We start from the raw sequence: 230,686 nt of genomic DNA, 5'->3' as shown, positions 1-230,686 counted from the left end.
GGCGCGACAGCTGGCCTTCGCGGGCCTGCGGGAAGCGCTCGAACAGCGCTTCGCCGGCGACGAAGTTGAGAATGGCGTCACCGAGAAACTCCAGGCGCTCGTTATTGCGCCCGGCATAGCTGCGATGGGTCAGTGCCAGAAGCATCTGGTCCTGATTCTTGAAGGTATAGCCGAGCTTGCGCTCCAGATGGGCAAGGGAAGCACTCATGCAACCACCCGTTTGTTGTTCAACGCGTTGTTCAAATCAACATCCTGAAAAGACTGTTTGGCTGTGGCCCGCCGCCGTATGCGACGAATCTCCCGATCCCTGAGAACACAGCCTATGTCAGAAATGCATTCGGCGCTGTCTGCTGGACAGCGCCGATGGGTATCAATGGATCAGCCCGACCCGCGACAGGTTGGGCAGGTGGCTGAGCTTGGGCTCTGGCCAGCTCATCCACACCGCAAAGGCCTTGCCGACGATGTTCCGGTCCGGAACCATGCCGTGCAGTTCCTTGGGAATGTTCGGATCATCCCAGTAACGGCTGTCGTTGGAGTTGTCGCGGTTGTCGCCCATCATGAAGTAATGGCCTGCCGGCACGGTCCACTGCTGGTCCGGCGGCATGCGATAACGGCTCATTTCCTTGCGGATCAGGTGTTCGGCCTCGCCGAGCTTTTCCTTGTACAGCTCGGCGCTGCCCAGGGTGCCCGGTTCGGTGCCCACCAGTTGTTCGGCAATCGGCTGGCCGTTGACGAACAGCCGCTTGTCGTTGGTGTAGCGGATCTGGTCGCCCGGCAGGCCGACCACTCGCTTGATGTAATTGACGTTCGGGTCGCTCGGATAGCGGAACACCATTACATCACCGCGTTGCGGGTCACCCACCTCGATGACCTTCTTGTCGATCACCGGCAGGCGAATACCGTACGAGAACTTGTTCACCAGGATGAAGTCGCCCACTTCCAGGGTCGGTTTCATCGACCCCGAAGGAATCTGGAACGGCTCGACCAGGAATGAACGCAGCACCAGCACGATGAACAGCACCGGAAAGAACGATTTACCGTACTCGACCAGCAACGGTTCCTTGTTCAGGCGCTCGACAACGGCCATCTCGGGCTGGCTGACGCTGCCCTGATAGTTGGCGATTGCCGCACGCCGGCGCGGGGCCAGGAACAGCAGGTCGATCAAGCCCAGCAGACCGCAGACAAAGACGGCGATGACTAGCAACAGCGGGAAATTTAGCGACATAGGACCTAGCTATCCAACCTGAGCACGGCGAGGAAGGCTTCTTGTGGAATTTCCACGTTGCCTACCTGTTTCATGCGTTTCTTACCGGCCTTCTGCTTCTCCAGCAGTTTCTTCTTACGGCTGACGTCACCACCGTAGCACTTGGCCAGTACGTTCTTTCTGAGCGCCTTGACGGTTGTCCGCGCGATGATCTGGCCGCCAATGGCTGCCTGGATCGCCACGTCGAACATCTGCCGAGGGATCAGTTCCTTCATCTTCTCGGTCAACGCACGGCCTTTGTAGGCCGCGTTGTCGCGGTGCACGATCAATGCCAGGGCATCGACCTTGTCGCCGTTGATCAGTACGTCCAGTTTGACCAGATTGGCCGACTGGTAGCGATCAAAATGATAATCCAGCGAAGCATAGCCGCGGCTGGTGGACTTGAGACGGTCGAAGAAGTCCAGGACCACTTCGTTCATCGGCATGTCGTAACGCACCTGCACCTGGCTGCCGAGGAACTGCATGTCGCGCTGCACGCCACGCTTCTCGATGCACAGGGTGATGACGTTACCCAGGTGTTCCTGCGGCACCAGGATGGTCGCGGTGACGATCGGCTCGCGGAAGTCGGTCACAGCCGAGACATCCGGCAGTTTTGACGGGTTATCGACGATGATGGTTTCGCCGGTCTTCAGCTCGAGCTCGTAGATCACGCTCGGTGCGGTGGTAATCAGGTCCAGGTCGTATTCGCGCTCCAGGCGCTCCTGGATGATCTCCATGTGCAGCATGCCGAGGAAACCGCAACGGAAGCCGAAGCCCAGGGCGTCGGAGCTTTCCGGCATATACTGCAGCGACGAGTCGTTGAGGGTGAGCTTCTGCAATGCGTCGCGGAAGTCTTCGAAGTCGTCGGAGCTGACCGGGAAGAGGCCAGCGTAGACCTGCGGCTGGATTTTCTTGAAGCCCGCCAGTACTTCGACCTCGGGGGTCGAGGACAAGGTCAGGGTGTCACCCACCGGCGCACCGTGAATGTCTTTGATGCTGGCGATGATGAAGCCTACTTCGCCGGCTTTCAGATCAGCGGTCTGGGTATGTTTCGGGGTGAACACACCCACGCTGTCGACCAGGTGCACCTTGCCGGTGGACTTGACCAGAATCTTGTCGCCCTTCTTGACGCGGCCCTGACGCACACGCACCAGCGAGACCACGCCCAGGTAGTTGTCGAACCAGGAGTCGATGATCAGCGCCTGCAGGGGCGCGTCGATTTCGCCTACAGGCGCGGGGATGGTGTGCACCAGGCGCTCGAGCACCTCGTCTACGCCCATGCCGCTCTTGGCGCTACAGGCCACGGCGTCGGTGGCGTCGATGCCGATGATCTTCTCGATCTCGTCCTTGACGCGGTCCGGGTCGGCCTGGGGCAGGTCCATCTTGTTCAGGACCGGCATGACTTCCAGGCCCTGCTCGATGGCGGTGTAGCAGTTGGCAACGGACTGGGCTTCAACGCCTTGGCCAGCGTCCACCACCAGCAGTGCGCCTTCACAGGCCGCCAGCGAGCGCGAGACTTCGTAGGTGAAGTCGACGTGGCCGGGGGTGTCGATGAAGTTCAGCTGGTAGGTCTTGCCGTCTTGCGCCTTGTAGTGAAGCGTGACGCTGTGGGCTTTGATGGTAATCCCGCGTTCGCGCTCCAGGTCCATCGAATCAAGCACCTGGGCTTCCATTTCGCGCGCCGACAGGCCACCGCACATCTGGATGAAACGGTCGGCCAGCGTCGACTTGCCATGGTCGATGTGGGCGATGATGGAGAAATTGCGGATATGACTCAAATCACTCACGGGTCAACACTCGAAAAGGCTGCGAGCCGGGACGCCCGCCGAAAAATAGCCGGGAATTGTACCTCAAGCAGCAGGGATATGGGAGATTCCTCTATCGGGCTGTACCGCGCTTTGGCGCCCGCAATTGTGAATTTTCATGAAAAAGGGCAGCCGTAGCTGCCCTTTCCTGCCTGCAAAACCGCTTATTCAGCGAGCTTGAAGGTGATGAAGCTGGCACGCCCCTGACGCAGCACGCGCATGGACACCGAGCGGTTCTTCGGCAGTTCCTTGGCGATTTCGGTGAATTCCTTGGCCGAACCGATGGCCTGGTTGTTCAGGTGACTGATGACGTCACCCGGGCGCAGGCCGATCATCGCTGCCGGGCCATCCTGCACTTCCTTGATAACCACGCCGCCTTTGAGTTCGAGGGACTTTTTCTGCTCGGCGGTCAGGTCGGCCACCGAAACGCCAAGGCGGTTGCTGCTACGCTCGGCGCTGCCTTCGACACCGGCACCGATTTCGGCATCGTCATCCGGCATCGCGCCGACCCCCACATCCAGGGTCTGGCGCTTGCCGTTGCGGATGATCTCCAGCTTGGCCTTTTCGCCGTCCTTGAGGCTACCGACCAGGTGCGGCAGGTCCGCCGACATGACGATCGGCTGGCCGTTCATGCTCAGGATCACGTCACCCACCTGCAGGCCACCTTTGGCTGCCGGGCCGTCTTCCAGCACCTGGGCCACCAGCGCACCCGCCGGTTTGTCCAGGCCGAAGGATTCGGCCAAGTCCTTGTTGACCTCCTGAATCACCACGCCCAGCCAGCCGCGGCTGACCTTGCCGTCTTTCTTCAACTGGTTGGACACATCGATCGCCACATCGATCGGGATGGCGAACGACAGGCCCATGAAGCCGCCAGAACGGGTGAAGATCTGCGAGTTGATACCCACCACTTCGCCCTTCATGTTGAACAGCGGGCCGCCCGAGTTACCCGGGTTGATGGCCACGTCGGTCTGGATGAACGGCACATAGGTCTCGTTGGGCAGCGTGCGGCCCTTGGCGCTGACGATACCTTTGGTCACCGAATGGTCGAAGCCGAACGGCGAACCGATGGCCAGCACCCACTCGCCCACCTTGAGCTTCTCGGAGTCACCCAGCTTCACGATCGGCAGGTTCTTGCCTTCGACCTTGAGCAGGGCCACGTCGGTGCGCGGGTCAGTGCCGACCAGCTTGGCCTGCAGCTCGCTGCGGTCCGACAGGCGGACAATGATTTCGTCGGCGTCGGCCACCACGTGGTTGTTGGTCAGCACATAACCATCGCTGGAAATGATGAAGCCCGAACCGAGCGATTGCGCCTCACGCTGACGGTCGCCACGCGGCGAGCGCGGCTGCTGCGGCATGTTGCGCTCGAAGAATTCGCGGAACATCGGCGGCAGGCCTTCCAGGTCCGGCATCTGCCCAGCGGCAACCCGCCGGTCCGGCAGCTTCTGCTTGGTACTGATGTTGACCACTGCCGGCGAGGCCTGCTCTACCAGCGTGGTGAAGTCGGGCAGGGCTTCCTCGGCCTGGGCGGTGAGCACCTGGCCGAGCATGAGCACGGCGGCGAACATCGATAGGTAGGATTTCAAGCGTGGTGTTGACATACGACTCCCGTCACAACGAGCGGTAGTTTAGAAAGGCCCCTGCACAACGCAGGAAAGGCCAGGCTCCAAGAAGCCTGACCTATAGAAAATTTGCCAGTAGATTGCAAATGACAATGCTTTAATTTCATTTCAGGCGCATATCCGTTCGCCTTGGCATGGCCCGCAAAAGCGCACCATTACTGGCGCGCCTGGGCATCCTGAGGGCGCATCGACAATGCGACGCGTTCTGCCGTACCCAGCGGAATTTCGCCAACCACGGTGACCATCACCTTGCCCTTGGGCGTGTTCAGGCGCCGCGAAACGGCCGAGGTCGGGCCAAGCTGGGTACGCACATCGGTCCCGGCATCGTCCTTCACGGGCTCAAGGAACACCGAGAAGCGCGCCAGGCCATCATCGTACATCAGGCTACTGACCGTGCTGTCACGCTTGGGGTCACGCCGTACCGAGCTGTTGACCAGCTCGAACCCTGGCGGGAGCCAGTCCGAGCGCCAGCCGGCGACACTGTCACTGCTGGCAGGGGCAACACGCTGCACCGGCTTGCAGGAAGCACTGGGGCGCAGGTCATCGTCGCTGGGCGGCTTGGTGGTATCGAGGCGAGTCATCTGGAAGCGCTCCAGCAACTGCCCTTTGTCGTTGAGCATCAACGAGCGAAGCGGCAGGCCAGTGTTGCGATCCAGGTGCAGTTCGAAGGCATAGCGGTGCTGGTCGCGGGGAGTGAGCGTCACGATCACGGCATCGCGCCCGGCGACCCGTGACTTGCCCGCCACGCTCAAATCGTACCAGCCCATCAGTTTCAGCGGATCAAGCACACGCTGAGCAGCATCCGCAGGAGTAGTCACACCGCTGACCAACGCCCCGCTGACGCACTCCACCTTGCCATCCACGCGCAGGATTTCCTGGGCGGCGCCATCGAGCTGCAGCAGCCGCTCGCTGACCTTGCCGTCCTCGACCCTGTGCCAGATATCGTGGGAAGAGAAGCTACCGTTGCGTTCGTAGACGAACGAGCCCTGATAACTCTGCTTTTGCTCGGCTTGTGCCAGCTTGCCAAGCCACTCGCTCGCCTGGGGCGAGGAGTTGGCTGCCAATACCGGCACGGTCATGCAGCTGCCAATCAGCAGCGACAGAAGAGGTAGCGCGCGCATGATCCTCCTTACTTAGCGGGGTTTCCCATGCTGGCGGCACGGGCGTACGGCAGGGCAGTCTCAGTGCCTTGGAGTGCGGACTCCTGGGCATGCTGACGCAGATAGCCCGGCAGACGCTGATCCCAGCCAGCCTGGTTTTGCAGCACACCGTTGGCCATCGGACCGGTCGGTTGCTCACTGCTTTCACTATAGCCTGCCAATACTGCCGGACCCTGAGTTTGTGGCATGCTCAGGCCCTGTTGTGCAGGCTGCTGCGAAGCCAGCTCGGCGCCGGTGATCTCGTCCTGGTTGTACATCCGCACGCCTGCCAGCACCGCAACGGTGACCGAGGCGGCGACCGCCAGGCGAGCGACGCTGCGCCATGGGCCCTTGTTGACCTTGGCCGGCACGGCTTCGTCAGCCAGCGCCGCAGACACCGCCGAGGCGATATCCAGGTTGGGCAGCAGCAGCTCCTTGTGCATGGCTGCACGGGCTACCTGGTAACGCGACCAGGTGGCACGGGTTTCGGCATCGTCTACGGCGCTGAGCACCCGACGCAGTTCCAGCTCGTCCGCTTCGTTATCCATCACCGCGGACAGCGATTCCTGCAAAGCTTCACGACTCATGGCGGTTCCTCTCTTGGCTGTCGCCGCTGTCTCAGGTTTCCTGCAACAACGGCTGCAGGGCTTTATCTATGGCCTCCCGAGCGCGGAAGATTCGAGAGCGCACGGTACCCACCGGACATTGCATGACACTGGCAATGTCTTCGTAACTCAGCCCGTCGAACTCGCGCAGGGTCAACGCCGTACGCAGGTCTTCGGGCAGTTGCTGGATGGTGCGATGGACAGTGCCTTCGATTTCATCCCGCAACAACGAGCGCTCTGGGGACTCGAGATCCTTGAGGCCATGATCGCCGTCATAAAACTCCGCATCCTCGGAGCTCACATCGCTGTCTGGCGGCCGTCTTCCACGGGACACCAGGTAGTTCTTCGCCGTGTTGATGGCGATGCGGTACAGCCAGGTATAAAACGCACTGTCACCGCGGAAATTGCCAAGCGCACGGTAGGCCTTGATAAAGGCTTCCTGTGCTACATCCTGGGCCTCGTGGGTATCGTGAACGAACCGCACGATCAACCCGAGAATCTTGTGCTGATACTTCAGCACCAACAGATCGAACGCTCGCCTGTCACCGCGCTGCACGCGCTCGACAAGCTGCTGATCCTCTTCCTGGGTTAGCATGAACACTCCTCAGTGAACTCGAAGGAGCGGTGCAACACCCATCGATCAGGCTTGCAACCATAGACTCGGGCTTTACGCAAAAGTTCTCCCCTCCAAGCAAGTTTCCTGCAGCCCTTGGTCGGCTGGCACGGAAGACGTGGCGCGGTCATGGCCGGCTACGTCGATAATCAGGTTTCGAATACGCACGGACAGCCCGGACAGGCCTGTACCCCTGCGTCGCCCCGGCAAATTGTGACGTGCGGGCAACCTTCATAGGATTTCCGGCCATGCCGGAAAGTTCCCACAAAGGTTGCCGCGCGCCTCGGTAAGTGGCCAAGTGGCATGGAAATTGGCCACCTCGGGCTGCTATAAAGGCAACCTGGCCAAGTTTAACGATAGTTTCACAATGCCATCTGCGCGTGACTATTGTGCCGCGCCCCCTCTAAAGATTACTAGTGTCCCGACATGAGCCAACAATTCCAACATGATGTCCTGGTGATCGGCAGCGGTGCCGCCGGTCTCAGCCTGGCACTGAACCTTCCCAGCCACCTGCGCGTTGCCGTGCTCAGCAAGGGCGACCTGGCCAACGGCTCGACCTTCTGGGCCCAAGGTGGCGTCGCGGCGGTGCTGGACAATACCGATACCGTGCAGTCGCATGTCGAGGACACCCTCAATGCCGGCGGCGGCCTGTGCCATGAAGATGCAGTGCGGTTTACCGTCGAACACAGCCGCGAAGCCATCCAGTGGCTGATCGAGCAAGGGGTGCCCTTTACCCGCGACGAGCACTCCAGCGTTGACGATGGCGGCTTTGAGTTCCACCTCACCCGTGAGGGCGGCCATAGCCACCGACGCATCATCCACGCCGCCGACGCCACCGGCGCAGCCATATTCACAACGCTGCTGGAACAGGCGCGTCGGCGCCCGAACATCCAGCTGCTGGAGCAACGCGTGGCGGTCGACCTGATCACCGAACGCCGCCTGGGCCTGCCGGGCGAGCGTTGCCTGGGCGCCTACGTGCTCGACCGCAACACCGGTGAGGTGGACACCTTCGGCGCGCGCTTCACCGTGCTGGCCACCGGCGGTGCAGCCAAGGTCTACCTCTACACCAGCAACCCCGATGGCGCCTGCGGTGACGGCATCGCCATGGCCTGGCGGGCGGGTTGCCGGGTGGCGAACCTGGAATTCAACCAGTTCCATCCGACCTGCCTGTACCACCCGCAGGCCAAGAGCTTCCTGGTTACCGAAGCACTGCGCGGTGAAGGTGCGCTGCTGCGCCTGCCCAATGGCGAGCGCTTCATGCCACGCTTCGACCCGCGCGAAGAGCTTGCCCCGCGCGACATCGTGGCCCGCGCCATCGACCACGAGATGAAGCGCCTGGGCGTGGACTGCGTGTACCTGGACATCACCCACAAGCCGGCCGATTTCATCATGGCCCACTTCCCCACCGTGTACGAGCGCTGCCTGGCCTTTGGCATCGACATCACCCGCCAGCCGATCCCGGTCGTACCGGCGGCGCACTACACCTGTGGCGGGGTGATGGTCGATGATCGCGGCCACACCGATGTGCCAGGCTTGTACGCAATCGGCGAAACCAGCTTCACCGGCCTGCACGGTGCCAACCGCATGGCCAGCAACTCGCTGCTGGAATGCTTTGTCTATGGCCGTGCCGCCGCTGCCGACATCGAGGCGCATCTGGAACACGTGTCCATGCCCACGGCGCTGCCGGGGTGGGATGCCAGCCAGGTCACCGACTCGGACGAGGACGTGATCATCGCGCACAACTGGGACGAGCTGCGGCGCTTCATGTGGGACTACGTGGGTATCGTGCGTACCAGCAAGCGCCTGCAGCGCGCCCAGCACCGCATTCGCCTGCTGCTGGACGAAATCGACGAGTTCTACAGCAACTACAAAGTCAGCCGCGACCTGATCGAACTGCGCAACCTGGCGCAGGTGGCCGAACTGATGATCCTGTCAGCCATGCAGCGCAAGGAAAGCCGCGGGCTGCACTACACCCTGGATTACCCGGGGATGCTGGACGAGGCCAAGGACACCATCCTCAGTCCGCTTTGAAAACGGTGGCGGGGGCCTTCGCGGGCTCGCCCGCTCCCACAGGAATTCCACTGCCTTGCAGCTTTACGCAATACCTGTGGGAGCGGGCGAGCCCGCGAAGAAGCTAGCCCGATCTTGATCTATGCCCGGCTCACCGCAGCCCAGCGCCGCCGGCTGAACTTCAACCGCACCCGCAAGCGCCGATGCTCATCCGCCCCCAACGCATCCTGGGGTATGCACTGGCTCTGCCCCACCCATTGCCCCGCTCGCTCAAAACGCAACACCACCAGCCGCGGCAACGCCACGCTGTCCCGGCACAACCGCACCGGTTGCCAGCCACGGGCACGGCAGAACACCTGCCAGCCGCGCACATCACGGCGCAGGCCGACAACGGCATGCTCATGGGTCAACAGGATTCGTCGGGGAATGGCCCAGCCAGCGTGGGTGATACAGGCGGCGACAACAGAAAAGCAAAGCCAATCAGGCAACGGGCTCGCCCACACGGCAAGCCACGCCAGCACCTGGCAACCCAGGTAGGCCGCTAGCAGCAGGCGCGAGCCTTGCCAGCGGCACTCGAAACACTCACTTGGGCTGGACACGGTCCAGGATGATGCGGACCATGCGTTGCAGCTCCGGGTCTTCGGACTCGGTGCGCTCCATGAACCAGCCGAACATGTCCTGGTCCTCGCAGCTCAACAGACGCACGTACAGTTCGCGGTCGGTCTCGTTGAGGGTGGAGTAGACTTCCTGGGTGAAAGGCACCAGCAGTACGTCCAGTTCCAGCATGCCGCGGCGGCTATGCCAGAAAAGCCGGTTGAGTTCAGTTTGTTCGACCATGGGGCCCTCCTCGAATGGCCCGCCAGTATACAGCCCGGCGAGCGCAGCGACACCGGGCGTTGGTCTAGTCACCTACCTATTTTGTTACCGGCGTTCTATGATGGCCGTCAGTCTTTAGCCACCGCGATGACCCATGGCCGATTCCGCTTTCTTCTGCCCCCTGTCCCACGAGGGCATCCTCGCCGTCCGCGGCTCCGATGCAGGCAAGTTCCTGCAAGGCCAGCTGACCTGCAACATCAACTACCTCAGCCAGGAACACGCCAGCCTGGGCGCCCGCTGCATGGTCAAGGGGCGCATGCAATCGAGCTTCCGCATCTTGCCCGAAGGCAACGGCTACCTGCTGGCCATGGCCAGCGAACTGCTTGAGGCGCAACTGGCCGACCTGAAGAAATACGCTGTATTTTCCAAGGCCACGCTGACCGATGAAAGCGCCGCCTGGGCACGCTTTGGTCTGCAAGGCGGTGACGCTGCGCTGCTGGCACTGGGGCTCGACGTGCCCGAAGGCGCCGGCAGTACCGTGCGCCATGAAGGCCTGATCGCCATTGCCGTGTCCGAGGGGCGTGTGGAGCTGTGGGTGCCGGCGGAAAACGCCGACACGGTACGCCAGGCCCTCGCCGGCGCCCTGCCTGAAGGCAGCCTGAACGACTGGCTGCTTGGGCAGGTGCGTGCCGGTATCGGCCAGGTCATGGGGCCGACCCGTGAGCTGTTCATCCCGCAGATGATCAACCTGCAGGCCGTCGACGGCGTCAGCTTCAAGAAAGGTTGCTACACCGGCCAGGAAATCGTTGCCCGCATGCAGTACCTGGGCAAGCTCAAACGCCGTCAGTACCGGCTGGCACTGGACCAGCAGGCGATCCCGGCCCCAGGTGCCGAGATCTTCTCGCCCACCCATGGTTCGTCGGTCGGTGAAGTGGTCATTGCTGCCGGCAACGGCGCCGGCTGTGAACTGCTCGCGGTGCTCAGCGCCGACGCGGTGGCAGACGACAACCTGCACCTGGGCAGCCTCGAAGGCCCGCGCCTGCAGGTGCTGACCCTGCCCTACGAACTGGACCGCGACCGGGAAATCCAGCGCTGACCAGCCTGCCCCGCCACCGTGGCGGGGCCGCACCACCACTGCGGTAGACACGCCCATGAACAAGCTGGCCGAGATGGTTCAAGCACAGTTGCTCGATGCCATCGAAAAGGATGACCTGGTCTTGCCGACCCTGCCGGAGGTTGCCTTGAGCATCCGTGAGGCGGCGGAAGACAGCGAGATCAGCGTAGCGGCCCTGAGCAAGGTGATCGGTCGCGACGCGGCCCTTTCAGCGCGCCTGATCAAGGTGGTCAACAGCCCGCTGCTGCGCGCGGCGGTCGAGGTCACCGACCTGCATACCGCCATCACGCGACTGGGTATCAACTACAGCTGCAATTTGGCCATCGGCCTGGTGATCGAGCAGATTTTCCATGCCCGCTCACCGGCGGTTGAACAGAAGCTTCGCGATATCTGGACCAACAGCCTGGAAGTGGCAGGCATCAGCTACGAAATCTGCCGTCGCTATACACAGCTCAAGCCTGAACAGGCCACTTTGGGCGGCTTGGTCAACCAGATCGGCGCGTTGCCGGTGCTGATCTATGCCGAAGAGCACAACGAGCTGTTGTCCGACCCGGTTTGCCTGCATTACGTGATCGAGCAGATCCAGCCAGTGCTGGGGGACAAGATCCTCAAGGCCTGGGAGTTTCCGGAGCAGTTGATCAACTTGCCGAGCCAGGTTCAGGACCTGGACCGGCAGACCGACAAGGTCGACTACATCGACATCGTGCAGATCGCCCGCTGCATCAGCCAGCGTGGCCGCCATCGACCGTTGGCGGCACTGCCGGCGTACCGCCATCTTGGGCTGCCGTTCGGTACAGAGCTGGAAGTGGATGAACTGCTCGAGGCGCGAAGCATGTTGCGCTGACTTGCCTCAGCCTGTGCCGGCCCTTTCGCAGCACAAGGCTGCTCCTACAGGCATGTACATTACCTGTGGGAGCGGGTTTACCCGCGAAGAGGCAGGTACTGGCAACACATCAATCGGCAATAAAACTCACCCGCACCCGCAACCCACCCTTCTCGCCATCATGCAGGCTCACCTGCGCCAGGTGCGCCCGGCAGATCTCGCCGACAATCGCCAGGCCAAGCCCGCTACCCTGCGCACTGCGCCGGTAGAACCGCTCGAACACCCGCTCGCGTTCAGCCTCGGGAATGCCCGGGCCGTCATCCTCCACCTCCAGCACAGCCGGCGCCACTACCCGCAAGATCACATTGCCCCCCGCTGGCGTATGCGCCAGGGCGTTGTCCACCAGGTTGCTCAACAGTTCGTTGAGCAGCGTCGGTTCACCCTTGAGCCATACGGGGGCCTCGGCCTCCAGGGCCAGCGCCACCCCGCGCTTGTGCGCCAAAGGCGCCATGGCCATGCCCAGCTCACGGGCCAGCTGGCTCAGGTCCAGGCGCTGCGCACCGCCTTCGGCAATCGCCCGTGCACCGTTTTCAACCCGCGCCAGCGACAACAACTGGTTGGCCAGATGGGTCAGCTTGTCGGTGCCCTGGGCCGCAGATTCCAAGGTCTGCCGCCACTCCTGCGGCTCGGAAGAGCGCAACCCCAGCTCGACCCGAGCCTTCAAGGCCGCCAGTGGCGTGCGCAGTTCATGGGCGGCATCGGCAATGAACTGTGCCTGGCGCTCGAACTGGCCGCGCAAACGCTCGGTAAAGTGGTTCAAGGCCCGCACCAGCGGGCTGAGCTCACGCTGCACCTGCACCACCGGCAGCGCCCGCAGATCATCCGGTTGGCGCTCCTCTACCGCCGTGCGCAGGCGCTCCAGCGGCCGCAACGCCGCGCTCACGGCAAACCACACCATTACCAGCGCTCCCAGCGCCAGCATGCCAAGGCGCAGCAGGGTGTCGGCCATCAACCCACGGGCCATGCGCACCCGCGCCTCCTCGGTCTCGGCTACACGGATTTCTGCCATGCCGTTCATGTTCGGCTCGCTCACTGCCTTCAGCAGGCTGACCACGCGCACGTCCTGGCCCAGGTAGGTGGCGTTGTAGAACCGCGCCAAGGCCGGGTAATCATCAGTACGTGGCGTGCCGGGTGGCGGCGGTGGCAGGTTCTCGTAGCCGGAAATCAGCCGCTGCTTGATGTCCAGCACCTGGTAGTAGATACGCCCGGCACTGTCGTAGGCGAAGGTGTCCAGCGCCACGTAGGGCACATCCGCGCTCAGCGAGCCGTCACGCTGCGAAAGCCCGGCGGCGATGGTTCGCGCCGAGGCCAGCAGGGTGCGGTCGTAGGCCGTGTCGGCGGCTTCGCGGCCGTTCCAGTAGGCACTCAGGCCGCTGGCCAGCATCAGCACCACCAGCAGCAAGGCCAGGTTGCCCAGCAGTCGCCCGCGCAGGCTGCCGTTGTCACGCATCGCGGTGCTCTAGCAGGTAGCCCAGCCCGCGGAAGGTGACGATGGCCACCGGGTGGCCATCCAGCTTCTTGCGCAGGCGGTGGATGTAGATTTCGATGGCGTCGGGGCTGGCTTCTTCGTCCAGGCCGAATACCTGGGCAGCCAGTTGCTCCTTGCTCATCACCCGGCCCGGGCGGGCGATGAGCGCCTCCAGCACGCTTTGCTCGCGCGAGGTCAGGGTCAGGTTGTCGTCGCCCAGGGCGAAGCGCCGGGTATCCAGGTCGTAGACCAGCGGCCCGCAACGTTGCTGGCGCTCTCCACCTAGCACACTGCGGCGCAGCAAGGCTTTGACCCGTGCTTCGAGCTCGGTCAGCTCGAACGGCTTGGCCAGGTAGTCGTCCGCACCCAGGTTCAGGCCATGGACACGGTCCTTGACGTCACTGCGGGCAGTCAGCATCAGCACCGGCACGGTCTTGCCACGGCCGCGCAGGCGCGCCAGTACCTCGAAGCCGTCCATGCGTGGCAAGCCGACGTCCAGCACGACCACGGCGTATTCCTCGCTGGCCAGGGCCAGGTCGGCGGCCACTCCGTCATGCAGCACATCCACGGTCAGGCCGTGGCTTTTCAAGGCCTGGGCCACGCTTTCGGCCAGTTGCAGGTGGTCTTCGACCAGCAGCACACGCATCGGTTTCTCCCTGCTCGGGTGGGGCGGTGGCGCGGAGTGTACCGCTGTCGCCAGGCCTGTGAAGCCCCTTCTGACAAACCTTTCTCGTTGAAAGGTTAGCGAAAGGTTCGTTGCCTAGCATCGCACCACGGTCGCTCCTCGCGCCGAAAAAAGCACCAGCAAGGTGCAACGAATAAGAACAATAAACGGAGTCATCGACGATGCTGTCATCGCAGCCGCAGGCGTTCGCGCCTACCCGTTCCTTTGCCGCACGCCCCTCTGCCATCGCCAGCGCCCTCGCGCTTGCCGGTGTCGCCCCGATGAGCCAGGCCGCCTTCCTCGAAGACAGCACGGCCACCTTCGAAACCCGCAACATGTACTTCAACCGCGACTTCCGCGATGGCACCAGCGCGCAGCAATCCAAGCGCGACGAGTGGGCCCAAGGCTTCATCCTCAATTTTGAGTCCGGCTACACCGATGGCACCGTAGGCTTCGGTCTGGACGCATTGGGTATGCTCGGCGTCAAGCTCGACTCCAGCCCCGACCGCACCGATACCGGCCTGCTGCCGACCCATGATGACGGCAAGGCCGCCGACGAATACTCCAAGCTGGGCCTCACCGGCAAGGTTAAGATTTCCCAGACCGAACTCAAGCTCGGCACCCTGATCCCTGAGCTGCCGACGCTGCAGCCCAACGATGGGCGCATCCTGCCGCAAACCTTCGAGGGCGGCCTGCTCACTTCGAAAGAGATAAAGGGCCTGACCTTCACGGGCGGGCGCCTGGACAAGGCCAAGGACCGCAACGACACCAATTGGGAAGACCTGGCGCTGAACAACAAGAACGGCCGCTTTGGTGGCACGTTCAGCGCCGACAACCTGGCCCTGGCCGGCCTGGACTACCAGTTCACCGACCGCATCACCGGCAGCTACCACTTCGCCCAGCTCGACGACATCTACCGCCAGCACTTCATCGGCATGGTCGCCACCCAACCCTGGGGGCCGGGCACCTTGGGCGCCGACCTGCGCCTGGCAGTGAGTGACGATGCTGGCGCTGCCAAAGCCGGCAACATCGACAACACCACCGTCAACGGCATGCTCAGCTACGCCCTGGGCGGGCACAAGGTCAGCGCCGCCTGGCAGCAGCTGTCCGGCGACAGCGCCTTCCCGTATGTCGATGGCGCCGACCCGTACCTGGTCAACTTCGTCCAGATCAACGACTTCGCCGGTGCCGACGAGCGTTCCTGGCAGGCGCGTTACGACTACAACTTTGCCGCGCTCGGCGTACCCGGCCTGACCTTCATGACCCGCTACATCAGCGGTGACAACGTCAGCCGTGCCGCCGGTGGCGAAGGCAAAGAGTGGGAACGCAACACCGAACTGAAGTACGTGGTACAAAGCGGCCCGTTGAAGAACGTCGCCGTGCGCCTGCGCAATGCCACCTTCCGCTCCAACTTCGCCCGCGACGCGGACGAAGTGAGGCTGCTGGTGAGCTACAGCGTAGCGCTGTGGTAACCCCATAGCGGTAATCCAAAAACAACAACGCTCACGGAGATAGACGATGACCTTTTCACTGCGCCGCCTCGTCCTCGCTACCGGCTGCCTGCTGCTGGCCGGCAACGCCCTTGCCGCCGAACCGAAACGCCCTGAATGCATCGCCCCCGCCTCGCCCGGCGGTGGCTTCGACCTGACCTGCAAGCTGGTGCAAAGCGCCCTGGTGCAGGAAAAGATCCTCAGCAAGCCGATGCGCGTCACCTACATGCCCGGCGGTGTCGGCGCGGTGGCCTACAACGCCGTGGTCGCTCAACGCCCGGCCGATGCCGGCACCCTGGTGGCCTGGTCCAGTGGCTCCCTGCTGAACCTGGCTCAAGGCAAGTTCGGCCGCTTCGACGAGAACGCCGTGAAATGGCTGGCAGCTGTCGGCACCAGCTACGGCGCCATCGCGGTGAAAAGCGACTCGCCCTACAAGACCCTCGACGACCTGGTCGCGGCCTTGAAGAAAGACCCCAGCAAGGTGGTGATCGGCTCTGGCGGCACCGTCGGCAGCCAGGACTGGATGCAAACCGCATTGATCGCCAAGGCCGCCGGCATCAACCCGCGTGACCTGCGCTATGTTGCCCTGGAAGGCGGTGGCGAAATTGCCACGGCGCTGCTGGGCGGCCATATCCAGGTCGGCTCTACCGACATCTCCGACTCCATGCCGCACATCCAGAGCGGCAACATGCGCATCCTGGCGGTGTTCTCGGAAAACCGCCTGGACGAGCCCGAGATGAAAGACATCCCTACCGCCAAGGAGCAGGGCTACGACATCGTCTGGCCGGTAGTGCGCGGCTTCTACCTGGGGCCAAAGGTGAGCGACGAGGACTACGCATGGTGGAAGGCATCGTTCGACAAGATGCTGGCCTCGCAAGACTTCGCCGAGCTGCGCGACCAGCGCGAGCTGTTCCCGTTCGCCATGACCGGCGAAGAGCTGGACGGCTATGTGAAGAAGCAAGTGGCCGACTACAAGGCACTGGCCAAGGAATTTGGCCTGATCCAGTAAGCCTGTCGGACTCACCACCACCCCTGTAGGAGCGGCCTTGAGCCGCGATGGGCCGCACAGCGGCCCCTGGCACAGCCGATACGACGCTTCGGACAGATCGCATCGGCAGGTTTAGCGGCCGCTTCGCGCCCGATCGCGACGCAAGGCCGCTCCCACAGGATTTGCATCTCACTTGAGCAATCCCGACGAGGATTCCCCAATGATCCTGCAACGCATCTTCGCCCTGGTCCTGCTGGCGGTGTGCGCCGCCCTGGCCGTGATGGCCTGGCCCTACCAGGCGGCGTTTTCCTATGAACCGGTGGGCCCGCGTGCCTATCCGCTGCTGATGCTCGGCCTGATGGGCCTGGGCCTGTTGTACCTGGTGTTCCGCCCCACGCCCATCGTGCGCAAGGACGACGAACCGGAACTGGACCGCGAAACCCTGACCAAGATCACCGCCTGCGTCGGCCTGCTGATCGTCTTCGCGGCCACCTTCGAAGCCTTGGGCTTCATCCTCAGCGCCATCCTTGTCGGCCTGCCCATGGCCCGCCTGTATGGCGGCCGCTGGCTGCACAGCGCCCTCGTGGTCGTCGGCATGAGCCTGCTGCTCTACTGGCTGTTCGACCGCGTGATGGACGTGCCCCTGCCCCTTGGCCTGCTGAGCGTACTGGAGAACTGACACATGGATACCTTGAGCTACCTGGGCCAGGGCTTCGGCGTTGCCCTGACCCCTTACAACCTGGTCACCGCCCTCTCCGGTACCCTGATCGGCACGGTGGTCGGCCTGCTGCCGGGCCTGGGCCCGATCAACGGCGTGGCCCTGCTGATCCCCATCGCCTTCGCCTTGGGCCTGCCGCCAGAGTCTGCGCTGATCCTGCTGGCCGCGGTGTACCTGGGCTGCGAATACGGCGGGCGTATCAGCTCAATCCTGCTGAACATCCCGGGCGAAGCCTCGACTGTGATGACCACCCTGGACGGCTACCCGATGGCTCGCCAAGGCCTGGCGGGCGTCGCACTGTCGCTGTCGGCCTGGAGTTCGTTCATCGGCGCCCTCATCGCCACCTGCGGCATGGTGCTGTTCGCCCCGCTGCTGGCGAAATGGGCCATCGCCTTCGGCCCGGCGGAATACTTCGTACTGATGGTGTTTGCCATCGTCGCCCTGGGTGGCATGGCAGGTGACAAACCGCTAAAAACCTTCATTGCCGCACTGATCGGCCTGTTCCTTTCGGCGGTCGGCATCGATGCCAACAGCGGCGTCTACCGCTTCACCGGTGACAGCGTGCACCTGGCCGACGGCATCCAGTTCGTGGTGCTGGTGCTAGGCCTGTTCTCCATCAGTGAAATACTGCTGCTGCTGGAAAAGACCCACCATGGTCACCAGGCAGTAAAAGCTACCGGCCGCATGCTGTTCAACTTCAAGGAAGCGGCTTCGGTATTCGTGGTCAACATCCGTTGCGGCCTGCTTGGCTTCATCATGGGCGTTCTGCCCGGCGCCGGCGCGACGCTGGCCAGTGCCGTGGCCTACATGACCGAGAAGCGCCTGGCCGGGGAAAGCGGCAAGTTCGGCAAAGGCGATGCCCGTGGCCTGGCAGCGCCGGAAACTGCCATTGGTGCGTCCTGCTGTGGCGCCTTGGTCCCGATGCTGACCCTGGGCGTACCGGGCTCTGGCACCACGGCCGTGATGATCGGCGCCCTGACCCTGTACAACATCACCCCTGGCCCACTGCTGTTCGAACAGCAGCCAGACATCGTCTGGGGCCTGATCGCTTCGCTGTTCGTCGCCAACATCATGCTGGTGATCCTCAACATCCCGATGATCCGCATCTTCACGCGCATCCTCGCCGTGCCAAACTGGGCGCTGGTGCCAGTGATCGCCATCATCACGGCCATTGGCGTATACGCCGTGCATGCCACCACCTTCGACCTGTTCCTGATGGTCGGCATCGGCATCATGGGTTACATCCTGCGCAAGCTGGACTTCCCACTGTCGCCGATCCTGCTCGGTTTCATCCTGGGCGGGCTGATGGAGCAGAACCTGCGCCGTGCACTGTCGATCTCCAACGGTGAACTGGGCATCCTCTGGTCGAGCCCGATCAGCATGGGCGTCTGGGCGCTGGTGGCGCTGATGCTCGCCCTGCCGCTGCTGCGCATCTGGCGTAAACGCAGCCTGCAGCGTCGGGCCTTGGCCGATGCCTGATCGACCGTTGCCTTTGTTTGTCGCAACCGGGCTGGTCGGCCTTGCTGGCGGTTACCTCGCCAGCAAGGTCGGCTGGCCTTTGCCGTGGATGGTGGGTTCGCTGCTGGCCATCATCCTGGTGCGCTGCCTGACGCCCTGGCAGTTGTCGGAAATTCCCAACGGCCGAAAATGCGGGCAGTGCATCATCGGCATCGGCATTGGCCTGCACTTTACGCCGGCAGTGATCGAGCAGGTGGGTAGCCATTTTGCGCTGATCTTCTTCGGTGCCCTGTTCACCACCCTGTCCAGCGTAATCGGCGTGTGGCTGCTGCGGCGCACCGGTGAAGACCGCGCCACGGCATTCTTCGCCAGCATGCCTGGCGGCTCGGGGGAGATGGTCAACCTGGGTGCCCGGAACGGTGCAGTGCTCAGCCAGGTGGCGGCAGCGCAGAGCCTGCGGGTGCTGGCAGTGGTGCTGTGCGTGCCCGCGCTGTTCAAGTTTCTGCTGGGTGACGGGGTGCCGCTCAATCATGCCGGCAGTGTCAGCTGGGGCTGGCTGGCCCTGATCAGCCCGCTCGGCGTTGCCGTTGCGCTGCTCTGGCAACGGTTGCGCCAGCCCAACCCCTGGCTGTTCGGGCCATTGCTGGTGGCGGCCACGGTCAGCCTGGCCGGCAACCTGCAGATCGCCCTGCCCAATGGCGCCAGCCAGATCGGCCAGTGGCTGATCGGCAGTGGCCTGGCCTGCCACTTCAACCGCGCCTTCTTCCGCCGGGCCCCGTCGTTCCTGGGGCGCACGCTTCTGGCCACGGCGCTGTGCATGGCCATTGCCGGCAGTGCCGCGTGGGTGTTGAGCGTGATGACAGCGCTGGACCTGCGTTCGCTGACGTTGGGGATGATGCCGGGGGGCATTGCCGAAATGAGCCTTACAGCAGAGACCCTGCAACTGTCCGTGCCTTTGGTGACGGCGCTGCAGGTGATGCGCTTGCTGTTCGTGCTGTTTCTGGCGGAGCCGTTATTCCGGCTGTGGAACGCAAACCAGGAATAATCGCGTCGCCTGCTTCGCGGGCTTGCCCGCACACAGGTACTGCACCACCCACAAGGCAGGTGCCATCCCTGTGGGAGCGGGCAAGCCCGCGAAGAAGGCGACGCGGTGTTTCAGGTGATTAGAGCGGTGGCACCGCCCAGTTGATCGGCGCCAGCCCACGTTGTTCGAGGAAGCTGTTGGTCCGGCTGAAATGCCCACACCCCAGGAACCCGCGGTAAGCCGACAACGGCGACGGATGCACCGACTTCAGCACCAGGTGCTTGGTCCCGTCGATCAGCTTCTGCTTGCTTTGCGCATGTGCCCCCCACAACAGGAACACCACGTTCGGGCACTGCTCGCTGACCACCTGGATCACCCGATCGGTAAAGAACTCCCAACCCTTCTTGGCATGCGACGCCGCATTGGCCCGTTCCACGGTCATGGTGGTGTTGAGCAGCAGCACGCCCTGCTCGGCCCAGCTTTGCAGGTAGCCGTGGCTGGCGATCGGGATGTTCAGGTCGCGCTGCATTTCCTTGTAGATATTGACCAGCGACGGCGGCGTGGCCACGCCCGGCTGTACCGAAAAGCACAGGCCGTGCGCCTGGCCTGGCCCGTGGTAGGGGTCCTGCCCGAGTATCACCACCTTCACCTGGTCCAGCGGCGTCGAGTTCAGCGCATTGAAGATCAGCGGCCCTGGCGGGTAGATTTCCTTGCCGGCGGCACACTCGCTGCGCAGGAACTCGCGCAGTTGATGCATGTAGGGCTGGTCGAATTCAGCACGCAATGCGGCTTTCCAGCTGGGTTCGAGTTTGATGCGATCGTCGTCAGTCATGGGGCCATCCGTAATCAATGGCGCGACACTAGGTAAGCCCTTCCCGCTTGTCAAACGATCCGACCGACGACCGGCATGTTCGGTCAGGCAGGCCATACTTGTGCGATGACTGAGCGAGGTAGTCCATGGCCATTCATTGTGAGGTACTCACCGGCGCCGACGGCGCCCGCATCGGCATCGCCACCCTGGATGCGCCCAAGGCGCTCAATGCCCTGAGCCTGCCGATGATCGAGGTGCTGGGCGAGCAATTGCACGCCTGGGCCCGCGACCCGGGGGTTGTCTGCGTGCTGCTGCGCGGCAACGGCGCCAAAGCCTTCTGCGCCGGAGGCGATGTGCGGGCGCTGGTGCAGGCCTGCCGTGACCACCCCGGAAGCGTACCGCCCCTGGCCGCCTCTTTCTTTGCCGCAGAGTACCGCCTGGACTACGCCCTGCACACCTACCCCAAACCGCTGCTGTGCTGGGGCCACGGGCATGTGCTGGGGGGTGGCATGGGGCTGCTGCAGGGCGCCAGTGTACGCATCGTCACACCCAGCAGCCGTTTGGCCATGCCGGAAATCAGTATCGGGCTGTACCCCGACGTGGGTGCCAGCTGGTTCCTCGCCCGGCTGCCGGGCAAACTGGGGTTGTTCCTGGGGCTGACGGGCGCGCCAATCAACGCACGCGACGCCCTTGACCTGGGCCTGGCCGACCGTTTTTTTGGTGAGCACCAGCAAGAGGCGCTGGTCGAAGAGCTGCTGCAACTGAACTGGCAGGAGCAGACCGCCCTGCAACTGAACAGCCTGCTCAAGGCCGAACAGCACCGCGCCTGCGCCGAGTTGCCCGAAGCCCAGTGGTTGCCGCGGCGGCAGGTGATCGATGCATTGCTCGACGTGGCCGATGCGGCGGCGGCCTGGCGTGCACTGGAGGGGCTCAAGCACCATGACGACCCACTGCTTGCAGAAGCAGGCCAGCGGCTGCACGAAGGCTGCCCGCTGACCGCCCATCTGGTATGGGAGCAGATTCGCCGGGCGCGTCACCTCTCATTGGCGCAGGTGTTCCAGATGGAGTACTGCATGAGCCTGAATTGCTGCCGCCACCCGGAGTTCAGCGAAGGCGTGCGAGCCCGCTTGCTCGACAAGGACAACCACCCCCGCTGGCACTGGCCGGATGTAGCTCAGGTACCGGCGGCGGTGGTCGAAGCGCATTTTTCCAAGGCATGGGAAGGGCGGCATCCATTGGCGGACCTGAGTTGACTTCAACAACCTGGGGCTGGGTTCAATCACCTACCGCTGCCAGTTACCCCCGCGCCCTTGGCCACGTCGGCCATCCCAGCGCCCACCGTCATTGCGCTGCCCATTGGAGTGCCAGTTGCCATGCTGGTAGCGCTGGCTGCCGTCACGATAATCATGCCGGTCCCGATCCTGCCTGTAGTCCTGGCGCTGGCGGTTGCCGTAGTCATTGCGCGGGTTGCCGTGCCACTGCTGCATCCCCGGCTGCGGATACGGCCGGTATTGCGGCCCAGGCGCCGACCGATGGTAATAGCGCGGTGCCGGCTGGTAGTAATAGCGCGGTTGCGGCGTCACGTAGTAGCGGTCATAGCGGTAATACCCTGGCGACACGTAGCGGTCGGTGGAGTAGTAATCCGAACGGTAATAGCCCCCGCTCTCGTAGTACGGGGCGCAGGCGGAAGTCATCAGCCCTAGCAGGGCGATCAACAGGATTCGATAAGACATGGCGGCCTCCTGGACCGCTGGAGTGCCCGAACAGCGGCGCTGGCGAGCGTCGATGCGTAATGCGTTCATCGACACTGAATAGGACAGTGACGCCGAGGTGCAGTGCCATTTTTGCAACAATTTGATACAGCTGCGATAACCCTGAAAAACTTGCAGTCATTTGCCGGTCATCTCACTAGAATGGGCGCCCAGGCACACATCACGGGAAGATCATGCCGCTACGTTCCGCTCTGTTCTCGCAGCGCTCGCTGATCCTTACCCTGCTGGTGCTACTGGCGTGCGGCTTCCTCGCCACTTCGCTACTCAGCTACTTCTCCTCACGCAGCGCCATCCGCGACGGCATCATCAATACGGAACTGCCGCTTACGTCCGACACGGTTTACTCGGAAATCCAGAAGGACCTGATTCGCCCGGTGCTGATCGCCTCGATGATGGCCCAGGACACCTTCCTGCGGGACTGGGTGCTGTCCGGCGAGCAGGATACCGAGCGCATGACCCGCTACCTTGGCGAAGTCATGGGCAAGCAGGACACCTTCACGTCGTTTTTCGTGTCGGACCGCACCCTCACCTACTACCAGGCCAAAGGCGTGCTCAAGAAGGTAGAGCCCGGCACCTGGCGCGATGCCTGGTATTTCCGCCTGCGCGACCTCAAGGCGCCCTATGAGATCAACGTCGATCTGGACATGGCCAACCAGGACAGCCTGACCGTGTTCATCAACTACCAGGTACATGACTACCAGCACCGCTTCATCGGAGCCGCCGGTGTCGGGCTGAGCGTATCGTCGGTGGTCCAGCTGATCGACCAGTACCAACGCCGCTACCAGCGCTCTGTGCTGTTCACCGACGCCAACGGCAAGGTGCTGATGACCGGCTCGGAAGGTGGCCCGCATGGTCTGCGGGTCGGCCAGCCGCTCAGCGACAACCCTGAACTGAACGACGTACTGGCCGAGCAGTTGGTGCCCGGTGAAGGCAGCCACGAATACCGCGACAGCGACAACCACAGCCACTTCCTCAACGTGCGCCACCTGCCCGAACTGGACTGGTACCTGTTGGTGGAAAAGCGCGAAACCGGCGCCCTCGACCGCATCCGCCACTCCCTGTACCTGAACCTGGCCATCTGCGCGATGATCACCCTGGTGGTGCTGGCGCTGGTGCATGCCATGGTCCGCCGTCACCAGGCCAGCACCGAAGCCCTGGCCACCCTCGACAGCCTCACCGGCCTGCCCAACCGGCGTAGCTTCGACCTGCTCGCCGCCCAGGCTTTGCACGAAGCCCAGCGCGACAGTGGGCCGCTGGTGGCGTTGCTGATCGACCTGGACCACTTCAAGGCACTGAACGACACCCACGGCCACCTGGCAGGCGACGAAGTGCTGCGCCAATTTGCCAATGTACTGCAAGGCAGCCTGCGCCAGTCGGATATACTGTGCCGCTGGGGCGGTGAGGAATTCATCGTGCTGCTGCGTGAAGCCGAAGGCCGGCAGGCCATCGAGGTGGCGGAAAAGATCCGCCGCCGCACCGAACAGTTGACCTTCAGCTACGAAGAACAGCCGCTGCGCCTCACCACCAGCATCGGCCTGAGCAGCCTGCAGCCAGGGGATACCCTACACGCCCTGCTGACCCGCGCCGACCGTGCGCTCTATCGTGCCAAGCAGGCCGGCCGCAACCGCGTCTGCAGTGAAACCCGCCATGAATGACAGCCAACACTGCCCCGCTTGCGGTGCCCTCAACCAATGCAGCCTGGCCGACCCGCGCCGCGCTACCCAGGCCTGCTGGTGCTACAGCGTGACCATCGACCCCGCCGTGCTACAGGCCCTGCCCGCCGAGTTGCGGAACAAAGCCTGCCTGTGCCCGCGTTGCGCTGCCGTTGAAGAGCAACTCCGATCAACCACTCCCCACTGACCTGTTCCAATGCGCCTCGACCGTTTCCTCGCCAACCTCCCCAGCCACAACCGCCAGCAAGTTCGCCTGATGCTGGCGCAACGCCGTGTGCGAGTGGAGGGCGTGGTGGTCAGCGACCCGCTGACCGAGGTACGTGAATTCAGCCGTGTCGAGTTGGACGACCAGTTGCTCCAGGCGGGCCGCCCCGCGCGTTACCTGATGCTGCACAAGCCACAGGGTTGCGTCAGCGCCACCCAGGACCCGCAGCACCCCACCGTGCTCGACCTGCTGCCAACAGCGCTCCGCGATGACCTGCACATTGCCGGGCGTCTGGATTTCAACACCACCGGGCTGATGATCCTGACCAACGATGGCCAGTGGTCACGGCGCCTGACCCAGCCTGTCACCAAGCTCCCCAAGCATTATCTGGTGGAAACCGAAGACGACATTGCCGAGCACTATGTGGCCAAGTTCCGTGAGGGTTTCTACTTCGCCTTCGAAGACCTCACCACCCAACCTGCCCAGCTGGACATCCTCGGGCCGCGACGCGCTCGATTGGCGATCGTCGAAGGGCGCTATCACCAGGTCAAACGCATGTTCGGGTTCTTCGACAACAAGGTGGTGGGGCTGCATCGGGAGAGCATGGGGGCGATCCGGCTGGACCCTGGGTTGGCACCTGGGGCGTTTCGTGAACTCACAGCGGAAGAAATAGCCACTGTCTAGGCCGCCTGCCCGGGCCTCTTCGCGGGCATGCCCGCTCCCACCCATACCCGAAATGCCCCGGGCTTGTGTTTTTCCTGTGGGAGCGGGCGCGCCCGCGAGAAGGCCGGGGCAGACACTACAGGGTCATCATACGACCGCTCAGCGACAAAAGTCACATTTCTCCCCGAACGGCACTTGCGCGATCCACGACCCACTGCTTGAATCCAAATCGTCAGTCTGCATGTGACTACCAAGTCACGCCCGCAGTCGAAGACACCTTTTGCCGGCTACCCAAGGCCTCGATGCCTTGGGGCACGGCAAATTGCCCCGCCAAAAACAATACCGTCGACGCAAGTGCCAAGGATCGACACAGGGCCCCCGGTTTTCTCTTCAGGCAAATGCCTACCTGTCATAAAGAACGTGCACCCTAGGTGACGCGAATACCCTTTTTGCGCCAGGAGTCGATGACATGAGGCCAGAAATCGCTGTACTTGATATCCAAGGTCAGTATCGGGTTTACACGGAGTTCTATCGCGCGGATGCGGCCGAGAATACGATCATCCTGATCAATGGCTCGCTCGCCACCACCGCCTCGTTCGCCCAGACGGTACGTAACCTGCACCCGCAGTTCAACGTAGTACTGTTCGACCAGCCGTATGCTGGCAAGTCCAAGCCGCACAACCGTCAGGAACGCCTGATCAGCAAGGAGACCGAGGCGCATATCCTCCTTGAGCTGATCGAGCACTTCCAGGCAGACCACGTGATGTCATTCTCGTGGGGTGGCGCAAGTACGCTGCTGGCGCTGGCGCACCAGCCACGTAACGTGAAGAAGGCAGTGGTGAGTTCGTTCTCGCCGGTGATCAACGAGCCGATGCGCGACTATCTGGACCGTGGCTGCCAGTACCTGGCCGCCTGCGACCGGTATCAGGTCGGGAACCTGGTCAACGACACCATCGGCAAGCACTTGCCGTCACTGTTCAAGCGCTTCAACTACCGGCACGTCAGCAGCCTGGACAGCCATGAGTACGCGCAGATGCACTTCCACATCAACCAGGTGCTGCAGCACGACCTGGAGCGAGCGCTGGATGGTGCGCGAAATATCGACATCCCGGTACTGTTCGTCAACGGTGACCGCGACGAGTACACCACGGCCGAAGATGCCCGGCAGTTTGGCAAGCATGTGGGCAGAAGCCACTTCAGCGTGATCCGCGACGCGGGCCATTTCCTCGACATGGAAAACAAGACCGCCTGTGAAAACACCCGCAGCGTCTTGCTTGGCTTCCTCAAGCCGACCGTGCGTGAACCTCGTCACCGCTACCAGCACGTTCAACAGGGGCAGCATGCATTGGCTATCTGAGCGCCTCGGCACTCTGTAACTGATACCCGCAGGCTATGGGGTGCCGACAAGCTTTTTTATAACTTGGGCTTCTAATTCGTGAAGGGTTCTGGTAAAAAGTGCTGCGCAGACGCGGGTATAGTTTAGTGGCAAAACGAAAGCTTCCCAAGCTTTAGTTGAGGGTTCGATTCCCTCTACCCGCTCCACATCGCATTCCAGCATGACGTTCCAGCAACGTCATCGCAGTCAAAAGGAGCCTTGGCTCCTTTTTTCGTTTCTGCCCCCCACGTTGACCTGGCCCATGGCCATTTGCCTGCCGATCCGCTTCAATGCGCAGCGGGTGCATACGCCTGCAAGCGAAACGGTTTGTGGCGGATATGCTCACTGGAATCTTGAAACATTTCGAAAGGATGACGCATGTTTCTATCCCGCTGGCTACCAGGCCTTGCCAACCTCCTGCACTATCGGCGCGAGTGGCTGCATGCCGACCTGCAGGCCGGGCTCTCGGTCGCGGCAATCCAGATCCCCATTGCCATCGCCTACGCGCAAATCGTCGGCCTGCCGCCACAATACGGCCTGTATGCCTGCGTCCTGCCGATGATGGTCTACGCCCTGATCGGCAGCTCGCGCCAACTGATGGTCGGCCCCGACGCTGCCACCTGCGCGATGATCGCCGGCGCCGTGGCACCGCTGGCCATGGGCGATCCGCAGCGCATTGTCGAACTGTCGGTGATCGTCACCGTGCTGGTTGGCGTGATGCTGATTGGCGCCGGCCTGGCCCGTGCCGGCTTCATCGCCAGCTTCTTTTCGCGGCCGATCCTGATCGGCTACCTCAACGGCATCGGCCTTAGCCTGATCGCCGGGCAGCTGTCCAAGGTGGTGGGCTTCAAGATCGAAGGCGACGGTTTCATCCTCAGCCTGATCAACTTTTTCCAGCGCCTGGGCGAGATTCACTGGGTCACGTTGCTCATCGGCCTGGCCGCCCTGGGCTTGCTGGTCTGGCTGCCGCGGCGCTACCCGCGCCTGCCTGCAGCCCTCACGGTAGTGGCGCTGTTCATGCTGCTGGCCGGGCTGTTCGGCCTTGACCGCTTCGGCGTTGCCGTCCTCGGCCCGGTACCTGCCGGCATCCCGCAGCTGGCCTGGCCGCACAGCAACCTGGAGGAAATGAAAAGCCTGCTGCGCGACGCCCTGGGTATTGCCACCGTCAGTTTCTGCAGTGCCATGCTCACTGCGCGCAGCTTCGCCGCCCGGCATGGCTATGCGATCAACGCCAACCACGAGTTTGTCGCCCTGGGCGTCAGCAACCTGGCCGCCGGGGTTTCCCAGGGCTTTGCCATCAGTGGCGCCGACTCACGTACGGCGGTCAATGACATGGTCGGTGGCAAAAGCCAGCTGGTGGGCATCATCGCGGCCCTGGTCATCGCCCTGATCCTGCTGTTCTTCACCGCGCCGATGGCGTGGATCCCGCAGGCTGCACTGGGCGCCGTGCTGTTGATGGCCGGTTGGGGGCTGATCGACATCAAGTCGCTGGGTAGCATCCGGCGTCTCAGCCGCTTCGAGTTCTGGCTGTGCCTGCTTACCACGGCGGGGGTGCTGGGCCTGGGCGTGCTGCCCGGTATCGTGTTTGCCGTCACCCTGGCGATTTTGCGCCTGCTGTACAGCATCTATCAGCCCACCGATGCCGTGCTGGGCTGGCTGCCGGGCACCGAAGGCCAGGTCGACATCCGCAAATTCAAGGACGCGCGCACCGTGCCAGGGCTGGTGGTGTACCGCTTCGACGACGCGATCCTGTTCTTCAACGCCGACTACTTCAAGATGCGCCTGCTGGAGGCGGTACAGAGCCAGCACCAGCCCAAGGCCGTGCTGTTCGATGCCGAAGCAGTCACCAACATCGACGTCAGCGGCATCGCTGCCCTGCGTGAAGTACGCGACACCCTGGCAGCGCAAGGCATCTTCTTTGCCATCGCACGCGCCCGGGGTACGTTCCTGCGCATGCTGGTGCGCTCGGGGATGGCGCGGGAAATGGAAGACAAGCTGCTGTTCGGATCGGTACGGGCCGGGATTCGCGCGTACCGGGTTTGGCGTAACCGGAGCCGCAGTGTGCCGGTTGCCGAGCAGGGCTAAAGAGGTGGTCTATTGCCACTGGCCCTATCGCCGGCAAGCCAGCTCCCACAGGTACGATGCAGGGATCACAGGCTATGCCGTACCTGTGGGAACTGGCTTGCCGGCGATAGGGCCAGTCCAGGTAACACAAGGCTGTTGGCAGGACACCAACCCTCGCTCACGCTGCATGACATGCTAAAGTCGCCCCCGTTCTCCGCTCCATCCAACGGACCCCAGCATGCCCGCACTTGACGCCACCCTCACCCCCTGGCCAGAACTCGCTGCCCGCCACCCCTGCGACGCCCTGCTGCTGGGCAACGGTGCCAGCCGCGCAGTGTGGAAGCCGTTCGGCTACTTCTCGCTCTTCGAGGAAGCGCAACGCGCCGGCCGCAAGAAAGGCCTGGCGGTCAGCGACCAGGCGCTGTTCAAATCCTTGGGCACAGAGCTGTTCGAGCCCGTGCTCAGCGCCCTCAACACCACCGTGCGCGCCAACGCCGCGCTGGCCATCAACTCCACCGCGCCGCTGAACCGCTACTACTCGATCAAGGAAGCGTTGATCCACGCCGTGCGCACCGTGCACGCGCCGTGGTCACTGATGCCAGCCACCACGCTGGCAGCCTTCAACCAGGCCTTGCGCGGCTACCGCAGTGTCTACACCAGCAACTACGACCTGCTGCTGCCATGGGCTGTGCAACACGCCCCGCACGGCTTCGCCAAGTTGTTCGACGAGCAAGGCTTCTTCGATGTGCGCCGCACCCGCAGCGAAGGCACCCGCGTACTGCACCTGCATGGCGGCCTGCACCTGCTCAAGCTGCCCGACGGCACCACCCGCCAACGCAGCGCCGACCACGCAGAGCTGCTCGATGGCTTTGCGGTGAACATCCCGGGAGAGGTGCCGCTGTTCGTCAACGAAGACCGCAGCGACGAAAAACTGCGCGCCATTCGCAACTCGGACTACCTGGGCTGGTGCCTGGGGCAGTTGGCACGGGAGAATCAAGGGTTATGCCTGTTCGGGCAGCATCTGGATAGCAGTGACCAGCACCTGCTCGAAGCTATCCGACAGGCGCGGCCAAAGCATCTGTCGATTGCCATAAGGCCATTGAGCGAGGCTTCGGTGATCAACCAGAAGCAACACTACATTGATCGGTTCGGGGATCTGACGGGCACGCAGGTGCATTTCTTTGATGCCAGTACGCATCCGTTGGGGCTGGCAGATTTGGCGATCGAGCTACCAGCCGCTCGACGCTAGCACGCTCCCAGCAGGAGCGCGCGCGCAGGCTTGCTGGGGGTTGCCGTCAGAGCAACCCATCCGCCCGCAGCAACGTCTCCAGGCAATGCTCCTGCACCCCATAAAACGCCTTGAGCTGGCCAATCTTCTCCAGCAACGCCACGTTGTCCCCCGCCTTCTGCCGCTTCACCGCAAGAATCATCTTGTTCTTGTTGGTGTGCTCCAGCGAGATGAACTCGAATACCTTGGTTTCGTAACCGCACGCTTCAAGGTAAAGCGCCCGCAGGCTGTCGGTCAGCATTTCGGCCTGCTGGCCCAGGTGCAGGCCGTACTGCAGCATGGGTTGCAGCAACCCCGGGCTGTGCAGTTGCGGGCGGATCTGTTTGTGGCAGCACGGCGAGCACATGATGATCGCGGCGTTGCAGCGGATGCCGGTATGGATGGCGTAATCGGTGGCAATGTCACAGGCATGCAGGGCGATCATCACCTCGATGGCCTCTGGCACCACGCTGCGCACGTCACCGCACTGAAACTCCAGGCCCGGGTGCTCCAGGCGTGCGGCAGCGGTGTTGCACAGGTCGACCATGTCCTGGCGCAACTCTACGCCAGTGACCTGTGCATCGCGGCCCAGGCTGTTGCGCAGGTAATCATGCATGGCGAAGGTCAGGTAGCCCTTGCCCGAGCCAAAGTCGGCCACCCGCAGTGCCTGCCCGGCCGGCACCGGGGCGCCGGCCAAGGCGTGGTCGAAGACCTCGATGAACTTGTTGATCTGCTTCCACTTGCGCGACATCGACGGAATCAACGCGCCTTGTGCATCGGTTACGCCCAGGTCGCGCAAAAACGGGCGCGACAACTCCAGGTAACGCTTCTTCTCGCGGTCATGGCCGCTGCTGGCAGTCACCTCACGCGGTGCCTGTGCGCCGTGACGCTGCAGCATCGGCTTGCCCTTCTTGCTGAAGGTCAGCTGCACTTCGCCGTCAGCATCGAACAGGTGGGCGTTGCGGAAGCTGTCTGGCAGCAGCTCGGCGACCAGCGCCTGGGCCTGGTCCAGCGGCAGGTTGCGGGTGATGTCGCGGGTCTGGTGGCGGTAGACCAGCGAAAGGCACGGCTGGCCCTTGACCTGCAACGGCTTGGCAATGATCCGTTGCAAGGTCTGATCGGCACCGACATGGCGCGCCAGCACCAGTTTGACCAAGGTATCGCCGTGCAGGGCGGCGTTCAGCAGGTCGAGAAACTGAGCGCGCGCATCCGGCGCGGAGGGGGCGGAAGTACTGGCGGACATGGAGAAACGGTGCCTCGAATAGCGGGAAGCGCATTCTACACCCTGTGGGAGCGGGTTTACCCGCGAATGCGTCGGTGGCCTCCAGGCAACATTCGCGGGTGAACCCGCCCCCACCGGGAACGCGTCAAGCCAGGCGGATCCGGATCAATCGAGAATCACCAAGCGGTTGGGCAGCTCGTTACGGGCATGGGTTGGCGGCACGTGCTGGCTAAGCAGCTCGCCACACGCCTCGATGCACTCGACAAATCCTTGCAAGGTCCGGCCCTGGCGCACCTGTTCGGCAAAGCGCGCTCCGATGGCCGCGCGGGCTTCGGCGTCCAGGCAGTGCTCGATACCGCGGTCGACCAGGATCTCCACATGCCGCTCCGCCTCGCTGACAAAAATCAGCACACCCGTGGCGCCTGCGGTGCGCTGCAGGTTCTGCTCGCGAAACTGCTGTCGGGCCAGCCGTGAAGCACGCCAGCGACGCAGGGCATGGGGGATCAGCCAGCCGGCCAGGCGCGGGTTGCGCAGCAGCAGGCACAAGCCGACGAACAGCAACACGTTGGCCACCAGCAAGCCACGCACGCTGGGCCAACCCAGCAGCCAATGCAACAGGCCTGGCACCGCCAGCGCCAGCACGGCGGCCCACAACAGCGGCCAATAGGCGTAATCGTCGGCGCGGCGAGCCAGCACCGTCACCAGTTCGGCATCGGTGCGCCGTTCGGCACGGGCAATGGCTTCGGCAATCTGCCGTTGATGGTACTCGTCGAAGGGGGTCATGCCGTCGGTCTCTTGAGCGTTCTTATAGTTGTTGTCCCGGCACTCGGGGCTTCATCCGCAGACGACATATTCAGGCATAATCCGCTGCTGGAAAGTAAGCCTGCGAATCGTACAACAATAGCCGCCTGAAAACTTCGGCCGCGCGCGTATCACCCTGGATACGGCAGAGGCCCCACAACGGAATTGATGATGAAACTGTCTTTGCTGGGCCTGGCCATGGGCCTTGCCAGTCAGGCGGCCCTTGCCGCCCCCTATGCCCCGCCCCTGCAGGACAAGCAGGCGTTCATCGAGCACCTGATCACCCAGATGACCGAAGCCGAGAAAATCGGCCAGCTGCGCCTGATCAGCATCGGCCCGGAAATGCCCCACGAAAAGATCCGCGAAGAAATCGCCGCCGGCCGCATCGGGGGTACTTTCAACTCGCGCACCGCACCCGAAAACCGCCCGATGCAGGACGCGGCCATGCGCAGCCGCCTGAAGATCCCGATGTTCTTCGCCTACGACACCATTCACGGCGAACGCACCATCTTCCCCATCGGCCTGGGCATGGCCGCCACCTGGGACATGGACGCCGTCGCCAAGGTGGGCCGCACGGCAGCCATCGAAGCCTCGGCCGACGCCCTGGACATGACCTTCGCACCCATGGTCGATATCGCCCGCGACCCACGCTGGGGCCGTACCAGCGAAGGCTTCGGCGAGGACACCTACCTGACCTCCAAGATCGGCCAGGTGATGGTGCGCTCGTTCCAGGGCAGCAGCCCGGCCAACCCCGACAGCATCATGGCCATCGTCAAGCACTTCGCCCTGTATGGTGCAGTGGAAGGCGGGCGCGACTACAACACGGTCGATATGAGCCTGCCGAAAATGTACAACGACTACCTGCCACCCTACCGCGCCGCGCTCGACGCTGGTGCTGGCGGGGTAATGGTGGCGTTGAACTCGATCAACGGTGTGCCGGCCACCTCCAACACCTGGCTGATGAACGACCTGCTGCGCAAGGAGTGGGGCTTCAAAGGCGTGACCATCAGCGACCACGGCGCCATCCAGGAACTGATCCGCCACGGCGTCGCCCGCGACGGCCGTGAAGCCGCCAAGCTGGCGATCAAGGCCGGCATCGACATGAGCATGAACGACACCCTGTACGGCGAAGAGCTGCCAGGCCTGCTGAAGTCCGGCGAAGTGACCCAGCGCGAACTGGACCAGGCGGTACGCGAAGTGCTTGGCGCCAAGTACGACATGGGCCTTTTCAAGGACCCGTACGTGCGCATCGGCAAAGCCGAAACCGACCTGAAGGACTATTACGGCAACGACCGCCTGCACCGCGAAGCTGCGCGTGACGTGGCACGCCGCAGCCTGGTGCTGCTGGAAAACCGCAACCAGACCCTGCCGCTGAAAAAGACCGGCACCATCGCCCTGGTCGGCCCACTGGCGGATGCCCCCATCGACATGATGGGCAGCTGGGCCGCCGACGGTAAACCGGTGCACTCGGTAACCGTGCGCGAAGGCCTGCGCCGCGCCGTGGAAGGCAAGGCCAAGCTGGTCTACGCCAAAGGCTCCAACGTCACGGGCGACAAGGCGATCCTCGATTACCTGAATTTCCTCAACTTCGATGCCCCGGAAATCGTCGACGACCCGCGCCCGCCTGCGGTGCTGATCGATGAAGCGGTCAAGGCGGCCAGGCAATCCGATGTGGTGGTGGCAGTGGTCGGCGAGTCCCGCGGCATGTCCCACGAGTCGTCGAGCCGTACCACCCTGGAGATCCCGGCCAGCCAGCGCGAGTTGATCAAGGCCCTGAAGGCCACTGGCAAACCGCTGGTGCTGGTGCTGATGAATGGCCGGCCGCTGTCGATCAGCTGGGAGAGCGAGCAGGCCGACGCCATCCTCGAAACCTGGTTCGCCGGCACCGAAGGTGGTAATGCCATCGCCGACGTGCTGTTTGGTGACTACAACCCGTCCGGCAAGCTGGCCATCACCTTCCCGCGCTCGGTCGGGCAGATCCCGATGTACTACAACCACACCCGCATCGGTCGACCGTTCACCCCTGGCAAACCAGGCAACTACACCTCGCAGTATTTTGAAGAGCCCAACGGCCCGCTGTACCCGTTCGGCTATGGCCTGAGCTACAGCAGCTTCGAGCTGTCGGGCCTGAAGCTGTCGAACAAGGACCTCAAGCGCGGCGACACGCTGGAGGCCAAGGTGACGGTGGCGAACACCGGCAAGGTAGCCGGCGAGACCGTGGTACAGCTGTACCTGCAGGACGTGTCGGCGTCGATGAGCCGCCCCGTCAAGGAACTCAAGAACTTCCAGAAGCTGATGCTCAAGCCGGGCGAGTCACGCACCTTGACCTTCCGCATCAGCGAGGAAGACCTGAAGTTCTACAATGGCCAGCTGCAGCGGGTTGCCGAGCCAGGGGAATTCAATGTCCAGATCGGGCTGGATTCCCAGGCGGTGCAGCAGCAGAGCTTCGAACTGCTGTAACCGAAAGGTCGCCTGTACCGGCCTTTTCGCGGGCTTGCCCGCTCCCACAGGTACTGCACAGGTCCATCGGGCTGTGAGTATCCAGTGGGAGCGGGCAAGCCCGCGAAGAGGCAGGCCCCGATATCACAATCATCCGGATCCGCCTCCATGCCCTTTTCCTTTCGCGCCCTGCGTCTGGGGCTGATCACCCTGCTGATCGTGCTGGGTACCGCCCTCAGTGCCGGTTGGGCCATGCACCAGGCCAAGCGCCAGGCCATGGAAGACGACGCCCAGCGTGCCAGCCAGCAGTTGGGCCTCTACGCCAATACCCTGCATACCCTGATCGACCGCTACCGCGCCCTGCCCGCCGTGCTGGCGTTGGACCCGGAGCTGATCGCCGCCCTGCGTGGCCTGGCCAGCGAAGAGGTGCAGGACGCCCTGAACCGCAAGCTTGAACGCATCAACGGCGCCGCAAACTCCTCCACCCTCGAACTGCTCGACCGCACCGGCCTGGCCATCGCCGCCAGCAACTGGCGGCTGCCCAGCAGCTATGTCGGCTCCAACTACGGCTTCAGGCCCTATTTCAAGCAAACCCGCAGCCAGGGCAGTGGCCGCTTCTACGCCGTGGGCGTGACCAGTGGCGTTCCGGGCTACTTCCTCGCCAGCGCGGTGAACGACGAGCATGGCCGCTTCCTCGGTGCCATGGTGGTGAAGCTGGAGTTCCCGGAACTTGAACGCGAGTGGCGCCAGGGCAGCGACATCCTGCTGGTGAGCGATGCCCGCGGCATCACCTTCATCGCCAACCAGGACGGCTGGCGCTACCGCGAGCTGCAGCCGCTCAGTGGTGCCGACCGTGCCGAGCTTGCCGAAACCCGCCAGTACGACAAACAACCGCTGGTGCCGTTGCAGCATCAGGTGCTGACGCGCTTTGCCGCCAACAGCACCCTTAGCCGTGTGCAAGGCCCCGAGGGCAGCGCCGAATACTTGTGGGAAAGCCTGCCACTGGAAGGCGAAAACTGGACTTTGCACCTGCTGCGCAAACCGCAGGTCACTGCCGACGGCCGCAATGCCGCCTTGGGCGCCGCCGCCGTGTGGCTGAGCCTGGTGTTCGCCGCACTGTTCGTCAGCCAGCGCCTGCGCCTGGCGCGCCTTCGCCAGCGCAGCCGCGAAGAGCTAAAGCGCCAGGTCGAGGAACGCACTCGCGAACTGCGCACGGCTCAAGAAGGCTTGGTGCAATCAGCCAAGCTGGCGGCGCTCGGGCAAATGTCGGCAGCCATGGCTCACGAAATCAACCAGCCGCTGACCACCCAGCGCATGCAACTGGAAACCCTGCGCCTACTGCTCGACCATGGCCGCCATGACGAAGCACGCCAGGCCTTGGAGCCACTGGAGCAGATGCTGACGCGCATGGCCGCGCTCACCAGCCACCTGAAAACCTTTGCCCGCAACAGCCCGGTCGGCCTGCGCGAGCGCCTCGACCTGGCCACCGTGGTCGACCAGGCCCTGCACCTGCTGGAAACCCGCATTCGCAGCGAAGAGGTAGAGGTGGCCCTGTACCTGGCGCGCCCGGCCTGGGTACGCGGCGATGCCATTCGCCTGGAACAGGTGCTGATCAACCTGTTGCGCAATGCCCTCGACGCCATGGCCGACAAGCGCTACAAACGCCTGGAGGTGCGCATCGAACCCGAGGGCGAGCGATGGCGCCTGAGCGTGCTGGACTCGGGGGGCGGCATCGCCGAGGCCAACCTGGCCAAGGTCTTCGACCCGTTCTTCACCACCAAGCCGGTGGGCGAAGGCCTAGGCCTGGGGCTGGCCATTTCCTACGGCATCGTCCACGAGGCCGGGGGCCAGCTGCAGGTCGAAAACCTGCCCGGTGGTGCACGCCTGAGCCTTACCCTGCCCCGTGACCTGGAGCCTGTATGTTGAATTCAGTGATCGTCGTCGATGATGAAGCCAGTATCCGCAGTGCAGTCGAGCAATGGCTGAGCCTGTCCGGCTTCAGCGTGCAACTGTTCGCGCGCGCCGAAGAGTGCCTGGCCCACCTGCCGCAGCACTTTCCCGGGGTCATCATCAGCGATGTGCGCATGCCGGGCATGGATGGCCTGCAATTGCTCGAACGCCTGCAGGCGGACGACCCCGACTTGCCCGTCATCTTGCTGACTGGCCACGGCGACGTGCCCATGGCAGTGGAAGCCATGCGCAGCGGTGCCTACGACTTTCTCGAAAAGCCCTTCACCCCGCAGCACTTGCTGGGCAGCCTGCGCCGGGCCCTGGAAAAGCGCCAGCTGGTGCTGGAAAACCGCCGGCTGCACGAACAGGCAGACCTCAAGTCACGCCTGGAAGGCACGTTACTGGGCATGTCTCAGGGCCTGCAACAGCTGCGCCGACAAGTACTGGAGCTGGCCAGCCTGCCGGTCAACGTGCTGATCCGTGGCGAAACCGGCAGCGGCAAGGAGCGCGTGGCCCGTTGCCTGCACGATTTTGGCCCTCGCGCCGGTAAACCCTTCGTCGCACTCAACTGCGCGGCCATTCCCGAATCGCTGTTCGAGGCCGAGCTGTTTGGCCACGAAAGCGGCGCCTTCACCGGCGCCCAGGGCAAGCGCATCGGCAAGCTGGAGTACGCCAACGGTGGCACGGTGTTTCTCGACGAAATCGAGAGCATGCCGCTGGCGCAGCAGGCCAAGCTGTTGCGCGTGATCCAGGAGCAGAAGCTGGAGCGTCTGGGTGCCAACCAGAGCATAAGCGTCGACCTGCGTGTCATTGCCGCGACCAAGCCCGACCTGCTCGAAGAGGCCCGCGCCGGCCGCTTTCGCGAAGACCTTGCCTATCGCCTGAATGTGGCCGAGCTGCGCCTGGCGCCGCTGCGTGAGCGGCGTGAAGACATTCCTCTGCTGTTCGAGCATTTTGCCCGCGCTGCAGGCGAAAAGCTGGGCCGTGCCGCCCCGCTGCTGTCGGGTGTACAACTGGCTCAACTGCTGTCCCATGACTGGCCGGGCAACGTACGTGAGCTGGCCAATGCGGCGGAGCGCCATGCGCTGGGGCTGAGTTCGCCGAACATCGAAGCGACACCTGCCGGGCAGTCGCTGGGCGAACAGATGGAAGCGTTCGAGGCGCAATGCCTGCGCGCAGCCTTGCGCCAGCATGGGGGCGAGATCAAGTCGGTGATGGAGGCGTTGCAGTTGCCGCGGCGTACGCTTAACGAAAAGATGCAGCGGCATGGGCTGATGCGCGAGGATTTTGTCGGGCGCGAATGAGCGGATTTCCGCTTACCTGCAATCGTTGATAGGCAAAAATCCGCTTATTTCTGAACGATCATGGGGCTGCTTCGCAGCCCATCGTGACGCAAGGCCGCCCCTACAGGTCAGCTACCACTGCGGTTTTGCCCTCAAATGAATCAGCCTGCACCCATTTGGCACACCTTCTGCAATTGCCTTGGCAAGCTGCGCCACGGCGCGCTCCACAAAAACAACGAGAAGGTATCCCTGATGGATAACGCCACCTCCCTGCCCGCTGGGGCGGCCACTGCGCCCGCCGCAGAAAAAACCACCGCCAGCCGTTTGAAGTCGATCTTCAGCGGGTCCATCGGCAACATGGTCGAATGGTACGACTGGTACGTCTACGCCGCATTCTCGCTGTACTTCGCCAAGGCCTTTTTCCCGGCCGGTGATTCCACCGCACAATTGCTCAATACCGCCGCGATCTTCGCCGTGGGCTTCCTCATGCGCCCGATCGGTGGCTGGCTGATGGGCCTGTACGCCGACCGCAAAGGCCGCAAGGCCGCGCTGATGGCCTCGGTACTGCTGATGTGCGCCGGCTCGCTGGTCATCGCCCTGACCCCGGGCTACGAAACCATCGGCGTCGCCGCACCGGTCCTGCTGGTCGTCGCACGCCTGCTGCAAGGCTTGTCGGTGGGTGGCGAATACGGCACCTCGGCCACCTACCTCAGCGAAATGGCCAGCAAGGAACGCCGTGGCTTCTTCTCCAGCTTCCAGTACGTGACCCTGATCTCCGGCCAGCTCATCGCCCTGGCGGTACTGATTGTCCTGCAGCAGACCCTGACCACAGAGCAGCTGTATGCCTGGGGCTGGCGCGTGCCGTTCGTGATCGGTGCACTGTGCGCAGTGGTGGCCCTGTACCTGCGTCGCGGCATGGAAGAAACCGCCTCGTTCACCAAGAAGGAAAAGGCCAAGGAAAGCCTGATGCGCACCCTGCTGCGCCACCCCAAGGAGCTGATGACTGTGGTCGGCCTGACCATGGGCGGCACCCTGGCCTTCTATACCTACACCACCTACATGCAGAAGTACCTGGTCAACACCGTGGGCATGAGCATCAGCGACTCGACCACCATCTCGGCCGCTACACTGTTCCTGTTCATGTGCCTGCAGCCGGTGATCGGTGGCCTGTCCGACAAGATCGGCCGACGCCCGATCCTGATCGCCTTCGGTGTGCTCGGCACCTTGTTCACCGTACCGATCCTCAGCACCCTGCACACCATCCAGACCTGGTGGGGCGCATTCTTCCTGATCATGGCGGCGCTGATCATCGTCAGCGGCTACACCTCGATCAACGCCGTGGTCAAGGCAGAGCTGTTCCCTACCGAAATTCGCGCCCTGGGCGTGGGCCTGCCGTACGCCCTGACCGTGTCGATCTTCGGCGGCACCGCCGAATACGTGGCCTTGTGGTTCAAGAGCGCAGGCATGGAAAGCGGCTTCTACTGGTACGTCACCGCCTGTATCGCCTGCTCGCTGCTGGTTTACGCGACCATGAAGGACACCAAGCAACACTCGCGGATTACTACTGACTGACGCTGGTTGGCAACACTGAAAGGGGGCGCTCCATTACATGGGCGCCCCCTTTTTCATGACGCACGACAACCTGTGAGCCGAATAGCGCTATTATTCGGCTCACCCAATGAGCCGAATAGCCGGCTTATTCGGCTCACAGGATGGATCGGCACAATCATGAACAGCCATTTGTGGATCTGGCAGCAACCAGCCTGGCCCCAATTTACCTGGCAAAACGAAGCCATTGCCCCGCTCCTGCGCAACTGCATCAGCATGCAAGGTCGTCTGCTGGGCAAGATCGGCAGCATCGATGGGCTCAGCGAGTGCCAGAACATGCTGGATACGCTGCTGCAGAACATCGTCACCTCCTCGGCAATCGAAGGTGAACAGCTGAATGTGGGCTCGGTGCGCTCTTCTCTTGCCCGTCGGCTGGGCATGGATGAACCGGGAGCTACCAGTGCCCGCAGTGAAGGGCTGGCAGAACTGATGCTGGATGCAACTCAAGGGTATGACCGACCACTAACCCTGCAACGCCTGTTCACTTGGCACCAGTGGCTATTCCCGGAAGTACAAGGCGCCTTGAGCAAGGCGGTACTGGTCGGCCGGTTACGTGATGAAGTGCCCATGCAGGTGATCTCCGGCCGTCTCGACAAGCCCACCGTGCATTTCCAGGCACCACCGCGCGAGGGTCTTGAAACACAGCTCGCGGTGTTTCTCGACTGGTTTGCCAACAGCCTCGATATCGCTGGTCTGGATCCGCTGTTACGCGCCGGTATTGCGCACTTCTGGTTTGTCACGCTGCACCCGTTCGATGATGGCAATGGTCGGCTGACCCGGGCGATCACCGACCTGGCGCTGGCCCAAGCTGAGCGCCAGGCCATTCGCTTCTATGCCATGTCCGCCAGCATCCTCGAGGACAGGGCCGGCTATTACCAGGTCCTGGAGAGCAGCCAGAAAGGCGACCTGGATATCACCCGCTGGTTGTCCTGGTTCCTTGCCACATTGCTGCGCAGCCTCGAACAGGCACTGGCAAACATCGACCGGATACTGGCCAAGGCCAGGTTCTGGCAGGCGCATCGCGCAGATGGCTTGCTGCCTGAACAGGTCAAGGTGCTCAACAGGTTGCTTGATGGCGGCCCCCGCGGTTTCGAGGAGGGCATCAGCGCTACGCAGTACCAGGCAGTGGCGAAGGTTTCCAAGGCCACTGCGACCCGCCACCTTACCGATCTGCTCGACAAGGCTTGCCTGGTTCGCCTGCCAGGCGGGGGCCGCAGTACCCGCTATCGCATCAACACTCAGGACATCTCCAGCGACTGACGACACTTTGAAACAAGATGTTCCATTCTTAATACCCCTTTAATTCCCGACCTTGAAGCTGCAATGGCTGACAGAACGACGACGCTAGGGCTTGCGGCTACTCACTGACACCGCTGCCTGCCCCACGCGAAGCCTGTCCAAATACATCGGCTTATTCGATTTATAAACGCTATTTTTTGCGCTTTTTAATCAAATTAATCGGCGTAGGATTAAACCCATAGAAACAAACAACTTCTCGAACCCCGGAGCAACGACCATGAAAAACAAACTGATCCTCACCCTGGCCCTCTCGGTTTTCGCCGCTGGCGCCTTCGCCGAAGATGGCTTCGACCGTACCAACGCTCACACCTTTGCCGCCGCTCAAACCCAGTCCGCCAGCTACGCTGAAGACGGTTTTGACCGCACCGGTGGCCAACGTTTCGCTGAAGACGGTTTCGACCGCACCGGCGGCCAGCGCTTTGCTGAAGACGGCTTCGACCGCACCAACGGCCAGCGCTTTGCTGAAGACGGCTTCGACCGCACCGGCGGCCAGCGCTTCGCTGAAGACGGCTTCGACCGCACCAACGCCCACCGCATCAGCTGATACCTGATGCGAGCACCCAGCCCGGCTTCGGCCGGGCTTGATCATTTGCAGGCGAGCACAGGCTTGGCACACTAGGCACCTTGTCCATCAGGAGGTAGGGCCAACAAGCCCAGCACAGATGTATTACTACGAACCTGCCAAAGGCCACGGCCTGCCCCACGACCCGTTCAACGCCATCGTCGGCCCCCGCCCTATCGGCTGGATTTCCTCGCATGACCGCGAAGGCCGACTGAACCTGGCGCCCTACAGCTTCTTCAACGCCTTCAACTACATCCCGCCGATCATCGGTTTCTGCAGCGTCGGGCGCAAAGACAGCCTGAACAACATCGAGCAGACCGGCGAATTCGTCTGGAACCTGGCCACCCGCCCACTGGCCGAGCAGATGAACCAGAGCTGCGCGCCGGTTGCTGCCGAGGTGAGCGAGTTCGAGTTGAGCGGCCTTACCGCCACGCCGTCGAGCATCGTCAGCGTGCCCCGCGTGGGCGAAACCCCGGTGGCGTTCGAGTGCAAGGTCAGCCAGATCGTCCAGCTCAAGCGGGCCGACCAGGCACTGGTGCCCAGCTGGCTGATCCTCGGAGAAGTGGTTGCGGTGCACATTGCCGAGCACCTGCTTGAAAACGGCATCTACGATACCGCTGCCGCCGAACCGATCCTGCGTGGCGGTGGCCCGGCGGACTATTTCGAGCTGGGCAACCTGTTCAAGATGGGCCGCCCGCCGGCCTGATCACCAGATCAGTTCACCCTCTTCGCTGACGCCTTGCAGGCGCTGCAGCTCGGCCGTGGCCGCTTCGTCGGCGGCCACGGCGCCCTTGAACAACTGCCCGTCCAGGACCTTGTGAAAGCGCGGCGCGCCGCCCATGGCCAAGGCCTTGACCGCAATGGCCGCGTTGTAGCCGCCACCTTCCACCGGCACCATCGCCGATACCGCTTCGAAATGAGTGAATTCCCTACGTGCCATGTTGCTATCCGCGTGGTTGAACAAGGGCGCTACTCTACCTCATCCACCCTCAATCGAAGGTGTGCAAGTCCAGGCTGCTGACCACCTGTGCCTGCACCAGCTCGCCAAACACATCCAGTGTCGGCGAAGCAAAGTAGCCACTCATCGCCTGCTGATCCTGCCAGCTGCCACTGAGCAACCACAGGTCGGCATCGGCCTGGGAGCGCTGTACCGTGAAGCTCAGGCAGCCCGGCGCACGCAGCGAGGGCTCGAGCAGGTCGCGCAGGCGCGCGCCCAGTTCTGCCGAGCGCCCGCTGCTGGCACGGATGAAAGCAAGATGGGTGACCGGTTGTTTTAGGGTCATTGCACAATCTCCTTGAAGCAGGCGGACGAAAAAGCCAGGCTGCCAAGGTTAGGGGCTCACCCGCGCGCCGCGTTAGGCCATTACTGCTCGCCGATTGCCTGATCCTGCTGCGCGGCAGGATCAGGCAAGCGACGTGCAGCTTTCGACTAGCGCCCCTCTTTGCCCAAACCTATGCTGCGTCGGTCAGCAGAGGAAAGCCATCATGACCACCGCCACGTCCATCGACCCGACCCTGGAACTGCAGCGCCTGGAACTGGCCGAGCTGATCCGCCGCCATGCCGGCGACCCCCATGGTCCCGCATCGGCCATCGATGACCTGTATCTGGTGCGCTACACCGAGAACGTGCGCTCGGTGCCGACCCTGGCGCAACCGGCGCTGTGCATCCTTGCCCAGGGCAGCAAAAGCCTGTTCCTGGGTGACGAGCAGTACGCCTACGACCCCCTGCACTACATGGTGGTGTCGGTGACCTTGCCGCTGAGCGGGGTGAGGCTCGACGCCAGCCCGGAAAACCCCAGCCTGGGCCTGCGCATGGACCTGGACCCGGCCGAGATCAGCCAGCTGATCGCCGAGAGCGGGCCGATGCTGGTACCTAACCGGCCTTCAGGCCGTGGTTTGTATGTGGAAAGGACCGATGCCGCATTGCTCGACGCCTTGCTGCGGCTGCTACGCCTGCTGGATACCCCGCGCGACATCGCCATGCTCGCGCCACTGTTCCGCCGCGAGATTCTCTATCGCCTGCTGCGTGGGCCGCAGGGTTGCCGGCTGTATGAAATTGCCTTGGCCAACAGCCAGACTCACCGGGTGTGCCAGGCCATTACCTGGCTCAACAACAACTACCAGTTACCCCTGCGCATCGAGGACCTGGCCCGGGAGGTCAACCTCAGCACTTCGACCTTGCACCATCGCTTCAAGGCCGTGACGTCGATGAGCCCGTTGCAGTACCAGAAGCAGCTGCGCCTGCAGGAGGCGCGGCGGTTGATGCTCAACGACGGGCTAGAGGCGGCGGTGGCAGCCTACAGGGTGGGGTATGAAAGCCCGTCGCAGTTCAGCCGTGAATACAGCCGGCTGTATGGCGCACCACCGATTCGGGATGTGGCGCGGTTGCGGGCTACTGCTGGCTGAGCCTGGTTCTTCCTGTACTGGCCTCTTCGCGGGTGACCCCGCTCCCACAGGATCACCACAGCTTTCGAACACTGTGGCGATCCTGTGGGAGCGGGTTCACCCGCGAAGAGGCCCGCACAGGTAATAACCTTGATTCAACCCGCCACGGTTTCCTGCCACTGATTCTGGTCAACCTGGATCAAGGTCGGCCCCTTGCGCTCCACCGCCTGCCCCAGCGCCACCTGCAGCTGCTTCACGTCGGTCACATGCTCCGCCGCAGCCCCCAGCGCCCGCGCCACGCCGATGAAGTCCGGGGTATGGATATCTACCCCGACCGGCTCGATCGCCCGGTTGACCATATACTTCTTGATCTCCTCGTACCCCTGGTTATTCCACAGCAGCACGATCAGCGGCACCTGCGCCTCCACCGCACTGGCAAGCTCCGGCAGGGTGAACTGCAAACCGCCGTCACCAATCAGGCACACCGCAGGCGCGCGCTGGCCGATTTGCTCCGCACTCCCCAACCACGCGCCCATGGCCGCAGGCAGCGCATAACCCAGGGTGCCGTAGCCGGTTGAGGCATTGAACCAGCGACGTGGCTGGTGCATGTCCAGGGTCAGGTTGCCGGTGTACACCGGCTGGGTCGAATCGCCCACCAGCACGGCATTGGGCAGTCGCTCCAGGATCGCGCTCAGCAGACGGGTCTGGCTCAGGGTTGGCTGGTCCCAACCTGCCGCCAGTGTCTGGCGCAGGTTGGACACGCGAGCCACACCCCAGGTGCTTTCCCGCACAGGTTGCGGTTGGGCCTGCAAGGCAGCGAGCAACGCCTCGGCGGCCAGCTCGGCATCGGCTACCAGCGCCAGCTCCGGCAGGTAGTTACGCACGGTCTGGTCCGGATCGATATCGATGCGCAGCAGGCTACCCGGGATCTCGAAGCCACCCTTGAAGGTCACGTCATAATCGGTTTCAGCCAGTTCAGTACCGATCGCCAGCACCACGTCCGCTTCAGCCACCAGCTCTCGAGTAGCCGGCAGTGACTGGGTCGAACCGATCTGCAGCGGGTGGCTGGCCGGGAGCAAACCCTTGGCATTGATGGTCAGGGCCACCGGGGCCTGAAGGTGTTCGGCCAAGCGCGCCAGCGCAGCACCCGCGGCCAACGCGCCACCGCCCGCCAGGATCAACGGCCGCTTGGCACCTGCCAGGCGCTCGGCCATCTGTGCCACGGCCTGCGGCGCTGCCCCTGCCCGGCTGCCACGCACCGGGCGGCCCGGCAGCAGGAAGTCGGCCGGTTCGACCAGCACGTCCAGCGGGATTTCGATATGCACCGGGCGTGGCCGGGCGCTCTCGAACACGGCAAATGCCCGCGCCAGCACCTGCGGCAGGTCTGCAGCACTCATCAAGGTGTGAGAAAACGCGGCCACTCCCGACACCAGCGCCGACTGGTTGGGCAGTTCGTGCAGCTTGCCGCGGCCACCGCCCAGCTGATCACGGGACTGCACACTGGAAATCACCAGCATCGGGATCGAGTCGGCATACGCCTGGCCCATGGCAGTGGTGATATTGGTCATGCCAGGGCCGGTAATGATGAAGCAAACCCCAGGTTTGCCACGGGTGCGCGCATAGCCGTCAGCCATGAACCCTGCACCCTGCTCATGGCGCGGGGTGATGTGGCGAATGGACGAGCCCGCCAGGCCACGGTAGAGCTCAACGGTATGTACACCGGGAATGCCGAAGACATGGTCGACGCCATAGCCTTCAAGGAGATTGACCAGTACTTCGCCGCAGGTTGCCATCGGGTTTCACCATGAATCTTGTTGGAGTATGCCCTTATTGGACCCAAGCCACGGCTATCGCCACAATGCAAAAAAACACATACTAGCCATGTCCTGTCATCATGGCTTAGTGCGATGAAACGCCTCCCGCCCCTGCCCGCCCTACACACCTTTCTGGTCACCGCCCAGCACTGCAACTTCACCCGTGCAGGGCAACAGCTGCACATCACCCAAGGCGCCGTCAGCCGCCAGATCGCTGCCCTCGAAGAACACCTGGGTTATGCCCTGTTCCAGCGCCAGGCCCGCGGGCTTAGCCTGACCCGTGAAGGCCAGGACTGGCTGCCTCGGGTGCAGCAGGTGTTCGCGCTGATCGAGCAAGGCGTGCGTGAAGTGGGTGGGCGCAGCACGACCTTGCAGCTCAAGGCCCCGACGTGCGTGATGCGCTGGCTGCTGCCGCGCCTGATGGAATGGCAGGCACTGCGCCCTGATGTACCCGTGGAATTGACCACCACGGTGCAGCATGGGGTGGATTTTCGTCGCGAGGGCTTCGATGCGGCGGTGGTCTACGGCGATGCGCCGAACCACGGGCTGCAGGTGCGCAAGCTGTTCGATGAACAACTTACGCCAGTGTGCGCCCCCTCGCTGCGTGAGGGGCCGATACCGTTGCAGCAAGTGGAAGACCTGGCGCGACACATGCTGCTGCACCCCTCGCGGGATGAACATGACTGGCAGTTGTGGCTACAGGCCGCTGGGGTGACGTTGGCCACTCATGGGCCGAAGCAGCATTTCGAGACATTGGACATGGCGATGGCCATGGCCTCGCAGGGGACAGGCGTGGCCATCGGCGACTGGTCGCTGATTGGCGATGACTTGCGCGGGGGACGGCTGTGCATGCCGTTTGCGCAGAAGGTGGTGACCGGGAAAGGGTATTACCTGGTGAGCCAGGCCAGAAACTTGCCGCCGGGGTTGGTGGAGTTACTGGACTGGCTGGAGAGCCAGGCTAGCCAATAAGGGCCTCTTCGCGGGCGCGCCCGCTCCCACAGGTACAGCGCTGTACCTGTGGGAGCGGGCATGCCCGCGAAGCAGGCTACTCAATACCCGACTGTAAACCGCTGCCGCGAATGCGCTGGCTTTTCCAGCTCGTCGAGCATGGCAATCGCATAGTCGGCAAAGGTGATCCAGCTTCTGCCATCCGCACCGATCAGCAGATGATCCTTGCCTACTTTGTAGCGCCCGCTGCGCTCACCTTCAACAAACTCCGCCGACGGCGAGAGGAAGGTCCAGTCAAGGTTTGGCTCGCCCTCCAATGTCTCCAGAAAACGCACCCCGGCAGTGGCTTCGGCCTTGTAGGCTTCCGGGAAATCCGGGCTGTCGATCACCCGGTCCCCCGACGGCAGCAACAAGCTGCCGGCCCCGCCCACCACCAACAGGCGCTTGACCCCGGCCCGCTTGACCGGTTCGATGATCGCCTGCGGCTCGATGGTCGAGAAATGCGCCGCGCTCAACACGGCGTCCACACCCGTTACCGCCGCTTGCAGGGCCGCACTGTCCCTGGCATCCAGCGCCTTGACGGTCACCCCTTCACGCCCCTGCAGTGGCGAAGGGTCGCGGGCGATGGCCAGCACACTGTGGCCACGGCGCAGGGCTTCTTCCAGCAACTGGCTGCCAGCGCGGCCAGTGGCACCGATGATTGCGATCTTGCTCATGGGAACACTCTCCATCAATTGAAAGGAATTACCACTTCATCTCGCCCTTGGCGACCTTGGCCCCGAGCTCCAGCGAGCTTTCATCGGCCAGGGCCGGGTAACGCTGCTTCATGGCCTCGATCAGCGCGTTGGCGTCTTTCGCCTTGGCGGTTTCAGCATCGAACACACGAATGTAGTCTGCAGTGAAACGAACAGCTTTCAGTGAACGGCTGCTGTCTCCCAGGTAGTGCCCAGGGATGACCGTGCGTGGCCCCAGCGCTTCGATGTGCGCCAAGGTGCCAAGCCAGTCGGCGTGGGACTTGGCCGATTGAGTATCGGCCATCCACACATGAATGTTCTCGGCCACCACAACGCCACCCACTACCGCCTTGATTGACGGGATCCACACGAAGCTGCGGTCTGGCTGCGGGCCGTCCAGGCCAACCACGTCGAGGGCTTGCCCTTCCAGTGTCAGGCGCTGGCCTTCGAGCACCTGCGGCACCACCAGTCGCGCCGGTTTGTCTGCCCCCATCTGCGGCCCCCAGTACGCCAGCTTGGCATCCATGGTCTGGCGAATATGGGCTACCGTGGCGGCAGAGGCCAGCACCTTCGCGTCGGGGAAGGCCTGGGTCAGGGTGTCCAGGCCAAAGTAATAGTCCGGGTCGCCGTGACTGATGTAGATGGTGGTCAGGTGTTTGCCGCCAGCCTGCAGGCGCTGCACCAGCTGCTGGGCCTGGGCCTTGCCGAACTGGGCATCGACCAGCACGGCATCGTGCTCGCCACTGACAATCACCGAGCTGACCGGGAAAATGGCCGCGTGCCCGGGGTTGTAGACGTCCAGTTGCAACGGTTCGGCAGCCAGCGCCGGGCCGGCCAGGGTCACGCAGGCCAGTAGCAGGCCACGCAGGGGGGTGAACAGGGACATGGGCAAGGCCTTCAGCTGAACGATGTCCAACAGCTTAGTTGCCCGATCCGTGGCAAAAAATGCGATGCTCGAACATAGTTTGTTTCTAAAACCGGGCAAATCATGGACCGTCTCAACGCCATGCGCGTTTTCGTCACCGTCGTCGACCTGGGCAGCCAGTCAGCAGCGGCAGACCACCTGCAGCTGTCTCGCCCCGTAGTGTCGCGTTACCTGGCAGAGCTGGAGGACTGGGTTGGCGCGCGGCTCATGCAGCGCACCACTCGCAAACTCAGCCTCACAGCAGCCGGCCAGGAAACCCTGCCCCGCTGCCGGCAACTGCTGAAACTGGCCGGCGACCTGCAGGCCGCAGTGCAGCAGCCGGATGACGCGCCAAAAGGTGCGCTGCGCATCAGCGTCAGCACCTCGTTCGGCCAGGCGCAGCTGGTGGACGCGGTGGCTGCCTATGTGCGGCGCTATCCTGGGGTGAAGGTGGAACTGCAAATGCTCGATCGCACCGTCAACCTGGTGGATGAACGCATCGACCTGGCCATCCGCACCAGCAACGAGCTGGACCCCAACCTGATCGCCCGGCGCCTGAGCGTGTGCCGCTCGGTGGTGTGCGCGTCCCCGGCCTACCTGAGCGAGCACGGCGTGCCGCAACGGGTCGAGGACCTGAGCCGGCACAACTGCCTGACCCATGCCTATTTCGGGCATAGCCTTTGGCATTTCAAGGTAGCCGGCCAACCAGTAGCCGTGCCGGTCGCGGGAAACATCAGCGCCAACGAAGCGATGACATTGCAGAAGGCGGCACTGGCCGGCGCTGGCATCGCCATGCTGCCGAGCTACCAGACCGCCGACGCCCTGCGCAGGGGCGAACTGGTGCGCCTGCTGCCCGAAGCGCAGCCGCGTACCCTTAACCTGAATGCGGTTTATACGTCGCGCAAGCACATGCCGGCGACCTTGCGCAGCATGCTGGATTTCCTGGTGCAGCGGTTCAAGGACGAGCCGGAGTGGGATCAGGATCTGTAACGCGGAATTTGGCCTAAGCTGGAAGGTATCACCTATTGCTGTAACAGGAGGTGAGTAGCATGGGCATCAAATCCAGAAGAGTCGCCCTTGTCATGGCCATGACGGCCGTCGCAGGGCTTTATGGTTCTGCTTGCTGGCGCGCCGAGCTGCTACGCAGCCAGCCCAGCGCCGCAGCCAGCTGCGAGCAGGCACATTGCGTGCCTCACACTGCAACCTTGAGCGCCGTCCGTTGAGTTGACGGCGCCCTGCCGGTCACTCTTCGACGCTCATGTATTCCTTGGCCCAGCGGATGTAATCCTCGGGCTGGGTGTAGGTGTGCGAGAGTTCGGTGGCGCTCAGGTTTTCCGACTTGTTCTGCTTGCCACGCTGCAAGCGCAGGCAATCATAAGTGGCCTTGATCGCAGCGAAGTAGGCGCCATGGCCGTCGACTGCGATACGCACACCCAGGCGCGCCAGGCGTTCATCGTCATGCAGGTTGGGGTTGCCATAGGTGACCAGTATCAGCGGCACCGTCAGGTGCTCGGCAATCTGCTCGAGCTGCTCGAAGTCCTTCACGCCCACCATGCAGATGCCATCGGCACCGGCCTTCTGGTAGCTCTGGGTGCGCACGATGATTTCTTCGGTGGTGAGCACGCCAGCGTTGGTGCGGGCGATGATCGACAACGACGAATCGACCCGAGCCTCCAGCGCCGCACGAATCTTGCCAACGCCTTCCTCGACCGGGATCAGGTCGGTGGACTTGCGCCCAAACTGGGCAGGCAGCAGGGTGTCCTCGATGGTCAGCCCGGCCACGCCGGCGCGCTCCAGTTCGATCACCGTGCGCATCACGTTCAGCGCGTTGCCGTAGCCGTGGTCGGCATCAGCCAGCACGGGCAATTGCGCTACGCGGCCAATACGGGTGGCCTGCTCGACGAATTCGCTGAGGGTAATCAGGGCGAAGTCCGGCGCGGCCAGTACCTGCAACGAAGCGACCGAACCACCCAGGATGCCGACCTCGAAGCCCAGGTCTGCGGCAATGCGTGCCGACATCGGGTCGAACACCGATGCCGTGTGGTAACAGGAACCTGAAGCGAGCAGTTCGCGGAAGGCAAAACGCAGATCTTGATGGGAAGCCTTGGGCATGATCACTCCGCAAATAAGTTGAAATTTGAACGGTAACTACCGACCCCTGTAATCGGGTCTACCTGACCTGTTCCAACCGTCGCCATCTGGGCGGTCATGCTCGACATGCAGGCAGAGGAATAAAAGGTGTGGGAGACAGCGGGCTGAAAAACCTGCGGCATATTGTTGCACCAAGCTGGTGCAAGCCCCGGATTTCAGCCTCTGTGGCATACCAACGATATCACGCAGCCATGCTGCACTGGATGAATGCGCCAATGCCGATTCGGCATAGGGGATGCAGATAGTACATAGGAAGCTACCTAACTCAGGTTACAATCCGACTTGCCCGCGAAGAGGCCGCAACAGACAAACAAGGTATTCCCGTGACCGCCGCCCTGCCCCCCACGACACTGCGCAACGTGCTGACCGCCCTGATGCTGGCGATCTTCCTCGGCGCACTGGACCAGACCATCGTCGCCGTTTCGCTGCCCGCGATCTCGGCTCAGTTTAACGATGTCGGCCTGCTGGCGTGGGTCATCTCCGGCTACATGGTGGCCATGACCGTGGCCGTGCCGATTTACGGCAAGCTGGGTGACCTCTACGGGCGTCGGCGGATGATCCTGACCGGCATCAGCCTGTTCACCCTGGCCTCGATCGCCTGCGCCCTGGCCCAGGACATGCAGCAACTGGTGATGGCCCGGGTACTGCAGGGCATTGGCGCGGGCGGCATGGTCTCGGTCAGCCAGGCAATCATCGGCGACTTCGTGCCCCCGCGTGAACGCGGCCGCTACCAGGGCTATTTCAGCAGCATGTATGCAGTGGCGAGTGTCGCCGGGCCGGTGCTGGGGGGATGGTTGACCGAGTACCTGTCATGGCGCTGGGTGTTCTGGATCAATCTGCCGCTGGGGCTGGTTGCCTTGTGGGCGATCCACCGAGCCCTGTGCGGCATGCCGGCGCAGCGCCGCGAGGCACAGGTGGACTACCTCGGCGCCGTGCTGCTGATCCTCGGCCTGGGCAGCCTGTTACTGGGCATCACCCTGGTCGGCCAGGGCCACGCCTGGGTTGACCCGGCAGTAGTGGCCCTGTTCGCCTGCGCCGGGCTGGGCCTGGCGCTGTTCGTCGTTCATGAGCGCCGCTGCCCGGAGCCGCTGCTGCCCTTGGGCCTGTTCGGCAACCGGGTGGCGGTGCTGTGCTGGGGCGTGATCTTTTTCGCCAGCTTCCAGTCGATTTCGCTGACCATGCTCATGCCGTTGCGCTACCAAGGCATCACCGGCGCCGGTGCCGACAGCGCCGCCCTGCACCTGCTGCCACTGGCGATGGGGCTGCCCCTGGGCGCCTTCACCGGGGGGCGCATGACCAGCCGGACCGGGCGCTACAAGCCGCAGATCCTCGCCGGAGCACTGCTGATGCCCGTGGCCATTTTTGCCATGGCGTTGACCCCGCCACAGTCTGGGTGGCTCAGCGCAGTGTTCATGCTGCTGACCGGCATTGCCTGCGGGTTGCAGTTCCCGACATCGCTGGTGGGCACGCAAAGCGCGGTGGACAGCAAGGACATCGGGGTGGCCACCAGCACCACCAACCTGTTCCGTTCGCTGGGCGGGGCCATGGGCGTGGCCTGCATGTCCAGCCTGCTGCTGGCGCTGCTGCACCAGGGCGGGTTTGAAATGCTGGGTAATCCATTGCTGGGGAGCCTGAAGGCCGGGGAGGTGGACCTGGTGACGCAGGGCCGGTTGACGGAGACGTTCCGGCATTTGCTGATGGGCAGTGCGCTGGTTGCGGTGCTGGGGGTGTTTGCGGCATTTGCGCTGCCCGACCGGCAATTACGCGGCCGCTGAAGGATGCGCTGTTCCTGTGCTTCGTTCAGGGCACCCCGGAAGTATTAATCCTCTCTTAATACAAACGGGAAACACTCCCTCACAATCCTTAACAAAGTGTCATTTGCGCAGGGCCGGGCTCAAGCGCAGCATATCCAGCCCGGTGTCGACCCATTTTTCGACATCGCCCGCCAGATCGACACTGTCAGGCAGCAACAGCCAGCGCCCGATCAGGCCATCGACATAGGCAAACATCGCCACCGCTGCGCGCTCGACATCCAGCGCGTCAGGCAACTGGCCCCGGCGAACGGCATTGGCCAACGCCAGGGCAATGCCCTTGTGGCAATCCAGTACCGCGCCCTGGCGCTGCTGGCGGATTTCACACATGTCATCGGTGAACTCGCACTTGTGATGCAGAATTTCATTGATACGCCGGGTTCGGGCATCGAGCACCAACTCGTTGAACACTTGCAGCAGCAGCTTGCGCATGCAGCCAAGCGGGTCGACTTCGTCCTCGCTTTCACTCGCCCGCGCCAAGTGGTCATGAGTTTCGTGCAGGCTGTCGAGCAGCGCCTGCACCAACTCTGCCTTGTTGTTGAAGTGCCAGTAGATCGCCCCGCGCGTCACACCCGCCAGCTCGGCGATGTCGGCCAGGGTGGTTCGCGCAACCCCGCGCTTGTAGAAGGCCTTTTCCGCCGCCTCGATGATCTGGGCGCGGGTTTCCTGGGCTTCTTCTTTGGTTCGACGGACCATGGCAGTACAACCTCATCTGGCCCGAACGCGCGGCGCGTGCGGGGGACGCTCCGGGGGCACCTCTGCAGGGAGCCTCGCGGATGAGCTAATCAAGAGCTGTGGCAGTACCTGAGTACAACCCAGCGGTATTTACAAACAACCATGAATGTAAGTATATTCCTTAGCAAGCTATTTATCCACCGGATAGCAATTTTTCCAGATCAAGATCTCTTCCATTACTCTTGAGCGTCTCCCTGCTCCAGCGACCCGAGGATCCTCATGCAATTCAAGCCAGCCGTTACCGCTCTGGTTTCCGCCGTCGCCCTGGCAACCCTGCTCAGTGGCTGTAAGAAAGAAGAAGCAGCGCCAGCGGCGCAGGCTCCTCAGGTCGGCGTGGTTACCCTTCAGCCGCAAGCCTTCACCCTGACCTCGGAATTGCCGGGGCGTACCACTGCCTACCGGGTCGCCGAAGTGCGCCCGCAGGTCAACGGCATCATCCTCAAGCGCCTGTTCAAGGAAGGCAGTGAGGTGAAGGAAGGCCAGCAGCTGTACCAGATCGACCCTGCCGTGTACGAAGCCAACCTGGGCAACGCCCAGGCCAACCTGCAGGCTACCCGCTCGCTGGCCGAGCGCTACAAGCAGCTGATTGACGAACAGGCCGTCTCCAAACAGGAATACGACGACGCCAATGCCAAACGATTGCAGGCCGAGGCCTCGCTGAAAAGCGCACAGATCGACCTGCGCTACACCAAGGTCCTGGCGCCGATCAGCGGCCGTATCGGCCGTTCTTCGTTCACCGAAGGTGCACTGGTGAGCAACGGTCAGGCTGACGCCATGGCCACTATCCAGCAGCTCGACCCGATTTACGTCGACGTTACCCAGTCCACCGCCGAGCTGCTCAAGCTGCGCCGTGACCTGGAAAGCGGCCAGCTGAAAAAGGCCGGCGACAACGCCGCCTCGGTTCAGTTGGTGCTGGAAGACGGCAGCCTGCTCAAGCAGGAAGGCCGCCTGGAATTCTCCGAAGTTGCGGTTGACGAGACCACCGGCTCGGTCACCCTGCGCGCCCTGTTCCCCAACCCCGATCACACCCTGCTGCCAGGCATGTTCGTGCATGCGCGGCTGAAGGCCGGGGTCAACGCCAACGCCATCCTGGCACCGCAACAGGGCGTGACCCGCGACCTCAAAGGCGCACCAACCGCCCTGGTGGTCAACCAGGAGAACAAGGTCGAACTACGCCAGCTGAAGGCCAGCCGTACCCTGGGCAGCGACTGGCTGATCGAGGAAGGCCTCAACCCAGGCGACCGCCTGATCACCGAAGGGCTGCAGTACGTGCGCCCGGGCGTCGAGGTCAAGGTCAGCGAAGCCACCAACGTCAAGAAGCCGGGCAGCCCTGATCAGGCCAACGCGGCGAAAGCAGACGCCAAAGCGGAGTAAACCATGTCGAAGTTCTTTATCGATCGCCCGATCTTCGCCTGGGTGATCGCCTTGGTGATCATGCTGGTCGGCGCCTTGTCGATCCTGAAGCTGCCTATCAACCAGTACCCCAGCATCGCGCCGCCGGCCATCGCCATCGCCGTGACCTACCCGGGCGCTTCGGCGCAAACCGTGCAGGACACCGTGGTGCAGGTGATCGAGCAGCAGCTCAACGGTATCGACAACCTGCGTTATGTGTCGTCGGAAAGCAACTCCGACGGCAGCATGACCATTACTGCCACCTTCGAACAAGGCACCAACCCCGATACCGCCCAGGTCCAGGTACAGAACAAGCTGAACCTGGCCACCCCATTGCTGCCGCAGGAAGTGCAGCAGCAAGGTATCCGCGTCACCAAGGCAGTGAAAAACTTCCTGCTGGTGATCGGCCTGGTGTCCGAAGACGGCAGCATGACCAAGGACGACCTGGCCAACTACATCGTCTCCAACATGCAGGACCCGATCTCGCGGACTGCGGGTGTGGGTGACTTCCAGGTGTTTGGTGCGCAGTACGCCATGCGTATCTGGCTCGATCCGGCCAAGCTGAACAAGTTCCAGCTGACCCCGGTCGACGTCAAGACCGCCGTGGCCGCGCAGAACGTGCAGGTTTCGTCCGGCCAGCTCGGCGGCCTGCCAGCCCTGCCTGGTACCCAGCTGAACGCAACCATCATCGGCAAGACCCGCCTGCAAACCGCCGAGCAGTTCGAGAAGATCCTGCTCAAGGTCAACAAGGATGGCTCCCAGGTACGACTGGGTGACGTCGCGCAAGTGGGCCTGGGCGGTGAAAACTACGCGGTCAGCGCCCAGTTCAACGGCAAGCCGGCTTCCGGCCTGGCCGTAAAACTGGCTACCGGCGCCAACGCGCTGGACACCGCCAAGGCACTGCGCGAGACCATCAAAAGCCTCGAACCGTTCTTCCCGCCTGGCGTGAAAGCGGTATTCCCGTACGACACCACCCCGGTGGTCACCGAGTCGATCAGCGGTGTGATCCACACCTTGATCGAGGCCGTGGTCCTGGTGTTCCTGGTGATGTACCTGTTCCTGCAGAACTTCCGCGCCACCATCATCACCACCATGACCGTACCGGTGGTGTTGCTGGGTACGTTCGGCATCCTTGCCGCCGCAGGCTTCAGTATCAACACCCTGACCATGTTCGCCATGGTCCTGGCCATCGGCTTGCTGGTGGACGACGCCATCGTCGTGGTGGAGAACGTCGAACGGGTCATGTCCGAGGAAGGGTTACCGCCCAAGGAGGCGACCAAACGTTCGATGGAACAGATCCAGGGCGCCCTGGTGGGTATTGCCCTGGTACTGTCGGCGGTACTGCTGCCCATGGCGTTCTTCGGTGGTTCCACAGGTGTGATCTACCGGCAGTTCTCCATCACCATCGTGTCGGCCATGGGCCTCTCGGTGCTGGTAGCGCTTATCTTCACCCCGGCACTGTGCGCCACCATGCTCAAGCCGCTGAAGAAAGGTGAGCACCACACTGCCAAAGGCGGGTTCTTTGGCTGGTTCAACCGCAACTTCGACCGCAGCGTAAACGGCTACGAGCGCAGCGTGGGCACTATCCTGCGCAACAAGGTACCGTTCCTGCTCGGCTACGCGCTGATCGTGGTCGGCATGATCTGGCTGTTCGCCCGCATCCCTACTGCCTTCCTCCCGGAAGAAGACCAGGGCGTACTGTTTGCCCAGGTACAGACCCCGGCCGGCTCCAGTGCCGAACGTACGCAGGTTGTGGTTGACCAGATGCGTGAGTACCTGTTGAAGGAAGAGGCCGACACCGTGGCATCGGTGTTCACTGTCAACGGCTTCAACTTCGCCGGCCGCGGCCAGAGCTCGGGCATGGCGTTCATCATGCTCAAGCCGTGGGGCGAACGCTCCAAGGAGAACAGTGTGTTCGCCCTGGCCGAGCGTGCCCAGCAGCACTTCTTCACCTTCCGCGACGCGATGGTGTTCGCCTTCGCGCCGCCTGCGGTACTCGAACTGGGTAACGCTACCGGCTTCGACGTGTTCCTGCAGGACCGCGGCGGCGTCGGCCATGCCAAGCTCATGGAAGCGCGCAACCAGTTCCTGGCAAAGGCCGCACAAAGCAAGGTGCTCAGCGCCGTGCGCCCGAACGGCCTGAACGATGAGCCGCAGTACCAGCTGACTATCGATGACGAACGGGCAAGCGCCCTGGGCGTGACCATTGCCGACATCAACAACACCCTGTCGATTGCACTGGGTGCCAGCTATGTCAACGACTTCATCGACCGTGGCCGAGTCAAGAAGGTGTACATCCAGGGCGAACCAAACGCGCGGATGAGCCCGGAAGACCTGCAGAAGTGGTACGTGCGCAACGGTGCAGGCGAAATGGTCCCGTTCTCGTCGTTCGCCAAAGGCGAGTGGACGTACGGTTCGCCCAAGCTGTCCCGTTACAACGGCGTCGAGGCAATGGAAATCCTGGGTGCTCCGGCCCCGGGCTACAGCACCGGTGATGCCATGGCCGAGGTGGAACGCATCGCGGGCGAGTTGCCGGACGGTATCGGCTTCTCCTGGACCGGCATGTCTTACGAGGAAAAACTCTCCGGCTCGCAAATGCCGGCACTGTTCGCCCTCTCTGTGCTGTTCGTGTTCCTGTGCCTGGCTGCACTGTATGAAAGCTGGTCGATCCCGATCGCCGTCGTGCTGGTAGTACCGCTGGGTATCATCGGTGCACTGATCGCCACCAGCCTGCGCGGGCTGTCCAACGACACGTACTTCCTGGTCGGCCTGTTGACCACCATCGGCCTGGCGGCGAAAAACGCCATTCTGATCGTCGAGTTCGCCAAGGAACTGCACGAGCAGGGCCGCAGCCTGTACGACGCAGCAATCGAGGCGTGCCGCATGCGTCTGCGCCCGATCATCATGACCTCGCTGGCGTTCATCCTCGGCGTGGTACCGTTGACCATCGCCAGCGGCGCCGGCGCCGGCAGCCAGCACGCCATCGGTACAGGTGTGATCGGCGGCATGATCAGTGCGACCGTGCTGGCTATCTTCTGGGTACCACTGTTCTTCGTCGCAGTGTCGTCGCTGTTCGGCAGCAAAGAGCCGGAAAAAGACGCCACCCCTGAAACTCCACGTTATGAGGCTGGGCAATGACCAAGTCTTTGTTGTCCCTGGCGGTAACCGCTTTCATTCTTGGCGGCTGCTCGCTGATCCCTGACTACCAGACCCCGGAAGCGCCGGTGGCAGCGCAGTGGCCGCAAGGCCCTGCGTACTCGCCGACGCAATCGGCAGACGTTGCTGCCGCCGAACAGGGCTGGCGCCAGTTCTTCCACGACCCGGCACTGCAACAGCTGATCCAGACTTCGCTGGTCAACAACCGCGACCTGCGCGTCGCGGCGCTGAACCTCGACGCTTACCGCGCGCAGTACCGCATCCAGCGTGCCGACCTGTTCCCGGCGGTTTCGGCCACCGGCAGCGGCAGCCGCCAGCGCGTACCGGCGAACATGTCGCAAACCGGCGAATCTGGCATCACCAGCCAGTACTCGGCCACCTTGGGTGTCAGCGCTTATGAGCTCGACCTGTTCGGCCGTGTGCGCAGCCTGACCGAGCAGGCGCTGGAAACCTACCTGTCCAGCGAGCAGGCGCGTCGCTCCACGCAAATCGCCCTGGTGGCCAGCGTGGCCAACGCCTACTACACCTGGCAGGCCGACCAGGCCCTGTTCAAGCTGACCGAAGAAACGCTGAAGACCTACGAGCAAAGCTACAACCTCACCCGTCGCAGCAATGAAGTCGGCGTGGCGTCTGCCCTTGACGTCAGCCAGGCGCGCACCGCCGTGGAAGGCGCCCGGGTCAAGTACTCGCAGTACCAGCGCCTGGTCGCCCAGGACGTCAACAGCCTGACCGTGCTGCTGGGCACCGGCGTTCCTGCCAACCTGGCGAAGCCGCTGGAGCTCAACGCCGACCAGCTGGCCGAAGTGCCGGCCGGCCTGCCGTCGGACATCCTCCAGCGTCGCCCGGACATCCAGGAAGCCGAGCACCTGCTCAAGGCCGCCAACGCCAACATTGGCGCGGCCCGCGCAGCGTTCTTCCCGAGCATCAGCCTGACCGCCAACGCTGGCAGCCTGAGCCCCGACATGGGTCACCTCTTTGCGGGTGGCCAAGGCACCTGGCTGTTCCAGCCGCAGATCAACCTGCCGATCTTCAACGCCGGCAGCCTGAAGGCCAGCCTGGACTACTCGAAGATCCAGAAGGACATCAACGTCGCCAAGTACGAAAAAACCATCCAGACCGCCTTCCAGGAAGTCTCCGATGGCCTGGCGGCGCGCAAAACCTTCGAAGAGCAGCTGCAGGCCCAGCGCGACCTGGTGCAGGCGAACCAGGATTACTACCGCCTGGCTGAGCGCCGCTACCGCATCGGGATCGACAGCAACCTGACCTTCCTCGACGCCCAGCGCAACCTGTTCAGCGCCCAGCAGTCGCTGATTACCGACCGCCTTTCGCAGCTGACCAGCGAGGTCAACCTGTACAAGGCGCTCGGCGGGGGCTGGTATGAGCAGACCGGGCAGGCCAACCAGCAGGCATCGGTGCAAGCACCGAAAGGCTGATTGAGTTTGTAGCAGCATCGAGCCCACCTCTACGGTGGGCTTTTTGTTTTTGCCGGGCGCTGTTGTTGCTCCGAACGCTCGACCTGCGGAAGCAGCGTTGTGCTGCGAAGAGCCTGTCAAAGCAAAACAATTAACCAACTGGAACATTCCGTTCGATTATCGCCCCGTTCCGTTTGCGGCGAATTGCCTCACCCCCGCACTACCCCGCAACATCCGCTTACGCAACGTTGCCCAAGTTCATCAAAAAAAAAGACCCGCACCTGCAGGCTTGATCCAGCAGTGCACCGGCTCGCCCCATAAAAACAAGAGATCCACGACAGATGAGCACTTTGCAACCCGCACGCCAGCTGCTGCCCGGCCTGTTGGCCATGTCCTGCGCCCTCCCCGTGTTCGCCGCCAACGAAGGTGGTTTCATGGAAGACGCCAAGGCCACCCTCAACCTGCGCAACTTCTATATCAATCGCAATTTCGTCGACCCGGCCAACCCGCAGGGCAAGGCCGAAGAATGGACGCAAAGCTTCATTCTTGACGCCCGCTCCGGCTTCACCCAAGGCACCGTCGGTTTCGGGGTGGACGTGCTGGGCCTGTACTCGGTCAAGCTCGACGGCGGCAAAGGCACCACCAACACACACCTGCTGCCCGTGCATGACGACGGCCGCCCGGCCGATGACTTCGGCCGCCTGGGTGTGGCACTGAAAGCCAAGTTGTCCGAAACCGAGCTGAAAGTCGGTGAATGGATGCCGGTACTGCCCATCCTGCGCTCGGACGACGGCCGCTCGCTGCCGCAAACCTTCCGCGGTGGCCAGTTGACCTCCAAGGAAATTGCCGGCCTGACGCTGTACGCCGGGCAGTTCCGCGGTAACAGCCCGCGCAACGACGCCAGCATGGAAGACATGTCGATGAACGGCAAAGGCGCGTTCACCTCCGATCGTTTCAACTTCGGCGGTGGCGAGTACACCTTCAACGACAAGCGCACCATGATCGGCCTGTGGGATGCCCAGCTCAAGGACATCTACCGCCAGCAATACCTCAACCTGACGCACAGCCAGCAGCTGGGCGACTGGACCCTGGGCGCCAACCTGGGCTACTTCATCGGCAAGGAAGACGGCGCAGAGCGCGCCGGCAAGCTGGATAACCGCACCGCCTCGGCCATGCTTTCGGCACGTTACCAGGGCCACACCTTCTACGTCGGCCTGCAAAAGGTCAGCGGCGACGACGCCTGGATGCGGGTCAACGGTACCAGCGGCGGCACCCTGGCCAACGACAGCTACAACTCCAGCTTCGACAATGCCAAGGAGCGTTCCTGGCAAGTGCGCCATGACTTCAACTTCGCTACCGTTGGCGTGCCTGGGCTGACCCTGATGAACCGCTATATCAAGGGTGAAAACGTCACCGTGGGCAGCGTGGATGATGGCAAGGAATGGGCTCGCGAGACCGAACTGGCCTATGTGGTGCAGTCGGGGAGCTTGAAGGACCTGTCGGTGAAATGGCGCAACTCCACCATGCGCCGGGACTTCAGCACCAACGCCTTTGATGAGAACCGGCTGATCGTGAGTTACCCGCTGAATCTCCTTTGAATGCTTCGCGGGCACGCCCGCTCCCACAGGGATTGCACCAGCCTTGAATTCAGCGCCCTACCTGTGGGAGCGGGCGTGCCCGCGAAGAGGCCAGAAGCCCTTGAAAATAACCAAAAGAAATAACCAAATCCATAAACCTTCTTGGACGACATAAGCTGTAACAGCTTGAATAGGGCCCTGATTCCCGCCCCAGAGCCGTGACATGGACCTCCGCCAGCTGCGCTACTTCATCGCCCTCACCGAATACCGCAGTTTTGTCCGTGCCGCCGAGGCCATGGGCATCACCCAACCCGCCTTCAGCCGCGCCATCCAGGGCCTGGAACACACGTTCGGCTGCCCGCTGGTGGACCGCGCCAGCAAAGCCCTGCTGCCAACCCCCGAGGGCCTGGTGGTACTGCAGCACGCCCGCCGCCTGGTGCAGGGTGCCGCGCAACTGAGCAACGAGGTAATGCAAATGACCAAGCTCGACGCCGGCGAGCTGCATTTCGGCAGTGGCCCGGCGCTGGCCGTGCGCCTGGTCCCCGACGCCTTGCGCCATTTCATCGAACGCCACCCGGGCATCCGCACCTCGCTGCTTGTAGACAATGCCGAACGCCTGGGGCAGGCCCTGCGCCGTGAACAGATCGAGTTTTTCGTCGACGATATCCGACCGTTCGAAGCCGACCCCAATTTCCACACCGAGCCCCTGTCGCCACGGCCCGGCCTGTTCTTCTGCCGGCCTGGCCACCCGTTGCTGGCCAAGGACAGCCTGTCGACCAACGACCTGTTCAGCTACCCGCTGGCCAGCGCCCTGCTCGCCCCCGGCGTGCGCAAGCGCCTGGCCAACCTGAGCGGGCGCAGCGACTTCATCCCGCACCTGCAGACCGAGCACCTGGCGATACTGCGCAGCGTGGTGCAGGCCAGCGACGCCATTGGCACGGCCAGCGAGGAGGCCGTGGCCGAAGACCTGGCCGCCGGCACACTGGTGCGCCTGCACTGGCGCAACCTGCCGCCGGCACTGGAGGTGTTGAGCGTGCGCTGCGGCGTGGTCAGCCGTAGCGGTTACCGGTTGTCGCCGGCGGCGCGGGCGATGATCGAGACACTGGTGGGGCTGGATACGCCAGTGCGGGCTGCTGCCATTCGCTGAGCTGATGATAGTGGTGGCTGCGGGCTATCCTGAGCTATATGGGTTGCCAGTACCGGCCCTTTCGCGGGTGAACCCGCTCCCACAGGGTTTCGTGGATCCTAGTGGGAGCGGGTTCACCCGCGAAAGGGCCGGTACTGGCAATACACCTAGATCGGGCACACCAGGGAGGCACAACAATGAAAACCCTCGTCGACCACCTGAGCCAATACGCCAGCTACCACCGCGACCCACGCAACATCGCCACCCACTTCGTCGGCATCCCGCTTATCGTGCTGGCAGTCACCATTCTGCTGTCACGCCCAGGCTGGGAAATAGCTGGCATGTGGCTGTCCCCTGCCCTGCTGGCAGCGGCGGCTTCGGTGTGGTTCTACCTGCGCCTGGACCTGCGCTTCGGCCTGGTGATGGGGTTGTTGCTGGGCCTGTGCCTGTGGGTCGGCCAGGTGCTGGCCGTACAGACAACAACGCTGTGGCTCAGCGCCGGGCTGGTGGCATTCGTGGTGGGCTGGATCATCCAGTTTGTCGGCCATTACTACGAAGGCCGCAAACCTGCATTTGTCGACGATGTCAGCGGCCTGATAATCGGGCCGCTGTTCGTGGTGGCAGAAGCAGCGTTCATGCTGGGCCTGTGCCCGGCCCTGAAACAGGCCGTAGAAAACAACGCAGGCGCTGTAGCCATGCGTCAGAAGAACACGGTCATGTAAACATTGCATGGCCCTGTCGCCGGCATTGCATCAGGCCGCAGGGCAGCGCAATCCCTGTGGGAGCTGGCTTGCCGGCGATAGGGCCAGTGCTGGCCTTACTGCTGTCGAGACTCTACACCCAGTTCATCCCACACCGACTCAGCCAAGTGGAACGTGGCATTGGCCGCCGGGATGCCGCAATAGATTGCGCTCTGCATCAGCACTTCCTTGATCTCTTCACGGGTCACGCCATTGTTGGCTGCGGCGCGCAGGTGCAGTTTCAGTTCATCATTGCGGTTCATGCCGATCAGCATGGCGATGGTGATCAGGCTGCGGGTATGGCGCGGCAGGCCGGGGCGGGTCCAGATATCACCCCAGGCGTGGCGGGTGATCATCTCCTGGAACTCGCCGTTGAAGTCATTGAGCTTTTCCAGGCTGCGGTCCACGTGGGCATCGCCAAGTACCGCACGGCGCACTTGCATGCCCGCGTCGTAACGTTGTTTCTCATCCATGGCGTGGTCCTCAGTGAGCCAGCAGGAAGTCGAGCACGCGGCGGCTGAACGCCTCACCGATTTCGACGTTGGACAGGTGCGCTGCCGGGAAGTCGACGTACTCGGCACCTTTGATACCGGCCTGCATGAAGCGGCCATGTTCAGGGGTGGTGACCACGTCTTCGGTGCCAGCAACGATCAGCGCCGGCACCTGGATGCGGCCCAGTTGCTCACGGTAATCGGCATCACGCACCGCTGCACAGTTGGCGGCATAACCTTGCGGGCTGGTGTGCGCCAGCATCTGGCAAATGCGCTGGGCTTGCTCAGGCTGGGCCTGGACGAAGCCCGGGGTGAACCAGCGGGCGAGAGAGCCATTGCGCAGGTCGACCATGGCCTGCTGGCCACCCTTGAGCACGGTGTCGATACGGGGGTTCCACACCTCGTCACTGGCGATCTTGGCGGCGGTGTTGCACAGGGTCAGGCTGTGCAGGCGGTCACCGGCGTTGATGCCCAGCCACTGGCCGATCAGGCCACCCATCGACAGGCCGACGAAATGCGCTTTCTGGATGTCCAGGCCATCAAGCAGGGCCAGCACGTCACCGCCCAGCTGTTCGATGGTGTAAGGGCCTTCGGTGACCAACGATGCGCCGTGGCCACGGGTGTCGTAGCGCAGCACGCGAAAGTACTGGCTCCACAGCGGAATCTGGGTGTCCCACATGCCCAGGTCGGTGCCCAGCGAGTTGGACAGGACCAGCACCGGGGCGTTTTCCGGGCCATCGATCTGGTAGTTCAAAACGCCATCGGCCAGTTGCAAATGCGCCACAGCAGTCTCCTTCAGGCAGTGAAATGTTGATGTTCGGATACGGCGCGCGCCACCCAGACGCGGGCCTGGCCCAGGTAATGGGCAGGGTCGAGCAGGCGATCAAGTTCTTCGGCAGACAGCTCGGCACTGACCTGCGGGTCATCACCCAGCACCGCACGCAGGTGGCGCTGTTCGGCCACGGCGCGCTGGCAGCATTGTTCCAGCAAGTGGTGGGCACGGTCGCGGCCCAGGCGTTGGGCCAGGACGATACTCACCGCTTCTGCCAGCACCAGCCCTTGGGTCAGGTCGAGGTTACGGCGCATGCGCGCTGCGTCTACTTCAATGCCCTCGGCAATGACCTGGGCCTGGCGCAGCGCGCCGGAGACCAGGCAGCAGATGTCCGGGAGGGTTTCCCATTCGGCATGCCACAGGCCCAGGCTGCGCTCGTGCTCCTGGGGCATGGCGGCGAACAGCGTCGATACCAGCCCCGGCACGCGAGTCGCGGCACCGATCAGCACCGCAGCGCCCACCGGGTTGCGCTTGTGTGGCATGGTCGAAGAGCCGCCCTTGCCTGGTGCAGAAGGCTCGAACACCTCCCCCGCCTCGGTTTGCATCAGCAGGCTGACATCGCGGCCGAACTTGCCCAGGCTGCCGGCCACAAGGCCCAGCACCGAGGCAAACTCCACCAGGCGATCACGCTGGGTGTGCCAGGGTTGCTCGGGCAGGCTCAGCTTCAGTTGCTCGGCCAGGGCCTCGGCCACCGGCATCGCCTTGCTGCCCAGAGCGGCCAGGCTGCCCGAGGCGCCGCCGAACTGCAGCACCAACAGGCGCGGGCGCAGCTCTTGCAGGCGCTGACGGTGGCGGGTCAATGCCCCCAGCACGCCAGCCAGTTTCATGCCCAGGGTCACCGGGGTAGCGTGTTGCAGCCAGGTGCGGCCCACCATTGGCGTATCGGCGTGCTTCAAGGCCTGCTGCGAGAGGGTATCGGCCAGTTTGCCCAGGTCCGCTTCGATCAGGTCGAGGGCATCGCGCAACTGCAACACCAGACCGGTGTCCATCGCGTCCTGGCTGGTGGCGCCCAGGTGCACATAGCGCTCTGCCTCGGGCACGCCACTGGCAATCACCTTGCCCAACGCCTTCACCAGCGGGATTGCCGAGTTGCCAGCGGTTGCGATGGCATTGGCCAGCGCCCCCACGTCATAGCGCTCGGCCTTGCATGCCGCCTCGATGGCGGCCACGGCGCTGTGCGGGACCAGCCCCGCAGCAGCTTCGGCACGGGCCAGCGCGGCTTCGAAATCGAGCATGCCCTGCAAGCGGCCACGGTCGGAGAAAATCTCGCGCATGGCCGGCGCGGTGAAGTAGGCGTCGAACAGTTGGTTGGTCATGCCACGTCCTTAGTCATCGTGGTGCAGGTACGCGGCCTGCTTCGGCAGGCGCAGGCTGAACAGGAAGGCAATCGCCATCATGGCCGTCACGTACCAGTAGAAAGTGTTTTCCATGCCCAGGGTCTTCAGGCCCAGGGCCACGTACTCGGCGGAGCCGCCAAATGCCGCGTTGGCCACTGCGTAGGCAAGGCCTACACCCAGCGCACGTACTTGCGGCGGGAACATCTCGGCCTTCACCAGGCCGCTGATGGAGGTGTAGAAACTGACAATACACAACGCCAGGCTGATCAGCACGAAGGCCATGAACGGACTGGTGACCGTTTTCAGCGCCATCAGCAGCGGCACGGTGCACAAGGTCCCGAGCGCGCCAAACAGCAGCATCGAATTACGTCGGCCGATGCGGTCGGACAGCATGCCGAAGAACGGCTGCACCACCATGAACAGGAACAGCGCGCCGGTCATCACGTAGCTGGCGTTTTTCGCCGTCATACCCGCGGTGTTGACCAGGTACTTCTGCATGTAGGTGGTGAAGGTGTAGAAGATCAGCGAGCCGCCGGCGGTGTAGCCAAGCACGGTGATGAAGGCCGCCGCATGGTTGCGGAACAGGCCCTTGATGGTGCCTGCATCTTTGTCGTTGCGGGTTTCCGCGCTGCTGGTCTCGTGCAGCGAGCGGCGCAACATCAACGAGATCAGCGCGGCGATGGCCCCTACCACGAATGGAATGCGCCAGCCCCAGGCACGCAGCTCATCTTCAGTCAGCAACTGTTGCAGGATCACCACCACCAGCACGGCCAGCAACTGGCCGCCAATCAGGGTGACGTACTGGAACGAGGCAAAGAAGCCACGCTGCCCACGCAGGGCCACTTCACTCATGTAGGTGGCGGTGGTGCCGTATTCGCCACCCACCGACAGGCCCTGGATCAGGCGGGCCAGCAACAGCAGTGCGGGGGCCCAGGTGCCGATGCTACCGTAGGTGGGCAAGCAGGCGATCATCAGGGAGCCGAAGCACATCATCAGCACCGAGATCATCAGGGAATTCTTGCGACCATGGCGGTCTGCGAGGCGGCCGAAGATCCAGCCACCGATAGGGCGCATCAAAAAGCCTGCGGCGAACACACCGGCCGTGTTCAACAGCTGCACCGTAGGGTCGTCGGAGGGGAAGAAGGCCGGGGCGAAGTAGATTGCGCAGAAGGCGTAGACGTAGAAGTCGAACCATTCCACCAGGTTGCCTGAGGAGGCACCGACGATAGCGAAGATGCGCTTGCTGCGTTCTTCGCCGGTGTAATAGGTTGAGGTCATGACGGTTTTACTCCTGGAGGGTCCTAGGTAAGTCTAGACATACCTGGTAACACACTCGTTCCGCTATCTGGCTGGCAATTGGCCCCACGTCTGACAGGTCCGGCCTCTTCGCGGGTAAAACCCGCTCCCACAGGGGTTGCGTGGATCCCTGTGGGAGCGGGTTCACCCGCGAAGAGGCCGGTAAGGTCACACCCGCTCGATGGCCAGCGCCAGACCTTGGCCGACACCCACACACATGGTTGCCAGGCCCTTGCGCCCGCCACTTTTCTCCAGCTGATGCAGCGCAGTCAGCACCAGGCGCGCACCGCTCATGCCCAGCGGATGGCCCAGGGCGATTGCACCGCCATTCGGGTTCACCTGCGGCGCATCGTCGGCCACACCCAGCTCACGCAGTACCGCCAGCCCTTGGCTGGCAAAGGCTTCGTTGAGCTCGATCACATCAAAATCACTCATCGCCACACCCAGGCGCTCGGTCAGCTTGCGCACTGCCGGCACCGGGCCAATGCCCATCACCCGGGGTGCAACACCGCCGCTGGCCATGCCCAGTACCCGGGCACGCGGGGTCAGGCCGTGTTTCTTCACCGCTTCCGCCGACGCCAGGATCAGCGCCGCAGCACCGTCATTCACGCCCGAGGCGTTGCCGGCGGTGACAGTCTTGTCCGGGCCGTTGACCGGCTTGAGCTTGGTCAGCGCCTCCAGCGTGGTTTCCGGGCGCAGGTGCTCGTCACGCTCGACGATGGTTTCGCCCTTCTTGTGGGCAATGCGCACTGGCACGATTTCTTCGGCGAAGAAGCCGGCAGCCTGGGCGGCTGCAGCCTTCTGCTGGCTGCGCAGGGCGAAAGCGTCCTGGTCAGCGCGCGAAACCTGGTAGTCGTCGGCCACGTTGTCGGCAGTTTCCGGCATGGAGTCCACACCGTACTGGCTCTTCATCAGCGGGTTGATGAAGCGCCAGCCGATGGTGGTGTCTTCCAGCTTCATGTTGCGTGAATAGCCGCTTTCAGCCTTGCCCATGACGAACGGTGCGCGCGACATCGACTCGACGCCGCCGGCAATCGCCAGCTCCATTTCGCCGCTGGCGATGGCGCGGAAGGCAGTGCCGATGGCATCCATGCCCGACGCGCACAGGCGGTTCAGGGTGACGCCCGGGATGCTCTCCGGCAGGCCGGCCAGCAGCAGCGCCATGCGCGCCACGTTGCGGTTGTCTTCACCGGCCTGGTTGGCGCAGCCGAAGAACACTTCATCAACCTGGTCCCACTGCACCGCAGGGTTGCGCTCGATCAGCGCTTTCAGCGGCACGGCAGCCAGGTCGTCGGCACGCACACCCGCCAGGGCGCCGCCGAAGCGGCCGATGGGGGTGCGGATGGCGTCACAGATAAATACGTCGCGCATTAGGCTTCTCCTGCCACTGGCCATAGGCCGCGGCGGTACGTGTGGAGGCTACTGGTCAGGGTGCTTCGATGAGCTCAGATTAAGGAGAGTGGCGGTAGGCTTACAATCCGATAATCGACTATTCGTGCGGTTATCGAACCGTTTGTTGCGCTGCTACTTACCTGGATGCCGGAGCTGCTGAGCAGCCCTATCGCGACACAAGGCCGCACCCCCTGTGGGAGCAGCCTTGTGCTACGAATGGTCCTCAAAGCGGCCCTCGCTCCTCAGGTCGCGTCGGCGTGGCTCACCAGCCCTTTCACGATCACACCTACGGTCGCCAGCCCCGCAGGCACCAGCAACGCGGTAAGCACCTGCTCGAAGTTCCACCCCAGCCCCAGCAGCGTCGCGCCGCTCCAGGCCCCGAGAATCGCACCGAAGCGGCCGATACCCAGCATCCACGATACACCCGTGGCACGGCCCTGGGTCGGGTAGAAGCGCGCCGCCAGCGACGGCATCGCCGACTGCGCACCGTTCACGCACATACCCGCAATCAGCACCAGGGTGGCCAACACGGTGATGTTGCCCAGGCTCTGCCCTACCGCGTAGGCGAACACCCCGGCCAGCAGGTAGAAAATGCCGATTACCTTGTGCGGGTTGTAGCGGTCCATGGCCCAACCCACACCCACCGCACTCAGCACGCCGCCGAACTGGAACAGCGCACCGATGAACGCGGCCTGCTCCATGCTCGCACCGCTGTCACGCATCAAGGTTGGCAGCCAGCTGGTCAGGAGGTAGACGATTACCAGGCCCATGAAGTAGGTCAGCCACAGCAGCATGGTGCCAAGGCCATAAGTGCCGGAGAAAATCACCGCAAACACGCTGCGCGCGGCCACGGCCTTTTGCTCTGGCACGCTGAAGCTGCCCGCCTCGGCCACCACCTGTGGCGCAATGGGCGACAGGGTCTTGCGGATCTTGTCGGTACCACGATTGCGCACCACCAGGAACCGCGCCGACTCCGGCAACCACACCATCAATACCAGCGCCAGCAGCAGTGGCAGCACGCCGCCGATCACCAGCAGGCTGTGCCAGCCATAGGCCGGGATCATCTTGGCGGAGATGAAGCCACCACCGGCCATGCCCAGGTTGAAGCCGCAGAACATGCTGGTCACCAGCAGCGACTTGAGGCGTTCGGGGGTGTATTCGGACAGCAGCGTGGTGGCATTGGGCATGCCGGCACCCAGGCCCAGGCCAGTCAGGAAGCGCAGCACCAGCAACTGGTCGACGTTGGTGGCATAGGCCGAGGCCAGGCTGAAACCGCCAAACACCAGCACCGCGCCCACCAGCACACCTTTGCGGCCGAAGCGGTCAGCCAACGGCCCGGAGCCCAAGGCACCGAACACCATGCCGATCAATGCGGCGCTCATCACCGGGCCGAGGCTGGCCCGGTCGATGCCCCACTCCTGCGACAGCGCCGGGGCGATGAAGCCCATGGCGGCCGTGTCCAGGCCGTCGAGGAAGACGATCAGAAAGCACAGCAACACGACCCGCCACTGGTAGCGGGACAGCGGCTGCTGATTGATGAACGACTGGACGTCGAGGCTTTTGCCGACGCTGTTTTGTGCTTGGTTCATTGTTGTTATCCAGAATGTAGGGCACAGCCAGACCACTGCACACGGGCAACCGGTACAGGGGACGATGATTGGGGAATATGGCCTGCGTCAGCCTGGATACAACGGTACTGCGTGCGGGTGCGGCCGCAGCAATAAGTGGACAGTATTCATGGTAAGTGCCTCTTGTATTTTTTGTTCGGTCGGCTTGGCCGACCGTTGCGAGAGACATTAATCAGCGGGCGGCGGTGGCGCAATTCGCCCGGAGCGACACTGTGCGTTTATCGCACAAGAAACCGTTTTGCCTGTTCTAAATGTGAAAGGGGGCCGCTTGGCGGCCCCTACAATCTCAGCCAAACAACTGATGGCAAAGGTCCCGGCTGGCCGCCAGCAGGATCGGCAGGAAGCGCTGTTCCAGCTCGCTACGCGTCACCCGCCCCACATGGGTGCTCACGTTCAGCGCCGCCAACACCTGCCCCGACGCGTCGTAGATCGGCACGGCAATCGAACGCAGCCCCTGCTCCAGCTCCTGGTCCACCACGCACCAGCCCTGGGCGCGCACCTGCTGGATGCAGGCGAACAGTGACTCAGGGTCATGCAGCGTACGGCTGGTGCGCGCTTTCAGGTCGGCACGCTCCAGGTATTCACGCAGGCTGGTGTCGTCCATCGCCGCCAGCAGGATGCGCCCCATCGATGTGCAATAGGCCGGCAGGCGCCCGCCAACGGACAGGTCGACCGATATCAGCCGTTCCACCGTGGCCGAACGGGCTATATAAAGAATGTCGTCGCCTTCGAGTGTGGCCATGTTGGCCGCTTCGTGCAGTTGGTCACTGATACGGTCCAGATAGGGCTGGGCAGAAATCGCCAGCGGCGTCGACGACAGGTAGGCATGCCCCAACGTCAATACTTTGGGCAGCAGCGAATAGGTACGCCCGTCGGAGGTGGCGTAACCCAGCTTGATCAGCGTGTGCAGGCAACGGCGCACCGCTGCGCGAGGGATTTCGGTGCGGTGGCTGATCTGGGCGATGGTCAGGTGGCGCTTGCGCTCCTGAAAGGCCTGGATCACGGCCAGGCCACGTGCCAGGGAGGTCATGAAGTCGGGATCCCCCGTAAACGCCTGGATGCGCTTGGCCGGAGAAGCCACGATCGGCGGCGCCATGGCGGCCGAAGCGGGTCGCGCCGGCTCTGGATTCACCGGATCGTTGACCAGGGTTTCGTCACTCATCGCACACCTCAAAAAAAACGCCCGTTCGTGCGATTATCGAACAAACGGCCGATAATCGCAATTGACCGCTGACACTTTTGCTTATACCTTTCTCCTGCCACTTGTGGCTTCTTTGGAGAGACTGGTCAGGTACCCACCGTAGAAGTCCCCAGGCAACGGCCTCGCCTTTTGGCGAGGCCGTTTTTCATTCGGGCCTCGCCCCGGCGTTGCATCGAACTTTTATCCGCCATGCCTTTCAAACTTGTACGAAACGTCCAAACTGTTTGCCGACACCTGCCACTACTTGCGTCAGATGCTGTCAGGGCTGGTAAATAACGATGTTCGGCGAATTATCGGTTGCTATAATTGATTGCGCAGGCCCCGACGCTAGCGTAGTAATGGAACCTTCCGCTGTATCTAGCCGTTGCGGCCAGCGAGGCATGTGCATGCTGCACAATGCATAACAACAGTCATCACACTTAATTCAGGTACTGCATGTGACGAAAGATGAACTGCGCGCAGAACTCGAGCGCCAGGCTGAACGTTACAAGGATGTTTACGGTGGTGAAGTCACCACTTACGCCGCACAACCGGATCCGGAACGCAAACCTTGGCGCAAACGTGCCAGCGTGCGCGACCAGGCGTTCAACCAGGAACTGGAACGCATTGAAAAGGAGCTGCGCAGCGACAATCCCTGACCCGGGACCACGCCAGCGCGTCGTCGCCCGGCCAGCCCGGGCGCGGTCGATCTTTACCATCTGACCGATGATGAAATGGAATTACACAAATTTCATACGCCCGTTTGAATGATGGCGAATCGGCCATTTCTTCGCTTTTCTGCCTGATTTAGCCACGCTTTGCGCTTTTTAGCCGATATTTCCCTGCCTAAGCGCCCCTACGTGCACCGTGCGCTCACCCCATGAAGATTGCCATCGGTCTGTAGCAGGTGCATCGATTGCCAAGGTTTTCTGGCATAATCCCGCCCCCCTATACCCGCCAGACAACCTTCATGATCGATTTATTCAGCGGACTGGATGCCTGGGTGTTGGTGAGCCTGCTGCTCGCCTTGACCTTCGTACTCGCCTTCGAGTTCATCAATGGCTTTCATGACACCGCCAACGCGGTAGCTACCGTCATCTACACCAAAGCCATGCCGCCGCACCTCGCCGTGTTCTTCTCCGGCGTGTTCAACTTCCTTGGCGTTTTGCTCGGCGGTGTCGGGGTGGCCTATGCCATCGTGCACCTGCTGCCGGTAGAGCTGCTGATCAATGTGAACACCGGACACGGCCTGGCCATGGTCTTCTCGTTGCTGGCTGCGGCCATCACCTGGAACCTGGGCACCTGGTACTTTGGTATCCCCGCCTCCAGTTCGCACACACTGATCGGCTCCATCCTCGGTGTCGGCCTGGCCAACGCCCTGATCAACGACATCCCGCTGGCCGATGGCGTGAACTGGCAGAAGGCGATCGACATCGCGATGTCGCTGGTGGTTTCGCCAATGGCCGGCTTCGCCGTCGCAGCCCTGGTGCTGATCGGCCTGAAGTGGTGGCGCCCGCTGTCGAAGATGCACAAGACCCCCGACCAGCGCCGCAAGCTCGACGACAAGAAGCACCCGCCATTCTGGAACCGCATGGTACTGGTGGTTTCGGCCATGGGCGTGAGCTTCGTGCACGGCTCCAACGACGGTCAGAAAGGCATCGGCCTGATCATGTTGGTGCTGATCGGTATCGTCCCGGCCAAGTTCGTCCTCGACCTGAACAGCACCACCTATCAGATCGAGCGTACCCGCGACGCTACCCTGCACATGAGCCAGTTCTACCAGCGCAACGCCGCCACCCTTGGCGAGTTCCTGGCACTGGGCAAGGCCAAGTCCAACGACCTGCCGGAGCAGTTCAGCTGCAACCCGCAGCAGACCGAGCCGACCATCGCCGCGCTGCAGTCCTCGCTTCAGGGCGTGACCGACTACCACAGCCTGGATACCGACAAGCGCGTTGAAGTGCGTCGCTATCTGCTGTGCTTGGATGACACCGCGAAGAAGGTTGGCAAGCTGCCAGGCCTCGACGCCCGTGAAAAGGCCGACCTGGAAAAACTGCGTAAAGACCTGACCGCCACCACCGAATACGCACCGTTCTGGGTGATCGTGGCCGTCGCCCTGGCCTTGGGCCTGGGCACTATGGTTGGCTGGAAGCGTGTGGTACTTACCGTTGGCGAGAAGATCGGCAAGCAGGGCATGACCTATGCCCAGGGCATGTCGGCACAGATCACCGCGGCCTGCGCCATCGGTATGGCAAACGTGTTCGCCCTGCCGGTATCGACCACCCACGTGTTGTCGTCAGGCGTGGCCGGCACCATGGTCGCCAACAAGAGCGGCCTGCAAGGCGGCACGGTGAAGACCATCCTGCTGGCCTGGGTCCTGACCCTGCCGGCCTCGATGGGCCTGGCCGCCGGCCTGTTCTGGCTGGCATCCAAAGCCATTGGCTGAGTGACACCGCTCTCGGTATAAAGGCGCCTTCGGGGCGCCTTTTTCATTTGTGCTTATCTGCACCGGGCTCTTCGCGGGCAAACCCGCTCCCACACGGGCAGCGAGACCCCTGTGGGAGCTAGCTTGCCGGCGATAGGGCCGGTACAGGCAAACTAACTTTTCTTGCCCCCCAGCAACGACCCCATCAACCCGCGCACCAGTTGCCGCCCCAACTGGTTGGCGGCTTGGCGCACAGCCGACTTGATAGCCTGCCCCGCCGCACTCTGCAGGAAGTCACCGGCCTTGTCGGCAAAGCTCTCCCCATCCGCCTGCGGCTGCGGGGCTGGCTCCACCGCCTCGCCCTTGCGCTGGGTCAGCATTTCATAGGCCGACTCACGGTCCACCGGCTTGTCATAGCGCCCCGCCAGCGGCGAAGCGGCAATCAGCGCACTGCGCTCGGCCGCACTCAGCGGCCCGATACGCGACTGCGGCGGTGCAATCAGCACCCGCTGCACCATGGCAGGCGTGCCCTTCTCTTCCAGTGCCCCCACCAACGCCTCGCCAATCCCCAGCTCGGTCAGCACCGCCAGGGTTTCGAACGCGGGGTTCGGGCGAAAGCCATCGGCCACTGCCCTCAGCGACTTCTGCTCCTTGGCGGTAAAGGCTCGCAGGCCATGCTGAATGCGCAACCCCAACTGGGCCAGCACCGCATCCGGCAAGTCACCCGGTGACTGGGTGACGAAATACACCCCCACGCCCTTGGAGCGGATCAGCCGCACCACCTGCTCCAGGCGGTCCTGCAGCGCCTTGGGCGTACCGTTGAACAGCAAGTGCGCTTCATCGAAGAACAAGGCCAGCACCGGCTTGTCGGCATCTCCACGCTCGGGCAATTGCTCGAACAGCTCGGCCAGCAGCCACAGCAGGAAGGTTGCGTACACCTTGGGCGCCTCATGCACCAGCCGGCTGGCGTCGAGCAGGTGGATACGCCCACGGCCATCCGAGCCCGGCCGCAGCAGGTCTTCAAGCTGCAATGCCGGCTCGCCAAACAGCGCCTCGGCGCCCTGCTGCTCCAGGGTCGCCAGCCGCCGCAACAAGGCTTGGGTCGAGGCCGTGGTCATCAATGCACTGTCTTCACCCAGCAATTGCGGGTTGTCCTTCAGGTGCGCCAGCAGCGCCTTGAGGTCCTTGAGGTCCAGCAGTAACAGGCCTTCTCGGTCGGCCACCTTGAAGGCCGCATACAGCGCCGCCTGCTGGCTGTCGGTCAGCTCCAGGAGGTTGCCCAGCAGCAACGGCCCCATTTCACTGAGGGTAGTGCGCAGCGGGTGGCCGGACTGCCCGGCGATGTCCCACAGGCTTACCGGGTAGGCCTGGGGCGTGTGCCCGAGCCAAGGCATACCGGCGATTCGCTCGGCCACCTTGCCCTGTGGTGTGCCAGCGGCACCCAGGCCACACAAGTCACCTTTGACATCGGCCGCGAATACGGCCACCCCTGCGTCGCTGAACACTTCCGCCAAGTGCTGCAAGGTCACGGTCTTGCCGGTGCCCGTCGCGCCCGCCACCAGGCCATGGCGGTTGGCCAGCCGCATCGCTTGCCCGACTGGCTGGCCATCCGGGCCTGCACCTACAACTATGGTCGATGTTTCCGACATCTCTGTAATCCTCTGCTCAAGCTTTACCTTAATTCGGCCGATACCTTTGGGTGATATTCGCCTTAATTAGAGAGGAACAACCGAAAAGGGACTTTTCGGGATGTTGCACTGCTTTGCGGCTCCACCCGTGCGAACGCCTGATATAACACCTTAGCGGAACCGATTACGCCATGAACAAAAGCCTTCGTTTCAGCCACAAGATTCTTTTGGCAGCATCATTGATCGTGATACTCGCCTTCAGCCTTTTCACGCTCTACAACGATTACCTCCAGCGTAATGCGATCCGCGAGGACCTGGAAAACTATCTGGCTGAAATGGGCGCCTCCACTTCGACCAACATCCGAAACCTGTTCGACGGCCGAATCAAGCTGGTGGAAAACCTGGCACAGAACATTGCCCAGGACCCCACCAACGCCGAAACCCTGATGGGCCAGAACGCGCTCATTTCCAGCTTCCTCACCGTTTACCTGGGCAAGGTGGACGGCGGCTTCAGCGTGCGCCCGGACGCAAAAATGCCCGATGGCTACGACCCACGCACGCGCCCCTGGTACAAGGACGGCATGAGTGCCGCCGGCGCGACCCTGACCGAACCGTACATCGACATGACCACCAACAAGATGGTCATTGGCATCCTCAGCAAGGTTTCCAGCAGTGTCGGCGTGGTCGGTGGCGACCTGGCCCTGGACGGCCTGGTGCAGATCATCAACTCGCTGAACTTCGGCGGTATGGGCTACGCCTTCCTGGTCAACGACCAGGGCAAGGTCCTGGTGCACCCTGACAAAGACCTGGTGATGAAGTCGCTGTCGGACCTGTTCCCGCAGCACACGCCAAAACTGAACGGTGAGCTGACCGAAGTGCAAAGCGATGGCCAGGCCCGCCTGCTGACCTTCACCCCGATCACCGGCCTGCCTTCGGCCAACTGGTACATCGGCCTGTCGGTGGACAAGGACAAGGCCTTCTCGATGCTCAGCACCTTCCGCACCTCGGCGGTGATCGCCACGGTGGTGGCGGTGGTGATCATCATTGGCCTGCTCGGCCTGCTGATCAACGTGCTGATGCAGCCGCTGCACACCATGACCCGCGCCATGGAAGACATCGCCGAGGGTGAAGGCGACCTGACCAAACGCCTGCGCATTCACAACCACGACGAGTTCGGCATCCTGGGCACCGCCTTCAACCGTTTCGTCGAGCGCATTCACAGCTCGATCAGCGAGGTGTCCTCGGCCACCGAACAAGTCAACGAAGTGGCCCTGCGTGTCATCAGCGCCTCGAACTCGTCGATGACCAACTCTGACGAGCAGTCCAACCGGACCAACAGCGTGGCCGCCGCCATCAACGAGCTGGGCGCCGCCGCACAGGAAATCGCGGGCAACGCCGCCCAAGCGTCGCAACATGCCAGTTCGGCTCGCCTGCTGGCCGAAGAGGGGCAACAGGTGGTCGAGCGCAACATTGCGGCGATGAACCGCCTGTCCGACCTGATCGTCAGTTCCAGCGGCCACATCGAGACGCTTAACAACAAGACCGTCAACATTGGCCAGATCCTCGAAGTGATCACCAGCATTTCCCAGCAAACCAACCTGCTGGCGCTGAACGCCGCCATCGAAGCGGCACGTGCCGGTGAAGCCGGCCGTGGTTTTGCGGTGGTGGCCGATGAAGTGCGCAACCTGGCGCACCGCACCCAGGAATCGGCGCAGCAAGTGCAGACCATGATCGAAGAGCTGCAGGTTGGCGCCCGCGCGTCGGTCGAGACCATGGACCAGAGCCAGCGCCACAGCCAGGACAGCGTGCAGATCGCCAACCAGGCCGGTGAGCGGCTGGACAGCGTTACCGTGCGCATCAGCGAGATCGACGGCATGAACCAGTCGGTGGCCACCGCCACCGAAGAGCAGACCGCCGTGGTCGAGGCGATCAACATGGACATCAACGAGATCAACATGCTCAACCAGGAAGGCGTGGAGAACCTGCAAGCCACCCTGCGCGCCTGCTCGGACCTTGAGCAGCAGGCCGGCCGCCTGAAGCAGCTGGTGGGCAGCTTCCGCATCTGACCGGAGCTACACCCTCCTATGCAAGAGCAGCCTTGAGCTGCGAAGAGGCCAGTACAGGCAATACTGCCATGTTGCCTTCACCGGCCTCTTCGCAGCACAAGGCTGCTGCTACAAGGATTCCGAACTCCCCCTCTCCTCAAACCGATCGAACAAACTATCCTTCTGAAAGGTCCACCTTTAGGCGCGTCATCGCCGGCAGTTACCGCCGAATGACAGACCGAAGATGATCCCGGAGGGATGCTGATCGTGCACATCGCCGACATCACCATGTTCTACGCCCCGGCCAGCGGCGGCGTACGTACCTATCTTGATGCCAAACACCGCCGCCTTGACGCCATGCACGGCGTACGCCACAGCCTGCTGATCCCCGGTGCCAGTGCACAGCACGCCGATGGCATCTATCAAGTGCCCGCCCCGCCTCTGCCATTCGGCAAGGGTTACCGCTTCCCGGTACGCCTGGCCCCCTGGTGCAGTGAACTGCGACGGCTCAAGCCCGACCTGATCGAAGTCGGCGACCCCTACCTGACCGCCTGGGCAGCGCTGGAGGCACGGCGTCAACTGGATGTGCCAGTGATAGGCTTTTACCATTCCGACCTGCCGTTACTGGTCAGCAACCGTATGGGCAACTGGTTCACGCCCAATGTCGAGGCCTATGTCAGCAAGCTCTACGGCAATTTCGACCGGGTGCTCGCGCCCAGCCAGGTAATGGCCGACAAATTGCGCCGCCTGGGCGTTCGCGATGTGCATGTGCAGCGCTTGGGCGTGGACCTGGCCACCTTCAACCCCAGCCAGCGCGACCCGCACCTGCGCGCAGAACTGGGCATTGCCGACACCAGCCGTTTGCTGATCTATGCCGGCCGCGGCTCGCGGGAAAAGAACCTGCCGGTGCTGCTCGACTGCATGAAGCAGCTGGGTGCCCCCTACCACCTGCTACTGGTGGGTTCGAACATGCCGGCAAACGTGCCGCGCAACGTCAGCGTGATCGACCACTTCTGCCCGGCCCCGGAAGTTGCCCGGCTGCTGGCCAGCGCCGACCTGCTGGTGCACGCCGGAGACCAGGAAACCTTCGGCCTGGTCATCCTCGAAGCGATGGCCAGCGCCACCCCCGTGGTGGCCGTGCGCGCCGGCGCCTTCGGCGAAATCGTCAACGAACAGTGCGGGCGCCTGTGCCGCCCCAACGATGGCCAGGCCATGGCAGCGGCCGTGCGCGAAGCGTTCGAGGCCGGCGTACGCCCACTCGGGGCGCAGGCTCGCCGCCACGTGGAGCAGCACTATTCATGGGACAACGTGGTCTGCGGCCTGCTGCAACACTATCAGGCCGTGCTCGGCCACCCGCCGCAGGTGCGCGCCCATGGTTGAGGCACGGCCGGCGTCACGTAGCCTGATGCTGGTGCTGCATGATGTTGCGCCCGAGACCTGGCCGGACTACCAACCCTTCGTCGAAGCCGTCGACAGCCTCGGCGGCGTCCCGATGACCTGGCTTGTGGTGCCGGACTTCCACCAGCGCAACCTGCTGCTGCGTTCTCCCACCTTCTGCCGCTTGCTTGATCGGCGCCTGGCTCAGGGCGACGAACTGGCCTTGCACGGCTATTACCATGCCGACAACGGCCCGCCGCCCCGCACGCCCGGCGACTACTTCATGCGCCGTATCTACACCCATGAAGGTGAGTTCTACGGCCTTGACCAGCAGCAGGCCCTGCAACGGCTGGAGCGCGGCCTGGCAATGTTCCACCAGCAGGGCTGGCCTGTGGCCGGCTTTGTCGCGCCAGCCTGGCTGATGAGCGAGGGCACCCGCCAAGCCTTGCGCCGCCTGCCGCTGCGTTACACCAGCACGCCACAGCACCTGTACCGCTTACCGGACTTCACCGCGATTGAAGCCCCGGGGCTGGTGTGGAGTGCCCGCAGCGCCTGGCGCCGAGGGCTTTCAAGGGTGCTGTGCGACTGGCAATGCCGCCGTTGGCGCGATGCCGAGACCCTGCGCCTGGGCTTGCACCCGGTGGACATGCGCCACCGCACCTCCCGTGAATACTGGCTGAACACCTTGCGCAGCCTGCTGGCTCAAGGCCGCGAGCCACTGACCAAATCGGCCTGGCTGGACCGCCAGGCCAGCGCATGAACCGCCTGGCCTGGCTGGGCCTGGCACTGCTAGCGGCATTGCTGGTGCCGATCCTGCTCGGTGGCAGGGAGCTGCTGCCGAGGCTGCAACGCTTCGACCCTGTGCTGATGCTCACTCTGCTGGGCATGATCCTGCTGTGCTGGGCGATCAACACCATTCGCTTGCGCCTGTTGCTCGGCCAGCAAGGTGCCAGGCTTGGGCCACTGCGCAGCCTGGGCGTGGTCATGGCCACCGAATTTGCCATCTGCACCACCCCCGGCGGCAGCGGCGGGCCCTTGACCCTCATGGCCCTGCTGGCGCGTGACCGCATCAGCCCGGCACGCAGCGGCGCGGTATTCGCCATGGACCAGTTGAACGACCTGGTGTTTTTCTTCTGCGCAATGCTGGCGATAGCCGGTTACGCACTGTTCCACAGCCTGGGCCGCAGCCAGGAAAGCATGTTGCTCGGCAGTGCGCTGCTACTGTGCACAGCACTGGCCGGGGTGGCCGGGCTGCTGCGCTACCGCCGCCAGGTCATGCGCTTGAACGGCAGGCTGCTGCGGCGCCTGGGCATGAGCCAGCAGCGCAAACGCCGCTGGGCCCGCAAGCTGTTGCACTTCATGCACGCGCTGGCGCAGACCTGGCAGTTGCCCAAGCGCACGTTAAGCCTGGTGTTTACCCTGACCTGCCTACACTGGGGCCTGCGCTACAGCGTGTTGTATCTGGTATTGAAGGGGTTGGGGGTGGACCTGGCATGGATCCCCAGCTTTCTGGTGCAGATGCTGTCGCTCAGTGCCGGCCAGTTCAGCCTGCTGCCAGGGGGCGCCGGTGCCGCCGAGCTGACTTCGGCCAGCCTGCTGACGCCATGGGTGGGCAGTTCGACCGCAGCCGCGGCGATCCTGATATGGCGGGCGGTTACTTACTACTTTTATCTGCTGGCGGGCGGCCCGGTGTTCGTGTGCCTGCTGGCGCGTCCGTTGCTGGAGCGCTGGCGGCGTCAGGCGGATTGAGCTGTTGCCAGAGTTCGGCAGCGCCGGGGAAGTCGGTGCCGTCGGTGTCATCCAGGGCTTCGGGGTCGTAGCGGGCCAGGCAACCTTCGCCGAGTGTGGGAGGTGGTGAGGCGGTAGGGGTGTTGCGTTGTTTGGCCATCGGTGTTCCTTTCAAGATTGCAGGGGGCGCTTTGCGCCCCCTGCATCATCAATCGAAAACGACAGTCTTGTTGCCATGCACCAGCACCCGGTCTTCCAGGTGATAACGCAGGCCACGGGCCAGCACCATCTTCTCCACATCACGGCCAAAGCGGACCATGTCCTCGATGCTGTCGGCATGGCTGACACGCACCACGTCCTGCTCGATGATCGGGCCGGCGTCGAGCTCTTCGGTGACGTAGTGGCAGGTCGCGCCGATCAGTTTCACCCCACGCAGGGAGGCCTGGTGGTAAGGCTTGGCGCCGACGAACGACGGCAGGAAGCTGTGGTGGATGTTGATCACCTTTTCAGCAAAGTCCCGGCACAGTTGCGGCGGCAGGATTTGCATGTAACGGGCCAGCACCACCACATCGGCGGCGTGCTCCTGGACCAGGCGCGACACTTCGGCAAAGGCCGGTGCCTTGTCCTTGGGGTCGACCGGTACATGGAAGAACGGAATACCATGCCACTCGACCATGCTGCGCAGGTCGTCGTGATTGGAAATCACGCAAGGGATCTCGCAATCCAGTTCATCGGTGTGCCAGCGGTGCAGCAGGTCGGCCAGGCAGTGCGACTCACGGCTGGCCATCAGTACCACACGCTTTTTTTGCGCCGAGTCGGTAACGCGCCAGGTCATGGAGAACTCTTCGGCGATCGGCGCAAACGCCTCGCGGAAGGCTTCGATACCGAACGGCAGCGATTCGGCACGGATTTCATGGCGCATGAAGAACCAACCGCTCTGCTCATCAGAATGGTGGCTGGCTTCGTTGATCCAGCCATTGTACAAGGCCAGGAAATTACTGACTTTCGCCACGATGCCTACACGGTCGGGGCAGGCGATCACCAGACGATAGGTGCGCATGAATGAGACTCCAGAACTTCGCAAAGGCGCCTATTCTAGCGGCCCGCCAGAAAAAACGCAGTATTGATCGCAGCGGCGACGGCGTATGCCGTCCCGCATACGCAGCGCAGGCATTGCCTGACAGAGATGACGAAATGCAGGGTTTGTAAGTAAATTTTTGTTCACGTAGCGAAATGTTGTCACCGCTTAATTAACAGTTAATCGCGGAATATCATGTTTACTTGCGAGTATGGCCTGTCTATTATTGCCCCACACATTTCTGAACACGCATTAAAGGAACACTCCATGTCCCTGATCAACGAGTACCGCGCCACCGAAGAAGCCATCAAGGAACTTCAGGCCCGCCTGGCCAACCTGTCGCAGGATGACAAGCTGAAGAAAGAACTGGAGTTCGAAGGCAAACTGCGCACACTGATGGGCGAGTACTCCAAGTCGCTGCGCGACGTGATTGCCCTGCTCGACCCAGAGTCGAAACTGAGCAAGGCACCTCGCGGCGCGGTCAAGCCTACTGCCACCAAACGTGCGCGCAAGGTCAAGCAGTACAAAAACCCGCACAACGGTGAAGTGATCGAAACCAAAGGCGGCAACCACAAGACCCTGAAAGAGTGGAAAGCCACTTGGGGTGGTGATGTGGTTGAGAGCTGGGCAACCCTGCTGGACTGATTGTCCGCATTTGCCTTTTGCTTAACGCAACAAAAACGCCGGCACATTGCCGGCGTTTTTGTTTGCGCCGCTGTCAGTCAATTGCAAATTGTGTCTGCAATTGCCGGGCATGCATTTGCCAAGCCTCCAGTACACGCCGGCCAGCCTCGTCAGCGTCTTCCCAGGCTTGCTGACGCGCCTGCTCGAAGTCGCCCAGCGTATTGGGTGCTCCCCACTGCGGGTCACTCAGACGTTGCTGACAGAAGCCATACCAGCGCTGGCGTTCTTCGCTGGTCAAGGTCTCAGGGAAGTTGCGCGCCCGATAGCGGAACAGCAATTCCGGTAAACGCGGGTCATCGAACATCCACTGGCCACGGCCCAATTGCGCGGGTTCCAGCGCACGCACTTGCTCACATAAGCGGCGGTCTCGGTCCCCCACAAAACCGTCATACAACTGCTGTTCCGGGTCTTCACTCGGGGCGAAGTCTTCCTTGCCGTAAATGTGCTCCAGCTTGTCTTGCCATTGCGCCTGTTGATTAGCCAACTGTTCGCCGCGCAATTGTAACAACGTCAAGTCCAGGCCCAATCGTTGTTGATCGGCCGGACGCAATACCGACAATGGCGCCAGTACCGGGCAGCGATTGATCTGCACCAATTTGAGCGGCACCGGTAACTCACCCTCGGCCAGCGCATCGTGACGGGTATACAAGCGCTGGCGTAGAACCTCAGCACTTTCCCTTAGTAACGGTAGGGATTCCTGATGCAAGTCGCAGACGATCAGCGCATTGCGATTACGCGGGTGCCAGGCCAATGGCAATACGACACCCAGGTAATTACGCGCCGCCGAAAAGCGCCCGGATATATGCACCAGTGGCTGCAACAAACGGATCTGTTCCATCACTTTATGCTTGCTGCGCAACTGGAAGAGCCAGTCATACAACTTGGGCTGTTTTTGCCGGATCAGACGGGCCAGGGCAATGGTTGCCCGCACGTCGGAAAGCGCCTCGTGGGCATGCCCATGGTCAATGCCATTGGCCTTGCTCAACAGTTCAAGGCGCAGGCTGGTGCGCCCATCCTGTTGGGGCCATTGAATACCGTCAGGGCGCAAGGCGTAGGCGGTCCGCACGATGTCGATCAGGTCCCAGCGGCTGTTGCCGCCCTGCCACTCCCGGGCATATGGGTCGAAAAAGTTACGGTACAAACTGTAGCGGGTCACTTCATCGTCGAAGCGCAGGGTGTTGTAGCCAGCGCCACAGGTACCCGGCTGCGCCAGTTGCGCATGCACCCGGGTCATGAACTCGGCCTCGCACAGGCCTTGCTCGGCCAGCAACTGCGGGGTGATGCCTGTCACCAGGCAAGCCGCCGGGTGCGGCAGGATGTCGTCGGAAGGCCGGCAATAAAGGCTGATCGGCTCGTCGATTTCGTTAAGGTCGAAATCGGTGCGCACGCCGGCCACCTGCAGTGGCCGGTCGCAACGCGGGTTGATGCCGGTGGTTTCGTAGTCGTGCCAGAAAATGCTTGAGGTCACGGGGTCGTCCTGTATCAAGGTCGACCCGATTCTAGCGCAGCCTCAGACAGAAGCGTTGGCAGGAAGGAAACTGAAATAATCACGCAGTGAGCGCACGAACTCGTCGAATTCGCGGGGGGCCTGCAACAGCATGAAGCCCGAATCGTAGTGCCCGGGCGTCTGGTCTTCGCGGCACCACAGGCAACTGGCGGTCAGGTTGACGAACTGATGCCCGCCGCCGACCAGCGGCAAGCGCAATTGCAGTTCGTAATCGGGCCCTACCAGCACAGGCAGCTGGCTGATTACCATCAGGCCATCCTCGGAGGCATTACCCAGCTGGCCGATTTCTTGACCGGTAAAACGGTTGAATACCTTGAGGACACAAGGCAGTTGATGGCGTTCGATGTGGCGCTTGTTGAACATGATCGCGAGTGTATTCCGTACCTGATGCCAGGAATACAAGGTACTGGCGGTTGTTGTAACAGCTGAGTTACAGATTAGCGCAGGGCGCGCCGCAAATCTCGTGAAATAAACCACACCTTGGTGTTATCGCCAAGGTGTGGTCGTCACCGGGTTGGCCACAGCCGCTTCGCCGCTACGGGCATGGCCAAGTTTTTCAAGAGTCTGCAGGCGCGCCCGGGCACGATAGGCGTACTCGTTGCCCGGGTATTTCTGGATCAGGTACTGGTAAGTCTGCGCGGCGTCCACGTAAAGCGCCTGGCGCTCCAGGCACTGGCCACGCAGCAGCGACACCTCCGGATGGATGAATGGCCGCGAACGGCTGGTGCGGTCGACCTGCGACAGCTCCAGCATGACCCGTGCGCAGTCGCCACGATCGTAGGCGCGGTAGGCATTGTTCAGGTGGTGGTCCATGGACCAGCGGGTGCAGCCGACGGCGCTGGCCGCCAGGGCTAAAACGATCAGGGCTCGCATGGGGATCTCCTTTGATGCCTGTGTATCGGCCAACGCCAACAAATCTTCACAGGCTTTTGCAAGGATACCCTGACCGTTCAAATGCCACCCTGCCTTGGTCGCAGGTAGTGCAACGGAACAATGACTACAGCGAGATTCAGGAGTAGCCTTTCGCTGCGCTTCACTATAGGAGTCTGTGCATGACCATCCGCCGTACCAAAATCGTCGCCACCCTTGGCCCCGCCAGCAACTCGCCGGAAGTGATCGAGCAACTGATCCTTGCCGGCCTGGACGTGGCACGCCTGAACTTCTCCCACGGCACTCCGGACGAGCACAAGGCCCGCGCCCGCCTGATCCGTGACATCGCCGCCAAGAACGGCCGCCATGTCGCGCTGCTGGGCGACCTGCAGGGTCCGAAGATCCGCATCGCCAAGTTCGCCAACAAGCGCATCGAATTGAAGATCGGTGACAAGTTCACCTTCTCCACCGCCCACCCGTTGACCGAAGGCAACCAGGACATCGTCGGTATCGACTATCCCGACCTGGTCAAGGACTGCGGCGTCGGTGACGAACTGCTGCTCGACGATGGCCGTGTGGTCATGCGCGTCGAAACCGCCACTGCAGACGCCCTGCACTGCGTGGTGATCATCGGTGGCCCGCTGTCGGACCACAAAGGCATCAACCGTAAAGGTGGCGGCCTGACCGCGCCGGCCCTGACCGAAAAAGACAAGGCCGACATCAAACTGGCTGCGGAAATGGACCTGGACTACCTGGCCGTTTCCTTCCCGCGTGACGCCAGCGACATGGAATACGCACGCAAGCTGCGTGACGAGGCCGGCGGCAGCGCCTGGCTGGTGGCCAAGATCGAACGCGCCGAAGCGGTTGCCGACGACGAGACCCTCGACAAGCTGATCGCCGCCTCCGACGCGGTGATGGTTGCCCGCGGCGACCTGGGTGTGGAAATCGGCGACGCCGAGCTGATCGGCATCCAGAAAAAGATCATCCAGCACGCCCGCCGCAATAACAAGGCGGTGATCGTGGCGACCCAGATGATGGAGTCGATGATCCAGAACCCGATGCCGACCCGCGCTGAAGTGTCCGACGTGGCCAACGCCGTGCTGGACAACACCGATGCGGTGATGCTGTCGGCCGAAAGTGCTGCTGGTTCCTACCCGATCGAAGCCGTACAGGCTATGGCGCGGATTTGCCAAGGTGCCGAAAAGCACCCGACCAACCAGAAGTCCAGCCACCGCCTGCACACCACCTTCGAGCGTTGCGACGAAAGCATCGCCCTGGCGGCCATGTACACGGCCAACCACTTCCCGGGCGTGAAGGCGATCATCGCCCTGACCGAAAGCGGCTACACCCCGCTGATCATGTCGCGCCTGCGTTCGCACGTGCCGATCTTCGCCCTGTCGCCGCACCGCGCCACCCAGGCTCGCGTCTCGATGTTCCGCGGCGTCTACCCGATCGCCTTCGACCCGGCCTCGCTGCCGGCCGACAAGGTAAGCCAGGCGGCAGTCGACGAACTGCTCAAGCGTGGCCTGGTTGAACAGGGTGACTGGGTGATCCTGACCAAAGGTGACAGCTACCACACCATCGGTGGCACCAACGGCATGAAGATCCTGCATGTCGGTGATCCGCTGGTCGGCTGATCTACCCCGGGGGCCGCTTTGCGGCCCCTTCTTGTTCAAGCATGCTCGACAAACACATCGGCAAACACCTGGTTCCTGGGCACCCCTGCAATAAACAGCCGCCGTGCAAACTGCTCCACGCTCGCCGGCGAGCCACATACCAGTGCAACCGTCTGCCGTGATGTCGGCCGCAATGCCGCAAGCGCTTCATCCAACTGCTCCGCCAGCACCAGCTCGACACTCACGCCTTCAATCGCCTGCAACGGCTCAGCCAGGTAATGCTGAACGTGGCCATGCGCCACATGCATCACCTTGATTTCCCCCTGATGCCCCTGCCGCATCGCCTCGCGCAAAATGCCCCACAAAGGCGCAAGCCCAGTACCCGCAGCCAGCAACCAGAGCGGTCGTCCTTGCCAGTCCGGGTCGTAATGCAACGCTCCGCCCCTGAGCTCCCCCAAGCGCATCGAGTCGCCAACCTTGAACCCGCGGGCCTTGCTGCAAAAAGCACCGGGCCGCTCGCAGTCGATATGAAATTCAAGGAAGTCGTCTTCACCCGGCAGGCTTGCCAGGGAATAGGGCCGCGCTACCGCCCCGCTCCACAACACCACATGCTGGCCCGCCTGATATCGCACTGCGCGCTCTGGGCGCAGGCGCAGGCGCAGCACGTCACCGAACCAGTCCAGTGCGCAAACCTGTGCGGGAATGCCATCCTGCTGCGGGTCGAACACCGCCACACGCAGGTCACCCACTACCCGGCACTGGCAAGCCAGTCGCCAGCCCTGGGCGTGTTTCTCCAGCGCCAACGCCTCGGGCAAGGCGTCCGCTGGCAGCCCGTCCAGGCAATGCACCAGGCAGGCATGGCAGCTACCGGCGCGGCAACTGTAGGGCACATTCAACCCGGCCTCGTTCAAGGCATCGAGCAGGTTGCTGCCGGTCGGCACCGCCCAGCGGCGCTCGCCCACGCAAATTTCGGGCATTGTCAGCTATCTCTCCTGGCTCTTTATCTTGCCGGGGCCGCTTTGCGGCCCAATCGCCGGCAAGCCAGCCTCCATCAAGCATCCTATCTCTTCAGCCAGACAGCAAGAACAGTGCCTGCCCGCGGCCGACCATGGTCCAGACCGGCCGAAGGTGTGCCCGGCACAGATGCGCGCTATACTGCCGCGCCTTTTTACGCCGGCCTGACCTGCCGGCGCCTTGCAAGGCGTTTCGACATGCTGGTCGGCACCGTCGAGCGTCTTTATGAATGTTCCCGTCTTTAAGAGGAGCGCGCTGCATGACCGTGATCAAGCAAGACGACCTGATTCAGAGCGTCGCCGACGCCCTGCAATTCATCTCGTACTACCACCCCGTCGATTTCATCCAGGCCATGCACGAGGCCTATCTGCGTGAAGAGTCGCCTGCTGCGCGTGACTCCATCGCCCAGATCCTGATCAACTCGCGCATGTGCGCCACCGGCCACCGCCCGATCTGCCAGGACACCGGTATCGTCACCGTGTTCGTGCGCGTGGGCATGGACGTACGCTGGGACGGCGCCACCCTGAGCGTCGACGACATGATCAACGAAGGTGTGCGTCGCGCCTACAACCTGCCTGAAAACGTGCTGCGTGCTTCGATCCTGGCCGACCCGGCCGGTGCCCGCAAGAACACCAAGGACAACACCCCGGCAGTGATCCACTACTCCATCGTCCCTGGCGACAAGGTCGAGGTCGATGTCGCAGCCAAAGGCGGTGGCTCGGAGAACAAGTCGAAGATGGCCATGCTCAACCCGTCCGACTCGATCGTCGACTGGGTGCTGAAGACCGTTCCGACCATGGGCGCTGGCTGGTGCCCGCCTGGCATGCTCGGCATCGGCATCGGCGGTACCGCCGAGAAGGCCGCCGTCATGGCCAAGGAAGTGTTGATGGAGTCCATCGACATCCACGAGCTGAAAGCCCGTGGCCCGCAGAACCGTCTGGAAGAAATCCGCCTGGAGCTGTTCGAGAAGGTCAACCAGCTGGGCATCGGTGCCCAGGGCCTGGGTGGCCTGACCACCGTGCTCGACGTCAAGATCATGGACTACCCGACCCACGCCGCATCTCTGCCGGTGTGCATGATCCCCAACTGCGCCGCCACCCGTCACGCCCACTTCGTGCTCGATGGCTCCGGCCCGGCCGAACTGGAAGCGCCGTCGCTGGACGCCTACCCGGAAATCGTCTGGGAAGCCGGCCCAAGTGCCCGCCGCGTCAATCTCGACGACATCACCCCGGAAGAAGTCGCCAGCTGGAAACCGGGCGAAACCATCCTGCTCAACGGCAAGATGCTGACCGGCCGCGATGCCGCGCACAAGCGCATGGTCGAAATGCTCAACCGTGGCGAAGAGCTGCCGGTGGACCTGAAAGGCCGCTTCATCTACTACGTAGGCCCGGTCGACCCGGTCGGTGACGAAGTAGTAGGCCCTGCCGGCCCGACCACCGCTACCCGCATGGACAAGTTCACCCGCCAGATCCTTGAGCAAACCGGCCTGCTGGGCATGATCGGCAAGTCCGAGCGTGGCCCGACCGCCATCGAAGCAATCAAGGACAACAAGGCCGTATACCTGATGGCCGTTGGTGGCGCTGCCTACCTGGTGGCCCAGGCCATCCGCAAGTCGAAGGTCCTGGCCTTCGCCGAACTGGGCATGGAAGCGATCTACGAGTTCGACGTCAAGGACATGCCGGTTACCGTTGCCGTAGACAGCAACGGTGAATCGGTACACATCACTGGCCCTGCCCTGTGGCAGAGCAAGATTGCCGAGAGCCTGGCAGTCGAAGTGAAGTAAACCTGATGTAACAGTGGCGCCTGCTTTGCGGGCGCCACTGTTTTCACAAGACTCTGTCAAACTGCTCCGGCCAGTCCCTGCGGGTAAACACCTGCCCTTCCCGCCTCACACGCCGCACTTCCTCCAGGTCCACCTCACACACCAGCCACTGGCTGCACGCCGGGCTCAGTGCCTCGCTCAACGCCACCACTCCATCCCCCGGCATCCCGTGATCCGGCGGAACGAACAACCCTGCCCGCCCGATATTCTCGTCCAACGCAGGCGACCATGGCGCATGCCCCACCGTAGGGCTCTGCAATACGGCAATCTGGTTCTCCAGTGCCCGCGCCTGGGCGCCGATGCGTACCCGGTGGTAACCCGCCTCGGTATCGGTACAGCTGGGCGCCAGGATCAGGTCGGCACCCGCCTCGGCCAGGCCCCTGGCCAGCATGGGGAATTCATTGTCATAACAGATCAAAATCCCCAGGCGCCCCAACTCGGTGTCGAACACCTGTAGCCCCTGGCCCGCCGCGATGTCCCACTGCTCTCGCTCGAACCGGGTCATCATCAGCTTGTCCTGGTAACCCAGCACACCCTTGGGGCCGAACAGCCAGGCACGGTTGCGGTACCGCCCATCGCTGTCCAGCACCGGCACGCTGCCCGGTTGCAGGTAGATTCCCCAGCGCCGGGCAAGGCTCTCGCACAGCGCCCTCCACGGCTCGATCAACGGCTGGATGCCGGCAATCGAAGCCTTCAGGTCACCCCGCTGCTCGGCACTCAGTTGGCCGCTCAATACCAGACCGGCGTATTCCGGCAGCAGCAGCAAGCGTGCGCCCGCCTCCACGGCCTCGGCGCACAGGCCCTGCAGGTGGTCGGCGTAGGCGTCCCAGGTTTCATGCAGTTCGATGGCGTACTGGCAGGCCGCCAGGTGGATCATATCGGCAGTTCCTTCAGCCAGAACGACATCAGCTTGTCGGAGCTTTCCTGTTCATCCAGGTCGCGCCAGGCGTAGGTGGTACGCAATGACGGGTCATGCAGGAAGCCGCGGTTGCGCCAGAAACCGTGCAAAGGTTTGTAGTCTGCCGGCCGTCGCGGGTGCACACCTGGCCGCTCCACCGCGCAGAACGCGCAGTAATCGAACTCGGCCAGTTTGTGCGCATAGGACTCGCGTTCGATGAAGAAGCGCACGCCCAGGCCCTGGCCACGGTACTCCGGCAGCACCAGCGACTCACCGAAGTAATACACGCTGGCCGGGTCGCGGCCCTGGGCCAGGAACGGCTGCTGGAACTCGGGGGCGACATCCACAAGCGGCAGGCCGGTGGAAGCGCCCACCACCTTGCCGTCGTCCAGCGCCAGCACCACCAGGCTACGCCCGGAGCGCGCATAGGCGGCCAGGTAGTCAGCCTCGTACTCCGGGGTGCCGTCGTACAGGTAGGGAAACTCGCGAAACACGCTAAGGCGCAGGCGAGCGAGGTCATCGATGTATGGCGCGATAGCGGCGCCGTGCAACAGGCGTATTTCCATGCGTGGCGGTCGTTTTGTCGATGTGGATGACGCGCTCGGCTAAGCCGGGCTTGAAGGGAAACCCTATCATCCGAGGCAGCGACCCGCCTTTTCCCTACACGACAGGTACTGTTCCATGACCGCTACCGAACTGGTAAATGCTTACTACGCCGCGTTCAACGCCGGCGACATGCCGGGCTTTCTCGCCCTGCTGAGCGAGGACGTGATCCACGACATCAACCAGGGCGAGCGGCAAATGGGCAAGGCCCGGTTTGCCGCGTTCATGGACAAGATGAACCACTGCTACCGCGAACGCCTGGCCGATATCGTGGTGATGCAGAATGCCGACGGCAGCCGCGCGGCGGCGGAGTTCACCGTGCATGGCGAGTATCTGGCGGATGACCAAGGGTTGCCGGCAGCCAACGGGCAGACCTATGTGCTGCCGGCGGGGGCGTTTTTCTATATCCACTGCGGCAAGATTGCCCGGGTGACCAACTACTACAACCTCAATGACTGGGTTGAGCAAGTAGCCTAAGCCTGAGAGAGCTGCATTGCCTGTACCGGCCTCTTCGCAGCACAAGGCTGCTCCTACATGGCCAGCACAAGACCTGAGTGTTGTGGGGTCCCTGTGGAGCAGCCTTGTGCTGCGAAGGGGCCCGGTCAGACGATACGGGTACCCAGCACTTTCAGGAAGGCCGCCAGCCATGCCGGGTGCGCCGGCCAGGCCGGTGCAGTCACCAGGTTGCCATCCACATGGGCCTGGTCCACCGCGATGTCGATGAACGTGCCGCCCGCCAGACGCACTTCCGGCGCACACGCGGGGTACGCGCTGCATTCGCGCCCCTCCAGCACACCCGCCGCCGCCAACAGCTGGGCACCATGGCACACCGCCGCAATCGGCTTGCCGGCCTGGTCGAACGCCCGCACCAGCTCCAGCACTTTTTCATCCAGGCGCAGGTACTCCGGCGCACGGCCACCCGGGATCAGCAGCGCGTCGTAACTCGCGGGCCGCACCCGCACGAAGTCGTAATTCAGGGCAAAGTTGTGCCCCGGCTTTTCGCTGTAGGTCTGCTCACCCTCAAAATCATGGATGGCAGTGCGCACTGTCTGCCCCGCCAATTTCTCCGGGCACACCGCATGCACGGTATGGCCCACCATACTCAAGGCTTGGAACGGCACCATCGCTTCGTAATCCTCGACGTAGTCGCCCACCAGCATCAGAATCTTCTTCGCCGTCATCGCACCCACTCCTTCGGTTAACCGTCAATGCACGATAGCCGCTGTCAGTCACGGCGGTCGAGCACGTTGACCACCAGTCGGTCGATCCAGCCCCAGATCCGCTGCTTCACCCTGCGCCAGAGGGGGCGGGCATGCCAGTGGTCGAGGTCGACTTCCTGGCTCAAGGCAAAGTCGCGCTCGAAGCTGGCCACCACAGCCGCTGTCAACGGCGGGTCCAGCGCTTCGATGTTGGCCTCAAGGTTGAAGCGCAGGTTCCAGTGGTCGAAGTTGCACGACCCGACGCTGACCCAGTCGTCTACCACGGCCATCTTCAGGTGCAGGAAGCACGGTTGGTATTCGAAAATTCGCACCCCGGCGCGCAGCAGGCGTGGGTAATAACGGTGCCCTGCGTAGCGGACCGACGGGTGGTCGGTGCGTGGGCCGGTCAGCAACAGGCGCACATCAAGCCCCTTGCTGGCGGCACGGCGCAAAGAACGGCGCACGCTCCAGGTCGGCAGGAAGTACGGCGTGGCCAGCCATACCCGTTGCTTGCCACTGTTCAGCGCCCGCACCAGCGAATGCAGGATGTCCTGATGCTGACGGGCGTCGGCATAGGCCACCCGGCCCATGCCCTGCCCGTGGGCAGGCAACTTGGGCAGGCGCGGCAGGCCGAAGCCTTCGGCAGGGCGCCAGGCGGTGCGGCGATTGTTGGCGGACCACTGGCGGTCGAACAGCAGTTGCCAGTCGGTTACCACCGGCCCTTGAATCTGCACCATCACCTCATGCCATTCGCTGGTCGCGTCACCCGGCTTCCAGAACTCGTCGGTTACGCCCGTGCCGCCCACCACCGCCCAGCGTTCGTCCACCAGCAAAAGCTTGCGGTGGTCGCGGTACAGGTTGCGCAGGCCACGCTTCCAGCGCAGGCGGTTGTACCAGCGCAGGTACACACCGGCTTCCAGCAGGCGCTGGCGCAGGGCGCTGTTGAAGGCCAGCGAGCCATAGTCATCGAACAGGCAACGCACCCGCACACCACGCCGGGCGGCCTGCTCCAGCACTTCGACCACGGCCTCGGCACAGGCGCCGGCCTCGACCAGGTACAGCTCCAGGTCAACCTGAAACTCGGCACCCACGATTGCCTCCAGCATGCGCGGAAAGAACTCGGGGCCGTCGATCAGCAGTTCGAACTGGTTGCCATCCCGCCAGGGGAAGACCGGCCCCGGCATGTCAGCGGGCGGTGAAAATCAGCACCGCGCTAACCGGCACCGACGGGTTGATGGACTTGAGCCCGGCAAACTTGCGCAGGCTTTCCAGCCCCGGCAGCAAACCGAAATCCTCGGCGCGCAGCAGCAGCGGTTCCAGGGTCACAACCTGGAACCGCCGCGCATCCAGGCGAGTGGCCAAAAGCAAGGCGTTGTAGCTGTGCGACTGGCCATGCAACGTGACCGTCAGCGGCAGGCGCAACTCGATCTGTGCACCATCGGCCAGGTCATTGATCGGCCGCAGATCGATCTGCGCCTTCACCGTGGCCTCGGCGAAGCGCCCGACCTCGAACAGGTTGTCGCGCATTTGCTCGTCACGCAGCGGGATGCCACTGCTGACAGAGTCCATCTCGATGCTCAGCCCTGCCACGCCTTTGCGGTCGACCGTACCGTGCAGCACCAGAAAGCGGTGCACTTCGGCGGTGTCACCGTTCTTGCCGGTAATGAACGACAGGCGCGACGATTCGCCATCGAGGTGCCAATTGGCGTGGGCGGGCAGGCACAAAGCCAGCAACAAGGCGGGCAGTAGACGGGGCAGTTTGAACATGACAGATCTCGTGAAACCAAGCCGCCAACCTTACCCGCCCGCCTTCATGGCAGCAAGCGGCAACCCTCGCGCAGGCCCTGCCAGGCAGCCTGGTTGCGCCGCCCAAGCCCCTCGGCAGTGACTAGCCGCTGCTGGCTGTTTTCCTCCAGCAGGCTCAGCGGCAGCCACTGCTTTACATAACCTTGGCAGTAGGCCTGCTCGAAGCCCATGACGAAGCGGCACGAGCAGTATTCCTTGGCCGAGTAGGCCGAGAGGATGCCGGGGAAATCCACCAGTGCCTGACGCTCCTGCCAGGCCCAGAACAACAGGCCCAGCAGCAGCACCAGTAGCAGCAACAAGGCCCGTTTCATGTGCCCTCCCGGGCCATGGCCGCCAGTACCCGCTTGAGCAGTTCGTCGTGCTGGTAACTGCCGTCGCGGTCATCGGCATAGCGCACGACCACCAGCTTTTGCGCGGGCAGCACGTACAGCGCCTGGCCCCAGTGGCCAAGGGCGGCGTAGGTGTCGTCGGGCGCACTTGGCCAAGGCCGCGCGGCGCCGGCCAGCGGCTGGTTGAGCCACCAGTGGCCGCCAGGGGTGGCCTCACCCGGCACAGGTTCGGCATGGTCAAACGCTGTGCGGTTGAAGGCCACCCAGGCCTTGGGCAGCAGTTGCCGGCCTTGCCAACGGCCGTCGCGCTGCATCAGCAAGCCGATACGCGCCAGGTCGCGGGCGCTGAGGTACAGATAGGAAGAGCCCACGTAGGTGCCCGCCCGGTCACGCTCCCACACTGCGCTGTCGATACCCAGCGGGGTGAACAGCGCGCGCCAAGGGTAATCGGGATATTGCCCGGCATCCAGCATGCCGCGCAGCGCGGCGGCCAGCAGGTTGCTGTCGCCACTGGAGTAGAGGAATCGTTGACCGGGGCTGGCCGACGCGCCCCGCGCCGCCGTATAGGCCGCCATGTCCTCGCGGCCGCGGGTATATAGCATGGCCACCACCGAGGACTTGAGCGGGGCGTATTCGTAGTCTTCCTGCCAGTCCAGGCCACTGGCCCAGTGCAGCAGATCGGCCATGCGTATGCCCGGATGACCGCGCATGGCGGGGTAGGAACGGGTGACCGGATCTTCCAGCTGGAAGCGTCCTTCGCCTTGGGCCACGCCCATCAGCGTGGCGAGTACGCTCTTGCTTACCGACCAGGTCAGATGCGCGGTGGCGGCAGTGGTGGGGGCGGTGTAGCGCTCGTGGAGGATACGGCCGTCGCGGATGATCAGCAGCGCGTCGGTGCGGATGCCGCTGCGGTCGGGGGCAGTGCGAGGGGGGAAGGCGTAGGCGTCGACGGCTTGCCAGTCGAACGTGGCAGGGTCGTTCTGCCAGGCAGGGTCAGGCCAGTCCTCGGCTTCGGCGGTTGCCAGGGCCAGGCAAAGAACCAGTAGCAGACCTTTCAGCATTGTGTTTCAGCTCGAATTTTTGGGGCTGCGGCGCAGCCCATCGCCGGCAAGCCAGCTCCCACAGGTACTGCACACACTTTGGGCATTGCACAATCCTTGGGCATTGTGCGATCCATGTGGGAGCTGGCTTGCCGGCGATGGGCCGCAAGGCGGCCCCCGGGATCATCGGTTCACAAAAACCTATCAGGCATTCATGACAATCCCGCAGCAGCCCAAGCCTTGTTCAGCCGCTTCTCTCTCGCCGCTGCGGCCAGCGTCATCACCCCTTGGTCACGCTGCCAGATTTGTGCCCAATGCACCGGCCCTGCCGCCAGGGCCGCATCGATCGCCCCCCGCAATGCCTGGAACTGCGCAAACAACCCGCCCAGCAACAAATGGCAACTCACGCTATCGGCACACTGCCGACTGCCCTCCGCACACCCTGCCAGCAGCCCAAGCAGCTGCAGCCGTAAATCCTGTGGCCAGGCGCTTTCCTGCCCCACGCCATACAGCCAGGCCGTCAGCGCCGTGAGCACATACAAATCCTCCAGCGAGCGGAACGGCTTCACATAGGCATCCCAGCCGTCACCGGCCAGCAACTCGCACGTTGCCTGCTCCAGCAGCAAGCGCCCGTGGCCCACCTCCGGCATCAGCGGCAGGGTCGGCAATGGCTCCAGCGTCACGCCAGGTTCCCCGGGGTAAACCACCGCCAGGTTCAATTGTGGCGCCGCGCCTGCGGTTTCGCTGCGCGCCGCCACCAGCAGCCACTCCGCCTCCAGCCCGGCTGTGACAAAGTCCTTGCTGCCGCTCAGCCGCAAACCGTCCAGGCGCGTATGCATGTCCGCCGGCCTTACGCTGCGCCGCTCGGTGGCGCACAGGGCGCCGAGGCTGGCCGGTGCACTGGGCCACAGCACGCGCAAGGCGGCCTGGTAACCCACCAGAAAAGCCAGGCCCGGCGTAGCCATCGCACGCCCGCCCAGTGCCGCCAGTTCGAAGGGGGCAACCGGGCCGAGGCGCTCGAGCAGCGCGGCATAGGTTTCACCCAGAGTGTCCGCCGGCGCGTGGCGAAGCGGGTCGTTCAATCGTTGCAACCAGGCCATCGGACGGCTCCTTGCTGGGGCTTTCTGGTCAAGGTTCGGAGGTGTCACGCAAGCATCACCAAAGATTCACAGGGGTGACACCGCGTCTACCTAGGCTGACTTTGCACAACAAAGCCGACCGGCCGCAACCCTCATGGCTGGCTTATGGAGACTCGTAATGACTCGGATCGCTCACTCTGGCGACAACAGCACTGAACGCCGTCTGCAAGCCGAACGCCTGGTTGGCGCCGCGGCGCTGCAAGAGGCCCAGGCCCTGCGTTTCAAAGTGTTCAGCGCAGAATTCAAGGCCAAGCTCAAAGGTGCCGAGCAGGGCCTGGACATGGACGACTACGACGTGCACTGCCGCCATATTGGTGTGCGTGACCTGAGCACCGGCGAGCTGGTGGCCACCACCCGTCTGCTCGACCACCAGGCCGCCAGCAGCCTGGGCCGCTTCTACAGCGAGGAAGAATTCCGCCTGCACGGCCTGTTGCAGCTGCAGGGCCCGATCCTGGAGCTGGGCCGTACCTGCGTAGCCCCCGACTACCGCAACGGCGGCACCATCGCCGTGCTCTGGGGGGAACTGGCCGAGGTGCTCAACGAGGGCCGCTACAGCTACCTGATGGGCTGCGCCAGCATCCCCATGCAGGACGGCGGCATACAGGCCCATGCCGTGATGCAGCGCCTGCGTGACCGCTACCTGTGCAACGAGCACCTGCGTGCCGAACCGAAGAAGCCGCTGCCAAGCCTGGCCCTGCCGGGTAACGTCATCGCCGAAATGCCACCGCTGCTCAAGGCCTACATGCGCCTGGGCGCGAAGATTTGCGGCGAACCGTGCTGGGACGAGGACTTCCAGGTGGCCGACGTGTTCATCCTGCTCAAGCGCGACGACCTGTGCCCGCGCTACGCCCGCCACTTCAAGGCAGCGGTGTGATGCCGAAGCTGCGGGTAGTAGCCCGCCTGACCAGACTGCTGCTGGTACTGTTGCTGGGCATGTTGATGGCCAGCCTTATCGCCCTCGGTGAACGCCTGGGCTTCAAAGCCCCCATCGAACGCCGCCAGCGCTGGACCTGCCTGTTCATGAAACGCCTGGTCGCCGCCCTGCCCTTCGATGTGCGGGTGGTGGGTGAGTTGCCGCAGCGGCCGATGCTGTGGGTCAGCAACCATGTCTCGTGGACCGATATCCCCCTGCTCGGCATGCTGCTGCCGCTGTCATTCCTGTCCAAGGCCGAGGTGCGTCATTGGCCGGTGGCGGGTTGGCTGGCGGAAAAAGCCGGCACGCTGTTCATTCGCCGTGGCGGGGGTGACAGCCAGCGCCTGCGCGAACAGATCGCCGGGCAACTGGGGCTGGCCCGGCCGCTGCTGATCTTCCCCGAAGGCACCACTACCAGCGGTCGCAGCCTGCGCACCTTTCATGGCCGCCTGCTGGCAGGTGCCATCGACCGCGGCGTGCCCGTGCAGCCGGTGGCTATCCAGTATTTGCGTGATGGCCAGATCGACCCGATTGCGCCGTTCATTGGCGATGATGACCTGGTGTCGCACCTGATGCGCCTGCTTGCCCAGCCGCGGGGCGAGGTGTGCATTCACCTGCTGCAACCTGTCGGCAGCGTGGGCAAGGAACGGGCGGTGCTGGCGTTGCAGGCGCAGCAGGCAATTCACCTGGCGTTGTTCGGGGTGGAAGAAGTTGAAGCAGTGCCAAGGCGGCAGGCGCGGGCTGCCTGAGCCTGGCGTGAGCAAGCTGGCGCCTGCGAGATCGAGCGCCGCCCGCGCGGCGCTTCGCAGCGCAAGGCTGCTCCTACATCTGTTTCGGGCCAGTTATTCCTGGGGCATAGGCGCGCGGTCCCTTGGTGTTCACCTCGATATCGTGTCGGACAAACAAGGCGGTCGCGCGCATTGGTACAGGCGTAATTGGCCCGAAACAGATGTAGGAGCAGCCTTGTGCTGCGAAGCGCCGCGCGGGCGGCGCTCGATCTCACAGGCGCTACGAGTCTTCAGCCCTACGCTGCGCCGCTGCAAAGGCCTGCAACTGCGGGTAGAACTCGCGAAAATCCGCCAGCAGCGGCTCATACAGCCGCTCCAGCTCCACCATCACCCCGGCCATGCCCTCAGGTCGCGATAAACGCCGGGCAATGCCGTTGAACACATGCTCCAGGGTGGCAAAATCGCCATACGCCCCTAGCCAGTCATCCGCTGCCATGAACGGTGCAATCCGCGCCAGCCGCCCCGGCAGCTCTGGCTCCGCCAGCAGCACCCGATAAAACGCGCCAGTAAACTGCTCAAGGGGCTGCTCGGCGTAGTTGCCCCAATCCCGCGCCAGGCAATGGTCGAAGAATACATCCAGGACGATGCCGGCAAAGCGCCGCCGCTCACGCGGAAAGCGCGCCAGGGCTGCCAGCACCAACGGGTGCCGATCGGTGTAGCTGTCGATATGCCGGTGCAGCCGGATAGCCGCCTCCAGCGCAGGCGGAAAGCGCCCTTCCAGCGAGCCCTTGACGAAGTCGCCATACAGGCTGCCAAGCAGTTGTTGCGGCGCCGGGCCGCCCAGGTGCAGGTGTGCGAGGTAGTTCATGGGCGCAGTCTAGCACCGCTCACCAACATATCGTTGTAACGCGATATAGCGATTCGTACTCAGCTCAGAACCTCTTCGTATTTGTATATCGGGATCGGGCGATTTACATTTCGCCCTATCGCGATATACCGCTACAACGAGCCTCAACCCATGCCTCTTGATCTCGACGAAATCATAAAAGCGCTGGCCCACCCGGTCAGGCGAGAAATCCTCAGCTGGCTGAAAGACCCGGCAACGCAGTTCCCCGACCAGTACCACAGCACCGAAAACGGTGTGTGTGCCGGGCAGATCGACCAACGCTGCGGCTTGTCGCAGTCGACCGTCTCCGCCCACCTGGCCACCTTGCAGCGCGCCGGGCTGATCAGCAGCCAGAAGATTGGCCAATGGCACTTCTTCAAACGCAACGAAGCCACCATCGAGGCGTTCCTCGAACAACTGCGCCAAGCACTTTGACAAGGCAGGTAACCGCTATGACCACGCTTTTCGATCCGATCACCCTGGGCGACCTGCAACTGCCCAACCGCATCATCATGGCCCCGCTCACCCGCTGCCGGGCCGACGAAGGCCGCGTGCCCAATGCGCTGATGGCCGAATACTATGTGCAGCGCGCCAGCGCCGGGCTGATCCTCAGCGAGGCGACTTCGGTCAGTGCCATGGGCGTCGGCTACCCGGATACCCCCGGCATCTGGAACGATGAGCAGGTGCGTGGCTGGAACAACGTCACCAAGGCCGTGCATGCCGCCGGCGGGCGCATCTTCCTGCAGCTGTGGCACGTTGGCCGTATCTCCCACCCCAGCTACCTGAACGGCGAACTGCCGGTTGCCCCCAGCGCTATCCAGCCCAAGGGCCATGTAAGCCTGGTGCGCCCGCTGAGTGACTACCCCACCCCGCGCGCGCTGGAAACCGAGGAAATCAACGACATCGTCGAGGCCTACCGCAGCGGTGCCGAAAACGCCAAGGCTGCCGGTTTCGATGGTGTAGAGATTCACGGCGCCAACGGTTACCTGCTTGACCAGTTCCTGCAAAGCAGCACCAACCAGCGTACCGACCGCTATGGCGGGTCGCTGGAAAACCGTGCACGCCTGCTGTTGGAGGTGACCGATGCGGCCATCGAAGTGTGGGGCGCGAACCGCGTAGGCGTGCACCTGGCGCCGCGTGCCGATGCTCACGACATGGGTGATGCCGACCGCGCCGAAACGTTCAGTTATGTGGCTCGCGAGCTGGGCAAGCGGGGCATTGCCTTTATCTGCTCGCGGGAGCGGGAAGCCGATGACAGCATCGGCCCATTGATCAAAGAAGCGTTCGGCGGCTTGTACATCGTCAACGAGCGGTTTGACAAAGCCAGCGCCAATGCGGCCCTGGCCAGTGGCAAGGCCGATGCAGTGGCGTTTGGCGTGCCGTTCATCGCCAACCCCGACCTGCCGGCGCGGCTGGCGGCGGATGCGCCATTGAACGAGGCGCGGCCAGAGACTTTCTATGGCAAGGGGCCGGTGGGGTATATCGACTATCCGCGGTTGTAATCACGATTGCCGGGGCCGCTTTGCGGCCCATCGCGACACAAGGCCGCTCCCACAATGGATCGGCGTACACCGTACATTGTGGGAGCGGCCTTGTGTCGCGATAGGAGGGCAACGCCCTCCCTTGGGGCGTCACGGCCGAGCGTTGATCTGCTGTTGCAGATTCTGAACCTGGCTCTGCAAGGTATTCAGGTTGCGGGTCATCTGCGCCCGGAAGGCATCGAACTCCTGCACCGACGCACCGCCGGACGCCGCAGCAGCCGGGCGGTTGTCAATCTGGCTCTTCAGCACCAGCATGTCCTGTTCCAGGCTCTGAATGGCAGCGCTGGGGTTACCCTGCTTCTTCAGCGCCGCCACATCGCTGCCCAGGCTCTTGAGCTGCCCGTCCAGCTTGTCACCCTCCACCTGCGCGGCCTTCAACGCGGCCACCTGCTCGTTCAGGCTCTTGAGCTGGGTGTCCAGCTTGCCGCCATCAACCTGACCCGAACGCAACGCGGCCAGCTCGCCGTTCACCAGCTTCAGCTGCGCCTGCAGCTGGCCTTGCAGCTCGGTCACAGCCTTCTGTTGTTCACGGGTATCGGCCAGCACTTGCTCCAGGCGTTTACCCAAGTCACCTGTCTGACCGGCCACACCCTTCTGCAACTGGCGCAACTGCAGCTTCAGCGCCTCGCTGCTGCTGGTAACGCCGGACTCGCTGGCCTCCACCTTGCCACTGATCGCCTGCAAACGCCCGGCGGCTTCTTCACTGATGCGGGCAAAGCTCTCCTGGGTCGCCACCAGCTGCTGCTCCATCAGCGAGATCTGCTGGAAGCTCCACCAGCCCAGGCCCGCCAACGCGATGAACGAGGCCCCGAGCAGCGCCCACAACGGCGCCGTGCTGGCCCCGCGGGCGGCTTTCTGGCGGCTGCGCACCACGTGCGCGGGCATCAGTTCGTCATCATCAACGGTCCCCGCCCGCAAGCTGGGCACGTCATCGAAGTCATCGTGAGCATGGTTACGCATGGATACATTCAACCGCGGTAGTCGCAAAGAGGCACGAGTATAAACCGCAAGCGCGGCGCGTTGATGACCATTGTCACGCCATCGGCTTTACTGCCCAGGCGGCAAATGCTTCCACCAACCGCAGAATTCATCCAGCGCCGTCCACAGGCTGACCTTGGGCTGGTAGTCCAGGTACTGCCGCGCACGGCTGATATCCAGGGTGAAATCACGGCTCATCACCTGCATCCCCAAGCGCGACAGGGTGGGTTGCGGGCGCCCCGGCCATAACATGCAGGCCGCCTCGTTCACCGCGGCCAGGCTGTAGGCCAGGCCAAAGGAACGGTAGCGGGTAACCTGCGGCAGCTGCATCTGGCGCATCACGTAGTTGACCACGTCCCACAGCGGCAGCGGCTGGCCGTTGCTGATGTTGTAGGCCTGGCCCAGCGCACGGTCATCGGCGAACAAGGCGCTGAGCAGGGCCTCGTTGAGGTTGTGCACGCTGGTGAAGTCGACTTTGTTAAGGCCGTTGCCGATGATCGCCACGCGGCCTTTGCGCTGCATCTGCATCAGCCGCGGGAAGATGCTGGCATCGCCGGCACCGGTGACGAAGCGCGGGCGCAGCGCCAGCACTTCAAGGCCGAACTCCTGGGCCCCGAACACTTTTTGCTCCGCCAGATGCTTGGTTTGCCCATAGTGGTCGTGAAAACGACGCGGCACCTGGTCTTCACGGATGTCCAGGCGCGAGCTGCCATTGAAGTAGATCGACGGCGACGACAGGTGCACCAGGCGCCCCACATGTTCCTTCAGGCAGCCCTCGACCACGTTTTCGGTGACGACCACATTGCCCTGGTAGAAGTCCTGGTAGCGCCCCCAGTTGCCCACCGCGCCGGCACAGTGCACCACAGCCTCCATGCCCTGGCAGAGGCGGCGGGCCAGCTCGGGATCACCCAGGTCGCCAGGGATGAACTGGGCGCCGCGCTTGACCAGGTGCTCGACCCCTTCGGCGCGGCGGCCGCTGACCCGCACGTCCAGGCCCTGCTCCAGGGCGAAGCGCGCAAAGCGCCCGCCAATGAAGCCACTCGCGCCGGTGACCAGAATTCGCATGTAAGACTCCGTCTTGCCAGATTTCAGATGCAACTGACGCCAGCCGTGGCTACAAGGGCACCAGCCATTGCTGCGCGGTGTGCCGCAGGTGGTCGGTCAGTTGCGCGAGCAATTGCCCGCCATTGCGCCAATGATGCCAGTACAGCGGCACGTCGATGGGGGTATCGCTGCAGATTTCCACCAACTGCCCGCTGGCCAGTTGCTCCCGAGCCTGCAGTTCGGGCACCAGCCCCCAGCCCAGCCCGGCCTCGGTCATGCGCAGGAAGCCTTCGGACGACGGGCACAGGTGGTGCAGGAAACCGTCCTCGATGCCCAGTGATGCCAGGTAACGATGCTGCAGGAAATCATCCGGGCCGTACACGATAGCGGGGGTGCGGGCCAGGCGGCTGGCGACAAAACCCTGGGGGAAATGCCGCGCCATGAAGCCGGGGCTGGCCAACGCCCGGTAGCGCATGGCCCCCAGCAGCAGGCTGCGCGCCCCGGCAACCGGGCGTTCACTGCCACACAGACAGGCCGCCACTTCGCCGGCACGCATGCGTTTCAGGCCCACTTCCTGGTCTTCTACCACCAGGTCGGTCAGCACGTTCTGCTGCGCACAGAAGTTGCCCACCGCACCGGCCCACCAGGTGGCCAGGCTATCGGCGTTCAGGGCGATGCGCAGGCGCTCCGGCATGCCCTCTTCGTCCAGCGCCGGCACCTGGCGCTGCAAGTCACGTTCAAGCAGGCGCACCTGCTGCACATGGTTGAGCAACTGGCGGCCGACTTCGGTCGGGCTGGGCGGCGTGGCACGCACCAGCACCGGTTGCCCGACCCGCGCTTCAAGCAGCTTGATGCGCTGGGAGACGGCCGACTGCGACAAGCCGAGCACTTGCGCGGCACGCTCGAAACCACCCTGTTCGATCACCGCCGCCAAGGCGGCGAGCAACTTGTAGTCGAACATCGATTTTCCTAATGCCTGATCAGCTTTATTTGTTTTTCTTATACAGCGCCAACCACCACAATGGCCAGCATCTTTAGTTTCCTTTATGGAGGGCACGCCATGTGGCAAAGCTATCTCAACGGCATGCTGGTGGCCTTCGGCCTGATCATGGCCATCGGCACCCAGAATGCCTTCGTCCTCGCCCAGAGCCTGCGCCGCGAGCATCACCTGCCGGTAGCGGCGCTGTGCATTGTCTGTGACGCGCTGCTGGTGGCTGCCGGGGTATTCGGCCTGGCCACGGTGCTGGCGCAAAACCCGACCTTGCTGGCCGTTGCGCGCTGGGGCGGCGCGTTGTTCCTCATCTGGTACGGCGCCAAAGCCCTGCGCAGTGCCTTTTCCAAACAAAGCCTGCAGCACCAGGAAGGCCAAGGCATGCGCTCGCGCCGTGCCGTACTGCTCAGTGCGCTGGCGGTAACGCTGCTGAACCCGCACGTCTACCTTGATACGGTGTTGCTGATCGGCTCGCTGGGCGCCCAGCAGACCGAGCCTGGCGCCTATGTGGCCGGGGCGGCCAGTGCCTCGCTGCTTTGGTTCTCGACACTGGCGATCGGTGCGGCCTGGCTGGCACCGTGGCTGGCCCGCCCGGCAACCTGGCGCATGCTCGACCTGATGGTGGCGGTGATGATGTTCGCGGTGGCGGCGCAGTTGATCTTCAACTGAGCTCTGGCCTGCATGGCCCGGCACACATCGGTTGGCCTGGAAACGACCACCACTGGTCGGTACCCGCCAACCGCTGCGGAACCTCTATTCCCTATGTTTGTTGCGTGGTTATGCGCCGGGGCTGGTGCTATGATCGACCCCTTGCGTCGCAAAGAGTACAAACTCGCCGACGCTCATAGGGCCGCCCGTGATCGGCCCTGCGCAAACCGCGAACTAGACCTGAATCAGGAGATCCACCATGGCTTTTGAATTGCCGCCGCTGCCGTACGCCCACGATGCCCTGCAGCCGCACATCTCCAAGGAAACCCTGGAGTATCACCACGACAAGCACCACAACACCTATGTCGTGAACCTGAACAACCTGGTCCCAGGCACCGAATTCGAAGGCAAGACCCTGGAAGAGATCGTCAAGAGCTCTTCGGGCGGCATCTTCAACAACGCCGCTCAGGTCTGGAACCACACCTTCTACTGGAACTGCCTGTCGCCAAACGGCGGCGGCCAGCCTACCGGTGCCCTGGCTGAAGCCATCAACGCCGCTTTCGGTTCCTTCGACAAGTTCAAGGAAGAGTTCACCAAGACTTCGGTTGGCACCTTCGGTTCCGGCTGGGGCTGGCTGGTGAAGAAAGCTGACGGTTCCCTGGCCCTGGCCAGCACCATCGGCGCCGGTTGCCCGCTGACCAGCGGCGACACCCCGCTGCTGACCTGCGACGTCTGGGAACACGCCTACTACATCGACTACCGCAACCTGCGTCCGAAGTACGTCGAGGCGTTCTGGAACCTGGTCAACTGGGCCTTCGTTGCCGAGCAGTTCGAAGGCAAGACCTTCAAGGCCTGAGTCCTTCAGCCCTGAACGTAAAGACCCGGCCATGCGCCGGGTTTTTTTATGCCTGTACCGGCCTCTTCGCGGGCATGCCCGCTCCCACAGATACGGCGCTGCCGGTGAACTTGATGTTATCCCTGCGGGAGCGGGCGTGCCCGCGAAGAGGCCGGCACGGTTTTGCTTGCTCAGCCCGTATACCGCGCTAACATCAAACCTCTGGAAGATTGACACAGCGCACTCAAGTTGCGGGGTCAGGCAACCGATACACTGCTCATGATCGGCCGGTAGTGTATCGTCATCGTTGATGGCAAAATGATGCCATGCGCATGGATTAAGGAAACCCCATTGAAGCTGGAATTGCGGAACAGCTTGTCGGTCAAGTTGCTCAGGGTCGTGCTGCTGTCGGCGTTGGCGGTTGGCGTCGTGCTCAGCTGTGCGCAAATTGTCTACGACACTTACAAGACCCGCCAGGCCGTGAACAACGATGCCCAGCGCATCCTCGACATGTTCCGCGACCCCTCCACCCAGGCGGTGTACAGCCTCGACCGCGAAATGGGCATGCAGGTGATGGAAGGCCTGTTCCAGGACGAATCGGTGCGCATGGCGTCCATCGGCCACCCCAACGAAACCATGCTGGCCGAAAAGTCCCGCCCGCTGCAGGACATGCCCATGCGCTGGCTGACCGACCCGATCCTGGGCCAGGAACGCACCTACACCACGCAACTGGTCGGCCGCGGCCCCTACAGCGAATACTACGGCGACCTGAGCATTACCCTGGACACCTCGTCCTACGGCGAAGACTTCCTGATCAACGCGGTGATCATCTTCATTTCCGGCGTACTGCGGGCCTTGGCCATGGGCCTGGTGCTGTACCTGGTCTACCACTGGCTGCTGACCAAGCCGCTGTCCAAGATCATCGAGCACCTCACCCAGATCAACCCCGACCGCCCCAGCCAGCACCAGATACCGCTACTCAAGGGCCACGAAAAGAACGAACTGGGCCTCTGGGTCAATACCGCCAACCAGCTGCTGGCATCGATCGAGCGCAATACCCACTTGCGCCATGAAGCCGAAAACAGCCTGCAGCGCATGGCCCAGTACGATTTCCTCACCGGCCTGCCCAACCGCCAGCAACTGCAGCAGCAGCTGGACAAGATTCTCGTCGACGGCGGCCGCCTGCAACACCGTGTGGCGGTGTTGTGCGTGGGCCTGGACGACTTCAAGGGCATCAACGAGCAGTTCAGCTATCAGGTCGGTGACCAACTGCTACTGGCCCTGGCCGACCGCCTGCGGGCCCACAGCGGCCGCCTGGGCGCTTTGGCGCGGCTGGGCGGTGACCAGTTTGCCCTGGTGCAGGCCAATATCGAGCAGCCCTACGAGGCGGCCGAGCTGGCGCAAAGCATCCTCGACGACCTGGAAGTGCCCTTCGACCTCGACCACCACCAGCAGATCCGCCTGCGCGCCACCATCGGCATCACCCTGTTCCCCGAAGACGGCGACAGCACCGAGAAGCTGCTGCAGAAAGCCGAACAGACCATGACCCTGGCCAAGGCCCGTTCGCGCAACCGCTACCAGTTCTACATCGCCAGCGTCGACAGCGAGATGCGCCGCCGCCGCGAGCTGGAAAAGGACCTGCGCGAAGCCCTGCCGCGCAACCAGCTGTACCTGGTGTACCAGCCACAGATCAGCTACCGCGACCACCGCGTGGTCGGCGTCGAGGCGCTGCTGCGCTGGCAGCACCCGGAGCTGGGCATGGTCCCGCCGGACCAGTTCATTCCGCTGGCCGAACAGAACGGCAGCATCATCAGCATCGGCGAATGGGTACTGGACCAGGCCTGCCGGCAACTGCGCGAATGGCACGACCAAGGCTTCAGCGAGCTGCGTATGGCGGTCAACCTGTCCACCGTGCAGCTGCACCACAGTGAACTCCCGCGAGTGGTCAACAACCTGCTGCAGGCCTACCGCCTGCCGCCACGCAGCCTGGAGCTGGAAGTGACCGAGACCGGCCTGATGGAAGACATCAGCACGGCCGCCCAGCACCTGCTGAGCCTGCGCCGCTCCGGGGCGCTGATTGCCATCGACGACTTCGGCACAGGCTATTCGTCGCTCAGCTACCTGAAATCACTGCCGCTGGACAAGATCAAGATCGACAAGAGCTTCGTCCAGGACCTGCTCGACGACGATGACGACGCCACCATCGTTCGCGCCATCATCCAGCTGGGCAAGAGCCTGGGCATGCAGGTGATTGCCGAAGGGGTGGAAACCGCCGAACAGGAAACCTACATCGTTGCCCAGGGCTGCCACGAGGGCCAGGGCTATCACTACAGCAAGCCGCTGTCGGCCCGAGAGCTGACCAGTTTCCTCAAGCAGGCGCAGCGGAATCAGGTTTCGATGCTCTGAGCCGGCCTGCCGGGTTACAGGCTGTGACCGGCAATTACATGAATTGCGCGCCCGCCCCTTTACAGCAAATGCAAATCTTTCGCATGATGTTGCGGTTTCGCGTGCCACGGCGCACGGTCCACCCCTTGGTCCAACCACACGATGCAGGAAAACCAATAATGATTCGAATGCCTCTGGCCTCCGCCAGTCTGCTGGCCATTGCCATCGCTCTCGCCGGTTGCGGTGAAAAGGACGACAAAGCCGCCGCGCCGCAAGCCCAGGCACCTGCTGCTGCCGCCAGCACCACCGCTGCTGCGCCAGGGGCTGTCGATGAAGCCGCCGGCAAAGCCGTGGTCAAGCACTACGCCGAAATGGTCTACGCCGTGTACAGCGACTCGCTGAGCACCGCCAAGGCGCTGCAGACCGCAGTCGACGCGTTCCTGGCCAAGCCCAACGACGAAACCCTGAAGGCCGCCAAGGAAGCCTGGGTCGCCGCGCGCGTACCGTACCTGCAGACCGAGGCCTTCCGCTTCGGCAACACCATCATCGACGACTGGGAAGGCCAGGTGAACGCCTGGCCGCTGGACGAAGGCCTGATCGACTACGTCGACAAGAGCTACGAGCACGCCTTGGGCAACCCGGCCGCCGGCGCCAACATCATCGCCAACACCGAGATCCAGGTGGGCGAAGAGAAGGTCGACGTCAAGGACATCACCCCCGAGAAGCTGGCCAGCCTGAACGAACTGGGCGGTTCTGAAGCCAACGTCGCCACCGGCTACCACGCCATCGAGTTCCTGCTCTGGGGCCAGGACCTGAACGGCACCGGCCCAGGCGCTGGTAATCGTCCTGCGTCGGACTACCTGGAAGGCCAGGGCGCCACTGGCGGCCACAACGATCGCCGCCGTGCCTACCTGAAAGCGGTCACCGACCTGCTGGTCAAGGACCTCGAAGAGATGGTCGGCAACTGGGCGCCGAACGTTGCCGACAACTACCGTGCCACGCTGGAAGCGGAGCCTGTCAACGACGGCCTGCGCAAGATGCTGTTCGGCATGGGCAGCCTGTCGCTGGGTGAACTGGCTGGCGAGCGCATGAAAGTTTCGCTGGAAGCCAACTCGCCGGAAGACGAGCAGGACTGCTTCAGCGACAACACCCACTACTCGCACTTCTATGACGCCAAAGGCATCCGCAACGTCTACCTGGGCGAGTACACCCGCCCGGACGGCACCAAGGTGACAGGCCCGAGCCTGTCGTCGCTGGTAGCCAAGGCTGACCCGGCCGCCGACGCCACCCTCAAGGCCGACCTGGAAGCCACCGAAGCCAAGATCCAGGTGATCGTCGACCACGCCCTCAAAGGCGAGCACTACGACCAGCTGATCGCCGCCGACAACGCAGCCGGCAACCAGATCGTGCGTGACGCCATCGCCGCCCTGGTCAAGCAGACCGGTGCGATCGAGCAGGCTGCAGGCAAGCTGGGTATTGCCAACCTGAACCCGGACACCGCAGATCACGAATTCTGATCTTGCTGTAGCGGTTCTCAGAAAAGGCGGCCTTCGGGTCGCCTTTTTGGCATCTGGCCCTATCGCCGGCAAGCTAGCTCCCACAGGTACTCAACAGTTTTTGAGGCTGCTGGTTTAGCTGTAAGAGCTGGCTTGCCGGCGATAGGGCCCGACCAGGCCACCACAAACACTGGCCAACTGACACCGATTTCATCCAGCAATTGCAAATTGCTCTTATTCAAACACCCCCACTTTGCTAAGCTTGCACGCCGGTTTTCGCTCACGCCCAGGATCCTTGATGTCCTCGTCGCTGTCCCGACTTTCCCCCCTGCTGCTAACCCTTGCCCTCGCCGCCTGTGACGACGCCCCGCGTTTCACCCAGGCCGAGCCCGGCGAAGCGTTGTCGGGTGGCAAGGCGACCGTGCAGCGCAGCGACCGCAACGCCTATTCATTGCCCTCGGCCAACCTCTCGCCCGAGCGGCGCCTGGACTTCGCCGTGGGCAACAGCTTCTTCCGCAACCCCTGGGTGATCGCCCCGTCCACCACCACCGCACGTGATGGCCTGGGCCCGCTGTTCAACACCAACGCCTGCCAGAACTGCCATGTGCGCGATGGCCGTGGCCACCCGCCAGAGCCGGATGACAGCAACGCGGTGGGCATGCTGGTACGCCTGTCGATCCCCGACCAGCCCTACCTCGCCAAAGTCATCGAGCGCCTCGGCGTGGTGCCGGAGCCGGTGTACGGCACCCAGTTGCAGGACATGGCCATCCCTGGCGTGGCGCCAGAAGGCAAGGTGCGGGTGAGCTACACCCAGGAAACCGTGTCGTTCAAGGACGGCCACCAGGTAGAGCTGCGCAAGCCAACCCTGCAGATTACCCAGCTCGGCTATGGCGTGATGCACCCCGACACCCGTTTTTCGGCGCGGGTAGCCCCCCCGATGATCGGCCTGGGCCTGCTCGAAGCCATCCCCGAGGCCGACCTGCTGGCCAACGAAGACCCGGACGACCACAACCGCGACGGCATTCGCGGGCGGGCCAACCGGGTGTGGGACGACGCCCAGGGCAAGACCGTGGTCGGTCGCTTCGGCTGGAAGGCCGGGCAGCCCAACGTCAACCAGCAGAACGTGCACGCCTTTGTCGGCGACATGGGCCTGACCAGTACCCTGCAACCCAAGGACGATTGCACCCCTGCCCAGGCCGACTGCCTGGCCGCGCCCAACGGTGACGGTGCCGATGGCGAAAAGGAAGTCAGCGACAACATCCTGCGCCTGGTCACCTTCTACACCCGCAACCTGGCCGTACCGGCCCGCCGCGATGTGAACGCGCCGCAGGTGCTGGCGGGCAAGAACCTGTTCTACCAGGCCGGCTGCCAGGGCTGCCACACTCCGCAGTTCACCACCGCCGCCGATGCCGCCGAGCCAGAGCTGGCCAACCAGGTCATCCGTCCTTACACCGACCTGCTGCTGCATGACATGGGCCCGGGCCTGGCTGACGAACGCACCGAATTTGCCGCCAACGGCCAGGACTGGCGGACCCCGCCCCTGTGGGGCGTGGGCCTGAACGAAACGGTCAGCGGCCACAGCCAGTTCCTGCACGACGGCCGCGCCCGCAACCTGCTTGAAGCCGTGCTCTGGCATGGTGGCGAAGCCGACGCGGCACGCAATTTCGTACTCACTTTCAATGCCGAGCAACGCGCCGCGTTGCTGGCGTTCCTGAACTCCCTTTAAAACGCGCAAAGGAGCCGGGCATGTTCCGACCCAAACTGTTGTTCACCAGCCTCGCCGCACTCGCCCTCGGTGCCTGCTCGCCGCAGGATCCGCAAGCAGTAACCTCTGCCGCCATCGCCAAACAGGTCATTCTGCCCACCTACAGCCGCTGGGTCGAAGCCGATCGCGCGCTGGCCGCCAGCGCCCTGGCCTACTGCGAAGGCAAGGAAGACCTGGACAAGGCCCGCGCCGACTTCCTCAACGCGCAAAAGGCCTGGGCCGAGTTGCAGCCGCTGCTGGTCGGCCCGCTGGCCGAAGGCAACCGCGCCTGGCAGGTACAGTTCTGGCCCGACAAGAAGAACCTGGTCGGCCGCCAGGTCGAACAGCTGGTCAACGGCGACAAGCCGGTCGATGCCGCCTCCCTGGGCAAGTCCAGCGTTGTGGTACGTGGCCTGTCGGCCTACGAGTACATCCTGTTCGACAGCAAGCCGGACATCGCCACGGCCGAGCAGAAAGCCCGCTACTGCCCGCTGCTGGTGGCCATCGGTGAACACCAGAAGGTCCTGGCCGAGGAGATCCTCAAGGGCTGGAACAGCACCGACGGCATGCTTTCGCAGATGACCAAGTTCCCGAACCAGCGCTACGCCGATTCCCACGAGGCAATCGCCGACCTGCTGCGCTCCCAGGTCACCGCCCTGGATACGCTGAAGAAGAAGCTGGGTGCGCCGATGGGTCGCCAGAGCAAGGGCATCGCGCAGCCGCTGCAAGCCGAAGCCTGGCGCAGCCACAACTCGCTGAAAAGCCTGGAGGCCACCCTCAAGGCCGCCGAAACCGTTTGGGTCGGGGTCGACAACCAGGGCCTGCGCGGCCTGCTGCCCAGCGATCAGAAAGCGCTGGCGGACAAGATCGACGCCGCCTACGCTACCTCGCTCAAACTGCTGGCCGACAACCAGAAAACCCTCGGTGAGCTGTTGGCCGACGACGCTGGCCAGCAAACCCTCAACCAGATCTACGACAGCCTCAACGTCGTCCACCGCCTGCACGAAGGCGAGCTGGCCAAGGCGTTGAACATCCAGCTGGGCTTCAATGCCAACGACGGTGACTGATCATGCTGCGACGCCAGGCACTCAAACTCGGTAGCGTATTGCTCAGCGCCCTCACCTTGGGCGGCTGGAGCCTGTTCCGCAACAAAGGCAGCGAACCCTTGCTGCTCTCGGCGCGTGACGACGGCGACGGCAAGCACTATGCCGTCGGTTTCCGCCTGGACGGCACCGAGGTGTTCAGTACCCAGGTCGCGCAGCGTTGCCATGCCATCATTCACCACCCCGAGCAGCCGATCGCCCTGTTCGTCGCCCGTCGCCCCGGTACCGAAAGCTACCTGGTCGACTTGCGCGACGGGCGCCTGCTGCAAACGGTAGCCTCGCAGCCGAACCGGCACTTCTACGGCCACGCCGTGGTGCACAAAGGCGGCGAATGGCTGTATGCCACCGAGAACGACACCACCGACCCGGGCCGGGGCGTGCTCGGCGTGTACCGCTTCGAAGGTGAACGCCTGGTACACACCGGCGAGATCCCGACCCACGGCATTGGCCCGCACGAGGTGGCCTGGCTGCCCGATGGCGAAACGCTGATCGTGGCCAACGGCGGTATTCGCACCGAAGCCGAAAGCCGGGTGGAGATGAACCTTGACGCCATGCAGCCGAGCCTGGTGCTGATGCAACGCGACGGCACCCTGCTGAGCAAGGAAACCCTGGCCCAGCAGATGAACAGCGTGCGCCACCTGGCGGTGGGCAGCGATGGCACCATCGCTGCCTGCCAGCAGTTCATGGGCGATGCCGATGAAACTGCCGAGCTGCTGGCGATCAAGCGCCCGGGCGAGCCGTTCAAGGCCTTCCCGGTGCCAGAGCGGCAGTTGCAGGCCATGGCCCAGTACACCGCAAGCGTTGCCATCCACAGCGAACTGCGGCTGGTGGCACTGACCGCGCCCCGGGCCAACCGCCTGTTTGTCTGGGACCTGGACAGCGGCGCAGTTCGCCTGGATGCACCCATGCCTGATTGCGCAGGGGTTGGCGCGGTGAAAGACGGCTTTGTCGTCACCTCCGGGCAGGGCCGTTGCCGGTTCTACGATTGCCGCAAGGCCGAACTGGTCGGGCAGCCGATGAACCTGCCATCCGGCTTCTGGGACAACCACCTGCATCTCGTCTGATTCCCACAGGCACACTCGGTCGTTGTAGGAGCGGCCTTGTGCCGCGAATGGGCCGCAAAGCGGCCCCAGGATGTCTGCATCTGCGTGTTGCTTTCTGGGGCCGCTATGCGGCCCATTCGCGGCGCAAGGCCGCTCCTGCAAGGGGCTGTGCAGGCCGCGCCATCGCAATCCATTTCCCGGCCAGCCAAAAACAGTCAATACTTCCCCCATCCACACGTGGGCAGGATCGCCCGTTGTCGTGTCCAGGCTGATAACAACCGTATCCAAGGAACCGGACCTATGCTGCGCCGCCGCATGCTGATCATGTTGGCCGTGGTTCTGCTGATCGTGTTGGCCCTGGGGGGCTACAAGGCTTTCTCGATCTATCAGCAGATCCAGATGTTCACTGCCCCCAAGCCGCCCATCACCGTAGCGGCAGCCTTGGCCGAACAGCGCCAGTGGCAAGAGCGCCTGCCCGCCGTCGGCAGCCTCAAGGCACTGCAGGGTGTGGAGCTGAGCCTGGAGGTGGAAGGTATCGTCAAAGCCCTGCACTTCGACTCGGGCCAGCAGGTCAAGGCCGGGCAATTGCTGCTGCAACTCAACGACGACCAGGAAACGGCCCTGCTCGGCACCGCCCAGGCCGACCTGGGCCTGGCCAAGGTGGATTTTGGCCGTGGCAGCCAACTGGTCGGCGACTCGGCCATCTCCCGTGGCGAGTTCGACCGCCTTAGCTCCCAGTACCGCCGAAACCAGGCGGTGGTCGAGCAGCTCAAGGCGCAGAAGATCAAGAAGAGCATCAACGCCCCGTTCAGCGGCACTATCGGTATCCGCCAGGTGGACATCGGCCAGTACCTGGCCGCCGGCACGATGATCGCCACCCTGCAGGACACGTCCAGCCTGTACGTAGACTTCAATGTGCCGGAGCAGGCCCTGCCGAAGTTGAGCCTGGGCCAGCAGGTGCTGTTGCAGGTGGCCGCCTACCCGGGCCAGACCTTCCCCGCCAGCCTCAGTGCCATCAACCCCAAGGTCGAGGAAACCACGCGCAACCTGCTGGTGCGTGCCACCTTGGCCAACCCCGACGGCAAGCTGCTGCCAGGCATGTTCGCCAACCTGCTGATCCTGCTGCCCAACCCGCAACCGCAAGTGGTAGTGCCGGAAAGCGCCATTACCTACACCCTGTACGGCAATTCGGTGTACGTCGCCGCGCCGAAGAAGGACAAGGACGGCAAGCCAGAAAACGACGACAAGGGCCAACCCCAGCTGGTCGCCGAACAACGCACGGTCCAAACCGGCGAGCGCCGCGACGGCGTGGTGGTGGTCAGCAAGGGCCTGCAAGCCGGCGAACAGGTGGTCACCGCCGGGCAACTGAAGCTCACCCCGGGCGCCGCGATCCGCATCGGCCAGGACAAAGCCCTCAAGCCCGTACAGGGCGCGGCGGGCAAGGACTGACAGGAGGCTGGCATGGCGTTTACCGATCCGTTCATCCGTCGCCCGGTACTGGCCAGCGTGGTCAGCCTGCTGATCCTGCTGCTGGGCTTCCAGGCCTGGAACAAGCTGCAGATCCGCCAGTACCCACAAATGGAAAACGCCCTGATCACGGTAACCACGGCTTATCCCGGGGCCAACGCCGAGACCATCCAGGGCTACATCACCCAGCCGCTGCAGCAAAGCCTGGCAAGTGCCGAAGGCATCGACTACATGACCTCGGTGAGCCGGCAGAACTTCTCGATCATTTCCATCTACGCGCGCATCGGTGCGGACAGCGACCGGCTGTTCACCGAGCTGCTGGCCAAGGCCAACGAAGTGCGCAACAAACTCCCTCAGGACTCCGAAGACCCAGTGCTGAGCAAGGAGGCTGCCGATGCCTCGGCGCTGATGTACGTGAGTTTCTACAGCAAGGAAATGAGCAACCCGCAGATCACCGACTACCTGTCACGGGTCATCCAGCCCAAGCTGGCCACGTTGCCAGGCATGGCCGAGGCGGAAATTCTCGGCAACCAGGTGTTTGCCATGCGTATCTGGATCGACCCGGTGAAGCTGGCCGGCTTCGGCCTGTCGGCCACCGACGTGACCAATGCCGTACGCCGCTACAACTTCCTCTCTGCTGCCGGTGAGGTAAAAGGCGAATACGTGGTTACCAGTATCAACGCCAGTACCGAGCTGAAGTCGGCCGAAGCGTTCGCCGCCCTGCCGGTCAAGACCAGCGGCGACAGCCGCGTGCTGCTGGGCGATGTGGCGCGGGTAGAGATGGGCGCAGAAAACTACGACACGGTCAGCTCGTTCGACGGCACGCCATCGGTGTATATCGGCATCAAGGCCACCCCGGCCTCCAACCCGCTGGAAGTGATCAAGGAAGTGCGGCGTATCATGCCTGAGCTGGAAAGCCAGCTGCCCTCGGCGCTGAAGGTGTCGATCGCCTACGACGCCACGCTGTTCATCCAGGCCTCCATCGACGAAGTGATCAAGACCCTAGGTGAAGCGGTATTGATCGTGATCGTGGTGGTGTTCCTGTTCCTCGGTGCCCTGCGCTCGGTGCTGATCCCGGTGGTGACCATTCCGCTGTCGATGATCGGCGTGCTGTTTTTCATGCAGATGATGGGCTACTCGCTCAACCTGCTGACCCTGCTGGCCATGGTGCTGGCCATCGGCCTGGTGGTGGACGATGCCATTGTCGTGGTGGAGAACATCCACCGGCACATGGAAGAAGGCAAGTCGCCGTTCGACGCGGCACTGGAGGGCGCCCGCGAGATCGCCATGCCGGTGGTGTCGATGACCATCACCCTGGCCGCCGTGTATGCACCCATCGGCTTCCTCACCGGGCTCACAGGGGCCTTGTTCAAGGAGTTCGCCCTGACCTTGGCCGGGGCGGTGGTCATCTCCGGCATCGTGGCCCTCACCCTGTCGCCGATGATGTGCGCCCTGCTGCTGCGCCAGGAGCAGAACCCCAGCGGCCTCGCCCATCGCCTGGACAAGATCTTCGAGCGCCTGAAGGTGCGCTACCAGCGCCTGTTGCACGCCACCCTGGATAGCCGCCCGGTGGTGCTGGTGTTTGCGGTGATCATCCTGTGCCTGATCCCGGTGCTGCTCAAGTTCACCCAGAACGAACTGGCGCCCAACGAAGACCAGGGCGTGATCTTCATGATGAGCAGCTCGCCGCAGCCGGCCAACCTCGATTACCTCAACGCCTATACCGACGAGTTCACCCCGCTGTTCAAGGCCTTCCCCGAATACTACTCATCCTTCCAGATCAACGGTTTCAATGGCGTGCAGACGGGTATCGGCGGCTTCCTGCTCAAACCCTGGAACGAGCGCGAGCGCACACAGATGGAGCTGTTGCCACTGGTGCAGGCCAAACTGGAGGAAATCGGCGGCCTGCAGATCTTCGGCTTCAACCTGCCCTCCCTGCCCGGTACCGGTGAGGGCCTGCCGTTCCAGTTCGTGATCAATACCGCAGGTGACTACCCGGCACTGCTGGAAGTGGCCCAGCGCATCAAGACCCGCGCCCAGGAGTCGGGCAAGTTCGCCTTCCTCGACATCGACCTGGCCTTCGACAAGCCCGAAGTGGTGGTCGACATCGACCGGGCAAAAGCAGCGCAGATGGGGGTGTCGATGGACGCCTTGGGCGGCACGCTGGCAACCTTGCTGGGCGAGGCGGAAATCAACCGGTTCACGCTGGAAGGGCGCAGCTACAAGGTGATAGCCCAGGTCGAGCGGCTGTACCGTGACAACCCCGGCTGGCTGAACAACTACTACGTGAGGAACGAACAGGGCCAACTGCTGCCGCTGTCGACCCTGATCACCCTCACCGACCGCGCCCGCCCGCGCCAGCTCAACCAGTTTCAGCAGTTGAACTCGGCGATAATCCAGGGCGTGCCCATGGTCAGCCTGGGCGAAGCGCTGAAGACGGTGCAGGACATCGCCCGCGAAGAGGCCCCGGAAGGCTTTGCCTTCGACTACGCCGGCGTGGCCCGCCAGTACGTTCAAGAAGGCAGCGCGCTGTGGGTTACCTTCGGCCTGGCACTGGCGATCATCTTCCTGGTGCTGGCAGCACAGTTTGAAAGTTTCCGCGACCCGCTGGTGATCCTGGTGACGGTGCCATTGTCGATCTGCGGGGCGCTGCTGCCGCTGTTCCTGGGTATATCGAGCATGAATATCTACACCCAGATCGGGCTGGTGACTTTGATCGGACTGATCAGCAAGCACGGTATCCTCATCGTCGAGTTCGCCAACCAGCTGCGTGAGGAACGCGGCCTGAGCGTGCGCGAGGCGATCGAGGAAGCGGCGGCGATTCGCCTGCGGCCAGTGCTGATGACAACGGCGGCAATGGTGTTCGGCATGGTGCCGCTGATTCTGGCGACCGGGGCCGGGGCGGTCAGCCGTTTTGACATCGGGACGGTGATCGCCACCGGGATGTCGATTGGTACGCTGTTTACCTTGTTTGTGCTGCCTTGTATCTACACACTGCTGGCGCACAGGGCGGTGGCTAAAGAACCTGCTGTAGCCTGATCCGGCCTCTTCGCGGGTAAACCCGCTCCCACAGGTACTGCACAGGTTCCGTACCTGAGCTTTACCTGTGGGAGCGGGTTTACCCGCGAAGAGGCCGGTGAGGCAGACACAAAAATGCCAGAGGCCCCGCGATTGCGGGGCCTCTGGCGTTTCTAGCTCACACCGGGTTCAACCAAATGGCCGCAACCCTTGACGCAGACCAAACAGGAACAACAAAAGGTCCTGGTCCGGCGCAACCTGTGCCTGCTGCTGCGGTTTCGCTTTCCGCGGCAACGCGCACTGGTCGGCCATCTCAGCCTTGCTGAACACGGTCGGCCTCGGCTCTTCCCAGGCGGCCACCGCCACGGTGGTCACGGCCAGGCCGGCTACCAGGAACAAAGCTCGAGCTATTTCTAGTTTCATTACCCTAACCCTTTGACAGCGCTGCCAAACGCCATCTTGTAAAAGTAGAGCAGCGTCTGCCATTCCGCGTCATTGAGCGACGAATGGCGGCGCAGCTGGCGCAGGTCGTTACCTGCCGCACGCTGGCAACTGATACGCCGCCGGCACTTTTCCAGGTCCAGCAGCGCCACTTCGACGCGCGCTTGCTCGCCTTCGCCAATCACCTTGATGAATACGTGCTTGCCATACAGGCAGCCGTGCTGCCAGTGCCCCAGGTGCATGCGCGCAAGGTTGTCCGCCAGGTCCTTGAGCATGCGCTCATGCACCACCTGCGGGTAACGCTCACGGGCACCTTCGGCATGCCAGTTGTCGAGTTCGATAAACCCGTCCAATGCTTCGCTCACCAGCAGCGCACGCCATTGGTGGTCGGCATCGCGTTCGGCACCACAGAAGACGATGCGCGGTACACGCACGCCCAGTTGCTCGAAGCTGTTCAGCGCATCGAGTTCACGCAATACGGTCGGCCGGCCAAAAGGGTGCAGCAGGCTGCGGTAGATATGCCCCACCTGACGCTTGGCATACAGCAGCTTGCCATTGGCATCATTGAGACGTTGCACACCACTCTCGCCACCGCGGCGCTGGTTAGGTTCCTCGACCCACTCGCCTTGCTGGCGCCAGTAAAAATCGAACCGCGACTCCCCTTTCTGGGCTACAGCCATCAAACACTACCCCTTACGCAATACGTAAACCCGCCACATGGCATAGAACGGCAGGAAGTCGAGGCGTTCCTGGATTCTGAAGCCTGCGGCCCTGAATTCTTCTTCGACCGTTTCGGCCGGTAACACAAAACGGTTCTGGTAATTGTCCTGGTCAGCCTTGGCACTGCGACGCTCTTCGAGTTTTTTTCGGCGCCAGGCCTTGAAGTTGCCATCCACCCACAGGGACAGAATCACACTATCACGGCTAACCCGCTGAAATTCCGAAAGAATGGTCTTTCTGTGGGCGGATTCGCCAATGTGGTGGAACAGTCGCATACAGAAAATGCTGTCCACCGAGTTGTCCGGCAGGTCAATGGCAAACGCAGAAGTCTGCAAAGGGCGTACCCGTGCCACCACTTCTGGCGGTTGCGCGGCGCACGCTGTCTCGATCATCGCTTCGGAGTTGTCGGCACCGATGATTACCCGATTGGGTTTTTCTGCCAGCAGCGGCCAGAAACGGCCAGCACCGCACGGCAGGTCCAGTACCAGGCCAGGCTCGCCAGCCAATGCCAGGGCGCGACGCGCCAGTTGCTCATCTCGCTTGTGGGAAAGGCGTCGCGCCAGGCCGTCCTGGTGCTTGAGAAAGTACTCACGCGCATGGTCTTTGTCGTACTTCTCGGAAAATTCAAGCTTGATGGGGCTACGCATTGGGCATCTCCTGACTCCAGTGCCGCTCACCTTAGGTAAGCAAGCGTCGGAATCAGGTCATGCCAATGTGAAAAAAATGTTGCGCGCCAATTGACCTGTTACAAACCATTACTCGGCCATGCCGTCCACGTCGCCTTTGGCCGCGGTATTGCTCAGGTCGACCTGGAAGCGGCAACCATGCGGCAAGGTAGACGTGAGGGTAACGCGCCAGCCCTGGTCATCACAGATCCGCTGCACCAGCGAAAGCCCCAGCCCCAGGCCCTCGCCGCGCCGCTCGTCGCCGCGTACAAATGGCTTGAACATGGCCTCGCGCTGCTCTTCAGGGATACCCACACCGCTGTCCTCCACACTGAAGCCGTTGGCTTCCAGGCTCAGGCGGATATAGCCGCTATCGGTGTAGTGCGCAGCATTGCGCAGCAGGTTGCCCATCACCGACTGCAGGAACGTGGCGTTGTACAGCACCGGGCTCGCGCTGACGCGGCCATCGAAGTACAGGGTCAGGCCCTTTTGCTCGATGGTGTCGCGCCACACGCCGATCAGCTCATCAGCCACTTCGCGAAGGGTCGCCTGCGAGGCCACCGCGCCCTCGTCACGCTGCGCACGCGCCAGCATCAGGAAGGTCTTGACCAGCTCGCGCATCTCTTCCGTGGCCCGCGCCACGCGCTCCACCTGGCTGCGCGCGCGGGTGTCGAGATTGGGGTTTTCCATCAGCAGTTCGCAGGAGGTTGCCAGCACCATCAACGGCGTGCGCAGCTCGTGGCTGACATCACTGGTGAACAGCCGTTCGCGGGTCAGCGCATCGCGCAGGCGGCCCAGGGTATCGTCGAAGGCCACTGCCAGCTGGCCGACTTCGTCTGCGGCGTAGTCCGGTGCCAGCGGCGGGGCCAGGCCCAGCAGCTGGTCGCGGTGACGCACCTGGCGGGCCAGGCGGATCACCGGCGCCATCACCCGGCGCGCCACCAGCCAGCCGAGGATGACGGCCAGCACCAGGCTGAGCACGAAGCCCACCACCACCACCGCGAACAGCACGCGCTCGCGTTCTTCGAAGTCGCTCTGGTCCTGCAGCAGTACATACCGGCGGCCATCGACGATCTCGACCATGGCGTGGTACGACAGCTGGTCGCGAAACACCTCGTGGAAACCCCGGTCGAGGTGGCGCAGGTCCTTGGGCAGCTCGAAGTCGTCACGCCCGCCGCTGAAGTAGAACAGCTGATCGGGCCGTGGCCGGTGGCTCCAGTCGCTGACGCTGTCCATGCGCAGCAGGCGCTGCAGGTCACCGCCCAATACCGAGGAAATCAACCGCTCTTCGACCAGGTGCACAGTGGCAACGATGCCGAAGGCGAACGCCCCGGCCACCAGCGCGCTCATCAAGGCAAAGGCGATGATGATGCGCTGGGCAAGGCTTTGCTTAAACTCCATCGCGGCCCTCGGCGAGGCGATAGCCGACGCCATGCACGGTATGCAGCAACGGTTTTTCAAACGGTTTGTCGATCACCTGGCGCAGCTGGTGCACATGGCTGCGCAGGCTGTCGCTGTCAGGGCAGTCGTCGCCCCACAAGGCTTCTTCCAGCACTTCGCGGCGCAACACGTGCGGGCTTTTCTGCATCAACACTGCCAGCAGTTTGAGGCCGACAGGGTTGAGCTTGAGCAGGCGCCCCTGGCGGGTAACCTCCAGGGTGTCGAGGTCGTAGCTGAGGTCGGACACCTGCAGCGTACGGCGCCCGCCGCCTTGGGCTCGACGCAGCACCGCTTCGATGCGTGCCGCCAGCTCCGACAGCGCGAACGGCTTGAGCAGGTAGTCGTCGGCCCCGGAGCGGAAACCTTGCAGACGGTCGTCCAACTGGTCGCGGGCGGTAAGCATGATCACCGGGGTGTCGCGGCGGGCGTCTTCACGCAGGCGCTTGCACAGGGTGTAGCCATCGATGCCGGGCAGCATGATGTCCAGCACGATCAGGTCGTAGTGTTCGGTGGCAGCCAGGTGCAGGCCGGACAAGCCATCCTGGGCGCAGTCGACGGTGTAGCCCTTCATGCCCAGGTAATCGGCCAGGTTGGCCAGGATATCGCGGTTGTCTTCAACCAAAAGAATGCGCATCGGTTTCTCCTGTGCGGCGCTTCTCGCTGTGGTGCGCGGCAGGCGCAGCTTAAGGCCTCTGCCTGCACGGTGCCAGCCCCCGGAGAAATTCACCGCACTTGACGGTTTTTTCACTGATCCTTCACGGACACAGGATAGCGGGCGGCCGACAATGCCCGATCTTTTTCGTGCCCTGGAGCCGTCATGCAGCAACGAACCCGCCCTCGCCCGATCAATTACTGGCTGTACCTGGGCATACCCTTGGCGACCGCGCTGGCCTTGATCCTGCTGGAGCTGACTTCGGTCGACATGGATGTGGCCAACCTGTTCTTCGACCCCGCTGCCGGGCAGTTCATTGGCCGCCACAGCTACCTGCTGGAAAACATCCTGCACGACCGGGTCAAGCAGGTGGTGATCTTGCTGGGGGTGTTGTCGCTGCTGATGTTTACCGCCAGTTTCTTCTGGAAGCACCTGTTCGGCTGGCGCCGCGAGCTGGGCTGCCTGGTGCTGGCACTGGGCCTGTCCACGGCGTTTGTCACGCCGCTGAAAAAGGTGACCCAGGTGCAGTGCCCGTGGAGCCTGACCCAGTTTGGCGGCACCGAAACCTACAGCAAGTTGCTGGAGCCACGGCCGGCCACCGACAAGCCAGGGCTGTGCTGGCCGGGTGGGCACGCAGCGACCGGGTTCTGCCTGTTCGGCCTGTTCTTCATGCTGCGTGATCGCAAGCCACGGTTGGCGCGGGTGGCGTTCGTAATGGCATTGGTAGCCGGATCGGTGCTGGGTGTGGGGCGGATGATGCAGGGCGCCCACTTCTTGTCGCACAACGTGTGGACAGCGGTGTTCTGCTGGTTGATCGGGTTGGGGTCGTATTACCTGGTTCTGTATCGGCGGGGCGTGGTGGAAGCGCCAGCTGTCGAGCGTAGCGTCGCCTGACAGAGGGGGCGCTTCGCGGCTCATTCGCAGCACAAGGCTGCTCCTACAAGGGTACGCGTCGATGCCGGACTGTACGCGATACCTGTAGGAGCAGCCTTGTGCTGCGAAGAGGCCCTCACAGGAAAATAAAAAGCCCCGGCTCTCACGAACCGGGGCTTTTTAATGGTGCAGGGGGTAAGGCTGGCTTACATCATGCCGCCCATGCCACCCATGCCGCCCATGTCTGGCATGCCGCCGCCAGCTGGGGCTTCGCTCGGAGCGTCAGCAATCATGGCTTCGGTGGTGATCATCAGACCGCCAATCGAAGCAGCAGCTTGCAGGGCCGAACGGGTGACCTTGGCTGGGTCCAGGATGCCCATCTCGATCATGTCGCCGTATTCGCCGGTAGCAGCGTTGTAACCGAAGTTACCCGAACCTTGCTTGACCTTGTCAGCGACAACGCTTGGCTCGTCGCCGGCGTTGGCAGTGATCTGGCGCAGCGGCGCTTCAACAGCGCGACGCAGCAGGGCGATACCGACGTTCTGGTCTTCGTTGTCGCCTTTCAGGTCAACGATCGCGTTCAGGGCGCGAACCAGGGCAACACCGCCGCCAGGCACCACGCCTTCTTCAACGGCTGCACGGGTAGCGTGCAGGGCGTCTTCAACGCGGGCTTTCTTCTCTTTCATTTCAACTTCGGTGCCGGCACCGACCTTGATCACGGCAACACCGCCAGCCAGCTTGGCCAGACGCTCTTGCAGCTTCTCACGGTCGTAGTCCGAGGAAGTCTCTTCGATCTGGGCACGGATCTGCTTGACGCGAGCCTGGATGTCATCTTCAACGCCAGCGCCGTCGATGATGGTGGTGTTTTCCTTGGACAGGATGACGCGCTTGGCGTTACCCAGGTGCTCCAGGGTAGCGGTTTCCAGGGACAGGCCGATTTCTTCGGAGATGACCTGGCCGCCGGTCAGGACAGCGATGTCCTGCAGCATGGCCTTGCGGCGGTCGCCGAAGCCTGGTGCCTTGACCGCTGCAACCTTGACGATGCCGCGCATGTTGTTGACTACCAGGGTAGCCAGCGCTTCACCTTCAACGTCTTCGGCAACGATCAGCAGTGGGCGGCCGGCCTTGGCAACGGCTTCCAGAACTGGCAGCAGCTCACGGATGTTGGAGATTTTCTTGTCGACCAGCAGCAGCAGCGGGCCTTCCAGCTCGGCAACCATGGTGTCCGGCTTGTTGACGAAGTACGGCGACAGGTAGCCACGGTCGAACTGCATGCCTTCTACGACGGACAGTTCGTTATCCAGGCCCGAGCCTTCTTCAACGGTGATCACGCCTTCTTTACCGACTTTTTCCATGGCTTCGGCAATGATGTTGCCGATGGAGTCGTCAGAGTTGGCGGAGATGGTGCCTACCTGGGCGATGGCCTTGGAGTCGGCGCATGGCTTGGACAGGTTCTTCAGCTCGGCAACAACGGCGGCGGTAGCCTTGTCGATGCCGCGCTTCAGGTCCATCGGGTTCATGCCGGCAGCGACGGCTTTCAGGCCTTCGTTGACGATGGCCTGAGCCAGAACGGTAGCGGTGGTGGTGCCGTCACCGGCAGCGTCGTTGGCCTTGGAAGCAACTTCCTTGACCAGCTGGGCGCCCATGTTTTCGAAGGCGTCTTTCAGCTCGATTTCTTTGGCGACGGAAACGCCGTCCTTGGTGATGGTTGGCGCGCCGAAGCTCTTGGCCAGTACCACGTTACGGCCTTTCGGGCCCAGGGTCGCTTTTACCGCGTCAGCCAGAACGTTGACGCCAACCAGCATTTTCTTACGAGCGGAATCGCCAAACTTTACGTCTTTAGCAGCCATGATCGTTTAATCCTTGGAATTCTTTGGAGTAACGGGAAGTCGGGGAAATCAGCCTTCGACAACGGCGAGGATTTCGTTCTCGGCCATGACCAGCAGGTCTTCGCCATCGACTTTCACGGTGTTGCTGCCCGAGTAAGGGCCGAATACCACTTTGTCACCCACTTTCACGGCCAGCGCGCGAACTTCGCCGTTGTCCAGGATGCGACCGGTGCCGACGGCAACAACTTCGCCGCGGTTTGGTTTTTCAGCGGCCGAACCCGGCAGGACGATACCGCCAGCGGTTTTCGATTCTTCTTCGCTGCGACGGATGACTACGCGGTCATGCAGAGGACGAAGCTTCATTGTCGATCTCTCCCAAATTGTGGTTTTCATCGGCCGGTATCGACACCGGCGGGTTGATGCTGTCCGGCGTTGCCGGGAAGTGGCCCGCGATGGGCGAACCACTTGTGTAATGTCTGGCGTTGCCACCAGAAACCTTGCGGTGACCACATACATGAGGCCGCCAGATTCAATTACAAGGCTTGATATACAAAATTTTTGATCCGGCTGAAAAGATCGGGGCCGCTTGCGCGGCCCCGGAGGTTTTACTTGTCGCGGCGCTCATACTCGCCTTCGATCACGTTTGGACGGTGGCCCCCCTCACGCGGCTGCGCCTGGAACGGGTCATCCTGAAACGCACGCTGGCGCAGGGCCTGCGCCTCGGCCCGCTCGCGCATCTTGCGCGCGGCCAGGCGGCGGGTGAACGGCAGCAGGCACAGCAGGCCCAGCACGTCGCTGATGAAGCCTGGCAGCAGCAGCAGGCCACCACCGACGGCCAGCATCATGCCCTGGAACATGTCCTCGGCGGGTAACTCGCCGCGCTGCAGGCTTTCACGGGCGCGCAATGCAGTGGCCAGGCCGGCCACCCGCATCACCAGCACACCCAGGGCGGAGCCAGCGATGATCAGCAGCAGTGCCGGGAAGAAACCGATTGCCGCGCTGACCTTGACGAAGACGAAAAGCTCCAGCACAGGAAAAATCAGAAACAGCAGTAGAAAAGCACGCATCAAGGGTTCCTCGACGGAAGATAACCTTCCAATAAGACCTCAAATGGATGCCGGCGCTCCGGATTTCAACCCTCGACCTGCGTCGCAATCGGCCATTGGTCGGCCCGAGCCAGCAAAACCAAGGCTTCCCGGACTTGTGTCGGCGTGTTGCAAGTAGCCGGAAAAGGCAGCCAGTGCACGGCCTGACCAATGCGAAGGTGCATGCCTTCGCTGTCTACCCCAGCCATCTGCGCCGGTGCATGCCGTGGCAGGTCGGTCAGTTCGACGTAGTGAGCAATAGCGTTGGCGTGATCGCTGTTCATATGCTCGACCATGCTCGCCTCGGCCTTGCCGGCGAACGGGTTGGCCAAGGTCACCTGATCGAGCCAGTGGATCGCGCCAAAGCCACCAATGTAGCGGTGACGCACTGGCTGCAGCACCCAGAAGTCGAAGTCGTGGGCCTTGTGGTAGTTGGCGGCGTCCGGGAAATAGCGGTAGTAGCGCTCGGCAGCCGCTTCGACAGCAGCCTCGTCGACCAGCTTGTGCGCTTCGGCCATCACGGTCAGGCGCCCTACGGCCTGCACATCCTCAGCCTCGCGCTCACCCACCAGCAGCGAACACTTGGGGTCTTTCTGCAGGTTGTGGGTGTGCTGGGCGATTCGGCTGATGAGGATCAGCGGGTTGCCGTTGGCATCGAGGCAATACGGCACGACCGAGCCGAATGGGTAGCCGGGCATCGACTTGGAATGGGTCGAGAGCACGCCGCGGTATTCCTTGAGCAGCAATTCCCGGGCTGGGCGGATGGCGTTGGTACTCACTTGAGGGCGGCTCCTGGCGGCAGACTGGATGGGCACAAGATAGCATTATCAGGCCCACTGCCAATGGGGCTGCTACGCAGCCCCCTGCGATCTACCAGGTAACGCCGAACCCTGCGGTGTAGCGGGTCTTGTCCAGGTCGCTTTCACGCGTGCCGGTAATGATGTCCTTCTCGGCCTTGAGGTTGAGCGAGGCCCACTCGGTGACCTTGTAGCGCAGGCCAACCTCGGCATCCAGCGAGTAGTCGGCCACGCCGCCCAGCGGCTTGGCGAACTCGCCATTGGTGAACAGCTGCACGTTCTTGCCGATCAGGTAGCGGGTGTAGTCCCACTTCACCGCCGCGGAATAGAAGTTGTCCTTGCCGCCATCCTGGTATTCGAAGTCGGTACGGTTGATCAGCGAGCCCAGCGAGAACGCCCCCAGCTCGTCGTCCCAGAACTGGTAACCCGGGCCGGTACCGACGGTGCGCTGGCGGGCCAGGTCTTCGATGCGGTCACGCTTGTATTCCGCACGCCCCTGCCAGAACCACTTCTCGGTGATGAAGCGGTCCAGGGCGTACTCGGCGCTCCAGTTGTCGGTGGTGGTGACGTCGTCCTTGGTCTCGCGGTTGTATTCGCCTTCGGCATTGTGCCGCCAGCGGCCATGGCGAGCGGTAGTCTTGAAGCCTACGTCGTAATCGTCGGTGTCGTTCTCGGCACGCTTGTAGTCCAGCGCCACATCGACGTTGCCTTTCCACACGAAGTCCTCGACCAGCGGCTTGGGCTTCATGATCTGCTCGATGCTGGCCAGTTCCACGGTCTTTGGCGCTTCGCCATTGGCCAGCGTTACCTTGCCAGGCTCGGCGGCTTTCAGCGACTTGGCTTTTTCACCGGTGTAGGCGTCTTGCTTGACCAGCATCTCCTGGTCGCTTTCCAGGGTCTGGACCTCTTTCCAGTCCAGCGCGATGGAACCGCCATAGGGGGTTTCCAGCAGCAGCTTACCGCCGTCGAAGACTTTGATCTTGCCGCTGAGCCGGTCACCGTTCTTCATCCACACGGTATCGGCCAATACCGGGGAGGCGCACAAGGAGGCAGCTAGCAGGCACAACAAGGATCTAGAATACATAGGCGGACTACGGGTTCGTTTTGACAAAAAAGCCGGGCATTATCCAGATACCGACGACCAGAGCAAGGACAGACCGGGCATACGGCGTTGAGTTCAACTCTCATTTGCCGAACCACCGGTCCAGTTTCATCTACAGCCCAAGGGGGGCCTGATGTCTGATGGATACGAGCACGCCCTGGACAGCGCCGAGGGCCGACGAACGGTGCTGTATTCGGTACTCGGCCAAGTGCCGCCCGGCAAGGTGGTGAGCTACGGCCAGCTGGCCGAGCAGGCGGGGCTGGGCCGCGCGGCACGCTGGGTTGGCCGCACGCTTGGTCAGTTGCCGGCAGATACCCGGCTGCCATGGCACCGGGTGCTTGGCGCAGGTGGGCGGTTGAGCCTGGCATCAGGGACGCCGGCAGGGGATGAACAACGGGCGCGTTTACGCGCGGAGGGTGTGAATGTAACCAACAATCGTGTGGATATGACGCGCCATGGCTGGCGCCCAATGGAGCACAGCGGTTAGAGTGCGCGCTTTGTTTTCGCAAACTTGAGGCAGATGTTGGCCCATGCCCCGTAAAACCTGGCGCGCTGCGCTTGCTGCCTATGCCAGCCCGTCAACCTTGGTACTTTTGCTGCTTGGTTTCGCCGCCGGCCTGCCCTACATGCTGGTGTTCTCGACCCTGTCCGTGTGGTTACGCGAAGCTGGCGTTGCCCGTGAGACCATTGGTTACGCCAGCCTGATTGGCCTGGCTTACGCCTTCAAGTGGGTGTGGTCGCCGCTGCTCGACCAATGGCGCCTGCCACTGCTCGGCGGCCTGGGCCGACGACGGTCGTGGTTGCTGCTGTCGCAAGCGCTGGTGGTGGTCGGGCTGGTTGGCATGAGCCTGTGCGACCCGCAACAGCACCTGTCGTGGTTGATCGCCATGGCGGTGCTGGTAGCGTTCGCCTCTGCCACCCAGGATATCGCCGTCGACGCGTATCGCCTGGAAATCGCCGACGACCAACGCCAGGCCGCGCTCGCCGCCAGCTACATGGCCGGCTACCGGGTGGCAGCGTTGCTCGCCACGGCCGGCGCGCTGTTCTTTGCCGAGTGGTTCGGCTCCACCGGTTTCAGCTACCTGCACAAAGCCTGGGCCGGCACTTATGTCATGTTCGGGGTGATGATGCTCCCCGCCCTGTTCACCACGCTGGTCATGCGCGAGCCGCCAGTGCCCATGCGCACGCAGTTGTCGGCAGCGCGCTACGGCCTGGTGCACCAGTTGGCGTCGGTGTTCGTGCTGATCATCCTGCTGGTGTCGGTACCGGCCAGCTTTACCCAGATGTTCAATACCGGCTGGTCCAGCGTCATTTCCGGTGACGCAACGCCACTCGACCTGCTGCTGGAAGATCGCGCCTTCCTGCGCCTGATCCTTTATGTGCTGCTGAGCTGGGCGTGCCTGTCCAGCCTGGGCCGTCGCGGCCTGGCCCCGGTGCTGACCCCGGTCAACGACTTCATCACCCGCTACCGCTGGCAGGCCCTGTTGCTGCTTGGCCTGATCGCCACGTATCGCATGTCGGACACAGTGATGGGCGTGATGGCCAACGTGTTCTACATCGACATGGGCTTCACCAAGGACCAGATCGCCAGTGTCAGCAAGATCTTCGGCCTGATCATGACCCTGGTCGGCGCCGGGGTCGGCGGCCTGCTGATCGTGCGCTTCGGCATCATGCCGATCCTGTTCATCGGCGGTGTCGCCTCGGCCGGTACCAACATCCTGTTCCTGATGCTGGCCGACATGGGGCCGAACCTGGAAATGCTGGTGGTGACCATCTCGCTGGACAACTTCAGCTCCGGCATGGCCACGTCGGCCTTTGTGGCCTACCTGTCGAGCCTGACCAACCTGAAGTTCTCGGCGACGCAGTACGCGCTGCTCAGCTCGATCATGCTGCTGCTGCCGCGGCTTATCGGCGGGTATTCAGGGGTTATGGTGGAGAAGTTTGGCTACCACGATTTCTTCCTGATCACTGCATTGCTGGGCGTGCCTACGCTGATCCTGATCGCGCTGCAGTGGCGTCAGGAGGCTGGCCGGGGTACGCCGGTGGCAGAGGACAGTTCAGCGGCCGAGCGGCCCTGAAAGAACCCTATCGCCTGTCCCGGCCTCTTCGCGGTTAAACCCGCGAAGAGGCCGGGACAGGCAATCAAATATTACTGCGCGACAGCCCCCTCATCAGGCCGCCCACCTACGACAAACCACAGCGGCCACAACGCCAATGCCCCCGCCACACCCGCCGCCAGGGCAAAGTGCAGCAAGCTGGCCCCGGCGCCGATCATCGCCAGCACCGCTCCGCCCAACCCCAGCAAGGCAATGGTGATCATCCCCAGCATGGCCGAGACCAGGCCTTTGCTCTGCTCGCTGGAGAACAGCGTCATGCGGTACAGCACCGCGTTGGCCACACCCAGCCCCAGCGCGTACAGCGACATGCCCGCCACCACACTGGTAACGCTCGGCCAGTACCAGGTCGCCAGCACCATCAGGCACAGGCCGGCCAGGTAGGGCCACAGCGCGCCCCGCACCAGGGCAGGCAGCGGGTAGCGGTCGGCGATGCGGTTGATGATCAGGTTACCGAGGATCAGCCCGCCAAACACCGGCAGCTGCCACAAGGCGTACGCCATCGTGCTCAGCCCCTCATCGTGGATGAGCAGCACCGGCGACAGGCCGATCCAGCCAATCAGCGGCAAACCGACCAGGCCCAAGGCAGCACTGCCCGCGACAAAGCGCCGGTTGGCCAGCAACTGACCATAACCCGCCAGCAGTGGCAGCAGGTGAATCGGCGTAAACGCCAGGCGCGAGCCGTCACGGCGTTCCACACCGAGGGTTTCGGGCATCAGGCGGTACAACAGCCCCCACACCAGCACCGCGCCAATGGCAAAGGCCACGAACAGCCAGCGCCAGTCCAGCCATTGCAGCAGCAAGGTGCCCACCAACGGCCCGAGCAGGGGTGACAGCAAGGCGATGTTGGCCAGCAAGGCCATCATGCGCACGGCGTCAGCCTCGCTGAAGGCTTCGTTCAGGGCCGGGTAGCTGACGGTGACGACAAAGCCCAGGCCGATGCCCTGCAACAAGCGCAGCAGGTTGAACAGGCCAATGTCGTGGACCCAGAAGGTGGCCAGGCACGCAAGGCCGAAGAACGCGCAGCCAACCAATAGCAGCGGGCGCCGGCCATAACGATCGGCCAGCGGGCCGATCAACCATTGCAGTACCACGCCCCCCAACAGATACAGGTTGAGGGCATGGGGGATGTATTCGGGGCTGGCGTTCAGGTCGCCCACCACCACCGGCATGGCCGGCATGACTGCGTCGCTGGCCAGGTAGGTGAGCAGTTCGAACAGGGCCAGGGTCAGGCCGAACAGCAAGGCGCGCAGGGGGGTGATGTACAGCAGTGGTTTCATGATGGCATATCGGGTGTGACAGGTGGGGCCAGGGTATATGCCAGAAAAGCCGAGCAATTGCTGTGAACAAGTGTAAAAACTGGGGCCGCTGCGCGCCCCTTCGCGGGCTTGCCCGCTCCCACACGGATTGCGGAATCTCTGTGGGAGCGGGCAAGCCCGCGAAGGGGCACGAAGCGGCCCCGGTCGATGACAAAGCGGTATTACTGCGCAGCAGTCTCCTGCACCACACGGATCACCCGCTGTGGAAACGGAATGTCGATCCCTTCGGCCTTCAACCGGTCACGCGCATGCTCGTTGAGCATGAACATCACGTCCCAGTAATCGGACGTCTTGGTCCACAAGCGCAGCGAGACGGTGATCGAGCTGTCGCCCAGCGTCGCCACTACAGCCTGCGGTGCCGGGTCGGGCAGCACACGCGGGTCCTTGGCCAGCTCCAGCAGCACGTTGCGGGCCTTTTGCAGGTCGGCCTCGTAGTCCACACCCACATCGAACACCACCTTGCGCGTCGGCTGGCGGTTGGTGTTGGTGATGATGCCGTTGGACAGGCTGCCGTTAGGCATGATCACAGTCTTGTTGTCACCGGTACGCAGCACGGTGTGGAAGATCTGGATGCTGTCGACGGTGCCGGCAACGCCCTGCGCCTCGATCCAGTCACCGATACGGAACGGGCGGAACATCAGAATCAGCACACCGCCGGCGAAGTTCGCCAGGCTGCCCTGCAAGGCCAGGCCGATGGCCAGGCCAGCGGCGCCGATGGCGGCAACGAACGAGGTGGTCTCGATGCCGATCATCGACGCCACGCTGACCATCAGCAGCACCTTCAGCACGATGTTCGCCAGGGTGCTGATGAAGCCCTGCAGCGCCAGGTCGGCGTTGCGCAGGCCAACCAGCTTGCCGAGGCGGGCGCTGACCTTGTTGATGATCCACCAGCCGAGCGCCAGGGTCAGCAGTGCCAGCAGCACGCGGCTGCCGTACTCCATGATCAACGGGATCCAGGTCTGGGATTGGCGGACGAGCTGATCGACTTCAGCGTTCAAATCCATATTCATCTCCTGATGCCGAGCGGCAAGTACACGGTAGAACAGGCTGCGCGCATTTACACAGCCCCGGCCCCCATGGACATCATTACGCCATCGGGGTTCCAGGCAGCACCTGCATCAGTCGCGGAAGTTGTTGAACTGCAGCGGCATGTCGAATTCCTTGGTGCGCAGCAGGGCAATGGCCTCCTGCAAGTCGTCACGCTTCTTGCCGGTTACACGCACCTGCTCGCCCTGGATGGCGGCCTGTACTTTCAGCTTGCCATCCTTGATGGTGGCAACGATCTTTTTCGCCAGGTCCTTGTCGATGCCTTCGCGGAACTTGGCTTCCTGCTTCTTTTCCTTGCCGGAAGGGTACGGGTCCTGGGTTTCCAGGCATTTCACGTCGATCTTGCGCTTGACCAGTGCAAGGCGCAGGATTTCCAGCATCGCTTCGAGCTGGAACTCTTCCTCGGCGGTCAGCAGAACGGTCTGATCTTTTTCCTTGAACTCGAAGGTGCCCTTGCCTTTCAGGTCGTAACGGCGATCAAGTTCCTTGATAGCGTTATCAACGGCGTTCTGCACTTCGTGCTTGTCCAGTTCCGATACCACGTCGAACGAAGGCATGGTTGTTCTCCAAAAAATAAAGCGCGCTCGGTCTGAAGATGGAGCACGCTGAGTTAGACGGTTAAAATGCGGGCTCATTATAGCGGGTTGCGAAACGCATATGAGCAGCACCTGGCATATTCTCGGCGCCGGCAGCCTCGGTAGCCTGTGGGCCTGCCGCCTGGCGCGCGCTGGCAAGGCCGTGCGCCTGATCCTGCGTGACGGGCAACGCCTGCACGCCTATCAGCAGTCCGGCGGCCTGACCCTGGTTGAACAGGACCAGCCCCGCCACTACGCCATCCCCGCCGAAACGGCCCAGGCGCAGGGCCCCATCCACCGCCTGCTGGTGGCCTGCAAGGCCTACGACGCGGCGCAGGCCATTGCCGGTGTGGCACCGCGTCTGGCCGAGGGTGCCGAAGTGCTGTTGCTGCAGAACGGCCTGGGTAGCCAGGACGAAGTGGCCGACCTGATACCCCACGCACGCTGCATCTTCGCTTCCAGCACCGAAGGTGCCTTTCGCGAGGGGGAATGGCAGGTGCGCTTTGCCGGCCATGGTTTCAACTGGCTGGGCGACCCACGCAACCCTGCAATGCCGGCCTGGTTCGATGACCTGCACGAAGCCGGTATCCCTGCTGAATGGACGGTGGACATCCTCACCCGCCTATGGCGCAAGCTGGCCCTCAACTGCGCCATCAACCCGCTGACCGTGCTGCACGAATGCCAGAACGGCGGCCTGCTGGGGCACCTGGGAGAAGTGGATGCGCTGTGCGCAGAACTGGTCCAGTTGCTGCGGCGCTGCGGCCAGCCGGAAGCGGCAGATGAGCTGAGCGAAGAAGTACAGCGGGTGATCCTTGCCACCGCGGCCAACTACTCTTCCATGTACCAGGACGTGCGCGCGGGCCGACGCACAGAGGTGCACTACCTGCTCGGCCATGCCTGCCGCGCGGCCAGGCGCCATGGCCTGCAATTGCCACTGCTGGAACGCTTGCAACAGCGCCTGGTCGATAACTTGCGCACGCGTGGCTTGCCCTGCGACTGACGCGGCCCTTTCAACCGGATACGGACATTGCCTAGCCCATGACCTTGCGCCAACGCCTGGAAAACCTCCCGGTCGGGCAGAAACTGCTGGCGGCCCTGCTGGTGTTGCTGGTGACCATCCTGCTGGTGGCCAACCTCACCTTCATCAGCGCCGCCTACTGGATCACCCAGGAAAGCATGGCGCCGCAGGCACTGCAGACCATCGGCCGGCTGGTGGCCAACCCGCAACTTGCCGCCCGCGCCGGCGACACCCCGGAAACCGCCAGCGCCCTCCTCAAGGAACTGGACAGCTACACGCCACTACGCGCCGCCGCCGTCTACGGCGGCGATGGGCGTATGCTGGCGCAGTTGCAGCATGGCGAGCCGCTGGCCCTGCCCAAGCGTTTTCGCAACATCGACGGCTGGCGCCTGATGGAGTTTCGCAGCACCCAGCTGATCCGCATACCGCGCGACGCCAACCCGCCGGCGCACCTGCTGCTGGTGGCCAGCAGCGAGCTGCCAACAGCGTTCTACACCGGCACCCTGAGCGCCAGCATGGGCATCCTGGTGTTCAGCATCCTGCTGTGGATTGTGGTCGCCCGGCAGATAAAGCGCCTGATCACCCAGCCAATCAACCAGCTCGAGGAGCTCAGCCGCCAGGTTACCCGCGAAGAGAGCTATGCCCTGCGCGCCAAGCGCGGCAACGACGACGAAATCGGCAGCCTGGCCGAAGCCTTCAACACCATGCTCTCGCGCATCGAAGGCCGCGAGCAGCAGCTGAAACGCGCGCGGGACGAATTCCAGAGCGCCTACGACCAGGCCCAGGGCCTGGCCGAGGAAACCCGCCATACCAACCGCAAGCTTGAGCTGGAAGTGCAGGTGCGCAGCAAGATCGAGAAAAAACTCACAGGCTTCCAGAACTACCTCAACAGCATCATCGACTCGATGCCCTCGGCGCTGATCGCCCTCGACGAACAGCTTTACGTGACCCAGTGGAACCACGAAGCCACGGTGCTTTCCGGTACGCCACTGGACGAAGCGCTGAACCAGCCGGTGTTCATCGCCTTCGAGCCGCTCAAGCCGTTTTTGCCGCAGTTGAAGGAAACCGTGGAGAAGCACCGGGTAGCGAAGATCGAGCGGGTCACCTGGGCCAAGGGCGATGACCTGCGTCACTACGCCCTGACCTTCTACCCGCTGACCGGCGGCGGTGGGCGCGGCGTGGTCATCCGCATCGACGACATTACCCAGCGCCTGTCGCTGGAAGAGATGATGGTGCAATCCGAGAAGATGCTCTCGGTCGGTGGCCTGGCGGCCGGCATGGCCCACGAGATCAACAACCCGCTAGGCGCCATCCTGCACAACGTGCAGAACATTCGCCGGCGCCTGTCGCCCGAGTTGCCGCGCAACCAGGAGCAGGCCGAAGAACTGGACATCAACCTGGCCACGGTCAACCGCTACCTGGAAAGCCGCGAGGTGCCACAGCTGCTCGATGGCATTCAACAGGCCGGCGCCAGGGCAGCGAAGATCGTCACCCACATGCTCAGCTTCAGCCGCCGCAGCAACCGCCAGCTTGCGCCGTGCGACCTGCCGGCACTGATCGACCAGGCGGTGGACATTGCCGGCAATGACTTTGACCTGACCATCGGCTTCGACTTCAAGGGCCAGGCCATCGTGCGCCAGTTCGACCCTGCACTGGGCCCCGTGCCCTGCACCGCCAACGAACTGGAACAGGTACTGCTCAACCTGCTGAAAAACGCGGCGCAGGCCATCCACGTGCGGCCACAGCCCAGCGAGCCCGGGCGCATTACCCTGCGCACCCGGCTAAACCCGCCATGGGCGGAAATCCAGGTTGAGGACAACGGTGTCGGCATGCCCGAGGCCGTGCGCAAACGCACCTTCGAGCCGTTCTTCACCACCAAGGAAATCGGCCAGGGCACTGGCCTGGGCCTGTCGGTTTCGTATTTCATCATCACCAACAACCACAAGGGGCAGATGGAAGTGCAGTCCACGCCCGGCCAGGGCACCTGCTTTACCCTGCGCCTGCCCCTCGTCCAGCCGGCGACGCCGGCCAACACGGAGAAGTGACATGGGCTATCGCCTGTCGAAGATCTACACACGCACCGGCGACAAGGGCGAAACCGGCCTGGGCGACGGACGTCGGGTGCCCAAGGACCACCCACGGATCGAGGCGATTGGCGAGGTGGACAGCCTGAACAGCCAGTTGGGGCTGCTGCTGGCGGGCCTGGACGAGCAAGGCCTGGACGAGGTGAGCACCGTGCTGGTGCCGTGTCAGCACCGCTTGTTCGACCTGGGCGGTGAGCTGGCGATGCCGAGCTACCAAGCGTTGACCTTGGCAGAGGTGGAGCGCCTGGAGGCGGCCATCGATGTGTGGAACGAAGAGCTGGGGCCGTTGAAGAACTTCATCTTGCCCAGTGGTTCGGCGCTGGTGGCGCAGGCGCATGTGTGCCGCAGCCTGGCGCGCAGTGCGGAGCGGCGGTGCCAGCAGTTGAATGCCGTGGAGCCACTGGAAGGCGTTGGCTTGGCGTATATCAACCGGCTTTCCGATCTATTGTTCGTGGCGGCGCGGATCATCGGGCGGCGCCAGGGGGTGGCTGAGGTTTTGTGGCAGCCTGCGCCAAAGCCTGAGGGCTGATATTACCGGGGCTGCTTTGCAGCCCATCGCCGGCAAGCCAGCTCCCACCGGTTCATCATGAACCCGAAGACAACGCTATACCTGTGGGAGCTCGGCGATGGGCCGCAAAGCGGCCGCCTTACTCAGGCGTCGGGCCAGAACGCCCGGATCCCGGCAACACCCTGTGCCCCCACTTCCCAGGCTTGCTCGCGCTGATCAGGCCCTACCCCACCCAGCAGGTAAACCGGCTTGTTGAACCCGGCAATCAACCGCTGCGCCTCATCCCATCCCAACGGCACCGCCTCTGGGTGAGTCTGGGTCGCCTGCACTGGCGACAAGGTGACAAAGTCCACGCCCATCTGTGCAGCAAGCGCCAGCTCCTCGGCGCTGTGGCAGGACGCCGCCAGCCAGCGCTCCTTGGGGAACGGCCGGCCCTTGGCAGCGTACTTGCGCAACTGCGCTGCCGTCAGGTGCCAACCGGCCGACGGGAAATCACCCAGCCATTCCAACGGCCCCTTGAGCATCAGTTGCGCCTTGCCCCCACACAACCCCACGGCATCCACCGCCACATCACGGTACTTGGGGTCATACATGTCCGGCGCCCGCAACTGGATCAGGCGAGTACCATTGGCCACCGCCTTCTGGATGCCCTTGAGCATCTTTGGCACTTCCAGGCCATCCGGGGTAATCAGGTATTGGTCCGGCAGACGCGCGGCAGCCACAATCGGCTTGTTGGCCTCGGGGAACTCGTATTGCGCCAGGTCCCGTGGCGACACCCACTCCAGCGGCTGCCCTTCTGCGCCATGAGGTTCGCCCGTGAACGCTTCGACTTCGCGCACGTCCAGCAGCACCTGTTTGTCCGGGTAGTCATGGCTGACCTTGATCAGCGCACGCGAGCGGGTCACCTCGATGCCCAGCTCCTCGCGCAGCTCACGGGCCAGCGCCGCTTCCACGCCTTCACCATCTTCCACCTTGCCACCGGGAAACTCCCACAGGCCGCCCTGGTGCTGGGTATCCGCCCTGCGGGCAATCAGAATACGGCCATCAGTACCGCGAATGACCGCCGCTACAACATGTATCCGTTTCACCCTTCACGCTCCGCCAGGCCGGCCTGCTGCCAAGCCTGGAAGGCTGGCCACTGATAAATGGTTTCGATGTAGGCTGCCGCCTCTGCCGGCACCTCCACGCGGTAGGTGCGCAGGCGCACGGCCACCGGGGCGAAGAAGGCGTCGGCCAGGCTCGGCTTGCCGAACAGGAACGGGCCGCTGTCCTTGGCCACCACGCGGCATTCGGACCACAGCGCGACGATACGGTCGATGTCGACCTGCACGTCCAACGGCACATCGTCCAGGGCCTGGTCACGCGACAGGTCGAACGGCATGGCACCGCGCAGGGCGAAGAAACCGCTGTGCATCTGCGCACAAGCCGAACGGGCCTGGGCACGCGCGGCTACGTCGACAGGCCACAGCTGGGCGTCGGGGTGCTGTTCGTTGAGGTATTCGGCGATGGCCAGGGAATCGGCGATCACACCGTGCCCGGTCTTGATCAACGGCACTTTGCCGGTGGAGGAGAAAGCGAGGATGCGCTGACGGGTATCAGGCTGGTTGAGCTTGATCAGGGTTTCTTCGTAGGGCACGCCAGCCAGCTCGAGGGCCAGGGCGCCGCGCAGCGACCAGGAAGAATACAGCTTGTCGCCGATGATCAGGTGATAGCTCATGGTTCGGCTCCATCGGTTTGGAATGCTGGGGCTGCTTTGCAGCCCCATTTTCGATCAGGTACGGTACTCGGCGTTGATCTTCACGTACTCGTGGGACAGATCGGTGGTCCAGATGGTTTCGCTGCACTGGCCACGGCCCAGCTCGATGCGGATGGTGATCTCTTCCTGGGCCATCACTGCCGAGCCCTGAGCTTCGGTGTAGCTCGGGTCACGGCCGCCTTTACTGGCGATGCACACGCTGCCCAGGTACACGTCGATCAGGCTTACATCCAGTTCCGGCACGCCAGCACGGCCAACGGCGGCCAGGATGCGGCCCCAGTTCGGATCGGATGCGAACAGTGCGGTCTTGATCAGTGGCGAGTGGGCCACGGCATAGCCGACGTCCAGGCATTCCTGGTGGTTGCCACCACCGTTGACCTGCACGGTTACGAACTTGGTGGCACCTTCGCCGTCACGGACGATGGCCTGGGCCACCTCCATGCACACTTCGAACACGGCCTTTTTCAGGGCTTCGAACAGCGCGCCGCTGGCTTCGGTCACTTCCGGCAGGTTGGCCTTGCCAGTTGCGATCAACATGCAGCAGTCGTTGGTCGAGGTGTCGCCGTCGATGGTGATGCGGTTGAACGACTTGTTGGCGCCGTCCAGCATCAGGTCCTTGAGCACTGCCGGGGCAACCTTGGCATCGGTAGCGATGTAGCCGAGCATGGTGGCCATGTTCGGGCGAATCATGCCTGCACCCTTGCTGATGCCGGTGACGGTAACAGTCACACCATCGTGCTGGAACTGACGGCTGGCGCCCTTGGGCAGGGTATCGGTGGTCATGATGCCGGTGGCAGCTTCAGCCCAGTGGTTTTCCGACAGGTTGTCGAGGGCGGCCTGCAGTGCACCTTCGATCTTCTCGACCGGCAGTGGCTCGCCGATCACGCCGGTGGAGAACGGCAGTACCGACTCGGCCGGCACGCCAGCCAGCTCGGCCAGCTTGGCGCAGGTACGTTCGGCGGCGGCCAGGCCTGGCGCGCCGGTACCGGCGTTGGCGTTACCGGTGTTGGTCAGCAGGTAGCGCACGGTGCCCTGTACACGTTGCTTGGACAGGATCACCGGCGCTGCGCAGAAGGCGTTGAGGGTGAACACGCCAGCCACGCTGGAGCCTTCGGCACAGCGCATGACCACCACATCCTTGCGCCCCGGGCGCTTGATGCCGGCAGAAGCGATGCCGAGTTCAAAACCCGGAACCGGGTGCAGGGTGGGCAAAGGACCAAGACCAACAGCCATTAGAGCGCTCCTAGAAAAACGGTGAAGTGATGATGGAAGAGCGGGGCCGCTTCGCGCCCCATTCGCGGCACAAGGCCGCTCCTACAAAGGCATCGCGACCATTGGGTCGGGCGCGGTCCCTGTAGGAGCGGCCTTGTGCCGCGAATGGGCCGCAAAGCGGCCCCGGATGTTTCAGGTTACAACTGCCTGGTCAAATCACTCGATCTGCCCGTGGCAATGCTTGAACTTCTTGCCCGAACCACACCAGCACGGCTCGTTGCGGCCCAGCTTCTGGTCGTTGCGCACTGGCGCTGCGGCGACCGCCACTTCGGCGCCCTCTTCGCTCAGCTGCTCGCTTTCCAGACCCGGGGCAGGGGCATGCTGGAACTGCATGCGGCTGGCCAGTTCCTCGGCCTCGCGGCGCAGGCGGGCTTCTTCTTCGATCGGATCTTCGCGGCGAACCTGAACGTGCGACAGCACGCGGATGGTGTCGCGCTTGATCGACTCGAGAAGCTCCTGGAACAGGCTGAACGACTCGCGCTTGTACTCCTGCTTCGGGTTCTTCTGCGCATAGCCACGCAGGTGAATACCGTGACGCAGGTGGTCCATGGTCGACAGGTGGTCTTTCCACAGGTCGTCCAGCACGCGCAGCAGAATCTGCTTCTCGAAGGTACGCAGGGCGTCGATACCGGCCTGGTCTTCCTTCTCGGTGTAGGCGGTGGTGATCTCGTTCAGCAGCTTCTCACGCAGGGTCTCTTCGTAGAGGTGATCGTCCTCGTCGAGCCACTGCTGGATCGGCAGTTTCATGGCGAAATCGCTGGCCAATGCAGCTTCCAGGCCGACCACGTCCCACTGCTCGGGCAGCGACTGCGGCGGGATATGCTGGCTGATGGTAGCGTCCAGTACTTCCTTGCGGAATTCGACGATGGTGTCGCCGATATTTTCGGCGGCCAGCAGGCTGTTGCGCATGTGGTAGATCACCTTGCGCTGTTCGTTCGCCACGTCGTCGTATTCGAGCAATTGCTTGCGGATATCGAAGTTGCGCCCTTCTACCTTGCGCTGAGCCTTCTCGATGGCGTTGGTGACCATGCGGTGTTCGATGGCCTCGCCCGACTGCATGCCCAGTGCCTTCATGAAGTTCTTCACCCGGTCAGAGGCGAAGATGCGCATCAGGCTGTCTTCCAGCGACAGGTAGAAGCGGCTGGAGCCCGGGTCGCCCTGACGGCCCGAACGGCCACGCAGCTGGTTGTCGATACGGCGCGATTCGTGGCGCTCGGAAGCGATCACGTGCAAGCCGCCCGACTCGATCACTTGCTGGTGACGCTTCTGCCAGTCCGACTTGATCTGGGCGATCTGCTCGGGTGTCGGGTTTTCCAGGGTGGCCACTTCGGCCTCCCAGTTACCGCCCAACAGGATGTCGGTACCACGACCGGCCATGTTGGTGGCGATGGTCAGTGCGCCTGGCGCACCGGCCTGCGCGATGATCTCGGCTTCCTTCTCGTGATACTTGGCGTTCAGTACCTTGTGCTCGATGCCTTCCTTGAGCAGCAGGTTCGACATGTGCTCGGAGGTTTCGATGGTGGCAGTACCCACCAGCACCGGGCGGCCGTGGGTCATGCTTTCCTTGATGTCGGCGATGATCGCGGCGTATTTCTCGTCGGCAGTCAGGTACACCAGGTCGTTGAAGTCTTTACGTGCCAGCGGCTTGTTCGGCGGGATCACCATCACGTTGAGGCCGTAGATGGACTGGAACTCGAACGCTTCGGTATCGGCGGTACCGGTCATGCCGGACAGCTTGGTGTACAGGCGGAAGTAGTTCTGGAAGGTGGTCGAAGCCAGGGTCTGGCTCTCGGCCTGGATATTCAGGTTCTCTTTCGCCTCGATGGCCTGGTGCAGGCCCTCGGACAGGCGACGGCCCGGCATGGTACGGCCGGTGTGCTCGTCAATCAGCAGGACCTGGCCGTCCTGGACGATGTACTCGACGTTGCGGTGGAACAGCTTGTGCGCGCGCAGGCCAGCGTAAACGTGGGTCAGCAGGCCCAGGTTGTGCGAGGAATACAGGCTCTCGCCCTCGGCCAGCAGGCCGGCCTGGGTGAGCATCTCTTCGATGAACTGGTGACCGGCTTCGTTGAGCTCGACCTGGCGGCTCTTCTCGTCGATGGTGAAGTGGCCTTCCTGGGTGACCTGGCCTTCGACTTCTTCGATGTGCTGGGTCAGGCGCGGGATCAGGCGGTTGATCTCGATGTACAGCTTGGAGCTGTCTTCAGCCTGGCCGGAGATGATGAGCGGGGTACGCGCCTCATCGATGAGGATGGAGTCGACTTCGTCGATTACCGAGAAGTTGAGTTCACGCTGGAACTTCTCTTCCTGGCTGAACGCCATGTTGTCGCGCAGGTAGTCGAAACCGAATTCGTTGTTGGTGCCGTAGGTAATGTCGGATGCATAGGCGGCGCGCTTTTCTTCCGGCGGCTGGAAGGCCGAAACGATACCGACCGACAGGCCGAGGAATTCGTACAGCGGGCGCATCCAGTTGGCGTCACGGCGGGCCAGGTAGTCGTTGACGGTGACCACGTGCACGCCCTTGCCGGACAGTGCGTTGAGGTACACGGCCAAGGTACCGACCAAGGTCTTGCCTTCACCGGTACGCATTTCTGCGATCATACCCTCGTGCAGGGTCATGCCACCGATCAGCTGCACATCGAAGTGGCGCATGCCCATTACGCGCTTGCCGGCCTCTCGGGCCACGGCGAAGGCTTCAGGCAGCAATTGGTCCAGTGTCTCGCCTTTGGCCAAGCGCTCCTTGAACTCTGCGGTCTTGCCCCGCAGTTGCTCGTCGGAGAGGGCCACCATCTTCTCTTCGAAGGCATTGACGATACTCACCGTCTTGAGCATGCGTTTCACTTCACGCTCGTTCTTGCTTCCAAAAAGTTTTTTTAACAAAGGCGCAAACATATCGGCAGGATCTTCCACACGTAGGGATGGAGGGCGGCCCCATGAGTCGCCCGTGCAGCCCTGAGGCCGCATGCGAACGAGCATTCTACCCGGAAACGATGGTGAGGAAAGTGGTGGATTTCCACGATGCTATTACAGCGTTTTGGCAGGGGCCTGTCTTAGATAGGGGCATTTTCCCTGAGTTCAAGCCTTGGCAACATGAAAGCTATCGAGAACCAGTCTTATCTTCTATTACCCGCGAAGAGGCCGGCACAGGCTATAGAGGTGTTAAACTGCTGCCCTTGCAACCTCATGCGTACCCCATGGCCTACAAACCCTCCCCTGCCCAGCCACCCTCCGCACTGCTGCGCCAGGTGCGCCCGTTGCGCCTGCTGCTTAACCAGGCCGAACGCCTGGAGCACCTGCAGCGCCTGCTGGAAAGCCAGCTGCAACCGGCTGCCCGGGAGCACTGCCATGTGGCGTCGTGGCGCGATGGCACTTTGTTGCTGGTGGTTACCGACGGCCATTGGGCAACCCGCCTGCGCTACCAGCAGAAGCGCCTGCTGGCAGCATTACAAGCCATGGAAGCATTCGGCAACCTCAGGCGTATCCTCTACAAGGTGCAGCCACCGCTAGTGCCAGCCAAGCGAGGTGGGCATGCTGCAGAGCTGTCGATCAGCGCCGCCGAAAGCCTGCGCGACACCGCCGAGGGCATCACCGACCCCAAGCTGCGCGCAGCGCTGGAACGGTTGGCCGCCCACGCCAGGAACAAGCCATAAAAAAGGCCACCCGAAGGTGGCCTTGATACAACACTAGAGAGAGTGTTCGAACTTACACGGCCGCAACAGGGCGCATGTACGAGATCGGTGCCGTGCTGGCATCTTCGAAAGTGACCACTTCCCAGGCATCGGTTTCAGCAATCAGCTTGCGCAGCAGCTGGTTGTTCAGCGCGTGGCCGGACTTATAGCCCTTGAACTCGCCGATCAGGCTGTTGCCCAGCAGATAGAGGTCGCCAATGGCGTCGAGGATCTTGTGCTTGACGAATTCGTCATCGGAACGAAGGCCGTCTGCGTTAAGCACACCGGTCTCGTCGACCACGATGGCGTTCTCGACACTGCCGCCCAGCGCAAGGTTGTGCTTGCGCAGGTACTCGATGTCACGCATGAAACCGAAGGTACGCGCGCGGCTGACTTCCTTCACAAACGAGGTGCTGGAGAAGTCGACGACCGCACTCTGGGTCTGGCCCTTGAGGACCGGGTGATCGAAGTCGATCTCGAAGCTCACCTTGAACCCTTCGAAAGGCAGGAACGTGGCGCGCTTGTCGCCCTCTTCCACGGTTACCTCACGCAGGATGCGGATGAACTTCTTGGCTGCGTCCTGCTCTTCCAGGCCGGCAGACTGAATCAGGAATACAAAGGGTCCGGCGCTGCCATCCATGATCGGCACTTCCGAGGCGGAGAGCTCGACGTAGGCGTTATCGATGCCCAGGCCCGCCATGGCGGAGAGCAGGTGCTCGACCGTATCGACCTTGACGTCACCGTTGACCAGCGTCGTCGACATGGTTGTCTCGCCGACGTTGGCCGCACGCGCAGGGATTTCGACCACAGGGTCGAGATCGGCGCGGCGGAAGACGATGCCGGTGTCCACAGGTGCAGGCTTGAGGGTCAGGTAAACCTTCTCCCCAGAGTGCAGACCGATACCTGTGGCACGGATGGTATTCTTCAGGGTGCGTTGTTTAATCATGGCATTGGCCGCTTCAGCGCAAATTGCGAACAGGTATCAACAAAGGCTGGGGATGATAACAGACCCAACCTTTGATGAATACCAATCACCTTTATACCCCTGATAAATTCCATTAATCAGCCTGGCGACGCAGGAAAGCCGGGATATCGAGGTAGTCCAGGTCATCCTGAGGGTTCAGTTTAGCGGCTGCAGCAGCACCTGCATGGGCCTGGTTGCGCATCACAGTCGGGCGCTCCAGATCACGGTAGTTGACCGCTGGCTGCTCCTGGCGAACCGGTGCAGGGTTGGAAGCTTCGTACGCCTGCTGGGCAGTCTGCAGGGTGTTGTCGACCACTTTGACCGGTTTCTCGATGCGCGCGCCCAGGCCAGTGGCCACAACGGTCACGTGCAGTTCGTCGCGCATGTCCGGGTCGATCACTGTGCCGACCTTGACCATGGCGTGGTCAGAGGCGAAGGCTTCGATGATGCTACCCACATCGGAGTACTCACCCAGCGACAGGTCCGGGCCCGCGGTGATGTTCACCAGGATGCCACGGGCGCCCTGCAGGTTGACGTCTTCCAGCAGCGGGTTGCGGATCGCCGCCTCGGTGGCTTCACGCGCACGGTTCGGGCCGCTGGCACAGCCAGTACCCATCATCGCCATACCCATTTCACCCATCACGGTACGCACGTCGGCGAAGTCGACGTTGATCATGCCAGGGCGTTTGATGATGTCGGAGATACCGCGAACGGCACCGGCCAGTACATCGTCGGCCTTGGCGAAGGCGGACAGCAGGCTGGCATCCTTGCCCAGAATGGTCAGCAGTTTCTCGTTGGGAATGGTGATCAACGAGTCGACGCTTTCAGCCAGCATGCGGATGCCTTCATCGGCGATCTGCATACGTTTGCGGCCTTCGAACGGGAACGGACGGGTCACCACGGCTACGGTGAGAATGCCCATTTCCTTGGCCACTTCGGCAATGATCGGCGCTGCACCGGTACCGGTACCGCCACCCATGCCAGTGGTGATGAACACCATGTTGGTGCCCTGCAGCACTTCGGCGATGCGCTCACGGTCTTCCAGCGCAGCCTGACGGCCGACTTCCGGATTGGCACCGGCACCCAGGCCCTTGGTCACACCAGTGCCCAATTGCAGGATGGTGCGCGCGCCAATGCTTTTCAGCGCCTGGGCATCGGTGTTGGCGCAGATGAATTCCACACCTTCGATGCTGCTCTTGACCATGTGGTTGACGGCGTTGCCGCCACCACCACCAACGCCGATCACCTTGATGACCGGACTTTGCGGGACGTTGTCTACGAGCTCGAACATTTTCCCTCTCCTTACAGTTCTCTAGTTGTTGCGCCTACCACTACTGCTTTGAAACTTAGAAGTTGCCCTGGACCCACTTCTTGAAGCGCTCAAGCACTGGGGCCTTCGGTTCATCGCCATAGCTGTTGTTGCTGCTGTTGGTGTTACCGGTCAGGATCAGGTCCTCGGACTGCTTCAGCAGACCGTAAGTGAGCAAGCCCACACCGGTGGAATAGATCGGGTTGCGAACCACGTCGCTCAGCCCCCGAACGCTGTGCGGTACGCCCAGGCGTACCGGCATGTGGAAGATTTCCTCGGCCAGTTCCACGGCACCTTCCATCTTCGCGGTGCCGCCGGTGAGGACGATGCCGGCTGGCACCAGGTCCTCGTAGCCGCTGCGGCGCAGCTCGGCCTGGATCAGGGTGAAGAGCTCGTCGTAACGTGGCTCCACCACCTCGGCCAGGGCCTGGCGCGACAGCTCGCGCGGTGGGCGGTCGCCCACGCTCGGCACCTTGATGGTCTCGCCGGCGCCAGCCAGTTTGGCCAGGGCGCAGGCGTAGCGGATCTTGATTTCTTCGGCGTACTGGGTAGGGGTACGCAGGGCCATGGCGATATCGTTGGTGACCTGGTCGCCGGCAATCGGGATGACCGCGGTATGACGGATGGCGCCCTCGGTGAAGATGGCGATGTCGGTGGTGCCGCCACCGATGTCCACCAGGCACACGCCCAGTTCTTTTTCATCGTCGGTCAGCACCGAGTAGGCCGAGGCCAGCTGCTCAAGGATGATGTCGTCGATTTCCAGGCCGCAGCGGCGTACGCATTTCTCGATGTTCTGCGCCGCGTTGACTGCGCAGGTGACCACGTGGACCTTGGCTTCCAGGCGCACGCCGGACATGCCCAGCGGCTCGCGCACGCCTTCCTGGTTGTCGATCACGTAGTCCTGCGGCAGGGTGTGCAGCACGCGCTGGTCGGCCGGAATCGCCACGGCCTGGGCAGCGTCGAGTACACGTTCCAGGTCGGCCAGGCTGACCTCGCGGTCGCGGATGGCGACGATGCCGTGGGAGTTCAGGCTGCGGATGTGGTTGCCGGCTACCCCGACGAAGGCCGAGTGGATACGGCAGCCGGCCATCAGCTGGGCCTCTTCCACTGCGCGCTGGATCGACTGCACGGTGGACTCGATGTTCACCACCACGCCTTTCTTCAGGCCGCGGGACGGATGGGTGCCGATCCCGACGATTTCCAGGGTACCGTCTTCGCCCACTTCGCCCACCAGCGCCACCACCTTGGAGGTGCCAATGTCCAGCCCGACGATCATTTTGCCGCTATGCGCGTTTGCCATGGTCCTGCCTCTCTCTAATTCTTCGCAACGGCGGGTTGGGCCGTCGTCGGTGCAATCGGTTCCCGCCAACCAACGGCAAGTCCGTTGGAATAACGCAGATCAATGCGGGCGATAGTGGTGATCTGGTCTTTGAGTGTCTTGTCGTAAATGGCAATGAAACGGCGCATCTTCTCCACCAGATGGTCGCGCCCCAACAGCAGCTCGATGCCTGGCCCGGCGCTGCTTGCACCGGTGGTCAGGAACCAGCTGCCTCGCTCGCGCAGCTCCAGGCGAGCAATGGAAAAGCCCATGGGGCGCAGCATCTGGCTCAATACCTGGTACTGCTGCATGACTTGTTGCTGAGCACGCTGGGGCCCGGCCAACTGCGGCAGGTGCTCGTAGTTGGCCAGTTCGCGCGGGGTGAAGGCCTGGCCCTGGTTGTTGAGCAAGGCTTCGTCACCCCAGCGCGCCACCGGCAGCTGTTCTTCCAGGCGGATCACCACCTCGTCAGGCCACACCCGGCGCACTTCGGCGTGGGCGATCCATGGCATCTGTTCGAGCTCCGCACGCATCGCTGGCAGGTCGACGCTGAAGAAGCTCGCCGCCACGTAGGGCGCGATGCGCTGCTGCACCGACTGCTGGCTGATGTAGCTGAGGTCGCCCTGCACGTCGATCTTGGTGATCGGCCGGTCGGCATACGGCATCAGGCGAATGGCGCCTTCGTAGGCACCAAAGCCGGCCGCCACCAGCAGCACCGGCCACAGCAGGCGCTTGAGGCCTCCCAGGCTTGGCCGCGGCAGGCGCGCCGATACGGGCTCGTCGGCCACCAGCCGGCTGGCACCACGCGGCACCGGCTTGCTACGGCCGGTAACGGGTTGCTGCTGACGTATCATCGCGCCTTGCATGGTTGTTAACCTCGCGTCGTCACGCTTTCAGCCAGGATTGCCAGCACCAGTTGCTGGAAGTCCAGGCCAGCCGCGCGGGCCGCCATTGGCACCAGGCTATGATCAGTCATGCCCGGTGCGGTGTTGACTTCGAGCAGCCAGAACCGGCCCTGCTCGTCCTGCATCACGTCCAGCCGCCCCCAGCCTTCGATGCCGATGGCATCACAGGCGCGTGCGGTCAGGTCGATCAGTTCCTGCTCCTTGACGCTATCCAGGCCGCACGGGATGCGGTACTGGGTATCGTTGGCGATGTACTTGGCGTCGTAGTCGTAGAACACGTGCGGCGTACCCAGGGCGATCGGCGGCAGCACCTGGCCGCGCAAGACCGCGATGGTGAACTCCGGGCCGTGGATCCACTGCTCCACCAGTACCTGGGAATCGTATTTGGCGGCGTCCTGCCAGGCGGCGACCAGTTCCTGGGCGCTGTTCACCTTGGCCATGCCGATGCTAGAGCCTTCATGGGCGGGTTTGACGATAAGCGGGAAGCCCAGTTCCGTACCGGCCAACAAACAATCGTTTTCGCTCGCCAACACCGCGTGACGCGGGGTCGGAATGCCCAGGCTCTGCCACACCTGCTTGGTGCGCAGCTTGTCCATGGCCAGCGCCGAGGCAAGGATGCCACTGCCGGTGTAAGGGATGCCCAGGCACTCCAGCAGGCCTTGCATGCTGCCGTCTTCACCGCCACGGCCGTGCAGGATGATGAAGGCGCGGTCGATCTTTTCGCTTTGCAGGCGCGTGAGCAGGTCGTCACCGACGTCGATGGCGACAACGTCGACACCTGCAGTGGTCAGCGCGTCGATCACTGCCGCACCGGACTTCAGCGACACTTCACGCTCGGCGCTTTTGCCACCGTACAGCACGGCGACGCGGCCGAAAGCCTTGACGTCCAGGGTCGAGTGCAGTTTTTCGTAGGCGCTGGTCATTTCGACTTCTCCTGCTTGGCGCCAGCGAACAGCGGGCTTTTCATCAATTGCGGGGCCAGCCCCCCGACATCACCGGCACCCTGGCAGATCAGGATGTCGCCAGCGCGCAGCAGTGGCTTGACCAGCGGTGCCAGCTCGGCGCCGCGCTCGATGTAGATCGGGTCCAACTTGCCGCGCTGGCGGATGCTGTGGCACAGCTGACGGCTGTCGGCACCCGGGATCGGCTCTTCGCCCGCCGGGTAGACCTCCATCAGCAGCAACACGTTGGCATCGCCCAGCACCTGGACGAAATCGTCGTACAGGTCGCGGGTGCGGCTGTAGCGGTGCGGCTGGTAGACGATCACCAGGCGGCGGCTTGGCCAGCCACCGCGCACGGCCTTGATCACCGCAGCCACTTCGGTCGGGTGGTGACCGTAGTCGTCGACCAGCATCACGCTGCCGCCTTCCACCGGCAGCTCGCCGTACACCTGGAACCGGCGGCCGACACCCTGGAAGCCGGACAGGCCCTGGACGATGGCTTCGTCGCTGATGCCTTCGTCGGTGGCGATGGCGATGGTGGCCAGTGCGTTGAGCACGTTGTGGTTGCCAGGCATGTTTACCGACACTTCCAGCGGCTCGCAGTCACGGCGCAGCACGGTGAAGTGGGTCTGCATGCCCTGCTGGCGCACGTTGATGGCGCGGATGTCAGCCTCTTCGCTGAAGCCGTAGGTCACCGTCGGGCGTTTTACCTGTGGCAGGATTTCGCGCACCACCGGGTCGTCCAGGCACATCACCGCCAGGCCGTAGAACGGCAGGTTGTGCAGGAACTCGACGAAGGTTTTCTTCAGCTTGTTGAAGTCACCTTCGTAGGTCGCCATGTGGTCGGCGTCGATGTTGGTGACCACGGCCACCATCGGCTGCAGGTGCAGGAAGCTCGCATCGCTTTCGTCTGCTTCGGCGATCAGGTAGCGGCTGGTGCCCAGCTGGGCATTGGTACCGGCAGCGGTCAGGCGGCCACCGATAACGAAAGTCGGGTCCAGGCCACCGGCAGCGAACACCGACGCCAGCAGGCTGGTGGTGGTGGTCTTGCCGTGGGTACCGGCAACGGCCACACCATGGCGGTAGCGCATCAGTTCGGCGAGCATTTCGGCACGCGGCACTACCGGAATGCGTCGCTCGAGGGCGGTAGCCACTTCCGGGTTGGCCGGGTTAATGGCACTGGACACCACTAGCACGTCAGCGGTAGCGGCGTTCTCGGCGCGGTGGCCGACGAAGATCTCGGCACCGAACGATTCCAGACGCTCGGTCACCGGCGAAGCTTTCAGGTCCGAACCGGAGACTTCATAGCCCAGGTTCAGCAATACTTCGGCAATGCCGCACATGCCCACGCCACCGATACCGACGAAGTGAATACGGCGGATACGGCCCATCTTCGGATGGGGCATGGCTTTCTGGCTTTCAACCATGGGCCACCTCCAGGCAGATATCGACCACGGTGCTGGTTGCAGCAGGTTTGGCCAGGCGCCGTGCGGTGCCTGCCATGACGTTGAGTTTCTCGGGTTGCATCAGCACCTCGTTCAGGCGTTCAGCGAGCTGCGCTGCGCCAGTTGTCGCTTGTGGCATCAGGAAGGCAGCGCCTTCGCGGGCCAGATATTGGGCGTTGTGGGTCTGGTGGTCGTCGATGGCGTGGGGCAAAGGCACCAGCATCGAAGGCAGGCCTGCTGCCGCCAGCTCGCTGACGGTCAGGGCACCGGCCCGGCACACCACCATGTCGGCCCAGCCATAGGCTTGGGCCATGTCCTTGATGAAGGGCTCTACCTGAGCCTCGACGCCCGCCTCGTGATAACGCTCGGCGGTGATTGGCGCGTGTTGCTTGCCGGCCTGGTGGAACACCTCTGGCCGCAGCGCGGCAGGGACCTCGGACAGGGCCTTAGGCAACAATTTGTTCAATGGTTCCGCACCCAGGCTGCCACCGAGCACCAGCAGGCGCGCACGGCGCTGGGCCAGGGGCGCGCGTTGTGCATCCATGAACAGCTCCGGGCGCACCGGGTTGCCGGTGGTGCGACGCTTGTCGCTGGCCTCGAAGGTGTTCGGGAAAGCTTCGCAGACCCGCGCCGAGAGTGGCACCAGCAACCGATTGGCGGTACCTGCACGGGCGTTCTGCTCGTGGATCACCAGCGGCACGCCGCACAGCCGCGCGGCCACACCGCCGGGGCCGGTCACGTAGCCGCCAAAGCCCAGCACGCAGACCGGCTTGAGCTGGCGAATGATGCGTCGCGCCTGCAGCACGGCCTTGACAAGGGTAAATGGCGCCTTGAGCAACGACAGTTTGCTTTTGCCGCGCAGGCCGCTGACCTGGATCAGGTGCAGTGGCAGGCCAGCCTGTGGCACCAGCTCGTTCTCGATGCCACGCGGGGTGCCCAGCCAGTGCACGGTAAAACCACGCGCCTGGAACTCACGGGCGCAGGCCAGGGCCGGGAATACATGGCCCCCGGTGCCGCCCGCCATGATCAGTATGTTCTTGCCGTCAGCGGCCATGACTGGTCTCCTCGGCAAAATCGCTTTCGCTGAACTCGTGTTCCTCGCTGCCCAGGTGCGTGCGGCTCTCCCACTCGATACGCAGCAACAGGCCTACGCAGGCGCAACAGATCACCAGCGAACTGCCCCCGTAACTGAGAAACGGCAGCGTCAGGCCCTTGGTTGGCAGCAGGCCGACGTTTACCCCGATGTTGATCAGGAACTGGCCGATCCACAGGAACGCCAGGCCGAAGGCCACATAGGCGGCAAAGAACTGCTTGGCCTTCTCGGCCCACAGGCCGATGTACAGGGCACGCACGGTCACGAACACGAACAGTGCAATGGTCAGCAGCGAACCGACCACGCCCAGCTCTTCGGCCAGTACCGAGAACACGAAGTCGGTATGCGCTTCGGGCAGGTAGAACTGCTTCTGCACGCTGTTGCCCAGGCCAACACCCAGCCACTCGCCACGGCCGAAGGCGATCAGTGCCTGGGTCAGCTGGTAACCCGAGCCGAACTGGTCGGACCAAGGGTCGGTGAAGGTGATAAGCCGCGCCATCCGGTAGGGCTGCGCCTGTACCAGCACAAACACCGCCAGCACCGCCAACACCACCATGAGGCTGAAGCGGAACAGCCCCACCCCGCCGAGGAACAGCATGGCCGCCGCCGCGCCCATCATCACCACGGTGGCACCGAAGTCCGGCTCCATCAGCAGCAGGGCGGCCATCGGCAGCAGCACGATGAACGGCTTGAAGAAGCCCATCCAGGTTTCGCGCACTTCGGTTTGCCGGCGCACCAGGTAACCCGCCAGGTAGACGACCACGAACACCTTGGCGATTTCCGAAGGCTGGACGTTGAAGAAGCTGAAGCCGATCCAGCGCATGGAGCCGTTCACTTCGCGGCCGATACCCGGCACCAGCACCAGTACCAACAGGCCGAAGGCGCCCAGCAGCATCATGAAACCCATGCGCTGCCAGGTGGCGATCGGCACCAGCATGGTCGCGCCGCAGGCAACCAGGCCAAGGAACACGTAAACCAGGTGGCGGAACATGTGGTAAAGCGGGTTGCCCGACTGCACCGCGGCCACTTCCGAGGACGCCGAGGTGATCATCACCAGGCCCAGGCCAAGCAAGGCCAGGCAGCCGGCGAGCATCGGGAAGTCCAGGTCGATGCCACGACCGCTGATCAGCGGCGACGGGTAGGGCTTGAAGATGCCGAAGATCATGCAAGACCTCCCGCTGCCTGGGCAAACAGTCGCCCGCGCTCTTCAAAGTTCTTGAACATGTCGAGGCTGGCACACGCCGGCGACAGCAGCACCGCATCGCCGGCCTGGGCCAGTTCGGCACACTGCTGCACGGCGTCCTCGAGGGTCTTGACCCGTACCAGCGGTACGTCATCACCCAACGCTTCGGCCAGGCGCTCGGCATCACGGCCAAGCAATACCACGGCGCGGCAGAAGCGCTTGACGGGCTCGCGCAACGCAGTGAATTCAGCACCTTTGCCGTCGCCACCGGCGATCAGCACCAACTTGCCTTCGATATCGGCACCCAGGCCTTCAATGGCGGCCAGGGCAGCACCGACGTTGGTGGCCTTGGAGTCGTCGTACCAGTTCACGCCATTACGCTCGCGCACCCACTGGCACCGGTGGGCCAGGCCACCGAACTCACGCAGGGCTTCGAGCATGGGCTCGAACGGCAGGCCAGCGGCATGCCCCAGGGCCAGTGCCGCCAGGGCGTTGGACTGGTTGTGGGCACCACGCACCTTCAGCTCGCGCGCCGGCATCAGCGCCTGAAACTCGAACGCCAGGTACTTTTCACCCTCCACTTCACGCAGGCCAAAGGCCTTGAAGTCGGGTTGGTTGAGGCCGAAGGTCCAGCACGGGCGGCCTTCCACCGGCAGTGGCCGGCTCAGGGCGTCCTGGCGGTTGACAACCACCTGGCGGGCACCGCGGAAAATCCGGTGCTTGGCCAGGTGGTAGGCCGGCAGGCCGCTGTAGCGGTCCATATGGTCTTCGCTGATGTTCAGCACAGTGGCCACTTCTGCGTTGAGCTGGTCGGTGGTCTCCAGTTGGAAACTGGACAGCTCCAGCACGTACAGCTCGACGTCATCAGCCAGCAAGTCCAGCGCCGGGGTACCGAGGTTGCCGCCCACCGCCACGCGCTTGCCGGCCTTGGCGGCCATTTCGCCGACCAGGGTGGTGACGGTGCTCTTGGCGTTGGAGCCACTGATGGCAACGATCGGCGCCTTGGCGTGCTGGGCGAACAGCTCGATGTCACCGGACAGCCTCACGCCACGCGCGGCTGCCTGCTGCAGGGCCGGGGTTGCCAGGGCGAGGCCAGGGCTCACGTACAGCTCGTTGGCGCGGCACAGGAAGTCCACGTCCAGCTCGCCACAGCGCACTTCCACCTGCGGGTAATCACGGCGCAGGGTGTCCAGTTCCGGCGGTTGCTCGCGGGTGTCGGCGACCGCAAAGGCAATGCCCCGGTTCGCCAGGAAGCGAACCAGGGACATGCCGCTCTTGCCGAGGCCGACAACGATGCGGAATTGGTCGGAAGCGATCAAAGACACGCTCATCTACCTCAGTTTCAGGGTTGCAAGGCCAATCAGCACCAGAATCACGGTGATGATCCAGAAGCGGACGATCACCCGAGGCTCTGGCCAGCCCTTGAGTTCAAAGTGGTGGTGGATCGGCGCCATGCGGAACACGCGCTTGCCGGTCAGCTTGAAGGAGGCGACCTGGATCACCACCGACAAGGTTTCCACCACGAAGATGCCGCCCATGATGAACAGCACGATTTCCTGGCGGACGATCACGGCGATGGTGCCCAGCGCAGCGCCCAGTGCCAGCGCGCCGACGTCACCCATGAAGACTTGTGCCGGGTAGGTGTTGAACCACAGGAAGCCCAGGCCGGCACCGATCAGCGCGCCGCAGAACACGATCAGCTCGCCCGAGCCCGGTACGTAAGGGATCAGCAGGTATTCGGCGAACTTCACGTTACCCGACAGGTAACAGAAGATGCCCAGGGCGCCGCCGACCATCACCGTCGGCATGATTGCCAGGCCGTCGAGGCCATCGGTAAGGTTGACTGCGTTGCTGGAGCCGACAATGACGAAGTAGGTCAATACGACGAAGCCGACGCCCAGCGGGATGGTGACATCCTTGATGAATGGCAGGATCAGCGTGGTCTCGACGCTGGTCGGCGCGGTCTTGTAAAGGAACACGGCCGCAGCCAGGCCAAACACCGACTGCCAGAAGTACTTCCAGCGGCTTGGCAGCCCACGGGAGTTCTTTTCGATCACCTTGCGGTAGTCGTCAACCCAGCCGATCGCGCCGAATGCCAGAGTAACGATCAGCACCACCCACACATAGCGGTTGGACAGATCAGCCCACAACAGTGTGCTGATGGCGATGGCCGACAGGATCAGTGCACCACCCATGGTCGGGGTGCCGGACTTGGACAGGTGCGACTGCGGGCCGTCGTTACGCACGGCCTGGCCGATCTGGCGAATTTGCAGGGTACGGATCATCCACGGCCCCAGCCACAGCGCCAGGGACAACGCGGTCAGTACACCAAGAATCCCGCGCAGGGACAGGTACTGGAAGACCGCGAAGCCTTTGTGGAACTGTTGCAGATACTCGGCCAACAGCAGCAGCATTAATGTTTCTCCCCGCTGGCACCGCACAATGCCACCACGACGTTTTCCATCGCAGCGCTGCGCGAGCCCTTGATCAAGATAGTGGTATCGCTGGCATTTTCGGCGCTAACCGCGTCGATCAGCTCAGCTTGAGTAGCGAAATGACGGCCATTGGCGCCGAACGCCTTGACCGCATGTGTCATGTTGGAACCCACTGCGTACAGGGCGTCGACCTTGCCACGCGCGTAGTCACCCACCTGACGGTGGCCTTCTTCCGCCCATTGCCCCAATTCGCCGATATCCCCAAGCACCAGGACGGTGCGTCCGGAAAAGCCGGCGAGTATATCAATGGCCGCGCACATGGAGGTGGGATTTGCGTTGTAACTATCGTCGATCACCCGCACGCCATTTGGCGCGACCTGCGCCACGGTGCGGCCCTTGACCGGCTGCACGGCAGCCAGGCCGGCAGCAATGCCGCTCAGGCTCAGACCAACGGCATGGGCGCCGGCGGCGGCGGCCAGGGCGTTACTGACGTTGTGGGTACCCAGCAGGTTCAACTGCACCGGCACGCTGCCATCAGGCCCGTGCAGGGTGAACGACGGGCAGCCCCGGGCGTCGCGACCGATGGCGCTGGCGTGGAAATCCGCCTGCGGGTTATCCAGAGCAAACGTAAAGATGCGGTGACTGCCGGCACGCTTGTGCCAGGTATCGAAGGCCTTGTCGGCCAGGTTGAGGATGGCGATACCGCCCTCGCCCAGGCCTTCGAGAATCTCGCCCTTGGCTTCAACGATTTTCTCCGGGCCACCGAATTCGCCAACGTGGGCAGTACCGGCGTTATTGATAATGACCACCTGAGGTTGGGTCAGGCCGACGGTGTAGCGGATTTCGCCAATGCGCGAAGCGCCCAGCTCGATCACGGCGGCGCTGTGCTCCGGGGCGATCTCCAGCAAGGTCAACGGCGCGCCGAGGTCGTTGTTCAGGTTGCCGCGGGTGGCGTGCACCAAGCCACGGGTGCGCAAGATGCTGGCAAGCATTTCCTTCACCGTGGTCTTGCCACTGGAACCGGTAATGGCCACTACGGGCTTGTCGAAAGCAGCGCGGTTCAGGGCACCGAGCTGACCCAGTGCTGCCCGGCAATCCTTGACCAGCAGTTGCGGCAGGTCGACACCGGCCACTTCACGTTCGACCAGCGCAGCAACCGCGCCCTTGGCTTTAACGTCAGCCAGGTAGTCATGGCCATCGAAACGCGGGCCGGCCAAGGCGACGAACAGTTGCCCGGTGCTGACGCTGCGGCTGTCGATGCTGACGCCGGTGAAGGTGGCGTCGGCACCGACTTGTTGACCACTCAGTGCTGTGGTCAGCTGGCTGAGTGTCATCGGCTTAAGCATGTGGAGCCTCCCAGGCTTCAAGGGCCTTCTCGGCTTCGATCAGGTCGGAAAAGTCATGGCGCTCGCCATTGATCTCCTGGTAATCCTCATGCCCCTTCCCGGCCAGCACGATCACATCGCTGGCAGCGGCTGAGGCGATCAGGTGCGCAATCGCTTCGCCACGGCCGGCGACGAACTCGACGTCGTCAGGCTTGGTGAAACCGGGGCGGATGTCATCGAAGATGCGCAGCGGGTCTTCCGTGCGCGGGTTGTCGTCGGTGACCAACACGCGGTCGGCAAGGCGCTCGGCGACTTCAGCCATCAAAGGCCGCTTGCCGCGGTCACGGTCGCCGCCGCAGCCGAACAGGCACAGCAGCTTGCCGTGAGCATGCGGGCGCAGGGCTTCAAGCACTTTTTCCAGGGCGTCGGGGGTGTGCGCGTAGTCGACCACCACCAGCGGCTTTTGGCCGCCACCCAAGCGCTGCATGCGGCCTACCGGCCCTTGCAGTCGCGGGGTGACCTCCAGGATTTCGTCCAGCGCGTAATCCAGCGCCAGCAGGGTTGCCACGGCGGCCAGCATGTTGCTCAGGTTGAAGCGGCCCAGCAGCTGGCTGCGCAGGGTGCGCTCACCCTGGGCGGTGACCAGCGTGGCGCGCACGCCATCGTCACTGAACACGGCTTCGCGGCAGAACAGCGAGGCATCCGGGTTTTCCAGGCTGTAGCTCAGCAGCCGGGTCTCGACAAGGTCGACACTCGGACGGCGAGCAAAGTCTTCGGCCAGGCGACGACCAAAGTCGTCATCCAGGTTGACCACCTGGCAACGCAGGTTCGGCCAGGCGAACAGCTTGGCCTTGGCCGCCTCATAGGCCTGCATGCTGCCGTGGTAGTCCAGGTGATCACGGGACAGGTTGGTCATGACCGCGATATCGAACGCCAATGCGGCGACACGCCCCTGCTCCAGGGCGTGGGAGGAAACCTCCATGGCCACGGCCTTGGCGCCCTGCTTTTTCAGGTCGTAAAGGGTCGACTGCACGGCAATCGGGTCTGGCGTGGTCAGCCGACCACTTTGCAGGTCACCGTAGAAACCGGTACCCAAAGTGCCAATAAGGCCGCAGCGCTGGCCGAGCACATCAAGCGCCTGGGCTACCAACTGGGTGACGCTGGTCTTGCCGTTGGTACCGGTCACGCCCACCAGGTTCAGCTGGCGGCTGGGCTCGCCATAGAAGCGCCCGGCGATGTCCGACAGCTGCGCGATCAGGCCCTTGACCGGAATCAGCGGCACATCGGTCAACGGCAGCACGTTGGCACCATGCTCTTCATAGGCCACGGCGGCAGCGCCACGGGCCAAGGCATCGGCGATATGCTCGCGGCCATCGACCTTGGCACCCGGCACGGCCAGGAACAGATCGCCCGGGCGCACACTGCGGCTGTCCAGGGTCAGTTCACGAATCAGCGGGTCGCGGCTGGCGTGAGCGAAAAGTTTGCTTAATGGCATTGTCATCATCCACGCCCTCCCTTGGCGGCTGCTGCATTGACTTGCGACTGTTCGGCGGGTGCTGGTGGCGGCAGGTTGTCTGGCGGCACGTTCATCAAACGCAGGGTGCCGGACATGACCTTGCTGAAGACCGGCGCCGAAACCAGGCCACCGAAATAACCACCCTTGCCCGGCTCGTCGATGACCACGACGATGGCGTAGCGCGGGTCACTCATTGGCCCGAAGCCTGCAAACAGCGAGCGGTAGGCGTTTTCGGTGTAACCCTTGGAACCCACGGTTGCTTTACGCGCGGTACCGGACTTGCCGGCCACGTGATAGAACGGCACCTGGGCACGGAACACGCCACGCGGCGCTTCAATCACCTGCTGCAGCATGCCCTGAACGGTTTCGGCGGTTTCCTTCGGAATGGCCTGCACGGCTTCCGGCGCCTTGTCGACCTTGATGATCGACAGCGGCACCATCTTGCCGTCGTTGGCCAGCGCCGCGTAGGCATGCACCAGTTGCAGGGCGGTCACCGACAGGCCGTAGCCATAGGAAAGGGTCGCGGTCTCGGCCTTGCGCCACTCGCGGTGGTTGGGCAGGTTACCGACACGCTCCCCCGGGAAACCAAGGCCGGTGTACTGGCCCAGGCCGACCTGGGACATGACCCGGTAGATGGCCTCGCCGCCGATGTCGAAGGCGATCTTGCTCATGCCGACGTTACTGGAGTTGATCAGGATGCCGGTCAGGTCGAGGATCGGGCCCTCGCTGCGCGACACGTCCTTGATGGTGTAGCGGCCGATCTGCAGGCTGCCCGGGTAAACCTCGACCTTGTCGGTCGGCTTCCAGCGGCCGCTTTGCAGTGCCGCACTCATGGAAATCGGCTTGACCGTGGAACCGGGCTCGAACACGTCGATGATCGCCCGGTTGCGCATCGCTGCCGGGAACATGCTGCGACGGTTGTTCGGGTTGTAGGTTGGCTGGTTGACCATGGCCAGAACTTCACCGGTCTTGACGTCCATGATCACCAGGCTGCCGGCCTTGGCGTCCTGTTCGGCAATGGCGTTGCGCAGCTCGCGGGTAGCCAGGTATTGCAGGCGCAGGTCTATCGACAACGCCAAGGTCTTGCCGGCCTTGGCGTTCTTGGTTACCTGGATGTCCTTGATCAGCCTGCCACGCCGGTCCTTGATCACCTGGCGCTTGCCGGGCACGCCGGCCAGCCACTCGTCATAGGCCAGTTCCACCCCTTCGCGACCGTGGTCATCGAGGTCAGTGAAACCAACCATGTGCGCAGTGACATCACCGGCCGGATAGAAGCGGCGGAATTCTTCCAGGCCGTATACACCTGGCACCTTCAGGTCGAGTACGTGCTGGCCCTGCTCCGGGGTCAGGCCGCGGACCAGGTAGATGAACTCCTTGCTGGCCTGCGCGGTCAGGCGTTCGACCAGTTGCTGGGGATTTTGCCCCAACGCTGCAGCCAGCTGTGGCCAGCGTTCTTTGGACGCCTGCATTTCCTTGGGGTTGGCCCACAGGGTAGTGACCGGGGTACTCACGGCCAATGGCTCACCGTTGCGGTCGGTAATCAGCCCGCGGTGCGCCGGGATAGGGATATGACGCAGGCTGCGCGCATCGCCCTGCCCCTTGAGGAAGTCACGGTCGACCACCTGCAGGTCGATGATGCGCCAGCAGATGGCACCCACCATGATTGCCAGCAAGCCGATCACCACGCGGAAGCGCCACGGGTAGAGTGCGCCTTCGAGCTTCATCATGGCGCCACCATCCGCACTTCGTCAGCCGCAGGCACGCGCATCTTCAACTGCTCGGAAGCCAGGTTTTCGATACGGCTGGCGGCGGTCCAGGTGCTCTGTTCCAGAATCAGCCGGCCCCACTCGGCCTGGGCCTTGTCACGCTCGTTCAACTCGCCGTAAAGGGTGTTGAGCAACTGACGGTTCCAGTGCGCGCTATAGGACACGGCGACGGCCGAAACCAGCACGCCGACAAACAGCAGAAGCATCAGGAAGCTTCCGCCTGGCAATGGCTTGGCGAACAGCCTGCTCACCGCAGCTTCTCCGCCACACGCATCACGGCGCTACGCGACCGCGGGTTGGCCTTGAGCTCGGCTTCGGAGGCGAACTGGGCCTTGCCGATGAGCTTGATTTTCGGCTCGAAGACCTTGTGCTGTACCGGCAGGTTACGGGGCAGGTTGTCGGCCTCGCCCTTGACCAGCTTGCGCATGAACAGCTTGACGATACGGTCCTCGAGAGAGTGGAAACTGATCACTGCCAGGCGACCACCGACCTCGAGCGCATCGAGTGCGGCCTCAAGGCCAGCCTCCAGGTCACCCAGTTCGTTGTTGACATGGATCCGCAGCCCCTGGAAGGCACGGGTAGCCGGGTTCTTGCCTTTTTCCCAGGCAGGGTTGGCAACCTTCAGCACTTCAGCGAGGTCGGCAGTGCGGGTGAACGGCTCCTTTTCGCGGCGCTCGACCACGGCACGCGCCATGCGGCCGGAGAAGCGCTCTTCACCGTACTCCTTGAAGACGCGGGCAATTTCTTCGACAGGCGCCGTGGCGATGAACTCGGCGGCACTGATGCCCTGGTCCGGGTTCATGCGCATGTCCAGCGGGCCATCATTGAGGAAGCTGAAGCCACGCTCGGGGTCATCCAGTTGCGGGGAGGACACGCCCAGGTCCAGCAGTACACCGCTGACCTTGCCGTGCAGGCCGCGCTCGGCCACTTCCGCGCCCAGCTCGGCAAAGCTGCGCTGCACAATGACAAAGCGGCCGTCTTCGGCCGCCAGCGCTTGCCCCGTGGCAATCGCCTGTGGATCTTTGTCGAAGCCCAGCAGCCGCCCTTGCGGCCCAAGCTTGCTGAGAATCAGCCGGCTGTGTCCGCCACGGCCGAAGGTGCCGTCCAGATAGCAACCGTCGGCGCGCAGGGCCAATGCCTCGACAGCTTCGTCGAGCAGGACGGTAATGTGGTTGAAGCCGCTATCTATGGTCACAGGATCAGGTCACGCAATTCGTCGGGCATGGCGCCCGGTTGTTGAATAGCTGCAAGGTCGGCTGCCGAAACCGTGTTCCAGGCATCTTCATCCCACAGCTGGAATTTGTTCAGTTGCCCCACCAGCATCGCCTTCTTGTCGAGCTTGGCGTACTCACGCAGGCGGGGCGGCACCAGGAAACGCCCACTGCCATCGAGCTCCAGGTCAACCGCATTTCCGATCAGCAAACGCTGCAGACGGCGGTTTTCCTCACGCAACGATGGCAAGGCTCGCAACTTGGCTTCTATCTGTTCCCACTCATCGAGGGGGTATACGCACAAGCAGGGGTCAACGGCGTCAATGGTTACGATCAGCTGGCCATTGCAACGCGAATCGAGCTCGTCACGGTACCGGCTCGGCATGGCGAGACGTCCCTTGGCATCGAGGCTGACGGCGTTGGCTCCGCGGAACACGGCTGCGATTCCCCACAATGTTAGCTTTTTTGTGCCAGAAAACCCACTTCATCCCACTTTCTGCCACTTGCGCACACTATAGGAATCCGCCCGCAGCACCGTCAAGGCACGTTCATAAGGAAAAGCCTTACAGGACCGAGATTTAGCGCGATAAGGGAATGTGGAACGATTACCAAGGAGAAGAAAACACGAGAAAAATCAAACCCACGCAAGCGAATGGAGTTCGAAGTTAAAGTGATTTATGAAGAGTAAGATTTTTTCGGTATTACCAGAGAGGATCTGCTATCGAATCAAGCAGGGGAGGAAAAGGTGGAGAGTCGATCTGTAAGCCGGGTTTTGTCGAGGACAGTCATTCCTCTACGACGGCCATCACTGGACGCCTCTAGCAACCTACCCGGTTCCGACGCGGGCCACGCCTGATGGAACCCTATTTGGTCTTGCTCCGAGTGGGGTTTACCTAGCCACGAACTGTTGCCAGCCGTGCGGTGCGCTCTTACCGCACCTTTTCACCCTTACCGGCACCGAAGTGCTTAGGCGGTTATTTTCTGTGGCACTTTCCGTAGGCTCGCGCCTCCCAGGCGTTACCTGGCACTCTGCCCTATGGAGCCCGGACTTTCCTCCCCCTGCTGCTCACACAACAAAAAGTTGCGGAACGAAAACAGGCAGCGACTGTCCGATCGACTCTCCGCCGCCAAGGTTACCGGCACGCGCGCACAAGAACAAGCGATACCGGCATTTATATCAAACTGCCACTACTCGGCTTTCTGCTTTTCCAGTGCAAGTTGATACAAAAGGTTCTTGCGCACCCCGGTAATTTCCGCCGCCAGCGCCGCCGCCCGTTTCAGTGGCAACTCGGCCAATAGCAGGTCGAGCACTCGCTGGGCCTCGGCACTGATGGCCTGCTCGCCTTCCGGCGCGCTCCAGCCGCCCACCAGTACTACGCATTCACCGCGCTGCTGGTTGCTGTCGCCGGCAACGAACGCGCGCAGTTCGGCCAGCGGCAGGCCCTTGAGGGTCTCGAAGGTCTTGGTCAGTTCACGTGCCAGCAGTGCCGGGCGTTCGCCACCGAATACCAGCTCCATGTCTTCAAGGCATTCGAGGATGCGGTGCGGGGCTTCATAGAAGATCAGCGTACGCGGCTCTTCCTTCACCTGCTCGAGGCGCGCGCGGCGCCCTGCCTGCTTGGCCGGCAGGAAGCCTTCGAAGATGAAGCGGTCCGACGGCAAGCCGGCCGCCGACAGTGCAGCGATCAAGGCGCAGGCGCCCGGCACCGGCACCACGCTCACCCCCGCAGCCCGCGCCTGGCGCACCAGGTGGTAGCCCGGGTCGGAAATCAGCGGCGTGCCGGCATCGGAAACCAGCGCCACGTTCTCGCCAGCCAGCAGCTTGGTGAGAAAACGCCCGCCCTCGTCACGCTCGTTGTGCTCATGACAGGCCGCCAGCGGTGTGTCGATGCCGAAGTGTTGCAGCAGGCGGATCGAATGGCGGGTATCTTCGGCAGCGATCAGCGCCACATCTGCCAGCACCTTCAGCGCCCGGGCGCTCATGTCGTCGAGGTTGCCGATGGGGGTTGCCACCACATACAGCGTCCCCACCGTGGATTTCGAAGCCCCTGCCACATCAGTCACTGCGCACACCTGTCATTCGGATCAAAGGCGCCATTGTAGCCCGAGCGCCTGCAACAGGGCGCAAAGAACTTCGCCGGCGATCAGCTGCAAGCCACCTATAGTGAAGGATCAGCACAGCAACATCGCGCCCCGGCCAGTGCTTGGGTACAATTGCCGGCCAACTTGATCGAGTAACAGGACCTTTACATGATCGCTTGCCTGCGGCTGCTCACAGCCCTCTGCCTCGCTGCCCTGCTGGCAGCTTGCGCCAGCTCGCCCTCATCCAGCCTGGGCGAACTGCCGCGCACCCCGGACGCCAGCATCGAGCAACTGCTCGAAAAGGCCGCTTCCAGCAAGTCTGCGGAAGACGCCGCACTGCTGCGCCTGAGCGCGGCCGACCTGGCCTACAAGCAGAAGGACTTCCCACGCGCCGCACGCATTCTTGAGCAAGTCCCGCTGGACACGCTCAAGCCGGCCCAGCAAGTGTTCGCCAGCACCCTCGCGGCCGAGCTGGCCATGAGCCGCAACCAGCCCAAGGCGGCCCTCACCGCCCTGGCTCACCCCAGCCTGCAACGAGTAGCCGAGCTGCCGGCAGAGCAGCAAGCGCGCACCTACAACGTGCACGCCGCCGCCCTGGAAGCCGACGGCCAGGCCCTGGCTGCCGCGCAACAGCGCATGCTGCTGGCCCCGCTGCTCAGCGGCCAGGCTGCCAGCGCCAACAATGACGCTATCTGGGCCCTGGTCGCCTCGTTGCCGGCAGAGCAACTGCAGCAGCCCGCCAACGACCAGCCCCTGGCCGGCTGGACCAGCCTGGCCTTCGCCGTGAAAAGCGCCGGCACCCTGGAACAGCAACAAGCGGCCATCGACACCTGGGTCAAACAGCACCCGGACCACCCTGCTGCCCAGCAACTGCCGCAGGCACTGACCAAGCTCAAGGAACTGGCCAGCCAGCCACTGACCAAGATTGCCCTGCTGCTGCCCCAGGAAGGCCCACTGGCCGGTGTTGCCCGCGCCCTGCGTGACGGCTTCATGGCCGCCCACTTCCAGGCCCAGCAAGCCGGTCAGCCAGCGCCTGCGGTGCAGGTGTTCGACAGCTCGCGCATCGGCTCGCTCGACGATTTCTACAACCAGGCCCAGGCCGCTGGCGTGCAACTGGTCATCGGCCCGCTTGAGAAGCCACTGGTCAAACAACTGGCCGCCAAACCACAACTGCCGATCACCACCCTGGCCCTGAACTACGCCGACGCTGGTCAAAAGGCCCCGCCGCAACTGTTCCAGTTCGGCCTGGCTGCCGAAGACGAAGCGCGCGAAGTAGCCCGCCGCGCCCGCGCCGACGGCATGGTCCGCGCCGTGGCCCTGGTGCCGAGTGGCGAATGGGGTGACCGCGTGCTGGCCGCCTTCCGCCAGGACTGGGAAGGCAATGGCGGCACCCTGCTCGCCGCCGAGCGCATCGCCCAGCCGGTTGCCCTGGCCCAGCAGATCGCCGACCTGTTCCAGCTGCGCCAGAGCGAAGGCCGCGCCAAGAGCCTGCAAAGCACGGTAGGCGGCAGCATCGCCGCACAACCGTCGCGCCGCCAGGATATCGATTTCATCTTCCTGGCCTCGACCCCGCAACAGGCCCAGCAGATCAAGCCGACCCTGAACTTCCAGTACGCCGGTGACGTACCGGTATATGCCACCTCGAACCTGTACAGCGCCAGCGGTGACATCAACCAGTACAACGACATGAATGGCATCCGCTTCTGCGAAACGCCGTGGCTGCTCGACACCAGCAACAGCCTGCGCCAGCAGGTGGTACAGCAATGGCCGCAGGCCGCCGGCAGCCTTGGCCGCCTGTACGCCATGGGCGTCGATGCCTACAGCCTGGCGCCGCGCCTGGGGCAACTGAAAGCGCTGCCGGACAACCGCGTCCAGGGCCTTTCGGGCAGCCTGAGCATCAACGCCAACCAGCGTATCGAGCGCCAGCTGCCATGGGCCGAGTTCGCCGGCGGCCAGGTCAAGCGCCTGCCTGACACCGCACGCTGATGGCAACAGCGTCGCCCACCAGCGCCGGGCAAGCAGCAGAAACCCAGGCCCTTGAGTACCTTCAAGGGCAGGGCCTGCAGCTGCTGGCGCGCAATTGGCGATGCAAAGGCGGTGAGCTTGATCTGGTCATGCTTGACGCCGATACAGTAGTATTCGTCGAAGTCCGCTACCGGTTGCACGCGTGCTTCGGTGGCGCCCTCGAAAGCATCGACGGGCGCAAGCAGAAACGGCTGGTGCTCGCCGCCAGCCTGTACTTGCAGAAGGCGCCCCACTGGGGCAACCACCCCTGCCGCTTCGACGTAGTCGCCCTGCAGGGCAGCCACCATGCAGGCAGACCGCTTCAATGGCTGAAAAACGCCTTCGAATGCTGAACCCACTTCGTTTTTTTTGCTCTATGTTTCGCGGGCTGGTCGTTGATGCGCGCAGCAAAGGCCACCGCCCCACTTAAGGTCACCAGATGGACATGCAATCCCGAATTCGCCGGCTGTTCCAGGCCAGCATCGATACCAAGCAACAGGCAATGGACATCCTGGCACCGCACATCGAGCAGGCCAGCCTGGTCATGGTCAATGCGCTGCTCAACGAGGGCAAGATGCTCGCCTGTGGCAACGGCGGCTCGGCCGGTGATGCCCAGCACTTTTCGTCGGAACTGCTCAACCGTTTCGAGCGCGAGCGCCCGAGCCTGCCAGCCATCGCGCTGACCACCGACAGCTCGACCCTGACCTCGATCGCCAACGACTACAGCTACAACGAAGTCTTTTCCAAGCAGATTCGCGCCCTGGGGCAGCCCGGCGACGTTCTGCTGGCGATCTCCACCAGCGGCAATTCGGCCAACGTGATCCAGGCGATCCAGGCCGCACATGACCGCGAAATGATTGTCGTAGCATTGACTGGCCGCGACGGCGGCGGCATGGCTTCACTGCTGCTGCCCGAAGACGTGGAAATCCGCGTACCTTCGACGGTTACCGCACGCATCCAGGAAGTCCACCTGCTGGCGATCCACTGCCTGTGCGATCTGATCGACAGCCAACTGTTCGGGAGTGAAGAATGACCCCTATGCGCCTCGGCCTGATGGCCCTGACCCTGTGCCTGAGCGTCACCGGTTGCAGCTCGGTACTCACCTCTACCCGCAATTCGCCGATCGAAGACGATCGCGGTACGCGCACCATTGGCAGCAAGATCGACGATTCGCTGATCGAGACCAAGGCTTCGGTGAACATTTCCAAGGCCAGCCCTGACCTGGACAAGGGCTCGCACATTGTTGTCAGCAGCTACAACGGCATCGTCCTGCTGGCCGGCCAGACCCCACGCGCCGACCTCAAGAGCCTCGCCGAACAGACTGCCGGCCAGGTTCAGCGCGTCAAGAAAGTGCACAACGAGCTGCAGGTGATGCAGCCCTCCTCCATCCTGGCACGCAACAACGACGCCTGGCTGACCACCAAGATCAAGACCCAGATGCTAGGTGACAGTGCCGTGCCAAGCTCGCGCATCAAGGTGATCACCGAGAACGGTATCGTCTACCTGCTCGGCCTGGTAACCCAGAAGGAGGCCAACTCGGCCACCGGAGTTGTGCAGGGCGTGTCGGGCGTGCAGAAGATCGTCAAGCTGTTCGAGTACATCGACTGATTCATTGCTGCCTGCACCGGCCTCTTCGCGGGTGAACCCGCTCCCACGGGGATCTCACAGCTTTCAAGCCTTGTGCATTCCTGGGGGAGCGTGTTTATCGAAGCGTCGAACCGCCGCGAAAGGGCCAGTACAAGCAACAACAATGCCCCACCTTTCAGAAACCCAGGAAACACCGCATGAAAAAGCTTCTGCTGCCTGCCCTGCTGATTGGCACCTTCGCCACCCTGGCCGGCTGCTCTACCCCAAGCCTGATCACCCTCAACGATGGCCGTGAAATCCAGGCTGTCGACGCACCGAAGTACGACCGCGAGGCAGGCTTCTACGAGTTCCAGCAACTCGACGGCAAGCGCACCCGCATCAACAAGGACCAGGTACGCACTATCAGCGACCTGTAACCCGAAGTTGGCTGCAACGAAAAAGGCGATCCGGTTGGATCGCCTTTTTTGTTACTTGACCACTTTCAGGCTTGGCCGACCACTTGGGCGCGGCGGCTGGCCCCCACCTTCTGGCGGGCCATCGTCGTCCGGCTGCACATCATCCTCTTCCAGCTCGTCGCCATCCATTGGCGACTCCAGCTCGAAGACCATGCCTTGGCCATTTTCGCGGGCATAGATGCCCAGGATGGCGCCAACCGGCACAAACAGCGAGTGGGCCACGCCACTGAAGCGGCCCTCGAAGCTGACCGCATCGTTATCCATGTGCAGGCTGCGCACGGCACTTGGCGAAATATTCAGGACGATCTGGCCATCGCTGGCGAAACCATCCGGCACCTGCACTTTCGGGTATTCGGCATTGACCAGCATATGGGGTGTGCAATCGTTGTCGACGATCCACTCATACAGTGCTCGAACCAGATAGGGGCGACTGGAGTTCATCAACAGCTCCTTAAAGCTTGCGCATTTCACGTTCTACGGAGGACAGGCTCGCCAGGAAAGGCTCCCGGGCAAACTGCCGCTCCATGTAATCCAGCAGCGGCTTGGCTTGCCGCGGCAATTCGATACCCAACACTGGCAAGCGCCAGAGTATGGGCAATAGACAACAATCGACCAAGCTTTGATCCTCACTCATGAAACAGGCGTACTCACCGAACAATGGCGAGACGCCGGTGAGGCTTTCGCGCAGGGCCTTGCGCGCCTCGACACGGGCTGCCTCGGTGCTGCGTGAGTCCAGCACGGTGTCGGCCAGGGCACACCAGTCGCGCTGGATGCGGTGCATCAGCAAACGGCTGTTACCCCGTGCAACCGGGTACACCGGCATCAGCGGCGGGTGCGGGTAACGCTCCTCGAGGTATTCCATCACCACGGTCGACTCATACAACGCCAGGTCACGGTCGACCAGGGTCGGCACACTGCCGTAAGGGTTTACCTCGGCCAGCTTGGCCGGCAGGCGACTGGGGTCGACATCGATGACCTGCACGCTGACACCCTTCTCGGCCAGCACAAGGCGTACCCGATGAGAATAGTGATCAGCGGGATCGGAATAGCAGGCTAACCTGTTGGTTGCGCCCATGTAGCGGCTCCTCGCACGGGATGCTTGTGCAACTGTAAATGAAAACGCGCCTGGGGCCCCCTGGCAAAACTGCCAGGGCGCCCCAGGCGCGTTCAACAACCAGAAACTACTGCGTGATCAGTGCACGTCCTTCCAGTATTCACGCTTGAGCAAATAGGCGAATACGAAGAAGAAAGCCAGGTACAGCAACACGTAGGTACCAATGCGCTGGCTTTCCAGTTTGACCGGGTTGGCCGAATAGGCCAGGAAGGTCACCAGGTTCTTGACCTTCTCGTCGAACTGCTCGGTGGTCAGGGTACCGGATTTCGGCGTGACGGTCAGCTGGTCACAGGCTTCGTGGGTGATCGGGCTGCCGGTCAACGGGTCGAATTGCTTCTTGCCATCGGTTACCGTCTGCACCTGCTTGCAGCCAATCACCTGGTTACCCTGCAAGCCAACCAGCACGTTAGGCATGCCCACGTTCGGGAACACCTTGTTGTTCACCCCATAAGGCCGCGATGGGTCCTCGTAGAAGCTGCGCAGGTAGGTGTACAGCCAGTCGGTACCCCGCACACGGGCGACCAGGGTCAGGTCGGGCGGCGCGGCACCGAACCAGGTCTTGGCGTCACTGGGCTTCATGCCGATCTGCATGTGGTCACCGATCTTGGCACCGGTGAACACCAGCTTCTCGAGCATCAGCTCGTGGGGGATACCCAGGTCATCGGCCACCCGCTCGTAACGCTGGAACTTGGCACTGTGGCAGCCCATGCAATAGTTGGCAAAGGTGCGCGCACCGTCCTGCATGGCGGCCTTGTCGGTCAGGTCGATATCGGCCTTGTCCAGCTCCAGGCCGTGTTCGGCAGCGAAGGAAAAGGCAGGCATCACTGCCAGCAAAAATACTGCAATAAACTTTTTCATCAGCCAGTCACCCTTTCCGGAACCGGTTTGGTCTTCTCAAGCCTTGTGTAGAACGGCATCAGCAGGAAGTAGGCGAAGTACAACACCGTGCACACCTGCGACAGCAAGGTACGCCCAGGTGTCGGCGCCAGTACGCCCAGCACGCCGAGGATGACGAAGGCCACGCAGAACACCAGCAGGAAGACCTTGCTGATCCAGCCCTTGTAACGCATGGAACGCACCGGGCTGCGGTCGAGCCACGGCAGTACGAACAGCACGGCGATGGCCGCGCCCATGGCAATGACGCCCATCAGCTTGTCAGGCACCGCCCGCAATATTGCGTAGAACGGTGTGAAGTACCACACCGGTGCGATGTGCTCAGGCGTCTTGAAGGCGTTGGCCTGCTCAAAGTTCGGTTTTTCCAGGAAGTAACCGCCCATTTCCGGGAAGAAGAACACCACGGCGCAGAACACGAAGAGGAACACCACCACGCCAACGATATCCTTGACGGTGTAGTACGGGTGGAACGGAATACCGTCCAGCGGAATGCCGTTTTCGTCCTTTTTCTTCTTGATGTCGACCCCATCGGGGTTGTTCGAACCCACTTCGTGCAGGGCAAGAATGTGCAGCACTACCAGGCCAAGAATCACGATTGGCAGGGCGACCACATGCAGGGCGAAGAAGCGGTTCAGGGTGATGCCCGAAATCAGGTAGTCACCACGGATCCACTGGGTGAGATCGTCACCGATCACCGGAATGGCACCGAACAGCGAGATGATCACCTGGGCACCCCAGTAGGACATCTGGCCCCACGGCAGCAGGTAGCCCATGAAGGCTTCGGCCATCAGCGCCAGGTAGATCAGCATGCCGAACAGCCAGACCAGCTCGCGCGGCTTCTGGTAGGAGCCATAGAGCAGGCCGCGGAACATGTGCAGGTAGACCACGATGAAGAACGCAGACGCACCGGTGGAGTGCAGGTAGCGCAGGATCCAGCCGTATTCCACGTCACGCATGATGTACTCGACCGAGGCGAACGCCTCTTCCGCCGAGGGCGTGAAGCTCATGGTCAGCCACACACCGGTGACGATCTGATTGACCAGCACCAGCAATGCCAAGGAGCCGAAGAAGTACAGGAAGTTGAAGTTCTTGGGCGCGTAATACTTGCTCAGGTGGTCTTCCCACATCTTGGTGGCGGGGAAGCGAGCATCAATCCAGTCCATGAACTTGCTCATCATGCGTTCTCCTGATCGACGCCGATGACAATGATGTCGTCCGTCTCGTAAGAGTGCGGCGGCACTGGCAGGTTGAGAGGTGCCGGCTGCGACTTGTAGACACGGCCAGCCAGGTCGTAGTGGGAACCGTGGCACGGGCAGAAATAGCCACCCACCCACTTCGGACCAAGGTCAGCAGGCGCAACTTCCGGGCGGAAGGTGGGCGAACAGCCCAGGTGCGTGCACAGGCCGACGAGAATGAGGATTTCCGGCTTGATCGAGCGAACCTCAGGGTCGACGTAGGTCGGCTGCACCGAGGCCTTGGACTCGGGATCAGATAGGTCACCCGTGATTTTTTTCAGGTTGCCGAGGATTTCCTGCGTTCGCCGCACGATGAATACCGGCTGGCCACGCCATTCGGCCACCATCTGCTGCCCGGCCTCGACCTTGGCGATATTGACCTTCACCGGTGCACCCGCGGCTTTCGCCTTGGCACTGGGAAACCATGACCCCACGAACGGTACCGCAGCCCCCACTGCCCCCGCCGCCCCGACCACGGATGTCGCGGCTACGAGGAAGCGGCGCCGGCCTGCGTTGACGCCGTCATTGCTCATTCAGTCCTCTCCCATCAGCTTGCTTGGCCTGTTGAACCAGGCTCGTACTTAGGTTGTGTCAATGGCACTAAAATTTGGCCGTCATGGTAAGAAACAAATCCACACACTGACAAGGTGATTACCCTGGCAAGGGCGACAACCCGCGCTTTGCTTGATCTGCGTCTATGCGACAAGCGGCCACTGACATGCTGACAGGTTAGTTCAACCCAAAAAAAAAGCCCGGTTCCAAGGAACCGGGCTTTTTTCGACTGCCGAAGCGGTATTAACGCTTGGAGTACTGAGGACGCTTACGCGCTTTACGCAGACCCACTTTCTTACGCTCGACTTCACGAGCGTCGCGGGTGACGTAGCCAGCACGACGCAGAGCGCCACGCAGGGTTTCGTCGTATTCCATCAGAGCGCGGGTGATACCGTGACGGATCGCACCGGCTTGACCGCTGACACCACCACCGGAAACGGTGACGTAGATGTCGAACTTCTCAACGGTTTCGGTCAGCTCGAGTGGCTGGCGAACAACCATGCGAGCGGTTTCGCGACCGAAGAACACGTCCAGAGAACGGTTGTTGATGGAGATGTTACCAGTACCCGGACGCAGGAATACGCGAGCGGTTGCGGTCTTGCGACGGCCAGTGCCGTAATTTTGAGTCGCCGACATAATGAACTATCCCGTTAGATCTTCAGTTCTTGAGGCTGCTGAGCAGTGTGTGGGTGAGCAGCACCCGCGTACACTTTCAGCTTGCGGTACATGTCGCGACCCAGCGGGTTCTTAGGCAGCATGCCTTTGACCGCGGTTTCGATAACACGCTCAGGGGCCTTGGCGATCAACTTCTCGAAGTTGATTTCCTTGATACCGCCCGGGAAGCCGGAGTGGGAGTAGTACATTTTGTCGGAAGACTTGGCACCAGTCACACGAACCTGCTCGGCGTTGATAACGACGATGTAGTCGCCGGTGTCAACGTGAGGGGTGTATTCTGGTTTGTGTTTGCCACGCAGACGGGTAGCGATTTCAGTAGCCAGACGACCCAGGGTCTGGCCAGCGGCGTCGACTACGAACCACTCGCGCTTTACTGTTTCCGGTTTAGCAGTAAAAGTTTTCATTCTCTAAAGCCTCAGAGGCCGCCCAGCGAAAAATAGACGGCGAATCTTACTGGATAGTGCACACGTTGCCAAGAGCAAGCGCGCAGCCGAACACAGACGCTTTTGGGGGCTCGGGTCGGGCACGCCAATGTTCGACGGGGTTCTTCCTGCGTGATGGTGCATCACTTCCGCCACGCGGAGAGGGGCTGAATTATCCAGATTGCGAGAAAAATTTCAACCTGCTTTGATAGCTATCTATTGCCAAGGAGTGTCTAACCGATGGAATACCGCCAGCTCGGCCGTACCGACCTCAATGTCAGCGCCCTGTGCCTGGGCACCATGACCTGGGGCGAACAGAACGTTCAGGCCGAAGCCTTCGAACAGATTGCCCGGGCCAAGGTCGCCGGGCTCAACTTCATCGACACCGCCGAGATGTACCCGGTGCCGCCCCGCCCGGAAACCTACGCAGCCACCGAGCGCATCATCGGCAACTGGTTCCGTGACAACGGTGATCGCGACGACTGGGTGCTGGCCAGCAAGGTTGCAGGCCCTGGCAACGGCATCAGCCACATCCGCGACGGCCAGCTCAAGCACAACCGCCAGCACATCGTCGCGGCGCTGGAGGAGAGCCTGAAGCGCCTGCAGACCGACCGTATCGACCTGTACCAACTGCACTGGCCGGAACGCAGCACCAACTTTTTCGGCAAGCTGGGCTACCAGCACCTGCCCCAGGACCACTTCACTCCGCTGGAAGAAACCCTCGAAGTACTCGACGAACAGGTGCGGGCGGGCAAGATCCGCCACATCGGCCTGTCCAACGAAACGCCGTGGGGCACCATGAAGTTCCTGCAACTGGCCGAAAGCCGAGGCTGGCCGCGGGCGGTATCGATCCAGAACCCGTACAACCTGCTAAACCGCAGCTTCGAGGTAGGCCTGGCGGAAGTGGCCATCCGCGAGCAGTGCGGCCTGCTGGCCTATTCACCGCTGGCGTTCGGCATGCTCTCGGGCAAGTACGAGAACGGCGCACGGCCGGGCAACGCGCGCCTGACCCTGTTCAGCCGCTTTGCCCGCTATTCAAACCCGCAGACCGTGGCAGCCTGCAGCCGGTACGTGCAACTGGCCCGCGAGCACGGCCTGGACCCGGCGCAGATGGCCCTGGCGTTCGTCACCCGGCAGCCGTTCGTGACCAGCAACATCATTGGCGCGACCAGCCTGCAACAGCTGGACAGCAACCTGGCAAGCCTTGATCTGAGCCTGAGCGATGAGTTGCTGGCGGCGATCGAAGCCATTCACCAGGAGCAGCCGAACCCGGCACCTTGATCGCCAGAGGGGCTGCTTTGCAGCCCCTCTGTTACATAGGCTAGACACAATCGCCAAAAAATAAGACGATCCAGCCGGTGATTGACCACTCTACCCTATAAGAACAATGACAATGATGTTTACCCAACCCTCCGCGTCGCTGCGGCGCGTCAGCATCCTGGCCATTGACAAGGTATTTGCTTCGACCTTGATGCAGGCCAAGGATTTCTTCCATCTCGCCAGCCTGCGTTACAGCAAGCAGCTGGGCCTGGGCTTGCAGCCCATGTTCGAGATCCACCTGGTGAGCCCCGACGGCCAGCCCGTGGACAGCTTCAGCAATGTTCAGCTACCGGTCGACGGTGGCCTGGACGACGCCGACGTGATCATCCTCCCGGCCTACTGGGACGATTTCGACAACCTCCTGCAACGTTATCCACAGGTGCTGCCATGGCTGCGTGAACAGCATGCCCGCGGTGCGGTGCTGTGCGCCGAGGCCAGTGGTGTGTTCTGGCTGGCCGAATCCGGCCTGCTCGATGGCAAGGAGGCGACGACCTACTGGCGCTTCTTCACCAGCTTTGCCGAACGCTTTCCGAAGATCCGGCTGAACCAGGACAAGCACCTGACCGACGCCGACAATATCTATTGCGCCGGCGGCGCCACGTCGGCCTGCGACCTGTACATCTACCTGATCGAGCGCTTCTGCGGCGCCAACGTGGCCCGCGCCGTGGCCCGCGACATACTCTACGAAGTGCAGCGCAACTACACCCCGGGGCGCATGGGCTTTGGCGGGCAGAAGCTGCATCAGGACCTGATCATTCTGCAGATCCAGCATTGGCTGGAGGAACACTTCGCCGACAAGTTCCGCTTCGAGGATGTGGCCCGCAACCACGGCATGAGCATCCGCAACTTCATGCGCCGCTTCCAGGGCGCGACAGGTGACAAGCCGCTGCACTACCTGCAACGGCTGCGGATCGAGACCGCCAAGGGGTTGCTGTCGAGCACGCGCAAGAGCATCAAGACCATCAGCTACGAAGTTGGCTATGACGATGCCAGTTTCTTTGCGCGGCTGTTCCGCCAGCACACCGAGCTGTCACCGAACCAGTATCGGCAGCAGTTCATGCAAGAGGCTTGAGGGCCATGGGGCTGCTTTGCAGCCCATTCGCGGCACAAGGCCGCCCCTACAAGAGATCGCGTACCAGCATGGAATCGCGTTCCCCTGTAGGAGCGGCCTTGTGCCGCGAATGGGCCGCAAAGCGGCCCCAGGTTCTTATGGCTTGTGCGCGCGCGACAGGAATTCGTGCGACTGCATCTCCAGCAACCGGCTCAGGGTGCGCTGGAACTCGAAGCTCAGGCGCCCGCCGGTGTACAGGTCCTTGAGCTCCACCTCGGCCGAGATGATCAGCTTGACGTTGCGGTCGTAGAACTCGTCCACCATGTTGATGAAACGACGGGCGATGTCGTCGGTGGCGACACCCATCTGCTCCACATTGCTCAACAGCACGGCGTGGAAGATCTTGCCCAGTTCGATGTAGTCGTTCTGGCTGCGCGGCCCATCGCACAGGGCGCGGAAGTCGAACCAGGCGACATCGTCACAGGTGCGCAGGGCATTGATCGGACGGTTCTCGATCATCAGCACATCGTTCTCGACCGCCTGGGTGCACTCAGGCGTCAGCGCCTTGAAGCTGGCGCGCATGCTCTGGTGCGCCGCATCGTTGAGCGGGTAGTGGAACAGTTCGGCCTGCTCCAGGTGACGCAGGCGGTAGTCGACCCCACTGTCAACGTTCACCACGTCGGTGAACTGCTTGATCATGGCAATGGCTGGCAGGAAGCGTGCGCGTTGCAGGCCGTCCTTGTACAGGCCGTCCGGCACGATGTTGGAGGTGGCTACCAGCGACACGCCGTTCTTGAACAGCTCTTCCATCAGGGTGCCGAGGATCATGGCGTCGGTAATGTCCGACACGAAGAATTCGTCGAAGCAGATGACCCTGGCTTCGTCGCTGAAGCGCTTGGCGATGATGGTCAGCGGGTTCTTCTCGCCCTTGAGGGTTTTCATTTCCTCGTGCACACGCTTCATGAAGCGGTGGAAGTGCGTACGCATCTTCTGCTTGAACGGTAGCGCTTCGTAGAAGGTATCGACCAGGTAGGTCTTGCCTCGCCCTACCCCACCCCAGAAGTACAGGCCCTTCACCGGGGTCTGCTCCTTCTTGCCGAACAGCTTGCCGAACACGCCCGGCTTGTTGTTCTGCGCCTGTACCAGGTCGTCGTACAGGCGCTGCAGGTGACGCACCGCAGTTTCCTGCGCCGCGTCATGGAAGAAGTCGGGACGTTTCAGATCTGCTTGATAGCGTTCTAAGGGAGTCATGATTCGTTAGCGAGGCAACAAAAAACGGGCCGTCACTGTAGCGACAGGCCCGCTTAATGGCAATCAGACTTGCGTCAATATGCCTCAGTCCTGCTGTGGTGCCAGGGCATCACGCAGGCTTTGAATGGCCGCATCACGGGCTTCGGCGCTGTCGAACTGCGGCCCGTCGGCAACCTGCTCGCCGTTGAGCCACAGGCCAAAGCTCAGGCCTTCGACCCGCACATCGGCCTCGCCACCCTGCTGCAGCTGCTTGCTCACGGCGCCAGCGCTCTTGCCGTCGGCGAAGCTGCGCGACAGCAGCAGTTGCTCGCCGTCAGCGGCCAGCAGGCGGAAGCGGAAGCTGCCGTCTTCGTCGCGGAAGCTGACGAAGCGTGCGCTCTTGGCGGCCTTCTTCTTCACCTCGGTGCCGGCTTGCACACCGCTACGGAACGAACGCAGGCCAACGGCTTCGCGCAGTTGCTCGAGGAACGGCGTGGCAATCTTGCGTGCCTTGGCGGCGCCGGCCAGCAGGATGTCTTCCAGGTCCGCCGGGCGTGCGATCAACTGGTGGTAGTACTCGCGTTTTTCGGCAAGTTGGCCATCCAGCAGCTGGAACAGGCGCTGCTTGGCATCGCCCCAGCCCAGGCCCTGCAGCAGCTCTTCGCGGAATTCGGCGCATTGCTGCGGCGTCGAGAAGGCCTGGTACAAGGTGAACAGGTGCGAATTGTCCGGGTCTTTCGCTTCGCCGGGCGCGCGCGAGTCAGTGACGATGCGCGAGATGGCGTCTTTCATGTCCTTGGCGCTGGTGAACAACGGGATGGTGTTGTCATAGCTCTTGGACATCTTGCGCCCGTCCAGGCCTGGCAACGTGGCCACGCTTTCCTCGATCACCGCCTCCGGCAGGGCGAAGAAGTCCCGGCCCTGGCCGAACAGGTGGTTGAAGCGCTGGCCGATGTCGCGGGCCATTTCCACGTGCTGGATCTGGTCACGGCCGACCGGCACCTTGTGGGCGTTGAACATCAGGATGTCGGCGGCCATCAGTACCGGGTAGCTGAACAGGCCCATGGTCACGCCGGCGTCCGGGTCTTCGCCGTTCTCGACGTTCTTGTCCACCGAGGCCTTGTAGGCATGCGCGCGGTTCAGCAGGCCCTTGGCGGCAACGCAGGTCAGCAGCCAGGTAAGCTCGGGAATTTCCGGGATGTCGGACTGGCGGTAGAAGGTCACCTTGTCCGGGTCCAGGCCACCAGCCAGCCAGGTGGCGGCGATTTCCAGGCGCGAACGCTGGATACGCAGCGGGTCGTCGCACTTGATCAAGGCGTGGTAGTCGGCCAGGAAGTAGAACGAGTCGGCACCGGGCTGCTGGCTGGCACGGATCGCAGGGCGAATGGCGCCGGCGTAGTTGCCCAGGTGCGGAGTGCCGGTGGTGGTGATACCGGTAAGAATGCGCGTGGTCATGGGTGTTCGCTTATTCAGGCTTGGCTCAGTTCGAAAGGCGCGGCAGCAGCAGATCCTTCAGATCGGTCAGCTTGCCATGGAAGAAGTGTCCGCATTCTGCCACTTTCAGCAGCTCATGGGGGCGCGACAGGCTGCCGGACCATTCGTAAACCAGCTGCGGCGCGACCACTTCGTCGGCATCTGGCTGCACCACGGTGATCGGGCAGTGCTGTGGCAGCGGGAATTCGGCGGTCAGGCGCATGACTGCCGGGGCAATCATGAACAAGTGTTGCAACGTTACCCCGGCGGCCTCCAGGCGGCCGGCCAGGCTGGTGGCAACGAAACCGCCGAACGAGAAGCCCATCAGCACCAGTGGCAGGTCGGGGTGCCTGGCACGCAGCCAGGCGGCAGCGGCCTCGGCATCGGCCACTTCGCCGGCCCCCATGTCATGGCTGCCGGCGCTCTGGCCGACGCCACGGTAGTTGAAACGCAGGGTCACATAGCCGGCATCGCGAGCGGTGCGTTGCAGGGTCGAGACCACCTTGTTGAGCATGGTGCCGCCCTGGACCGGGTTGGGGTGGCAGATCAGCACCGCGCCACGGGCATCGGCCACGTCCAGGTACAAGGCTTCCAGCTGGCCGGCAGGGCCATCGATGAACAAGGGGGTTTCGCGGACAAGCAAGGCACTACTCCGTGACCTCGGGAAGGGTCGATTCGTCTAGGTGAGGAATTCTGTTCTGATTTGCGATCGCTCGCGGTATACAGCGCAGGTCTGAGCCGTTAACGTAAAGCAAAGCCGTTTATAGAGGAAGGACTCGTGGAACTCTCGCTCCTTGTTTGGTTGTTGCCAACCCTGGCCCTGGTCATCGGTGTGGCGGTCGGTTTCATTGTTGCCCGTCTGCTGCCCAACGCGGCGCCGAGCAACACCCAGCGCCAACTGGATGACATCCAGAAACGCTTCGACAGCTACCAGAACGAAGTGGTCACCCACTTCAACAGCACCGCCATGCTGGTCAAGAAACTGACCCAGAGCTACCAGGACGTACAGGATCACCTGGCCGAAGGCGCCAACAGCCTGGCCCTCGATGAAGTCACTCGCCAGCGCCTGCTGGCTGCACTGCATTCCGAAGCGCCGCAAGGCCCGCGTGACCGCCTGACCCCACCGAAAGACACCGCCGAAGTGCCGCGCGACTATGCGCCAAAAGCGCCAAATTCGCCGGGCATGCTCGATGAGAGCTACGGGCTCAAGCGTTGATCTGCTGAACATGAAAAAGGCCTCGCAAGAGGCCTTTTTTGTGCTTTGAATCGCCAAGAGAACCCCGCCAGTGCGGGGTTCCCGGTTCAGATCAAGGCTTGCGCCAGGACTGGCCACCTTCATCATCGTCACCGCCACTGCGGCAAATGAACAGGTCGATGTATTTCGGGAATACGCTCATTGTCAAACTCCTATTAAATAAGCCGGCCAATTCACCAGCTCATCCAAAGTGCCATCGCCTGATCCCGTAAGGCATTGGGCAAGTGTTCCCGATCCTGCAAGGCAAGTTCATGCACACGCCTTCAACGCCACCTCGATATCTGCCAGCAGGTCCTCCACATCCTCCAGCCCGACTGACAACCTCACCAGCCCCTCTGATATCCCGTGATGCGCCCGCTCTTGTGGCGTGTAACTGGAGTGCGTCATGCTCGCCGGGTGCTGCGCCAGCGACTCGGCATCCCCCAGGCTCACTGCCCGGGCAAAAAGCTGCAGCGCATTCATGAAACGCCGCCCTGCCTCTATCCCCCCCTTGAGCTCAAAGGCAATCATCCCGCCCGGCAGACGCATCTGCCGCTGTGCCAGTTCGTACTGGGCAAACGACGGCAACCCTGGGTAGTGAATCAGCTCCACCTGCGGCTGCCGAGCCAGAAACTGCGCAACCTGCAACGCATTGGCGCAGTGGCGGTCCATGCGCAGAGCCAAGGTCTTGATACCGCGCATCAAGAGCGAAGCGTCATGCGGCGACAGCACAGCCCCGGTCATGTCTTTGAGCCCCTCCAGGCGAATCCGGTCGACCATCGCCTTGCGCCCCACCACCAGGCCTGCGGTGATGTCGCCATGGCCACTGAGGTACTTGGTCGCCGAATGCACCACCAGGTCCGCCCCCAGTTCCAGTGGCCGCTGCAGGTAAGGCGTGCAGTAGGTGTTGTCGACCACCACAAGCACATCACTCCCCCGCACCGCCTCGACGACCGCCGCTATATCCACCAGTTGCATGTTGGGGTTGGCCGGTGTTTCGAAGTAGATCATCCGCGTTTTGCTGTTGATCGCCGCTTTCAGGGCCTTGGCATCGTTAAGGTCGACATGGTGGATCTTGAGCCCGAACTCGCCAATGCCATGGTGCAGGAACGCAAAGGTGCAGCCATACAAGGTGCGCCCCACGATCAGCTCATCACCAGGCCGCAGCAGGGTCCAGAGGGTCGAAGTAATGGCCCCCATCCCCGACGCCAGCGCCAATCCCGCCTCACCACCCTCCAGCGAGGCCATGCGTTGCTCAAGCAAGGCCAGGGTGGGGTTGGAGATGCGGCTGTAGAAGTGCCCCGCCTCCTCCCCGGCGAAGCACGCAGCGCCGTATTCGACAGTCGGGAAGGCATAGGTCGCGGTCTGGTACACCGGTGGCACCAAGGCACCACCGTGGGAGAGCGGGTCGTAGCCATGGTGAATGGCCCGTGTGGAAAAACCGGTGTTGTTATGGGAGTCGCGCACGGCAACAGCCTCTTGTGGTTTGTTATAAGCTTATGCCACCGAGCTGCCCGATTTTTTCCAAAATTACCCACGCATCTGCGTGCTTGCTGGAACAAAAACAACAATTAACGGACCAGGAGGGCAAAACATGCCTTCAAGCCTCGACCGCACCGACCGCGCCCTGCTCGCCGCCTTGCAGGACAACGCCCGCCTCACCGTCGCCGAACTTGCCGACCAGGTGGCATTGACCACCTCGCCCTGCTGGCGCCGGGTCAAGCTGCTGGAAGACAACGGCTATATCACTGGCTACCAGGCCATCCTCTCGCCCAAGTCGCTGGGGTTCGGCGTGACCGCGTTCGTCAGCATCATGATGGACTCGCACACCAAGGACATGGCGCTGGCGTTCGAGCAGCGGCTGATGGAAATTCCCGAAATCGTCGCCTGCCACAACATCTCCGGGCGCTATGACTTTTTGCTGGAGATCCTGGCCCGGGACCTGGAGTCGTTCGGGGAGTTCACCCGCGAAGTGCTGCAGCGGCTGCCGGGGGTGAAGGAGATCTATTCGAGTTTTTCCTACAAGGCGGTGAAGGAGCGGCGGGTGATTCCGGTGTCGGAAAAACATATCTGAACCGGATACGCAGCACCTGAAGGAATGAGAAATAAAAAACCCCGCCGAAGCGGGGTCTTTTAATTGCAGGCCAGCGCTTAGATAGCGCCGCGCTGACGCAGCACGTCCAGCACCTGTTTCACGCCTTCATCCACGCTAGTGGCCTGGGTGTCGATCACAAGGTCGGCATCCAGCGGCACATCGAACGGGAAGCTTTCGCCCGGGATGTTTTCGCCACCGGCAGCGTACAGGCCTTGCGGGTCGCGCTCGCGGCAAGCCAGCGGCGAGGCCTGGACGTAAACGGTCACCAGGCGCTCTTTGCCGATCAGGGCCTTGGCCTGTTCGCGGCCTTCGGCATCCGGGGCCACGAACGCAGCCAGGGTCAGCAGGCCGGCTTCGTTGAACTGGCGCGCCACATGGGCGGCGCGGCGCCAGTTTTCGGTGCGGCCGGCGCGGTCTTGCGGCAAGCCCTTGTTCAGGTCGTGGCGCAGGTTCTGGCCGTCGAGCACGTATACCGCACGGCCCATGTCGAACAGCTTGCGCTCCACGGCATAGGCCAGGGTGCTCTTGCCAGCGCCGGACAGGCCGCTGAACAGCACGGTGGCTGGCTGCTGGCCGAAGCGCAGGGCGCGCTCTTCGGTAGACACGTGGGCCTGCTTGCCATGCTGGCCGGTGCTGCCATGCGGCAGGACTGGCGGAGCGATGATCATGCCAGCGCCAACGGTGCCGTTGGTCAGGCGGTCGATGACAATGAACGCACCGGTGGTGCGGTTGCTGTCGTAGCCGTCCAGGGCGATGGCGCTGTCCAGCGACACCTTGACACGACCGATCTCGTTCAGTTGCAGCGCGCTGGCTGCGTCCTTCTCGAGCGTGTTCACATCGACCTTGTGGGTAATGCTTGCGATCGAGCCCGGCACATAGCTGGTGGCGCGCTTGATGTCGTATTTCTTGCCTGGGAGCATCGGCTCTTCGGCCATCCACACCAGCATGGCGTCGAACTGGTCGGTCACCGGCGGTACGTTGTCGGCATGTACCAGCAGGTCGCCACGGGAGATGTCGATCTCGTCTTCCATGGTCAGGGTCACGGCCTGGCCTGGGCCGGCGTTTTCCAGTTCACCTTCGTAGGTGACGATGGACTTGACGCGGCTGCTCTTGCCCGACGGCAGCACGACGATTTCATCACCCTTGTGCACTACGCCGCTGGCAATGGTGCCGGCGAAGCCACGGAAGTTCAGGTTCGGGCGGTTCACGTACTGCACCGGGAAGCGCAGGTCGGTGAAGTTGCGGTCGGCCGAAACCTCGACGGTTTCGAGGATTTCCATCAGCGTCGGGCCGGTGTACCACGGCGATTGTTCGCTGTGGTTGACCACGTTGTCGCCCTTGAGCGCCGACATTGGCACGAACTGCAGGCTGCTCGGGGTCAGGTTGATGGCCTCGGCGAACTGCAGGTAGTCGGCCTTGATCGACTCGAAGACGCCCTCATCAAAGCCCTTGAGGTCCATCTTGTTGACCGCGACCACGATGTGCTTGATGCCCAGCAGCGAGGCAATGTAGCTGTGGCGACGGGTCTGGGTTTGCACGCCGTAGCGGGCATCGACCAGGATGATCGCCAGGTCACAGGTGGATGCACCGGTGGCCATGTTGCGGGTGTACTGCTCGTGGCCCGGGGTGTCGGCAATGATGAACTTGCGCTTGGCGGTTGAGAAGTAGCGGTAGGCGACATCGATGGTGATGCCCTGCTCACGCTCGGCCTGCAGGCCGTCGACCAGCAGCGCCAGGTCGACTTCTTCGCCGGTGGTGCCGGACTTCTTCGAATCACGGGTGATGGCTTCGAGGTGGTCCTCGTAGATCATCTTCGAATCGTGCAGCAGGCGCCCGATCAGGGTGCTCTTGCCGTCATCCACGTTGCCGCAGGTGAGGAAACGCAGCAGTTCTTTGCGCTCGTGCTGAGCCAGATAAGCGAGGATGTCTTCGCTGATCAAATCGGATTGGTGCGACATGGAGTAACCCTGAAAATTAGAAGTAGCCCTGACGTTTTTTGTCTTCCATGGAACCGGCGCCATCGTGGTCGATGACCCGGCCCTGGCGCTCGGAAGTGCGCGTCAGGAGCATTTCCTGAATGATGTCGGTCAGCGTTTCTGCTTCCGACTCGACAGCACCCGTCAACGGGTAGCAACCGAGGGTACGGAAACGCACCTTCTTCTTGACGATACGGGCCTTCTCTTCCTCGGAAAGGTGCTCGAGGATGCGCTCGTCGTCGATCATGATCAGGGTGCCGTTCTTCTCGATGACTTCCCGCTCGGCGGCGAAGTACAGCGGCACGATCGGGATGCCTTCAAGGTAGATGTACTGCCAGATGTCCAGCTCGGTCCAGTTCGACAGCGGGAAGACGCGGATCGACTCGCCCTTGTTGACCTTGCCGTTGTAAACGTTCCAGAGCTCGGGGCGCTGGTTTTTCGGGTCCCAGCGGTGCTTGCTGTCGCGGAACGAATACACACGCTCTTTGGCCCGCGACTTCTCTTCGTCGCGGCGCGCGCCACCGAAGGCGGCGTCGAAACCATGCTTGTCCAGTGCCTGCTTCAGGCCCTGGGTCTTCATGATGTCGGTGTGCTTGGAGCTGCCATGGGTGAACGGGTTGATGCCCTGCGCCACACCCTCAGGGTTGACGTGGGTGATCAGTTCCAGGCCCATTTCCTCGACCATCTTGTCGCGGAAGCTGTACATCTCCTGGAATTTCCACTGGGTGTCGACGTGCATCACCGGGAATGGCAGCTTGCCCGGGAAGAAGGCCTTGCGCGCCAGGTGCAGCATCACGGCGGAATCCTTGCCGATCGAGTACAGCATCACCGGGTTGTCGAACTCGGCGGCCACCTCGCGGATAATGTGGATGCTTTCCGCCTCCAGCTGTTTCAAGTGCGTCAGTTTGTCGACCATGGCTACTCACGAAAAACGATCTTATGGACGGCCTGCGGGCCGTGTTCGAGCGAGCCACTTTATCACAGCGGCTGCTTCTATTTAGGAGGCGGGCTAGATCGAAAAGATCTAACGATATGACTGCGGGTTTGGGCTCTGCCTGCCCAGCACCGAGCCCTGTAGGAGCAGCCTTGTGCTGCGAAGAGGCCGGTATAGCAGATAGGGATCTATTGCCTGCGTCGACCTCTTCGCAGCACAAGGCTGCTCCTACAACGAACCGCATGGAACTCCGAAAGCCTCAGATGGGATTCGGGCAATCGATGAACAGGTGCTCCACGGCAAACCGCCGCGCCAGGCAATCGCCCAGCGCCTGCACGCCGTAACGCTCGGTGGCATGGTGCCCGGCAGCAATGAAGCTGACGCCATTCTCGCGCGCGCTGTGGTAGGTCTGCTCCGACGCCTCGCCGGTCAGGTACAGGTCCACCCCGGCGGCAATCGCCGTGTCGATGTAACCCTGCCCGCCACCGGTGCACCAGCCGACCCTACGGATCATTTGCTCGCCATCCACCAGCAACGGTTCACGCCCCAGCACTTCCTGAACCCGCCGGGCAAAATCGCGCGCAGTCACAGGTTCAGCCAGTGAGCCGACCAACCCCACCACCTTGGGGTTCTCCGGGTCCAGCGGGCCTTCGACGGTGATGTCCAGTTGCCGCGCCAACTGCACGTTGTTGCCCACCTCCGGGTGCACATCCAGCGGCAGGTGAAACGCCAGCAGGCTGATGTCGTTGTTCAGCAAGGTTTTCAGGCGACGCTGGCGGATACCGGTAATGCACGGGTTCTCACCCTTCCAGAAGTAACCATGGTGCACCAGCACCAGGTCGGCCTGGGCCTCGACCGCAGCATCCAGCAACGCCTGGCTGGCAGTAACGCCGCTGACGATACGGCTGACCTGCGGCCGGCCCTCCACTTGCAGGCCATTGGGGCAATAATCCTGGATCTTCGCGCTGCCCAGGTAACGCTCGGCTTCCTCGACCAGGATGTTTAGAGCGACGGCCATGAAAATCTCCTCGAAAACTGCGCTTTTCTCGGGCACAACACCAATGGAACGCCCGTATAATGCCGGCCATTATGGGCCGTCGCCGGCACTGGGGGAACCGGTGTATGATCCCGCGCGCTCATGCCCCACTGCGCGGCCACTGGCCCTCGCTCTTTCCAGGATTCGTTCATGTTCAAGGCTTTGCGTTACTTTGGCTGGCCCCTGCTTACCGGCGTACTGATCGCCATGCTGATCATCCAGCGTTTCCCTCAATGGGTCGGCCTGCCCAGCCAGGACGTCAACCTGCAACAGGCACCGCAGACCACGCGGATCATGCAGGGCCCGGTGTCGTATGCCGACGCCGTGACACTGGCCGCCCCCGCCGTGGTCAACCTGTACACCACCAAAGTGGTGAACAAAAGCGCCCATCCGCTGTTCGAGGACCCGCAGTTCCGCCGTTTCTTCGGCGACAACCTGCCCAAGCAACGCCGTTGGGAATCGAGCCTGGGCTCGGCGGTGATCATGAGCCCCGAGGGCTACCTGCTGACCAACAACCATGTCACCAGTGGCGCCGACCAGATCGTCGTGGCCCTGAAAGATGGCCGCGAAACCCTGGCCCGCGTGATCGGCAGCGACCCGGAAACCGACCTGGCGGTGCTGAAGATCGACCTGAAGAACCTGCCGGCGATCACCATCGGCCGTTCCGACACCATTCACATCGGCGACGTGTCACTGGCCATCGGCAACCCGTTCGGTGTCGGCCAGACCGTGACCATGGGTATCATCAGCGCTACCGGCCGTAACCAGCTGGGCCTCAACAACTACGAAGACTTCATCCAGACCGACGCAGCGATCAACCCCGGCAACTCGGGCGGCGCACTGGTCGATGCCAGTGGCAACCTGGTCGGCATCAACACCGCGATCTTCTCCAAGTCCGGCGGTTCGCAGGGCATCGGCTTTGCCATCCCGGTGAAGCTGGCACTGGAGGTGATGAAGTCGATCGTCGAGCACGGCCAGGTGATCCGTGGCTGGCTGGGCATCGAGGTGCAGCCGCTGAGCCAGGAACTGGCCGAATCGTTCGGCATGAAGGACCGCCCGGGTATCGTGGTGGCCGGTATCTTCCGCGAAGGGCCGGCGGCCAAGGCCGGGTTGCAACTGGGTGACGTGATCCTGAGCATCAACGGCGAACCGGCCGGTGACGGGCGCAAGTCGATGAACCAGGTGGCGCGGATCAAGCCCACCGACAAGATCACCATCGAGGTGATGCGCAATGGGCAGCAGCTGAAGCTGATTGCCGAGGTGGGGCTGCGGCCGCCGCCGGCGCCGGCTGCAACGCAAGAAGAAAAGTAAACCTCCCGTGTAGGAGCGGCCTTGTGCCGCGAAAGGGCCGCATGGCGGCCCCAGCCATATCAGCGGCGAAGCTGAAACCCTGGGGCCGCTGCGCGGCCCTTTCGCGGCACAAGGCCGCTCCTACAGGGACCGCGACAGCCCCCTCAATAGTGCAGCACCAGTTGCCTCAATGCAGGATCTGGCTCAGGAACAACCTGGTCCGGTCACTGCGCGGCCGGTCGAAGAAGTCATCCGGCGCCGCCTGCTCCACAATCTCGCCCTTGTCCATGAAGATCACCCGATTCGCCACGGTGCGGGCAAAGCCCATCTCGTGGGTCACGCAGAGCATGGTCATGCCGTCTTCGGCCAGGCCCACCATGGTATCGAGCACTTCCTTGACCATTTCCGGGTCCAGCGCCGAGGTCGGCTCGTCGAACAGCATGATCTTCGGCTTCATGCACAGCGCACGGGCAATGGCCACACGCTGCTGCTGGCCACCCGACAACTGCCCCGGGTACTTGTGTGCCTGCTCGGGAATACGCACACGCTCCAGATAATGCATGGCAATTTCCTCGGCCTTGCGCCGCGGCATCTTGCGCACCCACATGGGCGCCAGGGTGCAGTTTTCCAGAATGCTCAGGTGCGGGAACAGGTTGAAGTGCTGGAACACCATGCCCACTTCGCGGCGGATGGCCTCGATCTGCTTGAGGTCGTTGGTCAGCTCGACGCCATCGACCACGATACGCCCCTGCTGGTGCTCTTCAAGGCGGTTGAGGCAACGGATGGTGGTGGACTTGCCCGAGCCGGACGGCCCGCACAGCACGATGCGCTCGCCCTGGCGCACGTTCAGGTTGATGTCCTTGAGCACATGGAACTGGCCGTACCACTTGTTCACACCCTGCATCTGGATGATGCCTTCGGGGCCGGCAGGCTGCTTGATCGCTTCACTCATTTCGAAACTCCTAACGCTTGTGGCCAGTGTCCAGCTTGCGCTCCAGGTGCATGGAGTAGCGGGACATACCGAAACAGAAAATCCAGAACACCAGGGCGGCGAACACATAGCCCTCGGTAGCCATGCCCAGCCAGGCCGGGTCGGCGGCGGCTTGCTTGACGCTGTTCAGCAGGTCGAACAGGCCGATGATGATCACCAGGCTCGTGTCCTTGAACAGGGCAATGAAGGTGTTGACGATGCCGGGGATCACCAGCTTGAGGGCCTGCGGCAGAATCACCAGGCCCATCGAGCGCCAGTAGCCCAGGCCCATGGCCGCAGCGGCTTCGTACTGGCCCTTGGGGATGGCCTGCAGACCACCGCGCACCACCTCGGCGATGTACGCCGACTGGAACAGGATCACGCCGATCATTGCCCGCAGCAGCTTGTCGAAGCTCATGCCTTCGGGCAGGAACAACGGCAGCATCACCGACGACATGAACAGCACGGTAATCAACGGCACGCCGCGCCAGAACTCGATGAAGGTCACGCACACCACCTTCACGGCCGGCATCCTCGAACGCCGGCCCAGGGCCAGCAGGATGCCCAGCGGCAAGGCGCCGACAATACCCACGGTGGCGATCACCAGGGTCAGCATCAGCCCGCCCCACTGGCTGGTCGGTACGCTTTCCAGGCCCAGGTACCCTCCGTGCAGCAGGGTGTAGGCCAGTATCGGATACAGCACCAGGAAGCCCAGGCCGTAGAAGGCCTTGCGCGGGAAGCGCTTGATGAACAGCGGCGCAGCGCCGATGACGGCAAGCCATACCGTCAGGTCCACCCGCCAGCGCAGCTCGGCCGGGTAGTAGCCGTACATGAACTGGCCAAAGCGCTGCTGCACGAACACCCAGCAGGCGCCCTCCTTGGTGCAGTCGGCGCGGGTGGTGCCGACCCAGTTGGCGTCAATCAACGCCCACTGCAGCAGCGGTGGCACGATTAGCCATACCAGGTAGATGGCGAGCAGGGTCAACAGCGTGTTGAGCCAGCTGGAGAACAGGTTGGCACGCATCCATGCGAGCACGCCGACGGTTTTCACCGGTGGCGGCATATCGGGTTTGAAAACATGGGCATTCACGGGCGTATCCTCACCGCTCGATCAGCGCTATGCGCTTGTTGTACCAGTTCATCAGCAGCGAAATGCTGATGCTGATGGCGAGATAGACACTCATGGTGATCGCAATCACCTCGATGGCCTGGCCGGTCTGATTGAGCACGGTGCCGGCAAACAGCGAGACCATCTCTGGGTAACCGATACCGGCCGCCAGCGACGAGTTCTTCGCCAGGTTCAGGTACTGGCTGGTCAGCGGCGGAATGATCACCCGCAGTGCCTGGGGAATGATCACCTTGCGCAGGGTCGGGCCCTCGCGCAGGCCCAGCGACCGCGCGGCTTCGGTCTGGCCATGGCTGACCGAACGGATGCCGGAACGCACGATTTCAGCAATGAAGGCTGCCGTATAGATAGTCAGCGCCAAGGTCAGCGCCAACAGCTCGGGGATCAGCACCCAGCCACCGACGAAGTTGAAGCCCTTGAGCTGCGGCACTTCCCAGCTGACCGGGCTGCCGAACAACAGCACGCTCAGGCCAGGTATGACGATGAACAGCGCCAGCCCCACCCAGAACTTGTGAAACGGCACGCCGGTCTCGTCGAAGCGCTTGTTGGCCAGGCGCACCATCACGACAATGGCGGCAATGGCCACCACCAAGGCCACGACGAACGGCCAGAAGCCATCGGCCATGGACGCGCCAGGCATGTTCAGGCCCCGGTTGCTGATGAAGAACATGTCGTCGATGTTGATGCTGCCCCGCGGTCCCGGCAGGGTCAGGAACACGGCGAAGTACCAAAACAGGATCTGCAGCAACGGCGGGATGTTGCGGAAGGTTTCCACATACACGGTCGCCAGTTTGTTGATCATCCAGTTCGGTGACAGGCGAGCCACACCGATGATGAAGCCCAGAATGGTCGCCAGGATGACGCCGATGAAGGTCACCAGCAGGGTATTGAGCAGGCCGATGACGAACACCCGCGCATAGCTGTCGGATTCCACATAGGGGATCAGGTGCTGAGCGATGCCGAAGCCTGCACTGCGGTCGAGGAAGTCGAAGCCTGAGGTGATACCCCGGTGTTGCAGGTTGGTTTGTGTGTTGTGGAACAGGTACCAGCCCAGGCCGACCACGAAGACGATCGTGAGGATCTGGAACAGCCACGCGCGCACACGCGGATCGTTAAGGGACAAGCCCTTGGGTGCGCCGATTTGATTTTGCATGAAGTGCCCCGGACAGTAGGGATTCGAACAGCCTGCGGCGGCGGGATGCCGCCGCAGGGTGCAACCATCAGCGCACAGGTGGCGCGTACTGGATGCCGCCGTTGTTCCACAGGGCGTTCATGCCACGGTCGATCTTCAGGTCGGTGCTCTGGCCCAGGTTCTTCTCGAACACTTCGCCGTAGTTGCCGACTTGCTTGACGATCTGCACTACCCAGTCTTTGGGCAGCTTGAGGTCCTTGCCGTACTCACCATCCGCACCCAGCAGGCGGGCGACGTCCGGGTTTTTGGTGCCTTTGGCTTCGGCCTCGACATTTTTCGAGGTGACGCCTGCCTCTTCGGCGTTGAGCATGGCGAACAGGGTCCACTTGACGATGCTGAACCACTCCTCGTCGCCTTTACGCACCACCGGGCCCAGGGGCTCCTTGGAGATGGTTTCCGGCAGTACCACGTAGTCGGTCGGCGCGGCCAGCTTGGAACGCTGGGCGAACAGCTGCGACTTGTCCGAGGTCAGCACGTCGCAACGGCCCGACTCCAGCGACTTGGCGCTTTCGTCCGAGGTGTCGAAGGTGATCGGGGTGTACTTGAGGTTATTGGCGCGGAAGAAGTCCGACACGTTCAGCTCGGTGGTGGTACCGGCCTGGATACAGATGGTTGCGCCATCAAGCTCCTTGGCACTGGAGACACCCAGCTTCTTGTTGACCAAAAAGCCTACGCCGTCGTAGTAGGTGACCCCGGCGAACACCAGGCCCATGCCGGCATCGCGCGAGCTGGTCCAGGTGGTGTTGCGCGATAGCACGTCGACCTCGCCCGACTGCAGGGCGGTGAAGCGTTCCTTGGCGTTGAGCTGGCTGAACTTGACCTTGGTCGCATCGCCGAACACGGCTGCGGCCACGGCGCGGCACACATCGGCGTCGATACCGACGATCTTGCCCTGCGCATCAGGTACCGAGAAGCCCGGAAGACCGTCGCTCACGCCACACTGGACGAAGCCCTTCTTCTTTACCGCATCGAGGGTGGCGCCGGCCTGGGCATTGCTCACGGCGCCCAGTGCGGCGGCAGCGGTCAGGACTGCCAGGGTGGTTTTCAACATCTTCATTCACAACCTCCAAATCGCTCTTGTTGTATCGAGCCGGAATTGCACCGCACCCTTTTGAGGCGTATCCGACCCGTATTGGCTTGTTATTGGGTCAATTGGCGCAATGGACTGTTCTGTGACAGCCTTCGCGTACAAAGGGTGTTACCGTCTCGGCCTACCCTTTGCATCACAGATTGAATTGCAAAGCGCGTACCAGATTCTGTGGCTGTAGCGTTTAAGCGCTCGTCAAGTAGGGAAAGTTGTATCGTTGCGACATTCTTTTTCCGACAAACATTTCCAGCGCCTTCTTTTCACGCACGCCATAACAAGACCCGCACACTTTCGGAGCAGTCATGACCAACCCGCTGATTCTCGAACCACAGAAAACCGCTGACGCCTGTGTGATCTGGTTGCACGGTCTGGGGGCCGACCGTTACGACTTCCTACCTGTGGCCGAATTCATGCAGGAGCGCCTGCTCAGCACCCGCTTCATCATGCCCCAGGCCCCGACCCGTCCAGTCACCATAAATGGCGGGTATGCCATGCCCAGCTGGTATGACATCAAGGCCATGACCCCGGCCCGCGCCATTGACGAAGCGCAGCTGGAAGCGTCGGCCGAACAAGTGGTTGCCCTGATCAAGGCCGAGCAGGCCAAAGGCATCAACCTGTCGCGGATCTTCCTGGCCGGCTTCTCCCAGGGTGGCGCGGTTGTGCTGCACACTGCCTATATAAAGTGGCAAGAAGCACTGGGTGGGGTGATCGCCCTGTCCACCTACGCCCCCACCTTCAACGACCAGCACCAGTTGACTGCCTGCCAGCAGCGCACCCCGGCCCTGTGCCTGCATGGTGTGCATGACCCGGTGGTGATCCCGTCCATGGGGCGCACCGCCTTCGAGTACTTGAACACCTGGGGCGTCGCCGCCCGCTGGTACGAATACCCGATGGAACACGAAGTGGTGGTCGAAGAGCTGAACGACATCCACAACTGGCTCAGCGAGCAGCTGCAATAGGCTGGCTCTCTTGTAGTTGTGGGAGTATTCCGCTACGCCGCGCCCGGATCTTGCATTACACTGCCCGGCGTACATTCCTTAATCAGTTGATGAGACGATCGTGCTCAAAGCACTCAAGAAAATATTCGGCAAGGGAGACGCCGCGCCACAAGCCGTCGCTCCTGCTGCCAGCGTGACGCCGCCTGCGCGCGCACCCGCCAGCGAGGCCCGGCCCGCAGCAAAACCGGCCGTACCGCGTGCCAACACCGCCCCCGAGGCTGAACAACCCGCCACCGCTACCGCTACCGCTACGCCACCTGCCGACAAAGCGGCCAAGGACAAACCGCGTCGCGAGCGCAAGCCCAAGCCGCAGGCCAGCCTGTGGAAGCCGGAAGACTTCGTGGTCGAGCCGCAGGAAGGCAAGACCCGCTTCCACGACTTCAAACTGTCCAACGAGCTGATGCACGCCATCCACGACCTGGGCTTCCCGTACTGCACGCCGATCCAGGCGCAGGTGCTGGGGTATACCCTGCGTGGCCAGGACGCCATCGGCCGGGCCCAGACCGGTACCGGCAAGACTGCAGCGTTTTTGATCTCGATCATTTCCCAGCTGCAGCAGACGCCACCGCCCAAGGAACGCTACATGGGCGAACCGCGCGCGCTGATCATCGCGCCGACCCGCGAGCTGGTGGTGCAGATCGCCAAGGACGCCGCTGCGCTGACCAAGTACACCGGGCTGAACGTCATGAGCTTCGTCGGCGGCATGGACTTCGACAAGCAGCTGAAAGCCCTTGAAGCACGCCACTGCGACATCCTGGTGGCCACCCCCGGCCGCCTGCTGGACTTCAACCAGCGCGGCGAAGTGCACCTGGACATGGTCGAGGTGATGGTGCTGGACGAAGCAGACCGCATGCTCGACATGGGTTTCATCCCTCAAGTGCGCCAGATCATTCGCCAGACACCACCGAAAAGCGAGCGCCAGACCCTGCTGTTCTCCGCCACCTTCACCGACGACGTGATGAACCTGGCGAAGCAGTGGACCACCAACCCGGCCATCGTCGAAATCGAGCCGGAAAACGTGGCCAGCGAAACGGTCGAGCAGCACGTGTACGCGGTGGCGGGCAGCGACAAGTACAAGCTGCTGTACAACCTGGTGACCCAGAACAACTGGGAACGGGTGATGGTATTTGCCAACCGCAAGGACGAAGTGCGGCGCATCGAGGAAAAACTGGTGCGCGACGGCATCAATGCCGCCCAGCTGTCGGGCGACGTGCCACAGCACAAGCGCATCCGCACCCTGGAAAACTTCCGCGAAGGGCGCATCACCGTGCTGGTGGCCACCGACGTGGCCGGGCGTGGCATCCATATCGATGGCATCAGCCACGTGATCAACTTCACCCTGCCGGAAGACCCGGACGACTACGTGCACCGCATTGGTCGTACCGGCCGCGCGGGGGCCAGCGGCGTGTCGATCAGCTTTGCCGGGGAGGATGACTCGTATCAGTTGCCGGCAATCGAAGAACTGCTGGGGCGCAAGATCAAGTGCGAAATGCCGCCCGATGAACTGCTAAAGCCGGTGCCGCGCAAACACCATTAGCCTGCGCCGGCCTATTCGCGGGTGAACCCGCTCCCACAGGTACTGCGCTGCCCTCAAGTCATGCGCGATACCTGTGGGAGCGGGTTCACCCGCGAACCGGGGCGAAGCCCCGGCCATCAAACCCTCATTTACCAGCGCCCCGCCGCATCCTGGTCACTCTGCTTGCCTTCAACCCACCGCGGCCCTTCCTCGGTATTCTCCTTCTTCCAGAACGGCGCCCGGGTCTTCAGGTAGTCCATGATGAAGTTGCAGGCATCGAACGCCGCCTGCCGATGGGCACTGGCCACACCGACAAACACGATCGGCTCGCCCGGCTCCAGCGCTCCGATGCGGTGCAACACCTCCACCTTGAGCAACGGCCAGCGCTGCTCGGCCTCGACCACGATCTTGGCCAGCGCCTTTTCGGTCATGCCCGGGTAGTGTTCAAGGAACATCCCCGCCACTTCGCGGCCATCGTTGAAATCCCGCACATAGCCGACAAAAGCAACCACCGCGCCCACGCCAACATTGGCCGCATGCATGGCATTCACCTCGGCGCCCGGGTCGAACGCGCCTTGTTGCACTCGCACTGCCATGTTCAGCCTCCGGTCACCGGCGGGAAGAACGCCACTTCGTCACCCTCTTCCAGTGGCTCATCAAGCTTGCACAGCTCTTCGTTGCGCGCACACATCAGGTTTTGCTCGGCCAGCACCGCATAGTGCCCACCCTTGCCCACCAGGGCCTGGCGTACATCGTCCAGCACCTTGAACGCGCCTTCTACACGCTCGCCATCCACGCCCAGCAGTTCGCGGTAGCGGGCGAAGTACATCACCTTGACCTTCATCATGCCTGCACCTTGTAGTGGCCACTCTTGCCGCCGAGCTTTTCCAGCAGGCGCACCTGTTCGATGACCATGCCCTTGTCCACAGCCTTGCACATGTCGTAGATCGTCAGCGCGGCAACGCTGGCAGCGGTCAGTGCTTCCATCTCCACGCCGGTCTGCCCGGCCAGCTTGCAACGGGCGACAATACGCACGGCGTCCTCGCCCTCGGCGCTGAGCTCGACCTTGACGCTGGTCAGCATCAGCGGGTGGCACAGCGGGATCAGGTCACTGGTCTTCTTCGCCGCCTGGATCCCGGCAATGCGTGCCACGGCGAACACGTCGCCCTTGGGATGTTCGCCGTCGACGATCATCTGCAAGGTCTGCGGCAACATGCGCACCCGCGCCTCGGCGATGGCCTCACGCTCGGTCACGGCCTTTTCAGTGACGTCGACCATGTTGGCCCGCCCCTGGGAATCAAGATGTGTCAGCACTGCTCTGCTCCTGTGAAGGGAACCCAAAGTTTAAACCTGTGGGTCAGTTTTTTGCAGGAAAAATTGCTCCTCTGAGAACCTGGCGCACCCGAAAAAAAATCAGCCATTTTTATGTGCATTAATGCGCGGAAAACATCCAAACTCCTGAAAATCAATATTTTTAATACCACGGAAAATTCCTACCCTCCACTCAGAACTTTCCTACCTTCATATACGGTTGACTTTCACAACATGGAAATTATTCTTACTTGCGAAGTCACGCCGACTTCAACAACAAAAATATGAGGAACTAAGCATGAAAAAGGTCACATTGCAGAGTCACCTTAGCGCGCTGTCCAACAACGCCTATCACATCCTCCTAGCTCGATTTGATCATGTAAAAGCACTGGTGGATTAATCCGCAATCCTGGGCAGTGCGCGCCTGCCCAAGACTATAAAAAATAAAAACGAGAACAAAATGAAAAAATTCCAGCTCAACGAAGACATCGTCTTCACTGCCAAAAAAGGCGTGTTCGCCCTATGGAATTTGAAGAATGGCGAGCAATACCAGATTTACGACCAAAAGTATTTGGATAGAATTTACGAACTAACAACTTTATCAGGATACCGGTCCGCCACTGACAACATCGACGAAGAACTTATCGACGCTGGCATACTAGAGCTGACAACGTTTGACAAAGCGAGTGAAAGTCCACGCCAACAATGGGGATGGGACGATATCGCAAAAATCTTCCATCTGGGTACAAAACACAATTTCCCGTGCGACTTGTCTAATGACTCAGAGAATCCAGAGGCTGCTCACGTCGACTTTTGCGAGAGTATTGCCGCCAACATACCTCCGATTCACACAGAGCGGACTGGAACTGTAACAAGCTTACCTAAACCATGTTTAATAGAGCTAGAGTCTTCATTACTGAGCACACTAAAAAATAGAAAAACGAGCCGTCATTTCAAATGCTTAGACACCGATGTGAAAATTGTTTCGGACTTATTGTTCACCACCTTTGGCAAGTTTCATGGGGACACGCATGAAGAGGCATTAGCCGCGCGCGGAATAAAAACCATTGGCTATAGACGCTCATCACCAAGCGCTGGGTGCCTACAAGCTACAGAAGCTTATCTCATTGCACTAAACGTCCAAGGGCTTGAAAAAGGTGTTTATCATTATAGACCACAAGATCATGCATTATCACTCATCAAAAATGACATTGTCGAACTGAGTAAAACATTATGTCATCAGACATTTGCCACAGATGCATCCTTCCTTATCGTCATGACGTCTAGGTTTGACAAGCTCTGGTGGAAATATCCTCACTCAAGAGCATACCGGTCAGCTCTAATGGAGGTTGGGCACCTTTCTCAGACTTTTAATTTATCCGCAACAGCCTACAAGTTGAACACCTGGATCAGCGGGTACTTCATCGACGACATGCTCAATAAGTTGTTGGAAGTAGACGGCACCAACGAACACTCCCTCTTCGTAATAGCTAGCGGCCCTGGTTATTCAGATCCTATATCTCCTAATATGCAGAAACTAATTTAGGAGCTAGTTCTCATATGGACGATACACAACTGCGTCACCAAGCCTCCGAAATCGAACGAAGAGTAGGCGATGAGCTTTTCAGCCACCAACAACTTACTCGTGCAGCAGCCGCATACGAAAGAAGCCTTACCCTTGACAAAAACAACATAAAGACACTCAACAACTTCGGCGCACTTTACGAAAAACTCGGCGACGCGGGAAAAATGATGGCGCTCGCTGGACTTGGCAACAACTCCCAAACGAGCAGAGACGAACAACACATGCTCGACTACCTAATTGCCAGCTCCTCTCCGATAGATACTTTTTCAAAATCTGATTTTGTAGGCTCCAAATACTATAATATCGGGCCGCACAGTCAACCATTCTGCGACCTTGCAAAGAAAATATCTAATGCACTATTCGAACATATAAGACTCAAAATACTTCCACACATAAACAAGAAAATCCCATTATTAATTTCCGGCGGATGCGGTTTAAACTGCGACTGGAATAGAAAGTGGGATGAGAGCGGCTTGTTTTCGGATGTATTCGTCCCCCCATGCACCAATGACACTGGTGTGGCTATCGGGGCAGCTGCGCTGGCGCAGAAACTAATGACTGGACGGTGTGGCTTGGAATGGAGTGTTTATTCAGGTCAACCCTTCATACTCGAGCAAAACTCTGCTACAAGGTCATCCAATAGTCCTTCCCCACTCCAGCCTCACACAATCTGCAAAAAAATTGTTGAAGGGGAAATAATCTGTTGGATACAGGGGCGTTGTGAAATCGGCCCAAGAGCATTAGGTAATCGTTCGATCTTGGCATCCCCGTTCTCTAAAACAACCACGCAAAAATTGAACAAACTAAAACAGAGAGAAAACTACCGACCTATAGCCCCAATATGCCTGGAGACAGATGCTCCCTTACACTTTGAGAACTGCAAATCCAGCAAATATATGCTGTCGTTTTATAAAGTGATAAACCCACGACTTCAAGCCATCACTCATGCCGACGGCACCGCTCGCGTTCAGACTATCACCTCTGAGGACAACCCCACGCTTTACAACCTATTAAAAGCCTTCAAAAAACTCAGCGGCACTGGAGTTTTATGCAATACATCACTCAATTTCAGTGGTGCGGGGTTCATTAACAATAGATCTGACTTGGAAAAATTCTGTACTCATAACAGCATCTCTACATTTGTAATTGATGACATCATGTATACGAAGGTGGAGTGACGGGAATGCAAACCTTGGCAACCAGACAGTATTGCTATCTGTACGGAATACGGTTATGCAGCTCTGCAACAGTTTGGCTTGACTTTATACTAATATTTTCGACGCTGACTTTCATATTTGACGCAGAAGCCCATACCTTAGCGCTTGCAGCAGCACTTTATGGTGTGCCTTCGCTAATATTCGGCCCCTATATTGGATCATTACCTGATCGCTACTCACCACGTGCAATTATAGCAGTTAGCTTTTGCATTAGAGCCATTACTGCAATCTGTCTTCTACTTGCTTCGAACGTTGAACTTTTTTTGCTCTTTATAAGCCTTAAAGGACTCTCCAACCTTGGATCAACTCCAGCTGAAATCGTATTAACAGCTCGACTCTTACCCCCTCAAAGCATAATAAAAAACACATCATTAGTCAGCATCACCGATCAGACCATTAAAATAATAGCCCCCCTTGCTGCTGGATTATCTATCACTTGGAGCAATAGCACTTACGGTTTTCTAATTTCTGCAGGCATCAGCCTCAATGGACTGATCTTTGTATGGCTATTGAGCTCACAAAAAAAACATGTCGAAAATTTTGGCGAAATCAAACATAAACCTAGCCTGAACGAGGTATTAAAATTTTTTGTATCTAACCCAGCTGCTCAAGCATTTCTTTTATGTATGCTAGTTCAATCAGCAGCGCTGGGAATTTATGACTCTTTGCTAAGCCTTTTCATGAAAGAACTGAGCTTAAGCTCTGCTTCGTTCGGCCAGGTAGTCAGCGCAACGGCAATTGGTGGAATTATAGCCGGGCTTGCTTTCCCGCAAATTTATAGACGGCACTTTCTACTTTGCGCGACTGTCGCCTCCTCTATATTTGGCGTTTGCTTATGCGTTGTAGCCACGGTAGGTTTAATTCCTGAAATAATTACACCTTATTCATTTCCGATCCTTTTCCTGATTGCAGGTTTTGCATATGGACTCACCTCTCAAGGCTTTACCTCGACTCTTCAACTTACATGTCCCAGCAGAATACTGGGTACAGCATTTTCTACTGCGAGAAGCTGTGCAATCTCCCTGTTTATTGTCCTGCCAGCTGCAGGCGCATGGTTGGCAGGAATCACCAGTACAGCCAGCGTCATCATGACAGCTGGATTGTTGACGCTCATCAGCGCTGGCATTTTGCACATCTATTACCTGACACGTGAAGCATCGGATATCTCGTAACGGTTGCAAGCCTGTAGAAACAGGCTTGCAACTTTTGTTACCAATTTACAGATGCGACTCGGCGTACTCGGCCAGCACCGAGCGTGGCACGCCCTGCAGGGTGATGTGCACGCCATGGGGGAAGTCCTTGAAGCGCTCGGTCAGGTAGGTCAGGCCCGAGCTGGTCGCGGACAGGTAGGGGGTGTCGATCTGCGCCAGGTTGCCCAGGCAGACCACCTTGGAACCGGAGCCGGCACGGGTGATGATGGTTTTCATCTGGTGCGGCGTCAGGTTCTGGCACTCGTCGATCAGGATCAGGCTTTGCTGGAAGCTACGGCCTCGGATGTAGTTCAGCGACTTGAACTGCAACGGCACGCGCTCAAGGATGTACTCGACGCTGCCATGGGTGCTTTCGTCATCCATGTGCAAGGCTTCGAGGTTGTCGGTGATGGCGCCCAGCCAAGGCTCCATCTTCTCGGCCTCGGTGCCCGGCAGAAAGCCGATTTCCTGGTCCAGCCCCTGCACGCTGCGGGTGGCGATGATGCGCCGGTAGCGCTTGCTGACCATGGTCTGCTCGATGGCCGCGGCCAGGGCCAGGATGGTCTTGCCGGAACCGGCCGCGCCAGTCAGGTTGACCAGGTGGATATCCGGATCGAGCAACGCGAACAGCGCCAGGCTCTGGTGGATATCGCGTGGCTTCAGCCCCCAGGCCTCCTGGTGCAGCAGCGGCTCCTGGTGCAGGTCGAGCAGCAGCAGTTCATCGTTGCGGATACCCTTGATCCAGCCGACGAAGCCCTGTTCGTCGATGATGAACTCGTTGATGTGTACCGCAGGCAGGTTGTCGATCATCTGCACCCGATGCCAGGTGCGGCCGCGCTCCTGACGGGTATCGACCTTGCTGACCCGGTCCCAGAACGAGCCGGTGACCGAGTGGTAGCCCTTGGACAGCAAGGACACGTCATCCACCAGCTGGTCGGTGCTGTAGTCCTCGGCCGCAATGCCACAGGCGCGCGCTTTCAAGCGCATGTTGATGTCTTTGGTAACCAGCACCACGTCCAGGTCGGTGCGCCGCGCCCGTACTTCAAGTAGCTGGTTGATGATGATGTTGTCGTTGAGGTTTTCCGGCAGCAGCTTGTTCGGCTCGTTGCGCGGGGTCATCAGGATGGACAGGAAGCCTTTGGGCCCGCTCTTGTTGCGCTGGATCGGCACGCCCTGCTCGACATCGTTGGGCGAGGCGTCGCCCAGGGTCTGGTCGATCAGGCGGATGGCCTGGCGGCATTCGGCGGCGATGGTCTGTTTGCCGGTCTTGAGCTTGTCGAGTTCCTCCAGCACCGTCATCGGGATGGCGACATGGTGCTCCTCGAAGTTCAGTAACGCGTTGGGGTCGTGAATCAGGACGTTGGTATCGAGCACATACAGGATTGGCTTGCTGGAGGAAGGGTTGCGTCCTTGGTCATCCATACTCGGTCACCTTATGTCGAAGCCACACGGCGCGGTCTGTTGCGCCGCAGAGTGACTACCGGTCTCCCCTGCACCGCGTTGTTACGGGCGGGAAGCGAACCTGGCTAGGTGGGCCTGGATGACGCCACCTGTGCTGCAGGAATCGGCTGTCTGGTTTCTTCATACCGCAAAACCGATGAACGAAAAAAGTATTTTTATGTGTTTTGAAGTTTATTTTTCTGATTGATGAAGAAGCCTTGGCGGCGAAGCCAGAGGGGACTACGCTCAGAAGTCATACCCCCTCTTCGCGATAAGCATATTCCTGGCAATCCGCCCAGCCAATGCCACTCTGGGCAGTGTTGCGTAGCAACCACTCCACCGCCGGCTGGGCCTTGGGCAGGCTGTCATGGAGCTGGATCACGCCCTTGCGCCACAGCAGCATCAGGGTCAGCACCCGCTGCGCAGAGGCCTCTGCGCTCAGTGCGCCATCGTCCAGGGCATCGATATCCCACAACGACACCCGCAGCTGCTGGCTGGCCATAAACGCCTCGCCATCGGCACGACGCTGCCCGTAGGGGGGCCGGAACAACGGCACATACTCTGCCGGCAGGTCGGCCTGCACCCGTGCCTGGCTGCGCCGCAATGAGTCCTGCCAGTCCGTCCACTGGGCATGGGAACGGTATTCCCAACCCTGAATGCCCACACACTGGCCGCGGTAGACCTGGCGCAAGGCATTTGCCGCCCCGGCGTCACGGCGTTGCTGTAAGCGGTTCCCCAACACGAAGAAGGTGCCTTCAAGCTTCTGCCGGCGCAGGTAGTCGGCAAGCGAATCGGTGTTGCCACCCTCTGGCCCCGGGCCGCCGACGAAGGTCAGCAGGAACATACGGTCGTTCAGTTCATCGCCATTGCGCTCCCGCGCAGAAAGGCGCTCCACCTCGCTGCTGGTTTGCGGCAGCAAGGCGGCTTTGCGCAGTTGTTCGTCCAGGTAACGCACATGGAACTGGTGGCTCGGCTCGATCCAGTTTGTATAGAACGTGCCGACATCGGCAGCGAACGTCGCGGCTTGCATGCGCAGATCCGCCATTGATGTTACCGGGTAGCAGAATGAGGCATCCTGCTCGCAGCTGCGCTGCGCCTGTTCATACCCTTCCCACAGCCGCTGCCACATGCGCGCACGCACAAGGCGTACCTTCTGCAGGTTGATCTGCCGTAACCCAAGCCGCGCCGCCAACGCTGCGTCGTCGAGCAACTCGCTTTCGTGCAGTACCTGAGCAAACGAAAGGATCTCTGCCCGCGAGGCTACATCGAACAGTGCCGGGCTGTTCAGTTGCTCGGGCCACAGGCTGCGGTCGAGGCTCACCTGGGGTAAAGGGGCGGCTTGCACGGCCAGGCTCAGCAGAGCGGCCAGCAAGGCAAAGGCAATGCGCACGGTGGAAGGCTCCGTAACGGCAAAACGCGAACTATAGCGCCTGCACCGGCCATGGTCTGTGACTATCGTCGCCATAGTTTGGACTTGCACCGCCCAGCCCGTAGAATCTGTGGCCAACGATGCCAGGAGCCGACCCGATGCTGACGGTGATTTCCCCCGCCAAGACCCTCGACTACGACACCAAGCCTGTAACCGAGCGTTTCACCCTGCCCCAGTACCTGGACGACTCCCAGGAACTGATCCAGCAACTGCGCGAACTGTCGCCGGCGCAGATCAGCGAACTGATGCACCTGTCCGACAAGCTCGCTGGCCTGAACGCCGCCCGCTTCGGCAGCTGGACCCCGGACTTCACCCCCGCCAATGCCAAGCAGGCCCTGCTGGCGTTCAAGGGTGACGTGTACACCGGCCTTGACGCAGAGAGCCTGGGCGAGGACGACTTCAGCTACGCGCAAGACCACCTGCGCATGCTTTCGGGCCTGTACGGCCTGCTGCGCCCGCTCGACCTGATGCAGCCCTACCGCCTGGAAATGGGCACCAAGCTGGCCAACGCCCGCGGCAAGGACCTGTATGCCTTCTGGGGTACACGCATCAGCGAATGGCTGAACCAGGCCCTGGCCGAACAAGGCGATGACGTGCTGCTCAACCTGGCCAGCAACGAGTACTTCAGTGCAGTGAAACGCAGCGCGCTGAAGGCCCGGGTGATCAATGTCGACTTCAAGGACCTGAAAAACGGCCAGTACAAGATCATCAGCTTCTACGCAAAGAAGGCCCGCGGGATGATGAGCCGCTTCGTCATCCAGCAGCGCATCAGCGACCCGGAACAGCTCAAGCAGTTCGACGTGCAGGGGTACTACTACAGTGCCGAGCAGTCCAAGCCGGACCATCTGGTGTTTTTGCGGGATCATCCCTCGGACTGACCCTGAGACGCCCTCTTCGCGGCTAAAGCAGCTCCCAAATGAGGCGCAGAGCTCCCGGCCAGCGCCATATCAAGTGGTAGCGGCTTCAGGCGCGAAGAGACGGCTGCCATGAAACAACCCTCCGCCCTGCAATGGGGCCCGCTGCAAATCGCCACCACGTCACGATTTCGACGCCAAAAAACCGACGCACATACCTTTATCGCCAAACGCCATAAGACCGTTCATACCTTTTTTGACGAATTCTGAAAAAAATTTTCAGATGCTGGCATAAAAACATCTCGTAACAGTTACACCCTTGATACACGGGGGTGAAACACCTGCGTGCTATCAAATTGAAACTGTCTACAACTGAATAAATATTTAGAAATCTTTCATTCGGAAGAAATCCACCGAGGAACTTCTCCTAGCGCCAATCGCTCATAGTGCCGTAACGATTTTCCTGCCTACGGGCTGTGAGAGATGACTTACAGATGACAACGGCAGGTATCTACTACCCGCCCTGGTAACTTCGACAGGTAGCACGGGATCCTCCGAAAGCCTTGTCCCATGCAGGAGACGCGTCCCTTACACATCGTCCTAGTGGTTGATTTCAAAGGATTTATCCACTTGAAAAAACAAGCACAGCAACGCGCCAAGTAGCGCATTGCAATAACGACGGCTGCATTTCAGGGCACGTTTATTAATTAACTGCTTTTGACTGCCAACTTTGAGTGCATAACTTTTTGCGCTCCGGATTTATTTTGCCTGCGCTCGGCGAAGTGTGCATTCGCCATGGACCCGTGCGCCCGAAAACTGATGTTAATCAACCCAGCCCGGCTCTCTGCGGAGGCGTCGGCGTGATAAACACATGAGGTGATAGCGATGCGTATCAGCATCTTTGGTTTGGGTTATGTGGGTGCGGTTTGTGCAGGCTGCCTGACGGCGCGTGGCCACGAGGTAATCGGTGTGGACGTGTCCAGCACCAAGATCGACCTGATCAACCAGGGCAAGTCGCCCATCGTCGAACCTGGCCTGGAAGCACTGCTGCAACAGGGCATCGCCAACGGCCGCCTGCGTGGCACTACCGACTTCGCCGAAGCCATCCGCGCCAGCGACGTGTCGATGATTTGCGTGGGTACGCCCAGCAAGAAGAACGGCGACCTGGGCCTGGAATACATCGAGTCGGTGTGCCGTGAAATCGGCTACGTACTGCGCGACACCACCCGCCGGCACACCATCGTGGTGCGCAGCACCGTGCTGCCGGGTACCGTCAAGAACGTGGTCATCCCGATCCTCGAAGACTGCTCGGGCAAGAAAGCCGGCGTTGACTTCGGCGTCGCGGTCAACCCGGAATTCCTGCGAGAAAGCACGGCAATCAAAGACTACGACCAGCCACCGATGACCGTCATCGGCGAATTGGACAGCACCAGCGGCGACATCCTGCAAGCCCTGTACGAAGAACTCGACGCCCCGATCATCCGCAAGCCGATCGAAGTGGCCGAGATGATCAAGTACACCTGCAACGTGTGGCACGCCACCAAGGTCACCTTCGCCAACGAAATTGGCAACATCGCCAAGGCGGTAGGCGTCGATGGCCGTGACGTGATGGACGTGGTCTGCCAGGACACGGTGCTGAATCTGTCCCAGTACTACATGCGCCCCGGCTTTGCCTTCGGCGGTTCGTGCCTGCCCAAGGACGTGCGCGCCCTCACCTATCGTGCCGCCAGCCTCGACGTGCGCGCACCGCTGCTCGACTCGCTGATGCGCAGCAACGAATCGCAGGTGCAGAACGCCTTCGAGCTGATCGAAGCCCATGACAAGCGCAAGGTCGCCCTGCTCGGCCTGAGCTTCAAGGCCGGTACCGATGACCTGCGCGAAAGCCCGCTGGTAGAACTGGCCGAGCGCCTGATCGGCAAGGGTTACCAGTTGGACATCTTCGACGAGAACGTTCAGTACGCCCGCATGCATGGCGCCAACAAGGACTACATCGAGTCGAAGATCCCGCACGTGTCGTCGCTGCTCAATGCCGACCTCCAGCAGGTGATCGAGAACGCCGACATCATCGTCCTCGGCAACCGCGACGAGCAGTTCCGTGCACTGGCCCAGCAAGCGCCAGCCGGCAAGCAGGTAATCGACCTGGTCGGTTTCATGAGCAACCCGTCCAGCACCACCAACCGTACCGAAGGCATCTGCTGGTAAGCCCTCGGCCGGGCAACGCAGGCGAGCCTGCGTTGCCCACCCTTTCCCGAATTCTCGACGGATGCTGAACATGCAAAGGCTCCAGACAGTGCTGTTGCAGTGCGCCGGGTGGCTGCTCTACATGAGCCTGCTCATGCTGATCGCCCTGGCCCTGCCAGCCGATATCTTCGACTCGCAGTCGAAGCACTTCATCTTCCTGGTCGGCGCAGTCGGCATCTGGCGCTACTCCATGGGCGCCACCCATTTCATCCGCGGCATGATCTTCCTCTACGGCGTGTACCCGTACCTGCGCCGCAAGGTGCAGAAAATGGGTAACGCCACCGACCCGTCGCATGTCTACCTGATGGTCACCAGCTTCCGTATCGAAGCGCTGACCACCGCCCAGGTGTACAGCTCGGTGATCCGCGAGGCGATCAACTGCGGCTTCCCCACCACCGTGGTCTGCTCGCTGGTGGAAATGTCGGATGAACTGCTGGTGAAGAGCCTGTGGGCCAAGTACAACCCGCCGGCCCACGTGAAGCTGGACATCGTGCGCATTGCCGGTACCGGCAAGCGCGATGGCCTGGCCTACGGCTTCCGCGCCATCTCGCGCATGCTGCCGGACGAGAACGCCGTGGTGGCCGTGATCGACGGCGACACCGTGCTGGCCGATGGCGTGGTCCGCAAGACCGTGCCGTGGTTCAAGCTGTTCCCCAACGTTGGCGGCCTGACCACCAACGAGTTCTGCGAAGTACGTGGCGGCTACATCATGAGCGAGTGGCACAAGCTGCGCTTCGCCCAGCGCCACATCAACATGTGCTCTATGGCCCTGTCCAAGCGCGTGCTGACCATGACCGGGCGCATGTCGATGTTCCGCGCAAGCGTGGTGACCAACCCCGAGTTCATCGCCGACGTCGAAAGCGATTCGCTGATGCACTGGCGCCTGGGCCGCTTCAAGTTCCTTACCGGTGACGACAAATCCAGCTGGTTTAGCCTGATGCGCCTGGGTTACGACACCTTCTACGTGCCGGACGCCGCCATCAACACGGTCGAGCACCCGCCAGAAAAGAGCTTCTTCAAGGCCAGCCGCAAGCTGATGTACCGCTGGTACGGCAACAACCTGCGGCAGAACTCCCGTGCACTGGGCCTGGGCCTGGGCCGTCTGGGGCTGTTCACCAGCATCGTGCTGTTCGACCAGCGCGTGTCGATGTGGACCAGCCTGCTGGGGCTGACCGTGGCGGTGATCGCCAGCCTCAAGTTCGGCCTGGCCTTCCTGCTGGTATACCTGCTGTGGATCGGCATCACCCGACTGATCCTCACCATCATGCTGCTGTGCTCCGGCCACAACGTCGGCCCGGCCTACCCGCTGATTCTCTATTACAACCAGATCATCGGCGCGCTGATGAAGATCTACGTGTTCTTCCGCCTCGACAAGCAGTCCTGGACGCGTCAGCCCACTGCCCTCAAGCGTGACCTCGCCAGCTTTCAACAATGGTTCAACACCTGGTCCTCGCGGACCATGACCTTCTCGGCTGCCAGCATCTTCGTTGCTGTGCTGTTCATGGTCGTGTGAGCCCAACCCGGATCGGATCTAACAGGAACAAACCACCATGAATACCGCCGTGAACGTCAATGTCGTGCATGAGTCCGAAGCCCAGCGCCAACACGCCCGGGTACGTATTCCCGCCAAGCTGCGTTTCCTGGACGCCCAGCGCCAAACCCACGAAGTGAAGGTCGACGACCTTTCCGCCGGTGGCCTGAGCTTCCACACCAAGCAGCAACTGTCGGTGGGCGATGTACTGCGCGGGCGCCTGCAGTTCGTGGTCGACAACCTGGGCCTGTCGATCGACATCGAGTTCCAGGTGCGCTCGTACAACCCGGACAACGGCCGTACCGGTGCGCAGTTCCAGAACCTTGAACCACGCGACATCGCCACGCTGCGGCACATTATCACCAGCCACCTGTCGGGTGAGCTGATCAGCATCGGCGATGTGCTCAGCACCCTGCAGCGCGACAACTTCACCAAGGCACGCAAGCAGAAGGACGGTGGTTCGGGCCTGAGCGCCTTCGGCCGACTCAAGGCGGTTACCGTCACCCTCGGCGTGTTCGTGGTTGGCGTTGCGGCGTTCGGCTTCGTCGCCAAGTCGCTGTACGGCATGTACTTCGTCAGCCACGCCGAAGCCGGTGTGGTCGCGGTACCGACCACCACTATCACCATGCCGCGCGACGGCACTGTGAGCAGCCTGGTCGAGAACGGTGGGCAGATCGCCAAGGGCGCACCATTGGCCAGCTTCACAACCAGCATGCTGGACATGCTCAAGGGCAACCTGGACGACGCGCAGCTGGAACCAGCGAAGATCGAGGAACTGTTCGGCAAGCAGCTGTCCGGCACCCTCACCAGCCCCTGCGATTGCGTGGTCGCCCGCCAGCTGGTGGACGATGGCCAGTACGCAGCCAAGGGCCAGGCGATCTTCCAGCTGATCCCGCGCACCACCACGCCGATGGTCGAGGCGCGCTTCAGCTACCGCCAGTTCGACGAGGTCAAGCCAGGTACCCGGGTCAACTTCCAGGTCGCCGGCGAGGACGAAGTGCGCACCGGCCAGATCGTCAGCAGCACCAGCCTCAACAGCGAAGACCTGTCCTCCGACATCCGCGTGCAGATCAAGCCTGACAGTGGCATGCCCGCCGAACTCGCCGGCCGCCCGGCAGCGGTCAACAGCGACCGTGGCCCGTCAATGAACTGGCTGATCGACAAAGCCGTGGCCCGTGGGCTGTAAGAGGATCACCGCATGATTCCCTACAAGAAGCGCGCAAACCTGGGCCTGTGTGCCCTGGCTGCTGCCATCACCCTGGCCGGCTGTGCCGGCCTGCCTGACCAGCGCCTGGCCAACGAAGCCCTGAAGCGCGGCGACACGGCATTGGCCGAGCGCAACTACAAGGCCCTGGCCGACCTGGGCTACAGCGAAGCGCAGGTGGGCCTGGCGGATATCAAGGTGGCCACCCGCGACCCGTCGCAAATCAAGGAAGCCGAGGCCACCTACCGCGCCGCGGCCGCCACCTCGCCCCGCGCCCAGGCGCGCCTTGGCCGCCTGCTGGTGGCCAAGCCCGACAGCACCCAGGCCGAACGCGAGGAAGCCGAAACCCTGCTCAAGCAGGCCGCGAAACAGGGCGAAAGCAACACCCTGATTCCGCTGGCCATGCTCTACCTCAGCTACCCGCAGAGCTTCCCCAAGGTCAACGCGCAGCAGCAGATCGACCAGTGGCGCGCCGCCGGCAACCCCGAAGCGGGCCTGGCCCAGGTGCTGCTGTACCGCACCCAGGGCACCTACGACCAGCACTTGGGCGACGTGGAAAAGATCTGCAAGGCCGCGCTGAGCACCACCGACATCTGCTACGTCGAACTGGCCACCGTGTACCAGAAACGTGGCCAGGCCGACCAGCAAGCCGCCCTGCTCGGCCAGCTGAAATCCGCCTACGCCCGTGGCGCCGTACCGGCCACCCGGGTCGACAGCGTTGCCCGGGTACTGGCCGACCGCAGCCTGGGCCAGACCGACGAGAAAACCGCCAAGGACCTGTTCGAACAGGTAGCCCCGGCCAACCCGGCATCCTGGGTCAGCCTGGCGCAACTGCTGTACGACTTCCCCGAACTGGGCGACACCGACCAGTTGCTGGCCTACATCGACAAGGGCCGCGAGGCCGAACAGCCACGCGCCGAACTGTTGCTGGGCCGCCTGTACTACGAAGGCAAGACCCTGCCGGCCGACGCAAAAAAAGCCGAGCAGCACCTGCAAGCCGCCGCCGACGCCGGTGAAATCAGCGCCCATTACTACCTGGGCCAACTGTACCGCCGCGGCTACCTGGGCAATGTCGAGCCGCAGAAGGCCGTCGACAACCTGCTGGCCGCCGCCCGTGGCGGGCAGAACAGCGCCGACTATGCGCTGGCCCAGTTGTTCAGCGAAGGCCACGGTATTCGCCCGCAACCGGGCAATGCCTGGGTGTTCGCGCAGTTGTCCCAGGCCAACCCGACGCCGCAATCGACAGAAATGCTCCAGCAGCTCGACCAGCAACTGACCCCTGACCAGCGCAGCCAGGCCCAGCAACTGCTGGCGCAAGAGAAACAGGCGCGCGGCAGCATGGCGCAGGGGGCCAACAGCGCCCTGGCCATCGAAGCGCTGCAAGACGACGAAAAAGAAGTAGACGGTGAGGACTCGCTATGACGCTTAATCCCTTCGTGAAAGCTGGCATCGGCCTGAGCTTCGCCCTGCTGTGGTCCTGCCCGACCCTGGCGGAAATGACCGCCGAGAAAAACTTCGGCCTGGACGTGAAAATCACCGGCCAGTCGGAAGACGACCGTGACCTGGGCACCCGCCCTGGCGGCGACGTCAACGGCCTGGGCCTGGACCTGCGCCCCTGGGTGTACGGCGAGCGCGGTAACTGGAGTGCCTATGCAATGGGCCAGGCAGTCGCCGCCACCGACACCATCGAAACCGACACCCTGCGCCAGAACGACGACGGCACCAGCACCGAAACCGGTGACGACAGCCGCCAACCTGACAAAAGCTACCTGGCCATGCGCGAGTTCTGGGTCGGCTACAGCGGCCTCACCGCCTACCCAGGCGAGCAACTGCGCCTGGGTCGCCAACGCCTGCGCAGCGACGATGGCATGTGGCGCGACACCAACATCGAAGCGCTGAACTGGACCTTCGATACCACCCTGCTCAAGGCCGACCTGGGCGTGGCCCAGCGCTTCAGCGAGTACCGCACCGACCTCACCGAACTGGCCCCGGAAGACAAGGACCGCACGCACATCTACGGCAACGTAGCCACGCAGTGGACCCCTGGCCACTGGGTAGGCGTACGCGCCCACCACACCCATGACAGCGGCAGCCTGAAGAACCCGGGCGAAACCGTCGATGCGCTGGACAAGACCCGTACCGGTGACCTGACCTGGCTGGGCCTTGAGGCCAACAGTGACGCCTACAACTGGCGCAACGACCACACCGTCAACTACTGGGGCAGCGTCACCTGGCTGACCGGTGACCGCGACACCCTCAGCAGCCAGGCCGTAGGCAACGAGCAGGTTGCCACCGGCAAGCAAAGCGGCGACGTGAATGCCTGGGCCACCGACCTCGGCATCCGCCTGCGCCTGGACCCGCAATGGCAGGTCGGTGCGGCCTATGCCCGTGGCAGCGGCGGCGGTGGCGACGACGGCTCGAACAACTTCGAGCAGACCGGCCTTGAAAGCAACCGCTCCAACTTCACCGGCACCCGCTCGCGCGTGCACCGCTTCGGCGAAGCCTTCCGCGGCGAGCTGGGCAACCTGCAGGCGGCCACCCTGTTCGCCTCGTGGCAGCTGCGCGACGACTACGACGCCAGCCTGATCTACCACAAGTTCTGGCGTGTCGACGGCAACCAGAACATCGGCTCCAGCGGCATCAACGCGGTGGTCAACGACAACGGCGTGAACCGCCCGCTGGTCGATGGCGAAAAAGACCTTGGCCAAGAGATGGACGTGGTCGTGACCAAGTACTTCAAGCAAGGCCTGCTGCCAGCTTCCATGAGCCAGGCCATCGACGAACCGTCCGCCCTGGTGCGCTTGCGTGCCGGTGTATTCAAGCCGGGCGACGCCTACGGCAAGGAAGCGGACTCGTACATGCACCGCGCCTTCGTCGATGTGATCTGGCGCTTCTGAGGCCGGTAGGGGACTGACCGTTATGAACCTTCACCCGCACTTACGTCACAGCCTGTTGGCCAGCGCCTTGCTGCTGGCCAGCGGCCTGGTCGCTGCCGCAGAACCTAAGGTGATCGCCAAGGAGCTGCAGCAGGCCAAGACTTACACCGTGGCCAGCGCACCGATCGAGCCGCTGCAGATGGACCCGCCGAAGCTGCCCGACCTGACCGGCTTCACCGCCGAAGCGGTGCAGAAGAAAATCGACCGCCGCCACAAAGGCAAGGTCAGCCTGCGCCGCATGTTCCAGGAGGACACCCTCAAGGAGTTCGTCGGCGGCGACAACAAGGCAGCTGAGTGGGTGCAGCGCCAGCACGGCATCCCGCAGGCGATCTTCGTCGATGACGGCCATATCGACTTGGTCGAGCTGAGCAAGAAGGTGCCAAAGCAATACCTCAGCGAGGTCGAGCCAGGGGTTTACCTGGCACGTCTGCCGATCGTGGTCGGGCAAAAGGGCATCCTTGAGATCGACGGCAAGGTCAAGCAGCTGCGCCTGTCCCAGGAGGGCGGTTCGTTCCTGGTCAATGACGGCAAGCTATTCGTCACTGACACCCAGGTGACCGGCTGGCGGGAAAAGGACAACGGCCCGGCGACCTTCCGCTCGCCTAAGGAATTCCGCCCGTTCCTGTTGTCGTGGGGCGGTACCGAGACCTACATCGTCAACACGAAGATGGCCAGCTTCGGCTACGCCAAGTCCAAGTCGTATGGCGTGAGCATTTCGCAGTACACGCCGAACATGGCCAAGCGCATGGGCCGCCCGGAACCTACCGGCTGGATCATCGGCTCGGAGTTCAGCGACATGTGGTACGGCTTCTACTGCTACGAGACGCAGGACTTCGTGGTCAAGGACAGCACCTACCGCGACAACATCGTCTACGGCATCGACCCGCACGACCGGTCGCACCGCCTGATCATCGCCGGCAACACCGTGTACGGCACCAAGAAGAAGCACGGCATCATCGTTTCGCGTGAGGTGAACGACAGCTGGATCATCAACAACAAGAGCTACGACAACAAGCTCTCGGGCGTGGTGATCGACCGTAACAGCGTCAACAACCTGATCGCCTACAACCAGATCTACCGCAACCACACCGACGGAATCACCCTGTACGAAAGCGGCGACAACCTGATCTGGGGCAACAAGCTGATCAACAACCGCCGCCACGGCATCCGCGTGCGCAACAGCGTGAACATTCGCCTGTACGAAAACGTTGCCATGGCCAACGGCCTGGTGGGCGTGTACGGCCACATCAAGGACTTGTCCGACACCGACCGCGACATCGCCCTTGACCCGTTCGACACCAAGGTGTCGCTGATCGTGGTGGGTGGCGAGCTGGCGGCCAATGGCTCCGGCCCACTGTCGATCGACTCGCCGCTGTCGGTCGAGCTGTACAAGGTGTCGATGCTCGCCCCGCGCAAGGCCAGCGGCATCAGCCTCAACGGCATCCTCGGCGAGCGCCAGGACGAAATCCTCGACCTGCTGGTGCGCCAGCAAAAGGCTGTGCTGATCGACCCGGTCGAACGCCAGACCGAAATGATCGATTAAGGAAGCCCAGACCATGACTCCACACCTGATGAAACTGCTGGGCCTGTCCGCCGCCCTCCTGGCGATCAGCCAAGGCGTGCGCGCCGAAGAAGTGAAGGCCCCCACCTTCAGCGCCGAGCCCTGCTGCCAGCTGTGCCCCGAAGCGCACGACGCCAGCCGCTACACCACCCGTTACCAGCAGAACTTCACTACGCTGGTGCAGGCCAAGGGCGACTGGCTGTTCCGTACCCGCGAAGACCTGCGCACCGAGTTCAACACCACCCCGGCCGGCTACAAGCGCCTGCAACAAGTGCATGACGCCTTCAAGAAGCGCGGCGTGGAACTGGTGGTGGTGTACCAGCCGACCCGTGGCCTGGTGAACCGCAACATGCTCAACCCGGCCGAGAAAGCCGCCTTCGACTACCAGAAGGCCTTGGGCAACTACCAGGCCATGCTCAAGCGCTTCGCCAGCATGGGCTACAACGTGCCCGACCTGTCGCCGCTGACCAACGAGCAACTGGCCGCCGCCGACCAGGGCAAGGACTTCTACTTCCGTGGCGACCAGCACTGGACGCCATATGGCGCCGAGCGCGCTGCCAAAATCGTGGCCGACACCGTGCACAGGATGCCGGCCTTCGAAGGCATCCCGCGCAAGGAATTCGAAACGAAGAAATCCGGGCGCATGGGCAAGACCGGCACCCTGCACAACGTCGCCGGCCAACTGTGCGGCACCAGCTACGCGGTGCAGTACATGGACCAGTTCGCCACCGAGCCGAAAGGCTCCAGCGGCGGCGACGACCTGTTCGGTGACAGCGGCAACGCGCAGATCACCCTGGTCGGCACCAGCCACAGTGGCAAGAACTACAACTTCTCGGGCTTCCTCGAGCAATACATCGGCGCCGACGTGCTCAACGTCGCCTTCCCTGGCGGCGGTCTGGAAGGCTCGATGATCCAGTACCTGGGCAGCGAGGAATTCCAGAAGAACCCGCCGAAGATCCTGGTGTGGGAATTCTCCCCGCTTTACCGCCTGGACCAGGAAACCATCTGGCGGCAAATCCTTGGCCTGCTCGATGACGGCTGCGACGACCGCCCGGCCCTGATGAGCGCCAGCAGCACCCTCAAGCCCGGCAAGAACGAACTGATGGTCAACGGCAAGGGCGGCGTGATCAAAGACCTGATCAACCGCAACCTGCAGATGGACGTCAAGTTCGAAGACCCGTCGGTGAAGGTGTTGCAAGCCACCCTGTGGTACCTCAACGGGCGCCATGAGGACATCAAGCTGGAAAAACCGGAAACCTCCGACACCGACGGCCGCTTTGTCTTCCAGATGCGCGAAGACGAAGACTGGGCCAGCCAGAGCCTGCTGGCGTTCGAGGTACAGGGGCCGGAAAACGGCACCCAGAAGGTCGAGGCCAAGCTCTGCAAACGCAACAACTTCGCCGTGCCTGCGCAAACCGCGCAGGCCGGCCAGTGAGGCGACCCATGACCCATCTGAAGCACATCTTTCGCCCCGCCCTCCTCGCGTTGGCCCTGTTCGGCGGTGCCGCGCACGCCGCGCTGGTACCGCCCCAGGGTTACTACGAGGGGATCGAAAAGCTCAAGACCGGTGACGGCAACTTCCGCTGTGAAGCGGCGCCCAAGCCATACACCGGCGCACTGCAGTTTCGCAGCAAGTACGAAGGCTCGGACAAGGCACGGGCGACGCTCAACGCAGCCTCGGAAAAGGCCTTCCGCAAGTCGACCGAAGACATCACCACCCTTGAGAAAGGCGTGAGCAAGATGGTGGGCCAGTACATGCGCGACGGTCGCCCGGCGCAGCTCGACTGCACCCTGGCGTGGCTGGGCACCTGGGCCCGCGCCGATGCGCTTTTGTCCACCGACTACAACCACACCGGCAAGTCGATGCGCAAATGGGCGCTGGGCAGCATGAGCGGTTCGTGGCTGCGCCTGAAGTTTTCCAACTCGCAGCCACTGGCCGCGCACCGGGCCGAGGCCGAGCTGATCGAAAAATGGTTCGCCCGCCTGGCCGAACAGACCGTGCGCGACTGGAGCGACCTGCCGCTGGAGAAGATCAACAACCACAGCTACTGGGCCGCCTGGTCGGTCATGGCTACCGCCGTCGCCACCGACCGCCACGACCTGTTCGACTGGGCCGTGAAGGAATACAAGGTCGGCGCCAACCAGATCGATGACCAAGGCTTCCTGCCCAACGAAATCAAGCGCAAGCAGCGTGCGCTGGCTTACCACAACTACGCCCTGCCGCCGCTGGCGATGATTGCCAGCTTCGCCCAGGCCAATGGCGTCGACCTGCGCGCCGAGAACAACTTCGCCTTGCAGCGCCTGGGTGAAGGCGTGCTGGCCGGCGCCCGCGATCCCAGCCACTTCAAGGTGCGTGCCGGTGAGAAACAGGACATGACCGACCTCAAGGTCGACGGCAAGTACGCCTGGCTCGAGCCCTGGTGTGCGCTTTATCACTGTGTCGGCGACACGCTTGAGCGCAAGCACGACATGCAGCCGTTCAACAGCTTCCGGTTGGGGGGCGATGTGACCCGGGTCTACGACCCGAGTGCAGAACGTAAAAAGTAACACCATCCCTGTAGGAGCGGGTTTACCCGCGAAAGGGCCAGGCCTGCCATCTGCGGTGCCCTGTGCCGGCCTCTTCGCGGGTGAACCCGCTCCTACAGGGGACTAGGTATCTCCCACCATTTCGTGGGGGGTTTGGGGGGCGCTTTGCCCTGGATGCTGTGAACAAATTAGGAGAACCGGGATGGTCTTCTCGTCCAACGTGTTCCTGTTCCTGTTCTTGCCGATCTTCCTCGGCCTGTATTACTTGAGCGGGCAACGGTATCGCAACCTGCTGCTGCTGGTCGCCAGCTACATCTTCTATGCCTGGTGGCGGGTGGACTTCCTGGCCCTGTTCGCCGGGGTCACCCTGTGGAACTACTGGATCGGCCTGAAAGTGGGTGCCGCCGGCGTACGCACCAAACCCGCCCAGCGCTGGCTGCTGCTCGGCGTGGGCGTCGACCTGGCAATCCTTGGCTACTTCAAGTACGCCAACTTCGGCGTCGACAGCCTGAACGCGATCATGACCTCGTTCGGCCTGGAGCCGTTCATCCTCACCCACGTGCTGCTGCCGATCGGTATCTCGTTCTACATCTTCGAGTCGATCAGCTACATCATCGACGTGTACCGCGGCGACACCCCGGCTACCCGCAACCTCATCGACTTCGCAGCATTCGTGGCGATCTTCCCGCACCTGATCGCCGGCCCCGTACTGCGCTTCAAGGACCTGGTCGACCAGTTCAACAACCGCACCCATACCCTGGACAAGTTCTCCGAAGGCTGCACCCGCTTCATGCAGGGCTTCATCAAGAAAGTGTTCATCGCCGACACCCTGGCCGTGGTCGCCGACCACTGCTTCGCCCTGCAAAACCCGACCACGGGTGACGCCTGGCTGGGCGCGCTGGCCTACACCGCGCAGCTGTACTTCGACTTCAGCGGCTACAGCGACATGGCCATCGGCCTGGGCCTGATGATGGGCTTCCGCTTCATGGAGAACTTCAAGCAGCCGTACATCAGCCAGTCAATCACCGAGTTCTGGCGGCGCTGGCACATCAGCCTGTCGACCTGGCTGCGCGACTACCTGTACATCACCCTGGGCGGTAACCGCAAAGGCACCTTCAACACCTACCGCAACCTGTTCCTGACCATGCTGCTGGGCGGCCTTTGGCACGGTGCCAACTTCACCTACATCATCTGGGGCGCCTGGCACGGCATGTGGCTGGCCATCGAGCGTGCGCTTGGCCTCGACACCAACCCGCAGCGCTTCAACCCGGTCAAATGGGCCTTCACCTTCCTGCTGGTGGTGGTCGGCTGGGTGATCTTCCGCGCCGAAAACCTGCACGTGGCCGGCCGTATGTATGGCGCCATGTTCAGCTTCGGCGACTGGCAGTTGTCCGAACTCAACAGCGCCCAGCTGACCGGCCTGCAGGTGGCCACCCTGGTAGTCGCCTATATCTCCCTGGCGTATTTCGGCCTGCGTGATTTCTACCGCAATGCCAAGCCAGCGCCCCAAGCCACGCCGGTGCAGGTCAACAACGACGGCTCGATCGGCCTGGACTGGACCCGGGTGATGACCCGCGCCCTGGTGCTGCTGCTGTTCGTGGCCTCGATCCTCAAGCTTTCGGCGCAAAGCTACTCGCCGTTCCTGTACTTCCAGTTCTGAGGCCGATGACATGAACCGCACATTACGCATTACTTACTCCCTGTCGTTCCTCGGCTTGCTGGTGGGCATGGGCGTGTGGTCCACCGGTGGCCTGCAAAGCTTTCAGCGCACCGAGCAGATGACCCTGCTCAACGGCAAGCTGGCCAAGGCCGCCGAGACTCACTACGACGCCGAGTTCCCGATCAAGCGCCTGGGCACCAACCTTTGGGCGGCCATGGACTTCAAGCTGTTCAACGAGGGCCGCCCCGGTGTGGTGCTGGGCCGCGACCAATGGCTGTTCAGTGACGAAGAGTTCAAGCCCACGGCTGGCGCCGAACAACTGATGCAGGAAAACCTGGCGCTGATCCGTGGCGTGCGCGACACCTTGCAGCAACACGACAGCCAGCTGGTGCTGGCGATCATCCCGGCCAAGGCGCGCCTCTATTCGGAATACCTGGGCAAGGAGCAGCCGGCCAGCCTGCACGATGACCTGTACAACCAGTTCCATGCCCAGGTGCGCCAGGCCAACGTGTTCGCCCCGGACCTGCAAGCGGCCATGGAACAAGCCAAAGCTCGCGGCCAGGTATTCCTGCGCACCGACACCCACTGGACACCGATGGGCGCCGAAGTCGCCGCCCAGGCGCTGGCCGAGGCTGTAAGCCGGCAGAACCTGCTCAACGGTGACCCGCAAACCTTCGTCACCGAAGCCGGCAGCACGGCACCCTACAAAGGCGACCTGACCAACTTCCTGCCACTGGACCCGCTGTTCAGCAACCTGCTGCCGGCTCCGGACAACCTGCAACAACGCAGCACCCGCCCGGCGCAAGCCGAGGGTGAAGGCGACGATGCACTGTTCGCCAACAACGAGATCCCGGTCGCACTGGTGGGTACCAGCTATAGCGCCAACCCGCACTGGAACTTCCTGGGCGCGCTGCAGCAGGCCTTGCGCAGCGACGTCGCCAACTACGCCGAAGACGGCCACGGCCCATTGCTGCCGATGCTCAAGTACCTGCAAAGCGATGCCTTCAAGAACGCCGCACCGCAAGTGGTGGTGTGGGAATTCCCCGAACGTTATCTGCCGATGAAAAACGACCTCAGCAGCTTCGATCCACAGTGGATCGCCCAGCTGAAAAACTCCCGTAAATCCGAAGAAAACCTGGCCTTGTCGTCCACTCGGACGAACCACTGAACGATAGAGAGGAAATGCACATGACTACCAAGACTTCCATTGCCAAAGCCCTCACCCTCGCGGCCGGCCTTTCCCTTGCTTCCATGCAGGCCTTCGCCGGTGCCGACGCCGCCCTGTACGGCCCGAGCGCACCGAAAGGCTCGACATTCGTGCGCCTGTACAACGCAGCCAGCGCACCGGCCGCAGCAAAGGTCGGCAACACCCAGATCAAGCAGGTTGGCGCCCAGGCCAGCAGCGACTTCAGCTTCCTGCCAGGCGGTGACTACACCGCCCAGGTCGGCGGCAAGAGCGTGCCGGTGAAGCTGGCCTCGGACAAGTACTACACCCTGGTCAACAGCGGCACCGGCAACCCGCAGCTGATCGAAGAACCACCGTTCAAGAACAAGCAGAAAGCCCTGGTGCGCGTGCAGAACCTGAGCGACCAGCAGTTGACCCTGAAAACCGCCGACGGCAAGACCGAAGTGGTCAAGCCGGTGGCCGCCAACGGCCGAGGCGAGCGCGAAATCAACCCGGTCAAGGTCAACCTGGCGCTGTACCAAGGTGACAAGAAAGTGGGTGACGTGAAACCCGTCGCTCTGGAGCGCGGCGAAGCCGCCGTGCTGTACGTAACCGGTTCCGGCAGCGCCTTGTCGCCGGTGTGGGTAACTCGCCCCGTGGCTAGCAACTGATCCCCCTGCCTTTAACGACTATTGGAGAAACATGATGATCCCGGTAATTCTTTCTGGTGGTAGCGGTTCGCGTCTGTGGCCTCTGTCGCGCAAGCAGTTCCCCAAACAGTTCCTGGCCCTGACCGGCGAACACACCCTGTTCCAGCAAACCATCGAGCGCCTGGCGTTCGAAGGCATGGACACGCCAATCGTGGTCTGCAACAAGGACCATAAATTCATCGTCCAGGAACAGCTGGCTGCGCTGAAGCTGGAAACCCAAGGCATCCTGATGGAGCCGTTCGGCCGTAACACCGCGCCGGCCGTGGCCCTGGCCGCCATGAAACTGGTCAACGAAGGCCGCGACGAGCTGATGCTGGTGCTGCCCGCCGACCACGTGATCGACGACCAGAAGGCCCTGCAGCGCGCCCTGGCCCTGGCCACCATCGCCGCCGAGCGTGGCGAAATGGTGCTGTTCGGCGTGCCGGCGACCAAGCCGGAAACCGGCTACGGCTACATCCGCTCCAGCCAGGACGCCCTGCTGCCCGAGGGCGTGGCGCGCGTGGCCCAGTTTGTTGAAAAACCCGATGAAAAACGTGCAGCCGAGTTCGTCCAGGCCGGTGGCTACTTCTGGAACAGCGGCATGTTCCTGTTCCGCGCCAGCCGCCTCCTCGAAGAACTGAAAAAGCACGACGGCGATATCTATGACACCTGCGTGCTGGCCCTGGAGCGCAGCGAGGAAGAGGGCGATGTGCTGAGCATCGACGAAGCCACCTTCGCCTGCTGCCCAGACAACTCCATCGACTACGCGGTGATGGAAAAGACCCAGCGCGCCTGCGTGGTGCCGATGTCGGCCGGCTGGAGCGACGTGGGCTGCTGGTCGTCGCTGTGGGATGTGCATGAGAAGGACGACAACGGCAACGTCACCAAGGGCGACGTGGTGGTGCAGGACAGCCGCAACTGCATGATCCACGGCAACGGCAAGCTGGTGTCGGTGATCGGCCTTGAGAACATTGTGGTGGTCGAGACCAAGGACGCCATGATGATTGCCCACAAAGACAAGGTCCAGGGCGTCAAGCAGATGGTCAAGACCCTCGACGAGCAGGGCCGTACTGAAACCCAGAACCATCTGGAAGTGTATCGCCCATGGGGCTCGTACGACTCGGTGGACATGGGCGGCCGCTTCCAGGTCAAGCACATCACCGTCAAGCCGGGTGCCAGCCTGTCGCTGCAGATGCACCACCACCGTGCCGAGCACTGGATTGTGGTGTCTGGTACTGCCGAGGTCACCTGTGACGAGAACGTGTTCCTGCTGACCGAGAACCAGTCGACCTACATCCCGATCGCTTCGGTCCACCGCCTGCGCAACCCGGGCAAGATCCCGCTGGAGATCATCGAAGTGCAGTCCGGCAGCTACCTGGGCGAGGATGACATCGAGCGCTTCGAAGATGTGTACGGGCGCACTTCCACGCCGGTCGAGCGTGGGGTATCGGTCAAGACCATTGCCCAATAAGTGAACCTTGGGGCCGCTTTGCGGCCCTTTCGCGGGACAAGCCCGCTCCCACAAAGGCTGGGAGCGGGCTTCGCGCTTTTGAGCCCTCCCCCATTTCAGGCTACGATGGTCAGACCTCGCGCATTCAAGGTCTGCAAGCCCCATGATCATCGGTGCCTTCCTCATCCTTACCTGGCTGGTACTGCTGTTGCGCTACCCGGCCAAGGCCCTGCCGATCTCGCTGGCCGCCGTGTTTGGCCTCGGCCTGGTGGCGCTGTTCGTCGCCTGGCAAGACAACCGCGAAACCTCGCAACTGGCCCGGCTGGACCTGCGCCTTGCCTATGCCCCCGAACAATGCCCGGCCGACCGTGCGTTGCAGGTACACATGAAAAACGGCAACAAGGCCCCGCTGACCGAACTGCGCTGGCGGGTGGCGGCGTATGCACCGGGTGACACTGTGAATTTGGCCGAAAGCACCTACAACGCCCCGCGCTACCGGGGGCCGGGTGATTTGCAGCCGGGGGCCGAGTGGAAGGACTGCCTGCCGCTGCCCCCCCTGCGCGCCGGGTACCGGCCACAGACCCTGGAATTTCGTGCCGAGCACCTGCAAGGTACATTTGCCAATTGATATATCGCCTGTACCGGCCCTTTCGCGGGTGAACCCGCTCCCACAGAGATCCTACTGATCTCGAGTTCTGTGGGGTACCTGTGGGAGCGGGTTCACCCGCGAAGAGGCCGGCACAGGGAAACCAATCCTCCTTACAACAGGCCCCAACCATGCCCACCGTCCTGATCACCGGTTGTTCCAGCGGCATCGGCCGCGCCCTCGCCGACGCCTTTCGCGATGCCGGCCACCACGTCTGGGCCACTGCTCGCAAGGCAGAGGATGTTGAAGTGCTGAACGCCGCCGGCTTCACTGCCCGGCAACTGGATGTGAACGACAGCGAGGCCCTCGCCCGCCTGGCCGAAGAACTCGAAACCCTGGATATCCTGATCAACAATGCCGGCTACGGCGCCATGGGCCCGTTGCTGGACGGTGGTGTGGAGGCCCTGCGCCAACAGTTCGAAACCAACGTGTTCGCCGTGGTCGGCGTGACCCGCGCGCTGTTCCCGTTGCTACGCCGCTCACGCGCAACGGTGGTGAACATCGGCAGCGTTTCCGGTGTGCTGGTCACGCCATTCGCCGGTGCCTACTGCGCCTCGAAAGCGGCCGTGCATGCGCTGAGCGATGCCTTGCGCCTGGAACTGGCGCCGTTCGGTGTGCAGGTGATGGAAGTGCAGCCGGGGGCGATTGACACGCAGTTCGCCAACAATGCCCAGCGCCAGGCCGAGCAAGTACTGGCGGCGGACTCACCATGGTGGCCGTTGCGTGAGCATGTCCAGGCGCGGGCGCGGGCCTCGCAGGACAGGCCGACTTCGGCGGCGGTGTTTGCCCAGGGTGTGTTGGCGGCAGTCGGCAAGTCGCCGGTACCGGGGGTGGTGCGGTTGGGGAATGGCAGTACGGCGTTGCCGTTGATGGCGAGGTTGCTGCCACGGCGGTTGCTGGATTGGGCACTGCGCAAGCGCTTTGGCCTGCTGCGCCCGCTCTGAGATCTCGGCTGCCCTGGGGCTGCTTTGCAGCCCATCGCGGCACAAGGCCGCTCCTACAGGGGACCGCGATCGCCTGTAGGAGCGGCCTTGTGCCGCGATGGGCCGCAAAGCGGCCCCTGCCTTTACGCTTTCTTCGCGGGCTGCTCATCAAACGCCTGCCAGCCACCACCCAAGGCCTTGTAAAGCCCCACCAACGCCTGCGACACCGCCGCTGAGCTGTCGATCCACTGCTCCTCGCTGGCCAGCAATGCGCCCTGCACCGTCAGCACATTGAGAAAGTCCACTGCCCCTTCCACATACTGGCGCTGGGCAGTTTCCAGGGCGATGCGGTTCTGTCGCACGGCCTCGGCCAGGTGGTCACGGCGCAACTGGCTGGCGTTGTACAGGCGCAGCACATCGTCAATTTCATGCCAGGCCCCCAGCACCACCTTGCGGTAGTTCAGCGCCGCTTCCTGCTGCTGCGCCTCACGCAACTCCAGGGTGCCCTTGAGCCGGCCGCCCTCGAAGATCGGCAGCGACAGCTGCGGCCCGAAGGCAAAACGGCGCGAATCCCAGCCACCGAAATCAGACAACTGCATGGCCTGGAAACCGACACTGCCCGACAGCCGGATGCTCGGGTAGAAATCCGCCTTGGCCACGCCAATGCTGGCGGTGGCGGCATGCAGGCGGGCTTCGGCCTGGCGGATGTCAGGGCGGCGCTCGGCCAGCTCGGACGGCAAGCCGATGGCAAACTGCTGCTGCGGCGCAGGCAGCTCGCCGCCCTCCAGCAATTTGGCCTGCAGACTGCGCGGCGGCTCGGCGGCGAGTAGGCTGAGGGCGTTGATCAGGTCATCGCGCCGGGCTTCCAGGCTTGGCAAGCGGGCCTCAATCGACGCGACTTGGGCGCTGGCCTGGGCCACGTCCAGGCGTGTGGCGACGCCTTCGGCCTGGCGATTTTCAGACAGTTTCAGGCTGTGCCGGGCGACCTTCAGGTTGTCCTGCGTCACATCCAGAGTGTGCTGCACGGCGCGCAGCTGGATGTAATTGCCGGCGGTTTCCGAAAGCAGGGCCAGCAGCACTCCCCGGCGGTCGTTCTCGGCCACTTCGACGGTGGCATCGGCAGCCTCGACCTGGCGCCGCACGCGCCCCCACAGGTCCAGCTCCCAACCGGCCACCAGGTCGCCTTGCCAAAGGTTGTACGCCGCTTTGCCCGCCTTGCCAGACGGATCGCTCAGGCCTTCGGCGCTGTTGCGGGCGCGGCTGTAGCCGGCGTTTGCATCCACCGACGGCACTTCATCGGCGGCCACGGTACTGCGCAGGGCGCGGCTTTGCAGCAACCGTGCACTGGCCATTTGCAGGTCGAGGTTGCGCTCGGCAACGCGCTGGATCAAGGCACTGAGCTGTGCGTCATGGAAGGTTTCCCACCAGCGCAGTTCCAGCGGTTCGGCCTGCGGCTGGCTGGCCGCCGCTTCGCCTTGCAGCGGCGCCCACTGCTGCGGTGCCTGGCTGTCGGGGCGCAAGAAGTCCGGGCCCATGGTGCAGCCGGCCAGCAACACGGCCAGCAGCAATGGGCTCAAGCGTAATGCCGGTTTCATCGTGCGCTCACCTCTTTGCCGTCCAGCTTGTCGCCACGGGTATCGATGGTCGCTTCCACCGACATGCCCACACGCAGGCGGGTGAGCAGCGGCTGGCCGTCATCGAAGACGATCTTCACCGGAATGCGCTGCACCACCTTGGTGAAGTTGCCAGTGGCGTTGTCCGGTTTGACGGCGGCAAAGGTGACGCCGGTGGCCGGGGCGATGCTTTCCACATGGCCTTGCAGCTTTTCGCCGGAGAAGGTGTCGACGCTGATGCTCACCGGCTGGCCAGGCTGCACGTGGGTCAGCTGGGTTTCCTGGAAGTTGCCGACCACATAGGCCTGTTGCAACGGCACCACCGACAGCAGGCGGGCACCCGGGTTGACGTAGGCGCCTATGCGCAGTGCGCGCTCGCCGACCATGCCGTCCACCGGCGCAGTAATGCGTGTGTAGGACAGGTCGAGCTGGGCCTTTTCCACGCCCGCTTCGGCACGTTTCAGCTGGCCATCGGCGCTGGCCACTTGGGCCGTGAGAATGTCCACCTGCTTGCGCGCCGCCACTAACGCTGCCTGGGCATTTGCCAGGCGTGCACGGGCCTGGTCTACACCGCTGCGCGCCTGCTGGGCGTTCTGCACGGTACCGGCGCCCTGCTCGGCCAGGCGGCTGTAGCGGTTGACCTCGTGGTCGGCGAACGCCGCTTCGGCCTGGGCGGCTTTGACAGCAGCCTCGGCCTGGGCAATCAACGATGCCTGGCGCTCAAGGGTGGCGCGGGCATCGGCGCTTTGCGCCTGGGCCACCAGCAACTGCGCCTGTGCGGCGTCCAGGGCGGCCTGGTAATCGCGGGGGTCGATGGTCGCCAGCAACTGGCCGGCCGTAACCTGCTGGTTGTCCTCCACCAGCACTTCCTTGATAAAGCCGGCCACCTTGGGCGCGACCACGGTGTAGTCGGCGATCACATAGGCGTCGTTGGTGCTCTGGCGATGGTCGCTGCCAAACATCCAGGGGCCGACGATGCCAGCCAGCACGGCCACGGCCAGCACCGAGCCGATGAACAGGGTTTTGCGGTTGTTGGTCATTTCAGGTGTTCTCGAATTCATCCAGGGTTCAGGCCACCGCACGCGGCGGATAGACCCGGGTAGGCACGAAAGGAATCAGGCAGATCAGGGCCACGGCAATGCAGGCCATGACCAGGTACAGGTCGGCGGAAGTGAGTACCAGCGCCTGGTCGTGGATGCGCCTGGCCAGGCCGGCAGCGCTGTCGTCAACCAGCGGGGCATTGCCCAGGCTGTCCACCAGGTGGTTGGAATGGAAATGCCGGCGCAAGGTGCCAAGGGCATCCAGCAGGCCACCGGCGATCACTGCGGCCAGGCCTTTCACGGTGTTGAACCAGCTGGAGGCGAACGGGCCTTCCTGCGGGGTCATGCCGTTGGTGGACAGCATCAGCAACGGCAGCACCGCCATCGGCTGGCCGAACACCTGCAGCAGGTAGAACGGGTAGAAGTCGCCACGGATCCACTCGCTGGTCATCAGGCTGCTGCCAATACAGGACACCGCCAGCATCGCCAGGCCGATGCCCAGCACCCAGCGGCAGTCCACCGCGCGGATGTTGCACAGCGCTGCGGTCAGCGGCAGGGCGATCAGCTGCGGCATGGCCACCAGCATCATCAGCGGGCTGGTCTGCGCAGGGCGGTAGCCCTGGATCTGCGCCAGGTAGGCCGAGGGGATGCTGCCCACACCCGACAGTACGATCAGCACACCGGCCAGGGTCACCAGAGCAAAACTCAGGTTGCGCCGCTTTAGCATGCGCAACTGGAAGAACGGCAGCGGCTCGGACCACTCGTTGTACATGAACAGCACCAGCAACAGCAGGCCACCGCCCAGCAACCAGCAGATCAGCGGCGAATCGAACCAGCCCCAGCGGTCGCCCAGCGACAGGCCCAGCACGATGCAACTGATGGCCGGCAGCCCGAGCAGTACGCCACGCCAGTCAAACTGCTTGAAACGCTCCAGACGCAGCGGGTCTTGCGGCAGGCCCCAGCCGACGCAGACGATGGCCAGCAGCGAGGGCAGGATGATCTGCCAGAACGCCCATTGCCAGCCGACGTACTCGGTCCACAGCCCCGCCAGCGGCGTGCCGAGGTTGGGGCCGAAGGTGGCGGTCAGGGCATAGCAGGCCAGGCCGTAAACCTTTATACCCGGCGGCAAAAAGCGCAGGGCCACGCTCATCAGCATCGGTGGCAAGGCCCCCGAGGCAAAGCCCTGCAGCACCCGCAGCAACATCAGGCTGTGCAGGTTGGGGGCGAACGGTTGCAGCAGGCCAAGTACGGCAAACAGGGCGATGGCGCTCATGGTGAAGCGCCGCAGCGAGAAGGTGGTGGCCAGCCACGGCGCAAAGGCCATGGCCGAGACCGAGGCGGCGCTGTACACCGCCAGCAACCAGGCGCCTTCGTCGGCACCGATGCCCATTGCACCGCGGATATCGGCAAGGGAAATCTTGGTGACCGACTCGTTGAGGCCTGCACACAGCACGGCCAGCAACACACCGAACAGCCCGACCACCACCTGCAGGCCAAACGCCGTCTGCGCAGGCGCGGCCGGCGCGGGGGCGGCGGCCAGCGCCGCAGAGGGCGCCGTCAGGGAAGTCATGAGAATACATCTCCAGCAACAATTTCAGGGCTGGGGCAAGTTTAAGAAGGTCGAATGCTGACGAAAACTGACTTGTCGGTAGTTTTATATTGCGTCAGACGCAATCCATGCCTGAATCACGGATCGATGCGGCCACACGCTTTCAACGTCTGGCGCAACCAACGGTGCGCGGGGTCGTTGTCGAAGCGCGGGTGCCACGCCTGCATCACATTGACCTTCTCCAACGGCACCGGGATCTCGAACGAGCGCAATGGCAACTTCAACCGCTGCACACTGTTGAGGATATTGGCGGGTATCGGCAGGATCAGGTCCGAATCCGGCAGCGAGAACATCGCCGAGTGGAAGCTGGTGGTGATCAGGGCCACGCGCCGCTCCACCTTGTGGTTGGCCAACGCCACATCGATCGGCCCGTTGGCACGACCGCGACGAGACACGCTGATCTGCGGGTAGGCGGCAAAACGCTCAGGGGTGATCGGGGCGTCGAAGATCGGGTGGCCCACACGCGCCAGGCCTACAAAGTAAGTATTGAACAGGCTCTGCACCTTGATTTCCGGGCCCAGCTCAATGGCCGAGCTGATGATCAGGTCGATATGCCCGTTGCGCAGCACTGCATCATCGTCACCACTGCCCTCCGGGACAAACCGCAACACCGTACGCGGCGCCTGGGCCAGCATCATGCGCAGCAGCTGGGCGCCGTAAAGGGCAATGAACAAATCATTGGTGCGGATGTTAAAGGCACGGTCCAGGTTGACCAGGTCGACATCGTCACGGCTGCGAAACACCTGCCCGGCCTGTTCTACCAGCCCATGCACCTGCTCGCGCAGGGCCAACGCGCGCGGCGTCGGCACCAGGCCACGGCCGGCGCGCACCAGGATCGGGTCGCCCAAGGCATCGCGGATACGCCCCAAGGTCCGGCTCATGGCCGCCGGGCTCAGGTTCATGCGCTGCGCCGCGCCCACCACGCTGCCCTCGTCGAGCAAGGCATCGAGGGCGACGAGCAAGTTCATGTCCGGGAGTTGCATGGCCGTTTTCCGTTACAGCTGTGGGAAACGCGATGTTAGCAGGTTGGTGGATTGCATCAGACGCAATGCGCTCTTGCGTGGTGGGGCATTTATTCACTGAGTGGACTGAGCCAAGAATGTGGGATGGCAGGTTCGCCCTCTTCGCGGGTAAACCCGCTCCCACATGGACTGCGCAGGTTTGAAATACTGTGGAGTACCTGTGGGAGCGGGTTTACCCGCGAAGAGGCTAGAACAGGCACCCATTCAGCCAGCCTTGTACAAGGATCTTCAATGCCCAGCCCCATCCTGATCGCCATCGACGCCTCCCCCGCCTCCAGCGCCCTGCTCACCCTCGCCCGCCGCTACTGCCGCCCCGGTCAACACGAACTGCACGTGCTGCTGGCCATCGATTCCACCTTCGCCGTGCATGAGCAACCTGCGCCCTACACCGCCGAGGAACTGGAAGAATACCCCGCCGCCTGCGAGGAACAGCAGCATGCCGACCACGCCGTAGCCGCGGCCGTACGCGAGCTGCAGCACGCCGGCTTCACCAGCCAGGGCTGCATGGTGGCCGGCCAACCGGTTGAAGCGATTGTGGCCAAAGCGCGGGAATTGAACTGCGAACTGATCATCATGGGCCACCGCCACCTGTCGCGGTTGGGGCGGTTGTTGGACCCGTCAATCAGCGCGAAGGTGATTGACCGGGTGCAGGTGCCGGTGTTGGTGGGGGTGGCTTAGGGGGCTTTTGAACGGGTTGGGGTTGGTAGGTGCATGTCTCAAGGGCGCCACAACCCTCGAGACATGCACTTACCACCCCCAACGCCACCCCAACTCACCCCTCGCCAGGCTTCACCACCACCGTACACGTCGTCCCCGCCGCCAGCAAAAACCCTTCCGGCACTTCATCAATGTGGATCCGCACCGGCACCCGCTGCGCCAACCGCACCCAGTTGAAGGTGGGGTTCACGTCGGCGATCAGCTCGCGGCTTTGTGGGTTGTCGCGGTCATAGATACCGCGGGCGATGCTCTCTACATGCCCTTTGATGCGCTCGCCGCTCATCATCTGCAACTCGGCCTGGTCACCCACCTTCACGTGGGGCAGCTTGGTTTCCTCGAAGAACCCGTAGACCCAGAACGAATTTTCGTCGACCACCGCCATCACCGCCTCACCCGTGCGCGCATAGTCGCCCTTGTGGATGTTCAGGTTGGTCACGTAGCCATCCACCGTGGCGACGATATGGGTGCGCTTGAGGTTCAGCTCGGCTGCAGCCAGTTCGGCAAGGGCTTGCTGGTAATCGGCCTGGGCGGAGTTGGCGATATTGCTGGCGTCGTCGCGGTTTTCCTTGGAGATCACCAGGTTGTCCATGTCGGCACGGCGCTTGGCGTTGACCTTGCGCATTTCCCAGGTGGCCTTGCGCGAGGCGACCATGGCTTTGGCCTGGTCGACCGCCAGTTGGTAGTGCTCGGGGTCGATCTGGATCAGCAGGTCGCCCTTCTTCACCCGCTGGTTGTCCTTGACCGGTACATCCACCACGTAACCCGGTACGTCGGCGGCGACGTTGATGATGTCGGCGCGCACGCGGCCGTCGCGGGTCCATGGCGTGGTCATGTAGTGCAGCCACAGCTGGCGACCGATGGCCACGGCAGCGACCAGCACCAGCAGGGTGGCGATCAGGCTGAAGAACTTTTTCATCGAAGGTTTCTCACCAGTAGACAGTAAGCGCCATGGCGCCGAACAGGCAGACGAACAGGCTCAGGCGCAACAGCGCCGGGTGCCAGAAGAAGCGGTAGCCATCATGGCTGGCAATGAACCGGTCCAGGCCCCAGGCCAGGCCAAGGGCGAACAGGAACATCAAGGTCATGGTGGGCATGTACACGCCATGGAAGGCGATTTCACGGGGCATGGTGCAATCCTTTCGCCGGTGCCAGTGGCGACTGTGGGTCCAGCAAGGAGGAACGGATGAAGTGCAGGTAGCTTTGCGCGCGGCGCAGTACCGAAGTGTCGAAGTGCCGGGCGAACGGTTCGTCGGTGGCCTGCACGCGGGCAATGGCATGGTCCACGGCGACCAGGGCGCGTTCGTGGTTGCTCGCACTGGGCTGCAAGAACAACCGCGTCAGGGCACGGCCCATGACGCGGATGGCCTGGCGCCACGGCTGCGACTCGGCGTAGGCCGGGTGCACCGGTGCGCGGGCTTGTTCCTTGCGCAGCTCGATCACGGCGTGGCCGATTTCCAGCACGGTGAACATCCAGCCCATCAGCTGGCTCTGCACCTGCGGCTTGCCGGCCGCCAGGCCATAGGCCTGGTGCAACAGGTCGCGGGTGCGGCTTTCGAAGGCCGAGCCGATGCCGCGCAGGCGCCCGCTGATGGCAAACAGCACCTGCTCGCGCAGCTCTTGCTCCAGGCGGCTCCACAACCAGCGGCTGTTGGGCGGCAGGATGATCGCCCCGGCGGCGGCGCAGACAAACATGCCGATGACCATGCCGATGTAGTCGTTGATGAAGGTGTACGGGTCATACACAGTGAGGTTGTTCGGCACCGAGCCAATCGCAAAGAACACCAGCAGGCCGATGCCGTAACCGGCATAGGCCGGGCGTGACGAGAGAAACGCGCCCAGCACGAACACCGGCGCCAGCACCATGCACAGCAGCGGGAAGCCGTCGATCCAGGGGAACACGAAGAAGGTTTCGAAAAAGCCGATGAAAGCACCGATGGCGGTGCCGCAGGCCATCTGGAACGACATGCGCTTAGGGTTCGGCGAGGCCGCCGAGAGGCCCACGGTGACGGTGGCGATCAGGGTCATCATGGCGCCACTGGGCCAGTCACTGAGCAGCCAGTAGCTGCCCAGCAGCAACAGCACCGCCGAAGCGCGGATACCCGCAGCCAACGACACCAGCCAGCTGGTCTGCGCCACGTAGGGCTCGTCCCACTGCTCGCGTTCATGCTTGTGCGCAGCCAGCGAGGCGTGGGTTTCGGCGTAGCTGTACATCTCGTCGACGAAGCGGTACAGCAGCTCGAACGCGGTGTGGAAGTCGAGCAGGTCGGATTCGCTGGGGTCGGTTGCCAGGTACTCGGCGCGCAGGCCGCGCACCTGGGCTTGCAGGCCTTCCTTGTAGGCCGCCAGCTCCAGGGTCAGGCGCAGTGCATCGGCGTCGGTCAACGCCCGGCCCACGTAAGGCTGCAGTAACTCCACCAGGGTGTTCAGGCCCGGCTCGATGGCACTGACGATCTGCAGCGGGCCCCGGGCACGCAGGCGTTCGAGCAGGCGATGCAGGGCATTGAAGCGCGTGGTAATGGCCATGAACTCGCTATTCATCCGTACCAGCCGGCCACTGCGGCGGCGCATGTGCGGGTCTTCGAAGGCGGTGACGTTGCGCAGGCTCTCAAGGCCCACGGCCTCGGCAACGAAGCGCACGTTGCTGCTCTCGAAACGGTCCTTCTGGCTATCGCCACGCAGGGCCTCGACCACCACCCCGGCGAACACGCCAAAGCGCTGGTACAAAGCGTTGCGCATGGCAGCACTGGCCGACTGCGGCAGGATTGCGGCGCTGACGAAGGTCGACACCAGAATCCCCAGGGCAATTTCCAGCACCCGCCACACCGCGGCCATGAACGCCTGGTCAGGGTGCTGCAGCACTGGCAGGCCGATCATCGCAGCGGTGTAGCCGGCCAGCACAAAGCCATAGGCGCGGAAGGTGCGGTAGCGCATGGCGCCGGCCGAGCACAGGCCAACCCACAGCGCCAGGCTGGGCAGGAACAGCTCGGTGTTCTGCGGGAAGATGGCGATCAGGGCCACCATCATCGCCGAGCCGGCCAGGGTGCCGAGCACCCGGTAGAAGCTCTTGGCGAACACATGCCCGCTTTGCGGCTGCATGACGATGAACACGGTGATCATGGCTGTGCGCGGTTGCGGCAGCTCCAGGCGCATGGCCAGCCACAGGGTGATGAACGCGGCGGCCAGCACCTTGAAGATGTACACCCAGGTCACGCCGTCGGTGCGTGCCCAGGCAAAGAAGCCCCGGCGCCACTCCAGGCTTTGCAGCCAGCGCACGGGCAAACTGGAATTGCTCATTCGGCGTTATCCGGCTTCTTGTCGAAAATGGCCAGGGTGGCCGGGGTTTTCGGCGCGGCCTGGCGTTCCTCTTTCGGCGCATCCTGACCGGCCTGCAGGCCACCACCCAGGGCGGTCACCAGCTCGGCATGGGAGATCAGGCGGGCGGCCTGCACCTGCTGCTGCACCTGTTGCTGGCGGAACAGCAAGGTCTGCGCGTTGAGCACGTTCAGGTAGTCGGTAAGGCCGCGCTGAAAGGCGACCATGGCGATGTCATAGGTTTTCTGCGCAGCAGCAACCGACTCGGCAGCGAAGTGCGACTGTTCTTTCATCGACTCGCGGCGGATCAACTGGTCGGAGATGTTCTTCAGTGCCCCCACCACGGTCTGGTTGTAACGGGCCACAGCCACGTCATACCCCGCCGAGGCCACACCCAGTTCCGAGCGCAGGCGGCCACCGTCGAAGATCGGCAAGCTGATGGCCGGCCCGACGTTGTAGTTGAACTTGCGCCCGGTCAAGAATTCCAGCGGGCCACCGCCGGTGGCCATGAAGCCGAGACTGCCAACCAGGTCGACGTTGGGGAAAAAGCCGGCGTGGGCGACGTCGATACCTCGCGCCTGGGCGGCCACCTGCCAGCGGCTGGCGACCACGTCGGGACGCTGGCCGACCAGTTCGGCAGGCAGGTTCGATGGCAGTTTCAACGGCGCGGCCAAGGCCAGGGCCGGGCGCTGCAATTGCGCGCCCTCCCCCGGGCCCTTGCCGGCCAGTGCGGCCAGCTGGTTGCGGGTCAGGGCAATGTCTTCGTTCAGGCTGTCGAGCTGGCGGTGGGTTTCTGGCAGCGGCGCTTCGGCCTGGCTGACTTCGAAATGGGTACCGATGCCGGCATCCAGGCGGCGTTTGGCCAGGGCCAGGATCTGCTCCTGCTGCTCCAGTTCGGCCTTGACGATATCGCGCTGGGCAAAATGCAGGCTCAGCTGGATATAGGCGCGCACCACGTTGTTCTGCAGCTCCAGCTGCGCCTGGCGGGCTTCGGCCACGCTCATGTGTGCCTGGTCGACGGCCTGCTCGCTGGCATTGCGTTCGCGGCCCCAGAGGTCGAGGGCGTAGCTGAAGCCGATTGCGGCGTTGTTGTCCCAGGTGTTGGCGCCCGACAGCGCGCCCGGGCCGTAGAACTGGTCTTCAGGCCAGTTGTGGCGCTTGAGGGTGGCCTGGCCGTTGGCCTGGAGCTTTTCCGCCGACTCGACCACGCCGGCCATGGCCTTGGCCTCACGTACCCGCGCTGCGGCCATGGCCAGGCTCGGGCTGCCGGCCACGGCCAGGGTAATCCAGCGATCCAGCTGCGGGTCGCCATAGGCGTGCCACCACTGCTGGTCGGGCCAATGGGCGTCGGTCGCGGCTTCGCGTATGGCCGCGTCGGTGGTCAAGGTATTGGCTTGCAGCGTCTTGCTTTGCGGGGCGATGCCCCAGGTTCCGATACAGCCACTCAAGGTGAGGGCAAGGGCACAGGCACTGAACGCATTGAGCGTTCTGATGATGCGACGCGGCACAGCTGCGATTTCCCGAGGAAGAGGTGAAGGGGGCTGGGCAATTCTAGGGGGCGGCAGCACTGGCGATAAGCGCAGATTCCTGCGAATCTTTGTTACCAAAACAGCGATAATCCGCCTTTGGTCGAAGGCAACTTTTCAGCTTTTCTGCGTTACTTCGTGACACAATTTTGTCCTCTACATCGAGAGTGACCCATGGACACCCTGCAAAACATGCGTGCTTTCAGTTGCGTAGCCCAGCTTGGCAGCTTTACCGCTGCTGCCGCGCAACTGGATACGACCACCGCGAACGTGTCGCGGGCGGTCTCCAACCTGGAAGCCCATCTGCAAACAAGGCTGCTCAACCGTACCACCCGCCGCATTGCGCTGACCGAGGCCGGCAAGCGCTACCTGATGCGCTGCGAACAGATTCTTACCTATGTGGAAGAAGCCGAAGCCGAAGCCAGCGATGCCCATGCCCGCCCGGCCGGGCAGCTGAAGGTGCACTCGATGACCGGGGTGGGCCAGCACTTCGTGGTCGATGCCATAGCCCGCTACCGTGAATCGCACCCGGACGTCACCTTCGACCTGACCATGGCCAACCGCGTGCCCGACCTGCTTGACGAGGGCTATGACGTGTCCATCGTGCTGGCCACCGAACTGCCCGACTCGGGGTTCGTGTCGCAGCGCCTGGGCATCACCTACAGCATCGTCTGCGCCTCGCCCGACTACATCGCCCGCCACGGCAGTGCGCAAAAGCCCGCCGACCTGCTCAAGCACGCCTGCCTGCGCATGGTCAGCCCGGTGATCCCGCTGGAAAAATGGCTGTTCGACGGCCCGGAAGGCCAGGAGATGGTCAACATCACCAGTTCGCCGTTCATGGTCAATACGGCTGATGCCATGAAGACTGCCATCCGCAGCGGCATGGGCGTAGGCGTGCTGCCGATCTATTCGGCCATCGACGGCCTGCGGGATGGCAGCCTGGTGCGGGTGCTGCCCGAATACCGCCTGCAGGAGCTGAACCTGTACGCCATCTACCCGTCGCGGCAGTACCTTGATGCCAAGATCAAGACGTGGGTCGAGTACCTGCGCAACTCGCTACCGGAGATTCTCGCGGCCCATGAGGCCGACCTGAAAACCCATCAGGTGCTGATCGCCAACTAAAAAGCTGCTGCATTGCGGGGGTGGACAATGGTAGGTTGCTAACCATTACCTACCCCCGCCTTGCAGAGAAGTTGCCCGATGAAAAAGACCGTCCTGGCCTTCAGCCGTATCACCCCGGCCATGGCCGAGCGCCTGCAGCAAGACTTCAACGTGATTTTGCCCAACCCCAAGCTGGGCGACATCAACGCCCAGTTCAACGAGGCCCTGCCGGAGGCCCACGGCCTGATCGGTGTCGGGCGCAAGCTGGGCCGTGCGCAGCTTGAAGGCGCGGCCAGGCTGGAGGTGGTGTCCAGTGTGTCGGTCGGCTACGACAACTACGACCTGGACTACTTCAACGAACGCGGCATCGCCCTGACCAACACTCCCGATGTACTCACCGAAAGCACCGCCGACCTGGGCTTCTCGCTGGTCATGGGCTGCGCCCGCCGCACTGCCGAACTGGATGCCTGGACCAAGGCCGGCAACTGGCAGGCCACCGTGGGCCCGGCCCTCTTCGGCAGCGATGTGCATGGCAAAACGCTGGGTATCGTCGGTATGGGCAACATCGGAGCCGCCATTGCCCGTCGCGGCCGGTTCGGCTTCAACATGCCGGTCATCTACGCGGGCAACAGCCGCAAGACCGCGCTGGAGCAAGAGCTGGGCGCGCAGTTCCGCAGCCTGGAGCAGTTGCTGGCAGAAGCGGACTTCGTCGTCATTGTGGTGCCATTGTCCGACGCTACCCGCAAGTTGATCAGTGCGCGTGAACTGAAGCTGATGAAACCAAGCGCGTTCCTGATCAACATCGCACGCGGGCCGGTGGTGGACGAAGCCGCGCTGATCGAAGCGCTGCAGAACGGCACCATTCGTGGGGCAGGCCTGGATGTGTACGAGAAAGAGCCGCTGAGCGATTCGCCGCTGTTCAAACTGCCCAACGCGCTGACCTTGCCGCACATCGGTTCGGCCACTGCCGAAACCCGTGAGGCCATGGCCAACCGCGCGATGGAAAACCTGCGCGCGGCGCTGCTGGGTGAGCGGCCGCGGGACCTGGTGAACCCGCAGGTGTGGAAGGGCTGACAGCCTTACTTTGCCTGTACCGGCCTCTTCGCGGGCTTGCCCGCGAAGAGGCCGGTACAGGCAACAGATTATCTATTTGGCCACCAAAATACCGTCAGCCACCTTGGCCTTGGGCTTGCGAAACACCAGCACATTCCCCGCCATTACCGCCACCAGCCCCAACAAGGCCGGCGCCGTCCACTGATACCCCTCGGCCACCGCCGACACATTCAACGCCACCAACGGGAACAGCACCGTGCAATAGGCTGCCCGCTCCGGCCCCATGCGCCCGACCAGGGTCAGGTAGGCAGTGAAGCCGATCACCGAACCCGGAATCACCAGGTACATCAGCGAACCGATGTAGCGGGTGTTCCACTCCATGGTGAAAGGAATGCCGCTGAACAGGCAATAAACCATCAGCATGGCGGCCCCGTAGACCATGCCCCAGGCATTGGTGGTCATGGGCTTGAGCCCGGCCTTCTGCTGCATGCTCGACAGCATGTTGCCTGCCGAGAAACACAGCGTGCCGAGCAGGGCAAGGCCGAGCCCGAACAGGGTCTCGCGGCTGGCGGCATGGTGGGACAGCTCTGGCCAGAACAGCAGCCCCAGGCCGAGCAGGCCCAGGGCACCGCCGCCCAATACATTGGCGGCGATCTTCTGGCCGAAGAAGACCCGCGCGTTAAGTGCGTTCCACAGGGTTGCAGTGGAGAACACCACGGCGATCAGGCCACTGGCAATCCACTGGCTGGCAGTGAGGAAGCACATGAAATTGACGCAGAACAGGCACAAGCCCTGGGCCAGGCAGATCTGGTGGCCGCGGCGGTTCAAGGGTTGCAGGCGGCGGGTGAGCAGCAGGATGGCGAACAGGATGAGGCCGGCCAGGGCGAAGCGATA

At 62.6% G+C, this 230,686-nt stretch carries 209 protein-coding genes, 1 tRNA gene and 1 other RNA gene (2 of these 211 cut by a window edge); 97 read left to right on the top strand and 114 right to left on the bottom strand.

Translation table 11 applies throughout. The features are described from left to right. From rnc to rpoE, 7 genes are all read right to left on the bottom strand, one after another. A protein-coding gene (gene rnc / locus E8E78_RS14775) for a ribonuclease III (RefSeq protein ID WP_016488825.1) crosses the window boundary here: on the bottom strand, positions 1-208 show its start. 482 nt of this gene lie to the left of the window's left edge; 208 of the gene's 690 nt are visible here — the first part of the coding sequence; its start codon is at positions 206-208; its stop codon lies off the left edge, out of view. Between the two features lie 162 nt (positions 209-370). After that, positions 371-1,225 carry a signal peptidase I gene (gene lepB, locus E8E78_RS14770; protein WP_049276347.1) on the bottom strand — a complete coding sequence of 285 codons (855 nt, stop codon included), beginning with the start codon at positions 1,223-1,225 and terminating at the stop codon, positions 371-373. Between the two features lie 5 nt (positions 1,226-1,230). Beyond that, a complete protein-coding gene (gene lepA, locus E8E78_RS14765; protein WP_016498174.1) occupies positions 1,231-3,030 on the bottom strand; it encodes a translation elongation factor 4 in 1,800 nt (599 codons plus the stop codon). 182 nt (positions 3,031-3,212) lie between these two features. Beyond that, the gene (locus E8E78_RS14760) at positions 3,213-4,646 is read right to left on the bottom strand and encodes a DegQ family serine endoprotease (protein WP_041167587.1); all 1,434 of its coding nucleotides are present in this window, start codon (positions 4,644-4,646) and stop codon (positions 3,213-3,215) included. A gap of 176 nt (positions 4,647-4,822) precedes the next feature. Further along, a complete protein-coding gene (locus E8E78_RS14755; protein WP_049276348.1) occupies positions 4,823-5,788 on the bottom strand; it encodes a MucB/RseB C-terminal domain-containing protein in 966 nt (321 codons plus the stop codon). Positions 5,789-5,796: 8 nt separating this feature from the next. Then, complete coding sequence (locus E8E78_RS14750; RefSeq protein WP_016498171.1) at positions 5,797-6,393, bottom strand: RseA family anti-sigma factor; 597 nt, start codon at positions 6,391-6,393, stop codon at positions 5,797-5,799. A 31-nt stretch (positions 6,394-6,424) separates the two neighbouring features. After that, positions 6,425-7,006 carry an RNA polymerase sigma factor RpoE gene (gene rpoE, locus E8E78_RS14745; protein ID WP_003252049.1) on the bottom strand — a complete coding sequence of 194 codons (582 nt, stop codon included), beginning with the start codon at positions 7,004-7,006 and terminating at the stop codon, positions 6,425-6,427. A 444-nt stretch (positions 7,007-7,450) separates the two neighbouring features. Here rpoE and nadB point away from each other — a divergent pair, with 444 nt between their 5' ends. Further along, positions 7,451-9,055: an L-aspartate oxidase gene (gene nadB / locus E8E78_RS14740; protein WP_059395466.1), complete on the top strand. Its 1,605-nt coding sequence runs from the start codon at positions 7,451-7,453 to the stop codon at positions 9,053-9,055. Positions 9,056-9,174: 119 nt separating this feature from the next. On the opposite strand, the gene E8E78_RS14735 is transcribed toward nadB, so the two are convergent. Further along, positions 9,175-9,633, bottom strand: a complete 459-nt coding sequence (locus E8E78_RS14735; protein WP_016498169.1) for a protein YgfX — start codon at positions 9,631-9,633, stop codon at positions 9,175-9,177. Further along, positions 9,617-9,871: a succinate dehydrogenase assembly factor 2 gene (locus E8E78_RS14730; RefSeq protein ID WP_016498168.1), complete on the bottom strand. Its 255-nt coding sequence runs from the start codon at positions 9,869-9,871 to the stop codon at positions 9,617-9,619. The genes E8E78_RS14735 and E8E78_RS14730 overlap by 17 nt, the downstream gene beginning before the upstream one ends. Positions 9,872-10,004: 133 nt before the next feature. Here E8E78_RS14730 and E8E78_RS14725 point away from each other — a divergent pair, with 133 nt between their 5' ends. Next, positions 10,005-10,946: a folate-binding protein YgfZ gene (locus E8E78_RS14725; RefSeq protein WP_049276361.1), complete on the top strand. Its 942-nt coding sequence runs from the start codon at positions 10,005-10,007 to the stop codon at positions 10,944-10,946. 55 nt (positions 10,947-11,001) lie between these two features. After that, positions 11,002-11,808 (top strand): HDOD domain-containing protein, encoded by an 807-nt coding sequence (locus tag E8E78_RS14720; RefSeq protein ID WP_016498166.1) that lies wholly within the window; start codon positions 11,002-11,004, stop codon positions 11,806-11,808. Between the two features lie 109 nt (positions 11,809-11,917). Here E8E78_RS14720 and E8E78_RS14715 read toward each other — a convergent pair whose 3' ends face one another. Together E8E78_RS14715 and E8E78_RS14710 are read right to left on the bottom strand one after the other, a co-directional pair. Further along, on the bottom strand, positions 11,918-13,297 hold the full coding sequence (locus E8E78_RS14715) for a sensor histidine kinase (RefSeq protein ID WP_016488836.1): 1,380 nt from the start codon (positions 13,295-13,297) through the stop codon (positions 11,918-11,920). Beyond that, positions 13,290-13,961, bottom strand: coding sequence for a response regulator (locus tag E8E78_RS14710; protein ID WP_016498165.1), 672 nt, complete (start codon positions 13,959-13,961; stop codon positions 13,290-13,292). Before E8E78_RS14710 ends, E8E78_RS14715 begins: the two co-directional genes overlap by 8 nt. A 200-nt stretch (positions 13,962-14,161) precedes the next feature. Here E8E78_RS14710 and E8E78_RS14705 point away from each other — a divergent pair, with 200 nt between their 5' ends. From E8E78_RS14705 to E8E78_RS14685, 5 genes are all read left to right on the top strand, one after another. Next, positions 14,162-15,451, top strand: coding sequence for an OprD family porin (locus tag E8E78_RS14705; protein ID WP_059395465.1), 1,290 nt, complete (start codon positions 14,162-14,164; stop codon positions 15,449-15,451). A 46-nt stretch (positions 15,452-15,497) separates the two neighbouring features. Next, on the top strand, positions 15,498-16,478 hold the full coding sequence (locus E8E78_RS14700; protein WP_049275301.1) for a tripartite tricarboxylate transporter substrate binding protein: 981 nt from the start codon (positions 15,498-15,500) through the stop codon (positions 16,476-16,478). 199 nt (positions 16,479-16,677) lie between these two features. Then, a complete protein-coding gene (locus tag E8E78_RS14695) occupies positions 16,678-17,136 on the top strand; it encodes a tripartite tricarboxylate transporter TctB family protein (RefSeq protein WP_016498162.1) in 459 nt (152 codons plus the stop codon). Positions 17,137-17,139: 3 nt separating this feature from the next. Then, complete coding sequence (locus E8E78_RS14690; protein WP_016498161.1) at positions 17,140-18,654, top strand: tripartite tricarboxylate transporter permease; 1,515 nt, start codon at positions 17,140-17,142, stop codon at positions 18,652-18,654. Beyond that, positions 18,647-19,678, top strand: coding sequence for an AbrB family transcriptional regulator (locus tag E8E78_RS14685; RefSeq protein ID WP_041167583.1), 1,032 nt, complete (start codon positions 18,647-18,649; stop codon positions 19,676-19,678). Before E8E78_RS14690 ends, E8E78_RS14685 begins: the two co-directional genes overlap by 8 nt. A 118-nt stretch (positions 19,679-19,796) precedes the next feature. Here E8E78_RS14685 and ung read toward each other — a convergent pair whose 3' ends face one another. Then, positions 19,797-20,489 (bottom strand): uracil-DNA glycosylase, encoded by a 693-nt coding sequence (gene ung / locus E8E78_RS14680; protein ID WP_280313006.1) that lies wholly within the window; start codon positions 20,487-20,489, stop codon positions 19,797-19,799. 125 nt (positions 20,490-20,614) lie between these two features. Between ung and E8E78_RS14675 the strand changes: the two genes are divergently transcribed. Continuing rightward, positions 20,615-21,721 (top strand): enoyl-CoA hydratase/isomerase family protein, encoded by a 1,107-nt coding sequence (locus E8E78_RS14675; RefSeq protein ID WP_059395463.1) that lies wholly within the window; start codon positions 20,615-20,617, stop codon positions 21,719-21,721. A 30-nt stretch (positions 21,722-21,751) separates the two neighbouring features. Here the strand turns inward: E8E78_RS14675 and E8E78_RS14670 are convergent, their stop codons facing one another. After that, positions 21,752-22,201 (bottom strand): hypothetical protein, encoded by a 450-nt coding sequence (locus E8E78_RS14670; protein WP_084966559.1) that lies wholly within the window; start codon positions 22,199-22,201, stop codon positions 21,752-21,754. A gap of 212 nt (positions 22,202-22,413) precedes the next feature. Here E8E78_RS14670 and E8E78_RS14665 point away from each other — a divergent pair, with 212 nt between their 5' ends. From E8E78_RS14665 to E8E78_RS14635, 7 genes are all read left to right on the top strand, one after another. Next, positions 22,414-23,895: a diguanylate cyclase gene (locus tag E8E78_RS14665; protein WP_049276594.1), complete on the top strand. Its 1,482-nt coding sequence runs from the start codon at positions 22,414-22,416 to the stop codon at positions 23,893-23,895. Then, positions 23,888-24,100, top strand: a complete 213-nt coding sequence (locus E8E78_RS14660) for a cysteine-rich CWC family protein (protein ID WP_080889236.1) — start codon at positions 23,888-23,890, stop codon at positions 24,098-24,100. Before E8E78_RS14665 ends, E8E78_RS14660 begins: the two co-directional genes overlap by 8 nt. A gap of 9 nt (positions 24,101-24,109) precedes the next feature. Then, the gene (locus E8E78_RS14655; RefSeq protein ID WP_049273387.1) at positions 24,110-24,802 is read left to right on the top strand and encodes a 16S rRNA pseudouridine(516) synthase; all 693 of its coding nucleotides are present in this window, start codon (positions 24,110-24,112) and stop codon (positions 24,800-24,802) included. Positions 24,803-25,250: 448 nt separating this feature from the next. After that, positions 25,251-26,138: a (R)-3-hydroxydecanoyl-ACP:CoA transacylase gene (phaG, locus tag E8E78_RS14650; RefSeq protein WP_016498154.1), complete on the top strand. Its 888-nt coding sequence runs from the start codon at positions 25,251-25,253 to the stop codon at positions 26,136-26,138. 111 nt (positions 26,139-26,249) lie between these two features. Then, a tRNA-Gly gene (locus E8E78_RS14645) sits at positions 26,250-26,323 on the top strand. Positions 26,324-26,534: 211 nt separating this feature from the next. Next, the gene (locus tag E8E78_RS14640) at positions 26,535-28,241 is read left to right on the top strand and encodes a SulP family inorganic anion transporter (RefSeq protein WP_049273385.1); all 1,707 of its coding nucleotides are present in this window, start codon (positions 26,535-26,537) and stop codon (positions 28,239-28,241) included. 217 nt (positions 28,242-28,458) lie between these two features. Further along, the gene (locus E8E78_RS14635; RefSeq protein WP_049274513.1) at positions 28,459-29,469 is read left to right on the top strand and encodes a DUF4917 family protein; all 1,011 of its coding nucleotides are present in this window, start codon (positions 28,459-28,461) and stop codon (positions 29,467-29,469) included. A gap of 46 nt (positions 29,470-29,515) precedes the next feature. Here the strand turns inward: E8E78_RS14635 and E8E78_RS14630 are convergent, their stop codons facing one another. Both E8E78_RS14630 and E8E78_RS14625 read right to left on the bottom strand, forming a co-directional pair. Beyond that, positions 29,516-30,730 carry an SAM-dependent methyltransferase gene (locus E8E78_RS14630; RefSeq protein WP_280313016.1) on the bottom strand — a complete coding sequence of 405 codons (1,215 nt, stop codon included), beginning with the start codon at positions 30,728-30,730 and terminating at the stop codon, positions 29,516-29,518. Positions 30,731-30,874: 144 nt separating this feature from the next. Further along, positions 30,875-31,492: a TPM domain-containing protein gene (locus E8E78_RS14625; RefSeq protein ID WP_049274511.1), complete on the bottom strand. Its 618-nt coding sequence runs from the start codon at positions 31,490-31,492 to the stop codon at positions 30,875-30,877. A 186-nt stretch (positions 31,493-31,678) separates the two neighbouring features. Here E8E78_RS14625 and bglX point away from each other — a divergent pair, with 186 nt between their 5' ends. The 7 genes from bglX to E8E78_RS14590 all read left to right on the top strand — a co-directional run bounded on the left by bglX (position 31,679) and on the right by E8E78_RS14590 (position 41,357). After that, a complete protein-coding gene (bglX, locus tag E8E78_RS14620; protein ID WP_049274510.1) occupies positions 31,679-33,970 on the top strand; it encodes a beta-glucosidase BglX in 2,292 nt (763 codons plus the stop codon). A 147-nt stretch (positions 33,971-34,117) separates the two neighbouring features. Continuing rightward, positions 34,118-35,875, top strand: a complete 1,758-nt coding sequence (locus tag E8E78_RS14615) for an ATP-binding protein (RefSeq protein WP_280313019.1) — start codon at positions 34,118-34,120, stop codon at positions 35,873-35,875. Further along, on the top strand, positions 35,869-37,203 hold the full coding sequence (locus E8E78_RS14610) for a sigma-54 dependent transcriptional regulator (protein WP_049278206.1): 1,335 nt from the start codon (positions 35,869-35,871) through the stop codon (positions 37,201-37,203). The genes E8E78_RS14615 and E8E78_RS14610 overlap by 7 nt, the downstream gene beginning before the upstream one ends. Before the next feature lie 231 nt (positions 37,204-37,434). Then, positions 37,435-38,754, top strand: a complete 1,320-nt coding sequence (locus E8E78_RS14605) for an MFS transporter (RefSeq protein ID WP_016498146.1) — start codon at positions 37,435-37,437, stop codon at positions 38,752-38,754. Positions 38,755-38,910: 156 nt separating this feature from the next. After that, a complete protein-coding gene (locus E8E78_RS14600; RefSeq protein ID WP_049278208.1) occupies positions 38,911-40,050 on the top strand; it encodes a Fic family protein in 1,140 nt (379 codons plus the stop codon). A gap of 256 nt (positions 40,051-40,306) precedes the next feature. Then, entirely contained in the window at positions 40,307-40,633 is a 327-nt protein-coding gene (locus E8E78_RS14595; RefSeq protein WP_049278210.1) for a hypothetical protein, read from the top strand. A 118-nt stretch (positions 40,634-40,751) separates the two neighbouring features. Further along, a complete protein-coding gene (locus E8E78_RS14590) occupies positions 40,752-41,357 on the top strand; it encodes a flavin reductase family protein (RefSeq protein ID WP_016498142.1) in 606 nt (201 codons plus the stop codon). On the opposite strand, the gene E8E78_RS14585 is transcribed toward E8E78_RS14590, so the two are convergent. Next, positions 41,358-41,591, bottom strand: a complete 234-nt coding sequence (locus E8E78_RS14585; RefSeq protein WP_049278212.1) for a hypothetical protein — start codon at positions 41,589-41,591, stop codon at positions 41,358-41,360. It abuts the gene before it with no gap. Positions 41,592-41,640: 49 nt separating this feature from the next. Further along, complete coding sequence (locus E8E78_RS14580; RefSeq protein ID WP_049278214.1) at positions 41,641-41,934, bottom strand: antibiotic biosynthesis monooxygenase family protein; 294 nt, start codon at positions 41,932-41,934, stop codon at positions 41,641-41,643. Positions 41,935-42,136: 202 nt separating this feature from the next. On the opposite strand from E8E78_RS14580, the gene E8E78_RS14575 reads away from it, so the two are divergent. Then, positions 42,137-43,057, top strand: coding sequence for an AraC family transcriptional regulator (locus E8E78_RS14575; RefSeq protein WP_016498139.1), 921 nt, complete (start codon positions 42,137-42,139; stop codon positions 43,055-43,057). Positions 43,058-43,191: 134 nt separating this feature from the next. Here the strand turns inward: E8E78_RS14575 and E8E78_RS14570 are convergent, their stop codons facing one another. Next, positions 43,192-44,829, bottom strand: a complete 1,638-nt coding sequence (locus tag E8E78_RS14570; RefSeq protein WP_049278215.1) for a 5-guanidino-2-oxopentanoate decarboxylase — start codon at positions 44,827-44,829, stop codon at positions 43,192-43,194. 114 nt (positions 44,830-44,943) lie between these two features. Between E8E78_RS14570 and E8E78_RS14565 the strand changes: the two genes are divergently transcribed. Continuing rightward, a complete protein-coding gene (locus tag E8E78_RS14565; protein WP_049278216.1) occupies positions 44,944-45,819 on the top strand; it encodes a LysR substrate-binding domain-containing protein in 876 nt (291 codons plus the stop codon). Positions 45,820-45,899: 80 nt separating this feature from the next. On the opposite strand, the gene E8E78_RS14560 is transcribed toward E8E78_RS14565, so the two are convergent. Together E8E78_RS14560 and E8E78_RS14555 are read right to left on the bottom strand one after the other, a co-directional pair. Continuing rightward, positions 45,900-46,514: an NAD(P)-dependent oxidoreductase gene (locus E8E78_RS14560; protein ID WP_049278218.1), complete on the bottom strand. Its 615-nt coding sequence runs from the start codon at positions 46,512-46,514 to the stop codon at positions 45,900-45,902. A 28-nt stretch (positions 46,515-46,542) separates the two neighbouring features. Then, on the bottom strand, positions 46,543-47,418 hold the full coding sequence (locus E8E78_RS14555) for an MBL fold metallo-hydrolase (protein ID WP_049278234.1): 876 nt from the start codon (positions 47,416-47,418) through the stop codon (positions 46,543-46,545). A gap of 102 nt (positions 47,419-47,520) precedes the next feature. Here E8E78_RS14555 and E8E78_RS14550 point away from each other — a divergent pair, with 102 nt between their 5' ends. After that, positions 47,521-48,426: a LysR family transcriptional regulator gene (locus tag E8E78_RS14550; RefSeq protein WP_049278219.1), complete on the top strand. Its 906-nt coding sequence runs from the start codon at positions 47,521-47,523 to the stop codon at positions 48,424-48,426. Between the two features lie 252 nt (positions 48,427-48,678). Here E8E78_RS14550 and E8E78_RS14545 read toward each other — a convergent pair whose 3' ends face one another. Next, a complete protein-coding gene (locus tag E8E78_RS14545; protein WP_280313026.1) occupies positions 48,679-49,548 on the bottom strand; it encodes an oxaloacetate decarboxylase in 870 nt (289 codons plus the stop codon). A gap of 362 nt (positions 49,549-49,910) precedes the next feature. On the opposite strand from E8E78_RS14545, the gene E8E78_RS14540 reads away from it, so the two are divergent. Continuing rightward, positions 49,911-51,362, top strand: a complete 1,452-nt coding sequence (locus E8E78_RS14540) for an MDR family MFS transporter (protein WP_049278221.1) — start codon at positions 49,911-49,913, stop codon at positions 51,360-51,362. Between the two features lie 99 nt (positions 51,363-51,461). Here E8E78_RS14540 and ttgR read toward each other — a convergent pair whose 3' ends face one another. Beyond that, positions 51,462-52,094: an efflux transport transcriptional regulator TtgR gene (ttgR, locus tag E8E78_RS14535; protein ID WP_016498131.1), complete on the bottom strand. Its 633-nt coding sequence runs from the start codon at positions 52,092-52,094 to the stop codon at positions 51,462-51,464. A gap of 258 nt (positions 52,095-52,352) precedes the next feature. Between ttgR and ttgA the strand changes: the two genes are divergently transcribed. The 6 genes from ttgA to E8E78_RS14505 all read left to right on the top strand — a co-directional run bounded on the left by ttgA (position 52,353) and on the right by E8E78_RS14505 (position 61,518). Continuing rightward, the gene (gene ttgA, locus E8E78_RS14530) at positions 52,353-53,507 is read left to right on the top strand and encodes a toluene efflux RND transporter periplasmic adaptor subunit TtgA (RefSeq protein WP_049278223.1); all 1,155 of its coding nucleotides are present in this window, start codon (positions 52,353-52,355) and stop codon (positions 53,505-53,507) included. 3 nt (positions 53,508-53,510) lie between these two features. Next, positions 53,511-56,663, top strand: coding sequence for a multidrug efflux RND transporter permease subunit TtgB (gene ttgB, locus E8E78_RS14525; protein WP_016498129.1), 3,153 nt, complete (start codon positions 53,511-53,513; stop codon positions 56,661-56,663). After that, complete coding sequence (locus E8E78_RS14520; RefSeq protein ID WP_016498128.1) at positions 56,660-58,114, top strand: AdeC/AdeK/OprM family multidrug efflux complex outer membrane factor; 1,455 nt, start codon at positions 56,660-56,662, stop codon at positions 58,112-58,114. Before ttgB ends, E8E78_RS14520 begins: the two co-directional genes overlap by 4 nt. Positions 58,115-58,434: 320 nt before the next feature. Further along, positions 58,435-59,691, top strand: coding sequence for an OprD family porin (locus E8E78_RS14515; protein ID WP_049278225.1), 1,257 nt, complete (start codon positions 58,435-58,437; stop codon positions 59,689-59,691). Positions 59,692-59,893: 202 nt separating this feature from the next. Next, the gene (locus E8E78_RS14510; protein WP_049278227.1) at positions 59,894-60,817 is read left to right on the top strand and encodes a LysR family transcriptional regulator; all 924 of its coding nucleotides are present in this window, start codon (positions 59,894-59,896) and stop codon (positions 60,815-60,817) included. Between the two features lie 176 nt (positions 60,818-60,993). After that, a complete protein-coding gene (locus E8E78_RS14505) occupies positions 60,994-61,518 on the top strand; it encodes an Mpo1-like protein (RefSeq protein ID WP_049278229.1) in 525 nt (174 codons plus the stop codon). Positions 61,519-61,613: 95 nt separating this feature from the next. On the opposite strand, the gene pcaC is transcribed toward E8E78_RS14505, so the two are convergent. The 7 genes from pcaC to pcaR all read right to left on the bottom strand — a co-directional run bounded on the left by pcaC (position 61,614) and on the right by pcaR (position 69,674). Beyond that, a complete protein-coding gene (gene pcaC / locus E8E78_RS14500) occupies positions 61,614-62,009 on the bottom strand; it encodes a 4-carboxymuconolactone decarboxylase (RefSeq protein ID WP_016498124.1) in 396 nt (131 codons plus the stop codon). Between the two features lie 10 nt (positions 62,010-62,019). Then, positions 62,020-62,811: a 3-oxoadipate enol-lactonase gene (pcaD, locus tag E8E78_RS14495; RefSeq protein WP_049278231.1), complete on the bottom strand. Its 792-nt coding sequence runs from the start codon at positions 62,809-62,811 to the stop codon at positions 62,020-62,022. Between the two features lie 11 nt (positions 62,812-62,822). Then, positions 62,823-64,175, bottom strand: coding sequence for a 3-carboxy-cis,cis-muconate cycloisomerase (locus tag E8E78_RS14490; protein WP_016498122.1), 1,353 nt, complete (start codon positions 64,173-64,175; stop codon positions 62,823-62,825). A 9-nt stretch (positions 64,176-64,184) separates the two neighbouring features. Continuing rightward, entirely contained in the window at positions 64,185-65,474 is a 1,290-nt protein-coding gene (locus E8E78_RS14485) for an MFS family transporter (RefSeq protein ID WP_016498121.1), read from the bottom strand. 186 nt (positions 65,475-65,660) lie between these two features. Beyond that, a complete protein-coding gene (pcaF, locus tag E8E78_RS14480) occupies positions 65,661-66,863 on the bottom strand; it encodes a 3-oxoadipyl-CoA thiolase (RefSeq protein ID WP_043197769.1) in 1,203 nt (400 codons plus the stop codon). 263 nt (positions 66,864-67,126) lie between these two features. Continuing rightward, the gene (locus tag E8E78_RS14475; RefSeq protein ID WP_059396084.1) at positions 67,127-68,473 is read right to left on the bottom strand and encodes an MFS transporter; all 1,347 of its coding nucleotides are present in this window, start codon (positions 68,471-68,473) and stop codon (positions 67,127-67,129) included. A gap of 325 nt (positions 68,474-68,798) precedes the next feature. Continuing rightward, entirely contained in the window at positions 68,799-69,674 is an 876-nt protein-coding gene (gene pcaR / locus E8E78_RS14470) for a pca regulon transcriptional regulator PcaR (RefSeq protein WP_016498118.1), read from the bottom strand. 476 nt (positions 69,675-70,150) lie between these two features. On the opposite strand from pcaR, the gene E8E78_RS14465 reads away from it, so the two are divergent. Together E8E78_RS14465 and E8E78_RS14460 are read left to right on the top strand one after the other, a co-directional pair. Next, a complete protein-coding gene (locus E8E78_RS14465; protein WP_016488886.1) occupies positions 70,151-70,351 on the top strand; it encodes a hypothetical protein in 201 nt (66 codons plus the stop codon). A gap of 311 nt (positions 70,352-70,662) precedes the next feature. Continuing rightward, the gene (locus tag E8E78_RS14460; RefSeq protein ID WP_016498117.1) at positions 70,663-72,135 is read left to right on the top strand and encodes an inorganic phosphate transporter; all 1,473 of its coding nucleotides are present in this window, start codon (positions 70,663-70,665) and stop codon (positions 72,133-72,135) included. A gap of 152 nt (positions 72,136-72,287) precedes the next feature. On the opposite strand, the gene E8E78_RS14455 is transcribed toward E8E78_RS14460, so the two are convergent. Then, complete coding sequence (locus E8E78_RS14455) at positions 72,288-73,763, bottom strand: helicase HerA-like domain-containing protein (protein WP_280313035.1); 1,476 nt, start codon at positions 73,761-73,763, stop codon at positions 72,288-72,290. A 170-nt stretch (positions 73,764-73,933) separates the two neighbouring features. On the opposite strand from E8E78_RS14455, the gene E8E78_RS14450 reads away from it, so the two are divergent. From E8E78_RS14450 to E8E78_RS14435, 4 genes are all read left to right on the top strand, one after another. Then, positions 73,934-75,808: a methyl-accepting chemotaxis protein gene (locus E8E78_RS14450; protein ID WP_280313037.1), complete on the top strand. Its 1,875-nt coding sequence runs from the start codon at positions 73,934-73,936 to the stop codon at positions 75,806-75,808. Between the two features lie 237 nt (positions 75,809-76,045). Continuing rightward, positions 76,046-77,167: a glycosyltransferase family 1 protein gene (locus E8E78_RS14445; RefSeq protein WP_016498114.1), complete on the top strand. Its 1,122-nt coding sequence runs from the start codon at positions 76,046-76,048 to the stop codon at positions 77,165-77,167. Beyond that, positions 77,160-77,924 carry a DUF2334 domain-containing protein gene (locus E8E78_RS14440; RefSeq protein ID WP_049273436.1) on the top strand — a complete coding sequence of 255 codons (765 nt, stop codon included), beginning with the start codon at positions 77,160-77,162 and terminating at the stop codon, positions 77,922-77,924. The genes E8E78_RS14445 and E8E78_RS14440 overlap by 8 nt, the downstream gene beginning before the upstream one ends. After that, entirely contained in the window at positions 77,921-78,913 is a 993-nt protein-coding gene (locus E8E78_RS14435; RefSeq protein WP_049273434.1) for a lysylphosphatidylglycerol synthase transmembrane domain-containing protein, read from the top strand. Before E8E78_RS14440 ends, E8E78_RS14435 begins: the two co-directional genes overlap by 4 nt. Before the next feature lie 187 nt (positions 78,914-79,100). On the opposite strand, the gene purU is transcribed toward E8E78_RS14435, so the two are convergent. Continuing rightward, positions 79,101-79,952 (bottom strand): formyltetrahydrofolate deformylase, encoded by an 852-nt coding sequence (gene purU, locus E8E78_RS14425; RefSeq protein ID WP_016498110.1) that lies wholly within the window; start codon positions 79,950-79,952, stop codon positions 79,101-79,103. A gap of 285 nt (positions 79,953-80,237) precedes the next feature. Between purU and mvaT the strand changes: the two genes are divergently transcribed. Next, positions 80,238-80,615: a histone-like nucleoid-structuring protein MvaT gene (gene mvaT, locus E8E78_RS14420; protein ID WP_016498109.1), complete on the top strand. Its 378-nt coding sequence runs from the start codon at positions 80,238-80,240 to the stop codon at positions 80,613-80,615. Between the two features lie 73 nt (positions 80,616-80,688). On the opposite strand, the gene sbcB is transcribed toward mvaT, so the two are convergent. From sbcB to E8E78_RS14405, 3 genes are all read right to left on the bottom strand, one after another. Continuing rightward, positions 80,689-82,122, bottom strand: coding sequence for an exodeoxyribonuclease I (gene sbcB / locus E8E78_RS14415; protein ID WP_049273432.1), 1,434 nt, complete (start codon positions 82,120-82,122; stop codon positions 80,689-80,691). A 42-nt stretch (positions 82,123-82,164) separates the two neighbouring features. After that, positions 82,165-82,524, bottom strand: a complete 360-nt coding sequence (locus E8E78_RS14410) for a PilZ domain-containing protein (RefSeq protein ID WP_016498107.1) — start codon at positions 82,522-82,524, stop codon at positions 82,165-82,167. Between the two features lie 123 nt (positions 82,525-82,647). Further along, positions 82,648-83,034, bottom strand: coding sequence for a hypothetical protein (locus E8E78_RS14405; RefSeq protein ID WP_016498106.1), 387 nt, complete (start codon positions 83,032-83,034; stop codon positions 82,648-82,650). Between the two features lie 179 nt (positions 83,035-83,213). On the opposite strand from E8E78_RS14405, the gene pyk reads away from it, so the two are divergent. After that, positions 83,214-84,668: a pyruvate kinase gene (pyk, locus tag E8E78_RS14400; protein WP_016498105.1), complete on the top strand. Its 1,455-nt coding sequence runs from the start codon at positions 83,214-83,216 to the stop codon at positions 84,666-84,668. A gap of 35 nt (positions 84,669-84,703) precedes the next feature. Here pyk and E8E78_RS14395 read toward each other — a convergent pair whose 3' ends face one another. After that, positions 84,704-85,624 carry an iron-sulfur-binding ferredoxin reductase gene (locus tag E8E78_RS14395; protein ID WP_016498104.1) on the bottom strand — a complete coding sequence of 307 codons (921 nt, stop codon included), beginning with the start codon at positions 85,622-85,624 and terminating at the stop codon, positions 84,704-84,706. A 296-nt stretch (positions 85,625-85,920) separates the two neighbouring features. Here E8E78_RS14395 and E8E78_RS14390 point away from each other — a divergent pair, with 296 nt between their 5' ends. After that, positions 85,921-87,444 (top strand): fumarate hydratase, encoded by a 1,524-nt coding sequence (locus E8E78_RS14390; protein ID WP_016498103.1) that lies wholly within the window; start codon positions 85,921-85,923, stop codon positions 87,442-87,444. Between the two features lie 43 nt (positions 87,445-87,487). Here E8E78_RS14390 and E8E78_RS14385 read toward each other — a convergent pair whose 3' ends face one another. Next, entirely contained in the window at positions 87,488-88,360 is an 873-nt protein-coding gene (locus E8E78_RS14385; protein ID WP_049273430.1) for a carbon-nitrogen hydrolase family protein, read from the bottom strand. Continuing rightward, positions 88,357-88,947 (bottom strand): GNAT family N-acetyltransferase, encoded by a 591-nt coding sequence (locus E8E78_RS14380; RefSeq protein WP_016498101.1) that lies wholly within the window; start codon positions 88,945-88,947, stop codon positions 88,357-88,359. Before E8E78_RS14380 ends, E8E78_RS14385 begins: the two co-directional genes overlap by 4 nt. A gap of 115 nt (positions 88,948-89,062) precedes the next feature. Here E8E78_RS14380 and E8E78_RS14375 point away from each other — a divergent pair, with 115 nt between their 5' ends. Next, complete coding sequence (locus E8E78_RS14375; protein ID WP_049273428.1) at positions 89,063-89,461, top strand: nuclear transport factor 2 family protein; 399 nt, start codon at positions 89,063-89,065, stop codon at positions 89,459-89,461. 125 nt (positions 89,462-89,586) lie between these two features. Here E8E78_RS14375 and E8E78_RS14370 read toward each other — a convergent pair whose 3' ends face one another. The 6 genes from E8E78_RS14370 to E8E78_RS14345 form a co-directional block, all read right to left on the bottom strand. Beyond that, the gene (locus tag E8E78_RS14370; RefSeq protein WP_049273427.1) at positions 89,587-90,165 is read right to left on the bottom strand and encodes a DJ-1/PfpI family protein; all 579 of its coding nucleotides are present in this window, start codon (positions 90,163-90,165) and stop codon (positions 89,587-89,589) included. A gap of 44 nt (positions 90,166-90,209) precedes the next feature. Then, on the bottom strand, positions 90,210-91,367 hold the full coding sequence (locus E8E78_RS14365; RefSeq protein WP_016498098.1) for a phosphatidylserine/phosphatidylglycerophosphate/cardiolipin synthase family protein: 1,158 nt from the start codon (positions 91,365-91,367) through the stop codon (positions 90,210-90,212). 1 nt (position 91,368) lies between these two features. Continuing rightward, positions 91,369-91,950: a YceI family protein gene (locus E8E78_RS14360; protein WP_016498097.1), complete on the bottom strand. Its 582-nt coding sequence runs from the start codon at positions 91,948-91,950 to the stop codon at positions 91,369-91,371. Between the two features lie 44 nt (positions 91,951-91,994). Continuing rightward, positions 91,995-92,300, bottom strand: a complete 306-nt coding sequence (locus E8E78_RS14355; RefSeq protein WP_049273426.1) for a hypothetical protein — start codon at positions 92,298-92,300, stop codon at positions 91,995-91,997. Then, positions 92,297-93,379 carry a serine hydrolase gene (locus E8E78_RS14350; RefSeq protein WP_049273423.1) on the bottom strand — a complete coding sequence of 361 codons (1,083 nt, stop codon included), beginning with the start codon at positions 93,377-93,379 and terminating at the stop codon, positions 92,297-92,299. Before E8E78_RS14350 ends, E8E78_RS14355 begins: the two co-directional genes overlap by 4 nt. A 191-nt stretch (positions 93,380-93,570) precedes the next feature. Next, positions 93,571-94,458: a hypothetical protein gene (locus E8E78_RS14345; RefSeq protein WP_016498094.1), complete on the bottom strand. Its 888-nt coding sequence runs from the start codon at positions 94,456-94,458 to the stop codon at positions 93,571-93,573. A gap of 157 nt (positions 94,459-94,615) precedes the next feature. On the opposite strand from E8E78_RS14345, the gene olsB reads away from it, so the two are divergent. Beyond that, the gene (olsB, locus tag E8E78_RS14340; protein WP_016498093.1) at positions 94,616-95,371 is read left to right on the top strand and encodes an L-ornithine N(alpha)-acyltransferase; all 756 of its coding nucleotides are present in this window, start codon (positions 94,616-94,618) and stop codon (positions 95,369-95,371) included. Then, positions 95,371-96,159: a lysophospholipid acyltransferase family protein gene (locus E8E78_RS14335; protein WP_049273421.1), complete on the top strand. Its 789-nt coding sequence runs from the start codon at positions 95,371-95,373 to the stop codon at positions 96,157-96,159. Before olsB ends, E8E78_RS14335 begins: the two co-directional genes overlap by 1 nt. Positions 96,160-96,418: 259 nt before the next feature. Here E8E78_RS14335 and E8E78_RS14330 read toward each other — a convergent pair whose 3' ends face one another. Further along, entirely contained in the window at positions 96,419-97,006 is a 588-nt protein-coding gene (locus E8E78_RS14330) for an ACP phosphodiesterase (protein WP_049273236.1), read from the bottom strand. 150 nt (positions 97,007-97,156) lie between these two features. Here E8E78_RS14330 and E8E78_RS14325 point away from each other — a divergent pair, with 150 nt between their 5' ends. After that, on the top strand, positions 97,157-97,459 hold the full coding sequence (locus E8E78_RS14325; protein ID WP_016498090.1) for a helix-turn-helix transcriptional regulator: 303 nt from the start codon (positions 97,157-97,159) through the stop codon (positions 97,457-97,459). Positions 97,460-97,476: 17 nt separating this feature from the next. Beyond that, positions 97,477-98,526, top strand: a complete 1,050-nt coding sequence (locus E8E78_RS14320) for an alkene reductase (RefSeq protein WP_016498089.1) — start codon at positions 97,477-97,479, stop codon at positions 98,524-98,526. A 129-nt stretch (positions 98,527-98,655) separates the two neighbouring features. On the opposite strand, the gene E8E78_RS14315 is transcribed toward E8E78_RS14320, so the two are convergent. From E8E78_RS14315 to E8E78_RS14305, 3 genes are all read right to left on the bottom strand, one after another. Beyond that, positions 98,656-99,525, bottom strand: a complete 870-nt coding sequence (locus E8E78_RS14315; RefSeq protein ID WP_049273240.1) for a hypothetical protein — start codon at positions 99,523-99,525, stop codon at positions 98,656-98,658. A gap of 87 nt (positions 99,526-99,612) precedes the next feature. Continuing rightward, positions 99,613-100,608 carry an NAD(P)-dependent oxidoreductase gene (locus tag E8E78_RS14310; RefSeq protein WP_049273242.1) on the bottom strand — a complete coding sequence of 332 codons (996 nt, stop codon included), beginning with the start codon at positions 100,606-100,608 and terminating at the stop codon, positions 99,613-99,615. Between the two features lie 49 nt (positions 100,609-100,657). Next, positions 100,658-101,548 carry a LysR family transcriptional regulator ArgP gene (locus E8E78_RS14305; protein WP_049273244.1) on the bottom strand — a complete coding sequence of 297 codons (891 nt, stop codon included), beginning with the start codon at positions 101,546-101,548 and terminating at the stop codon, positions 100,658-100,660. 99 nt (positions 101,549-101,647) lie between these two features. Here E8E78_RS14305 and E8E78_RS14300 point away from each other — a divergent pair, with 99 nt between their 5' ends. From E8E78_RS14300 to E8E78_RS14260, 9 genes are all read left to right on the top strand, one after another. Continuing rightward, positions 101,648-102,247 carry a LysE/ArgO family amino acid transporter gene (locus E8E78_RS14300; RefSeq protein ID WP_049273246.1) on the top strand — a complete coding sequence of 200 codons (600 nt, stop codon included), beginning with the start codon at positions 101,648-101,650 and terminating at the stop codon, positions 102,245-102,247. Positions 102,248-102,485: 238 nt separating this feature from the next. After that, on the top strand, positions 102,486-103,082 hold the full coding sequence (locus tag E8E78_RS14295) for a Fe-Mn family superoxide dismutase (protein WP_012312902.1): 597 nt from the start codon (positions 102,486-102,488) through the stop codon (positions 103,080-103,082). 330 nt (positions 103,083-103,412) lie between these two features. Beyond that, a complete protein-coding gene (locus tag E8E78_RS14290; RefSeq protein WP_059396327.1) occupies positions 103,413-105,467 on the top strand; it encodes a GGDEF domain-containing phosphodiesterase in 2,055 nt (684 codons plus the stop codon). A gap of 158 nt (positions 105,468-105,625) precedes the next feature. After that, complete coding sequence (locus tag E8E78_RS14285; RefSeq protein ID WP_049273253.1) at positions 105,626-106,963, top strand: imelysin family protein; 1,338 nt, start codon at positions 105,626-105,628, stop codon at positions 106,961-106,963. A gap of 277 nt (positions 106,964-107,240) precedes the next feature. Beyond that, positions 107,241-108,668: a di-heme oxidoredictase family protein gene (locus tag E8E78_RS14280; RefSeq protein WP_016498082.1), complete on the top strand. Its 1,428-nt coding sequence runs from the start codon at positions 107,241-107,243 to the stop codon at positions 108,666-108,668. A gap of 20 nt (positions 108,669-108,688) precedes the next feature. Further along, entirely contained in the window at positions 108,689-109,753 is a 1,065-nt protein-coding gene (locus E8E78_RS14275) for an imelysin family protein (RefSeq protein WP_016498081.1), read from the top strand. A 2-nt stretch (positions 109,754-109,755) separates the two neighbouring features. Next, on the top strand, positions 109,756-110,853 hold the full coding sequence (locus E8E78_RS14270) for a DUF1513 domain-containing protein (protein ID WP_049273256.1): 1,098 nt from the start codon (positions 109,756-109,758) through the stop codon (positions 110,851-110,853). Positions 110,854-111,132: 279 nt separating this feature from the next. Continuing rightward, positions 111,133-112,281: an efflux RND transporter periplasmic adaptor subunit gene (locus E8E78_RS14265; protein WP_049273258.1), complete on the top strand. Its 1,149-nt coding sequence runs from the start codon at positions 111,133-111,135 to the stop codon at positions 112,279-112,281. Between the two features lie 12 nt (positions 112,282-112,293). Further along, positions 112,294-115,338, top strand: coding sequence for a multidrug efflux RND transporter permease subunit (locus E8E78_RS14260; protein WP_280313055.1), 3,045 nt, complete (start codon positions 112,294-112,296; stop codon positions 115,336-115,338). A 168-nt stretch (positions 115,339-115,506) separates the two neighbouring features. On the opposite strand, the gene E8E78_RS14255 is transcribed toward E8E78_RS14260, so the two are convergent. The 5 genes from E8E78_RS14255 to colR form a co-directional block, all read right to left on the bottom strand. Next, positions 115,507-115,740: a hypothetical protein gene (locus tag E8E78_RS14255; protein WP_280313056.1), complete on the bottom strand. Its 234-nt coding sequence runs from the start codon at positions 115,738-115,740 to the stop codon at positions 115,507-115,509. Then, positions 115,740-116,438: a lipopolysaccharide kinase InaA family protein gene (locus tag E8E78_RS14250; protein ID WP_016498075.1), complete on the bottom strand. Its 699-nt coding sequence runs from the start codon at positions 116,436-116,438 to the stop codon at positions 115,740-115,742. Before E8E78_RS14250 ends, E8E78_RS14255 begins: the two co-directional genes overlap by 1 nt. Positions 116,439-116,444: 6 nt before the next feature. Beyond that, positions 116,445-117,125 (bottom strand): class I SAM-dependent methyltransferase, encoded by a 681-nt coding sequence (locus E8E78_RS14245; RefSeq protein ID WP_016498074.1) that lies wholly within the window; start codon positions 117,123-117,125, stop codon positions 116,445-116,447. A gap of 108 nt (positions 117,126-117,233) precedes the next feature. After that, positions 117,234-118,544, bottom strand: a complete 1,311-nt coding sequence (locus E8E78_RS14240; RefSeq protein WP_049273261.1) for a HAMP domain-containing sensor histidine kinase — start codon at positions 118,542-118,544, stop codon at positions 117,234-117,236. Beyond that, the gene (gene colR, locus E8E78_RS14235) at positions 118,534-119,217 is read right to left on the bottom strand and encodes a two-component system response regulator ColR (RefSeq protein ID WP_016488935.1); all 684 of its coding nucleotides are present in this window, start codon (positions 119,215-119,217) and stop codon (positions 118,534-118,536) included. Before colR ends, E8E78_RS14240 begins: the two co-directional genes overlap by 11 nt. 183 nt (positions 119,218-119,400) lie before the next feature. Here colR and E8E78_RS14230 point away from each other — a divergent pair, with 183 nt between their 5' ends. Beyond that, the gene (locus E8E78_RS14230) at positions 119,401-120,129 is read left to right on the top strand and encodes a phosphatase PAP2 family protein (RefSeq protein ID WP_049273264.1); all 729 of its coding nucleotides are present in this window, start codon (positions 119,401-119,403) and stop codon (positions 120,127-120,129) included. Positions 120,130-120,314: 185 nt separating this feature from the next. Here E8E78_RS14230 and groL read toward each other — a convergent pair whose 3' ends face one another. The 5 genes from groL to E8E78_RS14205 all read right to left on the bottom strand — a co-directional run bounded on the left by groL (position 120,315) and on the right by E8E78_RS14205 (position 124,903). Continuing rightward, positions 120,315-121,958, bottom strand: coding sequence for a chaperonin GroEL (groL, locus tag E8E78_RS14225; RefSeq protein ID WP_016498071.1), 1,644 nt, complete (start codon positions 121,956-121,958; stop codon positions 120,315-120,317). A 48-nt stretch (positions 121,959-122,006) separates the two neighbouring features. Continuing rightward, a complete protein-coding gene (locus E8E78_RS14220) occupies positions 122,007-122,300 on the bottom strand; it encodes a co-chaperone GroES (RefSeq protein WP_016488938.1) in 294 nt (97 codons plus the stop codon). Between the two features lie 242 nt (positions 122,301-122,542). After that, positions 122,543-123,004, bottom strand: a complete 462-nt coding sequence (locus E8E78_RS14215) for an FxsA family protein (protein WP_016498070.1) — start codon at positions 123,002-123,004, stop codon at positions 122,543-122,545. A gap of 65 nt (positions 123,005-123,069) precedes the next feature. Next, positions 123,070-123,801, bottom strand: a complete 732-nt coding sequence (locus tag E8E78_RS14210) for a DUF2470 domain-containing protein (RefSeq protein ID WP_049273266.1) — start codon at positions 123,799-123,801, stop codon at positions 123,070-123,072. A 91-nt stretch (positions 123,802-123,892) separates the two neighbouring features. Continuing rightward, positions 123,893-124,903, bottom strand: coding sequence for a DUF481 domain-containing protein (locus E8E78_RS14205; protein ID WP_041167566.1), 1,011 nt, complete (start codon positions 124,901-124,903; stop codon positions 123,893-123,895). A 151-nt stretch (positions 124,904-125,054) separates the two neighbouring features. Between E8E78_RS14205 and E8E78_RS14200 the strand changes: the two genes are divergently transcribed. Further along, positions 125,055-125,408 (top strand): MGMT family protein, encoded by a 354-nt coding sequence (locus E8E78_RS14200; protein WP_049273268.1) that lies wholly within the window; start codon positions 125,055-125,057, stop codon positions 125,406-125,408. 43 nt (positions 125,409-125,451) lie between these two features. Further along, positions 125,452-126,999 carry an AmpG family muropeptide MFS transporter gene (locus tag E8E78_RS14195; RefSeq protein WP_016498066.1) on the top strand — a complete coding sequence of 516 codons (1,548 nt, stop codon included), beginning with the start codon at positions 125,452-125,454 and terminating at the stop codon, positions 126,997-126,999. A 71-nt stretch (positions 127,000-127,070) separates the two neighbouring features. On the opposite strand, the gene E8E78_RS14190 is transcribed toward E8E78_RS14195, so the two are convergent. The 3 genes from E8E78_RS14190 to E8E78_RS14180 all read right to left on the bottom strand — a co-directional run bounded on the left by E8E78_RS14190 (position 127,071) and on the right by E8E78_RS14180 (position 129,958). Further along, positions 127,071-128,315: an MFS transporter gene (locus E8E78_RS14190; RefSeq protein ID WP_049273269.1), complete on the bottom strand. Its 1,245-nt coding sequence runs from the start codon at positions 128,313-128,315 to the stop codon at positions 127,071-127,073. 200 nt (positions 128,316-128,515) lie between these two features. Continuing rightward, on the bottom strand, positions 128,516-129,358 hold the full coding sequence (locus E8E78_RS14185; RefSeq protein WP_049273271.1) for a mechanosensitive ion channel family protein: 843 nt from the start codon (positions 129,356-129,358) through the stop codon (positions 128,516-128,518). A gap of 114 nt (positions 129,359-129,472) precedes the next feature. Then, positions 129,473-129,958, bottom strand: coding sequence for a YajQ family cyclic di-GMP-binding protein (locus E8E78_RS14180; RefSeq protein WP_016498063.1), 486 nt, complete (start codon positions 129,956-129,958; stop codon positions 129,473-129,475). A 100-nt stretch (positions 129,959-130,058) separates the two neighbouring features. Between E8E78_RS14180 and E8E78_RS14175 the strand changes: the two genes are divergently transcribed. The 3 genes from E8E78_RS14175 to E8E78_RS14165 are packed head-to-tail and all read left to right on the top strand — an operon-like array spanning position 130,059 to position 133,607. Next, positions 130,059-130,976: a putative 2-dehydropantoate 2-reductase gene (locus tag E8E78_RS14175; protein WP_049273273.1), complete on the top strand. Its 918-nt coding sequence runs from the start codon at positions 130,059-130,061 to the stop codon at positions 130,974-130,976. Between the two features lie 38 nt (positions 130,977-131,014). Further along, positions 131,015-133,039 (top strand): ATP-binding protein, encoded by a 2,025-nt coding sequence (locus tag E8E78_RS14170; RefSeq protein WP_049273274.1) that lies wholly within the window; start codon positions 131,015-131,017, stop codon positions 133,037-133,039. Position 133,040: 1 nt separating this feature from the next. Further along, positions 133,041-133,607 carry a cob(I)yrinic acid a,c-diamide adenosyltransferase gene (locus tag E8E78_RS14165; RefSeq protein WP_016498060.1) on the top strand — a complete coding sequence of 189 codons (567 nt, stop codon included), beginning with the start codon at positions 133,041-133,043 and terminating at the stop codon, positions 133,605-133,607. Positions 133,608-133,729: 122 nt separating this feature from the next. On the opposite strand, the gene E8E78_RS14160 is transcribed toward E8E78_RS14165, so the two are convergent. The 4 genes from E8E78_RS14160 to secA form a co-directional block, all read right to left on the bottom strand. After that, a complete protein-coding gene (locus E8E78_RS14160) occupies positions 133,730-134,674 on the bottom strand; it encodes a Nudix family hydrolase (protein WP_049273276.1) in 945 nt (314 codons plus the stop codon). Continuing rightward, on the bottom strand, positions 134,671-135,303 hold the full coding sequence (locus tag E8E78_RS14155; RefSeq protein WP_049273278.1) for a glutathione S-transferase family protein: 633 nt from the start codon (positions 135,301-135,303) through the stop codon (positions 134,671-134,673). Before E8E78_RS14155 ends, E8E78_RS14160 begins: the two co-directional genes overlap by 4 nt. Before the next feature lie 54 nt (positions 135,304-135,357). Continuing rightward, the gene (gene argJ, locus E8E78_RS14150) at positions 135,358-136,575 is read right to left on the bottom strand and encodes a bifunctional glutamate N-acetyltransferase/amino-acid acetyltransferase ArgJ (protein WP_016498057.1); all 1,218 of its coding nucleotides are present in this window, start codon (positions 136,573-136,575) and stop codon (positions 135,358-135,360) included. A 195-nt stretch (positions 136,576-136,770) separates the two neighbouring features. Then, positions 136,771-139,506, bottom strand: a complete 2,736-nt coding sequence (secA, locus tag E8E78_RS14145) for a preprotein translocase subunit SecA (protein ID WP_049276482.1) — start codon at positions 139,504-139,506, stop codon at positions 136,771-136,773. Between the two features lie 302 nt (positions 139,507-139,808). Between secA and E8E78_RS14140 the strand changes: the two genes are divergently transcribed. After that, entirely contained in the window at positions 139,809-140,264 is a 456-nt protein-coding gene (locus E8E78_RS14140; RefSeq protein ID WP_043198044.1) for a DciA family protein, read from the top strand. A gap of 52 nt (positions 140,265-140,316) precedes the next feature. On the opposite strand, the gene lpxC is transcribed toward E8E78_RS14140, so the two are convergent. The 18 genes from lpxC to rsmI form a co-directional block, all read right to left on the bottom strand. Further along, entirely contained in the window at positions 140,317-141,228 is a 912-nt protein-coding gene (gene lpxC, locus E8E78_RS14135) for a UDP-3-O-acyl-N-acetylglucosamine deacetylase (protein WP_016498054.1), read from the bottom strand. 112 nt (positions 141,229-141,340) lie between these two features. Next, complete coding sequence (ftsZ, locus tag E8E78_RS14130) at positions 141,341-142,537, bottom strand: cell division protein FtsZ (RefSeq protein ID WP_016488958.1); 1,197 nt, start codon at positions 142,535-142,537, stop codon at positions 141,341-141,343. A 55-nt stretch (positions 142,538-142,592) separates the two neighbouring features. Continuing rightward, on the bottom strand, positions 142,593-143,855 hold the full coding sequence (gene ftsA, locus E8E78_RS14125) for a cell division protein FtsA (protein WP_016488959.1): 1,263 nt from the start codon (positions 143,853-143,855) through the stop codon (positions 142,593-142,595). Positions 143,856-143,869: 14 nt separating this feature from the next. Beyond that, positions 143,870-144,739: a cell division protein FtsQ/DivIB gene (locus E8E78_RS14120; RefSeq protein ID WP_016498051.1), complete on the bottom strand. Its 870-nt coding sequence runs from the start codon at positions 144,737-144,739 to the stop codon at positions 143,870-143,872. Between the two features lie 5 nt (positions 144,740-144,744). Continuing rightward, entirely contained in the window at positions 144,745-145,701 is a 957-nt protein-coding gene (locus tag E8E78_RS14115; RefSeq protein WP_049276483.1) for a D-alanine--D-alanine ligase, read from the bottom strand. Continuing rightward, entirely contained in the window at positions 145,698-147,146 is a 1,449-nt protein-coding gene (gene murC, locus E8E78_RS14110) for a UDP-N-acetylmuramate--L-alanine ligase (RefSeq protein WP_016498049.1), read from the bottom strand. The genes E8E78_RS14115 and murC overlap by 4 nt, the downstream gene beginning before the upstream one ends. Further along, complete coding sequence (gene murG / locus E8E78_RS14105) at positions 147,139-148,218, bottom strand: undecaprenyldiphospho-muramoylpentapeptide beta-N-acetylglucosaminyltransferase (protein ID WP_016498048.1); 1,080 nt, start codon at positions 148,216-148,218, stop codon at positions 147,139-147,141. The genes murC and murG overlap by 8 nt, the downstream gene beginning before the upstream one ends. Continuing rightward, the gene (gene ftsW, locus E8E78_RS14100) at positions 148,208-149,419 is read right to left on the bottom strand and encodes a putative lipid II flippase FtsW (protein ID WP_169725189.1); all 1,212 of its coding nucleotides are present in this window, start codon (positions 149,417-149,419) and stop codon (positions 148,208-148,210) included. The genes murG and ftsW overlap by 11 nt, the downstream gene beginning before the upstream one ends. Beyond that, the gene (gene murD, locus E8E78_RS14095) at positions 149,419-150,765 is read right to left on the bottom strand and encodes a UDP-N-acetylmuramoyl-L-alanine--D-glutamate ligase (RefSeq protein WP_049276490.1); all 1,347 of its coding nucleotides are present in this window, start codon (positions 150,763-150,765) and stop codon (positions 149,419-149,421) included. The genes ftsW and murD overlap by 1 nt, the downstream gene beginning before the upstream one ends. A 6-nt stretch (positions 150,766-150,771) precedes the next feature. Further along, a complete protein-coding gene (gene mraY / locus E8E78_RS14090) occupies positions 150,772-151,854 on the bottom strand; it encodes a phospho-N-acetylmuramoyl-pentapeptide-transferase (RefSeq protein ID WP_016498046.1) in 1,083 nt (360 codons plus the stop codon). Further along, positions 151,854-153,221: a UDP-N-acetylmuramoyl-tripeptide--D-alanyl-D-alanine ligase gene (gene murF, locus E8E78_RS14085; RefSeq protein WP_049276484.1), complete on the bottom strand. Its 1,368-nt coding sequence runs from the start codon at positions 153,219-153,221 to the stop codon at positions 151,854-151,856. Before murF ends, mraY begins: the two co-directional genes overlap by 1 nt. Beyond that, positions 153,214-154,701 (bottom strand): UDP-N-acetylmuramoyl-L-alanyl-D-glutamate--2,6-diaminopimelate ligase, encoded by a 1,488-nt coding sequence (locus E8E78_RS14080; RefSeq protein ID WP_049276491.1) that lies wholly within the window; start codon positions 154,699-154,701, stop codon positions 153,214-153,216. The genes murF and E8E78_RS14080 overlap by 8 nt, the downstream gene beginning before the upstream one ends. Then, positions 154,701-156,440, bottom strand: coding sequence for a penicillin-binding protein 2 (locus E8E78_RS14075; protein ID WP_162465315.1), 1,740 nt, complete (start codon positions 156,438-156,440; stop codon positions 154,701-154,703). The genes E8E78_RS14080 and E8E78_RS14075 overlap by 1 nt, the downstream gene beginning before the upstream one ends. After that, positions 156,440-156,733 (bottom strand): cell division protein FtsL, encoded by a 294-nt coding sequence (gene ftsL / locus E8E78_RS14070; protein ID WP_041167563.1) that lies wholly within the window; start codon positions 156,731-156,733, stop codon positions 156,440-156,442. Before ftsL ends, E8E78_RS14075 begins: the two co-directional genes overlap by 1 nt. Next, positions 156,730-157,671, bottom strand: coding sequence for a 16S rRNA (cytosine(1402)-N(4))-methyltransferase RsmH (rsmH, locus tag E8E78_RS14065; RefSeq protein WP_169725190.1), 942 nt, complete (start codon positions 157,669-157,671; stop codon positions 156,730-156,732). Before rsmH ends, ftsL begins: the two co-directional genes overlap by 4 nt. 2 nt (positions 157,672-157,673) lie before the next feature. Beyond that, positions 157,674-158,129, bottom strand: a complete 456-nt coding sequence (mraZ, locus tag E8E78_RS14060) for a division/cell wall cluster transcriptional repressor MraZ (RefSeq protein WP_019439042.1) — start codon at positions 158,127-158,129, stop codon at positions 157,674-157,676. A gap of 309 nt (positions 158,130-158,438) precedes the next feature. Beyond that, positions 158,439-158,814, bottom strand: an RNA gene (gene rnpB, locus E8E78_RS14055) — RNase P RNA component class A. Positions 158,815-158,881: 67 nt separating this feature from the next. Then, positions 158,882-159,757: a 16S rRNA (cytidine(1402)-2'-O)-methyltransferase gene (rsmI, locus tag E8E78_RS14050; protein WP_016498040.1), complete on the bottom strand. Its 876-nt coding sequence runs from the start codon at positions 159,755-159,757 to the stop codon at positions 158,882-158,884. 186 nt (positions 159,758-159,943) lie between these two features. On the opposite strand from rsmI, the gene E8E78_RS14045 reads away from it, so the two are divergent. The 5 genes from E8E78_RS14045 (at position 159,944) to E8E78_RS14025 (ending at position 163,782) form a co-directional block, all read left to right on the top strand. Continuing rightward, a complete protein-coding gene (locus tag E8E78_RS14045; RefSeq protein WP_049276486.1) occupies positions 159,944-161,761 on the top strand; it encodes a penicillin-binding protein activator in 1,818 nt (605 codons plus the stop codon). Beyond that, the gene (locus tag E8E78_RS14040) at positions 161,761-162,132 is read left to right on the top strand and encodes a YraN family protein (protein ID WP_016498038.1); all 372 of its coding nucleotides are present in this window, start codon (positions 161,761-161,763) and stop codon (positions 162,130-162,132) included. The genes E8E78_RS14045 and E8E78_RS14040 overlap by 1 nt, the downstream gene beginning before the upstream one ends. Positions 162,133-162,218: 86 nt before the next feature. Further along, positions 162,219-162,812, top strand: coding sequence for a phosphoheptose isomerase (locus E8E78_RS14035; RefSeq protein WP_012274070.1), 594 nt, complete (start codon positions 162,219-162,221; stop codon positions 162,810-162,812). Continuing rightward, entirely contained in the window at positions 162,809-163,387 is a 579-nt protein-coding gene (locus E8E78_RS14030; protein WP_280313074.1) for a BON domain-containing protein, read from the top strand. The genes E8E78_RS14035 and E8E78_RS14030 overlap by 4 nt, the downstream gene beginning before the upstream one ends. 176 nt (positions 163,388-163,563) lie before the next feature. Continuing rightward, positions 163,564-163,782 carry a YgdI/YgdR family lipoprotein gene (locus tag E8E78_RS14025; protein WP_049276487.1) on the top strand — a complete coding sequence of 73 codons (219 nt, stop codon included), beginning with the start codon at positions 163,564-163,566 and terminating at the stop codon, positions 163,780-163,782. A 51-nt stretch (positions 163,783-163,833) separates the two neighbouring features. Here the strand turns inward: E8E78_RS14025 and E8E78_RS14020 are convergent, their stop codons facing one another. The 7 genes from E8E78_RS14020 to rplM all read right to left on the bottom strand — a co-directional run bounded on the left by E8E78_RS14020 (position 163,834) and on the right by rplM (position 168,695). Beyond that, positions 163,834-164,262 (bottom strand): ClpXP protease specificity-enhancing factor, encoded by a 429-nt coding sequence (locus tag E8E78_RS14020; RefSeq protein ID WP_016488977.1) that lies wholly within the window; start codon positions 164,260-164,262, stop codon positions 163,834-163,836. 10 nt (positions 164,263-164,272) lie between these two features. Beyond that, positions 164,273-164,896: a glutathione S-transferase N-terminal domain-containing protein gene (locus tag E8E78_RS14015; RefSeq protein ID WP_016498035.1), complete on the bottom strand. Its 624-nt coding sequence runs from the start codon at positions 164,894-164,896 to the stop codon at positions 164,273-164,275. 117 nt (positions 164,897-165,013) lie between these two features. Beyond that, a complete protein-coding gene (locus tag E8E78_RS14010; protein WP_016498034.1) occupies positions 165,014-165,793 on the bottom strand; it encodes a cytochrome c1 in 780 nt (259 codons plus the stop codon). Beyond that, positions 165,793-167,004 carry a cytochrome bc complex cytochrome b subunit gene (locus E8E78_RS14005; RefSeq protein ID WP_003251825.1) on the bottom strand — a complete coding sequence of 404 codons (1,212 nt, stop codon included), beginning with the start codon at positions 167,002-167,004 and terminating at the stop codon, positions 165,793-165,795. Before E8E78_RS14005 ends, E8E78_RS14010 begins: the two co-directional genes overlap by 1 nt. Then, positions 167,004-167,597, bottom strand: coding sequence for a ubiquinol-cytochrome c reductase iron-sulfur subunit (petA, locus tag E8E78_RS14000; RefSeq protein WP_016498033.1), 594 nt, complete (start codon positions 167,595-167,597; stop codon positions 167,004-167,006). Before petA ends, E8E78_RS14005 begins: the two co-directional genes overlap by 1 nt. A 262-nt stretch (positions 167,598-167,859) precedes the next feature. Then, complete coding sequence (gene rpsI, locus E8E78_RS13995; RefSeq protein ID WP_003260797.1) at positions 167,860-168,252, bottom strand: 30S ribosomal protein S9; 393 nt, start codon at positions 168,250-168,252, stop codon at positions 167,860-167,862. Positions 168,253-168,266: 14 nt separating this feature from the next. Continuing rightward, on the bottom strand, positions 168,267-168,695 hold the full coding sequence (gene rplM, locus E8E78_RS13990) for a 50S ribosomal protein L13 (protein ID WP_003251819.1): 429 nt from the start codon (positions 168,693-168,695) through the stop codon (positions 168,267-168,269). A gap of 258 nt (positions 168,696-168,953) precedes the next feature. Between rplM and E8E78_RS13985 the strand changes: the two genes are divergently transcribed. Continuing rightward, on the top strand, positions 168,954-169,994 hold the full coding sequence (locus tag E8E78_RS13985) for an NADP(H)-dependent aldo-keto reductase (RefSeq protein ID WP_049276489.1): 1,041 nt from the start codon (positions 168,954-168,956) through the stop codon (positions 169,992-169,994). Positions 169,995-170,184: 190 nt separating this feature from the next. Continuing rightward, positions 170,185-171,105, top strand: coding sequence for a GlxA family transcriptional regulator (locus E8E78_RS13980; RefSeq protein WP_169725191.1), 921 nt, complete (start codon positions 170,185-170,187; stop codon positions 171,103-171,105). Positions 171,106-171,240: 135 nt separating this feature from the next. Here the strand turns inward: E8E78_RS13980 and zapE are convergent, their stop codons facing one another. The 3 genes from zapE to E8E78_RS13965 form a co-directional block, all read right to left on the bottom strand. Then, a complete protein-coding gene (gene zapE, locus E8E78_RS13975) occupies positions 171,241-172,335 on the bottom strand; it encodes a cell division protein ZapE (RefSeq protein WP_016498030.1) in 1,095 nt (364 codons plus the stop codon). Positions 172,336-172,419: 84 nt separating this feature from the next. Further along, positions 172,420-173,769 (bottom strand): tryptophan--tRNA ligase, encoded by a 1,350-nt coding sequence (locus tag E8E78_RS13970; protein ID WP_016498029.1) that lies wholly within the window; start codon positions 173,767-173,769, stop codon positions 172,420-172,422. 25 nt (positions 173,770-173,794) lie between these two features. Then, positions 173,795-174,430 (bottom strand): alpha/beta fold hydrolase, encoded by a 636-nt coding sequence (locus tag E8E78_RS13965; RefSeq protein WP_114942090.1) that lies wholly within the window; start codon positions 174,428-174,430, stop codon positions 173,795-173,797. Between the two features lie 135 nt (positions 174,431-174,565). On the opposite strand from E8E78_RS13965, the gene E8E78_RS13960 reads away from it, so the two are divergent. Beyond that, the gene (locus tag E8E78_RS13960) at positions 174,566-175,003 is read left to right on the top strand and encodes a DUF1043 family protein (protein ID WP_016488987.1); all 438 of its coding nucleotides are present in this window, start codon (positions 174,566-174,568) and stop codon (positions 175,001-175,003) included. 288 nt (positions 175,004-175,291) lie between these two features. Here E8E78_RS13960 and E8E78_RS13955 read toward each other — a convergent pair whose 3' ends face one another. Continuing rightward, complete coding sequence (locus E8E78_RS13955) at positions 175,292-176,488, bottom strand: methionine gamma-lyase (RefSeq protein ID WP_049274851.1); 1,197 nt, start codon at positions 176,486-176,488, stop codon at positions 175,292-175,294. A 127-nt stretch (positions 176,489-176,615) separates the two neighbouring features. On the opposite strand from E8E78_RS13955, the gene E8E78_RS13950 reads away from it, so the two are divergent. Then, positions 176,616-177,095 (top strand): Lrp/AsnC family transcriptional regulator, encoded by a 480-nt coding sequence (locus E8E78_RS13950; protein WP_016498026.1) that lies wholly within the window; start codon positions 176,616-176,618, stop codon positions 177,093-177,095. A 77-nt stretch (positions 177,096-177,172) separates the two neighbouring features. Here the strand turns inward: E8E78_RS13950 and cysN are convergent, their stop codons facing one another. From cysN to E8E78_RS13935, 3 genes are all read right to left on the bottom strand, one after another. Further along, entirely contained in the window at positions 177,173-179,074 is a 1,902-nt protein-coding gene (gene cysN, locus E8E78_RS13945) for a sulfate adenylyltransferase subunit CysN (protein ID WP_280313079.1), read from the bottom strand. Positions 179,075-179,090: 16 nt separating this feature from the next. Then, a complete protein-coding gene (gene cysD / locus E8E78_RS13940; protein WP_003251799.1) occupies positions 179,091-180,008 on the bottom strand; it encodes a sulfate adenylyltransferase subunit CysD in 918 nt (305 codons plus the stop codon). Positions 180,009-180,285: 277 nt separating this feature from the next. Then, complete coding sequence (locus tag E8E78_RS13935; protein WP_280313080.1) at positions 180,286-181,044, bottom strand: Nif3-like dinuclear metal center hexameric protein; 759 nt, start codon at positions 181,042-181,044, stop codon at positions 180,286-180,288. A gap of 168 nt (positions 181,045-181,212) precedes the next feature. Here E8E78_RS13935 and algW point away from each other — a divergent pair, with 168 nt between their 5' ends. Further along, positions 181,213-182,373 carry a Do family serine endopeptidase AlgW gene (gene algW / locus E8E78_RS13930; RefSeq protein WP_049274847.1) on the top strand — a complete coding sequence of 387 codons (1,161 nt, stop codon included), beginning with the start codon at positions 181,213-181,215 and terminating at the stop codon, positions 182,371-182,373. 166 nt (positions 182,374-182,539) lie between these two features. Here the strand turns inward: algW and E8E78_RS13925 are convergent, their stop codons facing one another. From E8E78_RS13925 to E8E78_RS13910, 4 genes are all read right to left on the bottom strand, one after another. Continuing rightward, positions 182,540-183,304, bottom strand: a complete 765-nt coding sequence (locus E8E78_RS13925; RefSeq protein ID WP_016498022.1) for an amino acid ABC transporter ATP-binding protein — start codon at positions 183,302-183,304, stop codon at positions 182,540-182,542. A gap of 10 nt (positions 183,305-183,314) precedes the next feature. Continuing rightward, complete coding sequence (locus E8E78_RS13920; RefSeq protein ID WP_016498021.1) at positions 183,315-184,412, bottom strand: amino acid ABC transporter permease; 1,098 nt, start codon at positions 184,410-184,412, stop codon at positions 183,315-183,317. Positions 184,413-184,422: 10 nt separating this feature from the next. Then, the gene (locus E8E78_RS13915) at positions 184,423-185,601 is read right to left on the bottom strand and encodes an amino acid ABC transporter permease (RefSeq protein ID WP_049274485.1); all 1,179 of its coding nucleotides are present in this window, start codon (positions 185,599-185,601) and stop codon (positions 184,423-184,425) included. Positions 185,602-185,668: 67 nt separating this feature from the next. Further along, positions 185,669-186,697: an amino acid ABC transporter substrate-binding protein gene (locus E8E78_RS13910; RefSeq protein ID WP_019470613.1), complete on the bottom strand. Its 1,029-nt coding sequence runs from the start codon at positions 186,695-186,697 to the stop codon at positions 185,669-185,671. A 332-nt stretch (positions 186,698-187,029) separates the two neighbouring features. On the opposite strand from E8E78_RS13910, the gene E8E78_RS13905 reads away from it, so the two are divergent. Then, entirely contained in the window at positions 187,030-187,686 is a 657-nt protein-coding gene (locus E8E78_RS13905; protein WP_016498018.1) for an alpha/beta fold hydrolase, read from the top strand. Positions 187,687-187,786: 100 nt separating this feature from the next. Beyond that, the gene (rhlB, locus tag E8E78_RS13900; RefSeq protein WP_061202733.1) at positions 187,787-189,262 is read left to right on the top strand and encodes an ATP-dependent RNA helicase RhlB; all 1,476 of its coding nucleotides are present in this window, start codon (positions 187,787-187,789) and stop codon (positions 189,260-189,262) included. A 128-nt stretch (positions 189,263-189,390) separates the two neighbouring features. On the opposite strand, the gene moaE is transcribed toward rhlB, so the two are convergent. The 3 genes from moaE to moaC are packed head-to-tail and all read right to left on the bottom strand — an operon-like array spanning position 189,391 to position 190,555. Then, on the bottom strand, positions 189,391-189,837 hold the full coding sequence (gene moaE / locus E8E78_RS13895) for a molybdopterin synthase catalytic subunit MoaE (RefSeq protein WP_061202734.1): 447 nt from the start codon (positions 189,835-189,837) through the stop codon (positions 189,391-189,393). A gap of 2 nt (positions 189,838-189,839) precedes the next feature. Next, positions 189,840-190,085, bottom strand: coding sequence for a MoaD/ThiS family protein (locus E8E78_RS13890; protein WP_061202735.1), 246 nt, complete (start codon positions 190,083-190,085; stop codon positions 189,840-189,842). Next, a complete protein-coding gene (moaC, locus tag E8E78_RS13885; RefSeq protein ID WP_016498014.1) occupies positions 190,085-190,555 on the bottom strand; it encodes a cyclic pyranopterin monophosphate synthase MoaC in 471 nt (156 codons plus the stop codon). Before moaC ends, E8E78_RS13890 begins: the two co-directional genes overlap by 1 nt. 457 nt (positions 190,556-191,012) lie before the next feature. Here moaC and E8E78_RS13880 point away from each other — a divergent pair, with 457 nt between their 5' ends. From E8E78_RS13880 to E8E78_RS13870, 3 genes are read left to right on the top strand one after another with little or no spacing between them, the layout of a single operon-like run. Beyond that, on the top strand, positions 191,013-192,098 hold the full coding sequence (locus E8E78_RS13880) for a SagB/ThcOx family dehydrogenase (RefSeq protein ID WP_084967315.1): 1,086 nt from the start codon (positions 191,013-191,015) through the stop codon (positions 192,096-192,098). A gap of 14 nt (positions 192,099-192,112) precedes the next feature. Continuing rightward, a complete protein-coding gene (locus tag E8E78_RS13875; RefSeq protein WP_280313087.1) occupies positions 192,113-193,315 on the top strand; it encodes a carbamoyltransferase C-terminal domain-containing protein in 1,203 nt (400 codons plus the stop codon). Positions 193,316-193,320: 5 nt separating this feature from the next. Then, complete coding sequence (locus E8E78_RS13870; protein WP_280313089.1) at positions 193,321-194,526, top strand: MFS transporter; 1,206 nt, start codon at positions 193,321-193,323, stop codon at positions 194,524-194,526. Between the two features lie 45 nt (positions 194,527-194,571). Here the strand turns inward: E8E78_RS13870 and E8E78_RS13865 are convergent, their stop codons facing one another. Beyond that, entirely contained in the window at positions 194,572-195,966 is a 1,395-nt protein-coding gene (locus E8E78_RS13865; protein WP_016498013.1) for a PhoH family protein, read from the bottom strand. Positions 195,967-196,237: 271 nt separating this feature from the next. Beyond that, positions 196,238-197,374 (bottom strand): polysaccharide deacetylase family protein, encoded by a 1,137-nt coding sequence (locus E8E78_RS13860; protein WP_280313090.1) that lies wholly within the window; start codon positions 197,372-197,374, stop codon positions 196,238-196,240. A gap of 137 nt (positions 197,375-197,511) precedes the next feature. Here E8E78_RS13860 and yaaA point away from each other — a divergent pair, with 137 nt between their 5' ends. From yaaA to E8E78_RS13780, 16 genes are all read left to right on the top strand, one after another. Continuing rightward, on the top strand, positions 197,512-198,291 hold the full coding sequence (yaaA, locus tag E8E78_RS13855; RefSeq protein ID WP_061202738.1) for a peroxide stress protein YaaA: 780 nt from the start codon (positions 197,512-197,514) through the stop codon (positions 198,289-198,291). A gap of 108 nt (positions 198,292-198,399) precedes the next feature. Next, positions 198,400-198,537 carry a hypothetical protein gene (locus tag E8E78_RS13850; protein ID WP_155403363.1) on the top strand — a complete coding sequence of 46 codons (138 nt, stop codon included), beginning with the start codon at positions 198,400-198,402 and terminating at the stop codon, positions 198,535-198,537. A 615-nt stretch (positions 198,538-199,152) separates the two neighbouring features. Beyond that, entirely contained in the window at positions 199,153-200,469 is a 1,317-nt protein-coding gene (locus tag E8E78_RS13845) for a UDP-glucose/GDP-mannose dehydrogenase family protein (protein ID WP_049274476.1), read from the top strand. Positions 200,470-200,539: 70 nt separating this feature from the next. After that, positions 200,540-202,021, top strand: coding sequence for a glycosyltransferase family 2 protein (locus E8E78_RS13840; protein ID WP_059395152.1), 1,482 nt, complete (start codon positions 200,540-200,542; stop codon positions 202,019-202,021). Between the two features lie 37 nt (positions 202,022-202,058). After that, the gene (locus E8E78_RS13835; RefSeq protein WP_049274475.1) at positions 202,059-203,225 is read left to right on the top strand and encodes an alginate biosynthesis protein Alg44; all 1,167 of its coding nucleotides are present in this window, start codon (positions 202,059-202,061) and stop codon (positions 203,223-203,225) included. Between the two features lie 12 nt (positions 203,226-203,237). Further along, entirely contained in the window at positions 203,238-204,665 is a 1,428-nt protein-coding gene (gene algK / locus E8E78_RS13830) for an alginate biosynthesis TPR repeat lipoprotein AlgK (RefSeq protein ID WP_059395154.1), read from the top strand. Beyond that, on the top strand, positions 204,662-206,140 hold the full coding sequence (locus E8E78_RS13825; RefSeq protein ID WP_016498006.1) for an alginate export family protein: 1,479 nt from the start codon (positions 204,662-204,664) through the stop codon (positions 206,138-206,140). Before algK ends, E8E78_RS13825 begins: the two co-directional genes overlap by 4 nt. A 22-nt stretch (positions 206,141-206,162) precedes the next feature. Further along, entirely contained in the window at positions 206,163-207,722 is a 1,560-nt protein-coding gene (gene algG, locus E8E78_RS13820) for a mannuronan 5-epimerase AlgG (RefSeq protein WP_016498005.1), read from the top strand. Between the two features lie 13 nt (positions 207,723-207,735). Next, positions 207,736-209,175 (top strand): alginate O-acetyltransferase, encoded by a 1,440-nt coding sequence (locus E8E78_RS13815; RefSeq protein ID WP_084967313.1) that lies wholly within the window; start codon positions 207,736-207,738, stop codon positions 209,173-209,175. Positions 209,176-209,183: 8 nt separating this feature from the next. Then, positions 209,184-210,287 (top strand): mannuronate-specific alginate lyase, encoded by a 1,104-nt coding sequence (locus E8E78_RS13810; protein WP_049274673.1) that lies wholly within the window; start codon positions 209,184-209,186, stop codon positions 210,285-210,287. Positions 210,288-210,468: 181 nt separating this feature from the next. Then, positions 210,469-211,926: an MBOAT family protein gene (locus E8E78_RS13805; RefSeq protein WP_016498002.1), complete on the top strand. Its 1,458-nt coding sequence runs from the start codon at positions 210,469-210,471 to the stop codon at positions 211,924-211,926. Between the two features lie 10 nt (positions 211,927-211,936). Next, on the top strand, positions 211,937-213,094 hold the full coding sequence (locus tag E8E78_RS13800) for an alginate O-acetyltransferase (RefSeq protein ID WP_084967312.1): 1,158 nt from the start codon (positions 211,937-211,939) through the stop codon (positions 213,092-213,094). A 20-nt stretch (positions 213,095-213,114) separates the two neighbouring features. Next, entirely contained in the window at positions 213,115-213,762 is a 648-nt protein-coding gene (locus tag E8E78_RS13795; RefSeq protein WP_049274671.1) for an alginate O-acetyltransferase AlgF, read from the top strand. A 34-nt stretch (positions 213,763-213,796) separates the two neighbouring features. After that, on the top strand, positions 213,797-215,251 hold the full coding sequence (locus tag E8E78_RS13790; protein WP_059395156.1) for a mannose-1-phosphate guanylyltransferase/mannose-6-phosphate isomerase: 1,455 nt from the start codon (positions 213,797-213,799) through the stop codon (positions 215,249-215,251). 142 nt (positions 215,252-215,393) lie between these two features. Then, complete coding sequence (locus E8E78_RS13785; RefSeq protein WP_016497998.1) at positions 215,394-215,858, top strand: hypothetical protein; 465 nt, start codon at positions 215,394-215,396, stop codon at positions 215,856-215,858. A gap of 149 nt (positions 215,859-216,007) precedes the next feature. Then, positions 216,008-216,820, top strand: coding sequence for an SDR family oxidoreductase (locus E8E78_RS13780; protein WP_049274669.1), 813 nt, complete (start codon positions 216,008-216,010; stop codon positions 216,818-216,820). 122 nt (positions 216,821-216,942) lie between these two features. On the opposite strand, the gene E8E78_RS13775 is transcribed toward E8E78_RS13780, so the two are convergent. The 4 genes from E8E78_RS13775 to E8E78_RS13760 form a co-directional block, all read right to left on the bottom strand. Further along, entirely contained in the window at positions 216,943-218,394 is a 1,452-nt protein-coding gene (locus tag E8E78_RS13775) for an efflux transporter outer membrane subunit (protein WP_059395157.1), read from the bottom strand. Beyond that, a complete protein-coding gene (locus E8E78_RS13770) occupies positions 218,391-219,452 on the bottom strand; it encodes an HlyD family secretion protein (RefSeq protein ID WP_049274667.1) in 1,062 nt (353 codons plus the stop codon). The genes E8E78_RS13775 and E8E78_RS13770 overlap by 4 nt, the downstream gene beginning before the upstream one ends. A gap of 28 nt (positions 219,453-219,480) precedes the next feature. Beyond that, positions 219,481-221,022 (bottom strand): MFS transporter, encoded by a 1,542-nt coding sequence (locus E8E78_RS13765; RefSeq protein ID WP_061202744.1) that lies wholly within the window; start codon positions 221,020-221,022, stop codon positions 219,481-219,483. A gap of 116 nt (positions 221,023-221,138) precedes the next feature. Further along, a complete protein-coding gene (locus tag E8E78_RS13760) occupies positions 221,139-222,044 on the bottom strand; it encodes a LysR family transcriptional regulator (RefSeq protein ID WP_016497993.1) in 906 nt (301 codons plus the stop codon). 270 nt (positions 222,045-222,314) lie between these two features. On the opposite strand from E8E78_RS13760, the gene E8E78_RS13755 reads away from it, so the two are divergent. Next, a complete protein-coding gene (locus tag E8E78_RS13755; protein WP_049278172.1) occupies positions 222,315-222,761 on the top strand; it encodes a universal stress protein in 447 nt (148 codons plus the stop codon). Between the two features lie 94 nt (positions 222,762-222,855). Here the strand turns inward: E8E78_RS13755 and E8E78_RS13750 are convergent, their stop codons facing one another. The 4 genes from E8E78_RS13750 to E8E78_RS13735 are packed head-to-tail and all read right to left on the bottom strand — an operon-like array spanning position 222,856 to position 227,620. Then, on the bottom strand, positions 222,856-223,716 hold the full coding sequence (locus tag E8E78_RS13750; protein WP_019473277.1) for an HlyD family secretion protein: 861 nt from the start codon (positions 223,714-223,716) through the stop codon (positions 222,856-222,858). A gap of 10 nt (positions 223,717-223,726) precedes the next feature. Continuing rightward, positions 223,727-223,927, bottom strand: a complete 201-nt coding sequence (locus E8E78_RS13745; protein WP_009685040.1) for a DUF1656 domain-containing protein — start codon at positions 223,925-223,927, stop codon at positions 223,727-223,729. Then, a complete protein-coding gene (locus tag E8E78_RS13740; RefSeq protein ID WP_059395160.1) occupies positions 223,917-226,094 on the bottom strand; it encodes an FUSC family protein in 2,178 nt (725 codons plus the stop codon). Before E8E78_RS13740 ends, E8E78_RS13745 begins: the two co-directional genes overlap by 11 nt. Next, a complete protein-coding gene (locus tag E8E78_RS13735; RefSeq protein WP_059395161.1) occupies positions 226,091-227,620 on the bottom strand; it encodes an efflux transporter outer membrane subunit in 1,530 nt (509 codons plus the stop codon). The genes E8E78_RS13740 and E8E78_RS13735 overlap by 4 nt, the downstream gene beginning before the upstream one ends. Positions 227,621-227,812: 192 nt before the next feature. On the opposite strand from E8E78_RS13735, the gene E8E78_RS13730 reads away from it, so the two are divergent. Both E8E78_RS13730 and E8E78_RS13725 read left to right on the top strand, forming a co-directional pair. Next, the gene (locus E8E78_RS13730; protein ID WP_016497987.1) at positions 227,813-228,760 is read left to right on the top strand and encodes a LysR family transcriptional regulator; all 948 of its coding nucleotides are present in this window, start codon (positions 227,813-227,815) and stop codon (positions 228,758-228,760) included. A gap of 78 nt (positions 228,761-228,838) precedes the next feature. Beyond that, positions 228,839-229,813, top strand: coding sequence for a D-glycerate dehydrogenase (locus E8E78_RS13725; protein ID WP_016497986.1), 975 nt, complete (start codon positions 228,839-228,841; stop codon positions 229,811-229,813). Positions 229,814-229,885: 72 nt separating this feature from the next. Here E8E78_RS13725 and E8E78_RS13720 read toward each other — a convergent pair whose 3' ends face one another. After that, positions 229,886-230,686, bottom strand: partial view of a DMT family transporter gene (locus tag E8E78_RS13720; RefSeq protein ID WP_049278176.1) — the 3' portion only. It continues 102 nt past the right edge of the window; only the last 801 of its 903 coding nucleotides appear in the window; the start codon falls outside the window, past its right edge; it ends in the stop codon at positions 229,886-229,888.

Source organism: Pseudomonas sp. BN505 (genome assembly GCF_029873175.1).
GTDB classification, from domain to species: Bacteria; Pseudomonadota; Gammaproteobacteria; order Pseudomonadales; family Pseudomonadaceae; genus Aquipseudomonas; species Aquipseudomonas putida.
The sequence above is the reverse complement of the archived record's forward strand: the minus strand, read 5'-3'. Positions and strand labels throughout refer to the sequence as shown.

Coding starts and splice junctions, on each gene's coding strand:
- lepB (WP_049276347.1), bottom strand. CDS start 1,225: ATGTCGCTAAATTTCCCGCTGTTGCTAGTCATCGCCGTCTTTGTCTGC.
- E8E78_RS14760 (WP_041167587.1), bottom strand. CDS start 4,646: ATGTCAACACCACGCTTGAAATCCTACCTATCGATGTTCGCCGCCGTG.
- E8E78_RS14755 (WP_049276348.1), bottom strand. CDS start 5,788: ATGCGCGCGCTACCTCTTCTGTCGCTGCTGATTGGCAGCTGCATGACC.
- E8E78_RS14750 (WP_016498171.1), bottom strand. CDS start 6,393: ATGAGTCGTGAAGCTTTGCAGGAATCGCTGTCCGCGGTGATGGATAAC.
- rpoE (WP_003252049.1), bottom strand. CDS start 7,006: ATGCTAACCCAGGAAGAGGATCAGCAGCTTGTCGAGCGCGTGCAGCGC.
- nadB (WP_059395466.1), top strand. CDS start 7,451: ATGAGCCAACAATTCCAACATGATGTCCTGGTGATCGGCAGCGGTGCC.
- E8E78_RS14730 (WP_016498168.1), bottom strand. CDS start 9,871: ATGGTCGAACAAACTGAACTCAACCGGCTTTTCTGGCATAGCCGCCGC.
- E8E78_RS14725 (WP_049276361.1), top strand. CDS start 10,005: ATGGCCGATTCCGCTTTCTTCTGCCCCCTGTCCCACGAGGGCATCCTC.
- E8E78_RS14720 (WP_016498166.1), top strand. CDS start 11,002: ATGAACAAGCTGGCCGAGATGGTTCAAGCACAGTTGCTCGATGCCATC.
- E8E78_RS14715 (WP_016488836.1), bottom strand. CDS start 13,297: ATGCGTGACAACGGCAGCCTGCGCGGGCGACTGCTGGGCAACCTGGCC.
- E8E78_RS14710 (WP_016498165.1), bottom strand. CDS start 13,961: ATGCGTGTGCTGCTGGTCGAAGACCACCTGCAACTGGCCGAAAGCGTG.
- E8E78_RS14705 (WP_059395465.1), top strand. CDS start 14,162: ATGCTGTCATCGCAGCCGCAGGCGTTCGCGCCTACCCGTTCCTTTGCC.
- E8E78_RS14700 (WP_049275301.1), top strand. CDS start 15,498: ATGACCTTTTCACTGCGCCGCCTCGTCCTCGCTACCGGCTGCCTGCTG.
- E8E78_RS14695 (WP_016498162.1), top strand. CDS start 16,678: ATGATCCTGCAACGCATCTTCGCCCTGGTCCTGCTGGCGGTGTGCGCC.
- E8E78_RS14690 (WP_016498161.1), top strand. CDS start 17,140: ATGGATACCTTGAGCTACCTGGGCCAGGGCTTCGGCGTTGCCCTGACC.
- E8E78_RS14685 (WP_041167583.1), top strand. CDS start 18,647: ATGCCTGATCGACCGTTGCCTTTGTTTGTCGCAACCGGGCTGGTCGGC.
- ung (WP_280313006.1), bottom strand. CDS start 20,489: ATGACTGACGACGATCGCATCAAACTCGAACCCAGCTGGAAAGCCGCA.
- E8E78_RS14675 (WP_059395463.1), top strand. CDS start 20,615: ATGGCCATTCATTGTGAGGTACTCACCGGCGCCGACGGCGCCCGCATC.
- E8E78_RS14670 (WP_084966559.1), bottom strand. CDS start 22,201: ATGTCTTATCGAATCCTGTTGATCGCCCTGCTAGGGCTGATGACTTCC.
- E8E78_RS14665 (WP_049276594.1), top strand. CDS start 22,414: ATGCCGCTACGTTCCGCTCTGTTCTCGCAGCGCTCGCTGATCCTTACC.
- E8E78_RS14660 (WP_080889236.1), top strand. CDS start 23,888: ATGAATGACAGCCAACACTGCCCCGCTTGCGGTGCCCTCAACCAATGC.
- E8E78_RS14655 (WP_049273387.1), top strand. CDS start 24,110: ATGCGCCTCGACCGTTTCCTCGCCAACCTCCCCAGCCACAACCGCCAG.
- phaG (WP_016498154.1), top strand. CDS start 25,251: ATGAGGCCAGAAATCGCTGTACTTGATATCCAAGGTCAGTATCGGGTT.
- E8E78_RS14640 (WP_049273385.1), top strand. CDS start 26,535: ATGTTTCTATCCCGCTGGCTACCAGGCCTTGCCAACCTCCTGCACTAT.
- E8E78_RS14635 (WP_049274513.1), top strand. CDS start 28,459: ATGCCCGCACTTGACGCCACCCTCACCCCCTGGCCAGAACTCGCTGCC.
- E8E78_RS14630 (WP_280313016.1), bottom strand. CDS start 30,730: ATGTCCGCCAGTACTTCCGCCCCCTCCGCGCCGGATGCGCGCGCTCAG.
- E8E78_RS14625 (WP_049274511.1), bottom strand. CDS start 31,492: ATGACCCCCTTCGACGAGTACCATCAACGGCAGATTGCCGAAGCCATT.
- bglX (WP_049274510.1), top strand. CDS start 31,679: ATGATGAAACTGTCTTTGCTGGGCCTGGCCATGGGCCTTGCCAGTCAG.
- E8E78_RS14615 (WP_280313019.1), top strand. CDS start 34,118: ATGCCCTTTTCCTTTCGCGCCCTGCGTCTGGGGCTGATCACCCTGCTG.
- E8E78_RS14610 (WP_049278206.1), top strand. CDS start 35,869: ATGTTGAATTCAGTGATCGTCGTCGATGATGAAGCCAGTATCCGCAGT.
- E8E78_RS14605 (WP_016498146.1), top strand. CDS start 37,435: ATGGATAACGCCACCTCCCTGCCCGCTGGGGCGGCCACTGCGCCCGCC.
- E8E78_RS14600 (WP_049278208.1), top strand. CDS start 38,911: ATGAACAGCCATTTGTGGATCTGGCAGCAACCAGCCTGGCCCCAATTT.
- E8E78_RS14595 (WP_049278210.1), top strand. CDS start 40,307: ATGAAAAACAAACTGATCCTCACCCTGGCCCTCTCGGTTTTCGCCGCT.
- E8E78_RS14590 (WP_016498142.1), top strand. CDS start 40,752: ATGTATTACTACGAACCTGCCAAAGGCCACGGCCTGCCCCACGACCCG.
- E8E78_RS14585 (WP_049278212.1), bottom strand. CDS start 41,591: ATGGCACGTAGGGAATTCACTCATTTCGAAGCGGTATCGGCGATGGTG.
- E8E78_RS14580 (WP_049278214.1), bottom strand. CDS start 41,934: ATGACCCTAAAACAACCGGTCACCCATCTTGCTTTCATCCGTGCCAGC.
- E8E78_RS14575 (WP_016498139.1), top strand. CDS start 42,137: ATGACCACCGCCACGTCCATCGACCCGACCCTGGAACTGCAGCGCCTG.
- E8E78_RS14570 (WP_049278215.1), bottom strand. CDS start 44,829: ATGGCAACCTGCGGCGAAGTACTGGTCAATCTCCTTGAAGGCTATGGC.
- E8E78_RS14565 (WP_049278216.1), top strand. CDS start 44,944: ATGAAACGCCTCCCGCCCCTGCCCGCCCTACACACCTTTCTGGTCACC.
- E8E78_RS14560 (WP_049278218.1), bottom strand. CDS start 46,514: ATGAGCAAGATCGCAATCATCGGTGCCACTGGCCGCGCTGGCAGCCAG.
- E8E78_RS14555 (WP_049278234.1), bottom strand. CDS start 47,418: ATGTCCCTGTTCACCCCCCTGCGTGGCCTGCTACTGGCCTGCGTGACC.
- E8E78_RS14550 (WP_049278219.1), top strand. CDS start 47,521: ATGGACCGTCTCAACGCCATGCGCGTTTTCGTCACCGTCGTCGACCTG.
- E8E78_RS14545 (WP_280313026.1), bottom strand. CDS start 49,548: ATGCCCAAGGCTTCCCATCAAGATCTGCGTTTTGCCTTCCGCGAACTG.
- ttgR (WP_016498131.1), bottom strand. CDS start 52,094: ATGGTCCGTCGAACCAAAGAAGAAGCCCAGGAAACCCGCGCCCAGATC.
- ttgA (WP_049278223.1), top strand. CDS start 52,353: ATGCAATTCAAGCCAGCCGTTACCGCTCTGGTTTCCGCCGTCGCCCTG.
- ttgB (WP_016498129.1), top strand. CDS start 53,511: ATGTCGAAGTTCTTTATCGATCGCCCGATCTTCGCCTGGGTGATCGCC.
- E8E78_RS14520 (WP_016498128.1), top strand. CDS start 56,660: ATGACCAAGTCTTTGTTGTCCCTGGCGGTAACCGCTTTCATTCTTGGC.
- E8E78_RS14515 (WP_049278225.1), top strand. CDS start 58,435: ATGAGCACTTTGCAACCCGCACGCCAGCTGCTGCCCGGCCTGTTGGCC.
- E8E78_RS14510 (WP_049278227.1), top strand. CDS start 59,894: ATGGACCTCCGCCAGCTGCGCTACTTCATCGCCCTCACCGAATACCGC.
- E8E78_RS14505 (WP_049278229.1), top strand. CDS start 60,994: ATGAAAACCCTCGTCGACCACCTGAGCCAATACGCCAGCTACCACCGC.
- pcaC (WP_016498124.1), bottom strand. CDS start 62,009: ATGGATGAGAAACAACGTTACGACGCGGGCATGCAAGTGCGCCGTGCG.
- E8E78_RS14490 (WP_016498122.1), bottom strand. CDS start 64,175: ATGACCAACCAACTGTTCGACGCCTACTTCACCGCGCCGGCCATGCGC.
- E8E78_RS14485 (WP_016498121.1), bottom strand. CDS start 65,474: ATGACCTCAACCTATTACACCGGCGAAGAACGCAGCAAGCGCATCTTC.
- pcaF (WP_043197769.1), bottom strand. CDS start 66,863: ATGCGCGACGTATTTATCTGTGACGCCATCCGCACCCCCATCGGCCGC.
- E8E78_RS14475 (WP_059396084.1), bottom strand. CDS start 68,473: ATGAACCAAGCACAAAACAGCGTCGGCAAAAGCCTCGACGTCCAGTCG.
- pcaR (WP_016498118.1), bottom strand. CDS start 69,674: ATGAGTGACGAAACCCTGGTCAACGATCCGGTGAATCCAGAGCCGGCG.
- E8E78_RS14460 (WP_016498117.1), top strand. CDS start 70,663: ATGATCGATTTATTCAGCGGACTGGATGCCTGGGTGTTGGTGAGCCTG.
- E8E78_RS14455 (WP_280313035.1), bottom strand. CDS start 73,763: ATGTCGGAAACATCGACCATAGTTGTAGGTGCAGGCCCGGATGGCCAG.
- E8E78_RS14450 (WP_280313037.1), top strand. CDS start 73,934: ATGAACAAAAGCCTTCGTTTCAGCCACAAGATTCTTTTGGCAGCATCA.
- E8E78_RS14445 (WP_016498114.1), top strand. CDS start 76,046: ATGCTGATCGTGCACATCGCCGACATCACCATGTTCTACGCCCCGGCC.
- E8E78_RS14440 (WP_049273436.1), top strand. CDS start 77,160: ATGGTTGAGGCACGGCCGGCGTCACGTAGCCTGATGCTGGTGCTGCAT.
- E8E78_RS14435 (WP_049273434.1), top strand. CDS start 77,921: ATGAACCGCCTGGCCTGGCTGGGCCTGGCACTGCTAGCGGCATTGCTG.
- purU (WP_016498110.1), bottom strand. CDS start 79,952: ATGCGCACCTATCGTCTGGTGATCGCCTGCCCCGACCGTGTAGGCATC.
- mvaT (WP_016498109.1), top strand. CDS start 80,238: ATGTCCCTGATCAACGAGTACCGCGCCACCGAAGAAGCCATCAAGGAA.
- E8E78_RS14410 (WP_016498107.1), bottom strand. CDS start 82,524: ATGTTCAACAAGCGCCACATCGAACGCCATCAACTGCCTTGTGTCCTC.
- E8E78_RS14405 (WP_016498106.1), bottom strand. CDS start 83,034: ATGCGAGCCCTGATCGTTTTAGCCCTGGCGGCCAGCGCCGTCGGCTGC.
- pyk (WP_016498105.1), top strand. CDS start 83,214: ATGACCATCCGCCGTACCAAAATCGTCGCCACCCTTGGCCCCGCCAGC.
- E8E78_RS14395 (WP_016498104.1), bottom strand. CDS start 85,624: ATGCCCGAAATTTGCGTGGGCGAGCGCCGCTGGGCGGTGCCGACCGGC.
- E8E78_RS14390 (WP_016498103.1), top strand. CDS start 85,921: ATGACCGTGATCAAGCAAGACGACCTGATTCAGAGCGTCGCCGACGCC.
- E8E78_RS14385 (WP_049273430.1), bottom strand. CDS start 88,360: ATGATCCACCTGGCGGCCTGCCAGTACGCCATCGAACTGCATGAAACC.
- E8E78_RS14380 (WP_016498101.1), bottom strand. CDS start 88,947: ATGGAAATACGCCTGTTGCACGGCGCCGCTATCGCGCCATACATCGAT.
- E8E78_RS14375 (WP_049273428.1), top strand. CDS start 89,063: ATGACCGCTACCGAACTGGTAAATGCTTACTACGCCGCGTTCAACGCC.
- E8E78_RS14370 (WP_049273427.1), bottom strand. CDS start 90,165: ATGACGGCGAAGAAGATTCTGATGCTGGTGGGCGACTACGTCGAGGAT.
- E8E78_RS14365 (WP_016498098.1), bottom strand. CDS start 91,367: ATGCCGGGGCCGGTCTTCCCCTGGCGGGATGGCAACCAGTTCGAACTG.
- E8E78_RS14360 (WP_016498097.1), bottom strand. CDS start 91,950: ATGTTCAAACTGCCCCGTCTACTGCCCGCCTTGTTGCTGGCTTTGTGC.
- E8E78_RS14355 (WP_049273426.1), bottom strand. CDS start 92,300: ATGAAACGGGCCTTGTTGCTGCTACTGGTGCTGCTGCTGGGCCTGTTG.
- E8E78_RS14350 (WP_049273423.1), bottom strand. CDS start 93,379: ATGCTGAAAGGTCTGCTACTGGTTCTTTGCCTGGCCCTGGCAACCGCC.
- E8E78_RS14345 (WP_016498094.1), bottom strand. CDS start 94,458: ATGGCCTGGTTGCAACGATTGAACGACCCGCTTCGCCACGCGCCGGCG.
- olsB (WP_016498093.1), top strand. CDS start 94,616: ATGACTCGGATCGCTCACTCTGGCGACAACAGCACTGAACGCCGTCTG.
- E8E78_RS14335 (WP_049273421.1), top strand. CDS start 95,371: ATGCCGAAGCTGCGGGTAGTAGCCCGCCTGACCAGACTGCTGCTGGTA.
- E8E78_RS14330 (WP_049273236.1), bottom strand. CDS start 97,006: ATGAACTACCTCGCACACCTGCACCTGGGCGGCCCGGCGCCGCAACAA.
- E8E78_RS14325 (WP_016498090.1), top strand. CDS start 97,157: ATGCCTCTTGATCTCGACGAAATCATAAAAGCGCTGGCCCACCCGGTC.
- E8E78_RS14320 (WP_016498089.1), top strand. CDS start 97,477: ATGACCACGCTTTTCGATCCGATCACCCTGGGCGACCTGCAACTGCCC.
- E8E78_RS14315 (WP_049273240.1), bottom strand. CDS start 99,525: ATGCGTAACCATGCTCACGATGACTTCGATGACGTGCCCAGCTTGCGG.
- E8E78_RS14310 (WP_049273242.1), bottom strand. CDS start 100,608: ATGCGAATTCTGGTCACCGGCGCGAGTGGCTTCATTGGCGGGCGCTTT.
- E8E78_RS14305 (WP_049273244.1), bottom strand. CDS start 101,548: ATGTTCGACTACAAGTTGCTCGCCGCCTTGGCGGCGGTGATCGAACAG.
- E8E78_RS14300 (WP_049273246.1), top strand. CDS start 101,648: ATGTGGCAAAGCTATCTCAACGGCATGCTGGTGGCCTTCGGCCTGATC.
- E8E78_RS14295 (WP_012312902.1), top strand. CDS start 102,486: ATGGCTTTTGAATTGCCGCCGCTGCCGTACGCCCACGATGCCCTGCAG.
- E8E78_RS14285 (WP_049273253.1), top strand. CDS start 105,626: ATGATTCGAATGCCTCTGGCCTCCGCCAGTCTGCTGGCCATTGCCATC.
- E8E78_RS14280 (WP_016498082.1), top strand. CDS start 107,241: ATGTCCTCGTCGCTGTCCCGACTTTCCCCCCTGCTGCTAACCCTTGCC.
- E8E78_RS14275 (WP_016498081.1), top strand. CDS start 108,689: ATGTTCCGACCCAAACTGTTGTTCACCAGCCTCGCCGCACTCGCCCTC.
- E8E78_RS14270 (WP_049273256.1), top strand. CDS start 109,756: ATGCTGCGACGCCAGGCACTCAAACTCGGTAGCGTATTGCTCAGCGCC.
- E8E78_RS14265 (WP_049273258.1), top strand. CDS start 111,133: ATGCTGCGCCGCCGCATGCTGATCATGTTGGCCGTGGTTCTGCTGATC.
- E8E78_RS14260 (WP_280313055.1), top strand. CDS start 112,294: ATGGCGTTTACCGATCCGTTCATCCGTCGCCCGGTACTGGCCAGCGTG.
- E8E78_RS14255 (WP_280313056.1), bottom strand. CDS start 115,740: ATGAAACTAGAAATAGCTCGAGCTTTGTTCCTGGTAGCCGGCCTGGCC.
- E8E78_RS14250 (WP_016498075.1), bottom strand. CDS start 116,438: ATGGCTGTAGCCCAGAAAGGGGAGTCGCGGTTCGATTTTTACTGGCGC.
- E8E78_RS14245 (WP_016498074.1), bottom strand. CDS start 117,125: ATGCGTAGCCCCATCAAGCTTGAATTTTCCGAGAAGTACGACAAAGAC.
- E8E78_RS14240 (WP_049273261.1), bottom strand. CDS start 118,544: ATGGAGTTTAAGCAAAGCCTTGCCCAGCGCATCATCATCGCCTTTGCC.
- colR (WP_016488935.1), bottom strand. CDS start 119,217: ATGCGCATTCTTTTGGTTGAAGACAACCGCGATATCCTGGCCAACCTG.
- E8E78_RS14230 (WP_049273264.1), top strand. CDS start 119,401: ATGCAGCAACGAACCCGCCCTCGCCCGATCAATTACTGGCTGTACCTG.
- groL (WP_016498071.1), bottom strand. CDS start 121,958: ATGGCTGCTAAAGACGTAAAGTTTGGCGATTCCGCTCGTAAGAAAATG.
- E8E78_RS14220 (WP_016488938.1), bottom strand. CDS start 122,300: ATGAAGCTTCGTCCTCTGCATGACCGCGTAGTCATCCGTCGCAGCGAA.
- E8E78_RS14215 (WP_016498070.1), bottom strand. CDS start 123,004: ATGCGTGCTTTTCTACTGCTGTTTCTGATTTTTCCTGTGCTGGAGCTT.
- E8E78_RS14205 (WP_041167566.1), bottom strand. CDS start 124,903: ATGTATTCTAGATCCTTGTTGTGCCTGCTAGCTGCCTCCTTGTGCGCC.
- E8E78_RS14200 (WP_049273268.1), top strand. CDS start 125,055: ATGTCTGATGGATACGAGCACGCCCTGGACAGCGCCGAGGGCCGACGA.
- E8E78_RS14195 (WP_016498066.1), top strand. CDS start 125,452: ATGCCCCGTAAAACCTGGCGCGCTGCGCTTGCTGCCTATGCCAGCCCG.
- E8E78_RS14190 (WP_049273269.1), bottom strand. CDS start 128,315: ATGAAACCACTGCTGTACATCACCCCCCTGCGCGCCTTGCTGTTCGGC.
- E8E78_RS14185 (WP_049273271.1), bottom strand. CDS start 129,358: ATGGATTTGAACGCTGAAGTCGATCAGCTCGTCCGCCAATCCCAGACC.
- E8E78_RS14180 (WP_016498063.1), bottom strand. CDS start 129,958: ATGCCTTCGTTCGACGTGGTATCGGAACTGGACAAGCACGAAGTGCAG.
- E8E78_RS14175 (WP_049273273.1), top strand. CDS start 130,059: ATGAGCAGCACCTGGCATATTCTCGGCGCCGGCAGCCTCGGTAGCCTG.
- E8E78_RS14170 (WP_049273274.1), top strand. CDS start 131,015: ATGACCTTGCGCCAACGCCTGGAAAACCTCCCGGTCGGGCAGAAACTG.
- E8E78_RS14165 (WP_016498060.1), top strand. CDS start 133,041: ATGGGCTATCGCCTGTCGAAGATCTACACACGCACCGGCGACAAGGGC.
- E8E78_RS14155 (WP_049273278.1), bottom strand. CDS start 135,303: ATGAGCTATCACCTGATCATCGGCGACAAGCTGTATTCTTCCTGGTCG.
- argJ (WP_016498057.1), bottom strand. CDS start 136,575: ATGGCTGTTGGTCTTGGTCCTTTGCCCACCCTGCACCCGGTTCCGGGT.
- secA (WP_049276482.1), bottom strand. CDS start 139,506: ATGTTTGCGCCTTTGTTAAAAAAACTTTTTGGAAGCAAGAACGAGCGT.
- E8E78_RS14140 (WP_043198044.1), top strand. CDS start 139,809: ATGGCCTACAAACCCTCCCCTGCCCAGCCACCCTCCGCACTGCTGCGC.
- lpxC (WP_016498054.1), bottom strand. CDS start 141,228: ATGATTAAACAACGCACCCTGAAGAATACCATCCGTGCCACAGGTATC.
- ftsZ (WP_016488958.1), bottom strand. CDS start 142,537: ATGTTCGAGCTCGTAGACAACGTCCCGCAAAGTCCGGTCATCAAGGTG.
- ftsA (WP_016488959.1), bottom strand. CDS start 143,855: ATGGCAAACGCGCATAGCGGCAAAATGATCGTCGGGCTGGACATTGGC.
- E8E78_RS14120 (WP_016498051.1), bottom strand. CDS start 144,739: ATGCAAGGCGCGATGATACGTCAGCAGCAACCCGTTACCGGCCGTAGC.
- E8E78_RS14115 (WP_049276483.1), bottom strand. CDS start 145,701: ATGACCAGCGCCTACGAAAAACTGCACTCGACCCTGGACGTCAAGGCT.
- murC (WP_016498049.1), bottom strand. CDS start 147,146: ATGGTTGAAAGCCAGAAAGCCATGCCCCATCCGAAGATGGGCCGTATC.
- murG (WP_016498048.1), bottom strand. CDS start 148,218: ATGGCCGCTGACGGCAAGAACATACTGATCATGGCGGGCGGCACCGGG.
- mraY (WP_016498046.1), bottom strand. CDS start 151,854: ATGCTGCTGCTGTTGGCCGAGTATCTGCAACAGTTCCACAAAGGCTTC.
- murF (WP_049276484.1), bottom strand. CDS start 153,221: ATGCTTAAGCCGATGACACTCAGCCAGCTGACCACAGCACTGAGTGGT.
- E8E78_RS14080 (WP_049276491.1), bottom strand. CDS start 154,701: ATGACAATGCCATTAAGCAAACTTTTCGCTCACGCCAGCCGCGACCCG.
- E8E78_RS14075 (WP_162465315.1), bottom strand. CDS start 156,440: ATGAAGCTCGAAGGCGCACTCTACCCGTGGCGCTTCCGCGTGGTGATC.
- E8E78_RS14045 (WP_049276486.1), top strand. CDS start 159,944: ATGATCGCTTGCCTGCGGCTGCTCACAGCCCTCTGCCTCGCTGCCCTG.
- E8E78_RS14040 (WP_016498038.1), top strand. CDS start 161,761: ATGGCAACAGCGTCGCCCACCAGCGCCGGGCAAGCAGCAGAAACCCAG.
- E8E78_RS14035 (WP_012274070.1), top strand. CDS start 162,219: ATGGACATGCAATCCCGAATTCGCCGGCTGTTCCAGGCCAGCATCGAT.
- E8E78_RS14030 (WP_280313074.1), top strand. CDS start 162,809: ATGACCCCTATGCGCCTCGGCCTGATGGCCCTGACCCTGTGCCTGAGC.
- E8E78_RS14025 (WP_049276487.1), top strand. CDS start 163,564: ATGAAAAAGCTTCTGCTGCCTGCCCTGCTGATTGGCACCTTCGCCACC.
- E8E78_RS14020 (WP_016488977.1), bottom strand. CDS start 164,262: ATGAACTCCAGTCGCCCCTATCTGGTTCGAGCACTGTATGAGTGGATC.
- E8E78_RS14015 (WP_016498035.1), bottom strand. CDS start 164,896: ATGGGCGCAACCAACAGGTTAGCCTGCTATTCCGATCCCGCTGATCAC.
- E8E78_RS14010 (WP_016498034.1), bottom strand. CDS start 165,793: ATGAAAAAGTTTATTGCAGTATTTTTGCTGGCAGTGATGCCTGCCTTT.
- E8E78_RS14005 (WP_003251825.1), bottom strand. CDS start 167,004: ATGAGCAAGTTCATGGACTGGATTGATGCTCGCTTCCCCGCCACCAAG.
- petA (WP_016498033.1), bottom strand. CDS start 167,597: ATGAGCAATGACGGCGTCAACGCAGGCCGGCGCCGCTTCCTCGTAGCC.
- rpsI (WP_003260797.1), bottom strand. CDS start 168,252: ATGTCGGCGACTCAAAATTACGGCACTGGCCGTCGCAAGACCGCAACC.
- rplM (WP_003251819.1), bottom strand. CDS start 168,695: ATGAAAACTTTTACTGCTAAACCGGAAACAGTAAAGCGCGAGTGGTTC.
- E8E78_RS13985 (WP_049276489.1), top strand. CDS start 168,954: ATGGAATACCGCCAGCTCGGCCGTACCGACCTCAATGTCAGCGCCCTG.
- E8E78_RS13980 (WP_169725191.1), top strand. CDS start 170,185: ATGCAGGCCAAGGATTTCTTCCATCTCGCCAGCCTGCGTTACAGCAAG.
- zapE (WP_016498030.1), bottom strand. CDS start 172,335: ATGACTCCCTTAGAACGCTATCAAGCAGATCTGAAACGTCCCGACTTC.
- E8E78_RS13970 (WP_016498029.1), bottom strand. CDS start 173,769: ATGACCACGCGCATTCTTACCGGTATCACCACCACCGGCACTCCGCAC.
- E8E78_RS13950 (WP_016498026.1), top strand. CDS start 176,616: ATGCCTTCAAGCCTCGACCGCACCGACCGCGCCCTGCTCGCCGCCTTG.
- cysN (WP_280313079.1), bottom strand. CDS start 179,074: ATGTCGCACCAATCCGATTTGATCAGCGAAGACATCCTCGCTTATCTG.
- cysD (WP_003251799.1), bottom strand. CDS start 180,008: ATGGTCGACAAACTGACGCACTTGAAACAGCTGGAGGCGGAAAGCATC.
- E8E78_RS13935 (WP_280313080.1), bottom strand. CDS start 181,044: ATGGCCGTCGCTCTAAACATCCTGGTCGAGGAAGCCGAGCGTTACCTG.
- algW (WP_049274847.1), top strand. CDS start 181,213: ATGTTCAAGGCTTTGCGTTACTTTGGCTGGCCCCTGCTTACCGGCGTA.
- E8E78_RS13925 (WP_016498022.1), bottom strand. CDS start 183,304: ATGAGTGAAGCGATCAAGCAGCCTGCCGGCCCCGAAGGCATCATCCAG.
- E8E78_RS13915 (WP_049274485.1), bottom strand. CDS start 185,601: ATGCAAAATCAAATCGGCGCACCCAAGGGCTTGTCCCTTAACGATCCG.
- E8E78_RS13910 (WP_019470613.1), bottom strand. CDS start 186,697: ATGAAGATGTTGAAAACCACCCTGGCAGTCCTGACCGCTGCCGCCGCA.
- E8E78_RS13905 (WP_016498018.1), top strand. CDS start 187,030: ATGACCAACCCGCTGATTCTCGAACCACAGAAAACCGCTGACGCCTGT.
- moaE (WP_061202734.1), bottom strand. CDS start 189,837: ATGGCAGTGCGAGTGCAACAAGGCGCGTTCGACCCGGGCGCCGAGGTG.
- E8E78_RS13890 (WP_061202735.1), bottom strand. CDS start 190,085: ATGAAGGTCAAGGTGATGTACTTCGCCCGCTACCGCGAACTGCTGGGC.
- E8E78_RS13880 (WP_084967315.1), top strand. CDS start 191,013: ATGAAAAAATTCCAGCTCAACGAAGACATCGTCTTCACTGCCAAAAAA.
- E8E78_RS13875 (WP_280313087.1), top strand. CDS start 192,113: ATGGACGATACACAACTGCGTCACCAAGCCTCCGAAATCGAACGAAGA.
- E8E78_RS13870 (WP_280313089.1), top strand. CDS start 193,321: ATGCAAACCTTGGCAACCAGACAGTATTGCTATCTGTACGGAATACGG.
- E8E78_RS13865 (WP_016498013.1), bottom strand. CDS start 195,966: ATGGATGACCAAGGACGCAACCCTTCCTCCAGCAAGCCAATCCTGTAT.
- yaaA (WP_061202738.1), top strand. CDS start 197,512: ATGCTGACGGTGATTTCCCCCGCCAAGACCCTCGACTACGACACCAAG.
- E8E78_RS13850 (WP_155403363.1), top strand. CDS start 198,400: ATGAAACAACCCTCCGCCCTGCAATGGGGCCCGCTGCAAATCGCCACC.
- E8E78_RS13845 (WP_049274476.1), top strand. CDS start 199,153: ATGCGTATCAGCATCTTTGGTTTGGGTTATGTGGGTGCGGTTTGTGCA.
- E8E78_RS13840 (WP_059395152.1), top strand. CDS start 200,540: ATGCAAAGGCTCCAGACAGTGCTGTTGCAGTGCGCCGGGTGGCTGCTC.
- E8E78_RS13835 (WP_049274475.1), top strand. CDS start 202,059: ATGAATACCGCCGTGAACGTCAATGTCGTGCATGAGTCCGAAGCCCAG.
- algK (WP_059395154.1), top strand. CDS start 203,238: ATGATTCCCTACAAGAAGCGCGCAAACCTGGGCCTGTGTGCCCTGGCT.
- E8E78_RS13825 (WP_016498006.1), top strand. CDS start 204,662: ATGACGCTTAATCCCTTCGTGAAAGCTGGCATCGGCCTGAGCTTCGCC.
- algG (WP_016498005.1), top strand. CDS start 206,163: ATGAACCTTCACCCGCACTTACGTCACAGCCTGTTGGCCAGCGCCTTG.
- E8E78_RS13815 (WP_084967313.1), top strand. CDS start 207,736: ATGACTCCACACCTGATGAAACTGCTGGGCCTGTCCGCCGCCCTCCTG.
- E8E78_RS13810 (WP_049274673.1), top strand. CDS start 209,184: ATGACCCATCTGAAGCACATCTTTCGCCCCGCCCTCCTCGCGTTGGCC.
- E8E78_RS13805 (WP_016498002.1), top strand. CDS start 210,469: ATGGTCTTCTCGTCCAACGTGTTCCTGTTCCTGTTCTTGCCGATCTTC.
- E8E78_RS13800 (WP_084967312.1), top strand. CDS start 211,937: ATGAACCGCACATTACGCATTACTTACTCCCTGTCGTTCCTCGGCTTG.
- E8E78_RS13795 (WP_049274671.1), top strand. CDS start 213,115: ATGACTACCAAGACTTCCATTGCCAAAGCCCTCACCCTCGCGGCCGGC.
- E8E78_RS13790 (WP_059395156.1), top strand. CDS start 213,797: ATGATCCCGGTAATTCTTTCTGGTGGTAGCGGTTCGCGTCTGTGGCCT.
- E8E78_RS13785 (WP_016497998.1), top strand. CDS start 215,394: ATGATCATCGGTGCCTTCCTCATCCTTACCTGGCTGGTACTGCTGTTG.
- E8E78_RS13780 (WP_049274669.1), top strand. CDS start 216,008: ATGCCCACCGTCCTGATCACCGGTTGTTCCAGCGGCATCGGCCGCGCC.
- E8E78_RS13775 (WP_059395157.1), bottom strand. CDS start 218,394: ATGAAACCGGCATTACGCTTGAGCCCATTGCTGCTGGCCGTGTTGCTG.
- E8E78_RS13770 (WP_049274667.1), bottom strand. CDS start 219,452: ATGACCAACAACCGCAAAACCCTGTTCATCGGCTCGGTGCTGGCCGTG.
- E8E78_RS13765 (WP_061202744.1), bottom strand. CDS start 221,022: ATGACTTCCCTGACGGCGCCCTCTGCGGCGCTGGCCGCCGCCCCCGCG.
- E8E78_RS13760 (WP_016497993.1), bottom strand. CDS start 222,044: ATGCAACTCCCGGACATGAACTTGCTCGTCGCCCTCGATGCCTTGCTC.
- E8E78_RS13755 (WP_049278172.1), top strand. CDS start 222,315: ATGCCCAGCCCCATCCTGATCGCCATCGACGCCTCCCCCGCCTCCAGC.
- E8E78_RS13750 (WP_019473277.1), bottom strand. CDS start 223,716: ATGAAAAAGTTCTTCAGCCTGATCGCCACCCTGCTGGTGCTGGTCGCT.
- E8E78_RS13745 (WP_009685040.1), bottom strand. CDS start 223,927: ATGCCCCGTGAAATCGCCTTCCATGGCGTGTACATGCCCACCATGACC.
- E8E78_RS13740 (WP_059395160.1), bottom strand. CDS start 226,094: ATGAGCAATTCCAGTTTGCCCGTGCGCTGGCTGCAAAGCCTGGAGTGG.
- E8E78_RS13730 (WP_016497987.1), top strand. CDS start 227,813: ATGGACACCCTGCAAAACATGCGTGCTTTCAGTTGCGTAGCCCAGCTT.
- E8E78_RS13725 (WP_016497986.1), top strand. CDS start 228,839: ATGAAAAAGACCGTCCTGGCCTTCAGCCGTATCACCCCGGCCATGGCC.